The organism is Cytobacillus sp. C11.1 (assembly GCF_058145115.1).
Map to the genome: position 1 here is coordinate 1842213 of NZ_CM176935.1, position 230686 is coordinate 2072898.

The window sequence follows — 230686 nt, forward strand, 5'->3', positions numbered from 1 at the left end:
CAGGGATCCTTATGTCTACCCATGTTCTTGATACGGCAGAAAAGGTTTGCAGCCGCTTTTTGATTGTGCATGAAGGCCAGCTCAAAGCATCAGGCACTTTAAGTGAGATTAGGCAGCAATGCAGTCTTCCGGGAGGCTCACTCTATGATTGTTTCCACCTAATTGCAGAGGGAGCCGGCAATGAGGAGCGGTGATATTTTTTTTAGAAGATTAATCAGCAGCTGGAAATATCAGTACAGCGTTTTCCGATCGATCGCAGATTGGACGATCTGGCTGTACATCATTCTTCCGGGAGCAGCCATTTTAGTGATGATGTACCGTTCCTGGTGGACTGAAACGCCTGATTGGATTGCAAACTTCCCTTTATTCCTGCTTTTCTTTTTGCTTTATGTATTTTCATGGCTGGGAAGTATCCGGCCTTTTGTTCAGGAAGCTGATAAAGTATTTCTTATTAAGAATAGGAATCTCTATTTGGGAATGAGGAAATGGGGACTTGGTTATTCGTTTCTTTTTCAGGCAATCAGCACAGCAGCATTGATCCTATTGCTATTACCCTTTCTAATAAACAGATATTTTTTGGAATGGAGCCAGATAACTGCCCTGCTCGTTTTTTTCCTTGTATTGAAGTGGACGATTATGACCGTTTCCTACCAGATGAAGAGGATTGAAAATAAATTTAAAAAATATGTTCTGGGCTTTTTGCTTTTTGTTTTGTTTAGCTGGTTCAGCCAGCTCGTTTATTTCCTTTGGGATCTTGGGGAAGTTTTGCCGGTTTATATCACGTCAGCGGTTCTCCTGGCAGGCACGCTTGCGCGAATATTCCAGCTGTTAAATAGGGTTTCGGCCATAGACTTTGAAGTTAAGCTGGAACAGAAGGAAAAAACAAAGTATATTCAATGGATTTTTATGATGGCTCCTGAAATTGAAAAGCCAGCTTTTTCAATGCGCAGCAAGCCGCTGTTTTTTCGAAAATCCAAACGGCTCTTTAAAAAGAGGACACCGGTTACAGGACTAATTGAATTATTTTTAAAGATATTTATCAGGAACCCGTCGTATATCATCAGTTATTTCAAGATCATATCGATAAGCGCTGCCGGTATCATTATCATTCCACCTTTATGGATAAAAGCAATTGTTTTAGGCATATTCCTTTTTTTAGCCTACTCCTGGCTGTCCATTACCTGGGATAAGGCCATTATGTCCCATCCTTTTACAAAAAAATATGGTGAAAAGGAATTCTATTATTCTGCAAGGAAAAAAGCTGTGTGGGGATTGTTTTTATTGGCGATTATGCTATTAGGGCTGGTGCTGGCATGCTGGTTAATCGTTTTATCCAAGTTTGAGATTCATGGAGGGATTGATTCTTGAATATATTTTGGAGGAAAATGCCGGGGAGATTCCTTTATAATAAGGTCAGATGAGGAGGGATGGACCATTCTTTTTAGAAGGTTTCTGAAAAGGCTTTATACGCTGAATAATTGGCTGATTTTTATTTCAAGCGGATTTTTAATAATTTTTAGTACTATTATTATGACTCTCATAGAACCGGAGACTTTTTCGAATTACTTCGATTCCTTTTGGTGGGTAATGACAACTGTAACGACTGTAGGATATGGTGATTTCTTTCCTGTATCCGTTGCAGGAAGAGTATACGCGGTATTTTTGTACTTGATTGGGATTGGCCTTATCGGGATTGTGATTGGAAAATTAGTTGAAGGCTTTGCTCAATTCCGTATTAAGCAAGAGGAGGGAAAAATGAGTTATAATGGGAAAAATCATATTGTAGTGGTTGGCTGGTCAAAAAAAGCGGAGCATGCACTTGAGGAAATCAGGCTGGCATATCCAAGCAAAGAAATCGTACTGATTGCTATGATGGAAAAGACACCGGTCAAGCATGATAATGTCCACTTTGTTCAAGGGGATGCTGCAGATGGAGCAGTACTGGAAAGGGCAAATATTAAAGAAGCGAAAAGTGTTATTATTTTTGCAGATGACTCCATTGAAGATAACCAGCTGACAGATGGGAAATCTTTGTTGATTGCCACTGGTATCGAACGTCTCGCAGGGGATCTTCATATAACAGTGGAAATAAAGGTTGAGAAGCATATGGATTTGTTTAAGCATGTATCGGTTGATGAGTTTATCATTTCGGATGAAATGATCTCCAGAATGGCTGCACAAGCAGTTCTTTCCAACGGAGCGACTACCATATATTCACAGCTGATGAGCCGTAAAGTGGGGGAAGATTTGTACCAACTTCCTGCATCGCCAAAGTGGTTAACCTACAGGGATGCCTTTTATTGCTTGCTTGAAGAGGGGGCAACCCTAATCAGTTCGGGGCAGGATATGAATATTAACCGCCGGCTTGACGAGAAGATACCGTCAGGTGCTATATTATATATTATTTGTGATCATGATACATACTCAAAATTGATAGCCGACAAATAATAAGGAGGAAAATTGTATGAACGTGCTGGATTGGAAAAAAGAAGTGGATAAGAGAAAAGACGCTTTAATTGAAGATGCGCAAAAATTGCTTAGAATTAAAAGTATCCTGGATGAAGAAAACGGTACAGAAAATGCTCCACTCGGAGAAGGAGTTAAGGATGCTTTGGATTTTATGCTGGAGCTGGGTGAAAAGGATGGATTCACAGCGAAGAATGTCGGCAATTTGGCAGGACATTTGGAATTCGGTGAAGGCGAAGAGATCGTTGGAGTGTTATGCCATGTTGATGTTGTTCCTGAAGGAGACGGCTGGACAAGCGATCCATTTGGTGCAGAAATCCGCGAAGGTAAGATATTCGCCAGAGGGACAATTGACGACAAAGGACCGACAATGGCTGCTTACTATGGCATGAAAATAGTAAAAGAAATGGAACTGCCTCTAAGCAAACGTGTCCGCATGATTATCGGTACAGATGAAGAAAGCGATTGGCGCTGTGTGGAACACTACTTTAAACATGAGGAAATGCCATCCATGGGATTTGCTCCAGATGCAGACTTCCCGATTATTTACGCGGAAAAGGGAATATCTGATTTTGACCTTGTGCAAATCGGCAAATATGAAGGAACGGAAAGAGAGATATTGGCGGAAGTAACCTCTTTCCAGTCAGGGAGAAGGTATAATATGGTTCCGGATTTTGCGAGAGCCAGCCTTGTAGTCCATCTCGAACAGACCGAGGTCGTACAAAGGTATATCGACTTTCTTAAAAAGGCGGAACTCAAGGGAAAGTATTACATAGATAACGGAGAACTGATTCTTGAACTTCAGGGGATATCCGCTCATGGAATGGAGCCTGACAATGGAAAAAATGCCGGTATTCTAATGGCATCCTTCCTGGCTTCCCTTCAGATCGATGATAAAGCATACCAATACTTCCAGTTTATATCCCATTATTTATGCGATGATTCAAGAGGGAGGAAGCTGGGGATTGCCTGCTCGGATGACATAACAGGCGACTTAACCGTCAATGTCGGCAAACTTTCTTATACGCAGGAGAATGGCGGCCGTCTCGGTTTTAATGTGCGTTATCCTGTTAGTAATGATATGGCAGAAACAAAAGACAAACTGCAGCCCTTGATCGAACAAGAGCACTTCAAATTAGAAAATTTTACGGATTCCAAGCCGCATCATGTGGAAGAGGATGATTTCCTGATTCAAACGCTGAAAAAAGTGTATGAACAGCAGACAGGTGATAAGGCAGAACTTCTGTCCATCGGGGGTGGCACCTATGCAAGGTCCTTAAAATCAGGTGTTGCCTTCGGTCCGCTATTCCCTGGCCGTGAAGACATCGCTCACCAAAAAGATGAATATATGTTTATTGAAGATATGCTAAAAGCTGCAGCTATTTATGCACAGGCCATTTATGAGCTTGCGAAATAGAGCTGAAACCTGATATGATGGCTGAAAGATTTTACACAATAGAAATTAAATGATACGAGAAACCAATGCGGGGAGTGGCAGTGTGAATGGAATATGTCATTTTGAATGGAGAATTAATTGAGCGTTCAGAGGCAAAAGTCGATATTGAAGACCGCGGCTATCAGTTTGGTGATGGGGTTTATGAGGTTATCCGAATATACAACGGAAAAATGTTCACAGCCGATGAACACCTTGAACGGCTGCTTGATAGCGGTAAGAAAATAGACTTGAACATACCTTATACTGTTGAAGAGCTAAAACAGCAGCTCAAAGAGATGATTATAAAAAATAAGCTGGAGCTGGGAATTGTTTATATGCAATTTACAAGAGGCGCATCGCCAAGAAACCATGCTTATCCTGGACCAGAAGTGCTGCCTGCGTTCACTGCCTATACGCGTGAAACGGCTAGACCGGTTGAAAGCATGAAAAATGGTGTAAAGGCTTTGTTGATTGAAGATATCCGCTGGCTCCGCTGTGATATAAAAAGCCTGAATCTGCTTGGAAACATAATGGCAAAGCAAAAAGCGGCACAGTCCGGCTGTTACGAAGCTATTCAGCACCGTGGAGACACAGTAACAGAAGGAAGCTCATCAAATATCGCCATTGTAAAAGATGGCAAGGTGTACACCCACCCTGCCACTAACCTAATTCTTAACGGCATTACCCGCCGCAAAATTAATGAGATCTGCCATGAAAATGGAATTGCCGTTGAAGAATCAGTTTTTACGGTTGAGGGCCTAAAACACGCCGATGAAGTATTTATGTCTAGTACGTCTGCCGAAATTACGCCTATCACAGAAATTGAAGGAAAGCCGGTTGGCAGCGGCACTCCAGGACCAGTCACAAGGAATTTGCAGGATCTTTTTGAAAAAGAAATTGAAAAGCAGTGCGGGGATTTAACGATAAAATTAAGATAATCTAAAGCAGCCGGAAAGCCCGGTTGTTTTTTAATTTCAGATTATGCTGGCTTTAACTCACACCTAAGCACTTAGTTTCCGGAAATTATACTGAAAAATGAGGCATAATCAGCCAAACAAAAGACCCCGAATTCACTCCCGGGGTCTTAAAAATTGGTTGTTTTCTAAGAGGTTGTTGTTTTTAAATAGATTTGTGAATAAGAACATTGATAAATAAGTTGGTTGATTGGAGCGTAAGGTGCGAGACTCCAGCGGGAGGAGTGGGAAAGGTGAGACCCCACAGGCGCTGAGCGCCGAGGAGGCTCACCGCCCGCCCCGCGGAAAGCGAGCATCCTGGAGCGGAAATCAACCTCTCCTCACTACTTGTTTAAAATGCAACAAAGTTAAGAAAACAGCCTAAAATTTTTATTCAAATTGAAAAAGATCGCTTGATAGATATCTTTCGCCTGTATCGCAAACGATAAATACCACAACATCTTCCGGCTTCAGCGTTTTTGCAACCTGGATGGCGGCATAGCATGCTGCTCCTGAAGAAGGGCCTACAAGAATACCTTCCTCCCTTGCCAATCTGCGCGTTGTATCATATGCTTCTTCATCCTTAATTTGATGAATTTCATCATAAACATCCGTATTGAGTATTTCCGGGACAAATCCAGGGCTTGTGCCAACGAGTTTATGTTTGCCGGGCTTTCCCCCTGATAATACCGGTGAACCCTTTGGCTCGACAACATGCACTTCCAAGCCTGGATAATTCTCTTTTAATACCTCGCCCGTACCTGTAATGGTACCGCCTGTTCCCGCAGTAGCCACGAATGCAGAAAGATTCTTGCCGATCTGTTTCATGCCGTCGATAATTTCCAGTGCCGTGGAATGTCTATGCGCATCCGGATTTGCATTGTTTTCAAATTGCATAGGTACAAAGCTGTCTGGAATTTCGGCAGCAAGTTCATTTGCTTTTTTTATGGAACCCGGCATTTTTTCATCTCCAGGTGTCAGGACCACTTCTGCACCATATGCTTTTAAAATATTAATGCGTTCCGCTGTCATCGTATCCGGCATAACAAGAATAGCTTTATAGCCGCGTGCTGCTGCGTTCATCGCCAGCCCAATGCCTGTATTACCGCTTGTTGGTTCAATAATGGTTGCGCCTGGTTTAAGCTTGCCTGCTTTCTCTGCTTCAACAATCATATTGAAAGCAGCACGGTCCTTTACGCTACGGCTAGGGTTGTAAAACTCGAGCTTGCCATAAATGCTTGCGCCGTTTTCAGGAGCCAGCCTGTTTAATTTTACAAGCGGAGTATCTCCGATTAAATCTGCAAGATTATTGACTATTTTCATCTCTGACTCTCCCTTTCATATAAAGGTGGTATTTTTTATAACAAGCAAGATAGGGAATGAATATCCGCTATTGTCTCTTGTTATTTTGTGTGGTTCTGTTTAATTCAATCCTCAATAAGGAAATCTATAATAATGTTATATCATATTCATCATACCTAAAACAGACTATTCCAATCAAATCAAGGGGATTTAGGTTAAGATCTTAACAAATATATACTGAATTAGCAGGCAGGCATAAAGAATCTGCCAATTTTATGTGATGTTTGATAAAATAGGTAAAAATATGGAGGTAGGATCAGGTGACAGATCAGCAGAATGCTCATTTTTTCTTTGCTGTCAAAATACCAGCAGAGACAAAGAAAAAGCTTAAAGAATATAGCGATGGCCTAAGAGGGACTCTGCGCTTTAGCCGCTGGGTACATCATGAGGATTATCATATTACTTTAGCATTTCTTGGTTCGGCACCTGAGGACAAGCTTGGGACTGCTAAAAAGCTGGTGGATGAATCGATTAGAGGCGAAAAGTCGTTTCCGCTATCCATAAACCGGCTAGGTGTTTTCGGGAAAGAAAGTACGCCAAGAATATTTTGGTGCGACACTCAGCGGGAAGAGCGGCTGTATTCTATAAGGGACAAAGTTTTCTTCGCATGCAAGAAAGCGGGATTTGAACTTGAGACAAAACCTTTTAAGCCTCACATTACGATGGCGAGAAAATGGTCCGGCGTCGATTCATTTCAGAGGAACATGCTGGAAGAATATAACCCATTTCGTGATAAACCGCTTACGTTTACCGCTTCAGAGGTCGTCTTATATCAGACACACTTGGATAAAACGCCTAAATACGAAAGTGTTGCCATCTTTCCGCTTTTGCCGGAATAAAATTAGGTACATACTTATTTAAAAATAGGTTATTGCACATTCTTTAACTCTATGTTGATTGGAGCGGAAGGCGCGAAATATCGAAAATGCATGCATTCGCATTTTATTGGTCCGATGTTTATTCGAGGATGCTTATTCAACGTCCTGGGAGGCGCCCTTGCCGCCCGCGATTCGCTGGCTTCTTGAACGAAAATCAACAGGTAAGTTTGAAATAAATAGAGAAGTTAAATACGAAAGCAGGGCTAGGAGAAATGGGACAGTTGATTAAATTGCAGGACTATGTTTCACGGTATGAACAGGATATTTTTGTCTATCCATCCCGTTTTGTCAGGCTGAAGAAACAGCAATGGGATAAGTGGCATAAAGCATGGGATTCAAATGAAGCCTTTAGCTTTGAACCAGAGTCTTCTCTATCAAGGAATGGCGGGGACTGGCCAGAGGAAGAAAAAGAACCTCTTATGGATAAGTTGAAGGGTTTATTAAAACGCGGAAAAAATGAAGCCGAAGATGAGTATAGTCCACAAGAACTTCTGAAAGAAAAAAAGACTGCTGACGGGCTTGATTTTGAGGCTTCATTTACAGTTCGTCCGGAAACGGCAGAGAATTTAAAACTTCAGTTTCTTGATCAGCTTTACCGTTTTCAAATGAAATGGGCTACATCCACTTTAACGGAAAAGTCTTTTCCTGATAAACGATACTATTATGAAGAAAAATTGAAGTATTTTTTGCAGAGATTTCCTGATACTTATCTGGTAATGTACCATCCTATTTTTCTGCTGAAACAGGCACCTGTGGAAACAGAAACCATTTTAATTAGCCCGACCGAAACTTGGTGCATCAGTTTTCTTGAAGCAGAGGATTTAGCAGTATTTTCAGGTTCAAAGGATAGGTTCTGGATCAAAAAGGGAACAGGAGAAGAGAAAAAGATTCTTAATCCTTTGCTTGCTTTGAACAGAACGGAAAAGATTGTCCGTAAGGTATTTGAGGTCCATGAAATAGATTTTCCGATTAAAAAGGCAGTCATTAGCCGAAACGGGTATATTGATTATCCTACTGCCCCTTTCGATGTCCAGCTTATTGAAAAAAGAAATCATGAGCAATGGTTTCAAATAATGAGAAACCAGCGTTCCCCACTGAAGCATATTCAGCTTAAGGGAGCTCAGGCCCTGCTTCAATATTGCCAGACAACATCATTCAGAAGGCTGGAGTGGGAGGATTCGGATGATCAATGAAACCTTCACTTCAGCGGAGGACAGATAGGATGAGGCCGACCATTTTCATTATTAACCCACAGGCAAAGAACGGTTATTGCCAGAAGGTCTGGAGGAAGGTTGAGCAGGTGCTGCAGCATGAAAACGTCCCCTATTTTGCCAGCTGCACAGAATATAGCGGGCATGCTAAGGAGCTGGCCAGGTACTATGCAGAACAAGCCTGCGGCCAGAGATTATCTATTATTGCGGTCGGCGGAGATGGAACTCTTCATGAAGTTATTAATGGAACTGCCATGTATCCGCATGTGACAGTAGGTTTTATTCCCGGGGGCTCGGGGAATGACTTTTCCCGCGGGTTTGGGGTTCCTAAAGATCCAGCAGCTGCACTAATTACGATTTTAAAGGGGAAAGAAGATGAGACAGTCAGAACCGACATAGGAATGGTCAGACACACAGGAGAAAACGAAACATATTTTATTAATAATATGGGTGCGGGCTTCGATGCCCAAATTTCCGAAAAAGTTAACCGTTCCAAAATGAAAGGAATTTTAAATCGATTATCACTTGGGAAATTTGTTTATGCTCTTTATCTGATCAAAGAGCTGTTTGTCTATAAATGCTGTACCCTTGAAATCGAGATAGACGGAAGAAAGCAATCTTTTCATTCTGCCTGGTTTGTAACCGTATCCAATCAGCCATTTTATGGAGGCGGTATGAAGATATCTCCCGATGCAAATCCGTTTGATGGAATTCTAAATCTTACGGTTGTCCATAATATATCAAAGTTTAAGCTATTGTTTGTTTTTGCTTCTGTTTTTAAAGGAAAGCATGTGGCATTTAAAGAGGTAGCGATTCTTCAAGGCAAAACGATTAGGATACGTTCTTCACATCCTATCCCTGCCCATGCTGATGGGGAGCCTCTCGGGTGCACACCATTAACAGTATCTGTATGCAGGGATGAACTACCAGTTATTTTAAAAAAGAGGAAGTAAAGGAGATGAGCTCGCAATGATATCAATTGAACGGAACTACTATGCCTATTTAGATGAAATGTACATCATTACGATCTTACTTCCTTTCCAATATCATCAGGGGCGTTCCTCAAGGTTCTCTCTGCTTGCAGGTAATGAGGAAATTCCAATGGAGATAGTGACCAGCATGCCGATCGAGGAGTCCATTAAATATACATGCCGGATTGAGCAGGATCTGGTTATAGGGCAACAATACTGGGTTGTGGACGAATATGGCGAAAAAACCGACCTGCAAATGGGGGCAGTTATTCGAACCGAGCCTTTTGACGAAGAATTTTACTATGAAGGACCATTGGGGTTTTCTTATAGCAAAGATAAGACGCTCTTCAAGCTCTGGGCCCCTACTGCAACTAAAGTCAGGCTCAAGTTAAAAGCAACCGTGGATGATAAAGCTGGAACAGCAGAGATGGCCAGAGGGGAAAAAGGAGTGTGGAGCTGCGAGATCCCGGGTGATCTCGATCGTTATCTATACTCGTTCCTTGTTTGTATAAATCTTGAATGGAGAGAAGCAATTGATCCCTATGCAGTTTCTGTTGCCGTTAATGGAGAATATGGGGCTGTGGTTAATCTGGAAAGCACTAAAAAAGTTAAGCCTGAGCTCCCTCCTCTCCAGCAGCCGACAGACGCAATCATTTATGAAACACATATCAGGGATTTTACCATTCATCCGGGAAGCGGAGCCGCAAGGAAAGGCTTGTACCTTGGAGCCGGTGAAGTAAACACTACCGGAAATGACGGCGATCCAACCTGCCTTTCCTATGTAAAACAGCTGGGCATAACGCATATCGAATTCCTGCCTTTCCATGATTATGAAGGTGTGGATGAAAGAGGCCCAAAGAAGGACTATAATTGGGGCTATAATCCTTTGCACTTTAATGCGCCTGAAGGAAGTTATTCCACTGATCCTGGTGATCCTTATTCACGGATCAGGGAGTTAAAGGCGATGATCAACGCTGTTCATTCCGAGGGGTTGAGAGTCATTATGGACGTGGTCTATAACCATGTTTATATCAGGGAAGATTCTTCTTTTGAAAAAATTGTGCCCGGTTACTTCTTTCGCCATGACGAATTCGGAATGCCTTCAAATGGTACAGGAGTCGGAAATGACTTTGCTTCAGAGCGGCTGATGGCCAGAAAGTTTATTCTTGATTCAGTGGAGTATTGGATGAAGGAATATCAGCTGGATGGGTTCAGGTTTGATTTAATGGGTATACTTGATATTGAAACTATGAACAGGGTTCGGAATACAGCAAATTCGATTGATCCCACTGCTATTATTATTGGTGAAGGGTGGGATTTGAATACTCCGATCCCGGAGGATCAAAAGGCAAGCATCCGCAATCAGGATAAACTTCCTGGGATTGGCCAATTTAATGACTGGTTCCGGGACTCCATTAAAGGCAGCACTTTTAATTTGTATGATAAAGGGTATGCATTGGGGAATGAGCACTATTATGAAGCGGCAAAGCAGGTTTTGGCCGGCAGTATTGGCCTTGAAAAAAAGGAAAAGGGTATTTTCCTGTCTCCTTCCCAATCAGTAAATTATGTGGAATCACACGACAATCACACTCTTTGGGATAAAATCCTAGTGTGCTCCGAAAGTGCAGATGAAACCACTCAGCAGAGAAAGCATCGTCTTACTACAGTTATGGTGCTGCTCTCGCAGGGGATTCCATTTCTGCACAGTGGCCAGGAATTTTTCCGCACCAAAGAAGGGAACGGAAACAGCTACCGTGCACCGGATTCCATTAATAAGCTTGACTGGGAGCGGAAGAGCTGTTTTTCTGATAATGTTCAATATATTAAAGGAATCATTGACATAAGAAAAAATATCCCGCTGTTCAGGCTTGCAAGTGCCGACTTAATCCGAAGTTCCATGCGGTTTATTGATATGAAGAAGCCATTGATTGGTTTTGTTTTAAGTAGTGGAGAGAAAAATCCTGAGTGGAGCCGGGCTGCTGTAGTTTTCAATCCTACCATGGCTGAAGAGAGGGTAGCACTGCCAGACGGGGATTGGGAACTACTTGCGGATGGGCAAACTGCAGGGTTAATATCTAAGGGGAAAATTGCCAAAAGTTTAACCGTAATGCCGATCAGCACTTATGTATTGGTTTGCAGGCAATAACATAGCAGGATAAATCTCAATTCTGCAAACATTATCCTTATATAGAAAAAACAGCAGGAATTGGACGAATGTTCTTCATTTTTTCGCTCAATATTCCGGAAACCTAAATAGATACACTTGACGAAAAAAGCTAGTAAGAATAAAATTTATAAAGATGGCTATTGTGAGAAACTTGCATCAATAGCTCTTTTTTTATTTTACGATATCAATCTGTGTCCCTTGGAACAAGGGGCCGCATATAAAATATATTCGCCTGTTTACCCTGCGTGGTATAGATGCGTTCTTTAATTTAGCGGATTTAACAGGCTATTATGTGTGTATGAATGGACTTTTTGAAATATAACTTACCAGATGCATATGAGTTTTTGCTTATCCGGTAGTAGAAAGCTTTGTCTGGATAGGTCATTCCAGATCGGCCGGGAGAAATAAGTTTTGATTGCCATTAACCAGGGCGTAGGTTTTTCAACTAAAGCTATTTTTGAAAAAATAGCTTACTAAATTGCAGGTGAACAATTTTGGAACATTTATTTGGACATGACTGGGAGATTGTTCCCGCCGGAGGTGCGACGGGCGAAGCCTTTTATGCCCAGCATGAAGAGCAAAGGCTATTTTTAAAAAGGAATTCTTCGCCCTTTCTGGCGGTTCTTTCTGCTGAAGGCATCGTCCCGAAGCTCGTCTGGACGAAAAGGATGGAAAATGGGGATGTCATTACTGCTCAGCAATGGTTAAATGGAAGAGAGCTTAAAGCAGGGGACATGAACCAGGAAAGCGTTGCAAAGCTTTTGAAGAAAATTCATTCTTCAAATGCTTTGCTGGGGATGCTTACACGGATGGGAAAGTCCCCGCTGCAGCCTGAAACACTTTTGCGTATGATTGAGGAAGAACTTGGTTCCGATTTAAAGCAGCTGAGAGCTGTCATTGAGTCAATTGATTTCTTGAAAAAAGAGGTTGTTAATATCCATTGTGAGGAAAAAACAGTATGCCATTGCGATGTGAATCATAACAACTGGCTGCTTTCGGAAAACAACCAGCTGTATTTGATTGATTGGGATGGAGCCATGATTGCAGATCCAGCCATAGATTTGGGGATGCTGTTGTACTGGTATATCCCAAAAGGGGAATGGCCTAATTGGGTAGAACGTTATGGCATCGAACTTACTGATGATCTGATGCTTCGAATGAAATGGTATGTCATTGCTCAAACATTGACTTCTATCCAATGGCATAAAAATAAGTTTAGGTACCAGGAAATGGATAAATGGATTTCATTTTTGGATGAACTGCTGTAAAATTAAGAAAACTGATCGATATCATGAACCCATTGAGATAATTCATTCTGATGGGATTCAATATGATTATCCAACTGGGAAGAATTTATCCCATGCTGACTGTACTCATATATTTCTTCTAATACTGTTTTGACATTTTGATTAATATTGCCATTGACCATTAAGGATTTAACCAGCCGTTCCAATTGTTCACATTCTGAAATAGAGCCACAGCAATCTGTCTGGTGATTGCTTAATATATCTTTTAATAAATTTAACTGATCCTGCTGTCCAAGCGGCATTGCAAACACCCTTTCTTCCTGAATCTGAAGATAGATAAGTGAAACTCCCACTGCTGGTTATTTTGAATCAATTGGGCTTTGCCGGCAGTTGGCACTTGCGCCTTTTTGATTCACCAACTGATTTTCTTGAGGACATACTGCGATCGGGAAAAACAAAAAGGAATTCACCTTTAGGTTGTGGATTCCTTTTTAATTTATTCATGAGTCATTTGTAATTTATTTGTTCCAGGGGCATTTGGTTAAACTATAATCAGCAATAAATCACTTTAGACAACAGACAAGGTAAAATAAAGTTGCACCACTGCAATTTGCATGATATTGTTTTGAACGATATTAATTTTTAGGAGTGTCAATATGCGACAGCGAAATAAACCGTGGGCTAAGGATAAATTAGCCGAGTACCCTCAATATGTGATCTCTGAACCTGAAAAATATAAAGGGAAATGGAATGAAGCATTTGATAAGAACCAGCCGCTTCATATTGAGATTGGAACAGGCAAAGGCCGCTTTATCACAGGAATGGCAAAAGCCAATCCGGATATCAATTACATCGGGATTGAACTGGCTGACAGTGTTATTGTGACGGCTCTTGACCGGATTATTGAAGAAGAACTGCCTAATGTTAAGCTGTTAAATGTAAATGCCAATGATCTGCAAGAATATTTTGATAAAGGCGAGGTCGGCCGTGTATACCTCAACTTCTCAGATCCCTGGCCGAAAAAACGCCATGCAAAGCGCAGGCTGACCTACAGAAGCTTTCTGGAAATATATGAAAACATTCTCATCGATAAAGGAGAAATTCACTTTAAGACTGATAACCAGGGCTTATTTGAATCTTCTCTAATGAGCTTTTCAGAATACGGCATGCTGCTGACTTATGTGAGCCTTGATCTGCATAACAGCGAATATGAAGGCAATATAATGACTGAATATGAGGAGAAGTTTTCTTCAAAAGGAAATCGCATCTACAGATGTGAAGTGCAGTATAGATAAGCTAGAGTCTATCCCTTTGGGTAGGCTTTTTTAATCCAGTGAATAATTTAAATATTTCTACAAATGAAAGCTTAAATGTTACTATAAAGTTAGATCACTGGTTTGGAGGAGAGAAATATGGAAACATTGGAACTGCAAAACATAAAGCTTACCTGGCTTCGCGGCGGGGTGACGCATCTTGATGGAGGAGCGATGTTTGGAGTTGTTCCTAAGCCGTTATGGGCGAAAAAATATCCTTGCAATGACCTAAATCAAATCGAATTGCGGTCAGATCCCATTTTGATTCAAGCTGATGGCAAAAGTATCTTAGTGGAGTCTGGATTGGGAAATGGCAAGCTGGATGAAAAACAGAAGCGTAACTTTGGGGCGCTTGAAGAGTCTAATGTTATACAGGATCTGGCTGAGCAGGATCTATCTCCTGAAGATATCGATTATATTCTAATGACGCATCTTCATTTTGATCATGCATGCGGTTTGACAAAACCTGCAGACAGTGGATTTGTTTCTGTTTTCCCTAATGCCAAAATCATTGCGTCAGCAATTGAGTGGGAAGAGATGAGAAACCCGAATATTCGTTCAAGAAATACATATTGGAAAGAAAATTGGGAGGCAATACAAAGCCAAGTAGAGGTTTTTGAAGGAGAATGGACGCTTGGTCCTATTAAAATGGTGCATACCGGCGGACATAGCGACGGGCATTCTATCCTCGTCATAGAAGACGGCAAAGACATTATTGTTCATATGGCTGATATCATGCCAACACATGCACACCAAAATGTATTATGGGTACTGGCTTACGATGATTATCCAATGGATTCAATCAGTGCCAAACAAAAATGGTTGGAATACGGACTGAAAAATAACGCCTGGTTCACCTTTTACCACGATGCATTTTACCGCGCAGTAAAATGGGATGAAACAGGAAGAAGCTTTTCAGATAAAGTGGAAAGAGAGATCAAATAAAAATCCCCATTCGGGGATTTTTTTAATGCAGCGGAAAAACGTCCAGAATTGCTCCAGTCCCTGCATCGGCAATAAATTCGTATTGCTCGGATTTTTCACCGGAAAATCTTGAAACGCCGCCTTTATATACTTGGTATTTCAAATGCCCCTTCTCATAGGGCTCAGCCTTCATTTGAATCCACGAGCCGCTTATCGGCCCCTCCTGTTTGAATGCTTCCTTTGCATTTGCCAAAGCTTTTTCCGGAGAAACGGAAGCATTTTGTGATAGCAGTTCCCTTGCAGCGTATCCGCCGGCCAAGCCAACCCCTACGCCTAAAATAAATGATTTCCAGTTCATAAGTGTACCTCCCAAAGCGGATGATAAAAAAGCGGATCTTAAAAGAGTTGTTTTCCAAAAAATTCGAATAACTTTAACACACTTCTATCTTACCAAAAAAAGGCTAACACTAAAATAAATAACGTATTTCAATAAAGCGAATTTCCATTCACTGCTAATAGCAGGTTGGACGAGTTGGACGTTACGGTCAATTATCCCTTGCTTATCCTTTTTGTTCATGAATCTTTTGAAAGAAGGGAATAAATTTTATGAACGAAGTTTGCTGTCTGAAATGGTGGCAAGCCGTATGAAAGTTCTGTAAAATAGAAATATACATAATTCAAAACCAATCTATGCGAGTGTTAAAGGAGCAGAAAAATGAACGAAAAAACATTACAGCTTTTTAAAACATTGACAGAATTGCCGGGAGCACCCGGAAACGAATATTTAGTACGAAAATTCATGCGCGAACAAATCAGTCAGTATACGGATGAAGTGGTCCAGGATAAGCTTGGAGGCATCTTTGGCGTAAGAAGAGGCGATGAAAACGGTCCGACTGTTATGGTAGCAGGCCATATGGATGAAATAGGCTTTATGGTTACCTCCATAACGGATAATGGCATGATCCGATTCCAGACGCTGGGCGGCTGGTGGAGCCAGGTGCTTCTTGCGCAAAGAGTCCAGATTATTACGGACAATGGCCCCGTTACAGGTGTAATTGGTTCCATCCCTCCGCACCTTTTGGATGAAGCAAAGCGCAACAAGCCAATGGAAATTAAAAATATGCTGATTGATATTGGTGCTGATGACCGGGAAGACGCAAAAAAAATCGGCATAAAACCAGGGCAGCAAATTCTTCCTATTTGTCCGTTTACGCCAATGGCAAATGAAAAGAAAATATTGGCCAAGGCATGGGATAACCGCTATGGCTGCGGTTTGGCAGTTGAGCTTTTGGAAGAAGTCCAAGCCGAAACGCTGCCAAATGTCCTATATTCCGGAGCGACTGTACAGGAAGAAGTGGGCTTAAGAGGTGCGCAGACAGCGGCGAATATGATCAATCCTGACATTTTCTTCGCTTTGGATGCGAGCCCAGCCAACGATATGACCGGCGACAAAAATGAATTCGGCCATTTAGGCAAGGGAGCCCTTCTCCGAATTCTGGATCGTTCGATGGTAACTCATCGTGGAATGAGAGAATTTGTTCTTGATACAGCTGAAACACATAACATTCCATATCAATATTTTGTATCGCAGGGCGGAACAGATGCAGGCAAAGTTCATATCTCAAATGAAGGTGTCCCAAGTGCGGTTATCGGCATTTGCTCCCGTTATATTCATACCCATGCTTCTATGGTGCATGTGGATGATTACGCTGCAGCAAAAGAGCTTCTTGTAAAACTTGTTAAATCATGTGACCGTTCTACAGTGGAAACGATTCGCCAAAATAGTTAATTCTTTTAGAGACAGCAAATGCTGTCTCTTTTTCCAATAAGTTAGAAAAAAATATGTTGAACTTTAAGAATTGACTAGTTCAACAGGGAACACTTCGGAAGCTTAAACATCCCACGCCTAAAAGCGTTAGCTTTTAGGAGCAGCGCCTAACCACTTGAGGTCACAAACTGATCCTCCCAATAAGGCTAAAAACGCCTTCCTGTGAAGCTCTTCTTGTGATTGTCGGGGTGGTCAAGGCGCTTGCGCTTTTCCAGAAAGGAGCAGCTTATGAAAATCATTATTGGTTCAAAGAATCCGGCTAAAATTATGGCGGTGCAAACAGCTTTTAGCAATTATGAAGCCGGAATCATTCCGTATGACGTGCCATCAGGCGTAAGTGACCAGCCTTTTTCTGATGAAGAAACCATTAAGGGTGCAATCAATCGAGCATTTGGAGCGCTTGAAATAGCCGGAGGTCAAATTGGCATTGGCCTTGAAGGAGGCGTGCAGAAAACAGAGTACGGTCTTTTCCTATGCAACTGGGGTGCACTGGCAGAGGAAGGCAAGCCTCCTATTATCGGGGGAGGAGCAAGGATTCCGCTTCCGGAAGAAATTTCGGCAAGACTGCTTTCTGGCGAAGAGCTAGGACCGGTTATGGATGATTACGCTAAAAAAATAAATGTCCGCAATAATGAAGGGGCAGTAGGGATCTTTACGAATGGGCAAGTAAATCGGTCAGAAATGTTCTCCCATGTTATGAAGTTGCTGATTGGACAATACGAATATAGAAAAAGGGGGTAGCACCATGTCTACCCCCCTTTTTTATTCGGTTTCAAAAATATAGGATAATACTTTTAATGCCTGGTTAACCGTCTCAACAGTAACATTGGCTTTGCTTGAAAGCTCTTTTAATGGATGGTGAAGCTCCTTTGGACGGATCAGGATCAGCGGTTTGCCTAAAGTAACAGCTGCGCTCGCATCCATAGCAGTATTCCACTGTTTATATTTTTCTCCGAATAAAGCAATCACAAGATCAGATTTCTGCATAAGAAGCTGTGTTCTTAAATTATTGATGCTTGAAGCTGCTTCATCCCGGAAGATGGCATCAGGCTGTTTCCCAAGGATCTCCTCGCCAATCATGTCTGAACGTTCGTGGTTCTCCATTGGCCCTGAAAAGTGAATGGGAAGCTGAAGAGATTTTGCTTTCTCTTTTAATTCCCCGCGCCAATTGGAGTGAATTTCGCCCGCTAAATATACGGTTATTTCCATAATTTTTCCTCCTTTATGCATGATTCTTATATTTTAACATTTCTTCTAAGAAGTAACGCACTGAAAGGGCTGTCATTTCCAACAAGAAGGGTTGTCAGACTATTAAGAAGAAATGTATGATAAGTAAGGATGATAGATTTCCTGGCAAGGGGGGACTTTAGTATGAGTAAAAGAATCAACGCAGCCTTGCTCTTTATTATTTCAGTATTACTGCTCAGTGCTTGTTCAGCATCAATAGAAGAAGAGCAAACAGCCGCAAAGAATGCTGCAGAGGAAGCATTCAACAAAACATCTGAAAAGACTAATCATAAGAACGAAGATATAGAATATTATTTGCCTTTCGGGGTGGAAGTAAAAGAGGAAAGCCCTAATAACATCATCTTAGAAAATGGATCAAAAACGTATATTCTATTTTACAATCCTCATGAAGGCCCGGAAAGCAAAGTTGTCTACGATGCAACGGTAAAGCAGATAGAGAAATATGATGTGAATGAAACCTATACCAAAGATGGACATAGGGGATTCCTATTAATCAACAGCGATAAAAAAGACGAAAATGAACTGATCGTCGGAATTGGCGGCGTAAAAATATCCACTCAATCGAAAACCAAACATTTATCATCTGACGCCGCTACCATGATGGAGATTGTCAACTCCGTCAAGGTAAAGAACTAAACGAAGGGCATTTGCCCTTCTTTTTTTATTTTGGATATCAGTATTAGATTGGTTTTAAATAAAGGCTGTTTTCGCAAACTTTGTTGCTTTTTAAACTAGTAGTGAGGATTGGTTGATTTCCGCTCCAGGATGCTCAGCGAATCGTGGGGGGGCGGTGAGCATCCTCGGTGCAGGCACCTGTCCCACTCCTCCCGCTGGACTTTGAATAAACATCCCTGAATCATCACCGCACGAAGGAAATGCGAATGGATTTTCGAGGAGCCCCGCTCTTGCGCTCCAATCAACCAACTTATTTATCAATGATTTTATTTACAAAGTCTATTTAAAACAACAACCTTTTAGAAAAGAGCCTAAATAAAAAAGGTAAAGTATCATAGAATGCCCTCCGGAAAAGAAGAATAACATTAAGATTAAAAATTCTATAACAAGTGTCTTGACATGTGTTATCTTTATAGTTGTAAAACGTATACATAGGGGGATAATGATGAGAACCTTTCTTGATAGAAAAGGGGTTACCCTTTCAGCCAAGGTATATTTTATTGATGCATTAAGCAGTATGGCGCTGGGGTTATTTGCTTCATTAATCATTGGGTTAATTATTAAAACAATCGGTGACCAAGTTGGATATGAATACCTGACAGAAATGGGCGTAATGGCTATGGGACTAATGGGACCTGCCATCGGAGTTGCAGTCGCATACGGATTGAATGCTCCGCCGCTCGTTATCTTTTCAGCGATTGTCAGCGGGGCAGCAGGAGCCGCGCTTGGGGGGCCGGCAGGAAGCTTTGTAGCAGCGGTTATTTCAACGGAAATAGGAAAGCTGGTCAGCAAAGAAACAAAAGTGGATATTATTGTGACACCGCTTGTCACGATTGCTGCGGGTTATTTTGTAGCAACATTGATAGGGCCTGGAATTGATTACGGAATGAAAAGCTTTGGCAGCCTGATTATGTGGGGTACGGAGCAAAGGCCTATTATTATGGGCATCATTGTTGCTGTGTTAATGGGGCTGGCTTTGACAGCTCCAATTTCTTCAGCGGCTATAGCACTCATGCTTGATTTGCATGGACTTGCTGCCGGAGCTGCAACGATCGGATGTGCAGCCCAAATGGTCGGCTTTGCAGTCAGCAGCTTCAGGGAAAACAAAGTTGGCGGATTTATAGCACTGGGAATTGGTACATCCATGCTGCAGGTAGCCAATATTATCAGAAACCCCCGGATTCTCATTCCGCCAACTCTGGCAGGGGCGATCCTGGCACCTTTTGGAACGACCCTATGGCTGATGGAAAATAACGCAGCCGGAGCAGGCATGGGAACAAGCGGGCTCGTTGGCCAGATTATGACTTTTACAACGATGGGGTTTGGTTCGGACATTTGGATGAAGGTAATCGTATTGCATTTTATTGGACCTGCTCTTATTAGCCTGATATTATCTGAATATATGAGGAAAAAGGGTTGGATTCAATACGGCGATATGAAGATCAACACAGGGGGAGAAAAGAAATGAAAAAACTGGAATCAGTAGAACAATTTAACGAAATGCGCGCGAATGGAAAACATATTTTTATGTTTTCAGCTGATTGGTGTCCTGATTGCCGGATTATTGACCCGGTATTACCTGAAATTGAAGCAAAATATAATGAGTATAACTTTATCTATGTAGACCGCGATCAGTTTATTGATCTTTGTATTGAGCTTGATGTAATTGGAATACCGAGCTTTATCGGTTTCAAGGATGGCCAGGAACTCGGCCGCTTTGTCAGCAAAGATAGAAAAACACAGGAAGAAATCGAGAATTTTATTGGAACGCTTGAAAAATAAGCATTTTTTTAAACCCTCCGGCGTCTCTTTTGAGAAGGAGGGTTTTTTAGTGTAAAATGTTTATCGGAATCAATCCCCATAAGGAGGGGCTTATCTATGAAAATGGACAGCAAGAAAATGAAGAACGAATTGGAAAAGCGGTTAGCAAAGGAAAATCGTACTTTCTCCTTTGACAGGGAAAAGGACCAGCTCCGCATTGAAAATAAAGACACTGGAAAGGGAATAACCATTTCACTTCCAGGCATCATTGCCAAGTGGCAGGAACAAAAAGAAAAGGCAATTGACGAAGTCGTTTACTATGTTGAGGAAGGGCTTGAAGCGATGGTGGAAGACGCCCAGTTATCGGGGCATGAAAAGAACATTTTTCCCGTGATTCGCTCCACCTCATTCCCAAGTGAATCTCAGGAAGGGGTTCCGTTTTTAACGGATGACCACACAGCTGAAACACGTATTTATTATGCGCTTGATTTGGGCAATACCTATCGCCTTATTGACAAACAGCTTATGGAAAAAGAAGGATGGGTTCCTGAGAGAATTAAAGAAACCGCGCTATTTAATGTTCGGTCTCTATCTACAGATATGAAAACTGATACAGTAGCAGGCAATACCTTTTATTTCTTAAATAAAAATGATGGTTATGATGCAAGCAGGATTCTAAATGAGGCTTTTATAAAAGAGATGGAGCGGAGAATGGAAGGATCCATGGCCGTAGCTGTTCCCCATCAGGACGTTTTGATTATTGCCGATATTAAAAATGAGACTGGCTATGATATATTAGCCCAAATGACGATGAGCTTCTTCGCAAGCGGCCGGGTGCCAATCACCTCTTTATCATTTTTATATGAGGACGGAGAATTTGAACCGATTTTCATCTTGGGTAAAAATAAAAAGAAGTAGTTATTTATGGGATCACGATCTGTGATCCCATTTTATTTTCTTCTAAAATAGATTTTGCTTTTTGGGGATCCGGAGGATGATAGGTTTAGTGATGAGAGCAGGCGGGTAGCTGTCTGTGGGTCGGAAATCCAATATATCAACGAAATTCAGGATATATCAATCAAAAAAGCAACTATATCAACGAATCGCTTTAATCACACCTGGGCAATAAGTCTTATCGTAATCCCTGTGAACCTTTCATCAGAAATTGAGTCGAAAGTATGCCTTAAACCTGCAGTTTGTTTGTAAATTTACCCATTCTGCCTTTAAATGGACTCATTCTCGCATTTATTATTCAAAAACGGTGAATACCTGATAAAATAAGAAAGATAGACTAATAAAGTTCTTAATAGAAAGAGTTGATATAAATGAGCTGGATAAAAAAACTTTTCCATATGTTCAAGCACGATGAAGATGAATATGAAAGTATAGAAGAATATGCAGAAGAACGCGGGCAAGAAAATGTACAGCCACCTAAAAGTTTCAAAGAAAGTACAAGAGAGAGTTCAAGAGAAAGCACAAGAGATGTTGATGCTAAGGTGCTTTATCAATATCCTAAAGGCCAGTTCCGTTTTCCGGTAATTCCTGACGGTGAAGGCGAAAGCGAGAAGAGAAGGCCGAGACCCCGCCCTCGTCCGGTTGAAAAACAAGAGGCCCCTGCGCGAAAGCCAGAAAAGCGGCAGCCGCGCAGTGTCGAACGTGAACAACAGAAAAAAACTGCACCTCCTGCAGCGAGGGAAGAAAAAATACTAACCAGGAATGAAAGAGAGGCTGCTAATAAGAAGAGGCCTTTCCAGCCAACTGAAATTCCATCACCTATTTATGGGTTTGAGAGACGTAATTCAGGTGCTGCAAAAAGTAAATCAGATCATGAACCAAATGAGTTTAAACCTAAGGAGCTTACATATGATGAAATTATGCGCAAAATACAGCAGAGACCTCCGCAAAAACCCAAGAGTACTGCAGAAAACGTAAAAAAAGAAGAAAAGGGTGACACCATTTCCGATAAAATTGAGGCCTTTTACACACAGGCAGAGGCATCAGAAACGGAAGAACATCCAGTAAACAATTATTCGATCGGAGCAGCCTCTGACTTAATGTTTGAAATTCCGGATGAAGAGGGAGTAGAAAAGCCTCATTCTGAAACAAACCAACCCTCAGAGGCAGAGCTGCAGGAAATCTCCCTGACCTGGGCGAATCTAAGTTCATAAACGATGAAAGAGCCAGATTTGAAACAACTCCGAAAAATATAAACTATGCTCAGGCAAACATCAGCAATTTGCTGGAATACGCTCTTTTAGAAGAGGAAGCCTCTAATGTACAGGGTGACAAGCAAGAAATTACAGAAGCGGTTTCTAAGCCAAGAGGGGAAAACCACCATACATCTTTAGAAACAGAAGATGAAGTAAGTGTTCCTAAAACTGAGGTGCAAAACGACACTGATTTTACCGACTTAACTTTTGAAGAGGAAGTGCCGGAGCAATCAAGTGAAACCGGCCACATACAGGAGGGCGTCAAACTGGATTTCAGCAGTCCTATGGATGAACATTCGTGGGAAGCCAGGCAAGCAGAGGCAGCAGAAGTAAATCCGAAAGGTTCAGAGCTGACTTCCAAAGTAGAAGAACTGGCTCATATGCCAGAAACCAGCGAACACATACAGCAGGAACCTGAAACAATAGTCCATGAAAAGCCCAAGAAGGAAGAAGAAGTTTGGCATGCAGAAACTTTTGGAGAAGAACAGCCCGATTCCGAAGAACAGCCCGATTCCGAAGAACAGCAGGAATCTGAAATCGTAGAGGAAGCCAAGCCTGATCAGCTGGAAGAATATAAACATCCAGCAGACACTGTAATCGAAACAAATCATGCATCAAGCGAGCTTGAACAGGGAGCCGAAAATACTGTGCAGCCCGTTCAATCAGCTGCATCCGAACAGAATGAAAGTGCAGAGCTTGAGCGGGATCCTGCTACATCTAATTCTTCTGCAAAAGCAGAACCCGCCGCAGAGGCACAGGCACAGGCACAGGCACAGGCACAGGCACAGGCCGGGACATCAGACGAAGGTCAACAAGAGAAAAAGCCTTCAAACAGAGGTACTATTCCGTTTAACGTCATTATGCTTAACAATGACAGGAAAAAACTAAATCAGCAAAGCGTATCACACAACAAGCCTGCAGAAGAGCAGCAAAAAAAAAGTAATATCACAAGATTCCCTGTAGAGAGTTTCCAGCAATCCGCTGCAGCTGTAGAGCAAGCTGAGGATCAAAGCCATGTTCATACAGAGACAGCGCGCCTAGCTGAAGTACCGTCATCACAAGCATTTGAGGACAAGCAGCCTGAAGCAGCTACTCTCCAAGAGGAAGATGAAATCTCTTATTACGAGTTTCCGTCCAGATCGCTGCTGACACCGCCTGTAATCAAAGAAGAGACTTCCGATTGGCTGTATGAGCAGGAGCAAATGTTAAACTCGACATTGAAAAACTTCAATGTCAGGGCAAGGGTAGTCAATGTAACGCAAGGGCCTTCTGTTACGAGATTTGAAGTTCAGCCGGAACCGGGTGTTAAGGTGAACAAAATTACGAATCTCTCAGATGACATTAAACTTAGCCTTGCTGCAAGGGATATCCGCATTGAGGCTCCAATTCCAGGCAAGCATACAATTGGCATCGAGGTTCCGAACCAAAGCAGCCGGCCTGTTTTTATCAGGGAGATCATCAATACGCCGGAATTTCAAAATAGCGAATCTCCATTAACGGCTGTATTAGGGCTTGATATCTCAGGAAAGCCGATCGTAACCGACTTAAGAAAGATGCCGCACGGATTGATTGCCGGGGCAACAGGTTCTGGTAAAAGTGTCTGCATTAACACAATCCTTGTGAGCTTGCTATACAAAGCCAGCCCTGATGAACTAAAACTGCTGCTGGTTGATCCAAAAATGGTGGAACTTGCTCCATATAACCGGATCCCTCATCTAGTAAGCCCTGTGATTACAGATGTAAAAGCGGCTACGGCTGCGTTGAAATGGGCTGTCGAAGAGATGGAACGCAGATATGAATTGTTCGTACATGCAGGAGTCAGGGATATAAATCGTTATAATGAATTGGCAGAGGAGCATAAACGCTACTCAGAAAAATTGCCATTTATGGTCATCGTGATTGATGAGCTGGCAGACTTAATGATGATGTCTCCGGCAGATGTAGAAGAGGCGATTTGCCGGATAGCCCAAAAAGCGCGGGCATGCGGAATTCATCTGATTATCGCTACCCAGCGTCCATCCGTAGATGTTATTACAGGGTTAATTAAAGCAAATGTTCCAACAAGAATTGCCTTTTCCGTATCATCCCAGATTGATTCCAGAACCATTATTGATATAAGCGGGGCTGAGAAACTGCTGGGCCGCGGAGATATGCTTTTCCTTGAAAATGGAACGTCCAAGCCAGTGCGCCTGCAGGGCACATTCGTTTCTGATAAAGAAATTGATGATGTGGTAGCGCATGTGCGCAGGGAACGAGATCCTGACTATTTATTTGAACAGGAAGAGCTATTAAAAAAAGCCCAGGTAGTTGAAGAAGAGGATGAGCTGTTTATTGAAGCATGCGAGTTTGTCGTTGATCAGGGAGGGGCTTCTACTTCCAGCCTGCAGAGACGGTTCAAGATCGGTTATAACAGAGCAGCCCGCCTGATTGATATGATGGAGAAGCAAGGCTTTATTTCAGAGAATAGAGGCAGCAAGCCAAGGGACGTCCTCATTACCGAAGCCGACCTCGAATCTATACAAGACACTAGTACATTAAATTAATCCATGGTATTCTTTACTTGCATGTTTTAAATAATAGATATAACTACTTTTATAAAAAAAGAAAGCTTTCTAAAGCTGCCTGCTGTCCAGCTTTAGAGCCTGCCCCTTGAAAACGCCAGGGCCAGCAGGTACAATCGCTTTCTTTATTGTCTGTGAGGAGCTTTAGGGATGAAGGAAATTGAGATGAAGGTAAAAGGGGAAATCAAACGTTTGACTAACCAGACCTTTAAATTTGATGAACGTGTTAGGGATGGCTGGTTTTCAGCAGTTTATTTTCTCAAGACTAGGGAAATTGTTAAGAAATATCATGAGGATAAAATTGTAACAATGCAGTTTTTTCAGAAGAATCACGCCGTTTTGTGCGGGACAGATGAAGTGATTGCTCTGCTTAAAACGTTTGCGGACCGTCCGGACGAATTGGAAATTCATTCTTTAAAAGATGGCGATAAGATTTCTCCCTTTGAAACAGTGCTGACGATTACAGGAAAATACCAGGATTTTGGTTACCTGGAAGGTATCATTGATGGGATTTTGGCCAGAAGAACTTCGGTCGCAACGAATGTATATAATGTGGTTAAAGCTGCAGGTACATCAGGGGTTCAAAAACAGGTCATTTTCATGGGAGATCGTGATGACCATTATATTACTCAGGCTGGCGACGGATATGCAGCCTTCATTGGGGGGGCAACAGCACAAGCTACGCATGCCATGAACGAATGGTGGGGCAAGAAGGGAATGGGGACTATGCCCCATGCACTGATCCAAATGTTTGAGGGTGACATCGTAGCTGCCACAAAGGCTTATCAGGGGACCTTCCCGCAAGACGAACTGGTTGCTTTGGTTGATTACAACAATGATGCAATTACTGATTCATTGAAGGTGGCACGAGCCTTTGGAGATGAGCTTAAAGGTGTACGAGTAGATACCTCGAGAACCTTGATTGACCAGTATTTCCTAAGGAACCAGCACCTGCTGGGAACGTTTGACCCTCGCGGAGTAAATGCTGAGCTGATATTTGCTTTAAGAAAAGCATTGGATGATGAAGGATTCGACCATGTGAAAATTGTGGTTAGCGGAGGTTTTACCGAATCGCGTATCCGCGAATTTGAAGAGCAGGGTGTACCTGTTGACACCTATGGAGTCGGAAGCAGCTTGCTCAAAATCACAACCGGGTTTACCGGTGACAATGTCATGATTGATGGAAAACACGCAGCCAAGGCTGGCCGGCGTTATCGTCCGAACCCTCGCCTTGAAAAGGTTGAATAAAATAGGGGCTGGCACAATCAGCAAACCGTAATATTTACAAACAAAGTAAGGAGCATCCTGTATGGATATGGAAGGCTCGATTTTGGACCTTAATTCTTTCCGTGAGACCAAGCAGCTACAAGGAGAGAAAAATGCGGTTCAACTATATACACTAGCCGGAGATTATACAGAACGGACCGCAAATATCAGAGAGAAGGTCCGGGCAAAGCATCTATTCCGAAAGACGCTCGGCCTTTCTCCTGAAGCTGCTTTTACGCCTTTGCAAAATGAAGTATTTCAGACTTGGTTTCTGTTTGACTATAAAACGATCCAAGGTTCAACGATGTTCAGCCTCTTCCTGAAAAATAATTCCCGGCAGCTTTCGGAGCCCGATTTAATTCAAGGGGCTCTCTTTTTAACATCTGCCATGGAACCAATTAGGGTCAAAAAGATTGACCGTAATGTAATAACGGCTGTTGGGGCAGAACATGAAAGTCCGTTTCAAATGAGGCATATGCATGTGGATTGCCTGATAGGTCAGCTGGAGAATGGTTTTTTATCAGAAAAATTCCGATACAGATTTTTGACATTGCGATGGGGCCTATCTTGCCTATTAAGGATAAAGTTACAATAGATAGAATGCTGGAAGCCTATTCGGAGGCAAAACTAAAGTTCCCTGAATTAACGTGGAGAGCCTTTTTAAAGACAAATGTTTTATATTTTTTATTTAGGGAATAAATTAGCTGGCAATACGTTACATAGTTTTTATATATAAATAATGTTATAATGATGCAATACATTAAAGTGTGTGTTCATAAAGAGGACTAAATGTTCCCGCTTTTTGAGCATTTAGAAACACGGTCATTGGAGCATGTCCTCTAAGGGGATATGCGCAAATCTAGATATATGTCATATACTGTTTTACAGATATACGATGGTTGGAGGTTCTTTATATGACTATTTACCATTTCGTCGGTATTAAGGGGTCTGGAATGAGTGCATTGGCGCAAGTTCTGCATGATATGAATTATCAGGTTCAAGGCTCCGATTTTGAGAAACACTTTTTTACTCAGGTGGCCCTTGAAAAATCAGGAATAAGATCCTTCCCTTTCAAAAGGAAAATATACAGCCGGGTATGACGGTGATTGCAGGAAATGCATATCCGGATACTCATGAAGAGATTGAGGAAGCAATGAAGCTTGGCTTGCCTGTTGTGCGTTACCACCGTTTTTTAGGTGATTTTATGAAGAAATTCACGAGCATTGCGGTGACTGGGGCTCATGGGAAAACGTCTACTACAGGCTTGCTTGCGCATGTGATGAGAGGCGCAAAACCAACTTCATTCCTTATTGGAGATGGAACGGGCAAAGGGGACGAAGAAGCGGAATATTTTGTATTTGAAGCTTGCGAATACAGAAGGCATTTTCTTTCTTATTTCCCTGATTATGCGATTATGACAAATATTGATTTTGACCACCCTGATTACTTTGCCAACATTGATGATGTTTTCTCTGCATTTCAGGAGATGTCATGGCAAGTGAATAAGGGGATTTTTGCATGCGGAGATGACGAGCAGCTGCAAAAAATACAGGCTAAGGTGCCTGTCGTATTTTATGGCTTTGGAGAAGATAATGATTTCCAGGCACGCAATGTGGTGAAAACAACAGAGGGGACTACGTTTGATGTATTTGTCCGTAACACCTTCTATGAAACATTCTCCATTGCAGCATATGGAGATCACAATGTTTTGAATTCTCTGGCTGTTATCGCTTTATGCCATTACGAAGAAATAGATGCAAAAATTGTTCAGGAGCAGCTTCTTTCCTTTGAGGGTGTAAAAAGAAGATTCTCCCAAAAAAGTGTGGGATCACAGGTCATTATTGATGACTATGCCCACCATCCAACAGAAATCAAAGCTACTGTAGAAGCAGCAAGGCAAAAGTATCCGGAAAAGGAAGTAGTGGCTGTATTCCAGCCTCATACTTTTACGAGGACTCAAGCGTTTCTTGATGATTTTGCAGCTAGCCTTAATTTAGCCGACAAAGTCTATCTTTGCGAAATTTTCGGATCTGCCCGTGAGAACCACGGAAAGCTTACAATAGATGATTTAAAAGCTAAAATTCCAGATGCAGAGATTTTGAGCGAAGAAGAAACAGCAGTTTTAAAAAATCATGAAAATGGCGTGATTATGTTCATGGGAGCCGGAGATATTCAAAAGTTCCAGCAGGCATATGAAAACCAACTATAAAAAAAGGATGCGCCATTTGGCTGCATCCTTTTTTATTTAGGCTGTTTTCGCAAAACTTTGCTGCTATTTACAAAATGAAAGAGCGGTCGATTTCCGCTTCAATCAACTTATTTACGAACTGCTTGCTTTCACAAACACCTATTAAAAAACAACAAACTTTAAAGAAGGCCTTTATTTATTTCAAATTCTCAGGATTGAGCGCTTCCAGTTCAGGAATCACAAAACGGCCGTCTTTGCGGATTAACACATCATCAAAATAGATTTCCCCGCCGCCGTAGTCAGGGCGCTGGATATTTACCATATCCCAATGGATGTTGGATTTATTGCCGTTATATGCTTCGTCATAGCATTGGCCTGGTGTGAAGTGGAAGCTGCCGTCAATTTTTTCATCGAATAGGATATCCTGCATTGGATGAAGAATATACGGATTTACACCGATTGCAAATTCACCGACATATCGTGCACCTTCATCTGTATCAAAAATTTTATTAATTCGTTCTCTGTCATTGGCTTCCGCCTCAACAATTTTCCCGTCTTTGAATGTCAGCTTTACATTTTCGAAAGTAAAACCGTGGTATGGAGACGGAGTGTTATATGTAATAACACCATTAACTGAATCGCGTACCGGAGCCGTATAAACCTCTCCGTCTGGAATATTCATCTGGCCTGAACACTTGATAGTCGGAATGTCTTTAATAGAAAATGACAAATCTGTTCCAGGCCCAGTAATTTTAACCTTATCGGTTTTATTCATCAATTCCACAAGATTGTCCATTGCTTTGTCCATTTTACCGTAATCCAAATTACAAACATCAAAGTAGAAGTCTTCAAATGCTTCCGTGCTCATTTTAGCTAATTGGGCCATGGATGAGTTAGGATAGCGCAGAACAACCCATTTCGTCTTTGGTACACGAATTTCTCTATGAACTTTTTTTCCGATTGTAGAACCATGAATTTTCATTTTATCATCAGGCACATCTGCATGTTCATTGATGTTATCTCCTGAGCGCAGCCCTATGTAAGCATCCATCTTGGCCATCACATTGGCTTCAAACTCAGCCATCATATTAAATTGTTCCTCCTGCGCTCCTAAAAGCAGAGAACGATCAACCTGGTGGTCTTTTAATAAAACAAAAGGATATCCACCTGCCGCATATGCTTCTTTAACAAGGGCGGTTACCAGTTCTCTTTGCAGCCCGAAATTTTCAATAAGGACTTTCTCGCCTTTTTGCAGCTGGACAGAATAATTGATTAGATTCTTAGCCAGCTTTTCTATACGAGGATCTTTCATAGCCTAAATCCCTCCAAAAATTATTTTTTCCGACAAATCTTATTGTAACCGAAATTAAGATTTTGTTGAATCTTTTCCAACTATGCTAAGATTTACTTTGATAAGGGAAAATAGGAATAATAGAAGGATATTGGTTACTGGAAATGGAATCTATTAATGTACGCCTGGTTTAGAGGCAGTGCATCTGGGTAAAAGTTAGTATACAGAAAACCGGAGGTGTATGAAGTGGAAATTATTTTATATTTGAGTGTGGCAGTAATTGCTATCGCATTCCTAGTTTTAGTCATTTACTTGGCTAAAACGTTGAAATCCTTACAGGGAACATTGGATAATGTATCTCACACGCTAGCAGGTCTTGAAAAGCAATTGGATGGAGTAACAAAGGAAACAACGGTCCTGCTACATAAGACCAATACGTTGGCAACAGACATTCAGCAAAAGTCTGAAAACCTGAACAGTGTAGTAACCGCGGTTAAGGAAGTTGGAGACTCTGTCCGCAGATTTAACGGATCTATTCAGAAAATTACATCTTCTGTAAACACACAGCTTGAACAAAATAAAGATAAAATCTCACAGGTGGTACAGTGGAGCAATGTTCTACTTGAAATTAAGGATAAGTGGAAAATGAGAAAAGATGACCCTTATCAGTATAATGTCGAGGAGAAACAAATGCTTCCGCCCGAACGCCAAAGAGAGAGAGCAAGGTACTAGAAATCGAGGAGGAAAAAAGAATGAATAGCCAGGACCGTAACCAGTTTGAGGTAAACCAGACAAAATCAGAGGAAAATATCAATACGAAAGACTTTATGATTGGCGCTTTAATAGGAGGCATGGTTGGCGCTGCAACTGCCCTGTTCCTTGCTCCTAAATCAGGTAAAGAGCTTCAGAGCGACCTAAACGAGAAAGCGTCAGTCTTAAAAGAAAAATCAGGCCAATTTCGTGAAACAGCAATGACAAAGGGAACTGAGCTCGCGACTGTCGCAAAAGAAAAAACAAATGCTCTCACCCAAACAGTTACAAAGCAGTCAAATGAAATCGTCAATAAAGTGAAAAGTATGAAGGAAAGCCAAAATGCCAATGGGCAGGCTTCTGAAAATGGTGCTGCTGAAGGAGCCAGCGATTTGGCTTCAGAGAGCATCAATGCTGAAGGGGATCAGCCAGAAGGCAATGCACCAGTAAATGATGCAGAAATTCAAATGAAGCTCGAAGAAACAAAACAGGCCTTTGACGAAACTGAACAAAAGTACAATCAATAAATTTGTTTTAAAAACGGTGAAGTGATACTATTACTTCACCGTTATTTATTTTTTGATACAGCTCCGGCGCCTGCGCTTTTCTAATTGAGGAGGTAGTAAGATGAAAAAATTTGATAGCAATGAAGCATTTGATCAAGCCGTTAAGTCAGGAGAGCAGCTGCTGCTTTTAAAACACAGCTCAACATGCCCGGTCAGCGGAGCGGCTTATGAAGAATACGAAAGCTTTGCAAACGAGCACAAAGATTTGAACATTTATTATTTAGTTGTCCAGGAGGATCGCCCATTATCCAATCATATAGCGGAGACTTTTCATATAAAACATGAATCCCCCCAAGCCATTTTGTTTAATAACGGGGATGTGGCATGGCATGCTTCACATTGGAAAATCACATATGATTCCCTTGAGAAAGCTTTGGAAGAAAATAAATAAACATCCGAATTTAAACGGCACCCCCAATTGTTAGACTCATCCAACAGTTAGAGGTGCCGTTTTTTATATAGGCTTTAGATTCGAGTCCTTCTTATTAATAGCAGGCCAGACAATTTTGAGATCATCACCCGGTTCAATCGGATCATGAAAAGTCGTTTTTTCCCCATTTCTTAATAGAATAAATTTGCCGGTTGAATCTGCAGGCATTTCAATCTCAACATGGTTAAATAAATCTTGGAAAATAAATGGGTTTACTTTTTTGTGTACGACAGTAAGTACATCCCCATCATAAATTCTGTCGTTCTCTGATAAGGCTGTTCCTTGTCTTTGAAACTCAGTCATGGTTCTGGAAATCTTTATCCTCTTGCCATTGAAAATAACAGGGATATTTTGCGATAGCATTAGCTGTTTTAATTCAGCTATTTCTTTTACGGTTGGTGTACCTCTTTTTTCAATCAAAAGATTGTCTCCATGTTCTACCGTATGTTGAGGTTTTACCTCCAAGCCGTTTCGAAAAATTCTCCCGGAAAGGCGCGGCAGAAAGGTTTCTTTTCCATTCATATTGAACCGAAAGGGCTTTAGCTCTTTTAGCGGTTCTCTTAAGCTTAAGGCATTTAAGATTTCTTCAACTGTTTCAGGAATCCTGCATTCTATTTTATCTCTATCCCTTAAAACCTGATCAGCTGCAGCAGGTATACCATTACACGTGATTTCAGCCTGGATGGTATGGTTTTGGCTATTAATGGTCACAGACTTAACAGGAATATCATCAATTAAATCCCCAATCCGTACTTCAGCGGGAAGACCGTCTCTGCCTCTTTTAACTGTAATTTGATCTCCAGCTGCAACTTGTTCATCCAGTGAACTTGAAACTCCATTCCGTAAAATAGCTGGAGCTTCTCCATGGCCGCCCGGGATTGTTATGTTTTGTGCGTTTACACTAACAATCATGGCAAGGCCTGGTTTTCCATATAATTTATTCATTTTAACGCCTGCGGCCAAAAGACAATCTCCTACTGTGAGTCTTTTAACCTCAAATAGGCGGACTGACTGCTCGTTGACGTAGACAGTACAATAATGGACAGGAGACTTTTGTGCAGCAATGGCAATCCCGATTGGGGTGACAAGTTCCGGTCCTTTGTCAATTATGTGAGAGACAGTCAGCCCATTTATAGCGTCTATTCCCCGGATAGCAACCCTGTTCTCAGGAAGGCTTAGTTTCCGGGCTATTCTGGCAGGAAGATCTGGAGTTAAGCTTCCGCCTCCTACAAGCATAACGGCTTTTGGGGGCCTATTATTCAAACTCAAGATTTCGCTGCAAATGGAATCTGCCAGGCGGTCCAATGACGGGGAAATCAGTTCGACAACATCTTTTTTGCTGACCTCTGTTTCAAATCCAAGAATATCTGTCACTGTAATGGTATCATGGACATGAAGATCTCTTTTGGCTTTTTCGGCTAACGGAAAATCCAATAGTAGCTGGTCGCTGATAGCCTCTGTTATTTCATCGCCTGCTATAGGCACCATGCCATAAGCAATAACAGTTCCCATGTCTGTAATGGCAATATCCGAGGTACCGGCTCCAATGTCTACAAGAGCCACATTCAATCTCCTCATGGACGGCGGAATAAGTACATTAATCGCTGCAATCGGCTCAAGGGTTAAAGCCTCCATTTCAAGCCCCGCTCTCTGGAGAGCTGAAATAAGGGACTCGACTACAACCTTTGGCAAAAAAGTAGCAATGATTTCTACTGAAGCCTCTTCTCCCTGCTGGTCAATCAAATTGCCGATTTCTTCCCCATCCAGGCGGTAGTAAAGAACAGAATAACCTACACAATAATAATAATAGCTTTTTTCAATTTCATGTTTTTCGGCAACTATTGCCTGGGCCCGCTGAACAGCGCTTAATTCAAGATGAAGGATATCCTGTTTTTGCATCATCGGCTTTCCGTTAATATTAATGGAGGATTGGGCCCTCTCCGTTCTTAAAGCTCTCCCTGCTGCAGCGACACATACTTTTTTTAGAGTGCCATGTTTTGCTTCAAGTTCATCCCTGATTTCTGATATAATCCTTGAAACAGCTAAGACATCATGGATTTGCCCGTCTAACATTGCACGTTCAGCATGCTCCTTTACTACAATATCTTTAGCATGATACTGGCCTTCGTGTTCTTCAAGTATAATGCCAACCACAGAACGCGTACCGATATCGAGAGCAAAAAGCTTTTTTTGATCGTACAAAGCGAAACACCTTCTTTGTTTTATGCCATAAAATGGCTTAATGGCGCTTTATTACTTAAAAGCGTTTAATTAATAAAGAAATTTTTCGTGACATGTCTGAATAATTCATATATAATAACCCTAATTATAAAAAATGTATCACATATCAAGATGCCGTAAAAGAGAAAGAATGGAAATGTTTAACTTGGCGAATGATAAAATATATTCGCTCTATGCATGTTTCTTATCAAAAAGTGCGGCTCTAATTCAGATTTGAAAGGAAGGGACAGGAAATGAGCAATAATGAGCTAGATAAACTGCGGGATCGAGTAGATGAGCTGAATCTTCAGCTGTTATCATTGATCAATGAAAGAGCAGAACTTGTTCAAGAAATCGGAAGAGTAAAGGAAACACAAGGGGTTTATCGTTATGATCCTGTCCGTGAACGCAATATGCTGGACTTGATTAAAGAAAATAATGACGGTCCATTTGAAAACTCAACGATTGAGCATATGTTCAAGGAAATTTTTAAAGCAGGCCTTGAGCTTCAAAAAGATGATCATCGAAAAGCGCTTCTTGTTTCACGAAAAAAGAAGCCTGAAAATACAATTGTTGATTTAAAGGGAGAAAAGGTGGGAGACGGCAATCCTCATCTAGTATTTGGCCCTTGTGCAGTGGAGTCTTATGAACAAGTAGCGACAGTTGCCGAAGCTGTTAAAGCGAAAGGCCTAAAACTTCTGCGCGGCGGTGCTTATAAGCCTAGAACATCTCCATATGATTTCCAGGGACTTGGTCTCGAAGGATTAAAAATATTAAAGAGAGTGGCAGATGAATACGATTTGGCTGTAATCTCTGAGATTGTAAGCCCAAATGATATTGAAACTGCTGTCAATTATATTGATGTAATCCAAATTGGCGCAAGAAATATGCAAAACTTTGAACTTTTAAAGGCAGCTGGTGCTGTAAATAAGCCAGTCCTTTTAAAACGCGGTATTGCAGCAACCATCGAAGAATTCATTAATGCAGCAGAGTATATTATGTCCCAAGGAAATGGACAAATTATTCTTTGCGAGCGAGGTATTCGCACATACGAGCGCGCAACCCGAAATACCCTGGATATCTCTGCAGTTCCAATTCTGAAACAGGAAACACACTTACCGGTACTTGTTGATGTTACGCATTCAACAGGCCGAAGAGATTTGCTTCTCCCTGCTGCTAAAGCGGCATTGGCAATTGGAGCGGACGGCGTGATGGCGGAAGTTCATCCTGATCCAGCCGTTGCCCTGTCAGATTCAGCACAGCAAATGGATCTTAACCAATTTGATCACTTTATGTCTGAACTGCAATCCTCAGCTTTGCTAAAAGTATAAATGTATTGCATCGAGCCTTCTGTTAATCACAGAAGGCTTTTTCATGTGCTTAAAAGAAATTCAAGCTTTTTTTCAAAAAATCAAGCCTTGACATTGCGGCAAATCCTGTACTGTCGTATGATTAAATACATAATTGAACATGTGTATCCAATCACAAAATAGGATAAAAAATGAGTAGGTTATGAAGGGTTGCTGTAAAATATAAAGTAATAGAAGTGACCGCTATACAAGAAGGAGTGACAGTTATAATGAATGTAACAATATACGATGTGGCAAGAGAAGCGAATGTTTCAATGGCAACGGTTTCTCGTGTCGTAAATGGAAATCCGAATGTAAAGCCCGCAACTAGAAAGAAAGTAATGGAAGTAATCGACAGGCTTGGGTATCGTCCAAACGCTGTAGCCCGCGGATTGGCAAGCAAAAAAACAACAACTGTCGGCGTTATTATACCCGATATATCGAGTACCTTTTTTGCAGAACTGGCTAGGGGTATTGAAGATATCGCAACGATGTACAAGTACAATATCATTTTGAGCAACTCTGATCAAAATGTCGAGAAAGAGCTGCATTTGCTTAATACCATGCTTGGAAAGCAGGTAGATGGCATTGTGTTTATGGGAGGCAATATTACGTCAGAGCATGTTGAGGAATTTGAAAAGTCTCCGGTTCCGATTGTTCTTGCGGGTTCTATTGAAGAGTCAGGCAAGATTCCATCCGTTAATATTGATTATGAAGAGGCTGCTTTTGATGTAACGAAATCTTTCATTGAAAAAGGCCACAAAGAAGTTGCGATTGTTGTTGGCCCTCTCCGCGAGCCAATCAATAAAGAAAAGAAACTGGCAGGCTATCAGCGTGCGCTGGAAGAAGCTGAAGTTACCTATCGCGAGGAACTGGTCGTTGAGGGAGATTATACGTATGACTCAGGAATAGAAGCCTTTGAAAAGCTCTTGGAAGCTGATCCAAGGCCAACAGCGATCTTTGCTGGATCAGATGAAATGGCCTTGGGAATTGTCCACGGAGCCGAAGATAAAGGCTATAAAATTCCTGAGGATTTTGAGGTCATCAGCTCGGATAACACCCGGTTGGCATTGATGGTGCGTCCTCAGCTGACTTCTGTTGTACAGCCGTTATATGACATTGGCGCCGTTGCGATGCGCCTTCTTACTAAATTGATGAATAAAGAATCAGTGGATGAACAAATTGTAGTACTTCCTCACCGAATTGAAGAACGAGACTCAACAAAATAACAAAACTGCCGATATAAAGAATAGAAAAGATTAACGCCTTACATTTTAAAGTGGAAGGCGTTCTTTCTGCCATTTATCTATTTATTACGATCATTTGGGTACAAGCCCAGGCAATATGCAACCGATCAGGAGAGAGAATATGAGGAAGTTTGATGTATTGACGCCAGCGGGGCTGTTAATTGGCCTGGCAATGCTTATCTTTGGGATCGTTTCGAATGGAGGAACTAGTGGTTTCTTTTCGTTTATTGATCCTTCTTCCATGCTGATTGTTTTAGGCGGTCTAATAGCCGGGCTGCTTGTAAGTTTTCCTTTAAAAGATATCAAGCATATGGCTACTGTTATTAAACAGGTCTTCTCCAGCGAAGAACAAAGTATAGGCAGGCTTATTGGGATATTTGTGCGCCTTTCCGATCGCGCCCGCCGGGAAGGGCTTTTATCGCTTGAAGCTGAAGTGGAAAAGGTGGATGACGCTTTTATCCGAAAGGGAATTTTTCTTGCCGTTGATGGAATCGAACCCGATGTCATAACGGATATTATGGATGCTGAGATCACAGCGATGGAAGAAAGGCATCGAAAAGGCAGAAGCATTCTTGAGAAAGCAGGGGAATATGCTCCAGCTTGGGGGATGATTGGAACGCTGATTGGTCTTGTTCTCATGCTGAAAAATCTCAATGATCCTTCTACGCTGGGACCTAATATGGCTATTGCCCTATTAACAACTTTATATGGCTCGCTGCTGGCCAATCTGGTTTTTCTTCCAATGGCAGCAAAACTGGCTTTAAAGACAGAAAGGGAAGTATTTTTTAAGCAAATCATTATTGAAGGGGTAATTGGGGTCCAATCCGGACAGAATCCAAAAATCCTTGAAGAAAAGCTAAGTGCGTTTTTATCTTCCGAAGAACGCAGAGCATTGGAAGCAATCATTAATGAAGGTGAGGCACTGGAATATGAAGCTTAGGCGAAGGCCTCCTGAGCCTGCTAAGGGTGCCCCTAGGTGGATGGTTACATTTTCAGATCTGGTTACACTGATTTTGGTATTTTTTATATTGCTTTTTTCCATGTCGCAGATTGACATGATTAAATTCAAAGCGATTTCTGAGTCATTCCGTGATAGGCAGGTGCTCGATTCCTACCCTTCTATTATACCCAATGAGCACTCAACAAGCATGGAACTGGACGATCAAAATGCAGGGGAAAAAGGAGACTCACTCGATCAGCTATTAATGGAAATCCAGACATTCTTAGATCAAAATGGCCTGGAGGATGTTATTGTTGCAAACAGAACCGAACGCGGTGTAGTACTTGTCCTGCAGGAACAGGTGTTATTTGAATCCGGAGAAGCCAGCCTAATTGATCGCTCCTATCCATTTCTGGATAAAGTCGGCACCGTCTTAGCCAGCATGCCAAACCTGGTAAAAGTGGAAGGCCATACAGATAACCGGCCGATTACGACATACAGATATCCTTCAAATTGGGAACTGTCTGCGGCCCGGGCCAGCACAGTGATAAGATACTTAACTGAAAACCATAATCTTGAGAGCAGCAGGTTTATTGCTGTTGGCTACGGGGAGACCCGACCGGTAGTTCCGAACTCCGGACCGGAAAATTGGGAGAAAAACCGCCGGGTAGAAATCATTATTTCTGATCCGAAATATGATGAAGAAAGATTTATTAATAATTGACTCCTGGTCTGGCATTTGCCAGGCTTTTTTATTTGGAAATACGAGGGATTGCCTTTGGCCGGTATTTAGCGGAATATGGCCGGTAAATGCTTTACTTTAGCCGATAAAATAGAAAAAGGCTGGCATCCGGTTCTGATACAAGCCGGTTGTCAGCCTTTTTATTTACATAGACTCTGTCATCTTCCTGTTTCGGATGGGATAAAGAACTTTGTCCAATGTTTGGGCGTTCTTTTCAGTTATCTCACTTTTACGGGGGATTGGCGGATAAAGATCATCAGGATCATCCCACTGAAGGGGAAGGGGCACAGGAGCGTGCTTTTTCCAAGTGTTTATCCATTCCGAAGGCAGGTTGCCATAGGAATTTGAGTTTTCAGTCATTTCAAGCCAAATCAAGGCCCAGGCCCTGGGTACTACACGCCAAATATCATAGCCCCCACCGCCGACAGCAATCCATTTTCCATCACAGTACTCATGGGCAATTTCATGTGCCAGTTTAGGGATCTCCCTGTATATTCTCATGGTTGACGACAAATGGGTAAGTGGGTCCAGATAATGTGAATCTGCACCATTCTGGGTGAGAATCACGTCTGGCTTAAAGAATTCGGCTACCTCACGAAAGGCTGTCCGGTAGGCATGGAGCCAGGAATCATCTTCTGTAAAAGCATCTACTGGTATATTGAAAGAAAAACCGTATCCTTTTCCTTGTCCCCGTTCATTTACATTTCCTGTACCCGGAAATAAATACCGTCCTGTTTCATGGATGGATAATGTGCATACATCAGGATCATCATAAAACGACCATTGCACACCGTCTCCATGGTGTGCATCTGTATCGACATACAGTACCTTAGCTTTGTATTTTTCCTGAATATATTTAATGGCAACAGAGGTATCATTATATATGCAAAAACCTGATGCTTTTCCGCGAAACCCATGATGCAGCCCTCCGCCGAGGTGGAGAGCATGCTTTGCCCGGCCGCTCATGACGGAGTCTACGGCAGCCAGAGTCCCTCCTACCAGCAGCGAGCTTGCTTCATGCATATTTGGAAAAATAGGTGTATCCTCAGTCCCCAATCCGTAATTCTCCCCAATATCTTCAGGAAGCTGTCCCTGGCCGGCCAGTTTAACAGCGTTCACATAGCTTGGATCATGGATCAGGTGGAGTTCTTCATCGGTAGCTGGGCGAGGAGGGACAATTTGATGATCCTCAATTGCTTTCATATTTTTTAGCAAATCGAGTGTCAGTTTGAGCCTAACCTGGTTAAAAGGATGGTTTTTGCTGAATTTGTAGTTCAGCAGTTCTTTTGAATATACGAAGACTGAATCATGAGTCATAGAGAAATCCCCGGCAGGTTAGGCCATAATACTTCAAAGCCGGCTTTTTTCAAATCTTCAATAACAAAAGTCGGATTCATGGTTTGAACTCTTAACACCAGAATTTTAAATTTCTCATCCTTTTTATCCGGATAAACAAGGACACTCTGTATATTTGCTTTCCTTTTGCAAATCACTTCTGTAACTTCGAAAAGCATGCCAGCCCTATTAGGCACTTTTACTTCTATCTGGGACCCCGGCTGATGAGCGCCTGTCAATTGGACCAGGGTGTGAAGAAGGTCTGTTTCAGTCACAATCCCAACAAGCTTGCTATCTTTTAATATTGGAAGACAGCCTATACGGTGCTCATAGAAAATAGCAGCAATTTCTTCTGCAAAATCAAGGGGATGCCCCGTAATGATTTCTGTTTTCATAATTGTTTCCAAAGGCTTTTGAAGATCTTCCTTAAATAACTCTGTATGAAAAATAGATGGTGTGGCATCCCGAATATCCCTGTCTGTGACTAGGCCCACCAGGTTATTAGTATTATCAGTTACGGGCAAGTGGCGTACTTTATTTGCATTCATTATTTTTATGGCGTCCGCTATACTGTCATTCTTTGTCAGTGTAGTGACATCCGTCTTCATAATTTCTTCAACAATCACTTTAAGAGCCTCCTTTATAAAACTATATGGAGTTTCCCCACTCCCCGGCCAGCCAATAATAAATAGGCCTGAGCTGGAGCTGGGACAAAGCGTATTTTTTAACATTGAAGCAATTCTTCATGCTACCACTGATACTTCATCAATACATAAAACGGTTCATAAAGCGCAGACGGTCGAATTGTTGGACTGATTCCTGGTCTACTCTTTTGCCGATCCTTGCCATCAGGCAATTTGCTGGATGTGAACTGATTTCCGGATCGTCTGTTGCGTACCATTCCAGACCGCCAGCATTCATCATCTTTTCCATGATTTTTCGATATTCCCAAACATTCAGTCCTGTTCCTTTTAGATCCCAATGCCAGTAGTATTCTGTTGTAATTATGATGTAGTCTTCCATCGCATCATCCATCATTGAGACCTTTAATAGGTTCTTTCCTGTTCCAGAACCACGGAATGCCGGTATCACTTCAATGGCACCAAGTTCTATTAAATTATCCATCTTCCCCTCAGACCACCGCTCAAGGGGATCCGGATACAAATAAGTTACATAGCCGACAATAGTGTGACGGTCTCTGGCGATTAAAATTCTTCCCTCCGGCAATCCGGCAATTTCAACTAAAGCCTTATGCTGCTGGGCCGGGGGCCTGAAAGCTACCAGATCTTTATGAAACTCGTAATCTGCGAGTTTTTCAGATGTGATTGGCCCCTCAATTATTAAATTTCCATTGGCTGTTTTTATTTCTTTAGCATTGTACGTTTTTTTATGTTCCATTTATTCACCGCCTAAAAGACATGATCAATGTATTATCTATTATACATAAAAACTATTAATATAAAGCGCTTTCACACAATTTTCTGGGTAATTTGAAAAAACTTTGTGACAATTTAACGGAATGATGCATAGGAATTATTTTTCAGGACCAATATTTTAAAAATTGAGAAAAAATAATATTTATACTATAATAATATCAAATCACAAAAAAGGGGGATATCAATATATGAAAGTGGAAGCGCTACCAGTGACGCAAGGGGAGTTTAATTTAAAAAGCTATGATGAGTTATATGAGAATTTTAACTGGGCGGACGTGGAAAAAGAGTTTTCCTGGAAAGATACAGGCCGAATGAATATGGCCTATGAGGCAATCGACCGCCATGCGGAATCCTTCAGAAAAAATAAGGTTGCCCTGTACTATCGTGATGGGCAAAGGAATGAAAAATATACTTTCAAAGAAATGAAAGAACTTTCCAATAAAGCAGGAAATGCTTTAAAGACATACGGCGATGTGGAAAAAGGAGACAGGGTGTTTATCTTTATGCCTCGTTCCCCTGAACTCTATTTTGCTGTTTTGGGAGCCATCAAGCTTGGTGCGATTGTCGGGCCATTATTTGAGGCTTTTATGGAAGGAGCTGTCCGTGACAGACTTGAAGACAGTGAAGCAAAAGTTCTAATCACTACTCCTGAGCTTCTGGAACGTGTTCCGGTTGATCAGCTTCCTGCTCTAAAGCATGTTTTTCTGGTAGGCGATAATGTAGAGGAAACAGGTCCTTATGTTGACTTCAACAAAAGAATGGCTGAAGCAAGCAGAAAGCTTTCTGTGGAATGGGTTGACGGAAATGACGGATTAATTTTACATTACACTTCCGGTTCTACCGGTAAGCCAAAAGGTGTGCTTCATGTACATAATGCAATGATTCAGCACTACCAGACGGCTAAATGGGTATTAGATCTTAAGGAAGAGGATGTGTATTGGTGCACGGCTGATCCTGGCTGGGTTACAGGTACTTCCTACGGAATTTTCGGTCCATGGCTTACAGGAACTTCTAACCTGATTGTTGGGGGAAGATTCAATCCTGAGACATGGTACAAAATGATTGAAGAGTATGGCGTAACAGTTTGGTACAGTGCCCCAACAGCTTTCCGCATGCTGATGGGTGCAGGGGATGAAGTTGTTAAGAAGTTTGATATGGGCAGCCTGCGCCATATTTTGAGTGTTGGCGAGCCCTTAAATCCAGAGGTAGTCAGATGGGGCATGAAGGTGTTCAATCTGCGCATCCATGATACATGGTGGATGACAGAAACAGGTGCACAGCTGATCTGCAACTATCCTTGCATGGAAATTAAGCCAGGCTCCATGGGCAAGCCAATTCCAGGTGTCAAAGCAGCCATTGTTGATGACCAGGGAAATGAACTGCCGCCAAACCGCATGGGCAACCTTGCTATTAAAAAGGGCTGGCCTTCCATGATGCATACGATCTGGAATAACGAGCAAAAATATGAATCTTACTTTATGCCTGGTGACTGGTATGTATCCGGTGACTCAGCTTATATGGACGAAGATGGCTATTTCTGGTTCCAGGGACGTGTGGATGACGTGATCATGACATCCGGTGAACGTGTAGGTCCGTTTGAAGTAGAAAGCAAGCTAATTGAGCACCCGGCTGTTGCAGAAGCTGGCGTAATCGGAAAACCGGATCCGGTCCGCGGAGAAATTATTAAAGCGTTTGTAGCATTGCGGGACGGGTATGAGCCAACTGAAGAGTTAGTGGAGGATATCCGCCAGTTCGTTAAGAAAGGCCTTGCAGCCCATGCTGCACCACGCGAAATTGAGTTCCGCGACAAGCTTCCAAAAACTCGAAGCGGTAAAATTATGCGCCGCGTCCTAAAAGCCTGGGAACTAGACCTCCCAACTGGCGACTTGTCTACAATGGAAGACTAATAGAGAAAAAGAACCGCTTGGCAGCGGTTCTTTTTTTGTTCTTGCAGCAGGGTCGATTACTTAGGTAATTGTGAACTTCGAGAATAAAACGGGAAGACTTGCGAACAAAGTGGTGAAATTTACGAACAAACGATCAAAACTAGCGAACAAATTTTAAATTTAGCGAATTAACGACATAAACTAGCGAATAGATAGGAATCCAGCTAGTAGGGTATATCGAACACTAGTCAATACCCGGTTCAAACAATAAAAAAAGCTGAGCTTCGAGCCTGTACCGGCTTGAAAATCAGCTTCACTTTTAAAATATTTAATTAGTTTGTACTATCTTCTCCATCTCCGCCTCCATCACCTGGTTCTTCTGGCTTTTCAGGATCCGGTTTTTCTTCGGCTGGAGGGTCTGCAGGTTTTTCTTCTTTGGGTTTCTCTTCTTTCGGTTTTTCCTCTTTAGGCTTTTCTTCCTCCGGCTTTTTGCCGATCTCCACAACATTTGAAGGCTGGGATTCCTTGCCCGCAATATCAACGGCTGTTACGTGTATAGCACCATTTCCAGCCTTGAAACTTAGAGAAGAGCCAGATTTAATAGTAGCGATTTTTTTGCCGCCGCTATAGACACGGTAGCCAATTACATCCTTTTCTGGATGCGCACCCCATGTAACCGTTTCTCCTGAAGCTTTTATGCTTAGGGCTGCAGGGGCTCTGCCGTTATCCTCGAGCTTATTGCCAGTAGTCAGAACACTCTTCCAGCGCTCTTTATTAGGAATAAGGTCACTAGGATTTGCTTTAATGCCAAATAATTTTTCGATATACTCCGGATTAAGTACCAATCCTGGTTCTGTAAATTCTTCAGGAGTTGAATCTAGAGCCATATATTTTTTGTCGCCAATTCTCACAAGTTTGCCATTGCCTAGGCTATCATCCACTTTTGTTGGAACAAACTTCGCGTTAAATAAGTCTGTTTCAACGAGGCCAGCTTTTAAGCACGCCTCAGAAGGCAGAAGGCCTGATATAGCACAGAAGGATCTTCTTACAATTCCTCCAGGCATTTTAAAGCTTGCGCTTGGATCGACAAGATCCGGGGCAACGTCATAAGCAGCATTCATTAGGTCTGCCCATAGATAATTATTCCGCAAACTGTAGCTTAATGGACCAGGAGCTTTCAGAGATTTAGGGGTATCATACCCGGACCATATGCCAAATGTGACATTTGGGTTTGTTGCTACAAACCACGCATCGTAGAAGTCTACACCTGTTCCTGTCTTTCCTGCCCAGTCTGAACTGAATTTTAATCTATTTTTCACGGAAGTAGCTGTTCCGCTGTTAATAACATCCCGCATCATATCAATTGTTAAGTAAGCCGTCTGCGGACTGAATACATCCACAGGCTTAACTTCGTGGTGATAAATATCCTTGCCGTTTTTATCAGTGATTTTTTCAATCATATATGCATCGATAAATTTACCATCATTTGCAAAGGTGCTGAAAGCATTAGTGTTCTCTTCAATTGTTACCCCATATTCCAATGAGCCAATCGCTGTGGACAAATTCGTATAGTCCGGTCCAATAAGCGAAGTAAAGCCCATCTTTTCCAGGTAATTAGCTGGTCTTTGTCCGACAATATCCTTATATAGTTTAACAGCCGGCACATTGTAGGAATACTTTAAAGCTTCTCTGGCTGAAACCAGACCGCTATACGTTCTGGTATAGTTATTTGGCCAAGGTCTATTCAATCCAGGAGCAAGGTATAATGGCACATCCGGTAAAATTGTTCCGGGAGCTGACTTTCCCAGCTCCATTGCAGGTGCATACACGAGCAGCGGCTTCATGGTTGACCCATTTTGTCTAACAGCGTTTGTAGCATGGTTCAATTGTTCGCGTTTGTGATCGCGGCCTCCGACAAAGCTGATAATTTTTCCCGTCTTATTTTCAATTAAAATAGCACCGACTTGTACAGGTTCCATGATTTGCTTGTTCTCACCTGTTTCAGGGTCCTTAACTGTCTCTGGTTTGTCAGGTCCGTAATAAGGGTAGTTATCTTTTACCTGCTGCATTTTATCATAAATTTCTTTGTTAATTGTCGTGTGAATCTGATATCCATTCTGGCGGATTGTCCGGTCTGCAAGGGTTTTATATTCCTCTCGCAGTGCGTCATCTTCTTTTAAGTCCTGCTCTTCATAACCATCGTTTTTCGCTAGAATCGTGGTCATGATGTTTACGGCACGCTCTTCAATTTCAAATGTTAAGTACGGATATTTTTCTAAAGGACTTGCTGAAGGATCTGCAAAATCCTTTGTCAGGTCGTAAGCCAGAGCTTCTTCATATTGTTTCTGGTCAATCTTGCCGTCGTCGTACATTCTTTTCAGAACGGTTTTCATCCTTGAGAATCCTGGTTCCAGATTCTCCTTAACGGTTCCTTCCCTTGTAAAAGGAGTATAGCCGAATGGGCTCTGCGGAAGTCCGGCAATAAAAGCAGCCTGCGGCAAGGTCAATTCTTTTGCGCTTACCCCAAAAATTCCCTTGGAAGCAGCTTCAACACCGGCAATATTCCGGCCGGAAGCATTTCTTCCAAAGGTGGAAACATTCAGGTATGCTTCCAGAATTTCCTTTTTATCAAAGAATTTCTCAAGGCGCAATGCTAATAGTATCTCTTTTGCTTTTCGTTCAAATGAAACTTCATTCGTTAAAATTTGGTTCTTAATCAGCTGCTGTGTTAATGTACTTCCGCCTGATTGAACAGATGAATTAGTTACTTCCTGGAACAGTGCACGCATAATCGCTTTTGGCACCACTCCGTCATGCTCGTAAAAATATTCATCTTCGGTAGCCACAACTGCGTTTATCAAGTGTTCTGAAACATCCTCAAGCTGAACTTCCTCCCGTTCAAGGTCAGTCCTTAGCTTGCCTAAATACACATTATTCGCAAAATAAACTTCCGATGTTTCTTCATAATCGTAAATATCCTTTTTCATGCTTGCATAGGATCGTATTGGCTCGTCCTTTACAAGTGAGGCAAAATAACCCGCACCGAGACCTCCGGCAAATGCACCGCCAATGACAGCCAAAATAATAAACAGCAAGGCTAAATTCCAGACAACCTGGTAAGTTATGCTGGCCCCTTTAGCTGCTTTTTTATTGCCGGAGAGGCCTGGAGTTTGCCTCAATTTATCAATAAGTATTTGAAACTTTTCTTTCATCGTATCAATCCCCCTAAAATCACATCTATTATAGCATAAAGTGAAACTTCCAACAGCGTGTTTTCTGCTGTTGGTTAGTTGAACCAATCGGGCTTTTACGGGCAGTTAGTTCGGAAAAACTGACTAATTACCTACTAAAACCTACTATTCTGAAGTTACTGCCCGTTAATCTGCGATAAAGTGAAACTTCCAACAGCGTGTTTCCTGCTGTTGGTTAGTTGAACCAACCGGGCTTTTACGGGCAGTTAGTTCGGAAAAATTGACTAATTACCTACTAAAACCTACTATTCTGAAGTTACTGCCCGTTAATCTGCGATAAAGTGAAACTTCCAACAGCGTGTTTTCTGCTGTTGGTTAGTTGAACCAATCGGGCTTTTACGGGCAGTAGTTCGGAAAAACTAACTGATTACCTATTAGAAGACTACTTTTCCGAAGTTACTGCCCGTTAACCTGCGATAAAGTGAAACTTCCAACAGCGTGTTTTCAGCTGTTGGTTAGTTGAACCAATCGGGCTTTTACGGGCAGTTAGTTCGGAATAACCTAATCTTTAACTAAATATATAGTCCTTTCTCCGAAGTTACTGCCCGTAAATTTCCTTTTTTTGAAAAGGTATTTGACATTTGGCTGATTTTTATGATAAAAATGGTTTATCTTAGTCATAGACGTAAGAAACATAATTTCTGTTTCAAAAAATACTATATGGGCATTGATGGGAACCCAGTAATGCTTCTATCCCTGTTTCAGAAAGCCGGCGGCCGCTGCGAGCCGGTACAAATAGAAGGATGAATTACCTCCCTGAGCTTTCACTGTGAACCTGCACAGCAGTTATAGCGGTGAACGGTTAATCCGTTATCATGGCAAGAGTGGAGGGCTTTTGTCCTCAATTTGGGTGGTACCGCGCAATTTAAATCATGCGTCCCTGCTATGTGCAGGGGCGCTTTTTGTATGTGGAAATTGCAACCATCTTTGCCTGGGGAACTACATTTTAACTATTTCGTTACAGTTTAATCTAGGAGGAATTTAACAATGAATTTAATTGAAGATTTGCAATGGAGAGGGATTGTCTACCAGCAAACAGATGAAGAGGGGATCCAGAATATCCTTGATAAAGAAAAGGTCTCTTTATACTGTGGTGTGGACCCTACCGCAGACAGTATGCATATTGGGCATCTTCTGCCATTTTTAACTTTAAGGCGTTTTCAAAAAGAAGGACACCGTCCAATCGTTCTTGTTGGAGGTGCGACTGGTCTAATTGGAGATCCGAGCGGCAAAAGTGAGGAACGCAAGCTGCAGACTCTTGAGACTGTTCAGCATAATGTGGATTGTATCCAGAGCCAGTTAAAGAGAATCTTTGAATTTGATAGTGAAAATGGAGCCATCATGGTGAATAACTATGACTGGGCAGGATCAATGGATATCGTTACATTCCTCCGCGACTACGGAAAGCATGTCGGTGTCAACTACATGCTTGCAAAAGATACGATTTCCTCGAGATTGGAAACAGGGATTTCTTTCACTGAATTTACTTACACGATCTTGCAGGCAATGGATTTCCTTCATTTATATGAAAGTCATAACTGCAAGATGCAAATTGGCGGAAGCGACCAATGGGGCAATATTACAACAGGGCTTGAACTAATCCGTAAAATGGCGCCAGAAGGCTCAAAAGCTTATGGACTGACAATTCCTCTTGTAACAAAAGCAGATGGAACCAAGTTTGGGAAAACGGAAAGCGGAGCAATCTGGCTTGATCCCGAAAAGACATCTCCATACGAGTTCTACCAATTCTGGATTAATACTGCTGATGCTGATGTTATTAAATACTTAAAGTTTTTCACATTCATATCTCGAGAAGAAATTGAAGAGCTTGAAAAAGCTGTTCAGGAAGAACCGCATCTCCGCAAAGCACAGAAAGCCCTTGCAGAAGAAATGACTCGCCTGATCCATGGCGATGAAGCTTTGGAGCAGGCAATTAAAATTACTGCTGCACTTTTCAGCGGGGATATTAAGAATCTTTCTGCTTCTGAGATTAAACAAGGCTTTAAGGATGTTCCTTCCTATGAGCATTCAGATGGCGGAGAAGTTGGTATCGTTGATTTACTGGTGGCGGCCAAGATTTCACCATCTAAACGCCAAGCCCGTGAAGATGTTACAAATGGCGCCGTTTCTGTCAATGGTGAGCGTGTAACAGAACTTGATTACGTTCTTTCGGAAAAAGACAGGATTGAAGGCCAATTTACAGTCATTCGCCGTGGAAAGAAAAAATATTTCTTAATAAAGTACTAAAACGAAAGCCCTCCGGTTGAAGGAGGGCTATTCTTATGTTAACATTTGACGTCATTTCGGTGGTTAACAACGAAAACCCGTTACAATATCTAAAGGCAGTTAATATCGTCGCTTAACGACGATAATTGCGCCCATGAGCAGATCGACGATAGTAGCTGGAAAAGAAAAATATGGTAGCTAATGGAGTTGATAATTCCTCTCGCGGTTCGCTGAGTGCCTGGAGCGGAAACAACAGTCAGGCTTAACAGAGCCTAAAATAAAAAAACTGCCGACATATATCGGCAGTTTTTAAATGAATATTAACGAGAGTAGAATTCAACGATTAGAGATTCGTTGATTTCAGCTGGAAGTTCAGAACGCTCAGGCATACGAGTGAAAGTTCCTTCTAGCTTGTCTGCATCGAAAGATACGAAGTCAGGAACGAAGTTATTAACTTCAATTGCTTCTTTAACGATGTCAAGGTTGCGAGATTTTTCGCGAAGTGTGATTGTTTGACCAGGTGCAACGCGGTATGATGGAATATCAACACGAGCTCCATCAACCATGATGTGGCCATGGTTAACAAGTTGGCGAGCCTGACGGCGAGTACGTGCAAGACCTAAACGGTATACAACGTTGTCAAGACGTGATTCTAAAAGAATCATGAAGTTTTCACCGTGTTTACCAGGCATTTTGCCTGCTTTATCAAATAAGTTACGGAATTGACGCTCATTTACTCCGTACATATGACGAAGCTTTTGCTTTTCTTGCAATTGCAATCCGTATTCAGATAATTTTCTGCGTTGGTTTGGACCATGTTGTCCAGGAGCGTAAGGACGCTTTTCTAATTCTTTACCAGTACCGCTTAGAGAGATTCCAAGGCGGCGGGATAATTTCCAGCTTGGACCAGTATAACGAGCCATTTAAGACTCCTCCTTTTGTGTTTTTATTTTGGTAAAATAAAAACAGAAACAGATGTGCACAACAATCAAGACCATTTTGTTTTCATGTACCTTCGCCCTAGCAGCAGAGGGTTACACAGTACCCCATCCCCAGAAATGCTTGTCGCCGATGGCGCCTGAAGCTAGACAAAACTAACTTCAAAGCTCTGGTTGAGGAACAAAATGAGTACATCAAGGTGCTCACATAGGCTGCAATATTTTACACAAGGAGTATTATATAATTTTTATTGGATATAAGTCAAGGTGTTATCGCTTATTTATCTCTAAGTTTATTGAATGGTATATGCAATTATATATGAGAAATAAGGACTATGCTATTTTTTGCGTGAAATTATTAAACAACTAAAGAGTCATTTGGAAAGATATGATATAATAAAGAAAAAATTGGAATAGATCCGAAGTGGTCTTAATGAATGAAGGAAGAAATGAAAAGCGGATACGCTTTTTTTAATTTTGGTTTATTTTTATAGCTGCTGCATGATTTTATAGCAGCAGATCACAGAATGTATGGACTCCCCAATTAACTCATTGGCTAAACTCAGTTAATCGCCCAAAAGCAGCAAACTTTATGAAAACAGCCTTTTAATTTTAAATAGAAGATTCTGCGGATGGTCAGTTGCTTTGGCTGATTCTTTCTGAAGAAGATATTAAAATTACGCAAATTGAAACGATATAGCCATAAAGTTTTCGAAATAGAATTGTCTGGTTAGCTATAATGGTTTTATTGATTTAATAATTCCTGATCTGAAACAGTTGATAGGTGATGATGGAGATGGATACGCTCGAACGCCAAATCATTTTTAAATTGAAAAGCCGTTTCTTTGATATTATCGATACAGAGACCGGTTTTTTTCATTATGAAAAACTGCTGGCTGAAATGCTTTCGGCCATAAAAACTCTGACGGGTGCGGAAGAAATTATTTTATATGGCTGGAATGAATGGAAACAGGAGTTTTTTGTAGAAGTTTCGACTAACCCCGGCTATCAGGCACATGCTGTACCGCCTGTTATTTCCTGTGCGGCCCTCAAGGCGCGGGTAAGGAAAAGCAGGGAAATCGGCAGTATGGGCACTGGTACCCAGAGGGAGGAACTAATCCTTCCGTTAATGAAGGATGACCATTTACTTGGCTGTATGATCCTTAATGGGGGACGGGATCTTTTCAAATCCCTGCAAGAAAGTATCTTGCAGGAGCTTAGTAGAGAGTGCGGGCAATTTTTAGATAAAGCCAATGGGCTTGCCAAGATTGTATCGGAAGAAAAACGGTATAAACAGCTGTACAGGGTAACTGAAAAATTTCATTCTTCTATGGATATGGATATGGTGCTGGGAGAGATCATTTATACCTTGCAGGAAGTGTATCCCACCTTTACCTATTATCTATTATTATCCCAGGACAATAGTAATCACGGAGATTTGCCGATTAGGGATCTGGAATATGACAGCGAAAATATAGCAGCCATGCAGGCCTATGTCACAGGGGCTGTTCAATTTGAAGATTCCGTCCAGGAAAAGCGCTCGGTCCTTTATGCCCCGTTAAAAGGAAAACAGGGGGTTTATGGAGTCCTTCAAGTGATCGCGCCAAATACCCTGATGTTTCCTAAAACTGAGGTTAAGTTTATCACACTGCTTGCCAATACGGCAGGAAGTGCACTTGAAAATGCACAGCTTTATCAGCAATCCAAGCGCCTAATAGCAGACCTTCAATTAATCAATGAAACCTCTCATCGCCTGAATTCAAATTTGCGTCTGACGGAAACGATGACGTTTATGTCAGAGCAAATTATGCGTTCATTTGACGCCGATGAAGCTGGTTTTATTCTGGTATCTGAGGAAGGCGTCAATACAAGTGTAATTAATGGGAGTACTGATTTCTTTCACACTAGAGATGCCGATCCTTATATTCGGTATATTAAGGGAAAAATCATTCAGGAGCGCGAATCTCTTTTTATTGGGGATTTCAGCCTGCAAAGCCAGGAATCGATTTCCCATTTTAAATCCATTATGGCGGTGCCAATGGCCCAATCAGGAACATTAAAGGGATTTGCGCTAGTCATGCACCGCTCTCCTTACCATTTTTCATTTGAAACTTTTAAACTGCTGCAATCATTGATTCATCATTCCACTTTAGCCTTCACCAATTCAATGTTAAGGGAAGAGCTGGAAAAGATGGTTGTGACAGATCATTTAACAAAGCTTTACTCCAGGAGCTTTTTGGACGACCGTATACATCAATCAATGAATCAAGACCATGAAGGAACATTTATGCTGATTGATATTGATGACTTTAAAACGATAAATGATACGTATGGGCACCAGGTTGGCGATGATGTTATTATCCAGGTCGCAAATGTAATTAATGGGAATATACGCTGCACTGATATAGGTGCGAGATGGGGTGGCGAGGAGCTGGCTGTTTACCTTCCAGGTGTGTCACTTTCAGCAGGGACAATTATTGCTGAAAGGCTCGTTAAAAAGGTATATGAAAGCTCGAATCCTCAAGTGACCATTTCATGTGGAGTCTCATATTGGTGCAGGGGACGGAAAGACGCCTATTCAACTTTATTTAGAAGAGCAGATCGAGCATTATATACTGCAAAGCATTCAGGTAAAAATAAAGCAGTCATTGAGTCGGCTGAAAATTCATTTATTTAGGGATTGCCATAATACCGCAGGCAGTCCCTTTTTCTATATTAAGGTGGTACTTTTTTTAAAACAAAATACTTTCAAAAGGTAGGCAATTATCATATGCTGAAAGAGAGGTTTTTTTATAGAAATTAATGAAAGCGTTTACATCGAAAGGGAGAGTTATGATGGAAAGGAAACATCATGTAAAGTTTGAGACACAGGTTATCCATGAAGGTTATGATTCAGAAAGGTTTAATGGAAGCCTTGCACCGCCAATTTTTCAAACATCAACTTTTACATTTGAAACTGCACAACAAGGCGAAAAGCGCTTTGCTGGTGAAGAGGAAGGATATATTTATTCACGTCTTGGCAATCCGACGGTTAAAATGCTTGAAGAAAGAATGGCAGCCCTTGAGAAGGGAGAATCTGCACTTGCTTTTGGATCTGGCATGGCTGCGGTATCCGCAGTGCTAGTTGCATTAACTAAAACAGGTGATCACATATTATGCTCTAAGGGCGTTTATGGATGCACATTTGGTTTGCTGGAGATGATGGATGAAAAATATAAAATTAGCCATGATTTTTCCGCCATGGAATCAAAAGAACAGCTTCTGCAGGAAATCAAACCTGAGACAGCCTGCATTTATGTAGAAACTCCGATTAACCCAACAATGAAACTGGTAAACTTGGAAATGGTTGCAGAGGTAGGGAGAGAAAAAGGGATACCTGTTGTAGTCGATAATACTTTCTGTTCCCCATATCTTCAGAATCCGATTGAACTGGGCTGCGATATCGTCATTCACAGTGCAACAAAGTATATAGGGGGCCATGGGGATGTCGTGGCAGGGATTGTCATAGGTCCAAAGAAATTCTTGGATAAAGTTTCAATGACCACTCAAAAAGATATTGGGGGAATTATATCTCCATTTGATGCCTGGCTGCTCCTCCGAGGGTTAAAAACGCTTGCTGTAAGGCTTGACCGCCATTGCGAGAACGCTGAGAAGCTTGCAGGATATCTATTGGAACATTCAAAAGTCGAAAAGATTTATTTTCCGGGTGACAGGAATAATCCCGAGTACGCGATCATGCAAAAACAAATGAGGAAACCGGGCGGGATGATTTCATTTACTTTAAAAGGAGATAAAGAAACAGCCCAGGCATTTATGAATGAGCTAAAGCTAATCAAAATTGCTGTGAGTCTTGGAGATGCCGAGACATTGATCCAGCACCCGGCTACCATGACCCATGCGGTTGTGCCACAAGAATCCCGGGAGCGCATGGGGATTGAAGATACACTGTTAAGACTTTCGGTTGGTCTTGAATCATGGGAAGATATCCGTGATGATCTGGCCCAGGCGCTTGAAAGGATTTAACGTATACAAAAAGGAGATGTCCTGTGAATGGGATCATCTCCTTTATTTTTATAGGTAGGATGCCAGTACTTTTGTAAATTTTTCTAAGTATTCCTGATCGAGTTCATCAAAGCGGTTTTTTTCAGGTGAATCAATATCCAAAACACCTAGCAGATTGCCGTCTTTGATAAGAGGAATAACGATTTCCGACTCAGAAGCCGCATCGCAGGCAATATGTCCAGGGAATTGATGGACATCTTCCACCCGTACAGTTTCCATTTGTTTGGCTGCCGTTCCGCAGACCCCTTTTCCAAGTGGAATCCTTACACAGGCAGGAAGTCCCTGAAAAGGCCCAAGCACAAGTTCTCCTTCTTCCATCAGGTAAAATCCGACCCAGTTTGTACGGTCAAGGAATTGATTGAGCAGCGCAGATGCATTGCTGAGATTGGCAATTTGGTTCTTTTCTCCTTCAAGCAATGCAGAAAGCTGTTTGATGACCAATTTATAATTTTCTTCACGGGTTCCCCGGTATGATTCGACATTAAACATCACTATTCACCTTACTCTCTTAAAAATATGTGAATTTCCTGGCAGAAACGCAGGAAATAAGGAAGACATTGTCGAGAACTTAAAAAAGGATAAGACGATTTTAGCAAGAATGTTTAATTATAACAACTAATCCGCGTATTAAGGTGAATTTGACTAAAGAAAGCGAGGCGAGAACGGTGAGGAAAAATTCCAAAGAGGCGATTGTTGCGGCTGCTATATACTTATTTAATACGAAGGGTTTTTCCGGGACATCCATTCGGGATATTGCCGGGAAAGCAAAAACCAATCCAGCAAACATATCATACTACTTTGATAACAAACATGGATTGCTTGAATACTGCTTCACTGCTTTTTTTGAAGGCTATATTCAGGAGGTTGAGAGGGGCTTTTCTTTGATGGATCAAGGAGCAGCCATCAGCTTGAAGAAAATAGCGGAGAATATCATGGCTTACCAATTTGACAATAGCCATTTGACCAGGCTTATTCTCCGCGAAATATCCATTGATTCACAGGTGGTCCGGGAAATTATGTCCACTTATTTGGCTAAGGAAAAATTCTATTTCAGCAAAGTGCTGGAACGCGGCATGAAAACGAAAGAGTTTCGGGCCCATGCTGCCAATTATATGATTATCCAATTAAAAGGACTATTGTCCATGCCGTTTTTGAACACCCATTATATGGCGGAAGTCCTGCATGTGTTCCCGCATGAAAGATACTTCGCGGAGAAATACACAAAGGAGATCTTCAATTGGATTGATGGTGTTCTATGCAATCATCATGCTGGTAAACCATATGCTGCAGTGTTGTAATACTTCTTTTACAGTTAAAACCAATCAGAGGTATTTCATGACACTGCGGCCCTGGCCCATTTCCTTTACCTGATGGGCATCTGAACCATAAATCAGCGGTATCCCTTTTTTGACAGCTTCTTCCGCAACCCAATCAGGAGGATATGGTTCCCTGCAAAGGGGCTTGGAGTATCCTGCTCCATTATAATCAAGCTCATAACCCTGCATTTTTACTGCATCAAGCAGTTGCAGGATTTCTCCCTTGAATTCCCTGTTAATGGGGTATTTTTTTTGGAATTTTTTAACCAATGTAATATGGCCAATTCTTTTAGGTTTAAATAGACCCAAATCAGATTGGACTGATAAAAGCAGGGTACGGAAGTAATTGGTGTATAATGCTTCTATTGAACCGTATTGCTCGATCATTTTTCCAAAAACATCCGGGCTATAGTCGAGGCATTCATATTGGTTGCTGTGCTTTAAAAAGTGGACAGATAAGATGGAATCATCCAAGTATTTTCCTGCGTTATTCAGAAAGCTTTTTGTTTCCTGTTCAAAACCTTCTATGAAATCCACTTCGAGCCCAGCGTTGATTTTTATTTTTCCTCTATAAGCCGCTTTGAGCCTTGAAATATCTTCAAAATATTGTTCGAGTTCTCCCTGCCTCATGGCACTGTCAGAGGCTGGTGCAGGGTCAATAAAACTTTCAGGCAAAGGGGCATGTTCAGTAAAGGAAATTTCCTTGAAGCCAAGCTCCAATGCTTTTTCGACATAATCTTCCAAAGGGTCTTTTGTACCGTGCGGACAGAATGATGTGTGAATGTGGCCGTCTTTTATCATAAGGAATATCACCTTTCTTTTAGAAGTAGGAAGGAAATAAGCAATAAAAAGCGAATTGGTTGTAATTGAGAATCTCATATTGTTCAATAAAAGAGAAGGCGAGTGGCTTGTTCGTTTCTCTTACTTTTGAAAAATACCAATCAAATGATAAAATTGCCAACCGATAAACGCAATAAATTCATAAAAATATGAAATAAATAGTCAAAAAATGTCGTTTACATGGTATCATAAAAACATTGAAAATAACATGCAATAAAATCCTATACATATACATATCGGCTCGGGAACAGAACAGGGGGCTTTAACATGGAATACATAATTGGAGGTATAGTCATTCTTATATGCCTATATCTGACGGGATATTACTTGAAGAAAAAGTATTATAAAGAAATTGACAGGCTTGAAACATGGAAGATGGATATTACAGATCGCCCTGTTCTAGATGAAATGTCAAGGGTTAAAAAGCTGAATATGACAGGCCAGACCGAGGAGTTATTTGAACGCTGGAGAAACGAGTGGGACGAAATTGTTACAACACAGCTTCCTGATGTTGAGGAATATTTATTTGACGCTGAAGAGAACATCGATAAATACCGTTTCAAAAAAGCCCAGGAAGTTCAGCAGAAAATTGAACAGCGTTTGTATGAAATTGAAGAGAGTATTAAAAAATTGCTTGGCGAATTGAATGAGCTTGTTGGGAGCGAAGAGAAAAACAGGGCGGAAATTGAAGAATTGAAGGATATGTACCGAGAATGCAAGAAGTCATTGCTTGCCCATCGCCATACATTCGGAAAAGCAGAAACTCTTCTGGAAACACAGCTTGATGAGGCTTTAGGGAAGTTTGAAGAATTTGATGAAAAGACAGAGAAGGGCAACTATCTTGAAGCACGTGAAACACTCCTAATGATTAAAGCGCTGCTGGAGGATGCCCAAAGCAAAATGGAGGCAATACCCAACTTAATGGTGGAATGCCAATCCAAAATTCCATCACAGCTGGAAGAATTGAAGGATGGATACAAGGAGATGCTTGAACAAGGCTATATCCTGGACCATTTGCAAATGGAAAAAGAAATTGAGCGGCTTGTACAGGAAGTGGCTGCATACGCCGGCTGTGTTGACAAAGCAGAGACGGCTGAAGTCCAAAAAGGCGTTGATGAAATTAAAGATAAAATTGATCTTCTATATGACCTTCTTGAAAAAGAAGTCCATGCAAGACATTACCTAAGCCAGCAAGATGAATCAACAAGAAACATGCTATATAATAATAAGGACATTAATAGCCACCTGAAGGCGGAAATGTCGGTTGTCAGGCAGAGCTACCATGTTACAGATAAGGACTTGGAAGTTCAAGTGCAATTAGAAAAAAAACTAACCCAGCTCTTTAAAAAATTCGAAGTGCTGGATCATAAAATTAACAGCAAAAGTGCTCCTCACACTGTTTTGAGGGAAGAGCTTGCTGAAGTAAAGGAACAGCTTGAAGAAATCTCGGATGAACAAGCTGCATTCGCAGAAAAACTCCAGGCATTAAGAAAAGATGAACTGTCTGCCAGGGAAAAGGTGAAAGAGTTAACCAAAAAAGTATCTGAAACTATGAGGATTATTTCTAAAAACAATGTTCCTGGCGTTTCGCAGGAATATAAGTATTTGATCCAGGATGCAAAAGAAAGCATAGACAATGTGCTGGCGAAGCTGGATGAGAAACCATTAAATATCCCTGCTGTCCAGCAGTATCTTGAAGTGGCTGTCCTTACGGTAGACAAGGCTGCTGACTCTACCAATGACATGATAGAGACCATTCTTCTTGCAGAGAAAGTGATTCAATATGGAAACAGATACAGAAGCAGATATCCGTCCATTGATAAAGGCCTTAAAGAAGCGGAATCTTCGTTTAGGAGCTATGATTATAAAACAGCACTCGAACAGGCTGCGTCTTCTATAGAAGAGGTAGATCCGGGAGCTATAAAGAAGATCGAAGACATTATAAAAGAATAGATAAAAGACCAGATCCACTTGGATCTGGTCTTTTATTGTAGATGTGCTGCGCTTACTCATGAACAGGAATAGTTTTCTTGGATTCTCCGAAAGCCAATGCCAGAAAGTAGCCAATGATCGCTCCTGCGATGGCAGGCACGAGCCAGCCGATTCCCTGGGCAAAGAATGGAAGGAATTGAAGAGATTCCGTTATGAATGCTACATCCATTCCAGCGATTTTTAGTCCATCAATAAAACTGATTACTCCTGTTGGAATTAAAGCACCTATATATACCAAAGAGTATCCATTAAATGCATTATGCATAAAGGATAGCAAAATCAGCACGATTGCCAGCGGGTAGATAATGATTAATATTGGCAATGATATTTGAATTAATTGTGTTAAACCGATATTTGCTACGATCATGCTAAACAAAGAGAGAATGGCCACAATGGATTTATAAGAAACCTTCGGGAGAAGCTTAGAGAAATACTGAGCACAGGCAGAGACAAGACCGACAGAAGTTGTCAGGCAGGCAACCGTAATGGCTAGCGCCAGTATCGCTGCTCCGGCAGATCCAAACAAGTATTGTGCTGAAGCAGAAAGGATAGCGCCCCCATTATCCATTTTTCCTAAAGTATCCATGCTGGAAGCCCCTATATACGCAAGGGAAAGATATACCGCTGCTAAACCTGCTGCTGCGATCAGTCCTGCGGTAATGCATATCTTCATAAGAGACTGTCTATTAGTAATACCCATTCCTTTGATAGAACCAATGACAACAATCCCAAATACAAGAGCTGCTATCGTATCCATTGTCAGATAACCTTCAATAAAGCCTTTGAAAAATGGTCCATCCGCATATGCACCTTGTGGAGCTTTAAGATCGCCGAGCGGTGTAATCAAACTCTTTATTACAAGGACTGCCAGAATAATGAGCAGTGCCGGTGTAAAGAGTTTGCCAATCCTGTCCACTAATTTGGAAGGGTTTAATGAAAGCCAGGCAGTGATCCCGAAAAAGATGACAGTATACAAAAATAGTGGAAGTCCATTTTTGGAAGCGGTTTCAGACAAGAACGGAATAATACCGATTTCATAAGCTACAGTCCCTGTACGCGGAATTCCAAAAAGTGGTCCTATGGCCAAATACATGACAATTGTAAATACTATTCCATATAAGGGATGCACACGGCTAGCAATTGTCTGTAAGTCCCCATTTTTTGCTATTGCAATAATTCCTAAAAGCGGCAATCCAACACCTGTAATCAAAAATCCAAAAATGGCAGTCCATACATTTGTACCGGCTTCCTGGCCCAGAAAAGGAGGAAAAATCATATTCCCTGCTCCAAAGAAAAGAGCAAATAACAGTAGCCCAACCGCCAGAATTTGTTTTGATGTTAGTGTTTTATTCTCCATATATATCCTCCTGAAAGATGGTTCTATTTCTTAATGTTTAGAACATTTTCATATTAGCATACGTTATGAGAAATTTGTCGAATAAAAATGAAGTCTTAATATTGTGTATTTTATGATAACATCCGAATAGGAAAACAGTACCGGAAGTTCAACATTTAACAGCCTTCCACAGGCAAATAAATTCATTCATTTACTAAAAAAGGGCAAAAATGAATAATTTAATAAGGCTGTTTTCGCCACTTTGTTGCTTTTTAAACAAGTAGTGAGGTGAGGTTGATTTCCACTCCAGGATGCTCGCTTTCCGCGGGGCGGGCGGTGAGCCTCCTCGGTGCGCAGCACCTGTGGGGTCTCACCTGTCCCACTCCTCCCGCTGGAGTCTCGCACCTTGCGCTTCAATCAACCAACCTTATTTATCAATGTATTTATTTACAAAATCTATTTTATAAACAACAATCTTTTAGTAAAGAGCCTTTAATAAAGTCCACATTTGCCTATCATGATCACTCATTTATCTGGATGAAATCAATTACGTTTTCATTCGGAGCAGGTTATGATATGATTTAAAGTTGGCAAAAGGGTTTTCGCAATGGAAGGAGAAGACCATGATTTATTTTGATAACAGTGCAACAACAAAACCATATAAAGAAGTGCTTGATTCATTTATAAAGGTTTCCTCGGAATATTTTGGCAACCCATCTTCACTGCATGGCATTGGGGGTCAGGCAGAAAGGCTTTTAAATCAGGCAAGAGAACAAGTTGCCAAGTTGATGAATGTCCAGCATAATGAGATTTATTTTACCTCTGGAGGGACAGAGAGCAATAATTTGGCTTTAAAGGGTACGGCTTTAATGCATAGGAACAGGGGCCGCCATATTATTACAACAGAAGTAGAACATGCTTCAGTAAGGGAAACCATGGCGCAGCTTGGTGAACTGGGCTACCGCATTACTTTTATACCGCCAGGCAGCAGCGGAGTAATAAGTGTAGAGGAAATAGAAAAAGAGATCACATCAGAAACGATATTAGTTTCGGTCATGCATGTAAATAATGAAATAGGTTCTATTCAGCCTATTAAAGAAATCGGCAATTTGCTGAGAAAGCATCCAAAAATTGTGTTCCATGTGGATGATGTGCAGGGGATTGGCAAGGTTCCTCTTGACCTTCATGAATCTAATGTCGATCTGTGTACCCTTTCTGCCCACAAATTTCACGGGTTAAAAGGGAATGGAGTCTTATTCATCCGTGATGGCATCAGTCTTTCGCCGTTATTTTCCGGTGGGAATCAGGAATGGAAGCAAAGAAGCGGCACTGAAAATGTAGCTGGCATTGTGGCAATGGCAAAAGCATTACGACTTACAATGAATAATAAAGAAAAATTTCTTGATCGGCTTTTATCTATTAAAAATTATTTAATGGCAGAGCTTGGAAAAATGGACGATATCACTGTCCATACCCCTGAAATCCATTCAGCACCGCATATTATTAATTTTTCCATAAAAGGGTTTAAAGCTGAGGTATTTGTCCACGCTCTTGAAGAGAAGGGCATTTATGTTTCTACCACAAGTGCTTGCTCGTCAAAGAAAGCGGCTGCCAGCAGTACTCTAATTGCAATCGGAGTTCCGGAAAAAGATGCAAAAAGTGCCATAAGGGTCAGCCTAACTTATGAAAATTCACTTGAAGAAGCCGCAGCTTTTATAGAGGCAGTGAAAGAGACTGTTAATCGGCTAAGAGAGGTTATGAAATAATGATAAATTATGATCGAATACTTATTAGATATGGAGAAATTTCTACAAAAGGCAGGAACCGCAATAAGTTTGTAGATAAATTGAGGAAAAGCATATCCAATGTGCTTCATGATTTTACTGGTATCAAGATTGAGGCTACGAGAGACCGTATGTATGTCATTCTGAATGGTGCAGATGGTAAGGAGGTTTCAGAACGGCTTAAGGGTGTGTTTGGGATCCAATCTTTCAGCCCCGCTGTTAAAACCAATAAAGAGATGGAAGAAATGAAGGATGCAGCATTGGCCTTATTCAATAAGAATTATGAAGAAGGAAAAACATTTAAAATCACAACCAAAAGGGCTGATAAGAGTTTCCCTTTAAATACAGACGAACTCAATCATGAGTTTGGCGGACATTTGCTAAAGAATGTACCGGGCTTGAAGGTGAATGTAAAAAAGCCTGATATAAATCTCCAAATTGAAATTCGGGAAGAAGCAGCCTACTTATCGTGTGAAACGATCCAGGGAGCAGGAGGCCTTCCGGCTGGATCCGGCGGCAAAGCGATGTTAATGCTTTCCGGAGGGATCGATAGCCCTGTAGCTGGTTATTTATCGATGAAAAGAGGCCTGGAGGTAGAAGCTGTCCATTTTTACAGCCCGCCTTTTACAAGTGAACGTGCAAAGCAGAAAGTCATTGATCTCACAGAAAGATTGGCAAATATTACAGGGGCGGTTTCGCTGCATATTGTTCCGTTTACTGAAATCCAGCAGCTGATCCAGCAGCAGGTTCCCCAAAATTATACAATGACGGCAACAAGGCGCCTAATGCTGCGAATAACAGATGAAATCCGCAGGAAAAATGATGGGCTTGCCATCATTACAGGGGAAAGTCTTGGGCAGGTGGCCAGCCAGACGCTGGAGAGCATGTACGCAATAAATGACGTAACGAACACTCCTGTCCTTAGGCCGCTAATTACAATGGATAAATCCGAAATCATCGAGATTGCTCAAAAGATTGATACACATGATATTTCCATCAGGCCGTTTGAAGATTGCTGTACGGTTTTTGTTCCGGCTTCTCCAAAGACAAAGCCGAAACGGGATAAAGTCCGTCACTTTGAAAGCTTTGTTGATTTCGAACCTCTTATTGCAAAAGCAGTAGAGAATACAGAAAAGATGATTATTAAACCTCAATCCGGCAAGGAAGAGTCGTTTGAAGATTTATTTTAACCTTTGGGTATGTTCTCGCTGATTGCTGTGGCAATCTGTTGATTTATATAATCGGAACATGCTTCTATGCTAATGATTCAACTTAAAAAATTGAAAGAAATTACCAGTAAATATTTGAATATGGCCATGTGATTCTACACATTCTATACTCACAAGGAGGTGAAATCACATGGCAAACAACAACAGCTCAAACCAACTTCTAGTTCCTGGAGTTCAACAAGCTCTAGATCAAATGAAGTACGAAATTGCTACTGAATTCGGTGTAAACCTTGGTGCAGAAACTACTTCTCGTGCTAACGGTTCAGTAGGGGGAGAAATCACTAAGCGCTTAGTTCAAATGGCTGAACAGCAATTAGGCGGTTTCCAAAAATAATTAAATAATATGGCTACAAGGAGCAGGAATTCTTTCCTGCTCCTTATTTATGTTTAAAGCTAAATGCTGACCCTTGCAGTTGATAATGGAACAGAAAAAGCGAGAACTTCAAAATCCTTCGTACGATGTTTATTCATAATTGCTAGTTAAATGTCCTGCGGGAAATTAAATGTGAGTCATGCACAGAGGGACATTTGCCCCCGCTGTTTCGCTGAGCTTATTGACGTAATTAACAGGCAGGCTTAACATACCGTATTTTAGGACAGGACATAGAACATTTGCAAAAAATAAATAATTTAAAATTTTAGAATAATTTAGTATAATAATTTCTATAGATTAGCATCTTAGGTAGAGGCATCTGCAATAGAAATTGTTAGGGGGAGATTTGATGAAACGGGAAGAGTTAATTGCACCGGAGAAATATAATCTCGTATCTGAAATGGAGCGTTATGCCGGGGATAAGGACAAGCTTGCAATCAGATGGGTAAATGAGCAGGGAGAGAAAAAAGAGGTTACATACAAGGAGCTTCTCCGTAATGCAAACAAAATTGGAAACGTTTTCTTGAAAAATGGTTTGCAAAAAGGAGATGTTATTCTCATTATAGTTCCAAGGCTGATTGAAGCATATCAAGTCTACATTGCTTCACTTAAAGCCGGAATTGTCGTGATACCAAGTTCGGAAATGCTCCGTACAAAAGATCTTCAATACCGAATTAATCATGGGGATGTTAAAGGTATTGTAAGTTATTATCCATATGTCGATCAATTTGAAAATATTAAGGAAGCCGCCAGTATACCGAAATTTGTGATTGGCGGACAAGCGGAGGATTGGATCCACCTGGATGAGGAAATGGACAAGGCTTCCGACGAACTGCCATTGGCAGATACCACAAAGGATGATATGGCGTTCCTATCTTATACATCGGGAACCACAGGAAATCCTAAAGGCGTTGTACATACACATGGCTGGGCATTTGCCCATCTTAAAACAGCTGCACCGAACTGGCTTTGCATTGAAGAAGGAGATACAGTATGGGCCACTGCAGGTCCAGGATGGCAAAAATGGATTTGGAGCCCGTTCCTTTCCGTTCTTGGCTCAGGTGCTACCGGCCTTGTATATAATGGGAAGTTCGAGCCGAAAAAATATTTGCAGCTTTTAGAGGATTATAAGGTAAACGTCCTTTGCTGTACGCCTACAGAATACAGGCTGATGGCAAAGGTGGACAATATCCATGAATATAAGCTTCTGGAGCTGCATAGTGCTGTTTCAGCTGGTGAGCCGCTAAACCGCGAAGTGATTGATACATTTAAAAAGCATTTTAATGTAAACGTACGTGATGGCTATGGCCAAACAGAAAATACGCTGCTTGTTGGCATTACAAAAGAGATGGAGCTTAAAGCTGGCTCGATGGGCAAACCGACTCCAGGGAACAGGGTTGAAATTATCAATGAGGACGGAGAAGTTTGTGCTGTAGGTGAAGTAGGTGATATTGCTGTCCATGTAGATACTCCTGCGTTATTTAAAAACTATTATAAAGATCCGGAAAGAACTGCTATGCAATTCCGCAGGGATTACTATATTACGGGTGATAAAGCAAAGAAAGATGAAGACGGCTATTTCTGGTTTGAAGGAAGAGTCGATGATATTATTATCAGCTCCGGCTATACCATTGGACCTTTTGAGGTTGAAGATGCATTGGTAAAGCACCCGTATGTAGCTGAATGTGCAGTTGTCGGAAGTCCTGATGAGGTACGCGGTAATATTGTCAAAGCCTTTGTGGTATTAAGGGAAGGCGTAGACCGAAGCGACCCCAACCTGGTTTCTGCGCTTCAGGAGCATGTGAAGGAACTGACAGCGCCATATAAATATCCGCGCAAAATTGAATTTTTATCCGAACTTCCGAAAACAACATCAGGAAAAATCATGCGGGTTGAATTAAGAAAAAAAGAAGCGGAAACAGCTTCAGCACAAAACTAAATCGCAATACAAGATACAGGCGGGAATTCCGCCTGTATTTTTGTTATACTATGTGAAAATGAAATTTTAGGATGGTAAAGGGGAAAAGATTTATGGGAACGCTATGGCATGGGGGTACTATTTATACCCTTCAGCAGGAAAATCATCAGGCAGAAGCCGTTTTTACCAAAGGAAACAAAATTATTGGAATTGGTAATATCCAATTTTTAAAAGAAAAGTATAAAGGTGAGATACAGGAAGAAATAGATTTGGGTGGCAGCACAATGCTTCCTGGTTTTGTGGATAGCCATATGCATTTGATCGGGCATGGCGAAAGGCTGATCAGGCTCGATTTATCAAAACACACTTCCAAGCAGGAGGTTTTATTGGCAGTTAAGCAATTTGCAGAAACAGTTGAGGAAGGGGAATGGGTAATAGGTGAAGGCTGGAACGAGAATCTTTGGGATCAGCCGGAACCAATTTATGCCCAAGAACTGGATCAATATGTACCTAATCACCCTGTTATGCTTAAACGAGTATGCAGACATGCACTGGCAGTCAACTCGCTGGGTCTGAAAAAAGCCAATATTTCAGAAGAAACAGAGTGCCCTCCGGGGGGAGTTATTGATAAAGATGAACAGGGAAGGCTTAATGGACTATTAAAAGACCAGGCACAGGAGCTTCTATTTAATGTGCTTCCAACTGTTTCGGAAAGCTATTTAAAGAAGGCGCTTCACGCAGCTATTAATGATGCTTATAAATTGGGACTGACAGGCGGACATACAGAGGATCTGAATTATTATGGAGGCTTCGGCCAAACCTATCAGGCGTTCAAGCAGGTAATCGAGGAAGATGAAATGCCGTTTCGCGCCCATCTTCTTGTTCATCACGAGGTCGTGGAAGAAATGGTTGAGAAAGGCGGAAGCTTTTTGGGCGGGAGCGAACATATAGAGTTCGGTGCAATGAAAATATTTGCTGATGGAGCCCTTGGAGGAAGAACAGCCCTGTTAAGCCATCCATATGCTGACGACCCCTCAACATCGGGAGTCGCTATTTATTCGCAGGAGCAGCTTGATGGCCTTGTGGAAAAAGCGCGTAAGCATGGAATGCCTGTTGCCATTCACACGATTGGAGACTATGCTTTTGAAATGGCATTAAATGCGATTGAAAAGCATCCTTTAGAAATTATGGGTAGAGACAGGCTAATCCATGCGCAGATTCTGCGGAAGGAACTGATTGACAGGGCTAAAATACTGCCTCTGATCCTGGATATCCAGCCAAGATTTACAGCATCCGATTTTCCTTGGGTGATTGATCGCATTGGCGAAGAAAACATGGAATACTGTTATGCCTGGAAAACTCTTTTAGAGGAAGGGGTACCTTGTGCAGGAGGCTCGGACGCGCCTATCGAACCGGCTAATCCGCTTCTCGGCATCCATGCAGCTGTCACAAGAACAAATATCGATGATCCCAATAAAACAGTTTATTATCCAAGCGAAGCACTAACTGTGTACGAGGCAGTCAGCTTATTTACGAAAGGGAGTGCCTTTGCCGCATCCCACGAGAACGACCGGGGAATAATTAAAGAAGGTTACCTTGCAGATTTTACCATATTAAAAGAAGACATCTTTAAAATACCGAAGCAGCAAATTGCCGGTATAACCGTCGATAAAACGGTAATTGACGGCAAAATCGTTTATAATCATAAATATTAAGTACCAGGTACCTATACCACTTCGCTCAACTGGTATAGGTACCTGGTACCGTTTGTGTAGAAAAAAAGATTGCCAACATTTTTACGTTCGACTTATAATATAAATATTTCGATACTAGAAAGAATTGGGGCAATGACAATGAAAAATAATGAAGTCCAAATGGGTGCTCTTTATGCCGGGTTCGCTTACTTTTTGTGGGGAATCCTGCCGATTTACTGGAAGTATTTAAACCATGTGAATGCAGATGAGATTTTAGCGAACCGGGTTATTTGGTCGTTGTTCTTTATGCTGTTTATTCTCCTGGCCACTAAGAAGCTGCACTCTTTCATTACGACACTAAAAGGGTTTCGGACCAACAAAAAGCAGCTTTTTGCTCTTGTCATTGCTTCGCTGTTAATCAGCACGAACTGGTTTTTGTACATTTGGGCAGTTAACACGGACCAAATGATCGAGGCAAGCCTTGGCTATTATATAAACCCGCTTGTAAGTGTACTGCTGGGAATGATGGTTTTTAAAGAGAAGCTTTCCCCCGCACAATATGTATCATTTGGCCTGGCGTTTGCAGGAGTGTTGATCTTAACCATAAGCTACGGACGTGTCCCGTGGATTGCTTTTGTTCTGGCGCTATCATTTGGCCTTTATGGATTAACGAAAAAGCTTATTAAAGTAGACTCAACCATTGGCCTTACGCTCGAAACCCTAGTGGTGACTCCCGTAGCATTACTTTATATGATTTCTCTTTTTGTAAATGAAAAACAGGCTTTCTTAAATGTTTCATCAAGCACCGACTTCCTTCTTATTGGGGCTGGAGCGGCAACCGCAGTACCGCTTCTGTATTTTGCAAAAGGCGCCCAAAAGATTCCGATGTCCATGCTCGGATTTTTGCAATATATTGCTCCGACAATCACATTGATCCTCGGTGTGTTTATGTACCACGAGCATTTTACAAAGCTTCATCTGCTTTCGTTTATGTTCATTTGGCTGGCACTGACCATTTATTCGATCTCAAGGACAAAGCTTTTTGCTCATTTAGAAACAAAATGGAAACGCGGCAGAGATGTTGGCATATAGAAAAAGAGTTTCGCATGATGTGCGAAACTCTTTTTTTGCTCTTATGAAGGAAGTTAGTAGAGACTTCAAAGTTCTTATAAAAATGTCCTCTTCACTTTCTCCCAGAATGAATTGTCTTTTAGTTTTACGGTTTTAATGATTTTTTCGCTTAGCTTTATGTCAATCTTTTCTACATGCTGGATGCTTAGAGCTTCATTGTCCATGCCCATCGTAGGATGGTCGTTGCCGTCCTGTACAACCCTTAAAGTCAATTTGCGGTTTCCGCTCAGGATAAAAGAGGATCCGAGTGTACGGTAGCTGTTGTTATTTAGAGATGCCAGTTCGCTTACCTGCATGCAAGGAAGCATCGGATCAACTACAGAGCCGTTAACAGACTTGTTATAGGCAGTGCTTCCGGTCGGTGTGGCGACAATCATTCCGTCCCCTCTAAAGGTTTCAAAATGAAGGTCATCAATAAATACATCAATTACAAAGGTTTTAATAATGGCAGACCGGATACTGAATTCATTTAAGCACTGAAAAGATGTCTGGTCATCAACTGTTACATCGATGGTTGGATAGCGTCTAACTTCCACTTGCTCATTTGTCATCGCTTCTACCATTTTTGCTGTATCGTCCAGATGGAAATCACAATAGAGGCTTAAGCTTCCTGTAGTTGAGATTCCAGCATATAAACAATCATCCCTATAGCCGGTTTTTCGTACTGCCTGCAAGAACGTTCCGTCTCCACCAATACTTACAATGATATTCGCTTGTTTGTAATCAGTTACGATCTTAAAATCATGTTCCCTGGCGAGATTGTAAAGAGGGCTGACTTTTTCCATCATTTCGTCGTCTCGTTTGTGATAAAAATATATGTTCCGGCGGGTAGGCATATTCATTCCTCCAAACAATAGGTTATATAAGAAGTTCATTTGATACTTATATGGATTTTCTTTCCCATATAATTCATATTTTGCTATGATTATGGTTGTTGAATTCAGTTTACCTGTTTTTGAAACATTTTAAAAGTTAATACGTATGAAGAATATGTGACGGATTGGTTTGCCGTAATCATAAAAGTCAGTTTGGATTTCCTGCTTGTTATGATATGGAGAGCGATGATGAAAAAGGAGGATATTAAATGAATGGAAAACGTTGGGCAGCTCTGGGGATTGCTGTAGTATTATTTGGTTTTTCCGTGTTGATCAATTTTATGACGGCATTTGCTTTTACAGACATTGAGAGTTCGGTTACTGATTTATTTGCCGGCAGCAATGAGGCTTTTATGGAAGAAGTGATTGAGGATGGAAATGCAATGAAAAAAGTCGCAGTCCTCGATGTAAATGGAGTTATTCAGGATACTGGGGATGCTGCGTCCTTTTTTGCGAGTCCCGGGTATAATCACAAAGGCTTTATGGATAATCTCGATTACGTAAAAGAAGATGATGCAGTAAAGGGCATTGTCATTCGCGTTAACACCCCAGGCGGAGGTGTAGTAGAAAGCGCTGAAATTCATGATAAAATCGTAGAAATCCAGAAGGAAACAAAGAAGCCAGTTTACATATCAATGGGTTCCATGGCTGCCTCCGGAGGCTATTATATTTCAGCTCCAGCTGATGAAATTTTTGCCAGCCCTGAAACATTGACAGGTTCACTTGGCGTTATTATGCAAGGCTATAATTATGCCGGCTTGGCTGAAAAATATGGGGTTGAGTTTGTTACTGTCAAAAGCGGACCTTATAAAGATATCATGAGTCCGACCAGGGATATGACGGAAGAAGAAAGAAAAATTCTTCAATCCATGATCGACAATTCCTATGAGGGCTTTGTTAAAGTCATTTCTGATGGAAGAGGGCTTTCTAGCCAAAAGGTAAAGGAAATTGCGGATGGGCGGATCTATGACGGGCGCCAGGCAAAAGAATTGAACCTGATTGATGGCTTTGGCTATGACGATGATGTGATTGAACAGATAAAGAAAGACCATAATTTGAAAGATGCGCAGGTTGTCGAGTATACCGAAAATCTTGGATTCGGATCCATGTTCAGCATGGGCGCGCGCAAAATCATGGGCGAGGATCTCGAAATGGCAGGGCTAATGAAAATGCTGTCTCAGCCAAATTCACCGCGCTTAATGTATCTTTATGCTGAATAGGGAGGTACGAATAAATGACTTCAAATGACCCGAATGAACAAGAGTTTATTTATTCAGATCCGTTGGATAAAAAGAAAGATGCGGATGTAACAACAGCTCAATATGAAAAGGCAGTTGAGGATACCCAGACTGCTGAACAAAGAAGTTTCCCCTCAGAAGACAAAACTGCAGAGCCTATCAGGTTTGCCGGATTTTGGATGAGATTTTGGGCTTATCTTTTAGATTTAGCTGTTGTTGGCAGTATTGATAGAATTTTAATCAATCCGATCTTCCGAGCAATGGATATCCCTTTACATGAAAGCAGTTTATTTGCGCCGATTACTATTGCTACAGCCATTACTTTTTACGCCTATTTCGTGCTTATGACGAAATTCTTTGGCCAGACGCTTGGTAAAATGGTCTTTGGGTTGAAAGTAGTTGACCTTGAAGGCAAAAAGCTGACATGGGGCACGATTATTTTCCGTGAATGGATTGGACGTTTTATATCAGTTACCATTTTCATTGGCTATGTTATCGTGGCCTTCCTTCCGAAAAAACAAGGGCTTCATGATCTCTTTGCTGATACCTCTGTTGTTCATGAAAGGCAGATATAGCATTCCATAATAAGGTAACTTAAAGAGGCCTGTCACCCATTGGTGGCAGGTTTATTTTTATCCAATTGGGCATAATACAAGGCTGAAAGGGGTGAAAAAAGTGAAGTGGCTGCTGATCGCCGTAATTGCCCTCCTACTTCTTTTTATTTTGATTATAGTAACGAAGCTGAAAGTATTACTCCACTTTTATCACGGAAATGATAATGACCATTTAAAGATTCAATTCAAAGCCTGGTTCGGGCTGATCAGATACAAGATTGAGGTCCCGCTTATAAAAGTCGATGATAACTCCCCAACAGTTGTCGTTAAAGAAGAGACAGCCGCCGGGCCGCAGGAAGATACAACGAAAAAAGATACGAAACAATTCTCCGCAAAAGATCTTATTAATAGCTTGCATGATACGAAAGAAATGATAAACCATATTGTATCACTTCATAGGATCATCCGAAATTTCCTTCGCCATGTGACCATCAGGAAACTTGAATGGCATACCTTTGCAGGAATTGGAGATGCAGCCCATACTGGGATGCTTACAGGAGCTCTTTGGGCGATTAAAGGCAGCATTATCGGGTTGGTCAGTCACTATATGAAGCTTAAAGCACCGCCTGATATCACGATTACTCCCCATTTTCAATTTGCCGTTTCACAAACAGCTTTTTCATGTATGATTCATTTTCGTGTCGGGCATGCTATGTTAGCAGGAATTAAACTGATTAAATATTGGAAAGGCGGACGGCCTGATTTTAAAACAAAGCCGCTATCTGCCTTATCTGATGATGGTACAAAATCTGTCTAAAAGAGGAGGAGCAGTTTATGTCTGACCATCCAATTCAAGGGCTTATGACTACTGCCATGGAAAACTTGAAGGAAATGATTGATGTTAACACCATAATTGGAGACCCTGTTGAAACCCCAGACGGCAGTGTTATTTTAACTGTTTCGAAGGTAGGTTTTGGTTTTGCGGCAGGAGGAAGCGAGTTTATGCTTGACGGGCCTTCAGGTGAGCAGAAGGGTCATCCTTTTGGCGGAGGTAGCGGAGGCGGTGTCTCCATCACCCCGATTGCGTTTCTGATTGTTAATTCCCATGGTGTGAAAATGGTTCACCTTGATGAAAGCACTCATTTATATGAGAAAATTCTTGATCTTGCACCTCAGGCTGTCGATAAGATTCAGCAGATGTTCAATAAGAACAATGAAAACAGCAATGGGAATCAGCAAAGTCAAAATCAGAACAGCCAAGACTATAATGGCCCTAAAAAAGACCTTGATATTTAATTGAAGGAAGTTAACTTTCCTAAGGGGAGTTAACTTTTTTCTTGGATCTTACCCTTAATAATTGCAAAAAAGATTCTGAAAAGATATGATTTACACTGTACATAAGTGATTAAGGAGGATGATTTATATGGCATCTATTACATTTAAAGGCAATCCAGTAACATTGCTTGGAAATGAAGTGAAAGCAGGAGATAAAGCTCCTGAATTTAAGGTGTTGGCAAACGACCTTTCAGAGGTGACACTTGCTGATTCAAAAGGGCAAGTTCGTTTAATTAGTGTGGTTCCTTCAATCGATACAGGCGTTTGCGATGCGCAAACACGCCGTTTTAACGAAGAGGCTGCTAAGCTGGATAACGTGAAGATTCTTACAGTAAGCGTGGATCTTCCATTTGCTCAAAAGCGCTGGTGTGCAGCAGCAGGCATTGACAACGTACAAACTGTCTCAGATCACCGTGAACTTTCTTTCGGAGAAGCTTACGGAGTTGCAATCAAAGAACTTCGCCTATTGGCTCGTGCCGTTTTTGTTGTTGACTCAAATGACACTGTTACTTATGTGGAATACGTAAGTGAAGCAACGGATCATCCAAATTATGAAGCAGCAGTAGAAGCTGCCAAGCAAGCGAAGTAATAAAATGATGAAGCCCCGGATATTATTTCCGGGGCTTTGATTTTTGGGGGCTAAAAGAATCGTTTCATGGATAAAATCAGAATATCGCTTTATATTTCATTTTTCGCGGATAAATCAAAATATCGCGGTTATATTCAATTTTTCGCGGATAAAATTAAATATTAGCGGATAAACCAGTATCTGATCTTAGCATCAAACTTGTGAATGGCACAAAAGCCCGTTAAAATAGGAAAATAGAATAAGAACGGGAGGAATATGCTGTGAAAATAGCTCCGGTTGAGGATTTATTTACAATTTTTAATGAAACGGCAACAATCATGCAGGAAGAACTGCAGTGTACATATTTGGAAGCTCTTGCTGAGACAGGAGAAAATCTTTTCCATGAAAGCATTCTTCAGGATGAATTGAGCGAGTTGACGGTAAAAAGGCTAAAGAAGAGCTATGAATCTGTTAACTTGAGCGATTTTACAAAAGAAGAGATCAGAAAGTCCTTTCAGCTTTCGATTTTAAAGGGAATGAAAGAAAACGTTCAGCCGAATCACCAAATGACTCCGGATGCTGTGGGCATGCTGATTGGCTATTTGGTTGATAAATTTGTCCGGGAAAAGTCTTTCCGCCTTTTGGATCCGGCAGTGGGGACTGGGAATTTATTGACAACTATGATGAACCACCAGAAGGATAAAACAGTTGAAGCAACCGGTATAGAAATTGATGACCTCTTAATTAAGCTCGCCTATATTAATGCCAATCTGCAGGAGCATCCAATCCAGTTTTTTAACCAGGACAGTCTTGAACCGCTGTTCATTGAAGCTGCGGATGCAGCGGTCAGCGATTTGCCTATTGGCTATTACCCAAATGATGTCAGATCGGCAGAGTATAAACTAAAGGCAGATGAAGGACATTCATACTCCCATCACCTGTTTATCGAGCAAAGCATAAATCATGTGAAGCCGGGCGGCTATTTATTTTTCATCATTCCAAATGGCATGTTTGAAAGCGAACAAGCCCCGAAGCTGCACGAATACTTAAAGGAAAATGCTTATATCCAAGGTCTATTGCAGCTCCCGCTTACCATGTTCAAAAATGAAAAGGCAGCTAAAAGCATTTTCATTCTTCAGAAGAAAGGGGAAGGGGTTATTCCTCCTAAACAGGCTCTTCTGGTTAATCTGCCAAGTTTATCAAAAACAACGGAAGTGGAAAGAATCCTTAAGAAAATCGATGCCTGGTATAAAGAAAGCAAACAATAAACAAAAGGGAGAAGCCGTGCTGCTGCAGCAGGCTTCTTTTTTAATGGTTTAGCTCGGAACAATTATTCTCAATGGACTTCAAAATATAATGAAGTATCAGAAAATCAGAAAATATTTAATTTAACATGAAAACGATACCATTGCAAGGTATTTCTTGAAATGTGCTCCTGAGAGTGTTTAAATGGGGAATTGAGAGATATTAATGATGTCTGAAGTACACAATAAGGTTGTACCAGTTTGACATCTCACAGATGTTTTTTATATAAAAGTATGAGTCCAAAGAGGAGGACGAAAAGAGCCGAGAAACTCAAGGAAGTGAAGCTTTGAGCAGCGGAGCGTATGGTTTTGATACGTGAGCCAGCGGAAAAGCAAACTGACGCAGATTTTCGACCGCTATTTTTCCCGGACTATTTGAACATCATCTAAAGGAGCGGTTGCTTTATGGCAAAAATCATAGCAATTAACGCCGGCAGTTCCTCGTTGAAATTTCAGCTTTTTGAAATGCCGAGCGAAGAAGTTATTACAAAAGGTTTAATTGAGCGTATTGGATTGGATAATGCCGTTTTCAACATTTCTGTTAATGGCGAAAAAGTTAAGGAAGTAACAGATATTCCTGATCATGAAGTAGCTGTTAAAATTCTGCTTGATAAATTAACGAATCTTGGAATCATTCAATCACTGGATGAAATAGATGGAATCGGCCATCGTGTCGTTCATGGCGGAGAAGCATTTAATGACTCTGCTGTTATTACAGATGAAGTACTTGCGAAAATTGATGAGCTTTCCGAGCTTGCACCTCTTCACAACCCGGCAAACATTACTGGAATTAAGGCTTTCCAGCAGGTGCTTCCAAATGTGCCAGCTGTTGCTGTGTTTGATACAGCATTCCACCAGACAATGCCTGAAAGTTCATTTTTATACAGTCTGCCATATGAGTATTATGAAAAATATGGAATCCGTAAATATGGCTTCCATGGCACATCACATAAATATGTATCAGAACGTGCGGCAGAAATGCTTGGCCGGCCGCTTGAACAGCTTCGCCTGATCTCCTGTCACCTGGGTAATGGCGCAAGTATTACGGCGATTGAGGGTGGAAAATCTATTGATACCTCTATGGGATTCACTCCGCTTGCAGGTGTTACAATGGGAACCCGCTCAGGTAATATTGACCCGGCCCTTATTCCGTTCATTATGGAAAAAACGGGCAAGAATGCAGATGAGGTTTTGGATATACTTAATAAAAAGAGCGGTATGCTTGGCGTTTCAGGCTTTTCAAGCGACCTTCGCGATATCGAAATCCAAGCTGTGGAAGGGAATGAAAGAGCGGAATTGGCTCTTGAAGTATTCGCCAACAGAATCCACAAATATATCGGATCTTATGCATCCCGCATGTATGGCGTAGATGCGATCATCTTCACAGCCGGAATCGGCGAAAATAGTGATGTTATCCGTGAGCGTGTTCTTCAGGGACTTGAGTTCATGGGCGTATACTGGGACCCCGCACTAAACAAAGTACGCGGTGAGGAAGCATTCATCAACTATCCTCACTCACCAGTAAAAGTTATGATTATCCCAACAAATGAGGAAGTCATGATTGCCCGTGATGTTGTGAGATTGGCTAAATAAAAAACGAAGGCAAGAGCAATGCGCTCTTGTCTTTTTATATTTTATAGGAGAGAGGACCGTAGGAGAATTTACCATCTTACTTATGCTATACTGAGACCAATACGACGTTTTGGGAGGTATACGGATGCCATTGAGCGAACGGGAAAATAGTGTGTTGGCCGGAATTCGTGATTGGGAAAGTAAATTGTATAGCTATGAGCCCAACGATTTGGAGATGGTATATGACAAATCGTTGGAAAAATCATTTGCGTTGCTGCCTGAAGAGGCACAGCAGCAATTTTTTTCTGCTCTGGATAGCTGGCTGTTCCATCTCCATGCCCTTATTCAGGGGTCACAGCTGCAGATGGATGCCAAAGAACGCATATTGACTGCGGGCCGGATCTTTCATTCCGATATTGAGACAATTGAAGATCTTAAAGCCTTAACTATCGATCAGCTTCAATACATAGCGCAGCAGCAGATTGCCCGACATCGGCTGTATTCCTTTGCACAGGGAGGAATTGCAGGTACAGGCAGCTCATTGATGATTGGTACAGATATTCCGGCAATGGCTGTCATTAATCTTCGGGCTGTACAGCTGATAGCAATGACCTACGGTTTTGAAGTCAATACTCCATACGAAATGATGAGTTCTCTTAAAGTTTTCCATGCCGCCACCCTTCCTCCGCGCATGCAGGGCAGTGCCTGGGAAGAACTAATGTATGAGCTTCAAAACCAGGAAGAGTTCTATTTTTATGAAGGGAAGGAAGATCTGACGAATATAACGTGGATTGAGCAGCCAATAAAGCAGCTTTTCAAAGCAATGGCTATTTACTTTTTCCGGAAAAAATCGGTTCAGGGGATTCCTTTCATCAGCATGGCAATTGGAGCAGGGGCCAATTATCAGCTGACACGAAATGTAACAGATTTCGCCCATAAGTATTATCAAATGAGGTATTTTCACGAAAAGAAAAAGCGCAGCTAAGAAAAATTAGATCTGCGAGGAGGCAAGCTGCCTCATTTTATGACTATATAAAGGTGATGTTAAATGAGTACATTCGAGCATAAAAAAGAAGCGCCAAAAGAGGTAAGATGCAAAATTGTAACAGTCAGTGATACAAGGGACAAAGATACAGATAAGAGCGGCAAGCTGATGATTCAGTTGTTGGAAGAGGCAGGACATCACATTGCTGATTATGTGATTGTGAAAGATGAATCAGGGCCGATACGCGAGGCAGTTTTAAAAGGATGCGAAGACCCCAATATAGATGCTGTGCTTACTAATGGAGGGACTGGAATCGCTTTGCGTGATGTTACAATCGAAACAGTGAGAGACTTGTTTGATAAAGAAATAGACGGGTTCGGCGAACTTTTCCGTATGTTAAGCTACGCGGAGGATATCGGATCTGCTGCCATTCTTTCAAGAGCGGCTGCCGGCTCAGTTAATAATAGAGCAGTGTTCTCAACCCCTGGGTCATCGGGTGCAGTTCGTCTTGCGATGAATAAGCTGATACTACCCGAACTTGGACATGTTGTCAGGGAATTGAAGAAAGACTTATAAATAAGAAAAATCCTTTCTGGCTGGAAAGGATTTTTTTATGAATGCATTTTCCCTGTAATATCCTGATTGGTTCTATACCAGAGCCATAAATCATTTATGACGGATGCAAGCTCGGAAATTTCGCTGTTAAGCGCACACGATCTTTCGAAATTGCCTTCATCCGACAATTCAGCCTGTTTCCTGTTTATATCTGCTTCAAGCTCAGCAATCCGATCCGGAATCCTGCCCCTTATTTTTTCCCAATGAAACAAAATCACCTGCTGTGTTTTCTGTGAATATTCATCCCACTCACGGTTAAAATCCGGAATAGGGATGCCAAGCCGGTTATCATGTGAAAAATGCTCCTCCATTATAAAGCCTCCAAACAATGATCTTGCTTTCATTTTACTATAAAGCTAACTTTGCTGCATGAATTATTTAGTAACCATTTTCTTTATTGCAGACAATACAATAGGACTAATTTATAACTGATAAACTAAATGATTGTGGTACAGAGGAACTGAATTGGCTGTGATTCTCTTGTTTTGGTTTACAGGATTGGTATTTTTAAAATAGTATATAAATTGGTAAAAATATTCAAATAATTATCCGAGGGGGAGAAGATGACGAAATTATTAAACCATTTAGTTGTATTTAGCATGGCGGCTGTTTTGCTGATGCCTTGGCATTCTAATGCATTTGCCGAATCTTTAGTCAATAAAAGTGAAATCTCGGTAGCGGCCGTCTATAAAGATAAAAAACCAACAGATTATCCAACTCTAATAAAAGCCAATAAACCGGAGGATGTGGGCTTTTCATCAGAAAAACTTAAACTAGTTGATAAGCTGATCAATGAAGAAATAGAAAATGGTTTTCCGGGAGCCGCACTTGTTGTTATTAAGGATGGGAAAATCGTTAAAAACTCAGCTTACGGCTCCGCGAAAATATACGAAGAATCTGAACGGCTTAAGCATCCGCAAAAAATGAAGACAAACACAATGTTTGATTTAGCATCTAATACGAAAATGTACTCTGTTAACTTCGCACTTCAGCATCTAGTCAGTGAAGGGAAAATTGATTTAAACGAAAAGATCCAGCATTATTACCCTGAATTCAAGGATAAAGCTGGGGATGCTGTAAATGGCAAAGATGAACTCCGCATAATTGATTTGCTTCATCATACAGCTGGTTTTCCTTCCAGTGTGCATTATCATAACCCTGATAGAGCAGGAGAATTATATTCCCAGGAACGAGGCAAAACTCTAGGAATGATATTACGAACTCCCCTTCAATACGAACCAGGCACAAAACAGATTTATAGTGATATTGATTATATGCTTCTTGGATTTATTATTGAAAAGGTAACAGGGGAAAAGCTTGACCAATATACTGAAAGGCATATCTATGAACCATTAGGGTTAAAAAATACGCTCTTCAATCCTCTTCGAAAAGGATTTAAAGAGAAGAACTTTGCTGCAACTGAATTAAATGGAAATACAAGAGATGGGGCAGTTAACTTCCCTAATATAAGAACTTATACTCTTCAGGGGGAAGTTCATGATGAAAAATCCTTTTATTCAATGGATGGCGTATCCGGGCATGCAGGATTATTTTCCACAACCGGAGATCTTGCTGTGCTTATGCAGGTTATGCTGAACGAGGGTGGATATGGCAATGTAAAACTTTTTGATAAAGAGACAATAGACCAGTTTGTAAAACCTTATGAAATGAATCCTACATATGGATTAGGCTGGCGTTTGAATGGAAACTCAAGCATGGAATGGATGTTCAGCAAATATGCAAACGAAGAAGTGTTTGGCCATACAGGCTGGACAGGAACAGTCACTGTTATTGACAGGAAAAATAACTTAGCCATTGCTTTGTTAACGAATAAAAAACATTCACCTGTTATTAATCCGCTTACAGATCCACATAAGTTTTATGGGGACACATACAGTATCAGTCAATATGGAAGTGTAGTGACAGCAGTTTACGAAGCTATTATTCATTAAACAAAAAGCCAAAGTCTATTTAGGCTTTTGCTTTTTTTAGGCTCTTCTATATTTGCCTGTTGATTTCCGCTGCAGGTACTCAGCGAACAGCGGGCGGTCCTGGAGCCGCCTCGTCGCTTTTGCTCCTGCGGGTCTCCCTTTGATCCGCACTCCCGCAGGACTTTGAATAAGCTTCCCCGAAATTACACCGCACGAAGGAAATGCGAATGCATTTTCGAGAATCTCATGCCTTCACTCGAATCAACAGACTGCTAAAAAACAACATTAAGCTATAGCCGAGCCAATTAAAAAAACTCATTAATTTTTATACATTTTTAAGAATAACTATTGATTTTTAAAACAAAGGTTGTTAAAGTAAGAGAATAATAAATGAATAAAAACATAATTTTGTTGTATATTTATACGTATATTCACGAGGAGGAAATATAAATGTCAAATAATAAAGTAGTTCTAGCTTACTCAGGCGGTTTAGATACATCAGTTGCTATTAAGTGGCTTCAGGAACAAGGTTATTCAGTCGTTGCCTGCTGCCTGGATGTCGGTGAAGGCAAAGACCTTAACTTTATTCAAAAAAAAGCATTGTCTGTTGGAGCAGTTCAGTCATATGTAATTGATGCGAAAGAAGAGTTTGCTAATGAATATGCACTTGTTGCTCTTCAGGCACATGCACTTTATGAAAATAAATATCCATTGATTTCTGCGCTTTCACGTCCGTTAATTGCCAAAAAGCTAGTTGAAGTGGCAGAAAAAGAAGGTGCTGTTGCAGTTGCACATGGATGTACAGGAAAAGGGAACGACCAGGTTCGTTTTGAAGTAGCCATTCAGGCTTTAAATCCTGACCTTCAGGTATTGGCTCCGGTTCGTGAGTGGAGCTGGTCACGTGAAGAAGAAATTGAATATGCAAAACAAAATGATATTCCAATTCCAATTAACCTTGATTCACCATACAGTATTGACCAAAATTTATGGGGAAGAAGCAATGAATGCGGAGTGCTTGAAATCCGTGGGCCGCTCCTCCGGAAGATGCATACGATTTAACGGTTTCTTTGGAAAAAGCTCCTGATACACCTGATACGGTTGAAATCGGTTTTGAAAAAGGAGTTCCAGTCAGTTTAAATGGCAAAGCAATGCAGCTTTCAGAATTAATTGCTGAACTGAATGAACTCGGTGGCAAGCACGGCGTTGGACGTATTGACCATGTGGAAAACCGACTTGTCGGCATTAAATCCCGTGAGGTTTACGAATGCCCGGGTGCGATGACATTGCTTAAAGCCCATAAAGAGCTGGAAGACTTAACATTAGTAAAAGAAGTTGCGCACTTTAAACCAGTTATAGAGAAAAAAATTGCTGAGCTTATTTATGAAGGTCTGTGGTTCTCGCAGCTGAATAATGCATTGTCTGCATTCCTTAAGGAAACGCAGAGCTTTGTTACAGGTACAGTAAGAGTAAAGCTGTTTAAAGGGCATGCGATTGTAGAAGGCAGAAAATCTCCGTATTCACTATATGATGAAAAACTGGCTACTTATACATCTGAGGATGAGTTTGACCATAATGCGGCAGTTGGCTTTATCAAGCTATGGGGCTTGCCGACTAAAGTTCAAAGCATCGTACAAAACAAGAAGGTGACAGTGTGAAAAAATTATGGGGCGGCAGATTCACGAAATCTGCTGAAGAATGGGTAGATGAATTCGGAGCCTCGATTTCATTTGACCAGGAATTAGTCATGGAAGATATAGAGGGGAGCATGGCCCATGTTGCCATGCTTTCCAAAACAGGGATCATTACAGAAGACGAGGCCGACCAAATAAAAAACGGCCTTCAGCAGCTGAAGGAAAAAGCGGCAAATGAGGAGCTGTCATACTCAGTAAAACTGGAAGACATCCATTTAAATCTTGAGAGCAGCCTGACTGAATTGACAGGGCCTGTCGGCGGAAAGCTCCATACAGCAAGAAGCCGAAATGACCAGGTAGCAACAGATATGCATCTTTACCTGCGCAAACAGGTTAAGCAGATTGTTGAATTGATTAATGAAATGCAGGAAGAGCTGATTGAGCAGGCTGAAAAGAATGTAGAAACAATTATGCCAGGCTATACACATCTGCAAAGAGCCCAGCCGATTTCCTTTGCACATCATTTAATGGCGTATTTCTGGATGCTGGAGCGTGATAAAGAACGCTTTGCGGAAAGCCTGAAGCGAATCAATCTATCTCCGCTTGGTGCTGGCGCGCTTGCCGGAACGACTTTTCCAATTGACCGTGAGTATTCTGCGGATCTCTCGGCTTTGAAGGCATCTACGAAAACAGCCTTGATGCTGTAAGTGATCGAGATTTTATCCTTGAATTTTTATCCTCAAGCTCGATTCTGATGATGCACCTCTCTCGCCTAAGCGAAGAATTCATCCTTTGGTCAAGCCAGGAATTTCAGTTCATTGAATTAGATGACAGCTTTGCGACAGGCAGCAGCATTATGCCGCAGAAGAAAAATCCTGACATGGCTGAGCTTATTCGCGGTAAAACCGGACGCGTATACGGAAACCTAATGGGATTGCTCACGGTACTAAAGGGTCTGCCGCTTGCCTATAACAAGGATATGCAGGAAGACAAGGAAGGCATGTTTGACACGGTTAAAACAGTTACCGGATCACTAAAAATCTTCGCTGGAATGATTCGTACGATGAAAGTGAAAAATGAGCAGATGGAAAAAGCGACCAAAACTGATTTTTCTAATGCCACTGAACTAGCTGATTACCTGTCAGATAAAGGAATTCCATTCAGGGAAGCTCATGAGGTTGTCGGGAAGCTTGTACTTACATGTGTGGAAAAGGGCTGTTTCCTTGGTGACTTGCCGCTCGATGAATTTAAGAAGGCCAATACATTGTTCGAAGAAGATATTTATGAAGTCCTGGATCCTTATACAGCTGTCAAAAGAAGAAATAGCGCTGGGGGAACAGGCTTTAAGCAAGTGAATACAGCCATTGAAAAAGCTAAGAAGCTTCTTGCGGAAAAAGAGCAGACTGTGAAATAGATAATACTATATAAAAAGAGGCTGACTCAAAATGTCGTTAAGTGACGACCTTTTTGAGTCAGCTTTTTATTTTGAGGACGGTTTTCTTCTTTCTTTACCTTAAAAAGGTTCTTTTCGTATAGATTGTTGTTTTTGCTTTGAACTCTGCCCGGTGATTAAAACTGGTTCGAAAGGAACAAACTTTGCGAACACAGCGTTCTTTAAAAAGGCTATTCATCTTCTTTATCTGTTCTAACAACGAGGACATCGCAACGGGCATAACGGGTAATATGTTCAGACACACTGCCGATCAGGAATCGTTCAACTGCATTCATACCGGTTGCACCGCAAATAATTAAGTCCACGTCATGCTTTCTGGCAATATCTTTTGGAATTTTCACTTTCGGAGAACCATAATCGATTTCGAATCTAACATTCTCAATACCAGCGTCCATTGCAGTTCGTTTATATTTTTCCATTAATTCAGTTGCAAAACGGTCTGCTCTTTCAGCGATCGTACGATCATAAGCTTCTACAGTAGCAAAAGTGCGGGTATCAATAATGTGTGCCAGCACCATAGAGGCATTATTCCGTTTAGCAATTTCAATGGCTTTTTTAAACGCCCATTCTGCTTCAGTGGACCCATCTACGGCGACTAATATATTCTTATACGTCATGCCCATTTTAATCTCCTCCTTTACCTTTATTATACAGCTCCCAAATGTGAATATCTGTAACAAAAAATCGAACAATAGTAAAGCCGATCAAAAATTTTTTAAAAGGAGCAGATGGCAATGGAAAAGCGGGAACCGAAAGCACAGTCACCATTTTTTTACGATGAACAGGGTACCAATGAGGTAAGTGCACAAATTATGAATGCCTATAACAGCGGTGTTATTGACCAGTCAAATGCTCAGTTTGACATGGGAGAAAAGGAACGGAATGAAGGAAGATTACAATAAAAAAAATCACAAAAGCTGTCATTACGATGACAGCTTTTGTTGTCTTTTTAGTTGGCGGTTACCTTTTAATCTTACATATCTATGAAAAATAATATATCCGAAACCAGTTAAGAAAAACGAGATAAATCCGGGTGAGATGAGATCGGGAAGGGCAAGGTATATCAGTGCGCCGAAACTGATCGCTATAAGCCCTTCACGGTTTTGATCAGTTTGGCTGATAAATAGCTTTGTTAAATGCTCTTCTGAAAGAGTTCCTTTTTTGACGAATATAAAGTCTGCTATGATCACAGCGGAAATCGGAATAATAAAAATACCGAGTATGGATATATATGCTTGTGCTTTATTCACAACTGCAGGAAAACAGCTTAGAACAATGGCCGCAGCTCCAAATATTAATGTGCTTTTTACTCTGCCCAGGTTTTGAAAGATATTCAATAGGCTAAATCCACCAGTATAAGCGTTGTTCATATTTATGGAAATCATGGATGTCATAGCACAAATGAAAATGAGAAACAATACCCAGCCGGAGGCTGCAAGGCTGCTGGCTGAAACAAAAGGATTCCATTCACCGAATAGAGATGCGGATAAAGCACCCAGTATAGCAGTAATGGTGAAGCCGAATGTGTTGCCGGCAAACAATCCCCAAAAGGCTCCTTTTGCTGATGCAGCATAACGGGTCATATCGGAAGATGCGCTCACCCCGGAGACATATTGAATAAAGGCAAGAGACGAATAAAGAAAGAATGATCCAAAACTCCATTGAGAATGCGTTAGGGATCCAAAAGATTGGGTACTGGAAAGTTCTTTTATAAAAAGTACAAAAAGGACAACCTGCCCAATGATTAAAAATGGCATAAAATACTTTATAGCCTTTTTGACAGTATTAAAGCCAATCAAGGCAAGCAAGCTCATCAATCCTGCTAGGAATACCGATACAAATACTAACGGCAGCTTTATTTCAAACACCTTCTCCAGCAAACTGATCAGGACTGCCGATCCCCCGATTGCCTGGACGGAGAACCAATACAGCGACGTCAGCGACCGGATAGGAGAAGAAATATACCTTGCCGCAGCAGTGCCAAGTATGGTTCTAATGGCAAACTGGGCAGGTATTCCATGCCTGGAACCAGGCAGTGATAACAAAGACACAAATAGAAAAGCAGCGGCAGCCCCTATAACGGTAGATGCAACAGCCGCCAAAAAGGAGAGTCCGCCCGCCAAAACAGCAAGTGCGGGAACAAGGAAGTTTCCGGAATTAACGGAAAAAGCGGACTGCAAATAAAAATAATCAATCCACTTGGTTGTTTTTAATTCGGCAGGAACCGCCTCCAGACCGAATTTTTCTATGGATGGAAATGAGGTTGAACGCTTTTTATCGGAAAATGGCATAGAAAAATTCCTTTCTTAAATTACATTAATTTCATTCTACCTGAGGACAATCCCGAAATGGCAATAATTTTGCTCCACTCGTATATTTTCCGTCAGAAAAGCCGAATAAGTGGATAAAGAACTCTATTTTATAGGAGGTATGCAGCATGCGTATCGGAGTACCGAAGGAAGTAAAAAACAATGAAAACAGGGTAGCCATGACGCCGGCCGGTGTGGTAAACCTAATTCAATTTGGACACGAGGTTTACATTGAAACTGGTGCGGGAACAGGTTCTGGTTTTCTGGATGAAGACTACGTAAATGCAGGGGCAAAAATTGTTCAAACTGCAGAAGAAGCGTGGTCGGTGGAGATGGTTATGAAGGTAAAAGAGCCGCTTCCAAGTGAATATGCCTATTTCCGTGAAGGGTTAATTCTGTTTACATATTTACATTTGGCTGCAGAACCTGAACTGACAAGGGCTTTGATCGAGAAGAAAGTGGCGGGCATTGCCTATGAAACAGTACAGCTTCCAAATCGGACACTGCCCCTGTTGACTCCTATGAGTGAAGTGGCCGGCAGGATGGCTGCACAGGTAGGTGCGCAATTTTTAGAAAAGGTATACGGAGGAAAAGGAATTCTATTATCGGGGGTACCGGGTGTCCAGCGCGGGAAAGTCACGATTATCGGTGGCGGTGTAGCGGGAACCAATGCGGCTAAAATGGCTATTGGCCTTGGGGCAAAGGTTACGATTATCGATCTAAACCCTGAACGCCTTCGCCAGCTTGATGATATTTTCGGAAAGGAAGTGACAACACTCATTTCAAATCCTTACAACATTGCTGAAGCGGTTATGGAGTCTGACCTGGTTATCGGGGCCGTACTGATTCCGGGGGCAAAAGCGCCAAAGCTTGTAACAGAGGAAATGATCAAGACGATGAGTCCCGGCTCTGTTGTTGTGGATATTGCCATTGACCAGGGCGGGATTTTTGAAACAACTGACAAAATTACAACACATGATAATCCAACATACGAAAAGCATGATGTAGTCCATTACGCTGTTGCAAACATGCCTGGTGCAGTTCCGCGCACTTCGACACTTGCATTGACCAATGTAACGGTCCCATATGCAGTTCAAATTGCCAATAAAGGCTACAAGCAGGCCTGCTTGGAGAATGAGGCCCTAATGAAAGGCATTAATACATTGAATGGTTATGTGACATACAAAGCAGTAGCCGAGGCACATAATCTTGACTATTCAGATACCAGGACCCAGCTGGTGCAGCAGTAATAAATAAAAAATCCGGAGTCCTAAAACTCCGGATTTTTTATGGGTTTCTCTGGACGATTTACACAATAATCACAATCCGGATCGCTGCATGCACTTTCTTTCCATACATTGCAGGAAGGGCAGAAAGCTGCATCATATTGATCCGAATAAACCAGCGGACCATTACATTTACGGCAGCCTGCTGGATCGGTTATATTTCCTTCGTATTCTTTGCCATCCACAAAAATAATCCCTTTTTCAAGATCAAATTTGATTTTCATAGCCTACTTGATGATTTGAAGTTCTTTCGGGAACTTGGTCAGAATTTCGACTCCATCTGCTGTTACGGCAAGATCGTCTTCAATCCGGACGCCGGCAACGCCTGGAACATAGATGCCCGGTTCAATTGTGAAAACCATGCCTTCCTCAAGCAGAAGTGAATTGGTTTCGGTTAAGGAAGGGTATTCATGCACGCTTACACCAAGTCCATGGCCCAATCGATGTGGAAAATAATCTCCATAGCCGGCTTCTGCAATCAGATTCCTTGCCGTTAAGTCTATTTCAGAGCAAGGCACTCCCGGCTTACTTGCTTCTACAGCTGCAAGCTGTGCCTTTAAAACCGTATCATAAATCTCCTTTTGTTTATCGTTAATATCACCGAATGCAACGGTTCTTGTGATATCTGAACAATATCCATTCCAGACAACACCCAGGTCAAACAGCACTAAATCCCCTTTTTGGATTTTTGTCATTCCAGGTGTTCCATGCGGGGAAGCCCCATTTGCTCCTGTTAGCACCATTGTGGAAAAGGACATTTCGTTTACGCCCTTTTTCTTTAATGCGTATTCAACAGCTGCTAAAACCTCAAGCTCTGTTTTTCCTTCCTGGATTTCAGCACAGCCTGTTTCGATGGCAAAGTCAGCCAATGCACAGGCTTCGCGAATGATTTCCAGTTCCTTTTCGTCTTTGACCATTCGAAGCTTCCGGAGTTTTTCTTCTGCTGAAACAAATGCTGCTCCGCTGAACAGATTTGAAATTGCTTCATATCGTTCCACATTCATATGTTCTTTTTCGATAGCTGCTTTTTCCACTTTGCCTATTCTGCTATGTATGGATTTCTGAATATATTCCCATGGGTTTTGGATATCGCTGTAACCAATAATTTCGTGGCTCCAGCCGGCGTTTTTGGCATCCTCCTTTTCCATGGCCGGGCATACAAGGAAAGGCTCCTCATCCTGAAAAACGGCCAGGCCTAGCAAGCGTTCGTGCGGATCGCTTAAAAAGCCGCTCAAATAAAAGACATTATCGGGTGATGTCACAAAGCTCACTTGTATTTCATTATCCTTCATCCACTGTGATAGTTTCTGTAATCTGCTGTTCATAATGAACCTCCTTATGTACGGTTACCTTGAGAGTAGCAACTAAATAAGAAAAAGTAAACTTTTTAAAGGCTGTTAATTAGGGTATATATTTAAATTGAGGCAGGATTAACCTGTTTTTCGTTGAAGTAAAATTACATAACATGATTTTTGAGAGGAGCATTAATATGAAAGTTTCGTATCACGGGCATTCAGTTGTAAAAATTGAATCACAGGGAACAACAATTTTAATCGACCCATTTATAACAGGAAATGGGCTGACAGATTTAAAAGCAGATGATGAGAAACCAGATGTAATCATTGTTACGCATGGGCATGGGGATCATTTAGGTGACACGATTGAATTGGCAAAACGCAATGACTCTCTTGTTATTGCAAACTTTGAGCTTGCCACTTACTTAGGCTGGCAGGGAGTTAGCGCACATGGCATGTCTATCGGCGGAGGATATGATTTCGATTTTGGAAGAGTAAAGCTCACGCCAGCTTTCCATGGAACAGGGCTTGAGACTGAAAATAATGAGATTATTTACCTGGGAATGCCTGCAGGTATACTTATTACTTTAGAAGGAAAAACGATTTACCATGCAGGGGACACTGGCCTATTCTCCGACATGAAATTAATTGGAGACCGCCATCCGATTGACCTGGCATTCCTCCCGATCGGCGATAATTTTACAATGGGCCCTGACGATGCGGCTTATGCTGCGCAGCTTTTGGGTGCCAAAAAGGTTGTGCCTATACACTTCAATACTTTCCCGCCAATAAAACAGGATCCGCATAAATTCACAAGTATGCTGGAGAATGGGGTAGGCCAGGTGCTCGAAGCAGGAGAAATAATCGAATTATGATAGTAAAAGCACAGCTTCTGTTATGGAGGCTGTGTTTTTCTATGATACTTAGCATGGAAATGGAGATATATCAACGAAACTCCCGTTATATCAACGAAAAAAATTTACCGTAATCCATTCTCGGAAGCCAGCATACGTTTAAAATCACTCATTTTCCCGGCCTGTCCGCATACATTTTAAAGAGGAAGTTATGAGGGAGGAAGCTTAAGATGAACAAAAACCGATATTTATTATGTTTGCTGCTGTGCGGATTGATGCTTTATTATGCTGCTCCAAGGCTTGGCGTTTTTAATGGCGGAGCAGAAGGGATATTTGCCATTAGCTGGCTGGCATTTGCCCTATTTGTTATTGCTGGAAATTTGACTGCTTTGCTGTATGCTCCGAAAAAAACGGAAACTGTCCAAAAACGCACACGGCAAATGATGGCCAAAAAAAGGTCCGTTCATTGAGCAGATAGGCCAATATTGCTGAAGTCAATTGTATCAAGGCCTTTTTACCCTTATAATGAAAGTTAGGAATAATTTGTAGAGGGTGAAAGTCTTGGCTACTAAGCATGAGCAAATTTTACAATACATTGATGAACTGCCCGTAGGGGAAAAGATATCAGTCAGACAGATCGCCAAGGCACTTGCAGTCAGTGAAGGGACTGCATACAGAGCGATTAAGGACGCTGAAAATAAAGGGTATGTGAGCACGATTGAACGTGTGGGCACGATACGGATAGAACGCAAAAAGAAAGAGAATATCGAGAAGCTGACTTTTGCTGAAGTTGTGAATATTGTTGATGGCCAGGTACTGGGAGGAAGAGCAGGTCTTCACAAAACGCTGAACAAGTTCGTTATTGGGGCAATGAAGCTTGAAGCGATGATGCGGTATACAGATGCCGGAAACCTGTTGATTGTCGGAAACCGGACACAGGCCCATGAACTGGCATTGAAGGCAGGGGCTGCGGTTTTAATAACGGGAGGCTTTGATACTGAAGATCATGTTAAGAAGCTGGCTGATGAGCTCCAGCTGCCGGTCATCTCGAGCAGCTATGACACATTTACCGTCGCGACAATGATTAACCGAGCAATATATGACCAGTTGATCAAAAAAGAAATTGTCCTTGTGGAGGATATCCTGACCCCTCTTCATGAGGCTATTGTCTTGAAAACGACGGATACGATTGCTGATTGGCTGAAATACAACCGCGAAACCAATCACAGCCGTTTTCCGGTGGTCGACCATAACCTGAAGGTTCAGGGAGTGGTGACATCCAAGGATATTATGGGCCATGATCCGGAGACGGCAATCGAAAAAATAATGACCAAAAACCCAATGACTGTTGGCGGAAAAACAAGCGTAGCTTCTTCTTCCCATATGATGGTGTGGGAAGGCATTGAACTGCTGCCAGTTGTAGATGAATCGAACAAGCTGGAAGGCATTGTAAGCAGACAGGATGTTCTAAAAGCGCTGCAAATGATTCAGCGCCAGCCGCAAGTGGGTGAGACCCTTGATGATATTGTTACAAACCAGCTTGTACTGACAAGAGGAAAAACAAAGGGCGAGGATGTTTATGGATGCGAAGTTACTCCGCAGATGACCAACCATCTTGGAACGATATCTTATGGAGTATTTACGACAATCGTCTCTGAAGCAGCAAACAGAGTTTTAAGAAGCTATAAAAAAGGGGATCTGGTCGTAGAAAATATGACGATCTATTTCATTAAGCCTGTACAGATTGACAGCATGCTTGAGATCTATCCGAAAGTACTGGAAGTAGGACGCAAATTTGGGAAAGTGGATGTGGAAGTATTTAATGAAGGTGTCCTCGTTGGCAAGGCCATGATGATGTGCCAGCTGATTGATCGGCACTAATTTAAAATTGGAGCCCATTTGTGGTTTGGGTATAAGAAAAGCCGCTCCAATAGGAAACGGCTTTTTTAATTCTTAATTTTAACAATAGGTCTGCCAGCGATCTTCTTAATTCTTCCTTGCTTCCTCAGCTTCTTTTGCTGCATAAGGCTGGTAAAACTTATAGGCTTTTATGCCGCCCCAAATACTAAATCCTCCAACAAGGATAAAAATAATACCGACAATAAGCGCTGTGGTTGTATCATATAAAAACAGCTGATTTAATCCAAAGAAAGCAACAAATGCACCAAGCGCCATTTTAGACTTCGCAGATATCCATTGTCTTTCAGACGGCTGCTTGCTTCTGAAGAATTTGATTTTGTAAAAAATATAGAAAGAAAAAGAGAGAATGATCAGAATTACAAAGATAGGCATATCGTAACCTCCAAGTTTCGACAATCTCTTATCATTCTACCTGCATAATTGAAAAAATGCCATAAGTGTGCTGAGTTTTCTTTTTCTTTTTCACCATGATGTGGTAAAAATAAAGTATTCCGAATAAAAGGAGCGCGCCATGAAACAAAAGATACTTGATGAAATTAAAAAACATGAAACGGTCATTATACATAGGCATGTCCGTCCCGATCCGGATGCGTATGGGTCACAGGGAGGGCTTGCAGAAATCCTGAAGGCTTCGTTTCCTGAAAAAAATGTTTTCACTGTAGGCAAGGAAGAAGAAACTCTGCACTTTATGAGAAGGCTCGATGAAATACCTGATGATACATATAATGGAGCACTTGTAATTGTCTGCGATACAGCTAATGCTGAGCGTATATGTGATGGCAGATACGACCAGGGCAATATGCTAATTAAAATTGACCATCATCCGAATATGGATCCTTATGGAGACAAAATGTGGGTTGATACAGATGCAAGCTCCACGAGTGAAATGATTTATGAATTTTATCTCTTTGGGAAAGACCAGGGCCTAAAGATGTCGGATGAAGCTGCAAGACTATTATTTGCCGGGATAGTAGGGGACACTGGCCGTTTTCTTTATCCAAGCACAACAGAAAAGACATTTGCATATGCAGGAGAGCTGATTCACTATAATTTTTCGCGGCCCGAACTGTTTAATAAAATGTATGAGCTAAAAGCAAATATCGTTAAATTAAAGGGCTATGTACTGCAAAACTTTGAAATGAAAAAATATGGGGCGGCTATAATGGTTCTAAAAAAGGAACTGTTGGAGGAGTTTCAGGCAGTGCCATCGGAAGCATCTCTTCTTGTAAGTGCCCTTGGTGATATTCAGGGAATAAAAGCGTGGGTTTTCTTTATTGAGGAAAGTGATCAAATCCGTGTCCGCTTCCGATCGAAAGGTCCAATTATCAATGAGATTGCGAGAAAGTATAAAGGAGGGGGCCATCCTCTTGCTGCCGGAGCATCTATTTATTCATGGGATGAACTGGATTCGGTAGTAAGGGATTTGGAGGAAGCCTGCAAAGAGAACTAATATCTGGATTGCCCGGCCTTTAGCCGGGTCTCAATCCAGCATAATAATCAATTCTATCGAAACAGTTGTATAAATCACCATCTCTTTTACTTCAACTCGGTATCTTTTTTCATTCACTCTATGTGTCCTATTTTCTATTATTTTTTTAATCAGTTCACTGCTTTTATAAACTGTATCAATATCCTTGGCAATCATCATGTTAATGTCCTCTTTAATATCATCTTCCAGCTGAAAGACACTGAAAGAATCCAGCTTGTATTTCTCGCCGTTTACAATTTTAATAGTAATCTCCTGAACAGTAAGGTTTTTTTGGTTTTCCTTATTAAGCTTTTTAAATTCCTCCTGCCAAATTTCTTTATCTTTAACCAATTCATCAATGGTATCCTTTTGCATCTTGATTTCCTTGCTGTACTTTTCCTGCCACTCACCAAAAATATACAAAAATATAAACCAGCTTATAATGCCTCCTATGGCCATGCCCGCAAAAAAGCGCTGCCAGGATGGAAGGCGATAGTATGGCGGGATTCTCATGAAATATGCTCCTGAGTCAGCCAGTTAATAAGCATGGCACCGGTTTGGGCCCCGCCAAGAGCAGAAAGAATCAGCATGAATTGCTTAAAAATATCTTTCGTCTGACCATCCAATACACCCTTTTCAAAACTGTAAACTGTATCGAAGGTGCCGCCGATTGCAGCAATGATAGCCCAAATGCGAATCATATTGGAAATTTGGAATATTTCATTCAAAGGAGGCTTGCCTGTCAGAAAAGCAGCCAATCCGCCGATGATCGAACCGCCTACTAAAACACCAAGAGCAATGAAGTAACTCTCAATTAATGTAGAAAAAAAAGGCTGGGTATTCATATCATCCATCCTAACTGCAGGAGAAGTCCTGCCTGATTTATCTTGATACTTCATCATATGGACAAACTTTTAAAAATATGTTTGGCTGCCGGGTTATAAAAAGAGAACATATTTTCTTTTTGGAAACTGGCGTTCTATAATAAAAGCAGCAGAGAAAATAAGGGTGTGAGAAACGTGTCATTTATTCACCTTCATGTATATAGCGCTTATAGCCTGCTGTCCAGCACAGCAAGAATAGAGCAACTTGTTTCAAGTGCCAGGGAAAAGGGATTTCCCGCCCTGGCTTTAACTGACAAAAATGTCATGTACGGTGCGGTCGCATTCTATAAAGAATGCTTGAAGCAGTCCATCAAGCCAATCTTGGGCTTAACCGTGGATGTACTGAGCGAGGAGGATGAAGGCGAGGCTTATCCAATTGTCCTTCTGGCCAAAAATCAGAAAGGGTTTCAGAATCTATTAAAAATCACAAGCACAGTCCAGACAAAATCACACGAAGGAATCCCGGTTAAGTGGCTCAAGCATTATGCTGGCGGTCTATTCGCCTTAACTCCTGGCCTTGAAGGGGAGGTTGAGAGGAATCTGGCGGATGGAGAATTCAATAAAGCTAAAAGGGCTGCAGAGCTTTTAAGTATGCTTTTTGAAAGAAACTCGTTTTTTCTTTCCCTGCAAGAGCATGGATTGCCTGAAGAGAAAAAAATTCAGGATGGCCTGGCCCGCCTCTCTGAAGAAACGGGAATCGAGCTGACGGCCGCTAATAGTGTTTACTATCTTAAGAAGGAAGATGCTTTTTCCCATGAATGCCTGCTGGCCATAAAATATGGGGAGAAGCTGCAGGATGAAGGCAGAGAGCGCCTGGTAAGTGATGAATATTACTTAAAAACTCCGCAGGAAATGGTAGAGTTATTGTCCGGATACCCAAGTGCTTTGGAAAATACCATTAAGATTGCCGACCAATGCAACGTTATGCTTGAGTTGCACAAACAAAACCTTCCAAAGTATCCTACTGAAAAAGGCTTAAGTGCCAATGGGCTGCTAGAGGAAATTTGCTGGCAAGGCTTTGCTGAAAGATATCCAGATGCAGAAGCTGAACATAGCGAACGCTTAAAATACGAACTTAAAATAATAAAAAAAATGAAATTCAGCGATTATTTCCTAATTGTCTGGGATTTTATGAGATTTGCCAGAGACAATCGCATTTTAACAGGTCCAGGGCGGGGATCGCAGCTGGTTCAATGGTTGCTTATGTTTTATACATAACAGATGTGGATCCAATCGAGCATAAGCTGCTGTTTGAACGATTCCTTAATCCGGAAAGAATCTCCATGCCTGATATTGATATCGATTTTCCGGATCACAGAAGGGACGAGGTTATTCAGTATGTATCCAAAAAATATGGAGAGCTTCATGTTGCCCAAATCCTTACGTTCGGAACACTTGCGGCGAAAGCAGCATTGCGGGATGTCGGCAGGGCATTCGGGTTAAATCCAAAAGAGTTAGACATTCTTTCGAGAAAAATCCCGTCCAAACTGGGCATCAATCTGAAAGAGGCTTACAAAGAGTCTGAACCGCTGAGAGCGTTTACTCAAGAAACTGAGTTAAACCGCAGGCTATTCGAAACGGCCCTGAAACTGGAAGGTCTGCCGAGGCATACCTCTACACATGCCGCTGGCGTAGTCATCAGCGAGCATCCTCTGGTAGAAGCGATTCCCATCCAAAAAGGCCATGAAAATGTCTATTTGACTCAATATTCTATGGAACATCTGGAGGATGTCGGTTTACTGAAAATGGACTTCCTTGGGCTCAGGAACCTGTCATTGATTGAAAATATTTTAAGCTCAATCCATAGAAAAACAGGTCAGCGAATTGATATCAAAAAAATTCCGCTGGATGACCCAGCGGTTTATAGCCTCCTTGGACAAGGTGACACAACTGGTATTTTCCAGCTTGAATCAGAAGGAATGAGAAGTGTCCTGACGAGGCTGCAGCCAACCCGTTTTGAAGATATTGTAGCCGTCAATGCGCTTTATCGTCCTGGGCCAATGGAAAATATCCCGCTTTTTATCGACCGGAAGCATGGGCGGCAAGAAGTATCCTACCCCCACCCGGATCTAAAGGCTATTCTTGAAAATACTTATGGAGTCATAGTCTATCAGGAACAAATTATGCAAATTGCCGCAAAAATGGCAGGCTTCTCACTGGGAGAGGCAGATTTGCTGAGGCGGGCAGTCAGCAAAAAACAAAAGGAAGTACTTGATCGGGAGCGCAGCCATTTTGTTGGCGGAGCATTACAGAAAGGGTACAGTGAACAAACCGCCAATGATATTTATGACTTGATTGTACGTTTTGCAAACTACGGCTTTAATCGAAGCCATGCTGTCGCCTACAGTTTTATAGCATACCAGCTTGCCTATTTGAAAACCCACTTTCCGCTGCACTTTATGGCTTCCTTGCTGACATCAGTTATCGGGAATGAAGGTAAGATTGCTCAATATATCAGAGAGCTGAAGCAAATGGGCTTATCCATCCTTTCTCCTTCTATAAATCAAAGCGGCTATTCCTTTTTAGTTGAAAAAGACTCGATTAGGTATAGTCTTGCAGCTATTAAAGGAGTAGGAGCAGCGGCATTAAAGGATATTTTTCAGGCCAGAAAAAATAAGCGGTTTGAGGATTTATTCGATTTTTGCATAAGAGTATCAACAAAAGCTGTTAATCGTAAAGTTTTGGAAGCCCTGGTTCATTCAGGCAGCTTTGACGAAATTGGAGAAGACAGAGCTGTCCTGCTTGCCAGCCTCGATGTGGCTGCGGAACATGCACAGCTGGTTAAACCGGAAGATGAGCAGTTTGATTTCTTTGAAGACGATGAATTTTTTCCAAAGCCAAAATATGCTCAAATGGATCCTATACGGCCAGAGGATAAGCTGAAATTAGAAAAGGAAGTACTTGGCCTGTATTTATCGGACCACCCCGTTTCAGTATATGAACCTCATTTTACTCTCCTTGGGGCCGTTCCGCTTTTGGAGCTTGAACCTGAAGACAAAAAAGCGAGAACAGTTGTATATGTGTCGGATGTGAAGAAAATTCGTACGAAAAAAGGGGAGCCGATGGCCTTTCTTTCATTAAGCGACCAGTCGGGCGATATGGAGGCAGTCGTATTTCCAAAGGTTTTTAACCGTTATGCCGCTCTATGTTCTCAAGGAAACATTATTTTTGCGGAAGGGAAGATGGAAGAGCGTGGAGGAAAAAAGCAGCTGATCTTGCAGCAGCTAGAGGATGCAAAGGAAGCAATTGATAGAATGGGAAACAAGAATCCTGTTTTGTATCTCAGGATTACAAAGGAGAAGGAAACAGCAGAAAATCTACGTTTCCTTAAGGAATTATTTAAGGAAAATGAAGGAACGATACAGGTTGTTCTATATTACGAAAGCACCCAAAAAAGCATACGCCTTGGGGAAGAGGACTTGGTTCAGCCATCGGATGAATTCATGAATCAGCTAACTAATTCACTTGGAGAGACTAACGTGATTTTAAAGTAATTTCCCTTTACAACAATAACAATTATGGTATATTTGTAAGAAGAAAAAAAACTGGTCTGACCACTATGGTGAATTAGAATAAACGAACCTAAGAAAATAGATGACTGTCAATTTGCAGCATTCATCCATATATGTGCGGATTAGATATCGTGCCGGAGATCGGGCCATATAAAGTTTGTTCATTATGCTTTGTTATATATAATAATTCCAGTCCGGCTGCCGGATAATTGAGGAGTGAATATTTTGACCTTACGTGAAGAAGCACTGCATATGCATAGAGTGAATAAGGGGAAACTGGAATCAAAATCAAAGGTCCAGGTGCGCAATGCGAGAGATTTAAGCCTTGCCTACTCACCGGGTGTGGCTGAGCCCTGCAAGGAGATCTACGATAAGCCTGAGACTGTATATGAGTATACAATGAAAGGCAATATGGTTGCGGTGGTTTCTGATGGCACGGCTGTGCTGGGGCTGGGGAATATTGGGCCGGAAGCTGCTCTGCCAGTTATGGAAGGAAAGGCTGTTTTATTCAAGAGTTTCGCAGGAGTAGATGCTTTTCCAATCTGTCTAAACACTACAGACGTTGATAAAATTGTTGAAACGGTCAAGCTTCTTGAGCCGACTTTTGGAGGCGTGAATCTTGAAGATATTGCTGCTCCACATTGCTTTTATGTAGAGGAGCGCTTAAAGAAGGAAACAAATATCCCTGTTTTCCATGATGACCAGCATGGTACTGCGATTGTAACAGTTGCAGGCCTAGTGAATGCATTAAAGCTTTCCGGCAAAAAAATGAATGAAATCAAGGTTGTTGCAAACGGAGCGGGGGCTGCAGGCATTGCCATAATTAAGCTCCTTTACAGTTACGGTGTCCGCGATATAATTATGTGCGATACAAAGGGCGCTATTTTTGAAGGCCGCCCTCAAGGCATGAATGAAATAAAGAATGAAGTAGCGAAATACACAAATCGAGATAATGTAAAAGGCAATCTTGCTGATGTCATAAAAGAGGCAGACGTTTTCATTGGCGTATCGGTAGCAGGAGCATTAACTGCGGAAATGATCAGCACAATGAACCAGGACCCTATTATTTTTGCCATGGCAAACCCTACTCCTGAGATCATGCCTGATGAAGCAAAGGCAGCAGGAGCAATGGTTGTCGGTACCGGGAGATCGGATTTTCCAAACCAGGTGAATAATGTATTGGCATTTCCAGGGATTTTCCGTGGTGCTTTGGATGTCAGGGCTACTCATATCAATGAGAAAATGAAGGTAGCTGCTGTAGAAGCAATTGCAGGCTTAATTAAAGAGGACGAGCTTAATGCTGATTATGTCATTCCAGGGCCATTTGATCCGCGTGTGGCTCCAGAAGTTGCGGCTGCGGTAGCTAAAGCAGCAATGGAAACGGGAGTTGCGCGTATTAAGGTTGATCCTAATGAAGTAAAGGAAAAAACAAGAAGCCTTGCGGTCATCGGAAAAGGTGAGTGATACCATACGTGAATTCACCACAAAATAATACGAAGGTCTATATCGAAATAGTAAAACAGCTCAGGTCCATGATCGAGCATGATGGACTTAAGCCTGGAGATAGATTGCCTTCCGAACGAGAGCTTTCAGAGCGCCTGTGTGTCGGGCGCTCTTCCGTTCGGGAAGCTTTAAGGGCCCTTGAACTTCTAGGTTTGATTGAAACAAGGAGAGGTGAAGGGACTTTTATCCGGGATTTTAGAGGCAACCAGCTTGTACAGCTGCTAAGCACATTTATTCTTCAGGACCAAAAAGCAATACGGGATGTAAAAGAGACAAAGTTTCTGATTGAGCTCGATTGCTTATGGCTAATCATCCAGAAGGCTGAAAAAGATCAGCTTCTAAAGTTCAGAAATTGGGCTCTGGAGTCAGAGTATACAGATGATGAGTTTTTCCTGGAGGTTGTCACCCTTGCGGATAATCACCTTTTTTTACGGATATGGATGATTTTGAAAGATTATTATAATTCCTTAGATTTAAAGAAAATGATCGTGGCTAAAAAAGAATACGCTGAGCTAATTGATACATTGATTTCTAAGAATGAGTCTGAAGTTATTCGTGTATATAAAAACTTAAGAAAATTGTCGAAAGGTTAACGACAATTTTTTGCAGATTTCACAGTTGCTATATTCTATATTATAAGAATCAGACAAGCAGTATATAGGAGGCCTAGGATATAGGCATTCATTTTTAAATTAGTGGTCTGACCACTATTTGGAATTATGGAAGTTTTTACAGCAATAAACAGGGAGGTTTCATCTTGCTTAAAGATATTTTTACAAAGACGAAGAAAAAGAAATATGCAACCATTCCATCGGAAACGGCAAAGCAGGATGTGCCGGAAGGAATCATGACCAAGTGTCCAAATTGCAAAAAAATCATGTATACTAAGGAGCTTGTTAAAAACCTAAAGGTATGTTTCCACTGTCATTATCATCACTCCATGAACTCAAAAGAGAGATTGGCAAGCTTTTTAGACCCGAATAGCTTCGAAGAAATTAATGCGAATATGATTTCGGAGAATCCTTTAAATTTTCCGGATTATATTGAAAAGCTCGAGAAAGATCGTGAAAAGACAAAAATAAATGAAGCGGTTGTCACGGGGACAGGCACTGTGGATGGCCAAACAATAGCAGTGGCTGTCATGGATTCTACATTCAGGATGGGAAGCATGGGTTCTGTAGTCGGAGAAAAAATCACCCGTGCCATCGAAAAAGCTGATGAATTAGCTGTTCCTTTTATTATTTTTACTGCTTCTGGCGGTGCGAGGATGCAGGAAGGGGTCCTTAGCCTAATGCAAATGGCTAAAACGAGTGTAGCCCTAAAAAGGTTCAGTGATAATGGAGGACTGATTATTTCCATTATGACTCATCCGACAACAGGCGGTGTTTCAGCTAGCTTTGCCTCCCTCGGAGATTATAATTTGGCTGAACCAGGAGCTTTGATTGGCTTTGCCGGCCGCCGTATCATTGAGCAAACAATTCGGGAAGAGTTGCCTGAGGATTTCCAGACAGCCGAGTTCTTATTGAAACATGGGCAATTGGATGCAGTTATATCAAGAACAGAATTAAAAGAAAAGATATCAACTATCCTATCCATACATCAACCAGGAGGTGACTTCCAATGGCAGGAGAATTAGAATTTGAACGTCCGGTAACGGAGCTGAAAAAAAAGATTGCAGAACTAAAAGACTTTACAAAGACGGCCGATGTTGATTTGTCCTCTGAGATAGAAAAACTGGAAGCGCGCCTGGAAAAGTTAGAAGCGGATATATATGAAAATATGAAACCTTGGGATCGCGTGCAAATTGCACGACACCCTGCCAGGCCAACTACGCTGGACTATATTTCTTATCTTTTTGATGACTTTTTCGAATGCCATGGTGACCGTGCCTTTGGGGATGATGAAGCGATTGTCGGCGGTATAGCGAAATTTAGAGGCCTTCCGGTGACCGTCATCGGGCATCAGCGCGGAAAAGATACGAAAGAGAATATTCGCAGAAACTTTGGAATGCCTCATCCGGAGGGATACCGCAAAGCGCTTAGGCTTATGAAGCAGGCGGATAAGTTCCGCAGGCCGATTATTTGTTTTATTGATACGAAAGGCGCTTACCCGGGCAAAGCAGCCGAGGAACGAGGCCAAAGTGAAGCCATTGCCAAAAATCTATTTGAAATGGCCAGTTTAAAGGTCCCAGTCATTTGCATCGTCATTGGTGAAGGGGGAAGCGGAGGTGCGCTTGCACTGGGTGTGGGAAACCATATTCATATGCTTGAAAACTCCACTTATTCCGTAATCTCCCCTGAAGGAGCTGCTGCGATTCTTTGGAAAGATGCTTCCCAGGCAAAAAAAGCAGCAGAATCGATGAGAATCACCGCGCCGGATTTAAAAGAGCTTGGCGTTGTGGATGAGATTATTGACGAGGTAAAAGGCGGCGCCCATAAAGATGTTAAAACCCAGGCAGCAGAAATTGAATCTGTCCTTAATAGCTCTTTAAGGGATTTAATGAGTTTGTCTGAAGAACAGCTGGTCGACCACCGATACAACAAGTTCAAATCTATCGGCGAATATTCGTTTTTAAAGGAATTTATTGGGGTAAAATAAAAACGTGCTTTCGGGCACGTTTTTATTTTTTGATATACTCGATCCCAGTTGGTGTGACGTAAATCACTGCTTCTCCAATATAAAACGCTTTCAGTTCACCGATAATTCTGTCTTTGTTTTAAATCGTCTGATTAAGTTGAGATGCGTCCTTCTTCATGGTATTTTAGAAATATTCACAAGCGTTTTGTTCATAATAAGATAAGCAGCCTTGCGGCTTTACATAATGAGCCTGTCATTACATACAAATTTCGGTTCGGTCATGATTTAAAAGATATTTAGGCCGGTGAAAGCAGCGCAATAAACAACACGCTTTTTCATCTTTATATAAAAACTAATCTGGGGTGGTTATTGTGAAAAAAATAGGAGTATTAACAAGCGGCGGCGATTCTCCGGGCATGAACGCTGCTGTTCGTGCGGTTGTCCGTAAAGCAATTTATCATAATATTGAAGTTTATGGCGTTTATGGCGGATACTCAGGTTTGATGACCGGGAATATTAAAAAGCTTGACCTGGGTTCTGTTGGTGACATTATCCATCGCGGGGGAACCGTATTGCATTCTGCAAGAAGCGAAGAGTTTAAAACGAAAGAAGGCCAGCAGAAGGGCATTGAACAAATGAAAAAGCACGGCATCGATGGTCTGGTGGTCATTGGAGGGGATGGTTCATACCGCGGAGCAAGAGCTTTAACTGAACAAGGCTTCCCATGTGTTGGCGTCCCTGGTACCATTGATAATGACATACCGGGAACTCAATACACAATTGGTTTTGACACCGCATTAAATACGGTTATTGATGCGATTGACAAAATCCGTGATACAGCTACTTCGCATGAAAGAACGTTTATCATTGAAGTAATGGGAAGAGATGCAGGAGATATTGCTCTTTGGGCAGGTTTAGCCGGTGGAGCCGAAACCATCCTTATTCCTGAAGAAGGCTATAATATGGATGAAATTGCTGAACGCCTCAAAAAAGGGCATGAACGAGGCAAAAAGCATAGTATCATTGTAGTTGCAGAAGGTGTATGCAGTGGAGTGGATTTTGCCAAGCAGATTAAGGAAACAACAGACTTTGATACACGAGTATCTGTACTAGGGCATATGCAGCGCGGCGGATCTCCAACAGCCTTTGACCGAGTACTCGCAAGCCGTCTTGGAGCGCGTGCAGTAGAGCTGCTGCTTGAAGGGCAAGGCGGACGCGCAGTTGGAATTGAAAATAATAAGCTTGTTGACCATAATATAATTGAAATTCTTGATAGAGAGCACACACTTGATTTAGATCTTTATAAATTGTCAAAAGAACTTTCTATTTAGTTTTTTGTTAAGTTAGTTATAAAGCCAAATAAGCAGAGCTGCTACTACAAGCTGCCTGCTTTACTAAGCTTCATTCATTTCAGGAGGTAAAATTATATGCGTAAAACGAAAATCGTTTGTACAATAGGCCCGGCCAGTGAAAGTGTAGAAAAGTTGACACAGCTTATACAGGCAGGCATGAATGTGGCCCGGTTGAATTTTTCCCATGGTGATTTTCAGGAACATGGCCAGCGGATTCAAAATATTCGTGAAGCATCAAAAAGCACTGGTAAAACGGTAGCGATCCTTTTGGATACAAAGGGTCCGGAGATCCGTACGAACAATATGCGCGAGGGTGCGATTGAGTTAAAAGCAGGTGACGATATTATCATATCCATGAATGAGGTTGAGGGAACACCTGAGAAGTTCTCTGTTACATATGCCGGCCTTATTGAAGATGTTCACACTGGAAGTAAAATTTTGCTTGATGACGGACTAATCGGTCTGGAAGTTACCAAGATAGATAAAGCAAATAGTGAAATCCACACAAAAATATTAAACAGCGGAACATTGAAGAATAAGAAAGGTGTGAATGTTCCTGGAGTATCTGTGAACCTGCCTGGAATTACAGAAAAAGATGCGCAGGATATTCTATTTGGAATAGAACAGGGAGTAGACTTTATTGCTGCATCATTTGTCCGCAGAGCATCAGATGTATTGGAAATCAGACAGCTTCTTGAAGAGCATAATGCTGCCCATATTAACATCATTCCTAAGATTGAAAACCAGGAAGGCGTTGATAATATCGATGAAATCCTTGAGATTTCAGATGGACTGATGGTGGCGCGAGGCGATCTTGGTGTTGAAATACCCGCAGAAGAAGTACCTCTTGTACAAAAGAAATTAATTAAAAAGTGTAATGCACAGGGAAAACCCGTAATCACTGCCACACAAATGCTTGATTCCATGCAGCGGAATCCACGACCTACACGTGCGGAAGCCAGTGACGTAGCAAATGCCATTTTTGATGGAACGGATGCCATCATGCTATCAGGCGAAACAGCTGCGGGCTCATACCCTGTTGAAGCGGTGCAAACGATGCACAACATTGCATCCAGAGCTGAGTCAGCGCTGGACCACAAAGAAATTTTATCCAACCGCAGCAAGGATAATGAGCATAATATTACAGATGCGATCGGACAATCGGTTGCGCATACAGCATTGAACTTGGATGTAAATGCAATCATTACACCAACAGAGAGTGGCCATACTGCAAGAATGATATCGAAATACCGTCCAAAAGCTCCAATTGTAGCTGTAACATCCAATGACCATGTGTCACGCCGCCTTGCTCTAACATGGGGGGTATATCCTCAAATCGGCCAAAGAGCGACTACAACAGATGATATGCTTGATATTGCTGTTGAAGAAAGCTTAAACAGCGGAATTGTTGCTTCTGGAAATATGGTGGTCATCACTGCAGGAGTTCCTGTTGGTGAAGCAGGTACGACTAACCTGATGAAAATTCATGTTGTCGGCGATGTCCTGGCAAAAGCACAAGGCATTGGGCGCAAATCTGCTTTCGGTAAAGTTGTAATTGCCAGAAATGCAGAAGAGGCACTTGCGAAGGTTACGGAAGGGTCAATCCTAGTAACCATTGGTTCAGACCGTGAAATGGTTCCGGCAATTGAAAAGTGCAGCGCTCTTATTACTGAAGAAGGCGGCCTCACAAGCCATGCAGCAGTTGTTGGGCTTAATATTGGTATTCCAGTTATTGTAGGTGTAGAAAGAGCGACAACCCTGTTAAAAGACGGACAGGAAGTAACAGTTGACTCTCAGCGCGGTGTTATCTATAACGGGCATGCAAGCGTACTATAAAGTATTACTTTAAAAAGGAAGGGCAGCCCCTTCCTTTTTTTGAATGTTTCTTCTGAATAGCGAATACAATGAAAAAGAGGATGGACAAATTGTTATAGGTACCGTTCATTTATTTGATATAATTAACTTAAGTCTTAAACTAAAAAGAGGTGGCTATATGCGCTACATTCTCTTGTTGCTGATTATCGTACCAGCGGCTGAAATAGGAATTTTGTTATTATCAGGAAATACAATCGGTCTATGGCCTACCTTGGCGTTCATCATTTTCACAGGTATTCTCGGAGCTTATCTGGCTAAGAAGCAAGGCCTGGAAACAATCAGAAAATTGCAGGACCAGCTTCGATATGGACAAATGCCCGGAGAAACTATCCTTGATGGAGTATGCATTCTTGTAGGGGGCACTTTGCTTCTTACCCCCGGCTTCATAACAGATGCAGCTGGTTTTACTCTTCTGGCTCCTCCGACAAGAAGGCTGTATAAGAAAGTTTTGCTTATCGGAATTCGAAAATGGATGAACAAGGGCACGATTACAATCATTAGATAAAAATATCTGTATATATAAATAGAAAGCCGCTCCTTTATCAGGAGCGGCTTTTCTATGCATCTTGTTCATTCCCTTTTATGAACATCCATATATCCCTGAAGACGCCTGCTTTATGCAGGGTAGTGATTAATACAAGTGTAACCGGTCCTACAATTAATCCTAGGAAGCCGATTAATTTAAAGCCGACAAACAAGGCAATAAGGGTGGCTAATGGGTCAAGGCCAATGCTCGATGAGAGAATTTTTGGCTCCATAATCTGGCGTTGCACTAAGACGATTACATAGAGGATCCCTAAGCCAATTGCTTTGCTCATTTCTCCTCCGATGGCCTCATAGATGATCCAGGGGACAAAAATCAACCCTGTACCAAGATAAGGAATGATGTCCACCAGGCCTGTAACAAGCGCTATTGTGATCGCATAATCAACTCGGAGAATCAGGAGTCCCGCCAATATAATAACAGTTGTGATGGATACTAAAGTTGCCTGCGCTTTTATAAAACCAAAAAGGGCTTTTTGCAGGTCTGTGAAAACGGTTCTTCCGCTTGTTTTGGCCCTGCTGGGAATCATTCGGCTGAATAATCCTGAAAGCCTGTGCCAATCCTTGCTTATAAAAAAAGTGGCAAGCAGCGAGAAAATTAAAACAGTAGCCGCATTTGGGAACCAGGATAGGATATTTGGGATCTTTTCAAAAAATGCCTGGATAAAGTCTCCCAGAGTGGAGCCAATTTGCTTTCCTACATTTTCAATGTTCGTTAAAATGGTATCTTGCTGGCCGGTACCGAGATTATTAAATAGACTCGCAAGCTGATTGTAGAGCGGAATAATTTGACCGGCAAAAAACTGTTCAATGAAGCCGATTAATGTTTCAAGATGGGTAGGCACGACTTTTGCCAAATAATCCGCTCCTGAAACAATTTCAGCTACAAGCAGTGTGATTAATCCTGCAAAAATGGCAAAGATAAGAATTAATGCAATAAGTACAGCCAAGGCCCTCGGCATTTTCCATTTTGCTTCTAGCAAATTAACAAACGGGTTAATAAGAAAAGCAATGGCCAATCCAATCAAAAAAGGATAGGTAACTTTAGATAAATAGAAAAAAGCATATAAGCTTAAAATCACAAATCCAATGACAAAGAAAAATCTTACTGTCCGATATATGTATGCGGGATTCAAAAAACTGCCTCCTTTTCAATTAGGATTAGCCTTTAATAATTCCATTTTTATGCAAATTATTAATTAATATCATCATACACCATTTTTCTTTTTGCTTAAAATGAAAAAATACTTACCTCTTCTTAAGAAGAAAGATACTATTAAGCCTATTATAATAAGTATTCTATTTTTTATGAAATAGGCAAAAAAAACATAGAAATTATTAAAAGTGAAGAAATTATGTTACGATAATATAGAGAGCTGGCAGGTGAATAAGTAGATGTTTTCACAATCACTCATATTTTTACTTCTTTTACTGGCTATAGGCGTTGTGGCCAAAAATCAATCATTGATGGTTGCGGTTTTTGTATTGATTGTCCTAAAAGCTGCAGGCCTTGATTCAAAGTCATTCTCTTTTTTGCAATCCAAAGGAATCAATTGGGGTGTGACCATCATCACAATTGCTGTCCTGGCGCCAATTGCTAGTGGAGAGATCGGATTCCGTGATTTGACCGGAGCCTTTAAATCACCTTTTGCATGGATTGCCCTGATTTCAGGTATGGCTGTGGCACTCCTGGCGAAAGGCGGTATTAGCTTGCTCGCAGAGGATCCCCATATTACAACCGCTCTTGTGCTTGGTACCATTCTTGCTGTATCGCTGTTTAAAGGGGTTGCCGTCGGTCCTCTGATTGGTGCAGGGATTGCTTACATGGCGATGAGAATCTTTGAATTTTTTAAATAACTTTTTTCGAAAAATAATATTTTTTAACAATTTGAGTGCTTTCCGTTCACAAAAGTCAGATAATTGTTTATAATAGGACTTGTAAGCGCAACCTAATTCGCGGTACCTTTTATATTCAGTTAAGCTCTATTAAAATATTATTAATATACTTTATATTTTTCGAGTACAAAAAAAATGTAAGCATTTTCTTTTTTTTGCAGCGTAACCGAGCAACCGCTCGATGGAAAGTATGCCAAAAGAAAGTTTACTTCTTCGTATATCGGGGAGTGGCCTCTCACTAAATGGAAGTTTCACCTTTCATGATTTTGGTCTGTGGATCGGCTAACCCAAGCCGACTTGCAAAGGCTGTTAAGTAGCCTGTATAAAAGCATGTTCAAATGGACGGTAAAATCCGGACAGGTTGAACCTGCTCAAGGAAGCTTTTCTGAAAAGTTGAAAAACAGGTTCGGCTTACTTACGACATGTACAGACAAAAATGGGTATGGGGAAATTTTATTATGTAAAGGAGAGATTCGGTATGACAGTAACACGCGGTCTTGAAGGGGTAGTTGCTACTACTTCGTCTATAAGTTCCATCATAGACGACACTTTAACTTATGCAGGCTACAATATTGATGATCTGGCTGAAAATGCAAGTTTTGAAGAGGTAATTTACCTTTTATGGCACAGGAAACTTCCAACACAATCACAATTGGAGGAATTGAAAAAGCAGCTTGCTGAAAACTATTCCCTTCCTGAGGAAGTATTGAACCATTTTAAAACATATCCGATTGACAAAGTGCATCCAATGGCTGCCCTTCGTTCGGCTGTGTCTCTTTTAGGACTTTATGATAATGAAGCAGACCAGATGGATGAAGAAGCTAACTATAAAAAAGCTATTCGCCTCCAAGCTAAAATGCCTGCTATTGTAACGGCATTTGCACGAGTGAGAAAAGGACTTGAGCCGGTTGCTCCAAGAACAGATCTCGGATTTGCGGCAAACTTCCTGTACATGCTTTCTGGCAATGAGCCTGAAGATATTGCTGTAGAAGCATTTAATAAGGCGTTAGTCCTTCATGCAGACCATGAACTAAACGCTTCAACATTTACTGCACGTGTTTGTGTGGCAACATTGTCAGATATCTATTCTGGTGTAACTGCTGCAATCGGCGCTTTAAAAGGCCCACTGCACGGCGGTGCTAATGAAGCAGTAATGAAAATGCTTACTGAAATCGGCACATTAGAAAATGTGGAACCATATATTCGTGAAAAGCTTAACAACAAAGAAAAAATCATGGGCTTTGGACACCGCGTTTATCGCCAGGGCGACCCGCGTGCCAAACATTTAAGAGAAATGTCAAAGAAGCTTACCGAGCTAACTGGCGAACCTCACTGGTATAAGATGTCAACTCAGATCGAAGGAATCGTTACAGGAGAGAAGAACCTTCCTCCTAATGTTGACTTCTACTCTGCGTCTGTTTACCACAGCCTGGGCATTGACCATGATCTGTTCACGCCGATTTTCGCAGTTAGCCGTGTTTCCGGATGGCTTGCACACATTCTTGAACAGTACGAAAACAATCGTTTAATCCGCCCTCGTGCTGATTACACAGGCCCAGGAATGCAAAAATATGTGCCTGTTGACCAAAGAGGCTGATAATCTGCTGTCTGCAGCGGAAAACAACAGCTAAATTTAAAAGAGGCAATAAAAAAAATACTCAGCATTTTACTTTTTATCAAAAAATTGCTGTAATAGAGAGAGCAGGGAAAAGGTTAGAGGCATATGCCTTCTAACCTTTGATTCTGATATACTGCTGCAGCATCGCCGCAAGAAGATACATAAAAAGGCTGATGCTCGCACTTTTCAAAATGGAGGGTATAAACAATGCAAGGTGAAAAAATTACAGTTACTAATGGTGTACTAAATGTACCAAACAACCCAATCGTTCCATTTATCGAGGGCGACGGAACAGGCCCGGATATTTGGGCTGCTGCTTCCAGAGTTTTAGATGCCGCTGTTGAAAAGGCATATAAAGGGGAGCGCAAACTTGTTTGGAAAGAAGTTTTAGCAGGAGAAAAAGCTTTTAACCAGACTGGCGAGTGGCTTCCATCCGAAACTTTAGATGTAATTAATGAGTATTTAATCGCGATCAAAGGACCTTTAACAACTCCTATCGGAGGCGGAATTCGTTCTCTTAACGTAGCGCTTCGCCAAGAGCTTGACTTATTTGTTTGCTTGCGTCCGGTTCGCTGGTTTGAAGGTGTACCTTCTCCGGTTAAACGCCCGCAGGATACTGACATGGTTATTTTCCGCGAAAACACTGAGGATATCTATGCAGGAATCGAGTATGCAAAGGGTTCTGATGAAGTTAAGAAATTAATCTCTTTCCTTCAGAACGAAATGGGTGTTAATAAAATCCGTTTCCCTGAGACTTCCGGAATTGGCATCAAGCCTGTTTCAGAGGAAGGAACAAGCCGTCTTGTGCGTGCAGCTATTGAGTATGCAATTAAAGAGGGACGCAAATCCTTAACATTAGTACATAAAGGCAATATCATGAAGTTTACTGAAGGAGCCTTTAAAAACTGGGGATATGAGCTTGCTGAAAGAGAATACGGCGATAAAGTATTTACATGGGCTCAATATGACCGCATTAAAGATGAGCAAGGCGTTGAAGCAGCTAACAGCGCTCAAGCAGATGCTGAAGCAGCAGGCAAAATCATCGTTAAAGATGCAATTGCTGATATCTTCCTTCAGCAAATCCTTACTCGCCCTAAAGAATTCGATGTGGTTGCTACAATGAATCTAAATGGAGACTATATCTCTGATGCACTCGCAGCACAGGTTGGAGGTATCGGAATTGCTCCTGGCGCTAACATCAACTATGAAACTGGGCATGCGATCTTTGAAGCAACCCATGGTACAGCTCCTAAATATGCTGGCCAAGATAAGGTTAACCCTTCTTCAGTAATTCTTTCCGGTGTATTAATGCTTGAACACTTAGGCTGGAATGAAGCTGCCAACATGATCGTTAAGTCTATGGAAAAATCCATTGCTTCTAAAGTCGTAACATATGACTTTGCACGCCTAATGGATGGAGCAACTGAAGTGAAGTGCTCTGAATTCGGTGACGAATTAATCAAGAACATGGAATAATATCAAAAGTTCAATAAACCTAAAAGCCCGCATATCTGGACATAGTTTGTCCAGCGGGCAATGTTTTTTCTCCTAAGAAGGCTGTTCTTTCAGAACGGCCTCTTATATAATTCAGGCTAAATCCTGATACTTTAAATACCTAAAGGGGGAACTATTCATGTCATTGAAACGCAAAAAGATTTCTGTTATTGGCGGGGGATTTACTGGTGCAACAACAGCTTTCCTGCTTGCCCAGAAAGAACTTGGAGATGTTGTTTTAGTTGATATTCCACAAATGGAAAACCCTACAAAAGGGAAAGCGCTTGATATGCTTGAAGCAAGCCCTGTACAAGGCTTTGATGCTAACATTACAGGTACTTCAAGCTATGAAGACACAAAGGACTCTGACATCGTTGTGATCACCGCAGGCATTGCCCGCAAGCCAGGCATGAGCCGTGATGACCTTGTTCAAACAAACCAGAAAATCATGAAAAGTGTAGCCCAGGAGATTGCTAAATATTCACCAAATAGCTTTATCGTCGTGCTAACTAACCCAGTTGATGCTATGACTTATACAGTATTTAAAGAATCAGGATTCCCTAAAAACCGTGTCATTGGCCAATCAGGAGTACTTGATACAGCCCGTTTCCGTACATTTGTTGCACAGGAACTAAACCTGTCAGTAAAGGATATTACCGGATTTGTACTTGGAGGACATGGAGATGATATGGTTCCCCTGGTACGCTATTCATATGCAGGGGGCATTCCTTTAGAAACTTTAATTCCAAAGGATCGTCTTGATGCTATTGTTGAACGTACACGCAAAGGCGGCGGAGAAATCGTTAACCTATTAGGAAATGGCAGTGCATATTATGCGCCGGCTGCATCCCTGGTTGAGATGTGTGAAGCTATCCTTAAAGATCAGCGCCGTGTTCTTCCTTCTATCGCTTACCTTGAAGGTGAGTATGGTTACCAAGGAATCTACCTTGGTGTGCCAACTATCCTTGGAGCAAATGGGATTGAAAAGGTTATTGAGCTTGAATTAACAAATGAAGAAAAAGCCGCATTAGATAAGTCAGCTGAAGCAGTTCGCAATGTAATGGCAGTATTGGCATAAGGCAAAAAAATTCGGGGAGATTTCCCCGAATTTTTTTACTAGAGACTCTTTTTGGGAATGGTATAAAATGTTATGATAAAATAAATAGACTGAATAATAAAAATTATTTAACAGTCTATTTTTTATTCAGCAACCTTGTAAACGTTTACATTACTCGGAGGTGCAGAGAGATGCTGCTTGGAAAAAAAAGAAAATTGGGAAGAAGAATTGAAGAAATATCTGTAGGAGAAAAATTGACGCTTACAGAAAAGATAGAAGATAAAGATTTACTATTATATTTGGGCCTGACGAACGATGCCAACCCGCTATATATTCAGCATGACTATGCTTCGCAGACGCCTTATAAAAAGCCGATCGTCCCAAGTGTAATGCTAAATGGTATCATAAATTCAGCTGTTTCAAAATATTTGCCCGGTCCGGGAAGCCATGTTTTAAAACAGGATATTGAGTATATAAAGCCGGTCTATCATTATGGGACAGTTCAATTCTTATTCGAGGTAACGGAAGTCAACACGAGCAGCCATACTGTTCAAATCAAAGTCCAGGGAACAAATGAAGAGGATGAAACAGTTATAAATGGCCTGCTCCTTGTGTGCCCTCCGTACAAGCTTCAGCCTATGGATGGAAATGCTCTTGAAAATTTTTAATAGAAAAGCTGTGATTTGGCACTGTGCTGATTAGAGCGAAGGCCGGTTATTCTCTAAAATGCACTCTTAATTCCTTCGTGCCCGGTGGAAAAGCGCACTTTAAGGAAACTCAAAAAGGCGTAGGAAGCCGCGGAGATCGGGAGCCCGCGAAAAGCGATTGCCGCAGCGGAAAATAACACCCCAAGTATATCAGAGCCAATGGAAAAAGATGTGCAGAACCTGCACATCTTTTTTATGTTTCATTCAGCTTTTAGCTTTCAGTTGCTTATTACCCTTTTATGTATATTATAATAGAGATATGGCAAATAGGGGTTTACTAGGCAGGAGGGGTACCTGCTTTCTTATAATAAGGCTGTGTTAAAGCTCAATGTTGATTTTTTGCACCCTGTTGATTGGAGCGTAAGGCACGAGCTCCTCGAAAATGCATTCGCATTTCCTTCGTGCGGTGTTTATGCAAGGAAGCTTATTCAAAGTCCTGCGGGAGAAGCGTGTTAACGGGAGACCCCGCAGGCGCGAATGCGTCGAGGAGCGTCAGACCGCCCGCTGTTCGCTGAGTGCCTGGAGCGGAAATCAACAGGCAAATTTAACAGAGCCTATAATATAGCTGGCAGATTCGGAACTCGAACTGATTCAGTTAAAGCTTTTAAAGGGGTAATACATTCAATCGGAGGATTTTATGGACAAAAAGATTCTTGTTGTAGATGACGAACAATCAATCGTAACTTTACTGCAGTATAATTTGCAGCAGGCGGGGTATGAGGTTATCACTGCAATGGATGGCCAGGAGGGAAAGGATCTGGCAGTTTTAGAGAAGCCGGATCTTATTGTATTGGATCTTATGCTGCCGAAGCTTGATGGCATTGAAGTTTGTAAGCAGCTTAGACAGCAAAAAGTTTCCACGCCCATTTTGATGTTAACAGCCAAAGATGATGAATTTGATAAAGTGCTTGGCCTTGAACTGGGTGCGGATGATTATATGACAAAGCCGTTCAGTCCGCGTGAAGTTGTTGCGAGAGTTAAAGCAATTTTGCGGAGAACTCAATTCGTGCCTGAGCCACCTGAGGAAAATCCAGAAGATACTGATTCATTCCAAATTGGGGGATTGAAAATATTTCCTGATCACTATGAAGCATATTTTGCAGAAGAGCTCCTTGAACTAACTCCGAAAGAGTTTGAATTGCTTCTCTATCTTGCTAAAAATAAAGGGCGTGTTCTCACAAGAGACCAGCTATTAAGCGCAGTCTGGAATTACGACTTTGCCGGAGACACAAGAATTGTTGATGTACATATAAGCCATTTAAGAGAGAAAATCGAAAAAAATACTAAGAAACCAGTTTATATTAAGACGATCCGAGGTTTAGGCTACAAGCTGGAGGAGCCTAAAGGAGAATGACCAGGTTCCGGACACGGCTGCTTTTTGCATTGCTCACTTTAATATTTGCCGTCTTAATTGGAGTGGGACTTCTTTTGGGCCAGCTTTTTAAAAGCTATTATTTGAAGGCTTTTGATGAACGGTTAAAAAAAGAAACTGAAATGATTTCCAGCTATATAGTCGATAATGGTGGGATTCAGTCCCTAACCATTGATAAAGTCAATGAATTTAGTGACATTCTTGATGTACGTGTAACGGCTTCTGATAAACAGGGAAGGATCTTGTTTGATAGCAGCAATAAAAGTGCAACTACACAAAGCAGGCATCAGGAGATTATTTTTGAGATTTTAAAGAAAGAAGAGAATGATCAAACAGGCTGGGAAGTTGCCGGTGGATATAATTTGCATTATTATTGGCAGCCATTATTGGCAAATGGGGAACAGGCAGGATACATATTTCTAAGCACAAAAATGACAGAAACCCAAAAGGCCTATCAGCAAATTTGGTGGATTTTGACCATCAGTCTCGGGCTATCTCTTTTTGTCATCATTATGCTGGGGACTCGGATAACAGCACGCTATACCAAGCCGATCGAGTCAGCGACTAAGGTCGCAATTGAACTTGCAAAAGGGAATTATCGGGCAAGGACCTATGAAGATCAAGCAGACGAAACGGGTATGCTCAGCACTTCTATTAATGTATTGGCCAGAAACCTTCAGGAAATGGTTAAATCACAAGAAATGCAGCAGGACCGGCTTGGGGCTTTAATTGAAAATATGGGCAGCAGCTTAATTCTGATTGACAGCCGGGGTTATATAAATTTAATTAATCGTCCATACAAAGAGGTTTTTAATGTAAACTCCTCTGAATATTTATATAAACTCTATTATGAAGTGATTGAACATAAAGGCATTACGGATATGATTGAAGAGATATTCATGACCGAGCAAAAAGTGAAAAGACAGCTGGTCATACCAGTAAATATAGAAAGACGCTATTTTGAAGTTTACGGTGTGCCAATTATCGGAACGAATGATGAATGGAAGGGAATATTGCTGGTTTTTCATGATATTACAGAGCTAAAAAGGCTTGAGCAGATCAGGAAGGATTTTGTAGCGAATGTTTCCCATGAGCTGAAAACACCTATTACTTCAATCAAAGGCTTTTCAGAAACATTATTGGATGGGGCTATGGAGGATAAACACGCTCTCAATGATTTCCTGAATATTATATTGAAGGAAAGCGACCGGCTGCAGTCCCTCATTCAAGATTTACTGGACTTATCCAAAATTGAGCAGCAGGGATTCAGCTTGTCGTTTCAGCCAATGGACTTAACTGTTGCACTTGATGAAGTATTAGCCATAACGAAGGGAAAAGCTGCAGAAAAGGATATTGTTTTTGAGTATAAGAGGGAAGAGAAGCCAATCTACATTGAGGGAGATGTGCATCGGTTAAAGCAGGTATTCATTAACATAATATCTAATGCGATCTCCTATACTCCAAATCAAGGGAGCATTTATATTTGTTTACAAGAGACCGAAACCGCTGTGCTAATTGAAATAGCGGATACAGGAATAGGAATTGAAGCAAAAGAAATCCCGCGCATCTTCGAACGTTTTTATCGGGTCGATAAAGCTAGGAGCAGGAATTCCGGTGGAACAGGACTTGGCCTTGCGATAGTAAAACATCTAGTTGAAGCACATAAGGGCTCCATTACGGTGAAAAGTGAAGTTGGTAAAGGAACATCCTTTACCATTGAACTGCCTAAAAAATTCAATAGATAAATGAGAATAATTGGATGAAGTGGAAATGTTAACTTTACATTATTTTTACAACCGATTTATGTTCCCTTTACATTGTGTTGTTAAAATTTTAATTGTTAAACCCCTTCATCCAAGGAGCCATAGAGAAAGGCGAAAGCTGACCCCGCTTTCGCCTTTCTTGTTTTTTTGCTTTATTTGTATTTCTTTATCAGAAACGAATGGTTATCACTTGTCCATTTCTTCGAATAAGCACATCCCCTCTCCATTTTTGGCATATTTCTGAAACCTTTTCGTAATTAAAGCGTATGAAGAGTTATAGAAATAAGAAGAGGGAAAGGGGAGAGGAAATGGTCAGCCTAAAAAGAATTTATATCATTGCGGGCCTCGTTCTGGCAATTGTAATTTTAAGTATCGTGGCTTTTACCACATGGTACACGGTCGATGAATCAGATCAGGCCGTTATTTTAACGTTTGGTAAAGTCGAAGAGGGTATTACGGAACCAGGACTTCATTTTAAATTGCCATGGCCTATCCAAAGTGTAGAGAAGCTTTCGAAAGAGACTTTTTCCCTGCAATTTGGCTATGAAGAAAAGGATGGGGAAATAAAGGATTTTCCAGAAGAAACGAAAATGATTACAGGGGACGAAAATATTGTTCTTGCAGATCTGGTTGTTCAATGGAAAATAACAGATCCTGAGAAATATCTTTACAATGCTGAAGACCCGAAAGAAATACTTTATGATTCTACTTCAGCATCGTTGAGAAGTATTATAGGAAGCTCTAAAATTGATGATGCTTTAACTTCCGGAAAAGCGGAAATAGAGGCTGAAGTAAGGGAGCTGCTGACCTCCTTAGTAAATAAGTATGATATTGGAATTTCCGTGCTGGCCGTTAAGCTTCAGGATGTTGAACTGCCGAATGAAGATGTGAGAAAGGCGTTTACCGATGTAACAGACGCCAGAGAGACAGCCAACACTAAACTTAATGAAGCAGAAAAGTATAAGAACCAGAGAATGAACGAAGCAGAGGGGGAGAAGGATGCCCTCATTTCCAAAGCAGAAGGGGAAAAGGCAGCCCGTCTGGAAAGAGCGCGGGGAGATGTAGCAGTTTTTAATAAATTATATGGAGAATACAAAAATAATCCGGATATTACAAAAGAGCGTCTTGTACTCGAAACACTCGAACAAGTACTTCCTGGTGCGGAAATATATATTATGAATGATGACGGAAATACGTTGAAATACTTCCCGATTCGGCCTCTTGAAAAAGAACAGGCCAAGCCGAAAGAGGATGGAGGTTCGGATAATGAGTGATCAGAATGTGGTTAATATAAATGAGCGCGGCGGGAGCTTTAAATGGAGAGATTATACAAAGATTGGAATTCTCCTGGTCATCATCATTGCCGCATTGGCCATTCTTTTTAGCAACCTTTTTATCGTGAAGGAAGGCGAGTATAAGGTTATCCGCCAATTTGGAGAGGTTGTCAGAATTGAAAGTGAACCGGGCCTATCTTATAAAATACCGTTTATTCAAAGTGTTACAACGCTTCCAAAATACCAGATGACTTATGATGTATCTGAAGCTGAAATTAACACAAGGGATAAAAAAGTAATGATTATCGATAATTATGCTGTATGGAGAATTGAAAATCCCAAGAAATTGATTGCGAATGCGAGAACATTAGAGGGTGCGGAAGCCAGAATGGAAGAGTTCATATACTCTGTTACCCGCTCCGAATTGGGCCGGCTTAATTACGATGAAATTATAAATGACGAAAAATCTTCAAGAGGATCGTTAAATGACCAAATTACTGCTAAGGTTAACGAATTGCTTGCGAAAGATAATTATGGAATCACAGTTACTGATGTCAGGATTAAGCGGACAGATTTACCGGCTGAAAATGAACAATCCGTTTATACGAGGATGATTTCGGAACGTCAATCAACGGCTCAGGAATATCTCTCAAAGGGTGATGCACAAAAGAATATCATTATTGCAAAAACTGACAGAGATGTAAGGGAAATCCTTGCAAAGGCCCAGGCAGATGCTGAAGAGATTCGTGCTGAAGGGGAGGCGGGAGCTGCGAAGGTATATAATGAAGCTTTCTCAAAAGATCCTAGCTTCTACTCGTTATTCCGTACCCTTGAGTCTTATAAAAAGACGATCAATGGAGAGACCGTTATTGTTCTTCCGTCTGATTCACCATATGCCCGTTTGCTAATGGGCTATACAGAATAAATAGATAAAAATAGGGTTTCTTAATGCAGGGCCGTTATTTTTCTTTCTCTATCTGCTCATGATAGAATAAAGGAAAATAACGGTTTTTATTATGTTATAAAGCTGATACCTTAGGCTTTACCAGGGTATTTTATCTTATAGCATTTCGTTTTTTAAGAGGAGGAGACCTTATTGGATAAAAAGAAGCTGGTTCTGATAGATGGCAACAGCATCGCTTATCGTGCATTTTTCGCATTGCCGCTTTTAAACAATGATAAAGGAATACATACGAATGCAGTTTACGGATTTACAATGATGCTGCAGAGAATTCTGGAAGATGAAAAGCCTACTCATTTGCTGGTTGCATTTGACGCTGGCAAAACAACCTTCCGCCATAAAACATTCAGTGAATATAAAGGAGGAAGGCAAAAAACGCCACCGGAGCTTTCAGAGCAATTTCCTTATATCCGAGAGCTCCTTGATGCTTACGGAATTTCAAGGTATGAGCTGGAAAACTATGAAGCAGATGATATTATCGGCACATTGTCGCTTCAGGCTGAAAAAGACGGTTATGAAGTAAAAGTAATTTCCGGAGACAAGGATTTGACACAGCTTAGTTCAGATGCTGTTACTGTCAGCATAACAAGAAAAGGCATAACGGATATCGAGGAATATACACCAGCCCATATTGAAGAAAAGTATGGAATTACTGCTGAACGGATTATTGATATGAAAGGTCTTATGGGGGATAGTTCTGATAATATTCCTGGAGTGCCGGGAGTTGGTGAAAAAACGGCGCTTAAGTTGCTGAAGGAATTTGGAACACTTGAAGAGTTATTAGATTCAATCGACAAGGTCAGCGGAAAAAAGCTGAAGGAAAAGCTGGAAGAGTTCAAAGAGCAAGCCTTGATGAGCAAAGAGCTTGCAACGATCACAAGAGAGGCACCAATAGAAGTGAAAATTGATGATGCAGAGTACGGAGGGTATGAAAAGGAGAAGGTTATTGGCATTTTTAAAGAGCTCGGCTTTAACTCTCTGCTTGAAAAGCTTGGCGGTGATACAGAAGCAGTGGAAGAGAATCTAGAAGAAATCGAATTTACGATTGAAGAAGAAATTAACGAAGAGATTTTTTTAGAAGAAAATGCTTTTTACGTTGAAGTTCTTGAAGATAATTATCATTATGCGGATATCATTGGTTTTTCTATTGCCAATGAAAAGGGCAATTTTTTTATTGCTAAAGATAAGGCTCTGGAGTCGGAAGTTTTTAAAAAGTGGGCTGAGGATGACACAAAAAAGAAAACGGTGTATGACGCAAAACGGTCTGAAGTTTCCCTTCGCCATCACGGCATCCATCTAAAAGGCGCAGATTTTGACCTATATATTGCCTCATATTTGATTAATCCTTCCCAAACAATTGAAGACATTGCTTCAGTTGCTAAAAACCATGGGTATACGGCGGTTCAATCTGATGACGCTTTTTATGGAAAGGGAGCCAAAAGAAGAATACCGGAAGAAAAGGAACTTGCGGGGCATTTGGCCAGGAAGGCTGCAGCATTGCTGGCGTTAAAGGAAAAGCTGGATAGCGAACTGAAGGAAAACCAGCAGGCAGAGCTGTTTTATGATCTGGAAATGCCATTGTCCTTAATTTTGGCTGATATGGAATCATCTGGGATTAAGGTTGATCTTGAGCGGCTGAAAGCAATGGGGCAAGATCTGCTTTCTAAATTGGATGAAATTGAAAAGCGAATACACGAGCTTGCAGGAGAGGCCTTTAACATTAATTCTCCTAAGCAGCTGGGCGTTATTCTTTTTGAAAAATTGGGTCTGCCCGTTATGAAGAAAACAAAAACAGGATACTCAACTTCCGCTGATGTCCTTGAAAAGCTGGAAAGTGAACATGAAATTATCCGGGATATCCTGCATTACCGCCAGCTTGGCAAGCTGCAATCCACATATATTGAGGGCCTGCTGAAGGTTGTGAATAAGGAAACAGGCAAGATTCATACAAGATTTAATCAGGCTCTTACACAAACAGGAAGATTAAGCTCTACAGATCCGAACCTGCAAAACATCCCGATTCGTCTGGAGGAGGGCAGAAAAATCAGGCAGGCTTTCGTTCCTTCAGAAAAAGGCTGGGTCATATTTGCAGCAGACTATTCGCAAATTGAGCTGCGAGTACTTGCCCATATCGCAAACGATGAAAAGCTTATTGAAGCCTTTAATGAAGATATGGACATTCATACGAAGACGGCAATGGAAGTATTCCATGTCAGTGATGATGAAGTAACCTCCAATATGCGCCGCCATGCAAAGGCCGTTAACTTTGGGATTGTATATGGGATAAGCGAGTATGGCCTTTCGCAAAGCCTGGGCATCACACGGAAGGAAGCCGGGAAATTTATTGACCGCTATCTTGAAAGTTATCCAGGGGTAAGGCAATATATGGACGATATCATACACGAAGCAAAGCAAAAGGGATATGTATCTACCCTCCTTCACAGGAGAAGGTACTTGCCTGAAATCACCAGCCGTAACTTTAACCTGCGCAGCTTTGCAGAGCGGACGGCAATGAACACACCAATCCAGGGAAGCGCTGCAGATATTATAAAAAAAGCAATGATTGACATGGCAGACCGTCTGCTGGATGAAGGTATTAAAGCGCGCTTATTGCTGCAGGTCCACGATGAATTGATCTTTGAAGCACCGGAAGAAGAAATAGAAACCCTTAAAAAGATCGTGCCTGAAGTAATGGAAAATGCTGTTGAGCTGATGGTTCCATTGAAGGTTGATTACTCTTATGGCCCGACATGGTTTGATGCAAAATAATTTTTAGGTCTGCCATAGAGGTTTCCATCTAAAATTTTTTGTTTTAAAAGAACATACTTATAATGCGCACTGCGCTTTACGAAATGGAGGGATTTATATGCCTGAACTTCCTGAGGTTGAAACGGTCAGAAGGACACTCCAGGAATTGGTGGTTAATAGAACAATTGCCCATGTATCTGTTTTCTGGCCAAAAATGGTTAAGCATCCGGACGAAGTCTCCCAATTTCAGGATGCTTTAGCCGGTCAAACCTTTCGGGAAATAGGCAGGAGAGGCAAGTTTTTGATTCTCTATACAGATCATTACGCGCTTGTCTCCCATTTAAGAATGGAAGGAAGATACGGTCTTTTTTCGCGAGACGAGCCCGTTGAAAAACATACACATGTTATATTTCATTTTACAGATGGAACAGAGCTTCGCTATAAAGACGTCCGCAAGTTTGGGACGATGCACTTATATGCAAAAGGCGATGAATTGAGCACCCTTCCGCTTTCCCATCTGGGACCGGAGCCATTTGCCGAAGATTTCACAGCGGATGAGCTCGCTGCAAGGCTGGCAAAGACGACTAGAAATATCAAAACTGCGCTTCTTGATCAGAAAACAATCGTCGGCCTTGGAAACATTTATGTTGATGAAGCTTTATTCCGTTCCCGTATACATCCCGAAAGACTGGCAAAAAGCTTATCGAGAGATGAATTGGAAACGCTCCACAAGGAAATTTCCGACACTCTTAAGGAAGCGGTAGAAAAGGGCGGGAGCACGATTCGTTCCTATATAAACTCCCAAGGGCAAATCGGCATGTTCCAGCTGGAGCTTTATGTATACGGCCGAAAAGGAGAAGAGTGTAAAGTCTGTGGAAATACTTTAGAAAGGATCGTGACAGGAGGCCGGGGTACAGTTTTTTGTCCATCCTGCCAGAAAAAAGACTAATGAAATTCTAGCCTGATATTAACTAATGCGCAGAATGGGCGGACAGTCTGCTTGGCTGTACTGCACCGGTGCCTGTCCCCTCAAGGCCACAAGCCAACCCTCCCATAAAGGTAAAGACCACCTTTCTTTAAGGCTCGTCTTTGCTTGTCAGGGAGAGCACTATGGAAAGCGTCTTGAAACTCAGCAGGAACAAGCGGGCTTGCTTGTTCCTGAGGCACTTACGCATTTCTAATAACATTGGATGGGCTTCTTCCATATACTATCGTAGCGATTGACAGGAAGGAGCTCTATTCAATGGTGCATGCATTCTCACTTTTAATACTTGCTTTTGCTGTCAGTCTTGACAGTTTTAGTGTCGGTTTAACATATGGTTTGAGAAAAATGAATATACCATTTAAATCGATCAGCATAATCGCTTGCTGTTCAGCAATTACGCTAATGGCTGCAATGACAATTGGCCATCTCATAGAGGCCTTTTTATCGCCGGCTTTTGCTGAAAGTATGGGAGGAATCATTCTTATCATTCTGGGTGCCTGGGTTCTTTATCAATTTTTCAGGCCTGAAAAGGTTAAGGATGTTCTTCCTCATGAAAAGACAATTGTAAATTTTGAAATTAAATCACTGGGCCTTGTTATTAATATCCTGAAAAAGCCGATGTCTGCCGATTTTGATAAATCTGGTGCAATTACTGGTGTTGAAGCGCTCATGCTGGGGCTTGCTTTATCCCTGGATGCCTTTGGAGCTGGAATCGGTGCGGCCATGCTGGGATATTCGCCATATTACTTGGCTTTGACAGTTGCCTTAATGAGCTCTTTGTTTGTGTTTATGGGAATGCAGGTTGGATCTCTTTTTTCCAAGTGCGGATGGGTCCATAAGTTCTCATTTATACCCGGCATTATTTTAATCGTAATTGGCATCTGGAAAATTTAAAAAGACCTTGAAAGGAACAAGCTATGTCATTAACCATAGGACTGACAGGTGGTATTGCAAGCGGTAAAAGCACCGTTTCGGCCATCTTAATCGAAAAAGGTATCACTGTAATTGACGCAGATGTGGAAGCCAGATTAGCTGTTGAAAAAGGAGAGGAAGCATACAAGGAAATTATCCGTCACTTCGGGGATCTTATTCTGCTTGAGGATGGTTCAATAGATCGTGGAAAGCTTGGCTCCATCATTTTTCATGATGAGAGGGAGCGGATGAAATTAAATAGCATTGTCCATCCCGCAGTCCGCAAAAGAATGTTGGCAAAGAAAGAAAAAGCAATCAGGAGAAGTGAAAAATTGGTGATCCTTGATATTCCGCTGTTATTTGAGAGTAAGTTAACATATATGGCTGATAAGACTTTATTGGTATATGTGAATGAAGACACGCAGCTCCAGAGGCTCATGGCCAGAAATAAGCTTTCAAGGGATGAAGCCATCGCGAGGATCCGCTCACAAATGCCTTTAAAAGATAAAAAGGTCCTGGCGGATGCTGTGATCGACAATAACGGGAGTATTGAAGAAACAGAGAAACAATTATGGAATATTTTAAAAAGGTGGAACGTTAGTTAAGGGCCTGAAAAGGCTCTTTTTTGTTATTCAGTAAGCTTAATAGTATGACAAAATAAAATATAAGGCTAATTTTTTAGGATAAAATATTATTATAAAAAGCATTGATTATGCCTTTTACTTGATTAAAACATTTCTGAATTGTTAAACATTAAAAAATCCGCATTTTATTCATCACAAATGACCATTAATATGTTATACTAATTACATCTTAGGGTAATAAAAGTATAACATTAATGCGGAAGGGGCCGTAACATGAAGGCGAGAATAGCGATTAACGGTTTTGGAAGAATTGGACGTATGGTTTTTAGAAAAGCCATCCTGGAAGATAATCTTGAAGTTGTTGCCATAAATGCAAGTTATCCTGCTGAAACTTTGGCGCACTTAATTAAATATGATACAAACCATGGGCAATTCGAAGGAAATGTTGTCCCTGAAAACAATGCCATTGTTGTAAACGGCAAAAGAGTTCAGCTTGTCAGCAACCGTAATCCTGAGGAGCTTCCTTGGAGAGAAATGAATATCGATATCGTAATTGAAGCAACTGGGAAATTCAATTCACGCGATAAAGCAAGTCTTCACCTTGAAGCTGGAGCTAAAAAGGTTATTCTTACTGCGCCTGGAAAGAATGAAGATGTTACGATTGTTATGGGCGTAAATGAAAGCGCATTAAATATAAATGAGCATGATGTCATTTCAAATGCTTCATGTACCACGAACTGTCTTGCACCTGTTGCAAAGGTTCTAGATGAGCAATTTGGCATTGAAAATGGACTTATGACAACAGTTCATGCATATACAAATGACCAAAAGAATATTGATAACCCGCACAAGGATCTCGCCGCGCACGTGCTTGCGGCCAATCCATCATTCCAACGTCAACAGGAGCTGCCAAAGCTTTGTCACTTGTATTGCCTCATTTAAAAGGCAAATTGCATGGTATGGCATTGCGTGTTCCAACTCCAAACGTATCTTTAGTGGATTTGGTGGTAGACCTTAAGCGCGATGTTACAATTGAAGAAGTTAATTCAGCTTTTGAGACTGCTTCACAAGGATCGCTGAATGGAATTCTTGATATTACAGATGAGCCATTAGTTTCAATTGATTTTAATACAAATGAACATTCAGCCATTATCGATGGATTATCCACAATGGTAATCGGCACAAATAAGGTGAAAGTATTGGCATGGTATGATAATGAATGGGGCTATTCATGCCGGGTTGTCGACTTAACTAAATATGTAGCCCAAGAGCTTTTCCAAGCATCTGCTGTAAAAGTTGGTTAAACTATAGCAATCTCTTTTTATAAAATAATACCCATACCCTTTATGCCTGCCTACCCCGGCAGGCTATTTTTGTTCTGGAAAAACTTCTGTCAAAAACGATTATTTACATTAAAGCCGATGGACGAACCTATATAATAAATTTGCGAAAAAAATGTAGAACAATGTGTTGCAAAAAGAAAACAAACGAAGTATACTAATCCTCGTGAACTTCTCCGAGTTTTGGTACGGTAGCTACTTAAAGGGTTAGGACCTCTCTGGACTAACTTTCCCCCGTGGTAGTTATAGACCAGTATAAATCTGGAAATTCATTAATTAATAGCTTCATAAAAGTTTAAAGGGGGAAATTTGAATATGGAAACTATGGGTCGTCACGTTATCTCAGAACTTTGGGGATGCGATTTTGAAAAGTTAAATGATATGGATTTTATTGAGCAGACATTCGTAAATGCAGCATTAAAATCAGGTGCTGAAATTCGCGAGGTTGCATTCCACAAGTTTGCGCCGCAGGGTGTAAGCGGAGTAGTCATAATCTCTGAATCTCACTTAACTATTCACAGCTTCCCGGAGCATGGCTATGCCAGCATTGATGTATATACGTGTGGAGATCTTGACCCTAACATCGCTGCAGACTTTATTGCAGAATCGTTAGGAGCTCAAACGCGTGAGAATATCGAGATTCCTCGCGGTATGGGTCCAGTTCAAGTTAAACAAGCTCAAGTACTTTAATAACTGAATGATAATCGGCAAATCCAGAGGTGTATACATTACACCTCTTTTTATTTTGTGAAAAACGATATTGATTACCCTGGCTTAACCATTAGGGTTTCCTTGCAAAAAATAGTACAATAGGAATACATACAAAATTTACGGAGGAAAGAGGATGTCTATTTTTCGGCAGCTTGCCAATCGCTATAAAAAACAGTGTGAAACACATGAAAATCACTCCGACCCTGAGCTGGCAACGAGATATTATAGAACGAACACTGCCCAAATAATGCAAACAATTGAGGAACTGTTCAAAGCGGATCGCAAAGTGCATATTGTCAGCACTTCAAAAGAACATGGCGAGATTGCAGCAGAGATAAAGAAAGACAAAACCTTTTTTGCCATTGTAACCGTTGTTACTGTTAAGCCATTTGAAACTGCAGTAGATATTAATCTATCGACAGAGCAATCCTCTTTGTCAGGCGTTCACCCTATTCTTAAAAGAGAAGTGCTTTCAATTTACGAAAAGATAAATAAAAAACATGATTTTCTTGGAGCTGCAAGAAACGCAGACAAATAGTTGCACTTGTACTGTCTCCCCCTTTTTTATAAGATAAGAGTAACAAAAAAAATCGGAATAGAACCCAAGGCACTTAAGCCCTCTTAATATATAAATGGATTCGGAGCTGATTGTATGAGATGCCCTTCATGCCAAAATAATAATACCCGCGTTCTCGATTCACGCCCTGTCGATGATAGCAGGTCTATCCGCCGCAGAAGGGAATGTGAAAAATGCGGATACCGGTTCACTACTTTTGAAAAAGTTGAAGAAATTCCTCTTATTGTTGTTAAAAAAGAAGGAACCAGGGAAGAGTTCAGCCGTGAAAAAATACTGCGCGGCCTTATTAAAGCATGCGAAAAACGGCCAGTTGCACTTAAGGACCTTGAGGAAATTACCTTTGAAGTGGAGAAAGAGCTTAGAAGCAACGGTGTTTCTGAAATAAAGAGCGATGAAATTGGTGAAATGGTCATGGACAGGCTTGCGAAAGTGGATGATGTGGCATACGTGCGTTTCGCCTCTGTCTACAGGCAATTCAAGGATATTAACGTTTTTATTGATGAACTAAAAGAATTAATTAAAAAAGAACAATCATAATCGAATCAGGTATAGTTTGACTGCACCCTGATTCTGGCTGAATAGGAATGACGGGCTGAAGGATATTCTTTGGCTCTTTTTTTGCGACATATGTGCTGACAAGGGATTTTTTAGTGGGACTTTATATTAGCGACAAAATCATCTGGTGTTGGGGAAAAGGTAGATAGTTGAGCGGATTAACGACGAAATTCCAACTGGTATTGGGAAAAAGGTAGTTAATCGAGCTGAATAACGACGAAAGTCCACCAGGTAAAGGGAATATGGTAGTTAATCAAGTGGAATAACGACGAAAGTCCACCAGGTAAAGGGAATATGGTAGTTAATCAAGTGGAATAACGACGAAAGTCCACCAGGTAAAGGGAATATGGTAGTTAATCGAGCGGAATAAAGACGAAAGCCCACCAGGTAAAGGGAATATGGTAGTTAATCAAGTGGAATAACGACAAAAAACCACCTGGCCAGCGTAATATGGCAGCTAATAAACATATGCACGCCGCTCTCTTACCGGAACCGGCAAGCTGCAGTTAACTAATTCAGGTACAAGACGAACAAGATAATAATAGAACGGAAAAAGGTGATCGTTATGGCCCAGCATTGGCAAGAAATGCTTCCAATTGACAGATACACAGTAGCCGCCAGCGGGCTTTTGCATGAATATGACCGAAAAGTGCTGACACTGTTGTACCAGCCTCTTATTGGTTCAACTTGTTTTAGCTTATATATGACCCTCTGGGCTGAACTGGAGGAAAACCGGCTTTGGTCTTCTTCCAACTCACACCACAGCTTGATGAATTTTATGGGCATGGGGCTTAAGGAAATTTATGAAGCTCGCCTCAAGCTGGAGGGAATTGGGCTTCTAAAGGTATATGTAAACAAGGAAGATGATACCCGTTCATTTATATATGAGCTGCTCCCTCCTTTAACACCAGAACAATTTTTCCTTGATGGCATGTTAAATATTTATCTCTACAAAAAATTGGGAAAAAACCAATTTATGAGGCTGAAACGCTTCTTTTCGGATCAAAAGGTGCATCCAAAACAAGGGTATCAAGAAGTAACCAAAGCTTTTCAGGATGTATATAAATCAGGGCATCCAGGCACTTTTGAGGTTGACAGGGATATGGAGCAGCTTATGAACGAGCCGAAGGGGCTGGGGTATATAGGCAGACAAGAACAAGAGGGAATCCAGATCTCCAATGAAGCTTTTAACTTTGATTTGCTTCAGGCAGGGCTGAATGAGTCGCTTGTTCCGAAAAAAGCCCTTACAGCTAAAGTAAAGGAATCCATCAGCAATCTTGCTTTTTTGTATGGAATTGACCCGATTCAAATGAAAAATATAGTGATCAGTGCTGTAAATGTCGACAATGAGATTAATGTTGAAGAATTAAGGAAATCTGCACGCGATTGGTATCAATTTCAAAACCAGGATCAGCTTCCATCCCTTATTGACCGGATACAGCCTGCTGTGCATCAAACTCATAAAAATGAGCCAAAGACGCAGGAAGAGGAATTGATCCGTTATTTGGAAGTCACATCACCTAGGGAGCTTTTAAAAGATATATCCGGAGGAGCAGAGCCATCAAAAAGTGACTTGCAAATAATTGAGGATGTCATGTTCCAGCAAAAGCTTTTGCCAGGGGTAATTAATGTACTCATTCAATATGTTATGCTAAAAACAGATATGAAATTGACCAAAGGCTACGTTGAAAAAATAGCGGGTCACTGGGCCAGAAAAAAGATCAAGACCCCACAGGAGGCCATGCTTTTAGCTAAAAAAGAGCACCGCCAATATCTTGACTGGGCAGAAGGAAAGAAAACACCTAATAAAAAAGCAAATAGAAAGCAGCCTATCAGGACAGAAATGCTTCCTGACTGGTTTGATGATAAAAGTGAAACAAGCAGTAAAAAACCAGATGACCAGCCGAATAAGAGCGGCAAGGATCAGGATGAACTTGAAATGAAAAAAAGAGAGCTTAAAGAAAAACTGAAAAAACTTCGATCACAGGAGGTGACTGATTGATGGAAAAGATCAATGAAACACTTAGGCGCCTTGCGGGCAATGAAGGCTTCCAAAAAAGGTATGAAATGATGCGTAATCAAACGCTGAATCACCCGGAGGTAAAGGCTTTTTTGAGGGACCATAAGGATGAAGTGACATCTGAAATGGTTGAAAAAAGCCTGATCAAGTTATTTGAATATACACAGCAAAGCAAGGAGTGCAATAAATGCCCCAGTCTTGAAGGCTGCATCAATTTTATGCAGGGCTATCACCCTGAACTTGTTATTCAAATGGGTATTATTGATTTGAAGTACGATAAATGCCCCCGCAAGGTTATGTATGATGAGAAGCGGAAAAATGAAAAGCTTATCCAGAGTCTGTATGTCCCAACTGATATTCTGCATGCCACGTTTGACTCGGTCTATGATGATGACGATCGTATCATGGCAGTAGATAAAGCTGCTTCATTCGTAATGGACTATCAGCCAGGATCTAAGAAAAAGGGGATTTATTTTTACGGTAAGTTCGGTGTCGGTAAATCCTATTTGCTTGGAGCAATTGCCAATGAGCTGGCAAGTAAAAAGGTTTCCTCTATGATTGTGTATGTCCCTGAGCTGTTCAGGGAATTAAAGAACTCAATTGGAGACCATACTTTAAATAGCAAGATTGAAACAATTAAAAAAGCGCCGGTTTTAATGTTTGATGATATTGGTGCCGAAACGATGTCAAGCTGGACAAGGGACGAAATTTTAGGTCCAATTCTCCAGTTCCGCATGCAGGAAAGCCTTCCTACCTTTTTCACCTCTAACTTCGATTTCCAAGGGCTGGAGCATCATCTATCCTACAGCCAGCGCGGTGAAGAAGAAAAGATGAAGGCCAGAAGGATTATGGAGCGGATCAAATACCTTGCAGATCCTGTCCTTGTGGAAGGCCCTAACAGAAGAGTTTAACAAAGAAAGCTGCCGTGAAATGTCCGGCAGCTTCTTCTGTATGCTATTTTTCCTTGTATTAAATTGTTAAAAGAACAAACCTGACTTCTAATTTGGCCAGGTTCTCCATATACATAGAACAGAGATTTGTATAAAGGGGGGATTTGGTTGATCGAAATCATTTTCCAAAGCAGTACAGATGCAATGAATTTTCATGAGCATCTTCATGAACGGCTGCTGTATTCTAACCAAACCGATAAAAAAACTCTTCAATTTGAAGGTCAACATATAGTTAAAATCCTTATTGAAAATAATCTAAAAGATTTGGAGTCTGTAAAAGAAGTATTTTACCAGTTTATCGTCAACAGGAAGCAGGATGATTGGTTTAGAAGAATCCTGATGGAAAACTATTATTATGAAGATGAGTGTGAACAGCAGCAAATTCTTGAAATTATCCGCTCCATTTTGGAAGGAAACCGTGAGGATCTAGCTGCATTTGTAAGCGATGTGGATGTTAAGGAAAGTTTGAAAAGTGCAATCGATCAGCTGTTTCAGAATAATATATCGTTTTCTTTTGATTCCTTTGTAAAGTTTCGGATGCGTCCGCTTATGGATCAAATGGCCAAATATGTGGAAGTATCCATCGATGAGTATAAAATGGAGCAGGAATACCAAATGTTTATTCAAACATTAAGAGATTTTTTATCAGGCAGGCAGGCAAAGCTGGATACAATCCATGTACTTATGGATGAGGGCATTCATTTTTATGATGAGCAATTTTATGAAATAAAGCGGGGAGAGCTTCTAAGAATGATTGACCGGAAACTTTTATCCAATCATCCGGTATATGTGGACTCCGTAACGATTGCGCCACTTCTCTCCATTGCACCATCGTGCATTTATCTATATTCTGATGACTATGAACAGCCATTGGTCAGAACGATCCGCAATATATTCGAAGAAAGACTTGTACTGGATTCTATTTCAGGCTTTTACGAAAATAAAAGAATCTATCCTTTCGCAGCTGATGAAAAAATGTAAGATATACCCTTGATTTTCCTGAAATAACAAACTATAATAACGTACATATTATGTTATTCAAGCAAAAGTTGCGATGAGGATAAGGGTATTCTTATACGGTTCAAAGAGAGGGAAGGCAAGGCTGAAACCTTCCTAACACGATTCGAATGCTTACCGCCTCTGAACTCCAGCCAGGAAATGGGCTGGCGGTAAAAGACCGTTATCTTACTACAGAGTCATTTTTCGTATTGGAAAGTGAGAAGTAGGGTGGAACCACGTGTTAATAATAACTCGTCCCTTTTTTAGGGGCGGGTTTTTTTGTTTTTGGCTGAGTTTCAGGTTATTAACATGGCCATCTATAACAGGTTGAAACGCAGGAACTCTGAATTCAGATATCTTGCGCTAACATAAAAAGGAGGAAATATCATGTCTGAAGTTGTTAAAGTTTCGTTTCCAGATGGTGCTGTAAAGGAGTTTCCAAAGGGAACGACAACAGAAGATATCGCAGCTTCGATCAGCCCTGGCCTGAAGAAAAAAGCGATTGCCGGTAAGCTGGATGGAGAAATGTATGATCTTCGGCGTCCAATTGAAAAGGATGGGGCTATTGAAATTGTTACAGCTGACAGCAGCGACGCGCTGGAGGTTCTGCGTCATAGTACTGCCCACTTGATGGCGCAGGCGATAAAGCGTTTATATAAAAATGTAAAGCTAGGTGTCGGACCAGTTATTGAAGGCGGGTTTTATTATGACATAGACCTGGAAGAATCCCTGTCGCCGGAGGACCTTCCTGTAATTGAAAAAGAAATGAAAAAAATCATTAATGAAAATATTGATATCATCCGCAAAGAAGTCAGCCGTAATGAAGCTGTCGAGATGTATAAGGAAATTGGTGATGAATATAAGCTTGAACTGATTGAAGCCATTCCAGAAGATGAAACAGTAACAATCTATGAGCAGGGTGAGTTTTTTGACCTATGCCGAGGCGTTCACGTTCCGTCAACAGGAAAGCTGAAAGAGTTTAAATTATTAAGCATTGCCGGTGCATACTGGAGAGGCAACAGTGATAATAAAATGCTTCAGCGTATTTATGGAACAGCCTTTTTCAAAAAAGAAGACCTGGCTGAACATTTACGTTTGCTCGAGGAAGCAAAAGAGCGTGATCACCGTAAAATCGGCAAAGAGCTTAACCTGTTCATGAACTCTCAAAAGGTTGGCCAAGGTTTGCCTTTATGGCTGCCGAAAGGGGCAACAATCCGCCGCAACATCGAACGCTATATTGTTGATAAGGAAGAAAGATTAGGTTATAACCATGTGTACACTCCAATCATGGGAAGTGTAGATCTTTATAAAACTTCCGGACACTGGGACCATTATCAGGAGGACATGTTCCCTGTGATGGAAATGGATAATGAACAGCTGGTTCTACGTCCGATGAATTGCCCGCATCACATGATGATTTACAAAAACGGCATTCACAGCTACCGAGAGCTGCCTATCCGCATTGCAGAACTTGGAACAATGCACCGCTATGAAATGTCAGGAGCCCTATCAGGACTTCAGCGCGTGCGAGGTATGACTCTCAATGATGCGCACATCTTTGTACGTCCTGACCAGATTAAGGAAGAATTCAAGCGTGTTGTTCATTTGACCCTAGAGGTATATAAGGACTTCGATATTAGTGATTATTCATTCCGTCTATCCTACAGGGATCCTCAAGATACTGAGAAATATTTCGATGACGATGAAATGTGGGAAAAGGCACAGGCAATGCTGAAAGAAGCCATGGATGAAATTGGCCTGGATTACTTTGAGGCAGAAGGCGAAGCAGCTTTTTACGGCCCGAAATTGGATGTTCAGGTTAAAACTGCCCTTGGCAAAGATGAGACATTATCGACTGTCCAGCTTGACTTCTTATTGCCTGAACGTTTCGACTTAACATATGTAGGAGAAGATGGAAAGCCTCATCGCCCTGTAGTTATCCACCGCGGTGTTGTATCCACAATGGAACGATTTGTGGCATTCCTGATTGAAGAATACAAAGGAGCATTTCCAACATGGCTAGCGCCTGTTCAAGTTCAGGTCATTCCGGTGTCTCCTGATGTGCATTTTGATTATGCAAAACAAGTACAGGAGCAGCTTCAGGCAGAAGGCTTCCGCGTTGAGCTTGACGACCGCAATGAAAAAATCGGCTATAAGATCCGTGAAGCGCAAATGCAAAAAACTCCTTACATGCTTGTAGTCGGAGACAATGAAGTAACTGAAAAAGCTGTCAATGTCCGCAAGTATGGAGAGCAAAAATCAGAAACAGTTCCATTTGAAGATTTCATCTCAGCTTTAAAAGCTGAAGTTAAACGCTAATATAGGTATGAAAGGGCTGCGCAGTCTGCAGCCCTTTTCTATTTTAAACTCTGTTAACGATTCGTTGATAGATGGTGATTTTCGTTGATATAATGGAAAATTCGTTGATATATGGGCGGTTTTCGTTGATATATATAAATTCGTTTATATATTTTAAATCTTGAAAAAAACTGGGACTTATTTCTTTTTAAAAGAAATTAGCAAAACCATATTGCAAAAAGAGATATATTTTGTTATGCTTTTCTTCGTTGTGATAAAAGTTATTCGTTTGACACGAAATCATACTTTGTGATATAGTATCTAAGGTAATTGAATACAGTTTGAGGAAAAGAAGAAGCACCCGCTTCTCACCTGATTGACGCAAAGTGCAGTTGGCAGGTTTTACGTGAACATTTTCTGTTTATATACGTAAGTGTGGGTGTTTTCATCCGCACTTTTTTATTTGGTTAAAAACAGTTCTGTTTCCCTCTGTGGAAGAGAAATGTTGCATAACTTGCGATTCAGCTTTGGTCCGGTGCAGTTGGCAGCTTATGAAGCTGTCAATCTCCAGCAGGCGCTTGCGCTTTTCTTGACCCAAACGTTGTGTTCGCATTAAACCTTGGAGGTGTCTAGCTATTAGCAAAGATATGTTGTTAAACGAGGGCATTCGCGCCCGCGAAGTCCGTCTTATTGACCAAAACGGCGAGCAGTTAGGAATTAAATCAAAATTCGACGCACTTGAAATTGCTTCTCGTGCAAATCTTGATCTTGTTCTGGTTGCACCGAATGCGAAACCTCCTGTAGCCCGTATCATGGACTACGGAAAGTTCAAGTTCGAGCAGCAGAAGAAAGAGAAAGAAGCTCGCAAAAACCAGAAGATTATCAGTATTAAAGAGGTTCGCCTTAGTCCGACTATTGAAGAACATGACTTTAATACTAAGCTTCGCAATGCTATTAAATTCCTTGAAAAAGGCGATAAAGTAAAAGCATCGATCCGATTCAAAGGACGTGCCATTACGCATAAGGAAATTGGCCAGCGTGTTCTAGTCCGCTTTGCGGAAGCTTGCAATGAAGTTGCAGCAGTGGAATCACATCCGAAAATGGATGGCCGAAGCATGTTTATGGTCTTAGCACCGAAAAACGACAAGTAAGAGGAGGAATTCCCCATGCCAAAAATGAAAACTCACCGCGGCGCTGCTAAGCGTTTCAAAAGAACAGGTTCTGGTAAACTGAAGCGTTCTCATGCTTACAGAAGCCATATGTTCGCTAACAAATCTCAAAAACAAAAGCGTAAGCTTCGCAAAGGAACTCTTGTTTCTTCAGGCGATTACAAGCGCATCCGTAACTTACTAGTAAATCTTAAGTAATATCTCGAAATTAGGAGGGAAATAATATGCCACGTGTAAAAGGCGGTACAGTTACTCGCAAACGTCGTAAAAAAGTTCTTAAATTAGCTAAAGGTTATTTCGGTTCAAAACATACATTATACAAAGTTGCTAACCAGCAGGTTATGAAATCCCTAATGTATGCATACCGCGACCGTCGCCAGAAAAAGCGCGACTTCCGCAAACTTTGGGTTACTCGCATCAACGCAGCAGCTCGCATGAACGGTCTTTCTTACAGCCGTTTAATGCACGGTTTAAAGCTTGCTGGCATCGAAGTTAACCGCAAAATGCTTGCTGAATTAGCAATCGCTGACGAAAAAGCATTTGCTGAATTAGCATCAGTTGCAAAGCAGCAGCTTAGCAAATAATATATAATTCACCAGCCATTCTCTAAACGGGAGTGGCTTTTTTATTTCTTAGCACTGTTAAATGGGGGTGTTGATTTCCGCTCCAGGCACTCAGCGAACGCGGGGCGGGCGGTGAGCCTCCTCGGTGCAAGCGCCTGTGGGGTCTCACCTATCCCACTCCTCCCGCAGGACTTTGAATAAGCATCCTTGAATACTCACCGCACGAAGGAAATGCGATAGCATTTTTGAGGATCGAGCTCCTTCCACTCCAATCACCTCAGTGAAAAACTAATAGTAAGCTTTAACAGAGCTATATTTTTAAGAGCATAGCAATCCTTCATAAGAACATTGCTATTTACATATAGACAAAATGCCCCACTTCTCTTAAGCTCATTACAGGCGTAATACATACAAAGGAGATCATGCATGATTAAATTAATTGTTCTCATTTATCTGATTATGAATATTGCCGGTTTTTTCTTAATGAAGCTGGATAAAGAAAAGGCGAAAAAAAATCAGTACAGGATCAGTGAAAAGAATCTGTGGCTTTTGGCTTTCTTTAGCGGTGCTGCAGGGATGACATTTGGAATGAACAAATTTAGGCATAAAACAAAGCATCTGCAATTTAAATTTGGATTGCCTGCTCTAGCTTTGCTGGAAGCTGGATTAATTCTGTACCTTACCATTCAATTGTCATAAGCAGGCATGGCCCTCCATAAGCTTTAGTGAACACCCAGAATGACAGCAGGGAGAAGGTGGATGCATGAATGATCATTTGTCGCTGTTGTTTGTGATCGTGGAGACTGCTGGAATTCTTGCTCCCATTGCTTTTATTTTTTTTCATATTATACGGCAGGTTTTATTTATTCCCGTCCCGCTTGTTTGCGTGTCAGGGGGGGTTCTGTTTGGAAGCTTTTTTGGCTCTGTATTCTCGATTATCGGATTAATGATGAGCAGCATTCTCTTTTATTTTATGATCAGCAAAATGCCAAGAACGCACGAAAAGCTTTCATTATTAAAAAAAAGATGGTTCGGCGAGTACCGGAATCTGACTGTCGGGCAGGTAACTGTCTTAAGGCTTATTCCGTTTATTCACTATCATTTGCTTAACTTTTGCCTGATGGAGAGAAACAAGAATTTTAATGAGTATGTGAAAAATTCCTGGGTCAGCAATTTGCCCCTTGCAATCTTTTATACCGTGTTTGGGGAGTTTATCAGCCGGTTTACTCCATCCATGATTCTGTTAATCTTGTTTTCTCTTGCTATTTTAGTTTTTGTGTTAAGGGAAAAAGTAACCGTTATAAAATGGAAGGAATTCTTTAAAGCAGCATGAAAAAAACGTTCGGGTGGCCCGAACGTTTTTTTACATATGATCTTTGAAAAGCTCGCCTGGGGAATTGGTTTTATGCATAAACTCTTTAACGGGGCTTTTCCAGTCAATCTTAGCATTCGGATAGGCCTCAGTGATTTTTCGTTCAATAAAAATAAAATCTTCCCGAACCATCCCTTTAAGGGCAGCAATACTGCGCGGCCAGATAAAAATGGAAACAACTTCAAAAGCATTGTCCGTAGTGCCAAGATATTTTTCGCCTTCAAATAAAACACCTTTATACGTAATCAGGAAGTTTTTCCGGACATTTTCCTGGTCATCCCAAAAATAATAACGTTTTTGTTCGTGGGCAAGTTCAAGTTTTCGCTTCGAATTCAGAAGATATTTTACCGCAGTGTAGAGGAGAAAAAGGATAAGTGCGAACAGCAGCATGCGCAGGAGCCACATATTAACAGCCCTCCAATAATATTTTCTTTACTTTACGGTTGAAGTTAAAAAAGGTTTCAACTTTAGAGCGATTTGTTATAATCTTTTTGACTTTACAAATCATAAAGTATTATTTAAGCAGCTTATCTTTAATAAGGAAATAGGATGGTGGAGAATGAAATATCGGCAATTATTTCAAATGCAAAAGGCATTGGACAGTCATATAGAAACAAATCATCAATTGCAGGATGAAGATTTATTCGAACGTAAAGTACTTGCATTGCTTGTTGAGCTGGGGGAGCTGGCAAACGAAACTAGGTGCTTTAAGTTTTGGAGCCACAAGCCTTCTTCCCCTCAGGAAACAGTATTGGAAGAGTTTGTGGACGGTATACATTTCATTTTATCTCTTGGCATTGAGTGCGGATTTGACCAGGAAGAAGATTATGGCATCACTTTAGATAAAGAAGAGTCTGTGGCTGGTCAATTTTTATCGGTTTATGATGGAATCGGCAAATTTCGGACAAGCCCTTCACTTAACCGTTACAAACAGCTTTTTTCAGCCTATTTAAATCTTGGAGAAATGCTGGGATTCACTCCTTCAGACATTGAAAAGGCGTATATAGACAAAAATGAAGTGAATTATAAAAGGCAGGCGGAAGGATACTAAAAGCCAGGATATGCTCAATGTTGATTTTGGCATTGAGTTGAGTGAAAACCTACGGGTAAGTTTAAGGAGAGTTATAAAACTAATGTCCGTCTTGAGCCGGATTAGGTTTCCGTCTGATAATTCTTTATATTGAATTGCAGGTTCGGTATAATAGGGATGAATACATATTAAGGGAGTCGAAATGATGGCTAAATTAGATGAAACTTTAACAATGCTTAAGGAATTAACAGATGCCAAAGGGATTCCGGGCAATGAGCGCGAACCGCGCGAGGTAATGAAAAAGTACATAACAGCATTTGCTGATGAAGTGACAACTGACGGACTGGGAAGCTTAATTGCTAAAAAGACCGGTAAAGAAGACGGCCCTAAAATTATGGTAGCCGGCCACCTCGATGAAGTTGGCTTTATGGTAACAAGCATTGATGATAAAGGGTTTATCCGCTTCCAGACGGTTGGTGGCTGGTGGTCCCAGGTTATGCTTGCACAGCGTGTAACGATCGTAACTTCCAAGGGAGATGTAACGGGTGTAATTGGATCAAAGCCTCCTCATATTCTATCTCCGGAAGCACGCAAAAAGCCTGTTGAAATTAAAGACATGTTTATTGATATCGGCGCTTCCAGCCGTGAAGAAGTAAAAGAGTGGGGAGTTAAACCAGGTGATATGGTGGTTCCATATTTCGAATTCACGGTAATGAACAATGAGAAAATGCTTTTGGCAAAAGCGTGGGATAACCGTATTGGCTGTGCGATTGCTATCGATGTATTAAAACAATTGAAAGAGGCTGACCATCCAAACCTTGTTTACGGTGTAGGAACTGTGCAAGAAGAGGTTGGACTCCGCGGTGCCCGCACTTCTGCACAAAAAATTGAGCCGGATATCGCATTCGGTGTTGATGTTGGTATTGCAGGTGACACTCCGGGCATTTCCGAAAAAGAAGCAATGAGCAAAATGGGCAAAGGACCGCAAATCATTCTTTATGATGCATCCATGGTTTCACACAAAGGCTTGCGGGATCTTGTTACAGATACGGCAGATGAACTAAATATACCTTATCAATTTGATTCAATAGCTGGCGGCGGAACAGATTCAGGAGCCATCCATGTTACGCATAACGGCGTTCCTTCCCTTTCTATCACGATTGCAACACGCTATATCCATTCACACGCAGCAATGCTGCATCGCGATGACTACGAAAATGCTGTAAAGCTTATCGCTGAAGTGATTAAGCGCCTTGATCGTGAAACTGTTGATAAAATTACTTTTGAATAATTGTGCAAAAAGGAAAACTCCGGTCCATCCCGGAGTTTTTTATTGGAAAAACTGATAATTGGAAATAAGAGTGAAAATCTTCAAATATTAAAGGGTTGCAAATATAGTAACTTAAACTAAATCAGCCGTTTTAGTAGGTGAAAATTCTTTTTCTAGCACAAATAGACACTTTATAAATATATCGGAAGTCAAAAAGCTAGAGAATCACCGGAAGCAAACAATAATAAAGCGGGGTGGAAAATATCATCTGGGAATATATATTAGTTTTCATATTGGCCGCCATTCCATGGATTGAAATAGCGGCAGTTATTCCAATTGCCATCGTGAAAGGGCTGAACCCTTTCCTTGTTGCCGTTTTATCATTTGGGGGGAATTTTCTGACTGTCTTCCTGCTGATTGTTCTGTTTGAGCGTTTTCAGCTTCGGCGGAGAAAAAAGAAGGGGCCAGAGGAAAAGAGAGCGGCCGGGCAAAAAGAGGCAAGAAGATTTGGAACCGATATGGATTGCCCGGCTTGGCTCTTGCAGGCCCTATTCTTATTGGCACCCATATAGCTGCAGCAATCGCGATGGGACTTGGTGCAAAAAAACAATGGACCACTCTTTGGATGATCGTTTCGCTCGTATTATGGAGCGGAATTTTTGCCATCGCAACTCAATATGGCTTTGAGTTTTTCTTAGGCTAATGGAAAAACTGCACCTATTTGTCAGTTGTGTCTAACAAATGGGGTGCAGTTCATCAGGGAGCAGTTTTTCTATTTTGCGCGTCTTTGTTATTTTAGCCCGCTTTCTAAAACTTGCAGCATTTCCTGCTTATCTTCTTCAGAAGAGTTTTGCCAAATGACTTCAAATAAAACGCCTAATCCAGGAAGCATTTTTTCTTCCCCATTCTGAATTGCATCTACAATTGTATCTTTTAGTTCGTCTTGAGAGTTGCCGGATACATTGTGTAAAATGGCATTACGCAGGTTTAAATTCACCTTCATGCACTCCTTCCAGATATAATTCGTTATTATGTTCTCTAATTTTGCTTTTATTATGTATTCCAAATAGGCTATAATGAAAAAATTGTATAAAAGAAATTCCAGGCCAACAGGATTTTCTATAAAAGGAGAGACAGTGTTGAAGCATATTCAATCTGCAAAGAACCCGAAAATTAAGGATTGGAAGAAGCTCTTAACAAAAAAAGAGCGGGATAAGACAGGAACTTTTTTGGTTGAAGGCTTCCATTTGGTGGAAGAAGCGCTTGCAGGTAATCAGGTTTTGGAAATTATTATAAACGAATCCAAGGACATGCCTCCTGGATGGGATTATGGTGATATCCCTTTAACTATGGTAACGGAGGAGATCATTGGGCTGCTGACTGATACCGAAACGCCGCAAGGGATCCTTGCTGTTTGCGAACAGGCGAAGTCCTCTGATGATGTTGAAGGCAATAGGTATTTGCTGATTGACGCTGTTCAGGATCCCGGTAATTTGGGTACCATGATCCGGACAGCAGATGCAGCAGGAATGGATGCCGTTATTGTGGGCGATGGAAGTGTGGATGTTTATAACCCAAAGGTTCTTCGCTCTGCACAGGGCAGTCATTTCCATTTGCCAGTTATAAGGGGAGACCTGTTTGAATGGGTGAACAGGCTTAAAGAAAATAATGTAACTGTTTTTGGGACAGCATTAGAAAACGCCAGGGAATATACTGAGGCCGATCATGCCGAGTCCTTTGCCCTGCTGGTTGGGAATGAAGGAAGCGGTGTAAATAAAGACCTGTTAGCCCTAACAACTGCCAATCTCTATATCCCGATTTTGGGAAAAAGTGAGTCGTTGAATGTAGCGGTCGCTGCCGGAATTCTGCTTTATCACCTAAGAAAATAAAAAATGGGCAGCATTTTTATGAAAACCGTTTGAAACGGCATGAAGAATATACTATAATTAACAGCAAAATTATAAGAAATAAACGATGACGGAGTTCAGTACTTTGTTAATGCCTTTTCAGGGAGAAAATGCCTTAGACTGAAAGCATTTTTATTGGGATTGCAAGGGAATTTTCATCTCCTGAGTTGGCATCGGGACCATTGAAATGAAATAGAGAGCCAGAATAGATAACTGTCTAGCTACGGCACCTAGGGGCTCGAGGAGTCGCCTCCGCATTTCGGTGTAAAGATGTACCGGCATCAGCCGTTATCCCAATGAAGTGAACACGTGCTTTATGTACATATATGTGTTAAAAAGGGTGGTACCGCGAAACCTCGTCCCTTTATGGGATAGAGGTTTTTTGTTTTGGCAAAAAAAGTAAAAGAAATTAATTAAAGGAGGATTTTTCAGATGCAAGAGCGTTTAAAAGAACTACAAACTGAAGCGTTAGAAAAAATCAGCACTGCTGCTGATTTAAAAGAACTAAATGATATCCGTGTATCTTATCTTGGTAAAAAAGGCCCGATTACAGAAGTTCTAAAAGGAATGGGGAAATTGTCAGCTGAAGAGCGCCCGAAAATGGGGGCCCTTGCGAATGAAGTGAGGGATAGCATTGCTGCTGGAATTGAGGAGAAGCAGAAACACCTTGAAGAAGCAGCGGTCCAGGAAAAACTGGCTGCTGAAAAAATTGATGTTACTCTTCCAGGACGTCCTGTAAAAACAGGAAACCACCATCCATTAACACGCATTATCGAAGAAATTGAAGATTTGTTCATTGGAATGGGCTATACAGTGGCTGAAGGACCTGAAGTTGAAAAAGACTATTATAACTTTGAAGCATTGAACCTTCCTAAAGGCCACCCTGCCCGTGATATGCAGGATTCCTTCTATATTACAGAAGAGATTCTTCTTCGTACCCATACTTCGCCAGTACAGGCCAGAACAATGGAGCAGCATGAAGGTAAAGGGCCTGTAAAGATTATTTGTCCGGGGAAAGTGTATCGCCGTGATAATGATGATGCAACACACTCTCATCAGTTCATGCAAATTGAAGGGCTTGTTGTGGATGAGAATATCCGTATGACTGATCTTAAAGGAACACTTGAAGTATTTGCAAAGAAAATGTTCGGAGAAGACAGAGAGATTCGTCTTCGCCCAAGTTTCTTCCCATTTACAGAGCCATCTGTTGAAATGGACATCTCTTGTAAAATTTGCGGCGGAAAAGGATGCAGCGTATGTAAAGGAACAGGCTGGATTGAAATCCTCGGTGCCGGAATGGTTCACCCGAATGTTCTTGAAATGGCAGGATTCGACTCCAAGAAATACACAGGCTTTGCATTTGGAATGGGGCCGGAGAGAATTGCCATGCTGAAATATGGTGTAGATGATATTCGCCATTTCTATACAAATGATGTTCGATTCTTAAAACAATTTTCAATTCATGAATAAAACGAGGTTGAGGAGGATATTACATGTTCGTTTCATATAAATGGCTTCAGGAATATGTTGATTTATCTGGCGTTACACCTGATGAGCTTGCAGAAAAGATTACAAAAAGTGGTATTGAGGTCGAAGGCGTTGAGATTCTGAATGAAGGAATCAAGGGTGTAGTTGTAGGTCATGTCCTTGAGAGAGAACAGCATCCAAACGCGGATAAGCTTAACAAGTGTCTTGTAGATACAGGTGCTGGCGAGCCTGTACAAATCATTTGTGGAGCTCCCAATGTCGATAAAGGACAGAAGGTAGCTGTTGCAACAGTTGGAGCTGTACTTCCAGGCAATTTTAAAATAAAGCGTGCCAAACTTCGCGGAGAAGAATCAAATGGGATGATTTGCTCCCTGCAGGAATTAGGCATTGAAAGCAAACTTGTCGCAAAGGAATATTCTGAAGGGATCTATGTTTTCCCTGGAAACGTTGAGGTTGGGCAGGATGCCATTGAGCAATTAAACCGTGACGATCAGGTTCTTGAGCTTGGATTAACGCCGAACCGTTCTGACTGCTTAAGTATGCTGGGGGTTGCCTATGAAGTAGCAGCCATTTTAGGCAGAAAAGTACAACTTCCAGAACCTCAAGTGGAAACTATATCTGAAAAAGCGTCGGATTATATTGATGTGCAGGTAGAAGCAGCAGAAGATAATCCATTATATGTAGCTAAAGTCGTTAAAAATGTTAAAGTGGGTCCATCTCCAATTTGGATGCAGGCACGGTTAATGGCAGCCGGGATTCGCCCGCACAACAATGTGGTCGATGTTACTAACTACATCCTGCTTGAATACGGACAGCCGCTTCATGCTTTTGACTATGACGGTTTGGGATCAAAAGAAATTCTTGTCCGCAGAGCAAAAGAGGGTGAAGTCATTGTTACACTTGATGATGCCAAGCGTGAGTTAACATCTGACCATCTTTTAATTACTAATGGCAGTGAGCCGATTGCCCTTGCCGGCGTTATGGGCGGAGCTAATTCTGAAGTACAATCCGATACTAAGAATGTACTTATTGAATCAGCTTATTTCAAAGGTGCAGCTGTCAGAAAGGCTTCCAAGGACCATGGCCTTAGAAGTGAAGCGAGTTCCCGTTTTGAAAAAGGTGTAGACCCGAACAGAGTCAGGGAAGCGGCGGAAAGAGCGGCCCAATTGCTTGCTGAATATGCTGGCGGAGAAGTGCTGGGAGGTTCTGTAGAGGCAGATTCACTCCAGATTGAGCCTGCACTGGTTTCCGTAAATCTTGAAAAGATTAACCGCGTGCTTGGTACAGCGCTGTCCATGAAGGAAGTAGAGGGAATCTTTGCCCGCCTTCAATTTGAAACTGCTGTTGATAACGATGAAATCACTGTGACAGTGCCAACACGAAGAGGTGACATCACGATTGAAGAAGACTTAATTGAGGAAGTTGGCCGTTTATATGGCTACGACAATTTAGCCTCTACTCTACCGGTCGGAGCTTCTACACCAGGCCATCTTACGGAATATCAGAATAAACGGCGATTGGTCCGCCGTTATCTTGAAGGTGCCGGACTTTACCAGGCAGTGACCTATTCATTGACGAATGAAGCAAAGGCAACTCAGTACGCTTTGGAAGAGCGCAAACCTGTCCAATTGGCAATGCCAATGAGTGAAGACCGCAGCCTTCTTCGCTTAAGCATCGTGCCACAGCTTCTTGAGGTATTAAAATATAACTCTGCACGTCAGAACGACAGCCTCGCTGTGTATGAAACAGGAGCAGTCTTCCTTTCCAATGGAAATGAGGAACTGCCTGAGGAGCGTGAGCATCTGGCTGGTGCGGTTACTGGATTATGGGAAAGCCACCCATGGCAGGGGGAAAAGAAGCCTGTTGATTTTTACGTCCTAAAAGGAATTCTTGAAGGCTTATTTGATAAGCTGGGACTTTCCGAAAAAATAGATTTCAGACAGTCTGAAAAGGATGGCATGCACCCGGGCAGAACAGCAGAAGTACTGCTATCTGGAAATTCAGTTGGATTTGCCGGCCAAGTCCATCCAACTGTTGAAAAAGAACTTGATCTAAAAGAAACCTATGTATTTGAATTGTCATTGAAAGCTATTTTGGAAGCAGAAGTTGCTCCATTGCAGTATGAAGCAATCCCGCGTTTCCCATCTATCACTCGTGATATTGCCCTTGTGGTGGAAAAGGGAGCTGCAGCTGGCGAGCTTAAAGCCATTATTAAAGAAGCTGGCGGCAAGCTTTTAAAAGACGTTCATGTATTTGACCTGTACGAAGGCGAGCGTATGGAGCATGGCAAGAAGTCGATTGCCTTCTCCCTAAAGTACTTTGATCCTGAACGCACATTAACAGATGAAGATGTAGCAAAAGCGCATGACAAAGTTTTGAATGCTGTGAAGGAAAAAGCCGGAGCGGTATTAAGAGGATAGTAAAGAGGAAGGCAGCCTGGGGGCTGCCTTTTCCTTATGGGGATTTTTGGTTGGGCCGATAAATGCCCGATTTTGGCCGATAAATACAAAAATGAAAGCGGAAATACTTTGAGATCCGGCTGTTTTTCAGCCTATTTAATATAACAGGCTTATCTATAAAACAGCCATTCATTAATTATATTTCCGGCTATACAGCTTCATTGCTTTTTCAGTATTGGCAAAGTGCAGCTTCACAAACGCGGGCAATGCTTCACTGCCTTTTTCCTTGATCAGTCGTGCAGCCGCTTCATCTACCTTTGGGCCGGCTCCTTTAGTAAGCGTAAATCCAGCCTGTTTGCTTAAATTTTCGAAATGGCGTACAAAAGCATAGCGGGCCAGTATGGATGCAGACGCTACTGCCAGGTGTATTCCTTCCGCTTTCGTGCTAAAAAATACACGCTCCCTCTGGATGATTTGCTGATTTTTTAAATAGTTAAAGTAAACTTCTTCTTTGGCAAATTGGTCAATCAGTATAGCTTCAGGCTTTTCAGGAGCTATTTTACCAAGAACATGCCCAATCGCCTGATTGTGCAGCAAAGCCTTAATTTTCCCCTGTGACATGCCTGATTGCTGCAGCTTGTTGTATTTTTCATTATGCAGTGTTAAAAGGCTATGTGGCACGATATCCTTAATTTGCTTAGCAATTTCAATGATTTTTTCGTCCCCAAGATTTTTGGAATCCTTTACGCCAAGCTCCTTCAGTAAAGGGACTTGTTCTTTCTTTACATAAGCTGCGACAACGGTGATTGGGCCAAAGTAATCGCCGGTGCCAACCTCATCCGAACCTATCACTGAAAGGGTGCTGATATTTTCCGGAAGGTTAGCTGCGGCCGGGCTTTTCTTTTTGCTTGGCTGGGCGCTGCGTCCGGTATCACCCCATTTATTGGCTTCTTCCTCACTTCCGCTCCCCTGGAATAAGACTTTGCCCGATTTGTAGGCGGTGATTGAACAGCCGGGAACCTTTGCTGCAAAGATACTTCCTGGAGGCTGCTTATCGTTCAAATGTCGTGAATAGTAGGTCTTCATTTCTGAAATTTCATTTGCTTTTTTTAAAAGTACAACTTGGCTCATTTTATATCTCCTCTATTACTTATAATTTCGGTTTAGTTTTTTTTGCCTGATTACAGATTCATTTCCCAGCCTTCCTTATGGAAAAAGTTTTACATGAACTATGCTCTTTTGACATGCTTTGACTTCCCACCAATATACGTTCATGTTATGATAATGAGTAGGATTCTTTAAAGAAGGAGGGCATGGACGTTGTCACAAAAAAATCGAACAAGCGTAGATATATATGGACAGCAATATGTAATAGTAGGCTCCGAGAGCTCCAGCCATGTTCGCCTTATTGCTTCGCTGGTTGACGATAAAATGCGTGAAATCAGTTCGAAGAATCCTTCACTCGACATTAGTAAGTTAGCCGTACTAACCGCAGTCAATGCTGTTAATGATTATATAAAGCTAAAAGACCGTCTGGAACGGCTGGAAAACGAATTAAATAGAGTAAAGGACGGAAAATAGTCATGCTGGATATCGCAATTATCATTATATTAATTTTTGGCTTTTTCATTGGGCTAAAAAGAGGATTTATCCTGCAATTAATTCATTTAACAGGATTTATTATCGCTTTTATAGTAGCCCGTATGTATTACCAGGAGCTTGCGCCCAAGTTGACTTTATGGGTGCCATATCCAAGCTTTAGCAGCGACTCGGCGATTCAAACGCTTTTTGAGAATGCAAATCTTGAAGATGCTTACTATCGCGCCATTGCCTTTGTCGTGATTTTTTTTGCGGTGAAAATTCTGCTGCAAATTATTGGAAGTATGCTTGACTTTGTTGCGCATCTGCCGATATTAAAGCAGCTCAATGTTTGGGCAGGTGGAATACTCGGATTTATTGAAGTCTATCTTATCATGTTTATTCTATTATACATAGCCGCACTTGTTCCAATTGAAGTGCTGCAGGGACCTATTAATAATTCCTTTCTGGCGGAACAAATGGTTAAGAATACGCCCGTTCTCTCCAAGCAGTTAAAAGAAATGTGGGTTGAATATATGGCAGCGTAACTTCTCTATTTCTAGAGAAGTTTTCTTTTTGAAAGGCTGTTTCTCATAGACTTTAGCTTATGAATGATGCCCGTTGATTTCAGCACGGGGCACTTAGCGAACCCGCGGGGAGGAATGAGAACCTCCTCGGCTTCGCCTGTGGGGTCTCTTACTCCCTCTCATCCCGCAGGACATTGGAAAAGTAACCTTGAGTAAACACCGCACGAAGAAAATGCGAATGCATTTTCGAGGAGTCGAGTACCCTCCGCTCCAATCAACTCAGTTGGTTAAACTTAGTTTACAGTTAAAAAGCAACATACTTTACGAAAAAAGCCTTTTGAAAATGGCCCTGATTTGAAGTTGCACCGCTAAATAAGAGATAATACTGATACTAATACTGTTACGGGCAGGTGGTTTGAATGAGTATAAATAAAAAAGATGTGATCAGGATTTTGGAAACAATCGCTGTTTATATGGAATTAAAGGGAGAAAATCCTTTTAAAACAGCAGCTTTCCGCAAGGCAGCACTTGCACTCGAATCCAATGATGAAAGTTTATCTGAAATTGAAGACTTTACAAAGTTGTCCGGGATCGGAAAAGGGACTGCGGCCGTAATAGAGGAGTACATTAAAGAAGGGCAGTCCTCCGTACTGGCTGAACTTAAAGAAGAGGTACCTTCTGGCTTAATCCCTCTGCTCCAGCTTCCAGGCCTGGGAGGAAAGAAGATTGCCAAGCTATACAAAGAATTGGGCGTAGAAAATGCCGCAGACCTAGAAGAAGCTTGCCGCAATAAAAAGGTACAGAACCTTGCAGGCTTTGGTAAAAAGACCGAAGAAAAGATATTGATAGCCCTTGAGAACGCAGGTTCAAGGCCGGAACGCCTTCCGCTTGCATTTATGCTTCCGATAGCAGAAGGTATTGAGGCGGCTTTGGCTGATATGAAAGACATCAAAAAATACTCCAGAGCAGGAAGTTTAAGGAGAATGAGAGAAACGATTAAGGATCTTGACTTTATCATATCTACCGAAAATCCTCCATCAGTAAAAGAGCAATTATTAAATCTTCCAGGAATAAAAGAGGTTATCGCAGCGGGAGATACTAAGGTTTCTGTCGTGTTTGAGCAATCCTATGATATATCAGCTGATTTCCGTTTGGTGGAGCCCCATGAGTTTGCGACAACTCTGCATCATTTTACCGGCTCAAAGGATCATAATGTCAGAATGCGGCAGCTGGCTAAAGAGCGCGGGGAAAAAATCAGCGAATACGGGGTTGAAAATATAGAAACAGGTGAAATTCTCACTTTTTCAACAGAAGAAGAATTTTATGCCCATTTTGGACTTCCTTATTTCCCGCCTGAAATTAGGGAAGATGGAAAAGAAGTGGATGAATATAACAAAGATATGATGTTAATATCCCTAGAAGATATCAAGGGCGACCTTCACATGCACTCGACCTGGAGTGATGGCGCCTATTCAATTGAGGAGATGATTGAAGCCTGCCGTTCCCGCGGCTATAAGTATATGGCCATTACAGACCATTCACAGTATTTAAGGGTAGCTAACGGTCTAACAGCAGAAAGGCTTCGCCAGCAAAAAGAAGAAATTAAGCGTCTTAATGAGAAATTCGATGATTTTACGATATTATCAGGAGTGGAAATGGATATACTGCCTGACGGCTCCCTTGATTATGATGACGAGCTTCTGGAAGAGCTGGACATTGTTATTGCTTCCATCCATTCTTCTTTTTCACAGCCAAAGGAAAAAATTATGGCTCGCTTAAAAACAGCATTGCAGAATGCCCATGTGGATATTATTGCACACCCTACAGGTAGATTGATCGGCCGGAGGGAAGGCTATGAAGTGGATATGGAAATGCTCATTGAACTTGCTAAACAAACGAATACTGCATTAGAGCTGAATGCAAATCCAAATAGGCTTGATCTTGCCGCAGAGCATATCAGGGAAGCTCAGGAAGCAGGCGTCAAGATTGTGATTAATACCGATGCGCATAAAATAGATACACTAAACCATATGGAAATTGGTGTTTCCGCGGCTAAAAAGGGATGGATTAAGAAGGATTCTGTCCTTAACGCCATGGACACAGAAGATTTGCTCAAATTCCTGAAGGAACGCAATTAGGAATTTGGCTTGAAAGGGGAAAGTCCTCATGCAAGAACGAGTTTTAAAGATACTTGAATTCAATAAAGTAAAAGAACAGCTGCTTGAGCACGTTTCATCTTCCTTGGGAAGGAAGAAGGCAGAAAATATTCTTCCTTCAACAGATTTTGAAGAAGTAATCCGCAGGCAGGAAGAAACGGATGAAGCAGTTACAGTGCTCCGTATTAAAGGCAATGTGCCATTAGGTGGCATTTTTGATATTCGTCCGCATGTGAAAAGGGCAGTTATTGGGGGAATGCTGAGCCCGCAGGAGCTCACTCAAGTTGCTAGTACGATCCATGCAAGCAGGCAAATGAAAAGATTTATAGAGGACTTTGCAGAAGAAAGCAGCCTGCCTATTTTGCAGGGATATACAGATAAAATTATTGTTTTGGCGGATCTGGAGACGTCCATCCGAAATGCTGTCGATGAAAATGGTGAAGTGCTTGATAGTGCTAGCGAGGCGCTCCGGTCACTCCGCAATCAGCTGCGCACAAAGGAATCACGTGTAAGAGAGCGCCTGGAGAGTATGATTCGTTCTTCCAGCGCACAAAAGATGCTTTCCGATGCGATCATCACCATCCGCAATGACCGATTTGTTATCCCTGTAAAGCAGGAATACCGCGGCCATTATGGCGGCATTATCCATGACCAAAGTTCATCCGGGCAAACTTTATTTATTGAACCTCAATCGATTGTCCAGCTAAATAATGAACTTCAAGGCATCAGGGTAAAAGAGCAGCAGGAAATCGAACGAATTTTGATTGCGCTGTCCGGACTTGCAGCTGAATACAGTGGTGAATTGGAGACAATTGTGGAAGTGCTTGGGGAAATTGACTTTATGTTTGCTAAAGCAAGGTACAGCAAGCGGATTAAGGCATCAAAGCCTAAAGTCAATAATGAAGGAAGGATATCTTTATTTAAAGCGCGCCACCCGCTTATACCTCCCGACGAAGTGGTCGCTAATGATATCACATTGGGAGAGGAATACTCCACCATTGTTATTACTGGTCCAAACACGGGAGGTAAGACTGTTACGCTAAAAACGGTTGGTCTTTGTACATTAATGGCCCAGGCAGGCATGCAGATCCCTGCCCTGGATGGCTCGGAGACTGCAGTTTTTGGGGCTGTATATGCGGATATCGGGGATGAACAGTCCATTGAACAAAGCTTAAGTACCTTTTCTTCGCATATGGTAAATATTGTGGATATCCTGAATCATGTCGATTTTAACAGTCTTGTTCTATTTGATGAGCTGGGAGCTGGAACTGATCCTCAGGAGGGGGCTGCCCTTGCTATTTCCATCCTTGATGAAGTTTACAAGCGCGGAGCCAGGGTTATTGCCACTACCCATTATCCTGAACTCAAAGCCTACGGCTATAATAGAGAAGGAGTTATTAACGCAAGTGTAGAATTTGATATTGAAACGCTTAGCCCAACTTATAAGCTGCTTATTGGTGTGCCGGGACGAAGCAATGCTTTCGAAATATCAAAACGCCTGGGGCTCAATGACAAAGTGATTGATACGGCCAGGTCCTATATTGGTGCAGATACTAATCAGGTTGAAAAGATGATAGCTTCCCTTGAAGAAAGCCGAAAGCAGGCGGAATCTGACAGGGAAGAAGCAAATGATTTATTAAAGGATGCAGAAAAACTCCATAAAGATCTGCAAAAGCAAATGATTGAATTTTATGAGCAAAAAGATTCAATGCATGAGAAAGCAGCGGAGAAAGCTGCAGATATCATTGAAAAAGCTAAAGCTGAGGCAGAGCAGATTATTCGTGATTTAAGAAAGATGCGCATGGAAAAAAATGCGGAGGTTAAGGAACACGAGCTGATTGAAGCGAAAAAACGATTGGCTGAAGCTGCTCCGCAGATTAGGAAAACACAAAACAAAGCCAAGCCTAAAAATGATAAACACACCTTCGCACCTGGCGATGAGGTCAAGGTTTTAAGCTTTGGACAGAAAGGCCATCTGCTGGAAAAGGTGTCGGATAAGGAATGGCAAGTCCAGATTGGGATCTTGAAAATGAAGGTTTCCGAGAAGGATTTGGAATATATTAAGAGCCCTAAACCAGTTGAAACAAAGCCAATGGCTACAGTAAAGGGTAAAGACTTTCATGTGAGTCTTGAGCTGGATTTGCGCGGTGAACGATACGAAAATGCCCTGTTAAGAGTAGAGAAATATATTGATGACGCTCTTTTGGCAGGCTATCCGCGTGTGTCCATTATCCATGGAAAAGGTACTGGAGCCTTGAGGCAGGGTGTTCAGGAATATTTGAGAAACCACAGATCTGTTAAAAAAATCCGATTTGGCGAAGCTGGAGAAGGCGGAACAGGTGTTACAGTTGTTGAGTTTAAATAAGAAATTAGATATTTGTTTCCAGGCCTCTCTTCTAGCTCAGCGCGGGGCTAGTGGCTGTTCTAATAACCGTTTGAATCCGGGCATCAAGTTCGGCTTTGAACTGAAGATTGCGAAAAGACCTTAAATTCCAACGGGGAGAATGCAAATGAACCAATTTTGGGAAAATGAATATATTCAGACAGCCGCGTATTATAGTGTTGTCATTTTATGTATGATTGTCTTTTTAGCCATTTTTGAACTGGTCACCAAATACCGCAATTGGGAAGAAATCAAAAATGGCAATATTGCAGTTGCAATGGCAACTGGAGGAAAAATATTTGGGATTGCCAATATCTTCAGGCATTCCATTTTGCATAATGATACATTATTAACGATGATTGTTTGGGGAATATTTGGATTCGTTCTATTATTGATCGGCTATTTTATCTTTGAATTTTTAACACCTAAGTTTAAAATTGATGAAGAAATCGAGAATAATAACAAAGCGGTCGGCTTTATTTCGATGGTGTTATCGATTGGTTTATCGTATGTCATTGGGGCAGGTTTATCTTAAGGAGAGATTTATTGCAGTGGAAAAACTAGCTAAAGTTTTACTGGTTCTTAGCGGAGTATTTCTTCTCATAGGAGCCATTTATATATTTTTCATCGTGTAATGTTTTAGTGATATAGGTAAATACAAAAAAACGCCATTGTTTTATGGCGTTTTTTATTTTTAATTCTTACAGGAATTTCCCAGTATAAAGGACAACCTTCTATAAAATTTTCTGCCTATGTGAAAGGTCTTATTCTAATTGTCATAGAGACGGCATTATATTATAATAAGAATGAACAGTTAGAATGTTCTAAAAATTTTCAGTTATGTTCAAATTGGAGAAGAACTCTCCCTTTGAGCATTCAATAAGGAGGGACACAATGGCAGAATCAAAACCATGGCTAGAACAGTACCCGGCAGATATCCCCTCAACCTTGTCATATCCCAGTCAGCCGGTGCAGGAATATTTAAAACAAGCAGCAGATGAATTCCCGGAAAAAATAGCCATCCAATTTATGGGGAAGGAAATTACCTATAAATATGTGTATGATTCTTCAATTAAGCTGGCTGCGTATCTGCAAAATATCGGGATTGAAAAGGGAGATAGGGTAGCAATCATGCTCCCAAACACCCCACAGTCTGTTATCAGCTATTACGGAATTTTGATGGCTGGAGGAGTTGTTGTACAGACAAATCCATTGTATATGGAACGAGAGCTTGAATATCAAATGAAGGATTCAGAGGCAAAGGCGATCATTACAATGGACATTTTATTTCCAAGAGTGACTAAAGTGATGCCTCAAACAAATTTAGAACACATAATTGTAACCGCTATCAAAGATTTTCTTCCATTCCCTAAAAATCTGGTTTATCCATTTATGCAAAAAAAACAGTATGGCATTGTCGTCAATGTGAAGCATGAAGGACATAACCATTTGCTTACAGAGATTTTAAAAAGGCCTGCTGAACCTCTCGTGATTCATAAATTTGATTTTGAGGAAGACTTGGCTTTATTGCAATACACTGGGGGCACTACTGGTTTTCCAAAGGGTGTTATGCTATCGCATCGGAACCTGGTTTCCAATGCCGCAATGTGCAAAGCATGGCTTTATAAATGCAGGCGCGGCGAGGAAGTGGTACTGGGCATTTTGCCATTTTTCCATGTGTATGGAATGACAACAGTAATGATTTTGTCTGTAATGGAAGCGCACAAAATGGTCCTCCTGCCTAAGTTTGACCCTGAAACGACATTGAAAACAATTCAAAAGCAGCGCCCAACATTATTTCCTGGGGCACCGACCATTTATATTGGCTTATTAAATCATCCGGATCTGAAAAAATATGATTTGTCCTCCATTGATTCTTGCATCAGCGGATCAGCAGCTCTTCCTGTTGAAGTCCAGCAGAAATTTGAGGAAATAACAGGCGGAAAACTTGTTGAAGGCTACGGCTTAACAGAGTCTTCACCCGTTACTCATGCGAACTTTCTATGGGATCGTCCGCGTGTTAAAGGAAGCATAGGCGTGCCCTGGCCGGATACTGATTCAGCCATTTTTTCACTAGAGACAGGTGAACCGCTCCCAGTAGGGGAAGTTGGTGAGATTGCAGTAAAAGGCCCTCAGGTAATGAAAGGTTATTGGAACCGGCCCGAAGATACTGCACAGACTTTAAGGGATGGCTGGCTGCTGACAGGGGACCTTGGCTACATGGACGAGAAGGGATATTTCTATGTTGTGGACAGGAAAAAGGATATGATCATTGCTGGCGGGTTTAATATTTATCCGCGTGAAATAGAAGAAGTACTTTACGAGCATCCTGCAGTACAGGAAGTAGTGGCTGCCGGAATTCCGGATCCTTACCGGGGCGAAACCGTAAAAGCTTATATTGTGCTGAAAGAGGGCTCAGAAGCAACTGAAGATGAGTTGAATCAATTTGCAAGAAAGCATCTTGCAGCCTATAAGGTTCCTAGGCTATACGAATTCCGCCAAGAGCTTCCAAAGACAGCTGTCGGAAAGATATTGAGAAGAGCACTTGTAGATGAAGAAAAAAAGAGATTAAAAGAAGAAGAGGAAAAGCGGGCTTAATTGCAGAGACCGATTCCCATCGGCTCTTTATTTTTGATATATTATGCTTGTCCGTTGTTCTAGGGAATGTCATAATGAACTAAATATTTCGGCGGTAATTTCTTGACAGAAATGATGTGTGCTACTATTATAGAAACATGAATGATGATTCATTCATTTTATGCCTCAAAACGAATTTTAAAGGAATATATAAAATCATAGTTAAACTATTGGCTTGCTGGTTCTTATTTTACTGGTTAAAACAGCAGCACGGATGGTGATTTCACGTAAAGGCAGGCGACCCATCCGGCTGCACCAAATAAAGGAAAAAGTGCACTGCCGTTTAGCTGGTTTTTTATTCTTGAAAGGAGGGAAAAGCTTGAAGAAAACGAAACCTAAATACCGGCAAATTATTGATGCGGCGGTAGTTGTGATTGCCGAAAATGGCTATCACCAGGCACAGGTATCTAAAATTGCAAAGCAGGCAGGTGTCGCTGACGGCACCATATACTTATATTTTAAAAACAAAGAAGATATCTTAATATCCCTCTTTCAGGATAAAATGGGTTACTTCGTAGAGAAAATCGAAGAAAAAATTGCAGGAAAAGAGAAAGCTGCAGAGAAACTATTAATGATGGTAGAAACGCACTTTAAAATGCTCTCTCAAGACCGCCACCTGGCAATAGTCACCCAGCTCGAGCTGAGGCAATCCAATAAAGATCTCCGCCATAAAATCAATGAAGTCCTTAAGGGTTACCTTGCCTTAGTGGAAAAAATACTGGCAGACGGCAAGGATAGCGGGGAGTTTTCAAGTGATCTGGACATAAGGCTTGCCAGGCAAATGATATTTGGCACGATGGATGAAACGGTAACGACTTGGGTGATGAATGAACAAAAATATGACCTTACTGCTTTGGCAGAACCCGTTCATAAGCTGCTGATCAACGGTTGCGGGAATGTTTGATCCTCATAAAGTGCTATTAAAATATAATGAGGAGGAATATGATTGGAATATTTGAAATGGTCCCATCAGGATATGGTGGCGACGATCACAATTGAACGTCTGCCGGCAAATGCTCTTTCATCCGGACTGTTAAAAGAGCTGTCAGCTGTTCTGGATGAAGTTGAACCGAATGAAGATATCAGAGTAATTCTCATCCACGGAGAAGGCAGATTTTTCTCTGCTGGCGCTGATATTAAAGAATTTACGACAATAGAAAGCGGAGATGCTTTTTCCAGCCTCTCAACCTATGGACAGGACTTATTCGAAAGAATGGAAAAATTCCCTAAGCCGATTATTGCAGCCATTCATGGTGCTGCTCTCGGCGGTGGACTAGAACTGGCAATGGGCTGCCACTTCCGGCTTGTTGCTGAAAATGCAAAGCTTGGTCTTCCTGAGCTTCAGCTCGGATTGATTCCTGGCTTTGCCGGATCGCAGCGTCTTCCTCGCTTTGTTGGTCCAGCACGTGCGGCAGAAATGCTATTCACAAGTGACCCAATCACAGGCCTGGAAGCAGTCCAATATGGCCTGGCAAATCATGCTTACCCTGAAGAGGAGCTATTGGAGAACGCCTATAAAATGGCCAAAAAGATTGCCAAGAAGAGCCCTGGTTCTATTAAGGCAGCGATTGAGTTATTGAATTATGGGAAGACTGGACAGTTCTATGAAGGCGTTAAAAGAGAAGCAGAATTGTTTGGAGAGGTTTTTGTTTCAAAAGATGGTAAGGAAGGCATATCTGCTTTTATTGAAAAGCGAGAGCCGAACTTCACCGGGCAATAGTTTTTCAAAGTTTTGCCCTGAAAGATTACATTCATTCTTATAATCTATTATAATGGACTTGTATGCGGATGATTTAATCTTCAGAAGATTCATTGGTTAAATTCTGGTCTGCCAGCGAGCGGCCGCTCAATCACATGATTTGGGCGGTCCCAGCAGATTGGCCTTTCTGTATGCCTTGAATATTTTCAATCTTTCGAAGTGCAGAAATGTTTTTATTAATAGCTATGTTAACGCCATTGTTGGCTTCTCTTTTTTACTGGGAGTGAAATTCAGCAGGCAAGTTTAACAGAGCTAAATTACTAGGAGGGAAATCATGAACATCTACGTATTAATGAAGAGAACATTTGATACTGAAGAAAAAATTACGATCTCAGGCGGCAAAATCAACGAAGATGGCGCTGAATTTATCATTAACCCTTATGATGAATATGCGATTGAAGAAGCGATCCAGATTCGCGATGCACAAGGCGGGGAAGTTACAGTAGTTTCCGTGGGAACAGAGGAAGCTGAAAAGCAGCTTCGCACAGCCCTTGCCATGGGTGCAGATAAGGCTGTTTTAATCAATACGGAAGATGACCTCGAAGACGGAGACCAATTTACAACTGCTAAAATTTTATCAGAATATCTAAAAGATAAAGAAGCGGACTTAATTATTGCCGGGAATGTAGCCATTGATGGCGGTTCAGGCCAAGTAGGTCCACGAGTAGCTGAGCTTCTGGGCATTTCCTATGTTACAACAATCACCAAACTTGAAATCGATGGTAGCTCTGCTACTATAGTGCGCGATGTTGAAGGTGATTCTGAAGTGATTGAAACATCCCTTCCGCTATTGGTAACTGCTCAGCAAGGCTTAAACGAGCCGCGTTATCCATCATTGCCGGGAATTATGAAGGCAAAGAAAAAGCCTCTAGATGAGCTTGAGCTTGACGACCTGGACCTTGAGGAAGACGATGTTGAAGCAAAAACAAAGACAATTGAAATATACTTGCCGCCTAAGAAAGAAGCAGGAAAAGTTCTTGAAGGCGAATTGGAAGATCAAGTTAAAGAACTGGTTAACCTTCTTCATACCGAAGCCAAAGTTGTCTGATCGGAATTAACTGATAATAAAAACGCAGGGGGTAAAGCATATGGCTAGAAAAGTATTAGTGTTAGGTGAAGTCCGTGACGGTTCATTGCGTAATGTATCCTTCGAAGCGGTAGCAGCAGGAAAAACTGCAGCAGAAGGCGGAGAAGTTGTAGGTGTTTTAATCGGCGAATCTGTAAGCGCTTTAGCTCAGGAATTAATCCAGTATGGAGCTGATCGTGTAGTAACTGTTGAAGATGAAAAATTAAAACAGTATACTCCGGACGGATATTCTCAGGCTTTAATGGCTGTTATTGAGTCTGAAAGCCCTGAAGGACTTATTTTTGGACATACAGCACTTGGAAAGGACCTTGCTCCTAAAATTGCTGCCAAATTGGAATCAGGATTAATATCCGATGTAACAAGCCTTGAAGAAGCGGGCGGAAACCTTGTGTTCACACGTCCAATCTATTCAGGAAAAGCATTCGAAAAGAAAATCGTAACAGATGGCTTGCTGTTTGCGACTATTCGTCCAAACAATATTTCTCCATTGGAGAAGGATGAATCAAGATCTGGCGATGTTTCTTCAGTATCTGCAGATATCAAGGATCTTCGTACAATCATTAAAGAAGTTGTCCGCAAAGCAAGCGAAGGCGTCGACTTATCGGAAGCAAAAGTAATTATTGCTGGCGGCCGAGGTGTTAAAAGCGAGGAAGGCTTTGAACCATTAAAAGAGCTTGCGTCTGTTCTAAATGGAGCTGTTGGTGCATCACGAGGAGCTTGTGATGCGGATTACTGTGACTATTCACTGCAAATTGGCCAAACAGGTAAGGTAGTTACTCCAGACCTTTATATTGCTTGCGGCATCTCAGGAGCTATCCAGCATTTAGCGGGCATGTCAAACTCAAAAGTAATCGTAGCCATCAATAAAGATCCTGAAGCAAATATCTTTAAAGTGGCAGATTACGGCATTGTTGGCGACCTGTTTGAAGTTGTCCCAATGTTAACAGAAGAGTTTAAGAAACTTAAAGTAAACGCGTAAGAATCAGCTGATTGGCTATTCTTGAATAGAGTTGAAAGGGCGGCTATTGGCCGCCCTTTATACATAATCACAGATACAGGCAAAGAGGAATAATTCGCATAAAATAGGGTAAATTACGATCGAGCAAATTGTTAGCAACATATTATAAACGATGATATACTGTCGTTAGTATTTGAGTTAAATTTTAGGAGGCATACAAATGGCTATTACACATGCAACTGATCAAAACTTCACTACTGAAACAGGTTCTGGTTTAGTATTGGCTGATTTCTGGGCTCCTTGGTGCGGGCCTTGTAAAATGATCGCTCCAGTATTGGAAGAGCTTGATTCTGAAATGGGCGATAAAGTTAAAATTGTAAAAATTGATGTTGACGAAAACCAGGAAACTGCCGGAAAGTTTGGCGTAATGAGCATCCCGACTTTAATCGTTCTAAAAGACGGTGAAGTAGTAGACAAAGTGGTTGGTTTCCAGCCGAAAGAAGCTCTTGCTGAACTTCTTTCTAAACATGCTTAATGTATGAGAATCCCGATGTCCTTAACGGACATTCGGGATTTTTTTATTTAATTCAAAAAATAGACAAATATCTTACCAAACGCTTATTGACAGTGAGAATCATTCTCTATATAATAAGCATTGTTAATGAAAATCATTATCATTTAATTAATTTATTCATCATACTATCATTCATATCATACACAGGAGGATTACATAACATGAAAAAGAGAGAATTAAGAAAAATTTTTGCAAGTTTCCTAGTAGCAAGTGTGGCACTTACTGCATGTAATAACGGCGGTGATGAAGCGGAGAAGCCTGAGGAAACTAAGCAGGAAGAACAGGCCGCAGAAGATCAAGAGGAATCTAAAGAAGAAACAGCTGAAGAAAGCGCTGCTGTTCAGCAGACAAATGTTTTTACTGAAATGAAAGCTGAGCTTGAAAAAGCGAAAGAAGACCAGGAAGTTGATTGGGACTTAGTTATTGAAAAATATCAATCAGGCCTTCAAAACGGGGTAAACGAGGTTGACGGTGAATTTGATGCAATCATAATGGCAGCTCTTGAAGCAGGTAAATCAGGGGATATGGATCCAAATATCGCACGCCAGCTTGTAGATAAAACAACACAATCCTATTTCTACCAAAAACAGAAATCACTTCATAAAGAAGCAGCTGAAAAGCTTGCTGAAGAAAACCAGGAAGAAGCGGAAAAGTCATTTGAACAAATTAAGCATCTTGCAGAAGAGATTTTTGTCCCAACAGCAGTTAAGAGGGATGAATATTATCAATTAAGCGGAGAGGCAAGCATTGCAGAAAATATTAATGCAGGTCTTGAAGCGCAGGAAGAAGCTCTAACATCCGGAAATGCAGATGATTTCAATGTATTCATCCAATTAACAGACAAATCAGTGTACAAGAGCTATTATCTTGCGTCAGCTTCTTATGCAGAAAAAATTGAAGCGGCTGTAAAAGAAGGTAAAGATGAAGCAGAATTAAAAAATATGCAGGCAGAAGCATGGGGCTTTTATCAAGCGATTAAAGGTTCATTATCAGGCGGAGACGAGGAAGCTGCAAACAAGTTGAATGAGCTATTTTCATTGGATGCTACAGAACCAGCTTCCATCAAAGCTGACGAAGTAAATAGCCTGTTCAATAAAGCAATTGTCGGAAAAATAAAGAGCTATCATGAAAAAGTGCCAGCATCTCTTGGTGAAGATAAATTAGTTGATGCAAAAACCCAGGCTCTTGAAGGAAACATGTTCTTGAAGGCACTTCAAATCCAATTGAATGAAAAACTTGGTGAAGATAAGGCACAGGAAGCATTTACACATGCGGAAGAATGGTTTAATGCTGTATCGGAAGGCAGCCAGGAAGAAGCTAAAACACATAGCGATGCGATCATCCAGACTGTTGATCAATTGCTTCAATAATGAAAAGGCCGCAGATTTGCGGCCTTTCTTATTGGGAACATAATAGGATGTCTGATTTCCGGCAATTGCCTGAATAGACTAGCAGGAAATTCATCTGCGGCTATGATAGAATAGCTTTTGTCTATCTAGTGTAAGGAGATGTCAGTATGAAAGTCTTAATTACAGGGGGCGCAGGCTTTATTGGAAGCCACCTAGCCCGGTTTTTAATAGCAAAAAATAATGAGGTTTCTATAATAGACTCACTTCACCCCTACTATTCCAAGGAGAAAAAAAGAGAACATATTAAATGCATAAAGGATGCAGGTTCTTTTTATTTTTATGAGATGGATTTGCTTGATAGGGAGAAAACAATTGATGCGATAAAAGAGATTGCACCTGATACAATCATACATCTTGCAGCATTGCCAGGTGTATCATACTCTATCGCACAGCCGCTTGAATATGTTGATTACGACATAAAAGCAACGATCAATGTTTTGGAAGCTGCGGGGCAAGCGAGTGTGCCTAAGGTAATATTTGCTTCCTCGTCTTCAGTCTACGGCAATTCCGAAGGACCTTGCAAAGAAAATATGGCGGCAGGGAAAGTGATTTCGCCGTATGCCGCGTCTAAATATGCAGCAGAATCCTTCTGTCATGTGTATGAACATCTCTACGGATTTAAAATGATTATCCTAAGATTCTTTACGGTATATGGACCATGGGGACGTCCAGATATGGCCATAGCAGGATTTATTAAAAAACTTCTTAATTCTGAGGAGATTACGGTTTTTGGTGAGGGTTCTGCAAGGGACTATACCTATATAGATGATATTGTTAACGGAATCAATCTATCAATCGAAAAGCTCGATAGCAGCGAAATTATCAATTTGGGTTCTGGTAACCCAATCACGATGGAAGCATTGCTTCATGAATTAAAAGCGTACTTCCCTAATTTGAAGGTGAAAAGAAAAGGAAGCAGAAAAGGAGATGTGGATAAAACCTGGGCAGATATCGGTAAAGCAAGCCAGCTGCTTGGCTACAAACCAGCAGTGTCTTTCAGAGAAGGAATAAGCGAAACAGTAAAATGGGCAAAGCAAAATGAGAGCATTCTTTAAATCCAAAATTAAATATATGATCTCCGTATTTATTGTCATCTCTTTCTTAATTTTAAGTTACTTCTATTTTGACGGGGATAAAATTTTGGTCAGTCTAAGAGCTGTCTTCTCCCATCCATTCGCTTTATTAATCATTATGGGAGTTTACTTGCTTTCTTTTATTCTGAAGGCGTTCGCATGGAAATGGTACCTTAAAGGAATTCCGCGCTTTTCAACCTGTCTTATCGGCGTGATTTATAGCCTGTTTATCAATCATGTCCTGCCTGTAAAAGCAGGGGATCTGTCAGAATGGGCGTTATGAGAAACAGAGAAAAGGAGATTTCAGCATTGGAATCAGCGCATTCCGTTATTGTGCTCCGTGCCCTTGATTTTGCCAGCCTAATTATCATGGCCAGTGCTGGAATCTTTGTCTTTCAAATAAATGCTCATTTCTCTTTTGCCCTGGTGCTAACTGCCCTTGCAGGAGGGATAGTCTTGCTGGTTCTTCTCAAAAAAATTCTCCCGAAGAAGCTTGCAGAACAATATCAAGTATTGAAAGAGGCATTGCTTGGCAAGAACGGTATTCTGATTTTCCTCTTTACATTCGCCAGCTGGATTCTGGAGGCAGGGGTTGTGTTCGTAACGATTATCCTCATTGCCAACCCTATTAGTCCTTTGGAAGCTATTTGGGTAAACAGTATGACCGTGGCAGGGCAGATTTTTCAAATAACACCTGGAGGGTTAGCCAATTATGAAGCAGTTATGGCGTTTGCACTTAATGCCATTGGCGTGGACCTGGAAACTGGGTACACCATTGCCCTTCTAACACACGGAATAAAATTTTTATTCTCTTATTTGGCTGGAGCTAGTGTTTTCATTATTTATCCTATTAAACTTAATACAATCATCCAATGGGTGAAAAAGAAAGGAGAGGTGAATTAGAATGAAGAGCGCATCTAAATTTGAGAAATTTGCAGCCAGGTGCTGGAACTTATTGAATGAAGGGAAACCTTTTACACCTATTTTTGTGTTGGGGACTATGGTGCTGTTTCACTTATTGGAATTTGCCAGCGGGGAAAACATCATCTACTGGCTAATTGGTTTATTGATCGCGGCACCTTTGCTCGTTATTTATTTTATTTATGATTTCCCTTTATTTCTACGCAATTATTTATGGATTCCTTTTGTCGTTTTCTTGATTGTTTGGAATGCGGCCTCGATCACGCTATTGTTTTTTGCGGCAGGATTATATTTTTTCTTCACAGTGTTTTTCTGGGGAACATTATATTATCACCTAAGAATAGGAACTACATGGCTTAATTTTACACGCTTTTGGAAACTGGTCCTTAAAAATAGTGACTCGACGAGCGGGAATGCCCAGGAGCAGCTGCCGAAATTCCTGCTGGTTGTTTCAATATGGGAGATGTCATACCAGAATTTAAAAGCTGCGATCGAAATTCCTTATACAGGCTTGGCACTATTCTATTTATTCATTTTTATCTTTGCCTTTATACTGCATAAAAATCTTTTTGATTGGCACCCGAAAATGTATGGACAATATACAAAGGAGCTTTATGTACAGCCTAGCTGTGCTGTGTCAGATAAAGTAGTTATTATTGTGATTGATGGAATGAGAAAAGAAAGGTTCTATGAAGCCGAGACACCTTTCCTTGATTATTTGAAGGAAACTGGAACTGAATATATGAATATGGAGACAGTCTACCCTGCGCGGACGGTGGTTTGTTTCTCCAGCATGTTTACCGGTACATATCCGTTTGAGCACGGCATTAAATCCAATATGGTATGGAAGCTGGGCATAAACACAGAAAGTATTTTTGATTCTTTGCGTAAAGTGGGGAAAAAAGGAAGGCTTCTGGGTATTGCCCATCTTGTAGACTCAATGGGAAGCGATGTAGAGACTGTTACAGCTGTTATGCATAATGACAAAGCGGACCCCAATATCATGGCAAGGGCAAAGAAAATTATGAAAGAGCAGGACCCGGATTTATTCATTGTTCAAATGATTGCTACAGACCAGACAGGGCACAGCAGAGGGGTATTATACGATGAATACCTGCAGAAAATAAAAGAAGCGGACACCTTGGTCAAAGATTTTGTTGAAGAGCTTGAGCGTGATGGGAAAATGGAAAACACAACCTTAATGATATGCGCGGACCATGGACAGGCCGATGGGATTGGAGGGCATGGCCATTTAGATGAAGGAGAGCGTTTTGTCCCGTTTATCGTACACGGCCCAAATATTCATAAAGGTAAAAAAGTAGAAGAAAAACACAGCCTTGTATCAATGGCTCCGACTATTGCTTATTTATTGGGAGCACCATTCCCTGAGCAAAGTAGGGGGAAAATTTTGGAAGAGGCAATCCGGAAGGGAAGCGACAGGACATGAAAAAACAGACAGTGATCGTCTTTCTGCCGGCATTCAATGAAGAGGGATCAATCGGGGATGTTATACGCGGGATCCCCCGTGATTTTCATCCGCTGGCAGAAGTAAAAGTACTTGTAATCGATGATGGTTCAAAGGATCGAACGGTTGAGATCTCAAGAAAAGCAGGTGCAGATTATATAGTCAGCTTTAAATCCAATAAAGGGCTAGGAGCAGCAGTAAGGGCAGGTTTGCAGGAATGTTATTCAAGGGGAGCAGACATTGGTGTCATGATCGATGCTGACGGCGAATATCCGGCCAGTCAGATTCCGGATTTATTGGCACCCATTTTTAGAGGCGAAGCTGATTACACAATGGGTTCACGTTTTATGGGAACGATTAAAGGAATGAAGCTACATCGACGCCTCGGTAATTATTGTTTTACATTGGTTCAATCGGTAATCCTAAGAAAGTGGATTGTTGACGGGCAATCTGGCATGAGGGCTTTTTCTAGGCAGGCTTTACAGCACGCGGAAATTATCCATGATTACAATTATGCGCAGGTATTATCTCTCAATCTGATCCGGAAAGGCTTCAGAGTGAAGGAAGTTCCCATTCAGTATCGGGTCCGTTCTACCGGAGAATCATTCATCACATTCAAAGGGTATTTAAGCTCTGTTATCCCAGCCATTTGGAAAGAAATCAGAAGGCCTGTACGAAAAGTGGATATTGATTTTACGGCCCATATTCTTGAGTCAAACAGTCAAATGAAAATAGCAAAAAGTAATGGCAAAAGTGTGACAATTGCAAATTGACATTGACAATTAGACTGATAATTATTATCATTATCAATGTAGGAGGAAGTTAGATGAAAAAACTCTTTTCTTTTTGTTTGATATTGATATTCGTTCTCAATAATAGTTTTTCGCTAACAGCCCACGCATATTCATACGGAAATCCAGGAAAAGAACAATTCGCTGAAGCATATAAAGAACTGGAAGCTTATGTTGAAAATGACGATTGGGACAATGCACGCAAAATTTATGATACCTACCAGAAGGATTTTGACCTTTATTTTACAAAGGTAAAACCCGACATGGAAAAGGCATTGGAAACGAAAGACAAAGACTTGCTCCTAAGAAGCTATCAGGCTGCTATGGAACTGAATGTGGAACGCCGCCTTCACTTTGCCCAGGAACAATTTGATGATTATGGGCAGGCAAAGTTATTGCTAGCAAAGGCAAGAGGCACTTTTACAGTTTTGGAGCCTGAAGTAATTAAGAAAGCAGATCAAGAAACAGTTGATAATATATATAAAGCGTTTGATGATGCACTAACCGCACTTGGAAATCCGGGGTTATTTGGTATTGGAAGCAAAAACAGTGATAAAGAACTATTTGACGAAAAAGTGGATTACATAATAGAGGTTCTTCATCCTTTGTTCCCGATTGTTTCTGAAGAAGAAAAAGATAAAAGCCACTTAACCGAAGAAAATCTGGGGATTTTTTCAGGGGATGATGAAGGAAATTCAACATTATGGCTCATCTTTTCAGCCGTTTTGATTGTTGCCTTTATTCTCATCATTGTTACTCAAAAGCTTCGCAAGAAAAAATAAAGCATCATTTGAGGGGGATTCTCAAAATGGACTTTCAGGCTTTTCTCATCACGCTCCGGGAAGCACTTGAAGCAACGTTAATTGTAGGTTTGATTCTTTCTTATTTGACAAGGCTGAATGCTGATAAATACAAGAAATGGGTATATGTCGGTGTCCTGCTTGCATTGGTAACGAGCTTTCTCGTAGCATTGCTGTTCCAGGTTATTTTCACCGGCTTTGCCAGCTTTGGATCAGAGGTTTACCTAAAGGTCGGAATCATGTTTGCATCAGTCTTCCTTCTGACCCATATGGTTGTCTGGATGGCTAAACAATCCAAAGATATTAACGGCGACATGCAAAAGAAAATAAATGCTGCTTTAACTGCAGGAAGCATAGGCGCTATGATTCTACACTCCTATCTGATTGTAGTTCGTGAAGGTGTGGAGACTGTATTCTTCTTTGCTGCGATCAGCGGTGGGGATGTGACAAAAGTATTTCAAAGCTTTGGAGCATTAAGCGGTTTGCTTCTTGCTTTAATGATTGGCTATTTGTTCTTCTCAGGTACAATGAAAATATCATTAAAAGCTTTCTTCCGTGTAACGGGCGTACTCATCATGTTTATTGCTGCAGGCCTTCTTGTACAAGGTATCGGAGTCTTGCAGGATTTAGGAAAGATGGGTTCCCTGTATACGGATGCGGAAGGTAAGCCACAGGAACTGTATAATATTGTTCAAGTCATGCCTGAGCACTACCAGGATGAACTGCATTACAAACGGGATACTGGAAACGAAACATTGATCAGCGGTCAGGTTGGCCTATTTATGGCAGCGATGTTCGGCTACAGCCATAATCCATCTCTTGAGCAGGTTGCAGGCTATTGGCTATACTTTGGATTTGTAGCTCTCTGGATGTGGCTCATTCATAAAGGAATTTGGGAAAGAGTCCTGGCAAGAATTAAGAATAGCTTCAGTATTTCTGGCAAAACAGCTTAAGTTGAAAAAGTAAGATTTTAAGGTCAAAATATATTGTAGAATCCCTCAAAAAGGCTCGCAGCAAGCGGGTCTTTTTTCAGCTTATTTTTTCATTTAGCAGATGATAAGGATGTTTGAAATGAATAGATTTTATCTTGTATGGGTTATGATTTTCTATCTTGGCACTCTATATGGCTATCGGTTCTGCAATGCTGTTTCTTTTGCTGCGGGCTGGGATCAGGTGGATTTTTCTCTTGCTATTAGTGAATATGATCTTGTAAAAATGCAGCCCCATTTTCCTGGATATCCCTTTTTTATCCTTGGTGGAATACTGTTTTTTACTTTTATAAAAAATCCGCCAGAGGCACTTTCCATTTTGAATATGACTATGATGCTGTTAACCACGATTCCGTTGTTTTTTCTTGCAAGACAGTACTTAAGTGTGAATAAAGCTGCCCTTACGGTCATGATTCTGCAATCTGTCAGCTATATTGCTGTTATGACAGGCCAGCCTATGTCGGAAGGAGCAGCCTTGGCGATCATTCCATGGTATTTATGGAGTCTGAGCGCAGCTATGAAAAAAGATAAAGTGGCAATAGGATTTATACCGGCTATTTTACTTGGACTTCTGCTTGGGGTAAGGCTATCCTATGCAGTGTTTGCTGCAGGCCTTATCTTTCAGTGGCTTGCCCTTTTTAAAAAACAAGGAAGAAAAGCAGTACCTAAGATATTAGTGTATTGCTTTATCGCTCTTATGGCCCAGCTTGTGTGGGTTTCAGCACTGGCGTTTAATACTGGCGGATTTGCTTATCTTTTTCAGCTCGCTTTCGGCTTTACAGAAGGACATTTTTCAGATTGGGGAGGAACCGCCGCTGTACAAGCTGATCCCTTTTGGGAAACGCTATTCATTTTAATAGGCAGGAATTTGCTTTGGGTGGGTTTAGGCTCCGGAAACGTGATAGTCTTTATAATCAGTATGGTTCTTGCAGTTATCGCTGTTTTTAAGTTTAAAAATGCACCGGATTTAAAAAGGAATCCTCAATTAATACTTATGGCTTTATTGGGAGCTTTCTATTTTTTTTGGGCATTATTTGCTCAAAATATTGATAAACCAAGACATATACTTCCGCTTTTGATGCTGATTGTTTTTTTTATTGCTGTCATTTCTCTTAGAAATTCTGGGAAATTAGTCAACGTTTTGATTGGATTGTTTTTACTTGCCCAAACATTCACAGGGCTCTATTATGTAAGGAAGCAGGCTGAAGAGATACCAGCAATGTATCAGCTTGCAAGTTACCTGGAACAGAAGGAAGAAAAGTTTATTGTCTATACGTGGGAGGAAACAAGAGTATTTCAATACCTTGAGATGCCATTTTCACATAAACGAATTTATACATATCCTTTATTTTTACGGGATATTAAAGATAGAGAAGGTGCCAGCATATATGTGACCGGCAAAGCAGTTGAAGGGTTCAAACAGCAGGGAGCAAAAGTGGAAGAGGAATTTGTAAAAGTCAGCGAGTTTCATTCAGAACCGATATTTGATCCAGTATATCATCATATCGTTTTATATAAGTGGAATAAGGACCCGGGAGGTGAATTGGATGAATGATAATATTAGAAATAAATTGATGCTGCTTCCAGCACAGCCAGGCTGTTACTTAATGAAGGACAGGCAGGGTACTATCATTTATGTAGGAAAGGCGAAAATCCTGAAAAATCGCGTCAGATCCTATTTTACCGGTTCCCATGATGGAAAAACATTAAGGCTTGTCAATGAAATTGAGGATTTTGAATACATTGTCACTTCCTCAGATATGGAAGCATTGATTCTTGAGATGAACTTGATCAAGAAATATGACCCAAAATATAATGTGATGTTAAAGGATGATAAGAGCTATCCTTTTATAAAGCTGACAGCTGAACGGCATCCGCGCCTGATTACAACCCGAAAGGTTAAAAAGGATAAGGGAAAGTATTTCGGGCCTTATCCAAATGTGCAGGCTGCCAATGAAACGAAAAAGCTTCTTGACAGAATTTATCCGCTGCGCAAATGCTCAACCCTTCCTGATCGAGTATGCCTATACTACCATTTGGGCCAATGCCTTGCTCCTTGTGTTAAAGATGTAAGCGAAGAAGAATATAAACGCATGACAGATGAAATTGCAAGGTTCTTAAATGGGGGATATAAAGATATTAAGAAGGATTTAATGGAGAAAATGGCAGCAGCCGCAGAGGAGCTTGATTTTGAGAGAGCTAAAGAGCTCCGGGATAAAATTGTCCATATCGATGCAACCATGGAAAAGCAAAAAATGACGATGACAGACTTTACAGATCGCGATGTATTCGGCTATGCGGTTGATAAAGGCTGGATGTGCGTGCAGGTTTTCTTCATTAGACAGGGCAAACTCATTGAGAGGGATGTATCCATGTTCCCGATTCATAATGAACCGGAGGAAGAAATTTTAACATTTCTGGGCCAATTTTATTCAAAAGCCAACCATTTTAAACCGCGCGAAATATTGGCTCCCGACTCTGTTGATACTGAAATGGCAGAACAGCTTCTTGGTGTGAAAGTGTTAAAGCCACAGCGCGGCCAAAAGAAGGATCTCGTTAAGCTCGCCTATAAAAATGCGAAGATCGCTCTGCAGGAGAAGTTCTCTTTAATTGAACGGGATGAGGAACGTACGATAAAGGCAGTAGAAAATCTTGGGCAGCAGCTTGGCATCTACACTCCTCACAGGATTGAAGCATTTGATAATTCAAATATACAGGGAACAGACCCTGTTTCTGCCATGATTGTCTTTATTGATGGAAAGCCGGAGAAAAGGGAATACCGGAAATATAAAATTAAATCCGTCAAAGGCCCTGATGACTATGAATCCATGAGGGAAGTGGTTCGCCGCAGATATACCAGGGTATTGAAAGAAGAGCTCCCTCTTCCTGATTTGATTATGATTGATGGAGGCAAAGGCCATGTGGAAGCTGTAAGAGATGTGCTTGAAAATGAGCTGGGCCTTGATATCCCTATTTCCGGGCTGGTTAAGGATGAAAAGCACAGGACATCCCAGCTCCTTTATGGCAGTCCGCTTGAGATTATTCCGCTCTCCAGAAACAGCCAGGAATTTTATTTGCTCCAGAGAATTCAGGACGAGGTTCACCGCTTTGCAATCACTTTTCACCGTCAGCTTCGTGGAAAAAGTGCTTTTCAGTCAATCCTTGACGAGATTCCGGGCATTGGCGAGAAGCGGAAAAAGCAATTGTTGAAGGCTTTTGGCTCCGTTAAGAAAATGAAAGAGGCATCTCTTGAAGACTTCAGGGAAATAGGCATACCTGCAAATGTAGCAGAAGAACTAAAGCAGCGCCTTGAGGAAAAGAACGGAAAAGCGTGAACGTAAGCGATTAAATGGAGATAGACAGCCATTTTTTGATATGTTATAATAATTGAAACTTTATATCAATATCACTTTATAGCGATAAAGTATGTGTTCGAAAAGAAAGTTTTTCAAAATTTTTCGAACAACATCGTTAAGTGAAGGTAGAGGTGCGAACTTCATCAGTAAAAGCTTGGAGAAGAATGAGCTTCCGTGAAAAGCTTTGAAAGGGAATGTTTGCCGAAGTGAAGAAGATCTCATCATTTTCTTTGCTGGTTCTGTATTGAATAAATGCAGGATTGTCAGGGCTATGCCGTCCTGGAGAGCTATCTCACTGTGTTTGCTTCTTTTTAACATTTGGCTGCACAGCAATGGGATAGTATATCTCATTGCTTTTTTTATTGCCTAAAAAACGGAAGTAAACCGGTAAAGGGTAATTTACATAGGGACGGCAAACAATACAATACAACAAGATTGTTTAGAAAGAAGGGGAAGTTGTGGGAATCATTGTGCAAAAGTTTGGAGGCACCTCGGTTGGTACTGTTGACCGAATTCAAAATGTGGCCAATCGGGTGATTGAGGAAAAGAAAAGAGGAAATGATGTCGTCGTGGTGGTTTCAGCCATGGGGAAAACGACAGATCAGCTAGTTGGTATGGCAAAGGAGATTTCTCCTGCTCCAAATAAACGGGAAATGGACATGCTGCTTACAACCGGTGAACAAGTGACCATTTCTTTGCTTTCCATGGCTTTAGGTGCGAAAGGGCACCCTGCCGTTTCATTTACAGGCTGGCAGGCCGGGATTAAGACTGAACCCGTCCACGGGAATGCAAGGATATTGGACATTGATACAAGTAAAATCCAAAAGGAACTGCAGCAAGGCAATATAGTCATTGTTGCCGGATTCCAGGGCATGACAGAAGATGGTTCAATCACTACATTGGGCCGCGGAGGATCGGATACTACCGCTGTTGCATTAGCGGCTGCACTTAAAGCTGATAAATGTGATATTTACACCGATGTAACCGGGGTATTTACAACCGATCCGCGGTATATAAAAAATGCAAGAAAGCTTTATTCCGTTTCCTATGATGAAATGCTTGAGCTTGCGAATTTAGGGGCAGGCGTTCTCCATCCAAGAGCAGTAGAATTTGCAAAAAACTATGGACTTCCGCTTGAAGTACGTTCAAGCATTGAAAAGGAATCCGGTACAATTATTGAGGAGGAAGTAAAAATGGAACAAAACTTGGTCGTGCGCGGTGTGGCATTTGAAGATGATATTACAAGGGTGACAATTCTCGGCCTTCCTAATTCACTTACTGGCTTATCAACCATCTTCTCAGCACTTGCTAAAAATCACATTAATGTGGACATCATTATTCAAAGCATGACAGAGGCCAAAACAACCAACCTGTCCTTCTCGATCAAAAATGAAGATCTGACTGATACAGTAAAGGTATTGGAAAAAAATAGGGCTAGTTTAAATTACGAACGCATTGAATGGGAGTCAGGACTGGCGAAAGTTTCGATTGTAGGATCAGGTATGATTTCCAATCCAGGGGTGGCAGCAGAAATGTTTGAAGTGCTTTCAGATAATGAAATACAGGTAAAAATGGTCAGCACTTCGGAAATAAAGGTTTCTGCTGTTGTAGAAAACGGAAAGATGCTTGAAGCAGTTGATGCGTTGCATGAAGCCTTCCAGCTGTCAGGTTCTGCGATAAAAGCCTAATTTCTCGACCTGAGGTAATCAAATATGCTGTGTTAAAGGATCATGGTTGATTTCGGCACCTGTTGCTTGAAGGGGAATGTGCGAGTTTTCGAAAATGCTTTTGCATTCCCTTCGTGCGCTGAAATCGTGTAAGTTTATTCAAAGTCCTGGGGGAGGAACGATTCAAAGGGAGACCCCACAGGTGCAGGTGCCGAGAAGCTCCGGGACTGCCCGCGGTTGGCTGAGCACCTGAAGCAAAACCAACAAGCTAATTTAACAGAGCCAAAAACATATACAAAAAGCTTTCAAAAGGAAACTTTTTGAAAGCTTTTTGCCCAAACATAAATGAAATCACACGGAAGCATCTTTTTTATCCCATTTTACTGTGATTTGGATTTTTCCGGTTTTTTTGCGTGGATGTTCAAAGGCTTCGCAAATGACATCCTTCTGAAATTCTATTTGCTGGGCTATAAACCCAGCTTCAAGCTGAAAGGTGCAGCCATCATTCTTTTTGCATCGGTCGGCGATCAGGGGGCTGGATAATTCCATTTCAACTTCGTGCTTTGTTTCATTTTTAATTGAAAGGTTTCCCCAGCCGGCGTTATGGAAAAACTCGGCAATATGTTCGGCTGAACCAAGAGGATATTTGCGTGCAAGCCTTTTGCCGGCCCAATATAAAATTTCAGGTGCTTCATTGCCTAATAGGTCACGAAGCAGCACTTCCCGGATTAGTTCATATCCGAATACCGGGACTGACTGTATATGATCTTCGTTAGTGGATTTCGCAGATGCTAATTCGCTCAATAGTCTCCCCTCTTTCTATTATTCTATTATATACAATATGCAGAGGGTTTTAATATCCATTCAAGAAAAAATAGAACGATTTGCACAGAAAATATTACTATTTTAATATATGCGAGGCTTTGAAGTTCAGCCAGGCTGAAAGCGTATTGATGACTGATTTAAAGCTATTAATATTTTTTAAAAATTTTTTTAATATGGAACATTTTATGTATCCGTTTTCTTGACGCTCTATTATCTTGGGAGTAAAATGGACATGTCACATAATTGTAAGAAAATGAATAACATTTTCGAGATGATGTCCTGAGCGGGGGCTCAGCATCATTTTTTACAAATCAGGGGGGAAAGTTTATGGCAGGTAATCGAGAGTTTTTTAATCGCAGATTGCATTCATTACTTGGGGTTATACCAGTTGGGCTGTTTTTAGTTCAGCACCTTGTAGTGAACCATTTTGCAACAGGGGGAGAGGAATCTTTTAATAATGCTGCGCATTTTATGGAAAGTCTTCCATTCAGGATTTTCCTTGAAACGTTTGTTATTTATTTACCTTTGTTGTTCCATGCAATTTATGGTCTTTATATTGCTTTTACTGCGAAAAATAATACGAGCAGATTTGGATTCTTCCGCAACTGGATGTTTATGCTCCAGCGTGTAACGGGTGTTATTACATTGGTATTTGTTGCTTGGCACGTTTGGGAAACTCGTGTGCAGGCCGCTTTTGGAGCAGATGTTAACTTTCAGATGATGGAGAACATCCTATCAAATCCATTTATGTTCTGGTTCTATATTATTGGCGTTATTTCTGCGATTTTCCACTTCGCTAATGGCCTTTGGTCATTCCTAGTAAGCTGGGGAATTACAGTATCACCTCGTTCTCAGGTTATTTCAACTTATGTAACGATCGGTATTTTTATCGCACTTTCTATTGTTGGCGTACGTGCGCTTACAGCATTCATTTAATAGACATTAAAACACTATGAGACTATGTTCGGATATTAAAAATAAGAAATATAAGCTTTGAAGTTAGGCAGCTGTCTAGCTCCACAAGGCAAGCTTTGCTTAGCATAATCTGGGCTCGGCTAAAAGCGGCAGCTTTTAGGAAAAGGAGCTATCGGCTTCAGGGAATTATCGCCGATAAGCGGGCGCCTTGCGCTTTTCTTAGTATTAGGATTAAGGGAGTGAGTCACGATGGGTAAAGGAAAGGTAATAGTTGTCGGCGGCGGATTAGCCGGTTTAATGGCGACAATTAAAGTTGCAGAATCAGGGACTCCGGTTGAATTATTTTCGTTAGTGCCGGTTAAACGTTCTCACTCTGTTTGTGCCCAGGGCGGTATTAACGGAGCAGTAAATACAAAAGGAGAAGGAGATTCTCCTTATATTCATTTTGACGATACAATCTATGGCGGTGACTTTTTGGCAAACCAGCCGCCTGTTAAAGCAATGGCAGAAGCTGCACCAGGAATCATTCATTTATTTGACCGAATGGGTGTTATGTTTAACCGTACACCTGAAGGATTACTTGACTTCCGCCGCTTTGGTGGAACACAGCATCACCGTACAGCATTCGCTGGTGCTACAACTGGCCAGCAGCTGCTTTATGCGATGGACGAGCAGGTCCGCCGCCATGAAGTTGCCGGATTGGTAACAAAGTATGAAGGATGGGAATTCTTAGGGGTAGTGATCGATGATGATGGAGCTTGTAAAGGTGTTGTTGCCCAGAACCTGACTTCAATGGAAATCAAATCCTTTGCTGCAGATGCAGTTATTATGGCTTCGGGCGGACCGGGGATTATTTTCGGTAAATCAACTAACTCTGTCATTAACACTGGCTCAGCTGCTTCGATCGTTTATCAGCAAGGTGTTTATTATGCAAATGGAGAATTTATTCAAATCCATCCAACTGCCATTCCGGGAGATGATAAGCTCCGCCTTATGAGTGAATCAGCCCGCGGTGAAGGTGGACGAGTTTGGACATATAAAGATGGTAAACCTTGGTACTTCCTTGAGGAAAAATATCCTGCCTATGGAAACCTGGTGCCACGTGATATTGCTACACGTGAAATCTTTGACGTGTGCGTTAACCAAAAGCTTGGTATTAATGGGGAGAACATGGTTTACCTGGATCTTTCCCATAAAGACCCTAAGGAACTTGATATTAAGCTTGGCGGAATCATTGAAATTTATGAGAAATTCCAGGGTGAAGACCCTCGTAAGGTTCCAATGAAAATCTTCCCTGCAGTCCATTATTCCATGGGCGGTCTATGGGTTGACTATGACCAAATGACAAACATTCCTGGCTTGTTCGCTGCAGGTGAGTGTGATTATTCACAGCACGGTGCAAACCGTTTAGGTGCCAACTCTCTTCTTTCGGCCATTTATGGCGGTATGGTTGCCGGCCCAAATGCAGTAAAATACATCAGCGGTTTGGATAAGAGTGCTGAAGATTTCCTTCATCATTATTTGACCGTTATGTTAAACAGGAAGAAGAAAAGTGGAACAATATTATGTCTCTTGATGGCACAGAGAATGCCTATGTCCTTCATAAAGAGCTTGGAGAATGGATGACTGATAATGTAACAGTTGTTCGCCATAATGACAGGCTTCTAAAGACCGATGAAAAAATTGTTGAGCTTATGGAGCGATATAAGAACATCAACATTAACGATACGGCGAAGTGGAGCAACCAGGGAGCAAGCTTTACCCGCCAATTGCAGAATATGCTTCAATTGGCACGCGTTATTACAATCGGTGCATATAACCGTAATGAAAGCCGCGGTGCCCACTATAAGCCTGATTTCCCTGAGCGGAATGATGAGGAATTCCTTAAAACAACAATGGCGAAGTTTGTAGATGCAAATTCCGCTCCTGAATTCCATTATGAAGATGTTGACGTAAGTTTAATTAAACCGCGTAAGCGTGATTATTCCAAAAAGAAAGGGGAGAACTAAACAATGCAAGAAACTAAAGCTAAAACTGTCCGTTTTATAATCAGCCGCCAGGATACTCCTGATTCAGCCCCTTATCAGGAAGAGTTTGAGCTTGGCTACCGTCCAAATATGAACGTTATTTCTGCTCTTATGGAAATCCGCCGTAATCCGGTTAATGTAAAAGGTGAAATGACTACACCGATTTCCTGGGATATGAACTGCCTTGAAGAGGTTTGCGGAGCTTGTTCTATGGTGATTAATGGCAAGCCGCGCCAATCATGTACTGCACTTGTGGACCAGCTTGAACAGCCAATCCGACTTGAGCCAATGCGTACCTTCCCTGTAGTCCGTGACTTGCAGGTAGACAGAAGCCGTATGTTCGATTCTTTGAAAAAAGTTAAGGCATGGATTCCTATCGACGGAACTTATGATTTGGGACCAGGACCTCGTATGCCTGAAAGAAAACGTCAATGGGCTTATGAGCTGTCAAAATGCATGACTTGCGGAGTATGTCTTGAAGCTTGTCCAAATGTTAACAGCAAATCCGATTTCATTGGACCAGCACCTTTATCACAAGTTCGTTTATTCAATGCTCATCCAACTGGAGAAATGAATAAAGCGGAACGCCTGGAGCAAATCATGGGTGATGGCGGACTTGCCAATTGCGGTAACTCGCAGAACTGTGTACAGTCCTGCCCGAAAGGCATTCCTTTAACAACTTCCATTGCGGCACTTAACCGTGATACAACATTCCAGTCTTTCAAAAACTTCTTTGGAAGCGACCAGATTTAACATTACAGAAAACCCCTTTCCTTTTGGAGAGGGGTTTTTTAGGCTGTATTTTTATCATTTGTTTCTTTGGGCCGCTAACTAAATTTAATCACTGAGCTGATTGGAGTGGAAGGTGCGATCCTCGAAAATGCTATCGCACTTTCTTCATGCGGTGTTCATTCGAGGATGCTTATTCAATGTCCTGCGGGAGCAGCATACCAAGGGAGACCCCGCAGACGCAGAACGTCGAGGAGCGTCGGTAGCCCCGTTGTTTCGTTGAGTTGCAACGGAAATCAACGTGCTGAATTAATTTAGAGTCATTACCTTTTCAATCGGGGCTGAAGGGTTTTCAAATAATTCGAAAAACACTATAATAAAATAAAACAGAGTGAATGCTCATTCATAAAACCGGGAGGAAACACCATGGGAAAATTAAACTATATAGACGATTTTAAAACATGGGAAGAAGAATTCATCTTTTTTCATCCCGTTAAGGTGCGCTTTTCTGAAACAGATATGTTTGGACATTTGAACAATACTGTTCCATTCACATATTATGAAGAAGCGAGGATTGAATTCTTTAAAAGCAAAGGATTTATGCAGGATTGGGTAAAACCAGATAACGAAACAATCCCGGTTGTTGCGGACCTTCAATGCGATTTTTTAAGTCAGGTATTCTTTGATGAAGAGATCAAAATATATGTCAAGGCTGCTGCCATCGGAAATTCTTCTGTCGATCTACACTATATGGGCAAGAAACCAGATGGATCAATTTGTTTTGCTGGCAGAGGGACGATGGTGCAGATATCCAAGAAGACCGGCAAAGGTGTCCCGTGGACTGAAGAGATGAAAGAATTGCTGAAGAGCGGAGTGAAAGTACGAGCCTAGCGGCTCAAAGACATATTTTTTAAAATAACTTTCTCCTTTATGTAAATATAGTCACTTCAGCACTTTTGCTGACATATGATATGGTGACTAAATATATACCCATCCCGCGGTTCATAGCTGGCGAAAGGCAAGGAGGGTTACAATACTTGAAGGAGAATGAATATACTCACAAGCCGTTACTCACCAAACGAGAAAGAGAAGTATTCGAATTGTTAGTACAAGACAAAACAACAAGGGAAATCGCTGGTGAATTGTTTATAAGCGAAAAAACGGTTCGGAACCACATTTCCAATGCCATGCAAAAGCTTGGTGTAAAGGGGCGTTCACAAGCTGTTGTAGAGCTCCTTCGAATGGGAGAGCTAGAACTTTAATCTAGACCGGCTATCCTTCTGGGATGCCGGTTAACACTTTTATATGGGGTTTTTAAGGCAGGGATTTATTTCTGTCTTGAAATTTGTGCCGAAAAAGGTGAAAATAAATGCACAAGGGCAAAAAATTAACCTTTATTTAAAGAGTATATAGTATCTTAATTTCGATAATGTTTAGTTCTGGGCACCATCCATCTGTTTGAGTCCTTTAGCCAATAGGCGGGTGCCTAGCGCTTTTCTTTAAATCGTAAAAGCTGAAATGGGAGTGTTTATGAATGAAGCTTGAAGATCCTAAAACAAATGAAATACATGATGTTGTGGCTGACATAGAAAAAGACCTAAGATACATATCCGGTATTATCAAGCAAAAAGGACGGGAAATCTTAAGTGATTTTACAATCACACCGCCGCAATTCGTAGCCTTGCAATGGCTTTTTGAAGAAGGCGATATGACAATAGGCGAGCTCTCAAATAAAATGTACCTTGCCTGCAGCACGACAACAGACCTGGTTGACCGCATGGAAAAGAACAATCTGGTAAAAAGAGTCAAAGATCCAAACGATAGGAGAGTAGTCCGTATCCAACTGTTGGAAGAAGGCGAACGGATTATTGAAGAGGTTATTAAGAAGAGGCAGGAATACTTGAAAGAAGTTCTAAAGGACTTCACAAACGAAGAGGTATTGTTCCTTAAAGATAACTTAATGAAGTTACATCAAGATATGCGCATAGAATGAGGCGGTACGTTTGAAAGAACCTATAGGAATTATTGACTCCGGAGTTGGAGGCTTAACTGTCGCGAAAGAAATTATGCGGCAGCTGCCAAATGAAGATATTGTTTACCTCGGTGACACGGCCCGCTGTCCCTACGGCCCCCGCAGTGGAGATGAGGTTAAAGCTTTTACATGGCAAATGACTCAATTTTTATTAGGAAAAAATATTAAGATGCTTGTAATCGCATGCAATACAGCTACAGCAGTAGCGCTCGAGGAAATTCGCCGGGAACTGTCCATCCCTGTTATTGGTGTTATTTTTCCTGGTGCAAGATCGGCAATTAAAGTAACGCAAAACAATACAATCGGTGTTATCGGAACGGAAGGTACGGTCAAGAGCGGAGCCTATGAAAAAGCCTTGATTCAAATTAACAGCAAATCGATCGTTCACAGTCTCGCATGTCCAAAGTTTGTTCCGCTTGTTGAAAGCGGGGAATATGAAGGGCCTGTTGCTAAAAAAATAGTGGCTGAAACACTATACCCCTTAAAAGGCAGAGGAATGGATACGCTTATTCTTGGATGTACACATTATCCTCTTTTAGAGCCGATTATTAAAAATGTTATGGGAAGAGACGTAAAGGTAATTAGTTCTGGTGAAGAAACCGCAAGGGAAGCAAGTACCATTCTCCATCATCACGGATTACTGAAGGAAATCCTTGAAGAACCCGAATATAAATTTTTTACAACAGGATCCACTGCGATTTTTTCAAAAATTGCATCCAAATGGCTTAAAATACCTGTGAATAAAGCAGAAAAAATTACGCTTTAACAAAGTCCTTGCAAACACCTTCTGATCGATTTATTACAGAAGGTGTTTTTCGATTCTCTTTAAGGTTACAATCCAAAGAAAGCTTTGGTATCATGAAATGTGAAATACAAAAAATTAATTGAGTTGGTGATCGATTTGCTGGCACAAGCTGAAAACTATTTGAATGAGTATTTTGGATATACCTCATTCCGGCCAGGACAAAAGGAGATAATCCAAAATATTATTGGACAAACCAATACCCTAGGAATTCTTCCGACAGGAGGCGGAAAGTCAATCTGTTTCCAAATTCCCGCTCTTGTACTCCCCGGAACGGCCATCGTCATTTCTCCGTTAATCTCTTTAATGAAAGATCAGGTAGATGCCCTATTGACTGCTGGAATCCCTGCTGCTTATATCAACAGTTCATTGTCTGCTGATGAGTACCAAAACATAATGGCTGGAATACGTCATGGCGAATATAAGCTTGTTTATGTCGCGCCGGAACGGTTCGATTCACATGCGTTTTTAGAGCTGTTAAATGAAGTGCCTATAAGTGAAATTGTTTTTGATGAGGCCCATTGCATTTCGCAATGGGGCCATGATTTCAGGCCAAGCTACCGTTCTGTTGTCAGCCAGCTTGGCAGCCTGAATCAGAAACCTGTGGTCGCTGCATTGACAGCAACCGCGACACGTGATGTGGCGGATGATATTCGAAGACTATTAAATATTGGCGAGGAAGATACTTTTCTTACCGGTTTTGCACGGGAAAACCTGGCTTTTCAAGTAATGAAGGGTGTTAATAAAAGAGATTTTATTATTCAATGCCTTGAAAAACACAAAAATGAAGCGGGCATCATCTATACTTCCAGCCGCAGGGAAACAGACCAGCTTCATCAATTTTTAAAAGGAAAGAGCTATTCTGTTGCGAAATACCATGCCGGTTTAAAGGAAGAAGATCGAAAAAAAGCCCAAGATGCGTTTGTTTATGATGAAGCGGAAATCATGATTGCTACAAATGCGTTTGGGATGGGGATTGACAAATCCAATGTCAGATATGTTATCCACTATAATCTGCCCCGCAATATTGAAGCCTATTATCAGGAAGCAGGGAGAGCGGGAAGAGACGGAGAGGAGAGCATGTGCTATTTGCTGTTTGCTCCGCAGGATATTCAACTCCAAAAGTTCCTAATAGAAGAAAGCAATTTGGATCGTCACAAAATGGAGCAGGAATACAGCAAATTAAAGGAAATGGTGAATTATTGCCATACAGAAAAATGCCTTCAGTCTTATATCATTGAATACTTTGATGAGAATGCAGAATCGTTCAGCTGCGGAAAATGCAGCAGCTGTTTGGATGAACGTAAAAGCATAGATATTACACAGGAAGCTTTAATGATATTTTCGTGCATTAAACGGATGGGAGAGAGGTTCGGGATTACATTAACCGCTCAGGTTTTAAGAGGATCCCATAATAAAAGAATCCGCGAAATGAACTTTAATCAGCTATCCACATTCGGGTTATTAAAAAACCGTAAGGAAAAAGAGATTGCAGACATTATGAATTACCTGCTTGCTGAAGGCTTTTTAGCTTTAACGGACGGAAAGTTTCCAACTGTAAAGCTTTCAGCAAATGCGGTTCCGGTTTTAAAGGGACAGGAAAAAATCGCTATGAAAATAAAAGAGCCTGATCTTATGAAGGAAACAGAAGAAAATGATGAACTATTCTCAGTTTTACGCAATTTAAGAAAAAAGCTTGCAGACGAGGAAAAAGTCCCGCCATATGTTGTGTTTGCCGATACTACATTGAAAGAAATGAGCAGCTGCTTCCCTATTAACGAGGAAATGATGCTAAACATTAAAGGCGTTGGGCAAATGAAGTTTGATAAGTATGGTGAGTACTTTATCGACGAAATTAAAAGCTTTGTTGAGGAACATAATATTAAGTCTGTCCCTGTTAAGTCCGAAAAATCGGCAGAGATTGAGGAGCCTCTGGATGACCGCCCCAGTTACCTGATTTCATTTGAATTTTATAAGGATGGAGTACCAATTAGCGAAATAGCCAAAAAGCGAAACTTTTCACTGATAACGATCCAGGAACATATACTCCGGTCCATAAAAGAAGGCAATACAGTTATATGGTCTGAAATTTTTGATGGTACAGAAGAAAAGCTGATCATGGAAGCGGTGGAGAAAGTCGGAAGGGACAAGCTTAAGCCGATTAAGGAAGAACTTCCTGAAGAAATCGATTATTTTAAAATAAAAGCTGTGCTGGTTAAGAACGAGCTGCAGGAACAAAAATAGCAAAAGGGAGAGAAGCTCTAATTTGGGGCTTCTTTTTGTTTGGCTGCTATTTTTACAGTTTGGGTTTTCCCTATAATTAATTTTTGGCTAAACCGTGAAAGGAGGAACCTGAGCCTGCTCAGTTCGTAAAAATTGAAGATTCCGAGGTTGAAATTAAAGTAGAGATGGGCAGTTATCGATGCCCGAATCAAGCGGTTTGTCCAAATTTGTCAAAAATCTATTAACACTTTTCTCCCGAAAGGCGGTCTAAATTACAGATAGGCTCGTATACATGTAGTACAAACTGTCTCAGGGGGGATTAAATATGTCTATAAATAAAAAATCGACTATAGTTTCAGCTGTTCTCGTTTCATCAGTTTTATTATCAGGCTGCGGATTATTTGGAAGCCAGGGAAAGGAAAAAGTAGATCCGCCAAAAGAAGTGACATATTCTGATGAAGGAGAAAAGGTAGCTGAAGAAACAAACGGCACAGAAATGGAAACAGCAGAGAACGAAGATGGTGTGGTAGCAAATCTTCAAACAGAGCTTTATTTAATTGATAAAAATGGTTATGTTGTCCCACAGACGCTAGAGCTTCCGAAAACAAATTCAGTTGCTACACAGGCTTTGGAATACTTGGTAGAAAACGGCCCTGTAACCGACCTGCTTCCTAATGACTTCAGAGCAGTCCTTCCAGCTGATACAAAGGTTTCAGTCAATATTAAGGATAAAGTTGCTACTGTGGACTTCTCCAAGGAGTTTCAGGAATACGCTCCAGAAGATGAAATGAAGATTCTTCAATCTGTTACTTGGACGCTTACGCAATTTGATGCCATTGATAAAGTAAAGCTTACCTTGAATGGGCATGAATTAAAAGAAATGCCTGTAAATGGAACGCCGATTGCTGCATCATTAAGCAGAGCCAATGGAATTAACATGGACACGACAGAAGTAGTTGATATAACCAATACAAAACCGGTTACAGTGTACTACCTTGGCGGGGATGAAGAAAACTATTATTATGTTCCTGTCACAAAACGTGTAAGCAATAAAATGGAAAACAAAGTCGAAGCTGTTGTAAACGAATTGGTTAAAGGGCCAAACTATGCTTCCAATCTGGTAACAGACTTCCTGCCGGATGTTCAGCTGCTTGAAGATCCAAAAGTGGAGGATGGAAAAGTCACTCTTAACTTTAACGAAAACGTGTTTAGCAGTTTTGAAGAAAAAATGATCTCCCAGCATCTGTTGAATGCCCTTGTCCTCTCTTTAACTGAACAAAAAGGGATCGAGAGCGTTGCTGTCACAGTTGATGGAAAAGCAGAAATTGTGAATGAGAACGGGGAAAAGTTAACGGAGCCAGTAACACGTCCTGAAAATGTGAATACAGGAAGTTTTTAAAAAGGCGGATTTTGTTATACTATAAAGTAACAGGAAAAAGAGGTAGGCATTTATTGCCGCCTCTTCTTTGTTGCAGAAAAACGGACTGCGAATTTAAATTGCAGATCCCTTCAAAGATTACATACTTTTTATGCAGAAAAGGGAAGCTTTCCTGTTTAAAACGAATCAATGGATATCCAATGGATATTAAAGGGGGAATCAGCTTTGCGTGCAGATGGACGTGAACCAATGCAGCTCAGGCCTATACATATTGAAACAGAATACTTAAAGCATCCCGAGGGCTCTGTCCTAATTACAGTAGGAGATACAAAGGTGATTTGTACAGCTAGTATCGATGAGAGAGTGCCGCCATTTATGAGGGGCCAGGGAAAAGGCTGGATAACAGCTGAATATTCGATGCTGCCAAGAGCTACAGAACAGAGAAATATCAGAGAAGCGGCAAAAGGCAAAATTTCCGGAAGAACAATGGAAATCCAGCGCCTGATCGGCCGTGCCCTTCGTGCTGTTGTCGATTTGGAGGCACTTGGAGAAAGAACAGTCTGGCTGGATTGTGACGTCATACAGGCCGACGGAGGCACACGGACAGCATCTATTACAGGTGCATTCATTGCAATGGCACAGGCAATGGACAAGCTTTACACCAATAAAAAGCTTCCCCAATACCCGGTAAATGATTTTCTTGCTGCTACAAGTGTGGGTATTCTCGATAATAAGCAGGCTGTAGTAGACTTGAATTATATTGAGGACTCTTCAGCACAGGTGGACATGAATGTGGTCATGACAGGAAACGGAGAATTTGTAGAGCTTCAGGGTACAGGGGAAGAGGCGACATTTTCTTATTCACAGCTTCAGGAATTATTAAATGCTGCCCAGGGGGGCATCTCGGAGCTGTTTGAACACCAAAAGGCTGTACTTGGAGAGAAAATCACAACAAGCATTATTAACAAAAGAGAAAAGCTGGAGGGGAAGGCGTAGGATGCAAGAAGTTATAATCGCTACTAAAAATACAGGCAAAGCAAGGGAGTTTGAGCGGATGTTCAAGCCTCTTGGCTATGAGGTCAAAACTTTATTGGACTATCATGACTTTCAAGATGTAGAAGAAACCGGCACCACCTTTGAAGAGAATGCCATTTTAAAAGCAGAAACTGTTTCCAATGCGTTCAGAAGAATGGTCATTGCTGATGATTCAGGACTGATGATAGACGCGCTGGAAGGCAGGCCTGGCATTTTTTCTGCGCGTTATGCGGGTGAAGAGAAAAACGACCAGAAAAACATGGACAAAGTTTTGAAGGAGATGGAGAACACACCCGATAACAGCCGCCAGGCGAGATTTTACTGCGCGCTGGCAATTGCTGCACCTGGAAAAGAAACATTAACAGTTGCAGGGACCTGCGAAGGCTCTATCTTAAGAGATAAAAGAGGCACTCATGGGTTTGGCTATGATCCTATCTTCTTTGCGGAGGAGAAAGGAAAAGCAATGGCAGAGCTAAAGCCTGAAGATAAAAGCCAAATCAGTCATCGAGCAAAGGCGCTAAAAAAGCTTGAAGAGCTTCTCCCTGCTTTTCTTTCTGGAAATGAAAAAGCATGAAAATACTTATTCTGAGCGACAGCCATGGCCTAACTTCCGAACTGAAGCAAATCCGTGACAAGCATGCTGGGATGGATCTTTTGATTCATTGCGGAGATTCGGAACTGCAAGCTGATGACGAATCTATTAAAGGGTACTCTGCAGTAAGAGGAAATTGTGACTTTGAGACAGGATTCCCGGAAGATCGTTTTGAAGAAGTTGAAGGGCTGCGCCTGTTTGTTACACATGGCCATAGGTATTCTGTAAAGTCTACACTAATGAATCTCTCCTACCGCGCACGTGAAATGGAAGCGGATATTGTATGTTTTGGTCATTCGCATTATCTGGGAGCTGAAATGGTGGATAACACTTTATTTATTAATCCTGGAAGTATCAGGCTGCCAAGGGGAAGAAGAGAAAAAACATATATAATCCTGGAGACTAAGCAAAGAGATATTACCCTTGAGGTTTATGATTTAGCCACGGGGAAAATGCCCGGTCTTTCTCAAAAATTTTCACTGGCAAAAAAGGAATAACTTGATTATAATAACTGAGGGGAGCAAGGCTTCCCTCAAACACAAAAAAATTCAATAAAAGTATTGACTTCGGATTGTTTGTCTAATATAATAAAACTTGTCTTTGAGATAATCTTTCTCCAAAAGAGACAGTAATTATTATATTATATGTCCCAGTAGCTCAGCAGGATAGAGCAACGGCCTTCTAAGCCGTCGGTCGGGAGTTCGAATCTCTCCTGGGACGCCATTTACACACCTAGCAACACTACATATCTTACCGAATTTTACTCACCATTTTGGTGAGTTTTTTTGTGCCCTAAAAATCCTCTAGCTCTCCTCCTGCAAAATTATCTGGGATCCCTGCTGATTATAAAATTTTTTAAAAAATTTTTTTCTCATGGAATGTGAATATATCAACATTGTAAGCGGATACAGCTAAACCTATTAATCTAAATTATCAAATAATTCATAAAAAGGGTGTTGACGACTGTTCAAAATGGGCGTAAGATAGTCCTCAATATAAGAAATCAAAACCTGAATTAAACAGAATCGCAGAAGCAAAATTAAAATATTCTGTAAAGAAAATTGCAGATTTTTTTAAGCTAAAAATTCAGCGGTTTAAAGTGTTAAATTATTTGTATTTAGTGAGAGGTGTTTTTCGTGCCTGAACAGTGGATCTTTTTAAACGGAGAATTCGTCACAAAAGAAAACGCGAAAATTTCTGTTTATGACCATGGTTTTCTTTATGGCGATGGAGTTTTTGAAGGTATCAGGGTTTACAGCGGAAATATTTTTAGAATGAAAGAGCATATGGATCGCCTGTATCGATCAGCAAAGTCAATTATGCTTAACATTCCGTATACACAAGAAGAGTTCACTGACCTGGTGGTAAAAACGGTTGAACGAAACCAGCATGAAAGTGCTTATATTCGAATAGTGGTGTCAAGAGGAGTCGGCGATCTTGGTCTGGATCCAAACAACTGCAGGAGCGCCAACGTTGTTATCATTGTAGAGCCTTTGGCCATTTTCCCTAAACATCTTTACGAAACAGGATTGGAAATTGTAACAGTTGCAACCCGGCGAAACAGACCCGATGTTTTAAGCCCAAAAGTAAAATCCCTGAACTATTTGAATAATATTCTTGTCAAAATTGAAGCACGCCTTGCCAATGTGAATGAAGCATTAATGCTAAATGATCAAGGCTATGTAGCGGAAGGCTCGGCAGATAATGTATTTATTATAAAGGACGGGGTATTCTACACTCCTCCTGGTTATATCGGAGCATTGGAAGGAATCACAAGAAACGCTGTTATCGATATAGCAAGAGAGCTTGGATATGAAGTGAAGGAAGAACCCTTTACAAGGCATGATGTGTACACAGCTGATGAGGTTTTCTTAACCGGCACTGCCGCGGAAGTCATCGCAGTTGTAAAAGTGGATGGCCGGACAATAGGTGACGGCATTCCGGGAAGTTACACAAAAAATCTCCTGGAGAAATTCAGGGAGCGGGTTGTAGCAGAAGGGATTAAGGTAATCTCGCTGGCAGCTCCGCACGTAAGCTGAAAAATAACTTAAACAAATAGGAAAAGCGTGGAAGAGGATAAGTAGTTTTATGACAAGGCGTTCACAGAGAGCCGGAGCTGCTGAAAACCGGCAATGCCCTCATAAAATGAACTCACCTCGGAGCGCAGGCCTGAAAGATGATCATCGAGTAGGGGCTGCCGGGTGTGCTTCACCCGTTATCAAAACGGATAGCAATTTTGCTATCCATGAGTGCACGCATTAAAGCGTGAATCAGGGTGGTACCGTGGAACAGGTTATCAAAGCCTTTTCATCCCTTAAGCCTATAATCAATAGGTTTGTATGGGGTGGAAGGGCTTTTTATATTGGATTAAAAAACAAGAGGAGGTTATCAACAAATGTTGCAGGAAGCTGCCTTAACAGAAACCAAAACGGAGACCGAATCGGTTACCGGTGCAGATCTGTTATTAAGAGCCTTGGAGAAAGAAAATGTTGAAGTGATTTTTGGTTATCCGGGAGGAGCTGTTCTTCCAATTTACGACAAGCTGTATGATTCAAAAATTCTTCATGTTTTACCCCGCCATGAGCAGGGAGGAATTCATGCAGCCGAAGGATATGCCCGAATCTCAGGAAAGCCGGGTGTTGTGATTGCCACGTCAGGACCGGGAGCTACAAATATTGTAACCGGACTTGCGGATGCAATGATGGATTCACTTCCTCTTATTGTTTTTACAGGCCAGGTGGCAACAGGCGTTATTGGATCGGATGCCTTTCAGGAGGCGGACATCCTCGGGATAACAACCCCTATCACAAAATATAACTATCAGATCCGCAGCATCGAAGATATACCGAGAGTAGTAAAAGAAGCCTTTTATATAGCTTCAACTGGAAGACCTGGACCGGTACTCATTGATGTTCCTAAAGATATCGCAGCATCTGCAGCAGAGCCGCCAGATGACCAGGAAGTTAATTTACCGGGGTACCAGCCAACATTAAAGCCTAATTATTTGCAGATCCGCAAATTAACAGAAGCAGTTAGCAGAGCAAAAAAGCCTGTGATTTTGGCAGGAGCGGGAGTTCTGCATGCAAGGGCTTCCGGGGAGTTAAAAGAGTACGCAGAGCAGCAGCAGATTCCGGTTATCCATACATTGCTAGGGCTTGGAGGATTCCCGGCTAATCATCCGCTGTTCATCGGAATGGCAGGAATGCACGGCTGCTATGCAGCCAATATGGGATTGACAGAGTGTGATTTGCTGATAAATATTGGTGCGCGGTTTGATGACAGGCTGACAGGAAATCTAAATCATTTTGCACCTAATGCAACAGTTGCCCATATTGATATCGACCCTGCAGAAATCGGAAAAAACGTTCCAACCTCCATCCCGATTGTAGCAGATGCAAAAGAAGCCCTTGAGCAGCTGATCCAGCAGGATGGCAAACCTCCAGCACATAAAGAATGGATCGAAACCATCCAGCAATGGCAGGACGAATATCCTTACTTCTACGAGAAAGAAACAGCAGGTTTAAAGCCTCAAAAGGTTATGGAAATGCTCCATTCCAAAACTGGAGGAGATGCGATTGTGGTAACAGACGTAGGACAGCATCAAATGTGGGCAGCCCAGTATTACCGCTTTAATAAAGCAGACAGATGGGTAACCTCAGGCGGTCTGGGTACTATGGGATTTGGCTTTCCTGCAAGCATAGGTGCACAACTGGCCGATCCTGAAGCATGTGTGCTCGCTGTTTGCGGAGATGGCGGTTTTCAAATGTCCACTCAGGAGCTGGCAGTCATAAAAGAACTGAACTTGCCTGTGAAAATAGTCATTTTAAATAATATGGCCCTCGGCATGGTTCGCCAATGGCAGGAAATCTTTTATGAATCGCGCTTTTCACACAGTAAAATTCCTGTACAGCCATCGTTTGTTAAACTGGCGGAAGCATACGACATTAAAGGCTATGTAATCCAAACAGAAGAAGAGGCTGAAGCTATTTTAGATGAAGTGCTTCATAGCCGTGAACCGGTGCTTTTGGACTTCAGAGTCGATCAGGGTGAAAATGTATATCCAATGATTGCCCCTGGAAAAGGACTTCACGAAATGGTAGGTGTTAAACCATGAAAAGAGTAATTTGCCTGACTGTTATGAACAGACCAGGCGTCCTGAACAGAATTACAAATCTATTTTCAAAAAGAAACTTTAATATAGAGAGTATCTCTGTCGGCCTTTCCGAACACGAAGGGATGTCCAGAATAACCTGTGTCGTCCATGTGGAGGATGATAGGGCCAGCGAACAAATTACCAAACAATTAAACAAGCAGATTGATGTCATTAAAGTAACGGATATTACTGACCAGTCAATTGTTGCAAGAGAACTTGCTCTCATCAAAGTTCAGGCAGTTCCATACACCAGGAATGAAATATACTCTTTGATTGAGCCATTCAGGGCTTCGGTTATTGATGTAAGCAAGGACAGCATGACCATTCAAATAACCGGAGAATCTGATAAAGTCGAAGCTTTCATTGACTTGATTAAACCATACGGTATTAAAGAGCTTGCCCGAACCGGAACAACTGCATTTCCAAGGGGGACTCAGCGTTCTTCCCAGCAGCAAAAGTCTTATTCCATTGTTTAATTTTAATTTATAGAAATTAATAATCTAATAAACTTTAAAAAAGAGAGGGAGATTTAAAATGGCAAAAATGTATTATAACGGAGATGCAAATCCATCATATTTAAACGGAAAGAAAGTAGCGGTAATCGGGTATGGATCCCAGGGACATGCACACGCCCTAAATATGAGAGACAGCGGTGTTGATGTTGTAATCGGCCTTCGCAAAGGAAAATCATGGGAAAAAGCAGCAGAAGACGGGTTTCAGGTATATACAGTAGGGGAAGCAACTGCCCAGGCGGATGTGGTTATGATTCTATTGCCTGATGAACTTCAGCCAAAGGTATATAAGGAAGAAATCGAACCGAATCTAACCAGCCAGGCATTAATGTTTGCCCATGGTTTTAATATTCACTTTAGTCAAATCGTACCTCCTAAAGAATGTGATGTATTGCTTGTTGCGCCTAAAGGTCCAGGACATCTTGTCAGAAGAACATATGAACAGGATGCAGGTGTACCGGCACTGTTTGCAATCTACCAAGATGTTACAGGTGAAGCCCAGGAACTTGCACTTGCTTATGCTAAAGCTATTGGAGCCCTTCGTGCAGGCGCTTTGGAAACAACCTTTAAGGAAGAGACTGAAACTGATTTATTCGGAGAACAGGCAGTGCTTTGCGGAGGGTTGACTTCACTTGTGAAAGCTGGTTTTGAAACCCTTACTGAAGCAGGCTATCAGCCAGAATTAGCATACTTCGAATGCTTGCATGAGCTTAAACTCATTGTAGACCTTATGTATGAAGGCGGTTTGGAAGGAATGCGCTATTCAATCTCTGATACAGCTCAATGGGGAGACTTTGTCAGCGGACCTCGTGTAGTAGATGCAAGAGTAAAAGAAGAAATGAAGGCAGTTCTAAAGGATATTCAGGAAGGAAAGTTTGCTAAAGGCTGGATATTGGAAAACCAGGCAAATCGTCCAGTTTTCAACGCAGTGAACCAAAGAGAGAATGAGCATCCAATCGAACAGGTGGGAAGAGAGCTCCGTAAAATGATGCCATTTGTAAATAGCAGCAAAAAGAAAGAAGTTGCTGTCAGTGCGAACAATTAAGATTTTTGACACAACTTTAAGAGATGGTGAACAGTCAGCCGGCGTAAATCTTAATTTTTCGGAAAAGCTGGAAATTGCCAGACAGCTAGAGCGCCTGAATGTTGATATTATCGAAGCAGGTTTCCCAGCTGCTTCAAGGGGTGATTTCGCTTCCGTGCAAAAAATTGCCCAAACAATCAGGAACTGCTCGGTAACGGGTCTTGCTAGAGCTGTGATTTCAGATATTGATGCAGCCTGGGAGTCGCTAAAAGATGGAGCTGAGCCAAGAATACATACATTCCTGGCAACCTCTCCCATCCATAGGCAATATAAATTGAAAAAAACAAAAGAAGAAGTAACTGAAACAGCAGTAGAAACAGTGAAATATGCTGCGGCCAGGTTTCCGATTGTCCAATGGTCAGCGGAGGACGCATCCCGGACTGAATTGCCATTCCTTGCTGAAATTATTGAGAAAGTAATCCAGGCAGGGGCTAGGATTATCAATATACCAGATACAGTCGGCTACACAACTCCACAGGAATATGGCGAGATTTTTCAATACCTAAAAAATCATGTTCCTTCTATAGATACGGTTTCCCTTTCAGCTCATTGCCATGATGACCTGGGGATGGCCATAGCCAATTCTTTGTCAGCGATTGAAAATGGGGCAACACAGATAGAAGGAACCATTAATGGCATAGGCGAAAGAGCCGGAAATGCAGCGTTGGAGGAACTTGGGGTTGCCCTATATATCCGCAATGATCACTATCAGGCATCAACCCGCTTGAATCTGCAGGAAATTAGCCGAACCAGCAGCCTGGTCAGCAAACTTACAGGCATGGCAGTACCAGCCAACAAAGCAATTGTCGGACGCAATGCTTTTGCCCACGAATCTGGCATACACCAGGATGGCGTATTAAAAGAGAAAACAACTTATGAAATTATTTCTCCAGATTTGGTAGGTTTCCAATCCAATTCTATGGTGCTTGGAAAGCATTCAGGACGGCATGCATTTAAAAATCGCCTGATGGAACTGGGGCTTGACGTTTCGGATGAAGATATTAAACCGTTATTTACAGTATTCAAAGATTTGGCTGACCGCAAAAAAGAGATGACAGATGATGATCTTGCGGCAATCGTATTGGAAGAAAAGCTCTCCAAAGAACAGCGTTTCTACGAGCTGATCGGAATCCAAATCCAATATGGCACCAGCTCTGTCCCAACGGCGACTGTTACACTATCAGGTTCAAGTAATGAGGTTATACAAGAAGCGGGTACAGGAGCCGGAAGCATAGAAGCGTTATATAACACATTGGAAAAGTGCGTAAATGGCACGGTTAACCTTCTTGATTACCGTATTCAATCTGTTGGGGCAGGCAGAGATGCTTTAGCCCAGGTATATGTAAAGTTGAAGTATGATGGAGTGGAGACCAGCGGACGGGGATTAGCTCAGGACGTATTGGAAGCTTCATCAAAGGCTTATTTGAATGCTGTTAATAGAGTAATCTACATGAATGAGAAAACTGCAGTACCTGCAGTAGAGTCAAAATAAAAAATGCCAATGGAGGCGCCCGCTTTTGCGGCACCTTTCAAACTAAAAAACTAGGCGGAGGGATTAAAATGAAAAAACGTATCGCGGTACTTCCTGGAGACGGAATCGGCAAAGAAGTGGTGAATGGAGCAATTGAAGTCCTGCAAGCTGTTGGGGAACGTTTCGGGCACCAATTTTATTTTTCATACGGAAAAATTGGCGGAACGGCAATTGATGCAGCAGGCACTCCGCTGCCTGAAGAAACTTTGGAGCTTTGCAAAGAGAGCGATGCGGTATTGCTTGGAGCGGTTGGCGGCCCAAAATGGGACCGGCAGCCTCCCCACCTTCGTCCTGAAAGGGGCCTCTTGAGATCCGCAAAGAACTGAATTTATATGCGAATCTAAGGCCGACCCAGTATTATTCAAGCCTTTCAGATACTTCACCATTAAGGAAGGAAGTTATTGAGGGCGTTGATATGCTGATGGTCAGAGAATTAACTGGCGGTCTTTATTTCGGGAAGCCAAGCGAGCGCACACATCAGAACGGTGAAGATGCAGTAGTTGATACATTATTTTATCAAAAAGAAGAGATGTACCGTGTGATAAAACTGGCTTTCGAACTTGCCAGAAAACGGCGCGGAAAAGTCACATCTGTCGATAAAGCAAATGTTCTTGAATCAAGCCGAATGTGGAGAGAGGTAGCGGAGGATATTTCAAACCAATATCCGGACGTTGTTTTGGAGCATATGCTTGTTGATAATGCAGCCATGCAAATGATTAAAAATCCTAAACAGTTTGATGTTGTGGTAACAGAGAATATGTTTGGAGATATTTTGAGCGATGAAGCATCCGTATTGACAGGTTCTCTGGGGATGCTGCCATCTGCAAGCATTTCAGAAAATGGACCATATTTATACGAGCCAATCCATGGTTCAGCACCGGATATCGAAGGTAAGAATGCAGCAAACCCAATTGCCATGATTTTATCTGCTGCCATGATGCTTCGCTTATCTTTTGGAATGGAAGAGGAAGCAGAAGCGATCGAAAATGCCGTAAATCAAGTTCTGGATGCAGGCTATCGTACGAGAGATATCGCCTCATTCGGGAAAAAACAGGTTTCTACATCGGAAATGATCGAAGAAGTGAAGGCTACTCTTCTTGATAACGAAGCAATCTTAAATATCATGGGAGCTTATGCATAGATTTAATCACTAGGCCACATTATTGATTTTTTGGCACCCTGTTGATCGGAGGAGAATTCAACAGGTAAGTTTAACAAAGCCAATCACTAAAAACTGAAACACGGCCTTAATCGGCCGTGTTTCTTTTAAAAGGGCGTGGAGCAAATAATGGGAAAATCAATTATAGATAAGATTTGGGAAAAACATGTTGTCCACAGAGAAGAAGGAAAGCCGGATTTAATGTACATTGATCTTCATTTAGTGCATGAAGTTACATCCCCTCAGGCCTTTTCCGGCTTAAGAATGAAAAATAGAAAAGTGAGAAGACCTGATAAAACCTTTGCCACAGTAGACCATAACATTCCTACTGATAACCGAAAGGTCATTAATGATCCGATTGCATTAAACCAAATGACCACTCTAGAAAAAAACTGTATGGAATTTGGGGTTCCTCTTGCCGGGCTGGACAGCCCAGACCAGGGGATCGTGCATGTTATCGGGCCTGAGCTGGGACTTACACAGCCAGGGATGACTATTGTATGCGGTGACAGCCATACCTCTACTCATGGAGCATTTGGATCTATTGCTTTTGGAATTGGCACAAGTGAAGTGGAGCATGTGATGGCAACCCAGACCTTATGGCAAACAAAGCCTAAGACATTGAAGTTAGAAATTAATGGAGAATTGAATAAGGGTGTTACTGCAAAGGATGTCATTCTTTATGTGATAGCCAAAAATGGGATTGGCTTTGGTACCGGCCATGTTATTGAGTATTGCGGGGATACCATTGCCCAAATGACCATGGAAGAAAGAATGACAATTTGCAATATGTCAATTGAAGGAGGGGCAAGAGCCGGGCTGGTTAGTCCGGATGAAACGACGTTTGCCTATCTGGAAGGCCGAAAGTACGCTCCAAAAGGGGAAGCCTTCGGGCAAGCAGTTGAAAGCTGGAAAGAGCTTGCTTCAGACCCGGATGCTGCCTACGATAAAATCATCGAAATTCATGCAGCTGATATTGCACCAATGGTCAGCTGGGGTACGAATCCATCGATGACCTCAAAAGTAACAGAACAAATTCCCAAGCTTGAGGATTGCGATACCGAGCTCGAGCAAAAATCGCTGTCCAGAGCTTTAGCTTACATGGGCTTAAAGGAAGGGCAAAAAATTAAGGACATTCAAATCCAGCACGTTTTCATTGGATCGTGCACGAATTCCCGATTAGAGGACTTGAGGCAGGCAGCGGAAATCATCAGAGGTAAAAATGTTCATCCGCAAGTTAGAGCGCTTGTTGTACCTGGTTCGCAGCAGGTGAAAAAACAGGCAGAGGCTGAAGGCCTCGATGTTATTTTCAAGCAAGCTGGGTTCGAATGGAGAGAATCAGGCTGCAGTATGTGTCTCAGCATGAATAATGACACTGTGCCAAGCGGCGAGCATTGTGCATCAACCTCAAACCGTAATTTTGAGGGACGCCAAGGATCAGGTGCAAGAACACATCTTGTCAGCCCTATGATGGCAGCTGCAGCAGCATTGTATGGACACTTTGTGGACGTGGGGGCTTTGCTGGCAGCGGAAACAGTTCAATAAGAAGGAGGAAAGCAGAATGAGCGGATTTAAGACTTTACAAGGAAAAGCAGTAGCCATAGACAGAGCGAATGTAGATACAGATCAAATTATCCCTAAGCAATTTCTGAAAAGAATTGAAAAGACAGGGTTTGGTCAATATCTTTTCTATGACTGGAGGTTTAATAAAGAGGGAGAACCAAACCCTGAGTTTGAACTGAATAAAGAAGAAAACCAAGGTGCTCCCATTCTTATTGCGAATGAAAATTTTGGATGCGGGTCTTCACGTGAGCATGCACCGTGGGCACTGGGGGATTATGGCTTTAAAGTGATAATCGCACCTTCTTTTGCCGATATATTCCATCAAAACTGTTTAAAGAATGGACTATTGCCTATCAGTCTGCCTGCTGAAACGGTTGATTATCTGCTTGAGCGCGCCAAGAACCAGCCATATGAACTGAAAATTGACCTGCAAAATGAAAATATTGAAGATGCCCAGGGCTTTACAGCGCAATTCTCTATTAATGATTATTGGAAGAAGATGCTGATTAATGGCTGGGATGAGATCGAGATAACCCTTCAACTAGAGAACAGCATTGCAGATTTTGAAAAAAGTGAGCTCGTTTAACATAAAAATTAAGAAGAAGATTCATGGATGATGCCATGAATCTTTTTGTTTTTTTAATAATTCATGCTAAACTAACTTCAAAAATAATAAATTGAGGCGGTACTAGCATGGACAAACGGGAACGGAAAAAACAAAACAGTAAAATTATTCTATTTCCCGACGTTGAGAAAAGATTGTTGGAAAAAGGGCTTGAGAGCTTCCAGCAAAGAAGGTATCAGGAATCCATCCGTTTCTTTGAGGAAGCGATGGAGATCGAACCTGACAATACAGATATCCATATTGGGCTTGTTCTGGCTTATTTTGAAGCGGGTGCACTACATAAAGCAAAAGAACTTGCTAATAAAATGCTTCAAACAGGTAATGGAGATTACATACAGGTAATGGATTTATATTTAATGATTCTTGTTCAGCTTCATCAGTATAGTGAGATCGTTACAACTATTGAAGTTCTGCTGGAAGAAAGAGAGATCCCAAAGGAGAAGTTTGAGCATTTTAGCAGAATGCTTGAATTCAGCAGAAAAATGGCTAATTCAAATCCGGAAGAACGGGAGAAAGAAGCTCCTCCTATAGAAGAATTTAAAAATAAAAAGCTGAATCTATTTTCTTATCAGGATCAAAATGAGCAAATACAGCTGGCTGCACAGCTTGCAAAAAACAATATAAGGCCTTATATAGAAGATATTAAAGCATACCTCGAATCCAGCGAGGGGCACCCTTTTTTTAAAACAATGCTTTTAAATGTACTGTCAGAGCATGAGTATGATAAGGAAGTATTGCTGCGGAAATTTGAAAAAAGGATTCAGGTTAGGCCTTCTGAGCTTCCTTCGGTACATCAGCAGCCACAGCTATTAACAATTGTAAGCCGGTTGGGTGCCCATTTGGAGCAGGAAGACCCTATACTATATGAAAATACAAAAAGCCTCATTGAAAGGCATTTCTTTATACTTTATCCAATTGAGGTGGAACCGGCTAATTCAGCATCCTGGGCCGCAGCATACCATAGTCTTGCCAACGAGTACCATGGACAGGGTGATTTTAATGACAAGCTGGGACAAATATATGGGGCTCCTGAAGAGGAAGTAGAACAAGCTCTTGCCTTCATAAGAAAGATAGAAGAAATTTCTTATCCCAATATTTAGCCTTCAATGTTGAAAGACCAGGTACGTATGTTATAATATAATGGTTGTATTATGTGTATATATACATTTAATCCATGGATATGGCTTGCAAAACAAGAGATATTCATAACATTCTGCTGTGAATGAAATGATAATAGATTTTTGGAGGGAAATGATTGTATGTCTGCTAAATTTGAAAAGTTAGAAGGGAACCGCGGGGTTCTTACAATTGAAGTAGATGCAGAGAAAGTAAACGAAGGTTTAGACGCTGCATTTAAAAAAGTAGTTAAACAAGTTAACGTACCTGGATTCCGTAAAGGTAAAATGCCTCGCGGAATGTTTGAAAAGCGTTTCGGAGTTGAATCTTTATACCAGGATGCAGTAGATTTTCTACTTCCTGAAGCTTATGCAAATGCAATCGATGAAACAGGAATCGAGCCTGTAGACCGTCCTGAAATTGATGTTGAGCAAATTGAAAAAGGCAAGAGCTTAATTTTTAAAGCGACAGTAACAGTTAAGCCAGAAGTAAAGCTAGGCGAATATAAAGGCATTGAAGTTCAGCCGCTTGATACAAACGTTACAGATGAAGATGTTAACAACGAGTTAACTTCACTTCAGGAAAGACAAGCTGAGCTTGCTGTTAAAGAAGAAGGCAAAGCAGAAAACGGAGATACAGTTGTTATGGACTTTGAAGGATTCGTTGATGGCGAAGCTTTCGAAGGCGGAAAAGCTGAGAACTACTCACTTGAACTTGGTTCTGGCCAATTCATTCCAGGCTTTGAAGACCAATTGCTTGGAGCGGCTGCTGGTGAATCAAAAGATGTTGAAGTGACATTCCCAGAGGAATACCATGCTGCTGAGTTAGCTGGCAAGCCTGCAACTTTCAAAGTAACTGTACATGAAATCAAAACAAAACAGCTTCCTGAGCTGGATGATGAATTTGCTAAGGATGCAGACGAAGAAGTTGAAACATTAGACGCATTAAAAGAAAAAATCACAGCACGCTTAGAAGAAAGCAAGAAGCATGAAGCTGAGCATCATGTTCGTGACACTGTAGTTGAAGCTGCTGCTGCAAATGCAGAAGTTGAAATTCCTTCTCCAATGGTTGACACTGAAGTTGACCGCATGATGCAGGAATTTGAACAGCGCCTTCAAATGCAAGGCATGAACCTTGAATTATACTTCCAGTTCTCTGGCCAGGATGAAGCTGCATTACGCGAACAAATGAAAGAGGAAGCTGAAAAGCGTGTACGTGTAAACCTTACACTTGAAGCAATCGCAAAAGCAGAAAACATTGAAGTAGCGGATGAAGAAGTTACAGAAGAACTTAACAAAATGGCAGAAATGTACAACATGTCTGTTGACCAGATCACACAAGCGCTTGGAAGCCTTGAAGGCCTAAAAGCAGATCTTCAAATTAAAAAAGCAGTTGATTTCCTTGTAGAAAATAGTAAAACTGTTGCATAATAGAAGTAATAGAAACAAGGCGCGAGTTTATCGTGCCTTGTTTTATACAATCTAGACTATACATAACAGCGCCGCGTGCTCTTGGATATTTGCCAAGTGAAAAGTTTTACGACATATTGGACATGGACAGGAATACAAATACATATATATAGTTAATTTAATTATCGGCGAAAGTGGCCGACTTAATTTAGCGTTTTTTGGTTAAGCTTATGGAAGTACATATAAATTCAGCCTGTTTTTCTTTGCGGATTACCATCACATGCATGCATACATAATCTACATGGTTTCTAAGAGTTATCATTTCCTGTCCACTGTAAAAATGTGTTACAATGCAATACATAACTGCTGAAGGTTTTGATTTTTAAGAAAGTGTGAATTATTAAAGATAGGCTGCTGCCAGATTTTTTGAGGACCTAAATGGCTATGTTTTAACACCGTATTGATTGGAGCGAAAGGCTTGAGATTCTTGAAAATGCATACACATTTTCTTCGTGCGATGCTGATTCGAGGAGGCTCCAGGCAGCCTGCGGTTCGCTGCGTGCCTGCAGCGGAATCAATACGCTAATTTAACGGAGTCTTATAAATATTTCCAACTTTTCTATGGCTGATTTTTGATTTTTTGCATGTGATTTCGCAAGCTTAATATATCGTTTTGAAGTTTCTTTCAAGGGGTGAAGGATTTTGTTTAAATTTAATGATGAAAAAGGGCAATTAAAATGTTCTTTCTGCGGAAAGACACAGGACCAGGTTCGCAAACTAGTTGCCGGACCAGGGGTTTATATATGTGATGAGTGCATTGAGCTCTGCACAGAAATTGTTGAAGAAGAGCTTGGTACAGAAGAAGAAGTTGAATTCAAGGATGTGCCAAAGCCGGCTGAAATCCGTGACATTCTAGATGAATATGTTATAGGGCAGGACCAGGCAAAGAAATCTTTATCTGTTGCCGTTTATAACCACTATAAACGTATAAACTCCAACAGTAAGATTGATGAAGTAGAGCTGTCAAAAAGTAATATCGCCATGATCGGGCCGACAGGAAGCGGTAAGACATTGCTAGCCCAGACACTGGCACGCATTCTTAATGTTCCGTTTGCCATTGCAGATGCCACTTCATTGACTGAGGCTGGGTATGTCGGGGAGGATGTTGAAAATATTCTCTTAAAGCTGATCCAGGCAGCGGATTATGATGTTGAAAAGGCTGAAAAAGGGATTATTTATATCGATGAAATTGATAAAGTTGCACGAAAGTCAGAAAACCCTTCCATTACTCGTGATGTTTCAGGTGAAGGTGTACAGCAGGCCTTATTGAAAATCCTGGAAGGTACAGTTGCCAGCGTTCCGCCTCAAGGCGGCCGTAAGCATCCACATCAGGAATTCATTCAAATTGATACAACCAATATCCTATTTATTTGCGGCGGTGCATTTGATGGCATCGAGCAAATTATTAAACGCCGCCTTGGCCAGAAAGTAATCGGTTTTGGTTCTGATCAAAAACAGAAAGAAATCGAACCAAAGGATCTTCTGGCAAAGGTATTACCAGAAGACTTGCTGAAATTTGGTTTAATTCCCGAATTCATCGGAAGACTACCGGTTATTGCTAGCCTTTCACAGCTTGATGAAGCAGCATTGATTGAGATTTTAACAAAGCCGAAAAACGCTCTTGTTAAACAATATCAAAAAATGCTTGAGCTTGATGATGTGGAACTTGAATTTGAGGAAGGCGCTCTTGAAGAAATTGCTAAAAAAGCAATTGAAAGAAAGACAGGGGCACGCGGACTCCGTTCCATTATTGAAGGAATTATGCTTGATGTCATGTTTGATCTTCCTTCACGTGAAGATATTAAAAAATGTATTATCACAAAAGAAACAGTTATTGACAACGGTACTCCCAAGCTTGTTTTAGAGGATGGAACAGTTGTTGAAGAAGAACGCAAAACCTCTGCATGATTATGTGGCCAGCCCTTATGGGCATGGCCATTTTTATATGGATTTATGCCCTTAAGCGGAATTTTGCTTCATTCCCTTTGCCGCATTCTTTACATACTTTTAAGTGAATTCCTTGTTTATTCCAACTCAGTGAGGGAGATACTAGCATTATCAGCGAGAACTAATAATGCAGGAGGGAACACAATGAGTTGGACGGGGATTGCTTTATTTATCCAATTGTTTTTTGGAATTGTCATCGGGCTTTATTTTTGGAATTTGCTAAGAAGCCAGCGGACACAAAAGGTTTCAATTGACCGGGAATCAAGAAAAGAAATGGATGTCTTAAAAAAGATGCGCTCAATATCTTTAACTGAGCCATTGGCAGAAAAAGTGCGTCCAACCAGCTTCGCAGATATTGTCGGGCAGGAAGACGGAATTAAGTCTCTGAAAGCGGCATTGTGCGGACCCAATCCTCAGCATGTCATTATTTATGGGCCTCCAGGTGTGGGAAAAACGGCTGCAGCCAGATTGGTCTTAGAGGAAGCGAAGAAAAATGCAAAGTCTCCATTTCAGCAATCCTCCGTTTTTATTGAATTGGATGCAACGACAGCCAGGTTTGATGAACGCGGTATTGCTGATCCACTCATAGGCTCTGTCCATGATCCTATCTACCAGGGAGCCGGTGCGATGGGACAAGCGGGAATACCGCAGCCTAAACAGGGGGCCGTTACCAATGCTCATGGGGGAGTTCTGTTCATTGATGAAATTGGAGAACTCCATCCAATTCAAATGAACAAGCTTTTGAAGGTGCTTGAGGATCGAAAAGTATTTCTTGAGAGTGCATATTACAATGAAGAAAATACACAAATTCCAAATCATATTCATGATATTTTTAAAAATGGGCTTCCTGCAGACTTTCGGCTGATTGGAGCAACAACCAGAACGCCAAATGAAATTCCGCCAGCCATACGTTCAAGATGCATGGAAGTATTTTTCAGGGAATTGGCCGAAGAAGAAATTGCTGCTGTCGGAAAAAAAGCAGCGGAAAAAGTTAACCTTAAAATTAGTGAAAATGCTCTCGGAACCCTTGCGAACTATGCAAGAAATGGACGTGAGGCTGTCAATATGATCCAAATTTCAGCTGGACTAGCTATTACCGAAGATAGAGATTACATAAAAGATGAAGATATTGAATGGGTTATACAATCGAGCCAGCTTACCCCGAGAATGGAACGGAAAATTAATTCCAATCCAGCGGTCGGCCTTGTAAACGGCCTGGCTGTTTATGGACCAAATACAGGTGCCTTGCTTGAAATTGAAGTTACTGTTATACCGGCTAAAGAGAAGGGCAGTATTAATATTACAGGGATTGTGGAAGAAGAAAGCATTGGCGGGCAAGGAAAATCAATCCGCAGAAAAAGTATGGCAAAAGGGTCAATTGAAAATGTAATAACCGTGCTCAGGTCAATGGGAGTACCGGCAGATGACTATGATATTCATGTTAACTTCCCGGGCGGAGTTCCGATTGACGGGCCGTCTGCAGGTATCGCAATGGCGACAGGAATATATTCTGCAATTTATAAGCGCCCGGTTGACCATACTCTGGCCATGACCGGTGAAATAAGTATTCATGGCCACGTAAAGCCAATTGGCGGAGTATATCCAAAAGTGAAAGCTGCCAAAAAGGCAGGAGCCCAAACCGTGATTATCCCGAAAGAAAATATGCAATCCATACTAAAAGAGATTTCAGGCATAAAAATTGTACCTGTAAGCCACTTAAATGAAGTATTTGAATTGGCCTTACTAAAGGATTTTCACAAAGAGCAAGCCATAACAGCTTCAATCGAATTATCGAAAAAAGAGAGCATCTAGTGGTCTAGCTCAGGCAAACAGGGTAATTCTAAGAAATTCCCCCGCTAATAGCGGTAAAAAACTTCGGTTTGCAGTTTAGGCTACAAACCGAAGTTTTATTTGCGTAAAGAAGGATAAAGTGTAATTATCAGTTAGTTTTCCAAGACAGACATCCGCTTTTCTCTTTGATAGACACTGTTTAATAAATACGATAGAATTGTACAAAGCAATTATTAGCAATTTTAGGGTTAAAATGATATGCATTTGGAGGTGCAAAGGAATGGCGAAAAAGAAAGAAATCATCGTCCCCCTCCTGCCGCTTCGGGGTTTGCTTGTTTATCCGACCATGGTTCTACACTTGGATGTAGGTCGTGAAAGATCGGTTCAAGCCCTTGAAAAAGCAATGGTAGATGACCATTTAATTTTCTTAACAACGCAAAAAGATATATCTATAGATGAGCCGTCTGAGGACGATTTATATCACATGGGTACACTTACCCGGGTAAAGCAGATGCTCAAGCTCCCAAACGGAACCATCCGTGTGCTCGTTGAAGGGCTCAAAAGGGCTGAAATCATCGGATTTCAGGAAGAAGCTGAACATTATTCCGTAAGTGTCAAGGTCTTTGAAGATCCGGAAACAAAGGATGTGGAAGACCAGGCTTTAATGAGAACCATGCTGGAATATTTTGAGCAGTACATAAAGGTATCGAAGAAAATTTCTGCGGAAACGTATTCCTCGGTTGCAGATATAGAAGAGCCGGGCCGTATGGCAGATATCATCTCTTCACATTTACCTTTGAAACTCAAGGAAAAGCAAGAAATACTTGAAACGATTGATGTAAAAGAACGCATGAACCAGGTTATTGAAATCATCCATAATGAAAAGGAAGTTCTGAACCTCGAAAAGAAGATTGGCCAGCGTGTTAAAAAGTCAATGGAGAGAACGCAAAAGGAATACTATTTGCGGGAACAGATGAAAGCAATCCAAAAGGAGCTTGGGGATAAGGAAGGCAAGACTGGAGAAATTTCCGACCTTACTGATAAAATCGAGAAAGCAGGCATGCCGGAGCATGTCCAGCTAACAGCTTTAAAAGAACTTGACCGCTATGAGAAGGTACCGTCGAGTTCTGCTGAAAGTGCCGTCATCCGCAACTATATTGAATGGCTTGTTACTTTGCCATGGTCAAATGCAACAGAGGATGATCTGGATATCCGCAAAGCCGAACGCATTCTGAATGAAGACCATTACGGACTTGAAAAGGTTAAGGAACGGGTTTTGGAATACCTTGCCGTCCAGAAGCTGACAAACTCCCTTAAAGGTCCAATCCTATGTCTTGCGGGACCTCCAGGGGTCGGCAAAACAAGTCTGGCACGTTCCATCGCAACATCCCTTAACAGAAATTTTGTAAGGGTATCTCTTGGGGGAGTGCGGGATGAGTCAGAAATCCGCGGTCATAGAAGAACATATGTAGGAGCGATGCCGGGCCGCATTATCCAGGGGATGAAGAAAGCAGGCACAATTAATCCTGTGTTTTTGCTTGATGAAATAGACAAGATGTCTTCCGACTTTCGCGGCGATCCTTCATCAGCCATGCTGGAGGTATTGGATCCTGAGCAAAACCATAACTTTAGCGATCATTATATTGAAGAGACATATGATCTTTCCAAGGTAATGTTTATAGCAACAGCAAATAATCTGAGCACAATACCAGGCCCATTGCTGGATAGAATGGAAATTATCACAATCGCCGGCTATACCGAGCAGGAGAAAATACACATTGCAAAAGATCATCTTCTTCCAAAGCAAGTGAAGGAGCATGGGCTTTCCAAGTCGCAGCTTCAGATCCGCGAAGATGGGCTGCAAATGGTAGTCCGTTATTATACCCGCGAAGCCGGAGTGCGGGGATTGGAGCGCCAGCTTGCTACTATTTGCAGGAAAACAGCCAAAATCATCGTCTCGGGGGACAAGAAGAAAGTCATTGTTTCTGCAAAGAACGTAGAAGAGTTTCTCGGAAAACCAAAGTTCAGATATGGCCAGGCAGAGCAAGAGGATCAGGTGGGTGTTGCGACAGGACTGGCCTATACAACTGTCGGAGGCGACACGCTGCAAATTGAAGTATCCCTTTCGCCAGGCAAAGGAAAACTTGTTTTAACAGGTAAGCTGGGAGATGTAATGAAGGAATCCGCACAAGCGGCATTCAGCTATGTACGTTCAAAAGCAAAAGAATTAGGCATAGATGAGAATTTCCATGAAAAACATGACATTCATATTCATGTTCCGGAAGGGGCTGTTCCAAAGGACGGTCCTTCTGCAGGCATAACGATCACAACAGCATTGGTTTCTGCTTTATCAGGCAAACCAATTCGCAAAGAAGTAGGGATGACAGGCGAAATCACATTAAGGGGACGGGTTCTTCCTATTGGCGGCTTAAAAGAGAAGTCTTTAAGTGCGCATCGTGCCGGCCTGACCAAAATTATCCTTCCAAAAGATAATGAAAAGGATATTGAGGATATCCCGGAAAGTATCCGGGAGGAACTTGATTTTGTTTTGGTGTCCCATGTAGATGAAGTACTGAAGCATGCTCTGAACGGCGGTGCACAAGTATGAAAGTAACCAGCTCAGAAATCGTCATCAGTGCTGTGAAGCCGGATCAATATCCCGATAGTGAGTTGCCGGAATTTGCCCTTGCTGGCCGCTCAAATGTCGGCAAGTCCTCTTTTATTAATAAAATGCTCAATCGAAGAGGGCTGGCCAGAATTTCCTCCAAGCCAGGAAAAACGCAAACTCTAAACTTTTACATCATTAATGAGATGCTGCACTTTGTAGATGTACCAGGCTATGGCTATGCAAAGGTATCTAAAAAAGAACGTGAAGCATGGGGTAAAATGATTGAAACATATTTAACGAACAGAGAGCAGTTAAAGGCAGTTGTTCTTATTGTTGATTTGCGGCATCCACCAACAAGTGATGATGTCATGATGTATGACTTTTTAAAGCATTATGATATTCCATGTGTTGTGATTGCCACTAAAGCTGATAAGATACCAAAGTCCAAGTGGCAAAAGCATATGAAGATAACAAAAGAAACGCTGGATATTGATCCAAATGATCAAATTATCATGTTTTCTTCCGAAACTGGCTATGGAAAAGACCAGGCATGGAAAACATTGTTAAGCTATATTTAAGAGAATCCCGCTGTATTATACAGCGGGATTTTTTTCGCACTTCTGGAGCAGGCGGATATAACTAAGCGTTTATTATAGCCTTGAAGAAGGAGGCAAGCTGTGTGGAAAGATAAGCAATAGTGTTGGTGTCAAATCAAAAGGAATTTGCAGGATAGACGAGTATCTAAGTTCATATTGGAGCACAAGGCTTGTCAGTTGATGAGAATCGGCCAAATCATTTAATATCGTGAATTATCATAAAATATGAATTTTGAGAAAATATTATAATAATGATAAAGTTAAAGGGTATTTATAATAGAGAGAAACTGAAGGGGGAATTTAGACTAGTGAGACATTGGTTAAAAGGAATTATAGCAGCTGCTTTTGTATTGGTCCTGGCTGCATGTGGATCAGAGGAAGCGTCTAAAGATGGAATGGACCTTGTAGAAGATGGAAAGTTTACGTATGCAGCATCAGGAGAGTTCAAACCTTTTAGTTTTACAAATGATGATGGGAGCATGAGCGGCTTTGATATTGAAGTAGCCGAAGCTGTTGCGAAAGAGCTTGGACTCGAACCGGTTCAGAATAAATTTAAATTTGGCGGTATTGTGGAAGGCGTAAAATCAGGCCGTTTTGATGCAGCTGTAGCCAGCCATACGATTACTGAAGAACGAAAGCAGGCTGTAAACTTTTCGACGCCTTACTACTATTCAGGACCGCAAATTTATGTGCGTCCAGATAGTTCAGTTGAAACAATTGAGGATTTGGAAGGCTTGGAAATCGCCGTATCAAAAGGATCTACATACACTGCAAATGCAGAAGAAGTTACAGATAATATTCAATTTTATGATAGTGATGTTGTAGCCCTGGAAGCATTAAGCAAAGGTAAGCATGATGCTGTTATTACTGACTTTATTACAGGAAAAGAAGCGATAGGCGCGGGTATGGAAATTGAAGGAAAAGAGCTTCTTGGACGCAGTGAGCAGGCAATCGCAGTTGCAAAGGACAATGAAGAGCTCTTGGAAAAGGTAAATGAAGCTCTGGAAACACTTCGCGAGAATGGAACACTCACAGAAATCAGCAAAAAATATATCGGTGAAGATATAACGGTTGATCCTGAGAAGGAATAACATTGCGGGCGGATGTGTGTAAGAATGCATTCGCCTGTTTTATTGTTTTAGGATCTTTTCTCATAGAATGTTGTTAAAGCTTATGAATTCTGGCCGTTGATTTCAGCACGGGGCACTCAGCGAACCGCGGGCTCGGGAGCCTCCCTGACGCTCTGCGTCTGCAGGGTCTCCCTTTTTGGAAAGCTACTCCCATAGGACGTTGAATAAGCTTCCTCGAATGCACACCGCACGAAGAAATGCGATAGCATTTCCGAGGTTCTCGCGTCTTCCGCTCCAATTAACTCAGTGGTTAAAATTAGTTAGCTGCACGTAAGCAACAAACTTTAAGAAAACAGTTTTTTTTTAAACATCAAACTCAACTAGCATCGGATAGGAGGGATCCTTTTGGATTTGCTTACGAAGTTTATTGATACATATCCCGTTTTTTTGAAAGGGATGCTGTTAACCTTTCAATTAACTGTGGTAGCAGTTTTTATTGCGATTTTTATAGGTTTATTTTTTGCTTTTTTAAAGATATCAAGAATTAAAGTTTTGGAATGGATTGCTGATATATATATTTTCCTAGTAAGAGGAACACCGCTGGTTGTACAAATTTTCATTTTCTATTTTGGTTTGACTGCTTTGGATATTTCACAGTTTTGGTCCGTTGTGCTTGGCCTTGCCTTCCACAATGGCGCATACATAGCCGAAATATTTAGAGGCTCCATCCAATCCATAGACAAGGGGCAGATGGAAGCAGGGCGTTCGCTTGGCATGACAGCCAGCCTGGCGATGAGGCGAATTATCCTTCCCCAGGCTTTTCGCCGTGCAATGCCGCCGCTTGGCAATCAGTTTATAATTGCTCTGAAGGATTCTTCACTTGCTTCCTTTATCGGCATGTACGAGCTCTTTAATGTGGCGACAACATATGGTTCAAATGAATATGACTACATGAGCTACTTGCTGATTGTAGCTGTTTACTATTTAGTACTTGTACTTATTTTCTCAGTCCTTGTAAATATGGTTGAGAAAAGAATGGCAAGCAGTGATTAAGGAGGAAGGATAGGCATGAGTGAATCGTACATGATAAAAGTGGAAAAGCTTAATAAATCATTCGGTGATTTACATGTATTAAAAGATATTGACATAACAGTTAAAGAAAGCGATGTGGTTTGCCTGATCGGTGCAAGCGGGTCAGGGAAAAGCACACTTCTCCGATGCTTGAACTTTCTTGAGCTGAAAGATAGTGGAAACATCATTTTTGAGGGTGAAAAGGTTGAAAAAGAAACCCATGATCTAAATAAAGTCAGAGAAAAAGTAGGAATGGTTTTCCAGCATTTTCATCTTTTTCCCCATATGACGGTTCTCGAAAATGTCATGGAAGCACCTATGCATGTTAAAAAGCTGTCTAAAGATCAAGTAAAGAAAGAAGCGCAGGAGCTGTTAAAAAAAGTGGGGCTTTCTGACAAGGAAAATGTTTATCCATCGAAGTTATCCGGGGGACAGAAGCAGCGTGTTGCCATTGCCAGGGCCCTGGCAATGAAGCCGGATATCATGCTTTTTGATGAACCGACATCTGCCTTGGATCCTGAGCTTGTCGGGGAAGTTCTTTCCACAATGAAAGAATTGGCTGAAGAAGGAATGACGATGGTGGTCGTTACCCATGAAATGGGCTTTGCGAAGGAAGTTGCAGACTGGGCTGTCTATATGCACGACGGAAGAATTGTGGAAGTTGGGCATCCGGAGGATTTGTTTAATAACCCAAAAGAGGAGCGGACTAAAAACTTTTTGGATTCCGTCCTATAAGATTGTTTGAAGGCAAAAAAGACAGGGGAAGAGTAAAGTATCCCCTGTCTTTTCTATTTTTTCTTTACAATTAAAAAATAAAATCCAATCAGCATTAAGAGGATTGGCCAAAAGCGCCAGGCGTTCGATACGCCGTTTTCCAAAAGCCCCATCCATTCAATGACTCTGTCATAAAAAAGCAGCATGGCGGCAAGAATTAAAAATAAGATTCCCTGAAACAATCCAGATCCTGTTTTTTGATGGCGAAGAAGGAAACCCAGTGCGATGATCAGTATAAAAGTTCCTATGTGATCGGGCCATATTTCAAGACGGTTCACAACATGGAAGTGCAGGCCAAATCCGGCCAAAATCACACCTGGGAGAATTGACTCATAGTCTCTGGCGCGATATGCCTGAAATAAAAAGGCAGCTCCGACGATCATAAGAAGCGTAGGCCATGTATAAAATGGCTGTAGAAGACTGAAGTTTGTTTGCTGAAGGAAAAAGTAGGCGCCGAAGCCGATTAATATTATTCCCGGGAAAATACGCTGATTTTTCATTAAAACACCACTTCCAATAAGGTTCACTTGAATCTGGCAAGTTTTTTTGTTACTGTACTTAAGGGAGTATTTGTCTATTTCAGAAATTTATATTTTCTAAAACATATTAACATATGTGTTCAATTTCTGTTCACATTTTAGCATTAAATTAAATAAATAGAAGTGATATAATTATCTTAGTGAACTATGCAATCTATCTGGGGGTGTCAATTTCTAATGCATATCTTGGTCGTCGGTCTAAATTATAAAACTGCCCCTGTTGAAATTCGTGAGCGTCTAACCTTTAACTCTTCACAATTGGGCGATGCGATGAAGACATTGAATGATAAAAAGAGCATTTTAGAGAATGTTATTCTGTCTACATGCAATCGGACCGAAATTTATGCGGTGGTGGACCAGCTTCATACTGGCCGTTATTATATAAAGGAATTTCTGGCAGAGCACTTTAATATGGATCAGAACGAATTTTCTCCTTTCCTGTTTATCTATGAAGAGGATGGGGCAATAGAGCATCTATTTAAAGTAGCATGCGGGCTTAATTCCATGATTCTTGGAGAGACACAAATTTTGGGACAGGTGCGGTCAAGTTTTTTGGAGGCGCAATCAGAAAATACAATTGGTACAGTATTTAACCACCTGTTTAAGCAGGCAGTAACTCTTGCAAAGCGTGCACATTCGGAAACGGAAATAGGGGCCAATGCTGTCTCAGTCAGCTACGCAGCGGTAGAATTGGCTAAAAAAATATTCGGTACGCTTGAAAATAAGCATGTCCTTATTTTAGGTGCTGGCAAAATGGGAGAGCTTGCGATCCAGAATCTTCATGCTAATGGAGCGAGCAAAGTAACTGTTATTAACCGCACTTATGAAAAAGCCCAGGATCTTGCTAGCCGTTATGCCGGTGAAGCAAAGACACTGGATGAGCTGCAAAATGCTCTTATAGATGCTGATATTTTAATCAGTTCAACGGGAGCCAAAGAGTTTGTTATTACTAAAGGCATGATGACTAACGTGGAAAAAATGCGCAAAGGGAAGCCATTATTTATGGTGGATATTGCCGTGCCACGGGATTTGGATCCAAAGCTGGCTGAATTGGACAGCATTTTCCTATATGACATTGATGATCTTGAGGGAATAGTCGAAGCAAACCTTCAGGAGCGCAAAAAGGCAGCAGAAAAAATTCAGCTGATGATCGAGGGAGAAATTGTTGATTTCAAGCAGTGGCTGAATTTGCTTGGAGTTGTTCCGGTTATTTCTGCATTGCGTGAGAAAGCACTGGCTATACAGAGTGAAACCATGACAAGCATTGAAAGAAAGCTGCCTCACTTGAGTGATCGTGATAAAAAGGTGTTGAACAAGCATACAAAGAGCATCATCAATCAGCTATTAAAAGATCCTATTTTACAAGCTAAAGAAATGGCTGGACAGAATGATTCCGAACAGGCATTAGATTTATTTGTAAAAATCTTTAATATAGAAGAACTTGTTTCAGAGCAGCAGAACGTGTCCGCAGCCAAGCCAAAACACGCTATCGCTCAATCACCACAGGCTTCCTTTCAATCATAAGAGAGGTTCTGTCCATGTTTGACATCTATATGACACGGCTGCATGAATTTACGGTGGTTCTGTATGCCTTATGTGTCCTTTTATATTTTATCGATTTTCTTCATCATAACCGGAAGGCGAACCGAGTTGCCTTCTGGTTACTTGCATTTGTGTGGGTATTGCAAACTGTATTCCTTGTCTTATATATGATAAATACAGGCAGGTTCCCTGTATTGACCATTTTTGAAGGCCTTTATTTCTATGCATGGGTTCTTATTACTCTCTCACTAGGGATAAATCGGCTTCTCAGGGTCGACTTTATCGTCTTTTTTACAAATGTTCTTGGCTTTATAATTATGGCCATTCATACATTCGCACCCGTCCAGATTGATTCGGCCGTAAAGGCGCAGCAGCTTATATCAGAACTTCTGCTTATCCATATAACCGTTGCGATTCTTTCTTATGGGGCTTTCTCTCTCTCCTTTGTTTTTTCATTACTTTATTTGATTCAATATGACTTGCTTAAAAGGAAAAAATGGGGAACCAGATTGCTGCGGATAACGGATTTATCTAAGCTTGAATATATGTCATATGTATTAAACGTAATTGGTGTACCTATGCTGATGATAAGCTTAATATTAGGTATTCAATGGGCTTATCTTAAAGTGCCTGATATGATTTGGTTCGATTCGAAAGTAATCGGGTCTTTTATTGTCCTTGCTTTATACAGTATCTATCTCTATATGAAAGTTGGGAAAGGCTTATACGGCAAATCTTTGGCACTTTGGAATATAGCATCTTTTCTTATTGTATTAATTAATTTCTTTCTGTTTGGAAAACTTTCATCTTTCCATTTTTGGTATTCATAAGCCCAGCGGCCACAGCTTATGGTCAGCTGGTCAATTGTAGGAGGCTGTCATGAGAAAAATTATTGTTGGTTCCAGAAGAAGCAAGCTAGCACTAACCCAAACAAAATGGGTAATCAATCAATTGAAAAGCATCGATCCTTCCTTTGAGTTTGAAGTGAAAGAAATCGTGACTAAGGGAGATAAAATTCTTGATGTAACACTTTCCAAGGTAGGCGGCAAAGGGTTATTTGTTAAAGAAATCGAGCAGGCAATGCTTGATAAAGAAATTGATATGGCTGTACATAGTATGAAGGATATGCCGGCTGTCCTGCCTGAAGGACTTATTATAGGCAGCATTCCTGAAAGAGAAGACCATCGTGATGCGCTAATCTCAAAAGGGCATGTAAAGCTCAGTGACTTAAAAGCCGGTTCCATCATTGGAACAAGCAGCTTGCGCAGGGGGGCACAGATTTTAGCTCAGCGCCCTGATTTAGAGATTAAATGGATTAGAGGAAATATAGATACAAGGTTATCAAAGCTGGAAACAGAAGAATATGATGCGATTATTCTCGCAGCGGCGGGACTTTCCAGAATGGGCTGGGCTTCCGATGTTGTGACTGAATTTTTGGAGCCTGAACTCTGCGTGCCGGCTGTCGGCCAGGGCGCTCTATCCATTGAGTGCCGGGAAAGTGATGAAGAGCTTCTTTCGTTGCTGGACAAGTTCACATGTCGTGAGACAAGCCAAACTGTAAGGACAGAGCGAGCGTTTCTGCATAAAATGGAGGGAGGCTGCCAGGTGCCGATTGCAGGATATGCCACTCTAAATGAAACAGGTGAAGTTGAATTAACCGGTCTTGTCGGTTCCCCTGACGGGAAGGTCATCTATAAGGAAAAGTTAACAGGCACAAACCCGGAAGATGTTGGAATTGCAATGGCTGAGAAGTTAACTGCACAGGGAGCTAAAGAGCTGATTGACCGTGTAAAAGAGGAGCTTGAAGGGCAATGACCCGTTCCTCCCCTTTAAAAGGCATGACTGTTCTGGTGCCAAGAGGGAAAAAACAGGCTCAGGCATTTTCAAAGCTTGTTAAAAACTATGGGGGGATACCAGTTGAGATCCCCCTAATTGCTTTTATGCCTTTACGAAACTCTGAAGCTTTATCTGAAGCACGAAAGCGAATTCACACTTATGATTGGGTAATTTTCACAAGTAATACAGCCGTTGAAGCTTTCTTTGAGGATTATAAAATGCCTGTTAACAAGCCTTTACCGAAAATTGCAGTAATCGGAGAAAAGACTCAAAAATGTCTTTCTGTTAAAGGGCTTAATGCTGATTTTATCCCCCGGGAATATGTTGCGGAGGGATTTGTTGAGGATTTTTTGCCGTTTGTTGAAAACGGAACGAAGGTTTTAATTCCCAAGGGAAATCTGGCACGGGACTATATTGCCACTGCCCTTTCTGAAAAAGGCGCCATGCTCAATGAAATCATTGTCTATAAGACTTTTTTTCCAAAAGAAAGCATTGCCCTGTTACAGAAGCAGCTTTCAGGGAAAGGGATAGATATACTGACTTTTACAAGCCCTTCAACTGTGGATCATTTCATGGGTGCCCTAAGGGAACTTGGGTATCAAGATTCTGTAAAGAACAGCTTAATCAGCTGTATTGGCCCCGTTACAAAAGAACGAGCAGAAGCCTACGGTCTGAAGGTACATGCTGTTCCGGAAGAATATACAGTACATAGCATGCTTGAAAGTATTATTGCCTATTTGGAAACAATGACTAGGAGGGAATTTTAATGGATCTACAATTTACCAGGCATAGACGCCTTCGCCAAAGCCCAAACATGAGAGCGCTTGTGCGCGAAACTTATTTGCGGACAGAGGATTTAATTTATCCAATTTTCGTAGCTGAGGGAAATGATATCAAAAGGGAAATTTCTTCAATGCCGGGGATCTACAATCTTTCACTGGACCATTTGGAAGAAGAAATGAATGAAGTGGTTTCTCTTGGAATCAAATCCGTTTTATTATTTGGGATCCCGAAAGAAAAGGATGCATGCGGGCAGCAGGCCTATCATGACCATGGCATTGTTCAGGAAGCAACAAGATTTATTAAATCCAATTTTCCTGAAGTGATCGTCATTGCTGATACTTGTCTATGCGAATATACTGATCATGGCCATTGCGGTCTGATTGAAAATGGTGAAGTGCTAAATGATGCATCGCTTGAATTGCTTGTACAGACGGCTATCAGCCAGGCGAAAGCAGGAGCAGATATCATTGCACCTTCAAATATGATGGATGGCTTTACAGCTGCCATTCGTGCTGGGCTTGATGAAGCAGGCTTTGAAAATATTCCGGTTATGTCTTACGCTGTAAAATATTCATCTGCCTTTTATGGCCCATTCCGGGACGCTGCAGACAGCACTCCGCAATTCGGCGACCGCAAAGCTTACCAGATGGACCCTGCAAACCGCATGGAAGCAATGCGTGAAGCGGAGTCTGATTTAATGGAGGGAGCAGACTTTCTGATTGTAAAACCAGGTATGCCGTACCTAGATATCGTCCGTGATGTAAAAAATAATATCAACCTGCCGATTGTCATTTACAATGTGAGCGGTGAATATTCCATGGTTAAAGCTGCAGCACAAAATGGCTGGATCGATGAAGAGAAAATTGTAATGGAAATGCTAACTGGCATGAAGCGTGCTGGAAGCGATTTAATCATTACTTACCATGCAAAAGATGCAGCCAGATGGATTAAGGAACAGCAATAGTTTTACCTATAACAAGAAAAGAGGGATGACATGCGTTCTTACGATAAATCTATTGAAGCTTTCAAAGAAGCAAGCAAATTAATGCCCGGGGGAGTTAACTCCCCGGTTCGCGCCTTTAAATCTGTCAATATGGACCCGATTTTCATGGAACGGGGCAAAGGATCAAAGATCTATGATATTGATGGAAATGAGTATATTGATTATGTTTTATCCTGGGGCCCTTTAATCCTGGGCCATACGAATGACCGTGTCGTTGAGTCAATTAAAAAGGTGGCCGAAATGGGGACGAGCTTCGGTGCACCGACTGAAATTGAAAATGAACTGGCCAAGCTGGTTATTGAACGTGTGCCGTCAATAGAAGTGGTGCGCATGGTTTCTTCAGGGACAGAAGCAACGATGAGTGCCTTGCGATTAGCCCGGGGCTATACCGGCCGAAATAAAATCATGAAATTTGAAGGCTGCTATCATGGACATGGGGACTCCCTGCTCATAAAAGCGGGTTCAGGTGTAGCCACTCTTGGACTTCCTGATAGTCCTGGAGTTCCTGAGGGTGTAGCCAAAAATACAATCACTGTTCCGTATAATGACCTTGAAAGCGTAAGATATGCATTCGAACAATATGGCGAAGATATCGCAGGACTTATTGTAGAGCCTGTTGCAGGAAATATGGGAGTTGTTCCTCCTCAGCCAGGTTTCCTTGAAGGGTTGAGAGAGATTACAGAGCAAAATGGTTCTTTACTAATCTTTGATGAAGTTATGACCGGGTTCCGTGTTGGCTACAATTGTGCTCAGGGTTACTTCGATGTAACACCGGATATTACATGTCTCGGTAAGGTTATTGGTGGAGGCCTTCCTGTAGGTGCCTACGGCGGTAAAGCTGAAATCATGAAGCAAATTGCACCGAGTGGCCCAATCTATCAGGCTGGTACATTATCGGGCAACCCACTCGCCATGACAGCAGGCTTTGAGACATTAAGTCAGCTTACTCCTGAATCGTATAAAGAGTTCGAACGGAAAGCAGACAGGCTGGAAGAGGGCTTAAAAGCTGCCGCAGAAAAATTTGATATCCCGCATACAATTAATCGTGCCGGATCCATGATTGGGTTCTTCTTTACCAATGAAGATGTTACTAACTATGAAAAAGCAAAAACGTCCAATCTGGAATACTTTGCAGAATACTACAGGGAAATGGCAAATCAGGGTGTATTCCTGCCTCCGTCTCAATTCGAAGGGCTTTTCCTCTCAACCGCTCATACAGATGAAGATATTGAAAAGACAATAGAGGCTGCTGAAAAAGCATTTTCCAAACTTAAATAAGCACTCAAAACACTCATCAAATTGATGGGTGTTTTTTATTGGCTGTTTTCACGAATTTTTTTGCTTTTTCAACAAGTAGTGAGGAGCGGCAATCCAACAGTTTTATAAGCGCCTTCTAATATGGTTAAAAAGATCAAAAAATCAATAAAAGATCTATCTGTCATTATTTTTCTAATCATAAAGTATATAAAACTCTCATAGGATTGTTAATGACATAGTGATTAAACGGGAAGATTTGAAGGGAGGAGTCGCTTTGTCTCAGGGGAATCCATCGTGCTTACGATTTTCTTTAGAGGAATCGGTCTGGTTTCAAAAAGGACAGGAAGTATCAGAACTGATTTCAATTTCGTTAGATCCCAATATAACTATTCAGGAAAGCGATCAATATGTAACGATTCAGGGAGCGCTTGAACTTGCTGGTGAGTATAAACGGAGTGATGCAGAAACAGCTGGTGATGAAGAGGTTTTTGCAGGAGCTAAATTCGTTCAGGCAGTTGAGGAAAGAGAAGAGGGGACTTGCGAATTTCAACACTATTTTCCAGTCGATATTACAATCCCAAATAATAGAATCCAAAGCATATATGATATTGACGTAGCGGTAGAATCCTTTGACTATGTTCTGCCGGAAAGAAGCTGCATGAAATTAACAGCCAATTTAACAATCACCGGATTATACGGCGATCAGCAGCATCTCCCTGTTCAGGAATGGCAAGAGGAGGTTGAAGTCGAAGAGCTGGAGCCAGTTCACAGATCGACAGCTGCTATTGAAGAGACTGAGGAGGAAGCGGTAAACCAGGAGGAATGGCCAGCTTATCAGGAAAAAGAAGCAGAGGAGGAAAAAGCTGAGCCGGGTTACGATTTTGCAGCGGAAGAGCATAGGGAAGAGGAACATCAAGAGGAACACCAAGAGGAACACCAAGAGGAACACCAAGAGGACCAGAGTGAGCCTAAAGAAGTATTTGTACCATTTGAGGCAGAGGCAAGGAAACAGCCTGAAACTGATGCAGTGAAGGAGGAAGCGCCTGCAGCCAATGAAGAAAAACAAGTGAAGAAAGATGAAAAGCCTGCAGAGTCAACACCGGAAATTTCATTTGCTTCCCAGCGGAGTGAGGAAGCGCCACCTTCAGCTCAGGAAATCTATCAAATGACTGAAGCATTAGAATCAGATAGCCCTTCCTATGAAAAGAAGCCTGTAGAAATGGCTGTACAGGAAAGTCCAGAGGAAGAAGAAGAATCATCATCTTCTGAACAGGAAGCTAAAAAGAAAAAATTCTCGAAAAAGAAAAGCATGTCTTTAACTGAATTCTTTGCCCGCAAAGAAGAGGAAGAAGAACATGTAAAGCTAAAGGTCTGCATTGTGCAGAATGGAGATACAATCGATGCGATTGCTGAAAGGTATGAAATTCCTGCCCAGCAATTATTAAGGGTGAATCACCTGGAAATAAATCAGGATATTTATGAGGGGCAAGTGCTGTACATTCCTGTTGCGGTAGCCCATTAAATGGTTAAACAGCTGAGCAGGTAGTGATAACCCGCTCAGCTCTTTTCATTTCAAAGGAATTTTACAACATCCCAATAGAAAGAACCGAGAAATGGCGACAAAAGCTGGGAGTGAATCAGGCACTCAGGAAAAATCCTGAGAGTAAAGATACTCCAAAATTGAAATCAAGCCATTCGGAAAGTGAGTGGATACTGTGGAAGAAGAAAATCGACTGCGAAAAGTCTCTCCCATTTTAAAGCATTATTCTTTAGAGCCGCATTTTGTGGAGGAGTTTGGAAGAGTCCATAAGATTTATAGCAATAAAGGGGTTTTTGCATTGAAAAAAATTAAGCCTCAACACGGTGCGGATTTCATACGGCATGTTCAGACTCTTTACCAAAAAGGCTATAATCGAATTGTACCTATATACCCTACAGTTGATGGCAGGTATGCAGTCCTTCATAGGAATGAGCTTTTTTATTTGATGCCCTGGCTGTCAAATGAAGAAAAGGAGGACCGGTTTGAACGCCATCAGCAAATGCTGAGAGAACTGGCTCGCCTTCATACCTTATCAGCCCGTGAAGTTCCCATCAAAAAGGAAGATCGAACGGAACATTTTGAAAAAACACTACAGGAGTGGGAAAAAGAAAATGAATTTTTGGATGGATTTATAGAGTCCTGTGAGAGAAAAGAGTATATGTCGCCCTTTGAGCTGATGTTTTCTCTTTATTATCATGATGTCAGCCAGGCTCTCAAATTTTCCACAAATAAATTAAAGGATTGGTACGAAAAAACAAAAGACAGTGATAAAGCCCGGACTGTCATCATACATGGAAAAGTCTCCACTGAACATTTTTTATATGACGATAGAGGATATGGCTACTTTATGAATTTTGAAAATGCAAGGCAAGGTTCCCCTCTCCATGATTTGCTGCCATTTTTATCGCGGACCTTGAAAAGTTTTCCGAAGAGATCGGATGAAAGTGTGGATTGGATATACACGTACTTAAAGTATTTCCCATTTAAGGAAGATGAGATGCTGCTGTTCCAAAGCTATTTCGCCCATCCCGGTTCCATTATAAGGGCTGCTGAACAATATCATAAAGGAGAACAGAAAAGGGGGAGAGAAAGGCCGTCCAGCATCTGCAGAGGCAGTTTTGGCTATTGAAAAACACCGAATATGTAGCAATGAGAATAGATGAAATTGAACGCCAAAAACAAGAAGCAAAAGCAGCTGCTGAAGCACAGCAGCAGGAAGGAGCCCAAAGCTGACAGGACTTGGGCTCCTAAATTATTTCCAGGTGGAAGGCAATGGCTGTAAGGATGAAAATCGAAAGCAAAAGCACATCGAAGGTAGTGGGCAAAAGTATTGTTCTTATGCCCTGAAAAACACAAAAAGGAATAATGAACTGTGCACACACATTTCTAAAAGTTCTTAACCAGGGAGGCAGTGTATAAGGGTTATATTTTCTTCTCAACTTCGCATGCCCCTTTCGCGAATGTCCTTATTTATTTCTATTCTATGATTCATCCAGCGGTAAAGTGCCTAATTTTCAAATGGGAGTAACTTCAACTTCAGTAGATGAAGGACCAGGTCATATTTGGCATCAATTACGTGGCTTTCAGCCTAAATCACCTGTTGCCTACTTTTACTTTATGCCTCACCTCTAAATTGAAAAAACGTATAATATATAAAAAATTCGGTTATCCTTATTGACTATAACAGCCTTTTTTCGGTAGTATATCTAATATATAAAAACTGTATATAGCTGCTAAGACAGGGAAGAGTACGATGGCCCTTTGCCTTTAGAGAGGAAGACCAATAGCTGAGAGGTTTTCCAGGCAAAACCTTTGGAAGGTCGCCCTCGAGCATCTTTTGCAAAAGGTTCAATCCGAGTAGTGAAAGACGGGAAATCCGTTATCTGTTTAAGAGTCAATCTCTATAAGAATGTCTTTTTTGCTCCATTGCGAGCCGTTAATTTTCTTTAGTGATTGAAAAAAAGGTGGTACCGCGAAGCAACTCCATTCGTCCTTTTATGGCGAATGGAGTTTTTTTATTTTCGCTGTTTTCGCAGAGTTTGTTGCTCTTAACTGTTAACTAAGTTTACTGCTGAGTTGATTGGAGCGGAGGGCGCTTGATCCTCGAAAATGCTATCGCATTTTTTTCGTGCGGTGATGATTCAGGGAAGATTTTCAATGTCCTGCGGGAGGAGAGGGGGTGAGAGACCCCACAGGCGAAGCCGAGGAGGTTCTCATTCCTCCCCGCGGAAAGCAAGCGCCCGCAGTGGAAATCAAAGCCCATTATTTTCAGGCTAAACAGCAATTTATGAGAAAACAGCCGATATCTTTTATGAGTGCTTTTAGAAAGGAAGAATGACACATGGATAATAATGAATTATCAATGCCGACTAAGTATGATCCACAGTCCATAGAAAAAGGACGATATGACTGGTGGCTGGAGGGCAAATTTTTTGAGGCGAAGGACGATGCTGAGAAGCAGCCTTATACAATTGTTATACCGCCTCCAAACGTAACAGGAAAGCTTCATCTTGGCCATGCATGGGATACGACTCTTCAAGATATCCTTACGCGTATGAAGCGGATGCAGGGATATGATGTTTTATGGCTTCCAGGTATGGACCATGCGGGTATTGCCACTCAAGCTAAGGTAGAAGAAAAACTTCGCAGCGAAGGCAAAAGCCGTTATGACCTTGGCCGGGAAAAGTTTGTAGAAGAAACCTGGAAGTGGAAAGAGGAATATGCAAGCCATATCCGCCAGCAATGGTCAAAGCTTGGATTGGGCCTGGACTATAGCCGTGAACGTTTTACGCTAGATGAAGGCCTGTCTAAAGCGGTAAGAGAAGTGTTCGTTTCACTATATAATAAAGGATTAATTTACCGGGGCGAATATATCATTAACTGGGACCCCTCCACTAAAACGGCCCTTTCAGATATTGAGGTTATTTACAAAGATGTCCAGGGTGCTTTTTATCATATGAGATACCCGCTAACAGATGGTTCAGGACATATTGAAATTGCAACAACACGCCCTGAGACAATGCTTGGCGATACTGCTGTTGCTGTGCATCCAGAAGATGAACGCTATAAGCACTTAATTGGGAAGACAGTGAAGCTGCCAATCACTGGACGTGAAATTCCGATTGTTGCCGATGATTATGTAGAAATGGATTTCGGTTCAGGTGCTGTAAAAATTACGCCTGCGCACGATCCGAATGATTTTGAAATCGGAAACCGACATAATCTTGAAAGAATTCTGGTTATGAATGAAGACGGCACAATGAATAATAAAGCAGGAAAATACCAAGGTATGGACCGTTTTGAATGCCGCAAACAAATCGTGAAGGATCTTCAGGAAGACGGAGTTCTATTCAAAATTGAAGAACATATGCATTCTGTTGGCCATTCAGAGCGCAGCGGTGCAGTTGTAGAGCCGTATCTTTCAACTCAATGGTTTGTGAAAATGCAGCCGCTTGCTGATGAAGCAATAGCCCTTCAAAATAAAGAGGAAAAAGTAAATTTTGTTCCTGAAAGATTTGAAAAAACATATTTGCGCTGGATGGAAAACATCCGTGACTGGTGTATTTCCCGCCAGCTTTGGTGGGGTCACCGCATACCTGCCTGGTACCATAAAGAAACAGGTGAGGTATATGTAGGACACGAAGCACCTGTAGATATTGAAAACTGGGAACAGGATAAAGATGTCTTGGATACTTGGTTCAGTTCAGCACTTTGGCCATTTTCGACAATGGGCTGGCCGGAAACTGACTCAGCTGACTTCAAGAGATACTATCCAAGCGCTGCACTTGTAACAGGCTATGACATTATTTTCTTTTGGGTATCGCGGATGATTTTCCAGGGACTAGAGTTTACCGGACAGCGTCCGTTCCAGGATGTCTTAATCCATGGCCTTGTTCGTGATTCACAGGGGCGGAAAATGAGTAAGTCTCTTGGAAATGGTGTCGACCCAATGGATGTAATTGATCAATATGGAGCTGACTCGCTTCGTTATTTCCTATCAACAGGAAGCTCACCGGGACAGGATTTACGCTTCAGCATGGAAAAGGTAGAAGCAACATGGAACTTCGCCAATAAAATCTGGAACGCTTCCCGTTTCGCTTTAATGAATATGGATGGCTTAATGTACGAAGAAATCGATCTAAGCGGAGAAAAATCGGTTGCTGACAAATGGATTTTAACTCGTTTAAATGAAACAATTGAAACTGTCACACGTCTGTCTGACCGCTATGAATTTGGCGAAGTTGGCCGCGTTCTTTACAACTTTATCTGGGATGACTTCTGTGATTGGTATATTGAAATGGCAAAGCTTCCGCTATATGGCGAAGATGAAGCTGCCAAGAAAACAACACGCTCCATTCTGGCATATGTGTTGGATAACACAATGCGCCTGCTTCATCCATTTATGCCATTTATAACGGAGGAAATTTGGCAGAACCTTCCGCATTCGGGTGAATCTATAACAGCAGCCCAGTGGCCGGCTGTTAAGGAAGAATACACTGACCATCAGGCGGCGAATGAAATGAAGCTGCTTGTAGAGATCATCCGCTCTGTCCGGAACAGCCGTGCAGAAGTGAACACACCGATGAGTAAGAAGATTAAAATGATGGTAAAAGCAAAGGATCAGGAAGTTCTATATACTCTTGAAAATAACCGTGCCTATATTGAACGCTTCTGTAATCCGGAAGAACTCGTACTGGCACTGGAGATTGAAACACCTGATAAGGCTATGACAGCTGTTGTGACCGGAGCAGAAATTATCCTTCCGCTTGAAGGCTTAATTAACATTGATGAAGAAGTTGCACGCCTGCAAAAAGAATGGGATAAATTAAACAAAGAAGTAGAACGTGTTCAAAAGAAACTTGGAAATGAAGGCTTTATTAAAAAAGCGCCTGAAAAAGTAATTGAAGAAGAAAAGGCAAAAGAAAAAGATTACAGTGAGAAGAGAGCAGCTGTTGAAGCACGAATTAAAGAACTTAAGGAAGTTCAATAAGTCCGGGAAAAATAGCAGTCGAATCTCTGCGTCAGCTTGCTTTTCCGCTGCTCACGTATCAAGGACATACGCTCCGCTGCTCATAGCGGCGCTTCCTTGATCTTCTCGGCTCTTTTTGTCCTCCTTATTGAACACATATTTAAAGGAGAATAACCAATATATCCGGAAGGCGGGTCCATTTATAGGATTCGTCTTCCTTCCTGTATTACGGAGGTGCAGATGCATGTTTTCGACTTATGAAGAAACGCTTAACTGGGTTCATTCCAGATTAAGGCTAGGAATCAAGCCAGGGCTTCAACGAATGGAATGGATGATGGAAAAGCTCGGGCATCCAGAGAGAAGAATTAAATCTGTCCATATAGGCGGGACCAACGGCAAAGGGTCAACGGTTACATTTTTGAGGTCGATTCTTCAGGATGCTGGCTATTCTGTCGGAACTTTCACATCACCCTATTTCGAGCAATTCAATGAGCGAATTTCCCTAAATGGCGTCCCAATCAGGGATGAGGAAATCGTCAGGCTTGCTAATGATATATATCCCCTGGCTGAAGAGCTTGAAAAGACAGAACTTGGGGGTCCCACCGAATTTGAAATCATTACAGCCATGTCATTTCAATATTTTGGACATGTCCAGCCTGCTGATATTGTTTTGTTTGAAGTAGGGCTGGGGGGCAGATACGATTCCACTAATATCATTTATCCTGTTTTATCTATCATATCGAGTATAGGCCTTGACCATACAGCTATCCTGGGGGATACATATGAGAAAATAGCTTTTGAGAAAGCTGGAATCATTAAACCTGGTATAAATGTGATCACTGGCGTAAAACAGCAAGAAGCCTTGGCTGTCATACAAGAAAAAGCTTTGGAGATGAATGCGCCGGTTTACCAGCTGGGGAACGAATTTACCATTGCTGGACATACATCATTGCCAAGAGGAGAATTCTTTAACTTAAAGACTGTATTTCAGGAGTTTCCAGGGCTTGAAACCGCAATGGCAGGCAAGCACCAGACAGAAAATGCTTCACTTGCTGTGATGGCAGCAGTGCTCTTAAATAAAAATTACTCCTTTCTGTTAGAAGATGAACATATAAGAGCAGGCCTAAAAACAGCATACTGGCCTGGGCGATTTGAAATCATTTCAGAAAATCCATTGATTATTATTGATGGAGCCCATAACGAGGAAGGAATTTCTGCTTTGTCGTCTGAGTTGGAGAAGCGTTTCCAAAATAAAAGAAGGAATATTGTTTTTGCTGCCTTATCTGATAAAAAGCTCGACAAAATGATTGATAGTCTTGATTCTATTGCAGATAAGATCACTTTCACGGAATTTAATTTTCCAAGAGCAGCCGCGGCCGAAGAATTATATAAAATTAGCTCAAACAACAAGAAGTATTTTAATAAAGACTGGAAGCAGCTTTTGGATAAAGAACTAAAAGAAACAGACAAAGACAGTGTCTTTGTAATTACTGGATCACTTTATTTTCTATCGGAAGTGAAGCCATATCTTTTGAAATTATTAGAAAATAAAAATCGACAATGTGACAAAGGTTAGAAAACTTGGTAAAATATACGTATTATCCGACTTTTTTCCTAGTCTGGACATAGATCATTTTAAACAAGTGAACGATACATATGGCCATCAAAGCGGAAATGAAATTCTTTGTGAGCTAGCAAATAGGCTGACCAATATAATGGGGAATGAGGGGAAAGTTGCCCGTTACGGAGGAGAGGAATTTGTTATTTTATTGCCTGATTCCAACAAGGAAGCTGCAATGAAATGGGCGGAGCTTGTTAGGCAAACGATAGCCAACCGCCCATTTAACCTTTGTCACCATATGGATAATATCAGCAGAAGACGAACCGTTCATATCACAGCTTCGATTGGTGTAGCTTCTGCTCCAATGGACGCAGACGATTCACTTGATTCGCCATGCCGACAGAGCCCTGTATATCGGAGCAAAGCGGGCAGGAAGGAATAGAGTCGCAGAATACGTAAAATAAAGGCTGTGTTAACGTTCAATGTTGATTTTTAGCACCCTGTTGATTGGAGCGGAAGGCTCGAGCTCCTCGAAAATGCTATCGCATTTCTTCGTGCGATGTTTACTCAGAGAAGCTGATTCAAAGTCCTGCGGGAGAAGCGTGTCAGCGGGAGACCCCGCAGGCGCGAATGCGTCGAGGAGCGTCGGACCCCCGCTGTTCGCTGAGTGCCTGGAGCAGAAATCAACAGGGTGGTTTAACAGAGGCAAAATAAAAAAGCAGCCTGAGGGTATCACGCAGGCTGCTTTTACATGAGTTGCAGATAAAAGATAGCATTTTCTATGTCAAAAGACACAAAAATGTTGGATATTAAGCATGTAGCAAATGAGCGAATTATTTATAATACTCTTGGAATGTGAAGGAGGCTTGTAAAATAAGATAAGAGAATCATAGTATATTTAATGTATCTTTACTACATAGTCAGGTTTGCCTTCATTAGCTTAAGAAATAATAAATTTGGTTTTTTAGCAAGGCTGTTTTCGCAAAGTTTGTTGCTTACAAACTAGTTTTAATTTACTGAGTTGATTGGAGTGGAAGGCACTTGATCCTCGAAAATGCATTCACATTTTCTTACGACGAGGTGCTTATTCGAGGAAGCTTATTCAATGTCCAGCGGGAAGAGAGGGAGCGGGAGACCCCGCAGGCGTGAAACGCCGAGGAGCTCTGTTCCTCCCCGCGGGTTCGCTGCGTGACTGGAGCGGAAATCAACGGGCAAGCTTTATAGTCCAAAAACAACAATCTATACAAAAAGCCTTTAGCAAAAATGGTAAGGGTGTGCTCTAACTGAATATATATTAGCATAAACTTATTAATCCTTTAGATGTATCTAAAAAGCAAAACGTCAAGATTTTGGGAGTGGCAGGAATTGAGTTTTATATTCGTTTTTATTTTTATATTGGGTTTAATACTTGGCTCTTTTTTTAATGTAGTAGGGCTAAGGGTTCCATTGAAAAAGTCAATCGTTTTTCCGGGATCTTCATGTTCGTTTTGCAGCCGGCAGTTAAAGCCAGCAGAACTTATTCCAGTGGCATCCTATCTGTTTCAAGGAGGAAGATGCAGGGGATGTAAAGCTTTGATCTCTCCTATATATCCTTTAATTGAATTGGGTACAGGGTTATTGTTTGTTTCGGCTCCCCTTTTATTGGGGTGGTCCAGTGAATTGCTTGTGGCATGGACTCTCACTTCTCTGATTATTATTATTGTAGTTTCTGATATTATGTATATGATTATTCCGAATAAAATTCTGGTAGTTTTTTCAGTGGTTTTTTTAATAGAAAGAATATTTATCCCCTTAGACCCCTGGTTCGATTCAATTTATGGGGCAGCAGGCGGATTTGCTCTTCTATTGTTTATAGCAGTTATTAGTAAAGGCGGCATGGGTGGCGGTGATATTAAACTCTATGCAGTTATTGGTTTTGTAATAGGCATAAAATTAATGCTGCTATCTTTTTTTATTGCAACCCTTTATGGTGCTTTATTCGGTCTGCTGGCTTTGATATCAGGTAAAGTAAAAAAAGGCAGCGCCATTCCTTTTGGACCATTCATCGGGGCAGGTACTTTGACTTCCTATTATTTTGGAGTCCAAATTATAAATCAATACTTACAATGGCTATCTTCAGGCTTTTAAAACTAACCGCTTAAATGCCTTTTTCCAATTTGCATAGGATCTTAAAAAATTTGACGAAATCATTCGGTAACAAGACGACAAAAGTCTTGTTATTTTTTTTTAGCAGTATGTTAGGATGAAACCAATTCAGCAATCGACATGGAAGGAGGACAAGGTGTGGACAAGCCTAATAACGGAAAAACGATTACAATAAAAATAAATGGCAAGGACCGTCCGTTTCAGGAGAAAAATGAAGGAAAGCAGGAAAAAAACTGGAAGCCGAAAGAGCTGGAAAGAAACGAAAAACACCAGGAAACGGAGTTCTTTACTTCAATACAAACCGCTGCTGCAAAAGAAGCAGATGATAGTTTTGATTGGATCCTGCCAGAGGAGACGGAGGATTCGGAAATTAAAGAATTTAAAGTAGCAACCCCTCCAAAATCCCCAGCAAAAAAAGGATTCAGTACATTGGCCAAAAACTTCAAGAGGAAAAATAAGCAAGGTTTTCTCACATCCATTTTTCTTGCCGTCTTTTTTGCTGTCCTGCTTGGGACAAGCTTTGGATTCATTATGCTCAAATTGGTATTCACCGACCAGGCAGCCGAGACTGTTGCTCCTGCCGTAACTCAAACCCCTGCATCTTCTGGACAGCCGGCCGGAACGGAAACAGCAGCACTAGACCCATTGGCCACGTTTGTGGTCCAGGGAGGAGTCTTCTCAAATAGCGAAGCAGCCAAACAAATACAGGCGGCAAATGCTCAAAAAGGTGCAAATAGCAAACTAATAGAAATGGACGGACAAACATTTCTTTATTTAGGAGTAGCTGACAGTATTGAGCATGCGAAAGAAATAGGTGCAGATTTAAAAAGTAAAGGTATCGATGTTTTTGCAAAAGAAATCATATTTGATGCGAAGTCTATAGAGGGATTAAATGCAGTGGAGAAAAAAATACTTGAAATGGCACCCTCCATGTATCAAACCCTTACAGCAGGTGCAGCTAGTGCAGCTGTTGAAAAATCTATGCCCGCAGGTTTGGTTGAGGATATGAAAAAGCAGAGTGCTGATTTAAATGAATTACAAGCTGATCAAATCAAAAACCAAGGACTTATTTCTATAAGAGAAGAACTCGTAAATGCATCTAAACAAATGAATGCCTTCCAGCAAACTGGAGATGCAGCTTCAGCCGAAAAAGTTCAGCAGCATCTGCTTGCGTTTCTGGCTGCGTATCAGTCATTGTAAGCAAATAGTGCCATAATTTTCTACTATTCGAATATTTTCTGGGAAATATCGCATATTAAAGGAGTCTGTTCGGGAAATTTCGGCAGGCTCTTTCATTTTGTCGATACTTATAAACTTTTATCAAATAATTTTGTAAAGCAGTTTTTTAAATTGTTTGTGCAGCCGATTTTTGATACGATAAGTCTGTATCTCCCAAATTGATACATAAAGGTAAGGTGATTCGATGCAAAACCTCATTTTAGCCTCTTCTTCCCCACGGCGAAAAGAACTTCTTAAAAATCTTCATTTAACATTTGAAGTTTCCAGCAGTGATGTTGATGAAAGCTTTGATCCCAGGTTAACACCTGATGAAATTGTGAAGGAACTCGCCTTCAGGAAAGCATTTGCTGTCTTTGAAAAGCACCCTGATGCTTTTGTGATTGGATCAGATACAGTGGTAGTCAAGGATGGAAACGTTTTAGGAAAGCCAAGCAATAGCGAAGAAGCCTTCAGTATGCTGAAGAGCCTGTCGGGAACAACTCATTCCGTCTACACAGGTGTCTCAATTTTGGCACCAGGCAAACAAATAAAATTCTATGAAAAAACCGAGGTGGTGTTCTGGGAGTTAACAGATGAAGAAATTAACTCTTATATCGGCACCGGTGAACCATTTGACAAGGCGGGAGCATATGGAATACAGGGCTTTGGCAGCGTGCTTGTAAAAAGCATTAATGGAGATTATTTTTCGGTTGTCGGCCTTCCTGTGTCAAGAACGGTTCGGGAATTAAGGAAGGCGGGCTACCCGCATCCTTAATAGATTTTCCTCATCTTTTGCTCCCTGGCCCATAGGTTAGGGAGGAAATAATATGCAAACTGAATCCTTTTTAATAAAAGATTTCCCTCAAGATGAACGTCCTCGCGAGCGATTTATCCAAAATGGACCACAAAGCCTTTCAAATCACGAATTGATTGCCATTTTGCTAAGAACGGGCACGAAAGATGAATCCGTTCTGCAATTATCAAACAGGCTTCTCACTCAATTTGAAGGCCTTCGGCTGTTGAAGGATGCATCGTTGGATGAAATCACCGCAATTAAGGGTATTGGAACCGCGAAGGCAATCCAATTGCTTGCTTCTGTCGAAGTTGGCCGGAGAATTTCTAATCTTGCCTACGATGACAGATATATCATCCGCTCTCCTGAAGATGGTGCAAATTATGTGATGAACGACATGCGGTTCCTGTCACAGGAACATTTTGTATGCCTTTATTTAAATACGAAAAATCAGGTGCTCCATAAGCAAACCATTTTTATTGGGAGCCTGAATGCATCGATTGTGCATCCGAGAGAGGTATTTAAAGAGGCATTTCGCAGGTCTGCAGCTTCAATTATCTGTATCCATAATCATCCGAGCGGAGACCCTTCTCCAAGCAGAGAAGATATAGAAGTAACAAAGCGGCTGGCAGAGGCCGGCAAAATAATCGGCATCGATGTACTTGACCATCTTATTATCGGCGAGAATAAATTTGTCAGTTTGAAAGAAAAAGGTTATTTGTAATGTAACATTCGAAATAACCTTGTAAAAAAGCTATGTTTTTAATTGACGATACGATATAATATTGGTTATGATTTTTGAGATGCCTTGCGTTTAAAAGGCTCATTTTACCTGATAGATTAAAGAGATTTCAATTATTACACCTTATCTTAAAATTAGCATTATGTATCAGAAAGGGAGATACCATTTATGTTTGGAATCGGTACTAGAGACCTTGGAATAGATTTAGGGACAGCTAATACACTTGTTTATGTTAAAGGGAAAGGAATCGTAGTCAGAGAGCCATCTGTAGTTGCGCTCCAGACGGACACCAAAAATATTGTGGCGGTCGGAAATGATGCGAAAAATATGATCGGCCGAACCCCCGGGAATATTGTAGCACTCCGGCCAATGAAGGATGGGGTAATTGCCGATTATGAAACAACGGCCGTTATGATGAAATATTACATTAAACAAGCCAATAAAAATAAGAGCTTCTTCTCTGGAAAGCCTTATGTAATGGTTTGTGTGCCATCTGGGATTACAGCTGTAGAGGAACGTGCAGTTGTGGATGCAACCCGCCAGGCTGGAGCACGTGATGCCTATACGATAGAAGAGCCGTTTGCTGCTGCAATAGGCGCTAATCTTCCTGTCTGGGAACCTACAGGAAGCATGGTTGTAGATATTGGCGGCGGAACAACCGAGGTAGCCATCATCTCTTTGGGCGGCATTGTAACAAGCCAATCTATCCGGATTGCCGGTGATGAAATGGACGATGCCATTATAAATTATATCCGCAAAAATTATAATTTGATGATCGGTGACCGCACTGCTGAAATGATCAAGGTCGAAGTTGGTTCCGCAGGAGATCCAGAGGGTGTGGAAAACATGGAAATCCGCGGACGCGATCTTTTGACTGGCTTGCCAAAAACGATTGAAATTACTGCAGAAGAGATTTCAAAAGCTCTGAATGATACTGTCTATGCCATTGTGGATGCAGTGAAAAACACGCTTGAAAAAACACCGCCTGAACTGGCGGCTGATATTATGGACCGCGGCATTGTTCTAACTGGTGGGGGTGCATTGCTTCGCAACCTGGACAAGGTGATCAGTGAAGAAACGAAAATGCCTGTCCTTATTGCAGAAAACCCGCTTGATTGCGTAGCAATTGGCACTGGAAAAGCTCTGGACCATATTGATTTATTCAAAAATAAAGCCAAAGAGTCACGATAAAAAACAAAGATAGATACGAAAAAACATGAAGCCCATTCACGAGTTTGAAGTGTTTGGGCTCAACTTTCGTATTGTCTAATCTTGTATGAAAAATGATAAATTTGTAGATATATGTTATCTTTGGAAGCAATGATGGTATAGGGAGGCGCCATGCGCTTTTCTTATAACCTGTGGAAAAAATACTAATCGAGGTGTAACTGATGCCACAGTTCTTTTTGAATAAACGCCTGATTATTTTGCTTGTCAGCATCATTATTCTCGTGGCATTGATTGGGTTTTCTTTAAAAGATAGAGAAAATTTAACTTGGCCTGAGCAATTTTTAAAAGATACTACCGGTTTTGTGCAAAATGCCGTATCCCGTCCCGTAAACTATGTGGCTGGATTTTTTGAAAATGTCCAAGACTTGCAAAATACATACAAAGAAAATAAAGAGTTGAAAACACGGCTTGATGAGCTTGCCCGTCTGGAGTCAGAAGTTCAGCGACTTAAAAAAGATAATACTGAGCTTCGCGAGATCCTTGATAAAAAAGATTCATTAAGTGAATTTGAACCGAAGCAGGCAACTGTGATAGGAAGGAACCCGGATAGATGGCATGAACTGCTTATTATTAATAAAGGGAAAAATGCAGGGATTGAACCGAACATGGCTGTCATTACATCTAAAGGGCTTATCGGTAAGGTGAAAAGCAGCAATACCTTCACTTCAACCGTTCAGCTGCTAAGCTCTATGGATCCGACCAATCGCATATCGGCAAAGATCCAGGCTGGAGAAAATAACTTTTTCGGTCTGATTGAAGGCTATGATAAAGAGAAGGGGCTTCTACTCCTTAAACGTATACCCTATGATGCTAAAGTTGAAAAGGGGCAGAATGTTATTACTTCAGGCCTCGGAGGCGTATTTCCTGAAAGTCTTCCAATCGGGAAAGTGGTGGATGTAGTTCCTGATGAGTTTGGACTGACGCAAACTGCTTATATAGAACCTGGAGCTGACTTTTACGATATTGGCCATGTAATGGTCGTAAAGAGAGGGGCTCTCCAGCCTGAATTAATGGAAATGATAGATGAGAAGGAGGAGGAACTGTGAGAAGATTTCTTCTTCCTCTCATACTCCTGGGCTTATTTATTGGTGAAAGCATATACGTTCAATTAACCCCGCCTGAGCTGTTTGGCAGCGGCAAAATTGCCGTTCCGCGTTTTCTGATTGCCAGTTTGCTGTTTTTGACAATTTACGGTTCAAAAAAGCACGGTGTCATATACGGCCTTTTATTCGGCTTGCTTTTCGATATCGTTTATATAGAGATAATAGGTATTTATCTATTTCTGTTTCCTATCATTGCTTATATTATGACTAAACTGATGAAAATTCTTCAGACAAATATAGCCATGGCTTCCATAATAGTTCTCTTGGGGGTTGCCTTGCTTGAGGCTGGCTCCTACCAAATGAATTTTTTGATTCATCGTACAGACATGGACTTTGCAGCCTTCTTATCGTCCCGCCTTGTGCCTACACTTATTTTGAATCTGATTTTTATTATCCTGGCTGCCTATCCATTCAAAAGATTATTTGAAAAATATGCAGATAGCTTAAATGAGTAGTGTTCGGGAATAGGAAACATGTGTACTATATAATATCAATATCATCCTGCGAAAAGAAACCGGCTGAACCCGGTTTCTTTTAAATGAATAATTTTAGGGAATGCTCTTTTCTAAAAATTTGTTGTTTTTTAATGGATTTTGTAATTTAAAAGCCTTGAAAAAAGGTTGGCTGATTGGAGTGTAAGGTGCGAGACTCTGGCGGTGAGGAGTGGGACAGCCGAGACCCCACAAGAGCTGCACGCTGAGCATCCTGGATCGGAAATTAACCTCCCCTTACGACTTGTTAAAAAAGCAACTAGGTTTGCGAAAACAGCATTAGGGAAAAAGGAATTTAGAAGGTTTCTGTCGAATCCTACTTACTATGGGCTATTTAGGATAGGGATAATTGACTTATTTATTTATTTGGCTCTTTTCTAAAAGATTGTTTAAAAAGCAGCAAAGTTTGCGAAAACAGCCATTTGTTTATAAAATTCAGCCTTAACTGACCTGAGTTCCTATTATCCGGGCTGCATGAAAATAGAGTGCAATAAACCACTTATGTGTTCTTATCATTGAGGTGAACATCTTGAAATGAAAAAAAACCAAAACGTTACAATCAAAGGGACAAAAGACGGGCTGACATTGCACCTCGATGATTCTTGCTCATACGGAGAACTGAAGAAAGAGCTTGACCTGAAGCTTTCAGAAAGTTCCAGGGCTGGGGAAGACCGGCTTATTTCGGTTAGAGTTCAAGTGGGCAATCGATATCTCACCAATGGACAGCAGGAAGAATTAAAGGAGTTAATCCGGCAAAAGAAAAATCTGATCGTTGAGTCCATAAGTTCCAATGTTATAACAAAAGATGAAGCTGAAAAACAAAAAGAAGAAAATGAAATCGTATCAGTTGCAAGAATGATTCGATCTGGGCAGGTATTAGAAGTCCCGGGAGATCTTTTGCTTATCGGGGATGTAAACCCGGGGGGCACTGTAATGGCGGGCGGAAATATATTTATTATGGGCGCTTTAAAAGGAATTGCCCATGCAGGCTGCCATGGAAATAAGGAAGCAGTTGTGGTTGCTTCTCTTATGAAGCCTTCCCAATTAAGGATCAGCGACTGTATTAACAGAGCTCCTGACAAGGATCAGGACGAGGAAAAGAGAGAAATGGAATGTGCTTACATAGACGAAAATGAACAAATTACAGTTGACAGATTACAGGTTTTAATGCATCTAAGACCAAATATTACTAGATTGCAAGGGGGAAGCTAGGATGGGAGAAGCGATTGTCATTACGTCCGGTAAAGGCGGTGTAGGAAAAACGACTACTTCCGCAAATGTAGGTACGGCTCTTGCCCTTCAGGGAAAAAGGGTTTGCCTGGTGGATACAGACATTGGCCTTCGTAACCTTGATGTCGTGATGGGTCTGGAGAACCGCATCATTTATGATCTTGTAGATGTGGTTGAAGGCCGATGCAAGATTCATCAGGCACTTGTAAAAGATAAGCGGTTTGACGACTTGCTGTATTTGCTGCCAGCTGCACAAACAAGCGATAAATCAGCCGTGAAGCCTGAGCAGATGAAGAAGCTTGTTGATGAGCTGAAGCAGGATTATGATTACATTGTAATCGATTGCCCAGCTGGAATTGAGCAGGGGTATAAAAATGCGGTTGCTGGTGCGGACAAGGCAATTGTTGTTACGACACCGGAAGTTTCGGCTGTCCGTGATGCAGACCGAATTATTGGATTGCTTGAAAAAGAAGAAAATGTAGAAGCGCCAAAGCTGATTATAAACAGAATACGAAGCCATATGATGAAAAATGGCGATATGCTGGATGTGGATGAAATTACAGCCCATCTATCGATTGATTTAATCGGTATCGTGGCAGATGATGATGAAGTGATCAAGGCTTCGAATCATGGCGAACCCATTGCTTTAAACCCTAACAGCAAAGCATCAGTAGCTTATCGAAATATTGCCCGTCGCATTCTTGGCGAATCGGTGCCGCTTCAGCCTCTTGAAGAGGAGAACAAGGGCGTCTTTTCGAAAATTAAAAAGTTTTTTGGCGTTAAATAATGACTATTAGCAGCAAACAACCGGGGAGAATTCCCCGGTTTATTTTTTTTATATCTATTCCTTCCGTGAGTCATACTCTTTTTGGACAACTCATAAACTTGTACAAATAGAGTTATTAAGGAAATGGTGGGGATCTCATGAATTCAAGAGCGGATGAAATTCGCAAAAGAATTGCACGGAGGAAAAAAGAAAATGAAAGGCTGTCCAAGAAGGCAGATTCACATCTTCTTTGGACAGAGGATGAGGAACGCTACGGGTTTAATAAGCTTCCTTCTTATGACAGCAAAATGGGAGAAGGAGACCACCCTTTATTTCGAAAAGAGTTATTTCTGTTTAAACTGCTTGCCTCAGCCTGTATTTTTTTACTTGCAGCAATTCTTTTTAAAAACGAGACGGCAACACTTAATCCTGCTAGGGATTTTGTGATGACTTCCATGGAAAAGGATTTTCAATTCGCAGCTGTTTCAGGCTGGTATGAAGACCAGTTTGGTAAGCCGCTTGCATTCCTTCCGTTTTCAGACGGAAAAAAGGAGACCCAGAGCCCTTCTGCAGACAGTGATTATGCACTCCCTGCTTCTGCTAAAATTCTTGAAGACTTTAATGATAACGGCCAAAGGATTACAATTGAAACCGGAAAGGAAGCTTCCGTTGAGGCCATGAGCGAAGGTCTAGTAAGGTTTGCCGGGAAAAAAGACGGTTTCGGAAACACAGTTATTATTCAGCATGGTGATAAAAGCGAGTCCTGGTATGGCAATTTAGCAGATATTAATGTAAATCCATATCAATATATTGAAAAAGGTACAGGATTAGGTACTGCGGGTAATACTGAAGATGGTGAAAAAGGCTCCTTTTATTTTGCTATTAAAAAAGGTGATGACTTTATAGATCCGATTCAGGTGATACCATTTGAATAAAATTTCAGAATTGATAAAGTATATTCATATCCATCCTTTGTTATGGGCGATTATTGGGTTGTCAGTGGCTACTGCCCATTTTATTGAACTATGTCTGTTGCTGCTGATTATTTTCGTGCATGAGATGGGTCATGCCGCTGCTGCAGCCCTCTTTTCCTGGAGAATCAAAAGGATTGCCCTCTTGCCCTTTGGGGGTGTGGCGGAAATGGATGAGCATGGAAATCGGCCGCTTAAGGAAGAAATTATAGTGATTATTTCCGGGCCGCTTCAGCATATTTGGATGATGGGAGCGGCATTGCTTTTTTATCACCTTACTTGGATGCCAGAAGAAATCTTTCAGCTGTTTATACAATTTAATTTAATGATTTTAATATTTAATCTGCTTCCTGTCTGGCCTTTAGATGGCGGAAAGCTGATTTTTTTATGGATGTCACGTAACCGGGCATTTCCGGATGCCCACAGAAAAACATTGCAGATATCAGCAGCTGGCATATTTGGATTCATTATTTTTACTTTACTGACTTCTCCTGTTAACCTGAATATGTGGGTGGTCCTCGCTTTTTTGCTGTTTTCGCTATACCATGAATGGAAGCAAAGCCGGTTTGTTTTTATTCGCTTTCTCCTTGAGAGATATTATGGGAAAAAAAGCGATTTTCGGACATTAAAGCCACTGGTTGTAAAAGAAGAAGAGTTGGTTATTCATGTTCTTGAAAGATTCCAGCGTGGATGCAAGCACCCAATCATAATTGAAAAAGACGGGAAAGAAAAAGGTTCTTTAGATGAAAATGAGCTGCTGCATGCCTATTTTGCAGAAAAGGTACTAACAGCAAAAGTAGGTGACTTGCTGTATGTTTATTAATGAGCAGGCTTTTATAGATAGCACAGCTCGTATTACTGCGTAAAAGTGAGGAAAAGTAATTTGAATACGTTAGTTGTAAATTATGTGACTAGAGAGCGGAGATTTGCCCGCTTAAAAAATAACAGGATCGAGAAGCTTTTTGTTGATCAGCCTAAACAGCGGTCATCTGTAGGCAATATTTATCTTGGAACGGTTGCAAAGGTCATGCCTGGGTTGAACGCAGTCTTTGTGGAGGTTGGTGAAGAGCAAAGCGGATTTCTTCATCGTGATAAATTAGCTTCTTACCTTCAATCTAACGAAGAAAAGCTTGTTAAGGATAAACAGAGTATTTCTTCCTATGTGCATCAGGGAGAAAAACTGCTTGTACAGATTGAGAAGGATGCCACAGGGACGAAAGGCCCAAGATTATCGGGGCTGGTTGAGTTTCCTGGTGATTCTATTATTTATATGCCTAATGGCCGGTATGTAGCCGTTTCAAAAAAGATTGAGGATAGTGCTGTCAGAGAAAAATGGCGGCAGTTTGGCTATCGTCTAAAAGAAGAGAATGAAGGGCTGATTTTCAGGACCTCCTGTCAAGGAAAGAAGGAGGCTGAACTGATTGAAGAGCTTGATAAGCTTAGAATGGAGTATAGGGAGATTTTAAGGACAGCTGAAGCCCTAAAAAAGCCAGGAATAGTTTTTGAAGGTGATTCCTTTATTGCGGAAATCCTGGAAGAAATCAAGAAGATCAAAGACGGAGAAGTCATTGTAGACGAATTAAACCTAAAAAATAGGCTTCAGCAATCCAGCAGGCTGCCTATCCACCTTTACACTGGCAAGGAAAATATTTTTGCAGCCCATAAAATCGAAGGTGAAATTGACAAGGCCTTAAAGCGTATTGTTTGGCTTGAAAATGGAGCTTACCTGATTTTTGACGAAGCAGAAGCCTTAACGGTTATAGATGTGAATACCGGGAAATTTTCCGGTAAGCAGGATCGCCGGGATACGGTTTTGAAGACCAATGCATGGGCGGCTGAAGAAGCTGCAAGGCAAATTCGGCTTCGGGATATTGGCGGCATGATTTTAATTGATTTTATCGATATGAAAGAAGAGTCTGACCGAAAACAAATTCTTGCAAAAATGGAAAACGCGCTGAAGGAAGATGAAAGGCGGACTAATTTAGTTGGATTCACTCCGCTTGGAATCCTTCAGCTGACCAGAAAAAAAACGAAGCCGGCCATTTCTGAGTCACTTACGGAAAGGTGTACAGTATGTGAAGGCACCGGAAGGGTTTTGAGTGGTGAAACGATTGCATTCAGACTTGAAAGGGAATTATGGGAGCACCGGGGCCAGGACCATGAAGCAGTTTTGGTTGAAACCACATCGGAAGTAGCAGCGGTCTTTTCCGGTAAGAATGGAATCCATAAAAAAAGAATAGAAGACAGTGTTGGCTTGGAAGTGATCTTTTCCTTCAAGGAGACTTGTAAGCCATTTTATGAAATAAGGCAGTTTGGCTATGCGGAAGAATTAAAGAAAAAGCAGGCGAGGGAAAACTAATCCCGGCCTGCTTTTGTTTTGGGAAGCAAGAGCATTATTTGCCACTTTCCCAGGAAGGACAAAAGCTATATAATAGATAAGGCATGCCATTAAAATTTTATTGGATGCCTTTTCGGGAGAATCATATAATTCTTATTGACATGATTATTCATTATATGATAGGATTTTCATGTTATGTTTGTAGCGCACCCGTGCTACAACCGCTCAGAACAGGTAGTTAAGTCCGCGCAGTTGTGTCTAGCTGCGAGTGCCGATAAACAGGCACTCTCCGCTTTTCTTGTCGGCGCCTGGGATGGCGAGTCTTAGTCTAAGAGGAGGTGCAGTTCATGTACGCGATTATTGAAACTGGCGGAAAGCAATTACGTGTAGAAGAAGGTCAAGCTATCTACATCGAAAAGCTTAACGCAGAAGCAGGCGAAACAGTTACTTTTGAAAAGGTTCTTTTCG

The 230686-nt window shown here is 41.4% G+C and carries 198 protein-coding genes, 1 tRNA gene, 8 pseudogenes, 1 riboswitch and 6 other annotated features (2 of these 214 only partly in view); of the genes and pseudogenes, 177 read left to right on the top strand and 30 right to left on the bottom strand.

The window, feature by feature from the left end:
* The 5 genes from AC3ZVC_RS09170 to dat all read left to right on the top strand — a co-directional run.
* Nucleotides 1-194 carry the 3' portion of an ABC transporter ATP-binding protein gene (locus AC3ZVC_RS09170; RefSeq protein ID WP_490068005.1) on the top strand. It extends 526 nt beyond the left edge of the window, so 194 of the gene's 720 nt are visible here — the last part of the coding sequence; its start codon lies off the left edge, out of view; the stop codon is at nucleotides 192-194.
* Nucleotides 181-1368 (top strand): ABC transporter permease, encoded by a 1188-nt coding sequence (locus AC3ZVC_RS09175; protein WP_490068006.1) that lies wholly within the window; start codon nucleotides 181-183, stop codon nucleotides 1366-1368. The genes AC3ZVC_RS09170 and AC3ZVC_RS09175 overlap by 14 nt, the downstream gene beginning before the upstream one ends.
* A 123-nt stretch (nucleotides 1369-1491) precedes the next feature.
* Nucleotides 1492-2448, top strand: a complete 957-nt coding sequence (locus tag AC3ZVC_RS09180; protein ID WP_490068872.1) for an ion channel — start codon at nucleotides 1492-1494, stop codon at nucleotides 2446-2448.
* 16 nt (nucleotides 2449-2464) lie between these two features.
* Entirely contained in the window at nucleotides 2465-3883 is a 1419-nt protein-coding gene (pepV, locus tag AC3ZVC_RS09185; RefSeq protein WP_490068007.1) for a dipeptidase PepV, read from the top strand.
* 86 nt (nucleotides 3884-3969) lie between these two features.
* Nucleotides 3970-4839: a D-amino-acid transaminase gene (dat, locus tag AC3ZVC_RS09190; RefSeq protein ID WP_490068008.1), complete on the top strand. Its 870-nt coding sequence runs from the start codon at nucleotides 3970-3972 to the stop codon at nucleotides 4837-4839.
* Between the two features lie 405 nt (nucleotides 4840-5244).
* On the opposite strand, the gene cysK is transcribed toward dat, so the two are convergent.
* On the bottom strand, nucleotides 5245-6177 hold the full coding sequence (gene cysK / locus AC3ZVC_RS09195; protein WP_490068010.1) for a cysteine synthase A: 933 nt from the start codon (nucleotides 6175-6177) through the stop codon (nucleotides 5245-5247).
* A 299-nt stretch (nucleotides 6178-6476) separates the two neighbouring features.
* Between cysK and thpR the strand changes: the two genes are divergently transcribed.
* The 5 genes from thpR to AC3ZVC_RS09220 all read left to right on the top strand — a co-directional run bounded on the left by thpR (nucleotide 6477) and on the right by AC3ZVC_RS09220 (nucleotide 12711).
* Entirely contained in the window at nucleotides 6477-7055 is a 579-nt protein-coding gene (gene thpR / locus AC3ZVC_RS09200; RefSeq protein ID WP_490068011.1) for an RNA 2',3'-cyclic phosphodiesterase, read from the top strand.
* Nucleotides 7056-7306: 251 nt separating this feature from the next.
* On the top strand, nucleotides 7307-8287 hold the full coding sequence (locus AC3ZVC_RS09205) for an NERD domain-containing protein (RefSeq protein WP_490068012.1): 981 nt from the start codon (nucleotides 7307-7309) through the stop codon (nucleotides 8285-8287).
* Nucleotides 8288-8316: 29 nt separating this feature from the next.
* Nucleotides 8317-9258 (top strand): diacylglycerol/lipid kinase family protein, encoded by a 942-nt coding sequence (locus tag AC3ZVC_RS09210; RefSeq protein ID WP_490068013.1) that lies wholly within the window; start codon nucleotides 8317-8319, stop codon nucleotides 9256-9258.
* Between the two features lie 16 nt (nucleotides 9259-9274).
* Nucleotides 9275-11422: a type I pullulanase gene (gene pulA, locus AC3ZVC_RS09215; protein ID WP_490068014.1), complete on the top strand. Its 2148-nt coding sequence runs from the start codon at nucleotides 9275-9277 to the stop codon at nucleotides 11420-11422.
* A 515-nt stretch (nucleotides 11423-11937) separates the two neighbouring features.
* Complete coding sequence (locus AC3ZVC_RS09220; RefSeq protein WP_490068015.1) at nucleotides 11938-12711, top strand: phosphotransferase; 774 nt, start codon at nucleotides 11938-11940, stop codon at nucleotides 12709-12711.
* A gap of 2 nt (nucleotides 12712-12713) precedes the next feature.
* Here the strand turns inward: AC3ZVC_RS09220 and AC3ZVC_RS09225 are convergent, their stop codons facing one another.
* Nucleotides 12714-12992 carry a YtzH-like family protein gene (locus AC3ZVC_RS09225; RefSeq protein WP_214728011.1) on the bottom strand — a complete coding sequence of 93 codons (279 nt, stop codon included), beginning with the start codon at nucleotides 12990-12992 and terminating at the stop codon, nucleotides 12714-12716.
* Between the two features lie 354 nt (nucleotides 12993-13346).
* Between AC3ZVC_RS09225 and trmB the strand changes: the two genes are divergently transcribed.
* Together trmB and AC3ZVC_RS09235 are read left to right on the top strand one after the other, a co-directional pair.
* Nucleotides 13347-13985 carry a tRNA (guanosine(46)-N7)-methyltransferase TrmB gene (trmB, locus tag AC3ZVC_RS09230; protein ID WP_490068017.1) on the top strand — a complete coding sequence of 213 codons (639 nt, stop codon included), beginning with the start codon at nucleotides 13347-13349 and terminating at the stop codon, nucleotides 13983-13985.
* Between the two features lie 117 nt (nucleotides 13986-14102).
* Nucleotides 14103-14948 carry a YtnP family quorum-quenching lactonase gene (locus AC3ZVC_RS09235; RefSeq protein ID WP_490068018.1) on the top strand — a complete coding sequence of 282 codons (846 nt, stop codon included), beginning with the start codon at nucleotides 14103-14105 and terminating at the stop codon, nucleotides 14946-14948.
* A gap of 22 nt (nucleotides 14949-14970) precedes the next feature.
* Here AC3ZVC_RS09235 and AC3ZVC_RS09240 read toward each other — a convergent pair whose 3' ends face one another.
* On the bottom strand, nucleotides 14971-15285 hold the full coding sequence (locus AC3ZVC_RS09240; protein WP_490068020.1) for a PepSY domain-containing protein: 315 nt from the start codon (nucleotides 15283-15285) through the stop codon (nucleotides 14971-14973).
* A gap of 357 nt (nucleotides 15286-15642) precedes the next feature.
* Between AC3ZVC_RS09240 and AC3ZVC_RS09245 the strand changes: the two genes are divergently transcribed.
* Both AC3ZVC_RS09245 and AC3ZVC_RS09250 read left to right on the top strand, forming a co-directional pair.
* The gene (locus AC3ZVC_RS09245; RefSeq protein WP_490068023.1) at nucleotides 15643-16716 is read left to right on the top strand and encodes a M42 family metallopeptidase; all 1074 of its coding nucleotides are present in this window, start codon (nucleotides 15643-15645) and stop codon (nucleotides 16714-16716) included.
* Between the two features lie 267 nt (nucleotides 16717-16983).
* Nucleotides 16984-17496: a DUF84 family protein gene (locus AC3ZVC_RS09250; protein WP_490068024.1), complete on the top strand. Its 513-nt coding sequence runs from the start codon at nucleotides 16984-16986 to the stop codon at nucleotides 17494-17496.
* Nucleotides 17497-17517: 21 nt separating this feature from the next.
* Here AC3ZVC_RS09250 and AC3ZVC_RS09255 read toward each other — a convergent pair whose 3' ends face one another.
* A complete protein-coding gene (locus AC3ZVC_RS09255; protein ID WP_490068025.1) occupies nucleotides 17518-17964 on the bottom strand; it encodes a YtoQ family protein in 447 nt (148 codons plus the stop codon).
* 162 nt (nucleotides 17965-18126) lie between these two features.
* On the opposite strand from AC3ZVC_RS09255, the gene AC3ZVC_RS09260 reads away from it, so the two are divergent.
* The 9 genes and pseudogenes from AC3ZVC_RS09260 (at nucleotide 18127) to murC (ending at nucleotide 28685) form a co-directional block, all read left to right on the top strand.
* Nucleotides 18127-18639 (top strand): hypothetical protein, encoded by a 513-nt coding sequence (locus tag AC3ZVC_RS09260; protein WP_490068026.1) that lies wholly within the window; start codon nucleotides 18127-18129, stop codon nucleotides 18637-18639.
* A 484-nt stretch (nucleotides 18640-19123) separates the two neighbouring features.
* Complete coding sequence (locus AC3ZVC_RS09265) at nucleotides 19124-20146, top strand: PTS sugar transporter subunit IIC (protein WP_490068873.1); 1023 nt, start codon at nucleotides 19124-19126, stop codon at nucleotides 20144-20146.
* Nucleotides 20143-20460: a thioredoxin family protein gene (locus AC3ZVC_RS09270; protein ID WP_490068028.1), complete on the top strand. Its 318-nt coding sequence runs from the start codon at nucleotides 20143-20145 to the stop codon at nucleotides 20458-20460. Before AC3ZVC_RS09265 ends, AC3ZVC_RS09270 begins: the two co-directional genes overlap by 4 nt.
* Nucleotides 20461-20556: 96 nt before the next feature.
* On the top strand, nucleotides 20557-21357 hold the full coding sequence (locus AC3ZVC_RS09275) for a DUF1444 domain-containing protein (RefSeq protein WP_490068031.1): 801 nt from the start codon (nucleotides 20557-20559) through the stop codon (nucleotides 21355-21357).
* 407 nt (nucleotides 21358-21764) lie between these two features.
* Nucleotides 21765-22607: a hypothetical protein gene (locus AC3ZVC_RS09280; RefSeq protein WP_490068032.1), complete on the top strand. Its 843-nt coding sequence runs from the start codon at nucleotides 21765-21767 to the stop codon at nucleotides 22605-22607.
* 68 nt (nucleotides 22608-22675) lie between these two features.
* The gene (locus AC3ZVC_RS09285) at nucleotides 22676-25192 is read left to right on the top strand and encodes a DNA translocase FtsK (RefSeq protein ID WP_490068035.1); all 2517 of its coding nucleotides are present in this window, start codon (nucleotides 22676-22678) and stop codon (nucleotides 25190-25192) included.
* Nucleotides 25193-25360: 168 nt separating this feature from the next.
* Nucleotides 25361-26458, top strand: coding sequence for a nicotinate phosphoribosyltransferase (locus AC3ZVC_RS09290; RefSeq protein ID WP_490068038.1), 1098 nt, complete (start codon nucleotides 25361-25363; stop codon nucleotides 26456-26458).
* 61 nt (nucleotides 26459-26519) lie between these two features.
* Nucleotides 26520-27071, top strand: a complete 552-nt coding sequence (locus tag AC3ZVC_RS09295; protein ID WP_490068040.1) for a hypothetical protein — start codon at nucleotides 26520-26522, stop codon at nucleotides 27069-27071.
* A 319-nt stretch (nucleotides 27072-27390) separates the two neighbouring features.
* Nucleotides 27391-28685: pseudogene (murC, locus tag AC3ZVC_RS09300) on the top strand (UDP-N-acetylmuramate--L-alanine ligase).
* Nucleotides 28686-28860: 175 nt separating this feature from the next.
* On the opposite strand, the gene AC3ZVC_RS09305 reads toward murC, so the two are convergent.
* On the bottom strand, nucleotides 28861-29976 hold the full coding sequence (locus AC3ZVC_RS09305) for an aminopeptidase (protein ID WP_490068042.1): 1116 nt from the start codon (nucleotides 29974-29976) through the stop codon (nucleotides 28861-28863).
* 225 nt (nucleotides 29977-30201) lie between these two features.
* Between AC3ZVC_RS09305 and AC3ZVC_RS09310 the strand changes: the two genes are divergently transcribed.
* From AC3ZVC_RS09310 to ytxJ, 3 genes are all read left to right on the top strand, one after another.
* On the top strand, nucleotides 30202-30687 hold the full coding sequence (locus tag AC3ZVC_RS09310) for a DUF948 domain-containing protein (RefSeq protein WP_214729228.1): 486 nt from the start codon (nucleotides 30202-30204) through the stop codon (nucleotides 30685-30687).
* A gap of 20 nt (nucleotides 30688-30707) precedes the next feature.
* The gene (locus AC3ZVC_RS09315; RefSeq protein WP_490068043.1) at nucleotides 30708-31232 is read left to right on the top strand and encodes a YtxH domain-containing protein; all 525 of its coding nucleotides are present in this window, start codon (nucleotides 30708-30710) and stop codon (nucleotides 31230-31232) included.
* A 100-nt stretch (nucleotides 31233-31332) separates the two neighbouring features.
* Nucleotides 31333-31662, top strand: coding sequence for a bacillithiol system redox-active protein YtxJ (gene ytxJ / locus AC3ZVC_RS09320; RefSeq protein WP_490068045.1), 330 nt, complete (start codon nucleotides 31333-31335; stop codon nucleotides 31660-31662).
* Between the two features lie 63 nt (nucleotides 31663-31725).
* On the opposite strand, the gene AC3ZVC_RS09325 is transcribed toward ytxJ, so the two are convergent.
* On the bottom strand, nucleotides 31726-33903 hold the full coding sequence (locus AC3ZVC_RS09325) for a cell division FtsA domain-containing protein (RefSeq protein ID WP_490068046.1): 2178 nt from the start codon (nucleotides 33901-33903) through the stop codon (nucleotides 31726-31728).
* Nucleotides 33904-34175: 272 nt separating this feature from the next.
* Between AC3ZVC_RS09325 and AC3ZVC_RS09330 the strand changes: the two genes are divergently transcribed.
* From AC3ZVC_RS09330 to motS, 4 genes are all read left to right on the top strand, one after another.
* Nucleotides 34176-35252, top strand: a complete 1077-nt coding sequence (locus AC3ZVC_RS09330; protein WP_490068047.1) for a bifunctional 3-deoxy-7-phosphoheptulonate synthase/chorismate mutase — start codon at nucleotides 34176-34178, stop codon at nucleotides 35250-35252.
* A gap of 248 nt (nucleotides 35253-35500) precedes the next feature.
* A complete protein-coding gene (ccpA, locus tag AC3ZVC_RS09335) occupies nucleotides 35501-36499 on the top strand; it encodes a catabolite control protein A (protein WP_490068048.1) in 999 nt (332 codons plus the stop codon).
* Between the two features lie 139 nt (nucleotides 36500-36638).
* A complete protein-coding gene (gene motP, locus AC3ZVC_RS09340) occupies nucleotides 36639-37457 on the top strand; it encodes a flagellar motor protein MotP (RefSeq protein ID WP_490068049.1) in 819 nt (272 codons plus the stop codon).
* Nucleotides 37447-38181: a flagellar motor protein MotS gene (gene motS, locus AC3ZVC_RS09345; RefSeq protein ID WP_490068051.1), complete on the top strand. Its 735-nt coding sequence runs from the start codon at nucleotides 37447-37449 to the stop codon at nucleotides 38179-38181. Before motP ends, motS begins: the two co-directional genes overlap by 11 nt.
* A gap of 162 nt (nucleotides 38182-38343) precedes the next feature.
* Here the strand turns inward: motS and AC3ZVC_RS09350 are convergent, their stop codons facing one another.
* The 3 genes from AC3ZVC_RS09350 to AC3ZVC_RS09360 form a co-directional block, all read right to left on the bottom strand.
* Nucleotides 38344-39516, bottom strand: a complete 1173-nt coding sequence (locus AC3ZVC_RS09350) for an acetoin utilization protein AcuC (protein ID WP_490068053.1) — start codon at nucleotides 39514-39516, stop codon at nucleotides 38344-38346.
* Nucleotides 39513-40160: an acetoin utilization AcuB family protein gene (locus AC3ZVC_RS09355; RefSeq protein WP_490068056.1), complete on the bottom strand. Its 648-nt coding sequence runs from the start codon at nucleotides 40158-40160 to the stop codon at nucleotides 39513-39515. Before AC3ZVC_RS09355 ends, AC3ZVC_RS09350 begins: the two co-directional genes overlap by 4 nt.
* 139 nt (nucleotides 40161-40299) lie before the next feature.
* Complete coding sequence (locus AC3ZVC_RS09360) at nucleotides 40300-40932, bottom strand: GNAT family N-acetyltransferase (protein WP_490068057.1); 633 nt, start codon at nucleotides 40930-40932, stop codon at nucleotides 40300-40302.
* Nucleotides 40933-41158: 226 nt separating this feature from the next.
* On the opposite strand from AC3ZVC_RS09360, the gene acsA reads away from it, so the two are divergent.
* Nucleotides 41159-42877 (top strand): acetate--CoA ligase, encoded by a 1719-nt coding sequence (gene acsA / locus AC3ZVC_RS09365; protein ID WP_490068058.1) that lies wholly within the window; start codon nucleotides 41159-41161, stop codon nucleotides 42875-42877.
* Nucleotides 42878-43188: 311 nt separating this feature from the next.
* On the opposite strand, the gene AC3ZVC_RS09370 is transcribed toward acsA, so the two are convergent.
* Complete coding sequence (locus AC3ZVC_RS09370; protein ID WP_490068060.1) at nucleotides 43189-46068, bottom strand: transglycosylase domain-containing protein; 2880 nt, start codon at nucleotides 46066-46068, stop codon at nucleotides 43189-43191.
* Between the two features lie 697 nt (nucleotides 46069-46765).
* Nucleotides 46766-46992, top strand: a binding site (T-box leader).
* 102 nt (nucleotides 46993-47094) lie between these two features.
* On the opposite strand from AC3ZVC_RS09370, the gene tyrS reads away from it, so the two are divergent.
* Entirely contained in the window at nucleotides 47095-48354 is a 1260-nt protein-coding gene (gene tyrS / locus AC3ZVC_RS09375) for a tyrosine--tRNA ligase (protein ID WP_490068062.1), read from the top strand.
* 299 nt (nucleotides 48355-48653) lie between these two features.
* Here tyrS and rpsD read toward each other — a convergent pair whose 3' ends face one another.
* Nucleotides 48654-49256, bottom strand: coding sequence for a 30S ribosomal protein S4 (rpsD, locus tag AC3ZVC_RS09380; protein WP_026583503.1), 603 nt, complete (start codon nucleotides 49254-49256; stop codon nucleotides 48654-48656).
* A gap of 811 nt (nucleotides 49257-50067) precedes the next feature.
* On the opposite strand from rpsD, the gene AC3ZVC_RS09385 reads away from it, so the two are divergent.
* A complete protein-coding gene (locus AC3ZVC_RS09385; protein ID WP_490068064.1) occupies nucleotides 50068-51948 on the top strand; it encodes a sensor domain-containing diguanylate cyclase in 1881 nt (626 codons plus the stop codon).
* A gap of 158 nt (nucleotides 51949-52106) precedes the next feature.
* The gene (gene megL / locus AC3ZVC_RS09390; protein ID WP_490068874.1) at nucleotides 52107-53294 is read left to right on the top strand and encodes a methionine gamma-lyase; all 1188 of its coding nucleotides are present in this window, start codon (nucleotides 52107-52109) and stop codon (nucleotides 53292-53294) included.
* 48 nt (nucleotides 53295-53342) lie between these two features.
* Here the strand turns inward: megL and AC3ZVC_RS09395 are convergent, their stop codons facing one another.
* Nucleotides 53343-53822 carry a GAF domain-containing protein gene (locus AC3ZVC_RS09395; RefSeq protein WP_490068065.1) on the bottom strand — a complete coding sequence of 160 codons (480 nt, stop codon included), beginning with the start codon at nucleotides 53820-53822 and terminating at the stop codon, nucleotides 53343-53345.
* A gap of 176 nt (nucleotides 53823-53998) precedes the next feature.
* On the opposite strand from AC3ZVC_RS09395, the gene refZ reads away from it, so the two are divergent.
* The gene (gene refZ, locus AC3ZVC_RS09400) at nucleotides 53999-54631 is read left to right on the top strand and encodes a forespore capture DNA-binding protein RefZ (protein ID WP_490068066.1); all 633 of its coding nucleotides are present in this window, start codon (nucleotides 53999-54001) and stop codon (nucleotides 54629-54631) included.
* Between the two features lie 24 nt (nucleotides 54632-54655).
* On the opposite strand, the gene hisJ is transcribed toward refZ, so the two are convergent.
* Nucleotides 54656-55450, bottom strand: a complete 795-nt coding sequence (gene hisJ / locus AC3ZVC_RS09405; protein ID WP_490068067.1) for a histidinol-phosphatase HisJ — start codon at nucleotides 55448-55450, stop codon at nucleotides 54656-54658.
* Nucleotides 55451-55756: 306 nt separating this feature from the next.
* Between hisJ and ezrA the strand changes: the two genes are divergently transcribed.
* Nucleotides 55757-57442, top strand: coding sequence for a septation ring formation regulator EzrA (ezrA, locus tag AC3ZVC_RS09410; RefSeq protein WP_490068068.1), 1686 nt, complete (start codon nucleotides 55757-55759; stop codon nucleotides 57440-57442).
* Nucleotides 57443-57494: 52 nt separating this feature from the next.
* Here ezrA and brnQ read toward each other — a convergent pair whose 3' ends face one another.
* Nucleotides 57495-58838, bottom strand: coding sequence for a branched-chain amino acid transport system II carrier protein (brnQ, locus tag AC3ZVC_RS09415; RefSeq protein ID WP_490068069.1), 1344 nt, complete (start codon nucleotides 58836-58838; stop codon nucleotides 57495-57497).
* Nucleotides 58839-59440: 602 nt separating this feature from the next.
* Between brnQ and AC3ZVC_RS09420 the strand changes: the two genes are divergently transcribed.
* The 6 genes from AC3ZVC_RS09420 (at nucleotide 59441) to rarD (ending at nucleotide 66907) form a co-directional block, all read left to right on the top strand.
* The gene (locus tag AC3ZVC_RS09420; protein ID WP_490068070.1) at nucleotides 59441-60583 is read left to right on the top strand and encodes a cysteine desulfurase family protein; all 1143 of its coding nucleotides are present in this window, start codon (nucleotides 59441-59443) and stop codon (nucleotides 60581-60583) included.
* Nucleotides 60584-60585: 2 nt separating this feature from the next.
* The gene (thiI, locus tag AC3ZVC_RS09425; protein ID WP_490068875.1) at nucleotides 60586-61791 is read left to right on the top strand and encodes a tRNA uracil 4-sulfurtransferase ThiI; all 1206 of its coding nucleotides are present in this window, start codon (nucleotides 60586-60588) and stop codon (nucleotides 61789-61791) included.
* 169 nt (nucleotides 61792-61960) lie between these two features.
* Entirely contained in the window at nucleotides 61961-62164 is a 204-nt protein-coding gene (locus AC3ZVC_RS09430; RefSeq protein WP_159863440.1) for an alpha/beta-type small acid-soluble spore protein, read from the top strand.
* Between the two features lie 388 nt (nucleotides 62165-62552).
* Nucleotides 62553-64142: an acyl-CoA synthetase MbcS gene (mbcS, locus tag AC3ZVC_RS09435; RefSeq protein WP_490068071.1), complete on the top strand. Its 1590-nt coding sequence runs from the start codon at nucleotides 62553-62555 to the stop codon at nucleotides 64140-64142.
* Nucleotides 64143-64234: 92 nt separating this feature from the next.
* Complete coding sequence (locus tag AC3ZVC_RS09440; RefSeq protein ID WP_490068072.1) at nucleotides 64235-65836, top strand: amidohydrolase; 1602 nt, start codon at nucleotides 64235-64237, stop codon at nucleotides 65834-65836.
* 138 nt (nucleotides 65837-65974) lie between these two features.
* Nucleotides 65975-66907 carry an EamA family transporter RarD gene (rarD, locus tag AC3ZVC_RS09445; protein ID WP_490068073.1) on the top strand — a complete coding sequence of 311 codons (933 nt, stop codon included), beginning with the start codon at nucleotides 65975-65977 and terminating at the stop codon, nucleotides 66905-66907.
* Nucleotides 66908-66981: 74 nt separating this feature from the next.
* On the opposite strand, the gene AC3ZVC_RS09450 is transcribed toward rarD, so the two are convergent.
* The gene (locus AC3ZVC_RS09450) at nucleotides 66982-67782 is read right to left on the bottom strand and encodes an NAD kinase (RefSeq protein ID WP_490068074.1); all 801 of its coding nucleotides are present in this window, start codon (nucleotides 67780-67782) and stop codon (nucleotides 66982-66984) included.
* Nucleotides 67783-68030: 248 nt separating this feature from the next.
* Here AC3ZVC_RS09450 and sppA point away from each other — a divergent pair, with 248 nt between their 5' ends.
* The 9 genes from sppA (at nucleotide 68031) to AC3ZVC_RS09495 (ending at nucleotide 75953) form a co-directional block, all read left to right on the top strand.
* Nucleotides 68031-69041 (top strand): signal peptide peptidase SppA, encoded by a 1011-nt coding sequence (sppA, locus tag AC3ZVC_RS09455; protein ID WP_490068076.1) that lies wholly within the window; start codon nucleotides 68031-68033, stop codon nucleotides 69039-69041.
* A gap of 14 nt (nucleotides 69042-69055) precedes the next feature.
* Entirely contained in the window at nucleotides 69056-69634 is a 579-nt protein-coding gene (locus tag AC3ZVC_RS09460) for an RDD family protein (protein ID WP_490068077.1), read from the top strand.
* A 100-nt stretch (nucleotides 69635-69734) separates the two neighbouring features.
* Nucleotides 69735-70430, top strand: a complete 696-nt coding sequence (locus tag AC3ZVC_RS09465; protein WP_490068078.1) for a DUF2953 domain-containing protein — start codon at nucleotides 69735-69737, stop codon at nucleotides 70428-70430.
* A 17-nt stretch (nucleotides 70431-70447) separates the two neighbouring features.
* Nucleotides 70448-70909 carry a GerW family sporulation protein gene (gene ytfJ, locus AC3ZVC_RS09470; protein WP_214728675.1) on the top strand — a complete coding sequence of 154 codons (462 nt, stop codon included), beginning with the start codon at nucleotides 70448-70450 and terminating at the stop codon, nucleotides 70907-70909.
* Nucleotides 70910-71036: 127 nt separating this feature from the next.
* On the top strand, nucleotides 71037-71537 hold the full coding sequence (tpx, locus tag AC3ZVC_RS09475) for a thiol peroxidase (RefSeq protein ID WP_490068081.1): 501 nt from the start codon (nucleotides 71037-71039) through the stop codon (nucleotides 71535-71537).
* A gap of 260 nt (nucleotides 71538-71797) precedes the next feature.
* Nucleotides 71798-72784 carry a class I SAM-dependent methyltransferase gene (locus AC3ZVC_RS09480; protein ID WP_490068084.1) on the top strand — a complete coding sequence of 329 codons (987 nt, stop codon included), beginning with the start codon at nucleotides 71798-71800 and terminating at the stop codon, nucleotides 72782-72784.
* A 441-nt stretch (nucleotides 72785-73225) separates the two neighbouring features.
* Nucleotides 73226-74413: an acetate kinase gene (locus tag AC3ZVC_RS09485; protein WP_490068086.1), complete on the top strand. Its 1188-nt coding sequence runs from the start codon at nucleotides 73226-73228 to the stop codon at nucleotides 74411-74413.
* Nucleotides 74414-74537: 124 nt separating this feature from the next.
* Nucleotides 74538-75377 carry an EcsC family protein gene (locus tag AC3ZVC_RS09490; RefSeq protein WP_490068088.1) on the top strand — a complete coding sequence of 280 codons (840 nt, stop codon included), beginning with the start codon at nucleotides 74538-74540 and terminating at the stop codon, nucleotides 75375-75377.
* Nucleotides 75378-75440: 63 nt separating this feature from the next.
* A complete protein-coding gene (locus AC3ZVC_RS09495) occupies nucleotides 75441-75953 on the top strand; it encodes a MogA/MoaB family molybdenum cofactor biosynthesis protein (protein WP_490068089.1) in 513 nt (170 codons plus the stop codon).
* A 35-nt stretch (nucleotides 75954-75988) separates the two neighbouring features.
* On the opposite strand, the gene AC3ZVC_RS09500 is transcribed toward AC3ZVC_RS09495, so the two are convergent.
* On the bottom strand, nucleotides 75989-76303 hold the full coding sequence (locus tag AC3ZVC_RS09500) for a hypothetical protein (RefSeq protein WP_490068090.1): 315 nt from the start codon (nucleotides 76301-76303) through the stop codon (nucleotides 75989-75991).
* 252 nt (nucleotides 76304-76555) lie between these two features.
* Here AC3ZVC_RS09500 and pbp4b point away from each other — a divergent pair, with 252 nt between their 5' ends.
* From pbp4b to argH, 3 genes and pseudogenes are all read left to right on the top strand, one after another.
* Nucleotides 76556-77944 (top strand): penicillin binding protein PBP4B, encoded by a 1389-nt coding sequence (gene pbp4b / locus AC3ZVC_RS09505; RefSeq protein WP_490068091.1) that lies wholly within the window; start codon nucleotides 76556-76558, stop codon nucleotides 77942-77944.
* 429 nt (nucleotides 77945-78373) lie between these two features.
* Nucleotides 78374-79578, top strand: a pseudogene (locus AC3ZVC_RS09510) (argininosuccinate synthase).
* A pseudogene (gene argH / locus AC3ZVC_RS09515) lies at nucleotides 79575-80968 on the top strand (argininosuccinate lyase). Before AC3ZVC_RS09510 ends, argH begins: the two co-directional pseudogenes overlap by 4 nt.
* 209 nt (nucleotides 80969-81177) lie before the next feature.
* Here the strand turns inward: argH and AC3ZVC_RS09520 are convergent.
* Nucleotides 81178-81630 carry a universal stress protein gene (locus AC3ZVC_RS09520; protein ID WP_490068093.1) on the bottom strand — a complete coding sequence of 151 codons (453 nt, stop codon included), beginning with the start codon at nucleotides 81628-81630 and terminating at the stop codon, nucleotides 81178-81180.
* Nucleotides 81631-81741: 111 nt separating this feature from the next.
* On the opposite strand from AC3ZVC_RS09520, the gene AC3ZVC_RS09525 reads away from it, so the two are divergent.
* Nucleotides 81742-81909 carry a hypothetical protein gene (locus AC3ZVC_RS09525; RefSeq protein WP_490068094.1) on the top strand — a complete coding sequence of 56 codons (168 nt, stop codon included), beginning with the start codon at nucleotides 81742-81744 and terminating at the stop codon, nucleotides 81907-81909.
* A gap of 21 nt (nucleotides 81910-81930) precedes the next feature.
* On the opposite strand, the gene AC3ZVC_RS09530 is transcribed toward AC3ZVC_RS09525, so the two are convergent.
* Nucleotides 81931-83298: a purine-cytosine permease family protein gene (locus AC3ZVC_RS09530; protein WP_490068095.1), complete on the bottom strand. Its 1368-nt coding sequence runs from the start codon at nucleotides 83296-83298 to the stop codon at nucleotides 81931-81933.
* Nucleotides 83299-83444: 146 nt separating this feature from the next.
* Between AC3ZVC_RS09530 and ald the strand changes: the two genes are divergently transcribed.
* Nucleotides 83445-84566, top strand: coding sequence for an alanine dehydrogenase (ald, locus tag AC3ZVC_RS09535; protein ID WP_490068096.1), 1122 nt, complete (start codon nucleotides 83445-83447; stop codon nucleotides 84564-84566).
* Nucleotides 84567-84586: 20 nt separating this feature from the next.
* Here the strand turns inward: ald and AC3ZVC_RS09540 are convergent, their stop codons facing one another.
* Together AC3ZVC_RS09540 and AC3ZVC_RS09545 are read right to left on the bottom strand one after the other, a co-directional pair.
* The gene (locus AC3ZVC_RS09540) at nucleotides 84587-84826 is read right to left on the bottom strand and encodes a hypothetical protein (protein WP_490068097.1); all 240 of its coding nucleotides are present in this window, start codon (nucleotides 84824-84826) and stop codon (nucleotides 84587-84589) included.
* 3 nt (nucleotides 84827-84829) lie between these two features.
* A complete protein-coding gene (locus tag AC3ZVC_RS09545; RefSeq protein ID WP_490068098.1) occupies nucleotides 84830-85927 on the bottom strand; it encodes a M24 family metallopeptidase in 1098 nt (365 codons plus the stop codon).
* A 164-nt stretch (nucleotides 85928-86091) separates the two neighbouring features.
* On the opposite strand from AC3ZVC_RS09545, the gene AC3ZVC_RS09550 reads away from it, so the two are divergent.
* The 3 genes from AC3ZVC_RS09550 to AC3ZVC_RS09560 all read left to right on the top strand — a co-directional run bounded on the left by AC3ZVC_RS09550 (nucleotide 86092) and on the right by AC3ZVC_RS09560 (nucleotide 88632).
* Nucleotides 86092-86772, top strand: coding sequence for a metal-dependent hydrolase (locus tag AC3ZVC_RS09550; RefSeq protein WP_490068099.1), 681 nt, complete (start codon nucleotides 86092-86094; stop codon nucleotides 86770-86772).
* A gap of 209 nt (nucleotides 86773-86981) precedes the next feature.
* The gene (locus tag AC3ZVC_RS09555; RefSeq protein ID WP_490068102.1) at nucleotides 86982-87221 is read left to right on the top strand and encodes a hypothetical protein; all 240 of its coding nucleotides are present in this window, start codon (nucleotides 86982-86984) and stop codon (nucleotides 87219-87221) included.
* 91 nt (nucleotides 87222-87312) lie between these two features.
* Entirely contained in the window at nucleotides 87313-88632 is a 1320-nt protein-coding gene (locus AC3ZVC_RS09560) for a DRTGG domain-containing protein (protein ID WP_490068104.1), read from the top strand.
* Between the two features lie 105 nt (nucleotides 88633-88737).
* Here the strand turns inward: AC3ZVC_RS09560 and AC3ZVC_RS09565 are convergent, their stop codons facing one another.
* Complete coding sequence (locus AC3ZVC_RS09565) at nucleotides 88738-89043, bottom strand: YtpI family protein (protein WP_490068105.1); 306 nt, start codon at nucleotides 89041-89043, stop codon at nucleotides 88738-88740.
* A gap of 139 nt (nucleotides 89044-89182) precedes the next feature.
* Between AC3ZVC_RS09565 and AC3ZVC_RS09570 the strand changes: the two genes are divergently transcribed.
* Nucleotides 89183-90121 carry a DHH family phosphoesterase gene (locus AC3ZVC_RS09570; RefSeq protein ID WP_490068106.1) on the top strand — a complete coding sequence of 313 codons (939 nt, stop codon included), beginning with the start codon at nucleotides 89183-89185 and terminating at the stop codon, nucleotides 90119-90121.
* Between the two features lie 30 nt (nucleotides 90122-90151).
* Here the strand turns inward: AC3ZVC_RS09570 and ytrI are convergent, their stop codons facing one another.
* Both ytrI and ytrH read right to left on the bottom strand, forming a co-directional pair.
* Entirely contained in the window at nucleotides 90152-90652 is a 501-nt protein-coding gene (ytrI, locus tag AC3ZVC_RS09575; RefSeq protein WP_490068108.1) for a sporulation membrane protein YtrI, read from the bottom strand.
* Nucleotides 90649-91041, bottom strand: coding sequence for a sporulation membrane protein YtrH (gene ytrH, locus AC3ZVC_RS09580; protein ID WP_490068109.1), 393 nt, complete (start codon nucleotides 91039-91041; stop codon nucleotides 90649-90651). Before ytrH ends, ytrI begins: the two co-directional genes overlap by 4 nt.
* 117 nt (nucleotides 91042-91158) lie before the next feature.
* Here ytrH and dnaE point away from each other — a divergent pair.
* The 8 genes and pseudogenes from dnaE to AC3ZVC_RS09620 all read left to right on the top strand — a co-directional run bounded on the left by dnaE (nucleotide 91159) and on the right by AC3ZVC_RS09620 (nucleotide 102347).
* Nucleotides 91159-94517 (top strand): annotated as a pseudogene (gene dnaE / locus AC3ZVC_RS09585) (DNA polymerase III subunit alpha).
* Nucleotides 94518-94760: 243 nt separating this feature from the next.
* Nucleotides 94761-95999 (top strand): NADP-dependent malic enzyme, encoded by a 1239-nt coding sequence (gene ystJ / locus AC3ZVC_RS09590; protein WP_490068111.1) that lies wholly within the window; start codon nucleotides 94761-94763, stop codon nucleotides 95997-95999.
* Between the two features lie 68 nt (nucleotides 96000-96067).
* The gene (locus AC3ZVC_RS09595; RefSeq protein ID WP_490068876.1) at nucleotides 96068-96631 is read left to right on the top strand and encodes a FadR/GntR family transcriptional regulator; all 564 of its coding nucleotides are present in this window, start codon (nucleotides 96068-96070) and stop codon (nucleotides 96629-96631) included.
* 164 nt (nucleotides 96632-96795) lie between these two features.
* Nucleotides 96796-97674 carry an acetyl-CoA carboxylase, carboxyltransferase subunit beta gene (gene accD / locus AC3ZVC_RS09600; protein WP_490068113.1) on the top strand — a complete coding sequence of 293 codons (879 nt, stop codon included), beginning with the start codon at nucleotides 96796-96798 and terminating at the stop codon, nucleotides 97672-97674.
* Nucleotides 97659-98636, top strand: coding sequence for an acetyl-CoA carboxylase carboxyl transferase subunit alpha (gene accA / locus AC3ZVC_RS09605; RefSeq protein ID WP_490068115.1), 978 nt, complete (start codon nucleotides 97659-97661; stop codon nucleotides 98634-98636). Before accD ends, accA begins: the two co-directional genes overlap by 16 nt.
* 350 nt (nucleotides 98637-98986) lie before the next feature.
* A complete protein-coding gene (pfkA, locus tag AC3ZVC_RS09610; protein WP_490068117.1) occupies nucleotides 98987-99946 on the top strand; it encodes a 6-phosphofructokinase in 960 nt (319 codons plus the stop codon).
* 96 nt (nucleotides 99947-100042) lie between these two features.
* Nucleotides 100043-101803, top strand: coding sequence for a pyruvate kinase (pyk, locus tag AC3ZVC_RS09615; protein ID WP_490068119.1), 1761 nt, complete (start codon nucleotides 100043-100045; stop codon nucleotides 101801-101803).
* A gap of 157 nt (nucleotides 101804-101960) precedes the next feature.
* Nucleotides 101961-102347 carry an FxsA family protein gene (locus AC3ZVC_RS09620; RefSeq protein ID WP_490068121.1) on the top strand — a complete coding sequence of 129 codons (387 nt, stop codon included), beginning with the start codon at nucleotides 101961-101963 and terminating at the stop codon, nucleotides 102345-102347.
* A 52-nt stretch (nucleotides 102348-102399) separates the two neighbouring features.
* Here the strand turns inward: AC3ZVC_RS09620 and ytvI are convergent, their stop codons facing one another.
* The gene (ytvI, locus tag AC3ZVC_RS09625) at nucleotides 102400-103521 is read right to left on the bottom strand and encodes a sporulation integral membrane protein YtvI (protein ID WP_490068123.1); all 1122 of its coding nucleotides are present in this window, start codon (nucleotides 103519-103521) and stop codon (nucleotides 102400-102402) included.
* A gap of 259 nt (nucleotides 103522-103780) precedes the next feature.
* On the opposite strand from ytvI, the gene AC3ZVC_RS09630 reads away from it, so the two are divergent.
* From AC3ZVC_RS09630 to AC3ZVC_RS09755, 26 genes and pseudogenes are all read left to right on the top strand, one after another.
* Nucleotides 103781-104242, top strand: a complete 462-nt coding sequence (locus AC3ZVC_RS09630; RefSeq protein WP_490068125.1) for a DUF441 domain-containing protein — start codon at nucleotides 103781-103783, stop codon at nucleotides 104240-104242.
* A 517-nt stretch (nucleotides 104243-104759) separates the two neighbouring features.
* Entirely contained in the window at nucleotides 104760-105878 is a 1119-nt protein-coding gene (citZ, locus tag AC3ZVC_RS09635; RefSeq protein ID WP_490068128.1) for a citrate synthase, read from the top strand.
* 228 nt (nucleotides 105879-106106) lie between these two features.
* A complete protein-coding gene (icd, locus tag AC3ZVC_RS09640) occupies nucleotides 106107-107375 on the top strand; it encodes an NADP-dependent isocitrate dehydrogenase (protein ID WP_490068129.1) in 1269 nt (422 codons plus the stop codon).
* Between the two features lie 157 nt (nucleotides 107376-107532).
* Nucleotides 107533-108471, top strand: a complete 939-nt coding sequence (mdh, locus tag AC3ZVC_RS09645; protein WP_490068131.1) for a malate dehydrogenase — start codon at nucleotides 107533-107535, stop codon at nucleotides 108469-108471.
* 170 nt (nucleotides 108472-108641) lie between these two features.
* Nucleotides 108642-109118: a MaoC/PaaZ C-terminal domain-containing protein gene (locus AC3ZVC_RS09650; protein ID WP_490068132.1), complete on the top strand. Its 477-nt coding sequence runs from the start codon at nucleotides 108642-108644 to the stop codon at nucleotides 109116-109118.
* Between the two features lie 676 nt (nucleotides 109119-109794).
* On the top strand, nucleotides 109795-110511 hold the full coding sequence (locus AC3ZVC_RS09655) for a response regulator transcription factor (RefSeq protein ID WP_490068134.1): 717 nt from the start codon (nucleotides 109795-109797) through the stop codon (nucleotides 110509-110511).
* Nucleotides 110508-112274: a two-component system histidine kinase PnpS gene (pnpS, locus tag AC3ZVC_RS09660; RefSeq protein WP_490068136.1), complete on the top strand. Its 1767-nt coding sequence runs from the start codon at nucleotides 110508-110510 to the stop codon at nucleotides 112272-112274. Before AC3ZVC_RS09655 ends, pnpS begins: the two co-directional genes overlap by 4 nt.
* A gap of 326 nt (nucleotides 112275-112600) precedes the next feature.
* Nucleotides 112601-113566 carry an FtsH protease activity modulator HflK gene (hflK, locus tag AC3ZVC_RS09665; protein WP_490068137.1) on the top strand — a complete coding sequence of 322 codons (966 nt, stop codon included), beginning with the start codon at nucleotides 112601-112603 and terminating at the stop codon, nucleotides 113564-113566.
* Nucleotides 113559-114491 (top strand): protease modulator HflC, encoded by a 933-nt coding sequence (gene hflC / locus AC3ZVC_RS09670; protein ID WP_490068138.1) that lies wholly within the window; start codon nucleotides 113559-113561, stop codon nucleotides 114489-114491. The genes hflK and hflC overlap by 8 nt, the downstream gene beginning before the upstream one ends.
* A 171-nt stretch (nucleotides 114492-114662) precedes the next feature.
* Entirely contained in the window at nucleotides 114663-117296 is a 2634-nt protein-coding gene (polA, locus tag AC3ZVC_RS09675) for a DNA polymerase I (protein WP_490068139.1), read from the top strand.
* Between the two features lie 97 nt (nucleotides 117297-117393).
* A complete protein-coding gene (gene mutM / locus AC3ZVC_RS09680) occupies nucleotides 117394-118224 on the top strand; it encodes a DNA-formamidopyrimidine glycosylase (protein ID WP_490068140.1) in 831 nt (276 codons plus the stop codon).
* Between the two features lie 294 nt (nucleotides 118225-118518).
* Nucleotides 118519-119154, top strand: a complete 636-nt coding sequence (ytaF, locus tag AC3ZVC_RS09685) for a sporulation membrane protein YtaF (RefSeq protein ID WP_110066254.1) — start codon at nucleotides 118519-118521, stop codon at nucleotides 119152-119154.
* A gap of 23 nt (nucleotides 119155-119177) precedes the next feature.
* Nucleotides 119178-119777: a dephospho-CoA kinase gene (coaE, locus tag AC3ZVC_RS09690; RefSeq protein ID WP_490068143.1), complete on the top strand. Its 600-nt coding sequence runs from the start codon at nucleotides 119178-119180 to the stop codon at nucleotides 119775-119777.
* Between the two features lie 252 nt (nucleotides 119778-120029).
* Nucleotides 120030-121060, top strand: a pseudogene (locus AC3ZVC_RS09695) (glyceraldehyde-3-phosphate dehydrogenase).
* Nucleotides 121061-121411: 351 nt separating this feature from the next.
* Nucleotides 121412-121786 carry an adenosylmethionine decarboxylase gene (gene speD / locus AC3ZVC_RS09700; protein ID WP_009333223.1) on the top strand — a complete coding sequence of 125 codons (375 nt, stop codon included), beginning with the start codon at nucleotides 121412-121414 and terminating at the stop codon, nucleotides 121784-121786.
* Between the two features lie 154 nt (nucleotides 121787-121940).
* Nucleotides 121941-122345 carry a hypothetical protein gene (locus tag AC3ZVC_RS09705; protein WP_490068145.1) on the top strand — a complete coding sequence of 135 codons (405 nt, stop codon included), beginning with the start codon at nucleotides 121941-121943 and terminating at the stop codon, nucleotides 122343-122345.
* 114 nt (nucleotides 122346-122459) lie between these two features.
* Nucleotides 122460-122921, top strand: a complete 462-nt coding sequence (gene nrdR, locus AC3ZVC_RS09710) for a transcriptional regulator NrdR (protein WP_110066250.1) — start codon at nucleotides 122460-122462, stop codon at nucleotides 122919-122921.
* A gap of 583 nt (nucleotides 122922-123504) precedes the next feature.
* Complete coding sequence (locus AC3ZVC_RS09715) at nucleotides 123505-124941, top strand: replication initiation and membrane attachment family protein (RefSeq protein ID WP_490068147.1); 1437 nt, start codon at nucleotides 123505-123507, stop codon at nucleotides 124939-124941.
* Complete coding sequence (dnaI, locus tag AC3ZVC_RS09720) at nucleotides 124941-125870, top strand: primosomal protein DnaI (protein ID WP_490068877.1); 930 nt, start codon at nucleotides 124941-124943, stop codon at nucleotides 125868-125870. Before AC3ZVC_RS09715 ends, dnaI begins: the two co-directional genes overlap by 1 nt.
* 147 nt (nucleotides 125871-126017) lie before the next feature.
* Nucleotides 126018-126890 carry a putative sporulation protein YtxC gene (gene ytxC, locus AC3ZVC_RS09725; protein ID WP_490068148.1) on the top strand — a complete coding sequence of 291 codons (873 nt, stop codon included), beginning with the start codon at nucleotides 126018-126020 and terminating at the stop codon, nucleotides 126888-126890.
* Between the two features lie 61 nt (nucleotides 126891-126951).
* Nucleotides 126952-127171 (top strand) — a binding site (T-box leader).
* A gap of 124 nt (nucleotides 127172-127295) precedes the next feature.
* Complete coding sequence (thrS, locus tag AC3ZVC_RS09730) at nucleotides 127296-129227, top strand: threonine--tRNA ligase (protein WP_490068150.1); 1932 nt, start codon at nucleotides 127296-127298, stop codon at nucleotides 129225-129227.
* 322 nt (nucleotides 129228-129549) lie between these two features.
* Nucleotides 129550-129673 (top strand) — a sequence feature (ribosomal protein L20 leader region).
* A gap of 180 nt (nucleotides 129674-129853) precedes the next feature.
* Complete coding sequence (infC, locus tag AC3ZVC_RS09735) at nucleotides 129854-130357, top strand: translation initiation factor IF-3 (RefSeq protein ID WP_214729314.1); 504 nt, start codon at nucleotides 129854-129856, stop codon at nucleotides 130355-130357.
* Nucleotides 130358-130372: 15 nt separating this feature from the next.
* Nucleotides 130373-130573 (top strand): 50S ribosomal protein L35, encoded by a 201-nt coding sequence (gene rpmI / locus AC3ZVC_RS09740; protein WP_009333215.1) that lies wholly within the window; start codon nucleotides 130373-130375, stop codon nucleotides 130571-130573.
* 26 nt (nucleotides 130574-130599) lie between these two features.
* Entirely contained in the window at nucleotides 130600-130959 is a 360-nt protein-coding gene (gene rplT, locus AC3ZVC_RS09745; protein ID WP_053434161.1) for a 50S ribosomal protein L20, read from the top strand.
* Nucleotides 130960-131364: 405 nt separating this feature from the next.
* A complete protein-coding gene (locus AC3ZVC_RS09750; RefSeq protein WP_490068151.1) occupies nucleotides 131365-131637 on the top strand; it encodes a DUF1294 domain-containing protein in 273 nt (90 codons plus the stop codon).
* Nucleotides 131638-131701: 64 nt separating this feature from the next.
* On the top strand, nucleotides 131702-132271 hold the full coding sequence (locus AC3ZVC_RS09755; RefSeq protein ID WP_490068152.1) for a TVP38/TMEM64 family protein: 570 nt from the start codon (nucleotides 131702-131704) through the stop codon (nucleotides 132269-132271).
* A 30-nt stretch (nucleotides 132272-132301) separates the two neighbouring features.
* Here AC3ZVC_RS09755 and AC3ZVC_RS09760 read toward each other — a convergent pair whose 3' ends face one another.
* Entirely contained in the window at nucleotides 132302-132715 is a 414-nt protein-coding gene (locus AC3ZVC_RS09760; RefSeq protein ID WP_490068153.1) for a sigma-w pathway protein ysdB, read from the bottom strand.
* Nucleotides 132716-132869: 154 nt separating this feature from the next.
* Here AC3ZVC_RS09760 and AC3ZVC_RS09765 point away from each other — a divergent pair, with 154 nt between their 5' ends.
* The 3 genes from AC3ZVC_RS09765 (at nucleotide 132870) to AC3ZVC_RS09775 (ending at nucleotide 135182) form a co-directional block, all read left to right on the top strand.
* Nucleotides 132870-133361, top strand: a complete 492-nt coding sequence (locus AC3ZVC_RS09765; protein WP_490068154.1) for a dUTP diphosphatase — start codon at nucleotides 132870-132872, stop codon at nucleotides 133359-133361.
* Nucleotides 133362-133545: 184 nt separating this feature from the next.
* Nucleotides 133546-134631: a M42 family metallopeptidase gene (locus AC3ZVC_RS09770; protein WP_490068880.1), complete on the top strand. Its 1086-nt coding sequence runs from the start codon at nucleotides 133546-133548 to the stop codon at nucleotides 134629-134631.
* A 233-nt stretch (nucleotides 134632-134864) separates the two neighbouring features.
* A complete protein-coding gene (locus AC3ZVC_RS09775) occupies nucleotides 134865-135182 on the top strand; it encodes a small multi-drug export protein (protein WP_490068155.1) in 318 nt (105 codons plus the stop codon).
* Between the two features lie 218 nt (nucleotides 135183-135400).
* Here AC3ZVC_RS09775 and sspI read toward each other — a convergent pair whose 3' ends face one another.
* Nucleotides 135401-135607: a small acid-soluble spore protein SspI gene (gene sspI / locus AC3ZVC_RS09780; protein ID WP_490068156.1), complete on the bottom strand. Its 207-nt coding sequence runs from the start codon at nucleotides 135605-135607 to the stop codon at nucleotides 135401-135403.
* Nucleotides 135608-135749: 142 nt separating this feature from the next.
* Here sspI and AC3ZVC_RS09785 point away from each other — a divergent pair, with 142 nt between their 5' ends.
* From AC3ZVC_RS09785 to pheT, 3 genes are all read left to right on the top strand, one after another.
* Complete coding sequence (locus tag AC3ZVC_RS09785) at nucleotides 135750-136499, top strand: TrmH family RNA methyltransferase (RefSeq protein ID WP_490068157.1); 750 nt, start codon at nucleotides 135750-135752, stop codon at nucleotides 136497-136499.
* Nucleotides 136500-136949: 450 nt separating this feature from the next.
* Entirely contained in the window at nucleotides 136950-137987 is a 1038-nt protein-coding gene (pheS, locus tag AC3ZVC_RS09790; protein ID WP_490068158.1) for a phenylalanine--tRNA ligase subunit alpha, read from the top strand.
* Nucleotides 137988-138010: 23 nt separating this feature from the next.
* The gene (gene pheT, locus AC3ZVC_RS09795) at nucleotides 138011-140425 is read left to right on the top strand and encodes a phenylalanine--tRNA ligase subunit beta (protein WP_490068159.1); all 2415 of its coding nucleotides are present in this window, start codon (nucleotides 138011-138013) and stop codon (nucleotides 140423-140425) included.
* 171 nt (nucleotides 140426-140596) lie between these two features.
* Here pheT and rnhC read toward each other — a convergent pair whose 3' ends face one another.
* Nucleotides 140597-141535 (bottom strand): ribonuclease HIII, encoded by a 939-nt coding sequence (gene rnhC / locus AC3ZVC_RS09800; RefSeq protein ID WP_490068161.1) that lies wholly within the window; start codon nucleotides 141533-141535, stop codon nucleotides 140597-140599.
* 189 nt (nucleotides 141536-141724) lie between these two features.
* Between rnhC and zapA the strand changes: the two genes are divergently transcribed.
* The 22 genes from zapA (at nucleotide 141725) to AC3ZVC_RS09910 (ending at nucleotide 166555) form a co-directional block, all read left to right on the top strand.
* Nucleotides 141725-141985: a cell division protein ZapA gene (gene zapA, locus AC3ZVC_RS09805; RefSeq protein WP_490068163.1), complete on the top strand. Its 261-nt coding sequence runs from the start codon at nucleotides 141725-141727 to the stop codon at nucleotides 141983-141985.
* A 2-nt stretch (nucleotides 141986-141987) separates the two neighbouring features.
* Nucleotides 141988-142530, top strand: coding sequence for a CvpA family protein (locus AC3ZVC_RS09810; protein WP_490068165.1), 543 nt, complete (start codon nucleotides 141988-141990; stop codon nucleotides 142528-142530).
* Nucleotides 142531-142928: 398 nt separating this feature from the next.
* Nucleotides 142929-144647, top strand: a complete 1719-nt coding sequence (polX, locus tag AC3ZVC_RS09815) for a DNA polymerase/3'-5' exonuclease PolX (protein ID WP_490068167.1) — start codon at nucleotides 142929-142931, stop codon at nucleotides 144645-144647.
* A 28-nt stretch (nucleotides 144648-144675) separates the two neighbouring features.
* Nucleotides 144676-147030 carry an endonuclease MutS2 gene (locus tag AC3ZVC_RS09820; protein ID WP_490068168.1) on the top strand — a complete coding sequence of 785 codons (2355 nt, stop codon included), beginning with the start codon at nucleotides 144676-144678 and terminating at the stop codon, nucleotides 147028-147030.
* Between the two features lie 145 nt (nucleotides 147031-147175).
* The gene (locus AC3ZVC_RS09825; RefSeq protein WP_490068169.1) at nucleotides 147176-147583 is read left to right on the top strand and encodes a DUF350 domain-containing protein; all 408 of its coding nucleotides are present in this window, start codon (nucleotides 147176-147178) and stop codon (nucleotides 147581-147583) included.
* A gap of 359 nt (nucleotides 147584-147942) precedes the next feature.
* Nucleotides 147943-149646: a long-chain-fatty-acid--CoA ligase gene (locus tag AC3ZVC_RS09830; RefSeq protein WP_490068170.1), complete on the top strand. Its 1704-nt coding sequence runs from the start codon at nucleotides 147943-147945 to the stop codon at nucleotides 149644-149646.
* A 358-nt stretch (nucleotides 149647-150004) separates the two neighbouring features.
* The gene (fadR, locus tag AC3ZVC_RS09835; RefSeq protein ID WP_214725083.1) at nucleotides 150005-150589 is read left to right on the top strand and encodes a fatty acid metabolism transcriptional regulator FadR; all 585 of its coding nucleotides are present in this window, start codon (nucleotides 150005-150007) and stop codon (nucleotides 150587-150589) included.
* Nucleotides 150590-150631: 42 nt separating this feature from the next.
* Nucleotides 150632-151405, top strand: coding sequence for an enoyl-CoA hydratase (locus tag AC3ZVC_RS09840; RefSeq protein ID WP_490068171.1), 774 nt, complete (start codon nucleotides 150632-150634; stop codon nucleotides 151403-151405).
* A gap of 313 nt (nucleotides 151406-151718) precedes the next feature.
* Nucleotides 151719-152492 (top strand): electron transfer flavoprotein subunit beta/FixA family protein, encoded by a 774-nt coding sequence (locus tag AC3ZVC_RS09845; protein ID WP_490068173.1) that lies wholly within the window; start codon nucleotides 151719-151721, stop codon nucleotides 152490-152492.
* 40 nt (nucleotides 152493-152532) lie between these two features.
* Nucleotides 152533-153510 (top strand): electron transfer flavoprotein subunit alpha/FixB family protein, encoded by a 978-nt coding sequence (locus tag AC3ZVC_RS09850; protein ID WP_214725077.1) that lies wholly within the window; start codon nucleotides 152533-152535, stop codon nucleotides 153508-153510.
* 199 nt (nucleotides 153511-153709) lie between these two features.
* Nucleotides 153710-154024: a thioredoxin gene (trxA, locus tag AC3ZVC_RS09855; protein WP_110067892.1), complete on the top strand. Its 315-nt coding sequence runs from the start codon at nucleotides 153710-153712 to the stop codon at nucleotides 154022-154024.
* A 200-nt stretch (nucleotides 154025-154224) separates the two neighbouring features.
* Entirely contained in the window at nucleotides 154225-155433 is a 1209-nt protein-coding gene (locus AC3ZVC_RS09860) for a hypothetical protein (protein ID WP_490068175.1), read from the top strand.
* A 146-nt stretch (nucleotides 155434-155579) separates the two neighbouring features.
* Nucleotides 155580-156527 (top strand): NAD-dependent epimerase/dehydratase family protein, encoded by a 948-nt coding sequence (locus AC3ZVC_RS09865; protein WP_490068176.1) that lies wholly within the window; start codon nucleotides 155580-155582, stop codon nucleotides 156525-156527.
* An 85-nt stretch (nucleotides 156528-156612) separates the two neighbouring features.
* On the top strand, nucleotides 156613-156828 hold the full coding sequence (locus tag AC3ZVC_RS09870; protein WP_490068178.1) for a hypothetical protein: 216 nt from the start codon (nucleotides 156613-156615) through the stop codon (nucleotides 156826-156828).
* Nucleotides 156816-157448 (top strand): lysylphosphatidylglycerol synthase domain-containing protein, encoded by a 633-nt coding sequence (locus AC3ZVC_RS09875; RefSeq protein WP_490068179.1) that lies wholly within the window; start codon nucleotides 156816-156818, stop codon nucleotides 157446-157448. The genes AC3ZVC_RS09870 and AC3ZVC_RS09875 overlap by 13 nt, the downstream gene beginning before the upstream one ends.
* A gap of 1 nt (nucleotide 157449) precedes the next feature.
* Complete coding sequence (locus AC3ZVC_RS09880) at nucleotides 157450-158913, top strand: alkaline phosphatase family protein (RefSeq protein WP_490068180.1); 1464 nt, start codon at nucleotides 157450-157452, stop codon at nucleotides 158911-158913.
* A complete protein-coding gene (locus AC3ZVC_RS09885) occupies nucleotides 158910-159704 on the top strand; it encodes a glycosyltransferase family 2 protein (RefSeq protein ID WP_490068181.1) in 795 nt (264 codons plus the stop codon). Before AC3ZVC_RS09880 ends, AC3ZVC_RS09885 begins: the two co-directional genes overlap by 4 nt.
* Before the next feature lie 53 nt (nucleotides 159705-159757).
* Nucleotides 159758-160504, top strand: a complete 747-nt coding sequence (locus AC3ZVC_RS09890; RefSeq protein WP_490068182.1) for a hypothetical protein — start codon at nucleotides 159758-159760, stop codon at nucleotides 160502-160504.
* A 26-nt stretch (nucleotides 160505-160530) separates the two neighbouring features.
* Nucleotides 160531-161475, top strand: coding sequence for an FTR1 family iron permease (locus AC3ZVC_RS09895; protein WP_490068183.1), 945 nt, complete (start codon nucleotides 160531-160533; stop codon nucleotides 161473-161475).
* Nucleotides 161476-161593: 118 nt separating this feature from the next.
* The gene (locus tag AC3ZVC_RS09900; RefSeq protein WP_490068185.1) at nucleotides 161594-163066 is read left to right on the top strand and encodes a glycosyltransferase family 39 protein; all 1473 of its coding nucleotides are present in this window, start codon (nucleotides 161594-161596) and stop codon (nucleotides 163064-163066) included.
* Nucleotides 163059-164846: an excinuclease ABC subunit UvrC gene (uvrC, locus tag AC3ZVC_RS09905; protein ID WP_490068186.1), complete on the top strand. Its 1788-nt coding sequence runs from the start codon at nucleotides 163059-163061 to the stop codon at nucleotides 164844-164846. The genes AC3ZVC_RS09900 and uvrC overlap by 8 nt, the downstream gene beginning before the upstream one ends.
* Before the next feature lie 139 nt (nucleotides 164847-164985).
* Nucleotides 164986-165165, top strand: a riboswitch (Lysine riboswitch).
* 160 nt (nucleotides 165166-165325) lie between these two features.
* Complete coding sequence (locus AC3ZVC_RS09910) at nucleotides 165326-166555, top strand: aspartate kinase (protein WP_490068187.1); 1230 nt, start codon at nucleotides 165326-165328, stop codon at nucleotides 166553-166555.
* A 330-nt stretch (nucleotides 166556-166885) separates the two neighbouring features.
* On the opposite strand, the gene AC3ZVC_RS09915 is transcribed toward AC3ZVC_RS09910, so the two are convergent.
* Complete coding sequence (locus AC3ZVC_RS09915) at nucleotides 166886-167338, bottom strand: YslB family protein (RefSeq protein ID WP_490068188.1); 453 nt, start codon at nucleotides 167336-167338, stop codon at nucleotides 166886-166888.
* A gap of 348 nt (nucleotides 167339-167686) precedes the next feature.
* Between AC3ZVC_RS09915 and AC3ZVC_RS09920 the strand changes: the two genes are divergently transcribed.
* The 30 genes and pseudogenes from AC3ZVC_RS09920 (at nucleotide 167687) to AC3ZVC_RS10065 (ending at nucleotide 202122) form a co-directional block, all read left to right on the top strand.
* Nucleotides 167687-168295 (top strand): succinate dehydrogenase cytochrome b558 subunit, encoded by a 609-nt coding sequence (locus AC3ZVC_RS09920; RefSeq protein ID WP_214725056.1) that lies wholly within the window; start codon nucleotides 167687-167689, stop codon nucleotides 168293-168295.
* Between the two features lie 228 nt (nucleotides 168296-168523).
* A pseudogene (gene sdhA / locus AC3ZVC_RS09925) lies at nucleotides 168524-170283 on the top strand (succinate dehydrogenase flavoprotein subunit).
* Nucleotides 170284-170286: 3 nt separating this feature from the next.
* Entirely contained in the window at nucleotides 170287-171054 is a 768-nt protein-coding gene (gene sdhB, locus AC3ZVC_RS09930; protein WP_214725052.1) for a succinate dehydrogenase iron-sulfur subunit, read from the top strand.
* Nucleotides 171055-171456: 402 nt separating this feature from the next.
* Nucleotides 171457-171921 carry an acyl-CoA thioesterase gene (locus AC3ZVC_RS09935; RefSeq protein WP_490068189.1) on the top strand — a complete coding sequence of 155 codons (465 nt, stop codon included), beginning with the start codon at nucleotides 171457-171459 and terminating at the stop codon, nucleotides 171919-171921.
* Between the two features lie 146 nt (nucleotides 171922-172067).
* On the top strand, nucleotides 172068-172292 hold the full coding sequence (locus AC3ZVC_RS09940; RefSeq protein WP_009333184.1) for a helix-turn-helix domain-containing protein: 225 nt from the start codon (nucleotides 172068-172070) through the stop codon (nucleotides 172290-172292).
* A 272-nt stretch (nucleotides 172293-172564) separates the two neighbouring features.
* Entirely contained in the window at nucleotides 172565-173023 is a 459-nt protein-coding gene (locus AC3ZVC_RS09945) for a MarR family winged helix-turn-helix transcriptional regulator (protein ID WP_214725048.1), read from the top strand.
* Nucleotides 173024-173033: 10 nt separating this feature from the next.
* Complete coding sequence (gene racE / locus AC3ZVC_RS09950; protein WP_490068190.1) at nucleotides 173034-173828, top strand: glutamate racemase; 795 nt, start codon at nucleotides 173034-173036, stop codon at nucleotides 173826-173828.
* Between the two features lie 135 nt (nucleotides 173829-173963).
* Nucleotides 173964-176108, top strand: coding sequence for a DNA helicase RecQ (gene recQ, locus AC3ZVC_RS09955; protein ID WP_490068884.1), 2145 nt, complete (start codon nucleotides 173964-173966; stop codon nucleotides 176106-176108).
* A gap of 304 nt (nucleotides 176109-176412) precedes the next feature.
* On the top strand, nucleotides 176413-177486 hold the full coding sequence (locus AC3ZVC_RS09960; RefSeq protein WP_490068191.1) for a GerMN domain-containing protein: 1074 nt from the start codon (nucleotides 176413-176415) through the stop codon (nucleotides 177484-177486).
* 204 nt (nucleotides 177487-177690) lie between these two features.
* Nucleotides 177691-178461 (top strand): ribonuclease PH, encoded by a 771-nt coding sequence (gene rph / locus AC3ZVC_RS09965; RefSeq protein ID WP_490068192.1) that lies wholly within the window; start codon nucleotides 177691-177693, stop codon nucleotides 178459-178461.
* Nucleotide 178462: 1 nt separating this feature from the next.
* Complete coding sequence (locus AC3ZVC_RS09970) at nucleotides 178463-179074, top strand: XTP/dITP diphosphatase (RefSeq protein ID WP_490068193.1); 612 nt, start codon at nucleotides 178463-178465, stop codon at nucleotides 179072-179074.
* Complete coding sequence (locus tag AC3ZVC_RS09975) at nucleotides 179071-179589, top strand: metallophosphoesterase (RefSeq protein WP_490068194.1); 519 nt, start codon at nucleotides 179071-179073, stop codon at nucleotides 179587-179589. Before AC3ZVC_RS09970 ends, AC3ZVC_RS09975 begins: the two co-directional genes overlap by 4 nt.
* A 149-nt stretch (nucleotides 179590-179738) precedes the next feature.
* Nucleotides 179739-179815: transfer RNA gene (locus AC3ZVC_RS09980), tRNA-Arg, on the top strand.
* 413 nt (nucleotides 179816-180228) lie between these two features.
* Nucleotides 180229-181131: a branched-chain-amino-acid transaminase gene (ilvE, locus tag AC3ZVC_RS09985; RefSeq protein ID WP_490068195.1), complete on the top strand. Its 903-nt coding sequence runs from the start codon at nucleotides 180229-180231 to the stop codon at nucleotides 181129-181131.
* A gap of 19 nt (nucleotides 181132-181150) precedes the next feature.
* Nucleotides 181151-181410: a binding site (T-box leader), on the top strand.
* A gap of 77 nt (nucleotides 181411-181487) precedes the next feature.
* Nucleotides 181488-183206, top strand: coding sequence for an acetolactate synthase large subunit (gene ilvB, locus AC3ZVC_RS09990; RefSeq protein ID WP_490068197.1), 1719 nt, complete (start codon nucleotides 181488-181490; stop codon nucleotides 183204-183206).
* Nucleotides 183203-183721 carry an acetolactate synthase small subunit gene (ilvN, locus tag AC3ZVC_RS09995; RefSeq protein WP_110067439.1) on the top strand — a complete coding sequence of 173 codons (519 nt, stop codon included), beginning with the start codon at nucleotides 183203-183205 and terminating at the stop codon, nucleotides 183719-183721. Before ilvB ends, ilvN begins: the two co-directional genes overlap by 4 nt.
* A gap of 58 nt (nucleotides 183722-183779) precedes the next feature.
* On the top strand, nucleotides 183780-184802 hold the full coding sequence (gene ilvC / locus AC3ZVC_RS10000; protein WP_490068199.1) for a ketol-acid reductoisomerase: 1023 nt from the start codon (nucleotides 183780-183782) through the stop codon (nucleotides 184800-184802).
* Nucleotides 184789-186333: a 2-isopropylmalate synthase gene (locus AC3ZVC_RS10005; protein ID WP_490068201.1), complete on the top strand. Its 1545-nt coding sequence runs from the start codon at nucleotides 184789-184791 to the stop codon at nucleotides 186331-186333. The genes ilvC and AC3ZVC_RS10005 overlap by 14 nt, the downstream gene beginning before the upstream one ends.
* Nucleotides 186334-186401: 68 nt before the next feature.
* A pseudogene (gene leuB, locus AC3ZVC_RS10010) lies at nucleotides 186402-187513 on the top strand (3-isopropylmalate dehydrogenase).
* A gap of 147 nt (nucleotides 187514-187660) precedes the next feature.
* A complete protein-coding gene (gene leuC / locus AC3ZVC_RS10015) occupies nucleotides 187661-189076 on the top strand; it encodes a 3-isopropylmalate dehydratase large subunit (protein WP_490068203.1) in 1416 nt (471 codons plus the stop codon).
* 16 nt (nucleotides 189077-189092) lie between these two features.
* Entirely contained in the window at nucleotides 189093-189680 is a 588-nt protein-coding gene (leuD, locus tag AC3ZVC_RS10020) for a 3-isopropylmalate dehydratase small subunit (RefSeq protein ID WP_490068205.1), read from the top strand.
* Between the two features lie 107 nt (nucleotides 189681-189787).
* The gene (locus AC3ZVC_RS10025; protein WP_490068206.1) at nucleotides 189788-190819 is read left to right on the top strand and encodes a tetratricopeptide repeat protein; all 1032 of its coding nucleotides are present in this window, start codon (nucleotides 189788-189790) and stop codon (nucleotides 190817-190819) included.
* Nucleotides 190820-190978: 159 nt separating this feature from the next.
* Nucleotides 190979-192265, top strand: coding sequence for a trigger factor (gene tig, locus AC3ZVC_RS10030; RefSeq protein WP_490068207.1), 1287 nt, complete (start codon nucleotides 190979-190981; stop codon nucleotides 192263-192265).
* 681 nt (nucleotides 192266-192946) lie between these two features.
* On the top strand, nucleotides 192947-194212 hold the full coding sequence (clpX, locus tag AC3ZVC_RS10035) for an ATP-dependent protease ATP-binding subunit ClpX (RefSeq protein ID WP_144543496.1): 1266 nt from the start codon (nucleotides 192947-192949) through the stop codon (nucleotides 194210-194212).
* Nucleotides 194213-194395: 183 nt separating this feature from the next.
* Nucleotides 194396-196063 carry an ATP-dependent protease LonB gene (lonB, locus tag AC3ZVC_RS10040; protein ID WP_490068208.1) on the top strand — a complete coding sequence of 556 codons (1668 nt, stop codon included), beginning with the start codon at nucleotides 194396-194398 and terminating at the stop codon, nucleotides 196061-196063.
* 259 nt (nucleotides 196064-196322) lie between these two features.
* Nucleotides 196323-198650, top strand: coding sequence for an endopeptidase La (lon, locus tag AC3ZVC_RS10045; protein WP_490068210.1), 2328 nt, complete (start codon nucleotides 196323-196325; stop codon nucleotides 198648-198650).
* On the top strand, nucleotides 198647-199228 hold the full coding sequence (gene yihA, locus AC3ZVC_RS10050) for a ribosome biogenesis GTP-binding protein YihA/YsxC (RefSeq protein ID WP_490068211.1): 582 nt from the start codon (nucleotides 198647-198649) through the stop codon (nucleotides 199226-199228). The genes lon and yihA overlap by 4 nt, the downstream gene beginning before the upstream one ends.
* A 326-nt stretch (nucleotides 199229-199554) precedes the next feature.
* Nucleotides 199555-200337 (top strand): transporter substrate-binding domain-containing protein, encoded by a 783-nt coding sequence (locus tag AC3ZVC_RS10055; RefSeq protein ID WP_490068212.1) that lies wholly within the window; start codon nucleotides 199555-199557, stop codon nucleotides 200335-200337.
* A 384-nt stretch (nucleotides 200338-200721) separates the two neighbouring features.
* On the top strand, nucleotides 200722-201369 hold the full coding sequence (locus tag AC3ZVC_RS10060; RefSeq protein ID WP_490068214.1) for an amino acid ABC transporter permease: 648 nt from the start codon (nucleotides 200722-200724) through the stop codon (nucleotides 201367-201369).
* 15 nt (nucleotides 201370-201384) lie between these two features.
* The gene (locus AC3ZVC_RS10065; RefSeq protein ID WP_285289067.1) at nucleotides 201385-202122 is read left to right on the top strand and encodes an amino acid ABC transporter ATP-binding protein; all 738 of its coding nucleotides are present in this window, start codon (nucleotides 201385-201387) and stop codon (nucleotides 202120-202122) included.
* 53 nt (nucleotides 202123-202175) lie between these two features.
* On the opposite strand, the gene AC3ZVC_RS10070 is transcribed toward AC3ZVC_RS10065, so the two are convergent.
* Nucleotides 202176-202661, bottom strand: a complete 486-nt coding sequence (locus AC3ZVC_RS10070; RefSeq protein ID WP_490068215.1) for a LiaI-LiaF-like domain-containing protein — start codon at nucleotides 202659-202661, stop codon at nucleotides 202176-202178.
* 216 nt (nucleotides 202662-202877) lie between these two features.
* Here AC3ZVC_RS10070 and hemA point away from each other — a divergent pair, with 216 nt between their 5' ends.
* The 8 genes and pseudogenes from hemA to ysxE all read left to right on the top strand — a co-directional run bounded on the left by hemA (nucleotide 202878) and on the right by ysxE (nucleotide 211894).
* Nucleotides 202878-204224, top strand: coding sequence for a glutamyl-tRNA reductase (gene hemA, locus AC3ZVC_RS10075; RefSeq protein WP_490068217.1), 1347 nt, complete (start codon nucleotides 202878-202880; stop codon nucleotides 204222-204224).
* A 14-nt stretch (nucleotides 204225-204238) separates the two neighbouring features.
* The gene (locus AC3ZVC_RS10080) at nucleotides 204239-205072 is read left to right on the top strand and encodes a cytochrome c biogenesis protein (protein ID WP_490068218.1); all 834 of its coding nucleotides are present in this window, start codon (nucleotides 204239-204241) and stop codon (nucleotides 205070-205072) included.
* A 49-nt stretch (nucleotides 205073-205121) separates the two neighbouring features.
* Nucleotides 205122-206057 carry a hydroxymethylbilane synthase gene (gene hemC, locus AC3ZVC_RS10085; protein WP_490068219.1) on the top strand — a complete coding sequence of 312 codons (936 nt, stop codon included), beginning with the start codon at nucleotides 205122-205124 and terminating at the stop codon, nucleotides 206055-206057.
* On the top strand, nucleotides 206054-206845 hold the full coding sequence (locus AC3ZVC_RS10090; protein ID WP_490068220.1) for a uroporphyrinogen-III synthase: 792 nt from the start codon (nucleotides 206054-206056) through the stop codon (nucleotides 206843-206845). Before hemC ends, AC3ZVC_RS10090 begins: the two co-directional genes overlap by 4 nt.
* Nucleotides 206845-207825, top strand: a complete 981-nt coding sequence (gene hemB / locus AC3ZVC_RS10095) for a porphobilinogen synthase (RefSeq protein WP_490068221.1) — start codon at nucleotides 206845-206847, stop codon at nucleotides 207823-207825. The genes AC3ZVC_RS10090 and hemB overlap by 1 nt, the downstream gene beginning before the upstream one ends.
* A 30-nt stretch (nucleotides 207826-207855) precedes the next feature.
* The gene (gene hemL, locus AC3ZVC_RS10100; RefSeq protein WP_490068222.1) at nucleotides 207856-209142 is read left to right on the top strand and encodes a glutamate-1-semialdehyde 2,1-aminomutase; all 1287 of its coding nucleotides are present in this window, start codon (nucleotides 207856-207858) and stop codon (nucleotides 209140-209142) included.
* Nucleotides 209143-209395: 253 nt separating this feature from the next.
* Nucleotides 209396-210643: a stage VI sporulation protein D gene (gene spoVID, locus AC3ZVC_RS10105; RefSeq protein ID WP_490068224.1), complete on the top strand. Its 1248-nt coding sequence runs from the start codon at nucleotides 209396-209398 to the stop codon at nucleotides 210641-210643.
* A gap of 193 nt (nucleotides 210644-210836) precedes the next feature.
* Nucleotides 210837-211894, top strand: a pseudogene (gene ysxE, locus AC3ZVC_RS10110) (spore coat protein YsxE).
* Nucleotides 211895-211908: 14 nt separating this feature from the next.
* On the opposite strand, the gene AC3ZVC_RS10115 reads toward ysxE, so the two are convergent.
* A complete protein-coding gene (locus AC3ZVC_RS10115; protein WP_110067415.1) occupies nucleotides 211909-212100 on the bottom strand; it encodes a hypothetical protein in 192 nt (63 codons plus the stop codon).
* A 287-nt stretch (nucleotides 212101-212387) separates the two neighbouring features.
* Nucleotides 212388-212659: a binding site (T-box leader), on the top strand.
* Between the two features lie 181 nt (nucleotides 212660-212840).
* Here AC3ZVC_RS10115 and AC3ZVC_RS10120 point away from each other — a divergent pair.
* From AC3ZVC_RS10120 to rplU, 17 genes are all read left to right on the top strand, one after another.
* Nucleotides 212841-212999, top strand: coding sequence for a hypothetical protein (locus AC3ZVC_RS10120; RefSeq protein ID WP_490068229.1), 159 nt, complete (start codon nucleotides 212841-212843; stop codon nucleotides 212997-212999).
* Between the two features lie 3 nt (nucleotides 213000-213002).
* Nucleotides 213003-215651 (top strand): valine--tRNA ligase, encoded by a 2649-nt coding sequence (locus AC3ZVC_RS10125; RefSeq protein WP_490068231.1) that lies wholly within the window; start codon nucleotides 213003-213005, stop codon nucleotides 215649-215651.
* A 223-nt stretch (nucleotides 215652-215874) separates the two neighbouring features.
* Entirely contained in the window at nucleotides 215875-217206 is a 1332-nt protein-coding gene (locus AC3ZVC_RS10130) for a bifunctional folylpolyglutamate synthase/dihydrofolate synthase (RefSeq protein ID WP_490068232.1), read from the top strand.
* On the top strand, nucleotides 217193-217633 hold the full coding sequence (locus tag AC3ZVC_RS10135; RefSeq protein ID WP_490068233.1) for a GGDEF domain-containing protein: 441 nt from the start codon (nucleotides 217193-217195) through the stop codon (nucleotides 217631-217633). The genes AC3ZVC_RS10130 and AC3ZVC_RS10135 overlap by 14 nt, the downstream gene beginning before the upstream one ends.
* Before the next feature lie 878 nt (nucleotides 217634-218511).
* A complete protein-coding gene (locus tag AC3ZVC_RS10140; RefSeq protein WP_490068235.1) occupies nucleotides 218512-219318 on the top strand; it encodes a prepilin peptidase in 807 nt (268 codons plus the stop codon).
* A gap of 156 nt (nucleotides 219319-219474) precedes the next feature.
* Nucleotides 219475-220536: an SPOR domain-containing protein gene (locus AC3ZVC_RS10145; protein WP_490068236.1), complete on the top strand. Its 1062-nt coding sequence runs from the start codon at nucleotides 219475-219477 to the stop codon at nucleotides 220534-220536.
* A gap of 223 nt (nucleotides 220537-220759) precedes the next feature.
* Nucleotides 220760-221329 carry a Maf family protein gene (locus AC3ZVC_RS10150; protein WP_490068237.1) on the top strand — a complete coding sequence of 190 codons (570 nt, stop codon included), beginning with the start codon at nucleotides 220760-220762 and terminating at the stop codon, nucleotides 221327-221329.
* Between the two features lie 52 nt (nucleotides 221330-221381).
* Nucleotides 221382-222071: a RadC family protein gene (gene radC / locus AC3ZVC_RS10155; RefSeq protein ID WP_490068238.1), complete on the top strand. Its 690-nt coding sequence runs from the start codon at nucleotides 221382-221384 to the stop codon at nucleotides 222069-222071.
* Between the two features lie 186 nt (nucleotides 222072-222257).
* Complete coding sequence (locus AC3ZVC_RS10160) at nucleotides 222258-223280, top strand: rod shape-determining protein (RefSeq protein ID WP_214724977.1); 1023 nt, start codon at nucleotides 222258-222260, stop codon at nucleotides 223278-223280.
* A 200-nt stretch (nucleotides 223281-223480) separates the two neighbouring features.
* Entirely contained in the window at nucleotides 223481-224365 is an 885-nt protein-coding gene (gene mreC, locus AC3ZVC_RS10165; protein WP_214724975.1) for a rod shape-determining protein MreC, read from the top strand.
* On the top strand, nucleotides 224362-224877 hold the full coding sequence (gene mreD, locus AC3ZVC_RS10170) for a rod shape-determining protein MreD (RefSeq protein ID WP_490068239.1): 516 nt from the start codon (nucleotides 224362-224364) through the stop codon (nucleotides 224875-224877). Before mreC ends, mreD begins: the two co-directional genes overlap by 4 nt.
* A 570-nt stretch (nucleotides 224878-225447) precedes the next feature.
* Nucleotides 225448-226125, top strand: coding sequence for a septum site-determining protein MinC (gene minC, locus AC3ZVC_RS10175; protein ID WP_490068240.1), 678 nt, complete (start codon nucleotides 225448-225450; stop codon nucleotides 226123-226125).
* A gap of 1 nt (nucleotide 226126) precedes the next feature.
* Complete coding sequence (gene minD, locus AC3ZVC_RS10180) at nucleotides 226127-226930, top strand: septum site-determining protein MinD (protein WP_214724969.1); 804 nt, start codon at nucleotides 226127-226129, stop codon at nucleotides 226928-226930.
* 137 nt (nucleotides 226931-227067) lie between these two features.
* Entirely contained in the window at nucleotides 227068-227844 is a 777-nt protein-coding gene (locus AC3ZVC_RS10185; RefSeq protein ID WP_490068242.1) for a peptidoglycan DD-metalloendopeptidase family protein, read from the top strand.
* Nucleotides 227837-228703, top strand: coding sequence for a M50 family metallopeptidase (locus AC3ZVC_RS10190; protein WP_490068244.1), 867 nt, complete (start codon nucleotides 227837-227839; stop codon nucleotides 228701-228703). Before AC3ZVC_RS10185 ends, AC3ZVC_RS10190 begins: the two co-directional genes overlap by 8 nt.
* A gap of 60 nt (nucleotides 228704-228763) precedes the next feature.
* Complete coding sequence (locus AC3ZVC_RS10195) at nucleotides 228764-230239, top strand: Rne/Rng family ribonuclease (RefSeq protein WP_490068245.1); 1476 nt, start codon at nucleotides 228764-228766, stop codon at nucleotides 230237-230239.
* 188 nt (nucleotides 230240-230427) lie between these two features.
* Nucleotides 230428-230552, top strand: a sequence feature (ribosomal protein L21 leader region).
* A gap of 13 nt (nucleotides 230553-230565) precedes the next feature.
* Nucleotides 230566-230686, top strand: the start of a protein-coding gene (gene rplU / locus AC3ZVC_RS10200; protein WP_076257366.1) for a 50S ribosomal protein L21. The gene runs 188 nt beyond the window's last position; 121 of the gene's 309 nt are visible here — the first part of the coding sequence; it begins with the start codon at nucleotides 230566-230568; the stop codon falls past the right edge of the window.

Excerpts from the sequence above, each read along its gene's own strand:
- AC3ZVC_RS09175 (WP_490068006.1), top strand. The coding sequence starts at position 181 with ATGAGGAGCGGTGATATTTTTTTTAGAAGATTAATCAGCAGCTGGAAA.
- pepV (WP_490068007.1), top strand. The coding sequence starts at position 2,465 with ATGAACGTGCTGGATTGGAAAAAAGAAGTGGATAAGAGAAAAGACGCT.
- dat (WP_490068008.1), top strand. The coding sequence starts at position 3,970 with ATGGAATATGTCATTTTGAATGGAGAATTAATTGAGCGTTCAGAGGCA.
- cysK (WP_490068010.1), bottom strand. The coding sequence starts at position 6,177 with ATGAAAATAGTCAATAATCTTGCAGATTTAATCGGAGATACTCCGCTT.
- AC3ZVC_RS09205 (WP_490068012.1), top strand. The coding sequence starts at position 7,307 with ATGGGACAGTTGATTAAATTGCAGGACTATGTTTCACGGTATGAACAG.
- AC3ZVC_RS09210 (WP_490068013.1), top strand. The coding sequence starts at position 8,317 with ATGAGGCCGACCATTTTCATTATTAACCCACAGGCAAAGAACGGTTAT.
- pulA (WP_490068014.1), top strand. The coding sequence starts at position 9,275 with ATGATATCAATTGAACGGAACTACTATGCCTATTTAGATGAAATGTAC.
- AC3ZVC_RS09225 (WP_214728011.1), bottom strand. The coding sequence starts at position 12,992 with ATGCCGCTTGGACAGCAGGATCAGTTAAATTTATTAAAAGATATATTA.
- trmB (WP_490068017.1), top strand. The coding sequence starts at position 13,347 with ATGCGACAGCGAAATAAACCGTGGGCTAAGGATAAATTAGCCGAGTAC.
- AC3ZVC_RS09235 (WP_490068018.1), top strand. The coding sequence starts at position 14,103 with ATGGAAACATTGGAACTGCAAAACATAAAGCTTACCTGGCTTCGCGGC.
- AC3ZVC_RS09240 (WP_490068020.1), bottom strand. The coding sequence starts at position 15,285 with ATGAACTGGAAATCATTTATTTTAGGCGTAGGGGTTGGCTTGGCCGGC.
- AC3ZVC_RS09245 (WP_490068023.1), top strand. The coding sequence starts at position 15,643 with ATGAACGAAAAAACATTACAGCTTTTTAAAACATTGACAGAATTGCCG.
- AC3ZVC_RS09250 (WP_490068024.1), top strand. The coding sequence starts at position 16,984 with ATGAAAATCATTATTGGTTCAAAGAATCCGGCTAAAATTATGGCGGTG.
- AC3ZVC_RS09255 (WP_490068025.1), bottom strand. The coding sequence starts at position 17,964 with ATGGAAATAACCGTATATTTAGCGGGCGAAATTCACTCCAATTGGCGC.
- AC3ZVC_RS09260 (WP_490068026.1), top strand. The coding sequence starts at position 18,127 with ATGAGTAAAAGAATCAACGCAGCCTTGCTCTTTATTATTTCAGTATTA.
- AC3ZVC_RS09265 (WP_490068873.1), top strand. The coding sequence starts at position 19,124 with ATGAGAACCTTTCTTGATAGAAAAGGGGTTACCCTTTCAGCCAAGGTA.
- AC3ZVC_RS09270 (WP_490068028.1), top strand. The coding sequence starts at position 20,143 with ATGAAAAAACTGGAATCAGTAGAACAATTTAACGAAATGCGCGCGAAT.
- AC3ZVC_RS09275 (WP_490068031.1), top strand. The coding sequence starts at position 20,557 with ATGAAAATGGACAGCAAGAAAATGAAGAACGAATTGGAAAAGCGGTTA.
- AC3ZVC_RS09280 (WP_490068032.1), top strand. The coding sequence starts at position 21,765 with ATGAGCTGGATAAAAAAACTTTTCCATATGTTCAAGCACGATGAAGAT.
- AC3ZVC_RS09290 (WP_490068038.1), top strand. The coding sequence starts at position 25,361 with ATGAAGGAAATTGAGATGAAGGTAAAAGGGGAAATCAAACGTTTGACT.
- AC3ZVC_RS09295 (WP_490068040.1), top strand. The coding sequence starts at position 26,520 with ATGGATATGGAAGGCTCGATTTTGGACCTTAATTCTTTCCGTGAGACC.
- AC3ZVC_RS09305 (WP_490068042.1), bottom strand. The coding sequence starts at position 29,976 with ATGAAAGATCCTCGTATAGAAAAGCTGGCTAAGAATCTAATCAATTAT.
- AC3ZVC_RS09315 (WP_490068043.1), top strand. The coding sequence starts at position 30,708 with ATGAATAGCCAGGACCGTAACCAGTTTGAGGTAAACCAGACAAAATCA.
- ytxJ (WP_490068045.1), top strand. The coding sequence starts at position 31,333 with ATGAAAAAATTTGATAGCAATGAAGCATTTGATCAAGCCGTTAAGTCA.
- AC3ZVC_RS09330 (WP_490068047.1), top strand. The coding sequence starts at position 34,176 with ATGAGCAATAATGAGCTAGATAAACTGCGGGATCGAGTAGATGAGCTG.
- ccpA (WP_490068048.1), top strand. The coding sequence starts at position 35,501 with ATGAATGTAACAATATACGATGTGGCAAGAGAAGCGAATGTTTCAATG.
- motP (WP_490068049.1), top strand. The coding sequence starts at position 36,639 with ATGAGGAAGTTTGATGTATTGACGCCAGCGGGGCTGTTAATTGGCCTG.
- motS (WP_490068051.1), top strand. The coding sequence starts at position 37,447 with ATGAAGCTTAGGCGAAGGCCTCCTGAGCCTGCTAAGGGTGCCCCTAGG.
- AC3ZVC_RS09350 (WP_490068053.1), bottom strand. The coding sequence starts at position 39,516 with ATGACTCATGATTCAGTCTTCGTATATTCAAAAGAACTGCTGAACTAC.
- AC3ZVC_RS09360 (WP_490068057.1), bottom strand. The coding sequence starts at position 40,932 with ATGGAACATAAAAAAACGTACAATGCTAAAGAAATAAAAACAGCCAAT.
- acsA (WP_490068058.1), top strand. The coding sequence starts at position 41,159 with ATGAAAGTGGAAGCGCTACCAGTGACGCAAGGGGAGTTTAATTTAAAA.
- AC3ZVC_RS09370 (WP_490068060.1), bottom strand. The coding sequence starts at position 46,068 with ATGAAAGAAAAGTTTCAAATACTTATTGATAAATTGAGGCAAACTCCA.
- tyrS (WP_490068062.1), top strand. The coding sequence starts at position 47,095 with ATGAATTTAATTGAAGATTTGCAATGGAGAGGGATTGTCTACCAGCAA.
- rpsD (WP_026583503.1), bottom strand. The coding sequence starts at position 49,256 with ATGGCTCGTTATACTGGTCCAAGCTGGAAATTATCCCGCCGCCTTGGA.
- AC3ZVC_RS09385 (WP_490068064.1), top strand. The coding sequence starts at position 50,068 with ATGGATACGCTCGAACGCCAAATCATTTTTAAATTGAAAAGCCGTTTC.
- megL (WP_490068874.1), top strand. The coding sequence starts at position 52,107 with ATGGAAAGGAAACATCATGTAAAGTTTGAGACACAGGTTATCCATGAA.
- AC3ZVC_RS09395 (WP_490068065.1), bottom strand. The coding sequence starts at position 53,822 with ATGTTTAATGTCGAATCATACCGGGGAACCCGTGAAGAAAATTATAAA.
- hisJ (WP_490068067.1), bottom strand. The coding sequence starts at position 55,450 with ATGATAAAAGACGGCCACATTCACACATCATTCTGTCCGCACGGTACA.
- ezrA (WP_490068068.1), top strand. The coding sequence starts at position 55,757 with ATGGAATACATAATTGGAGGTATAGTCATTCTTATATGCCTATATCTG.
- brnQ (WP_490068069.1), bottom strand. The coding sequence starts at position 58,838 with ATGGAGAATAAAACACTAACATCAAAACAAATTCTGGCGGTTGGGCTA.
- AC3ZVC_RS09420 (WP_490068070.1), top strand. The coding sequence starts at position 59,441 with ATGATTTATTTTGATAACAGTGCAACAACAAAACCATATAAAGAAGTG.
- AC3ZVC_RS09430 (WP_159863440.1), top strand. The coding sequence starts at position 61,961 with ATGGCAAACAACAACAGCTCAAACCAACTTCTAGTTCCTGGAGTTCAA.
- mbcS (WP_490068071.1), top strand. The coding sequence starts at position 62,553 with ATGAAACGGGAAGAGTTAATTGCACCGGAGAAATATAATCTCGTATCT.
- AC3ZVC_RS09440 (WP_490068072.1), top strand. The coding sequence starts at position 64,235 with ATGGGAACGCTATGGCATGGGGGTACTATTTATACCCTTCAGCAGGAA.
- rarD (WP_490068073.1), top strand. The coding sequence starts at position 65,975 with ATGAAAAATAATGAAGTCCAAATGGGTGCTCTTTATGCCGGGTTCGCT.
- AC3ZVC_RS09450 (WP_490068074.1), bottom strand. The coding sequence starts at position 67,782 with ATGCCTACCCGCCGGAACATATATTTTTATCACAAACGAGACGACGAA.
- sppA (WP_490068076.1), top strand. The coding sequence starts at position 68,031 with ATGAATGGAAAACGTTGGGCAGCTCTGGGGATTGCTGTAGTATTATTT.
- AC3ZVC_RS09460 (WP_490068077.1), top strand. The coding sequence starts at position 69,056 with ATGACTTCAAATGACCCGAATGAACAAGAGTTTATTTATTCAGATCCG.
- ytfJ (WP_214728675.1), top strand. The coding sequence starts at position 70,448 with ATGTCTGACCATCCAATTCAAGGGCTTATGACTACTGCCATGGAAAAC.
- tpx (WP_490068081.1), top strand. The coding sequence starts at position 71,037 with ATGGCATCTATTACATTTAAAGGCAATCCAGTAACATTGCTTGGAAAT.
- AC3ZVC_RS09485 (WP_490068086.1), top strand. The coding sequence starts at position 73,226 with ATGGCAAAAATCATAGCAATTAACGCCGGCAGTTCCTCGTTGAAATTT.
- AC3ZVC_RS09490 (WP_490068088.1), top strand. The coding sequence starts at position 74,538 with ATGCCATTGAGCGAACGGGAAAATAGTGTGTTGGCCGGAATTCGTGAT.
- AC3ZVC_RS09495 (WP_490068089.1), top strand. The coding sequence starts at position 75,441 with ATGAGTACATTCGAGCATAAAAAAGAAGCGCCAAAAGAGGTAAGATGC.
- AC3ZVC_RS09500 (WP_490068090.1), bottom strand. The coding sequence starts at position 76,303 with ATGGAGGAGCATTTTTCACATGATAACCGGCTTGGCATCCCTATTCCG.
- pbp4b (WP_490068091.1), top strand. The coding sequence starts at position 76,556 with ATGACGAAATTATTAAACCATTTAGTTGTATTTAGCATGGCGGCTGTT.
- AC3ZVC_RS09520 (WP_490068093.1), bottom strand. The coding sequence starts at position 81,630 with ATGGGCATGACGTATAAGAATATATTAGTCGCCGTAGATGGGTCCACT.
- AC3ZVC_RS09525 (WP_490068094.1), top strand. The coding sequence starts at position 81,742 with ATGGAAAAGCGGGAACCGAAAGCACAGTCACCATTTTTTTACGATGAA.
- AC3ZVC_RS09530 (WP_490068095.1), bottom strand. The coding sequence starts at position 83,298 with ATGCCATTTTCCGATAAAAAGCGTTCAACCTCATTTCCATCCATAGAA.
- ald (WP_490068096.1), top strand. The coding sequence starts at position 83,445 with ATGCGTATCGGAGTACCGAAGGAAGTAAAAAACAATGAAAACAGGGTA.
- AC3ZVC_RS09540 (WP_490068097.1), bottom strand. The coding sequence starts at position 84,826 with ATGAAAATCAAATTTGATCTTGAAAAAGGGATTATTTTTGTGGATGGC.
- AC3ZVC_RS09545 (WP_490068098.1), bottom strand. The coding sequence starts at position 85,927 with ATGAACAGCAGATTACAGAAACTATCACAGTGGATGAAGGATAATGAA.
- AC3ZVC_RS09550 (WP_490068099.1), top strand. The coding sequence starts at position 86,092 with ATGAAAGTTTCGTATCACGGGCATTCAGTTGTAAAAATTGAATCACAG.
- AC3ZVC_RS09555 (WP_490068102.1), top strand. The coding sequence starts at position 86,982 with ATGAACAAAAACCGATATTTATTATGTTTGCTGCTGTGCGGATTGATG.
- AC3ZVC_RS09565 (WP_490068105.1), bottom strand. The coding sequence starts at position 89,043 with ATGCCTATCTTTGTAATTCTGATCATTCTCTCTTTTTCTTTCTATATT.
- AC3ZVC_RS09570 (WP_490068106.1), top strand. The coding sequence starts at position 89,183 with ATGAAACAAAAGATACTTGATGAAATTAAAAAACATGAAACGGTCATT.
- ytrI (WP_490068108.1), bottom strand. The coding sequence starts at position 90,652 with ATGAGAATCCCGCCATACTATCGCCTTCCATCCTGGCAGCGCTTTTTT.
- ytrH (WP_490068109.1), bottom strand. The coding sequence starts at position 91,041 with ATGATGAAGTATCAAGATAAATCAGGCAGGACTTCTCCTGCAGTTAGG.
- AC3ZVC_RS09595 (WP_490068876.1), top strand. The coding sequence starts at position 96,068 with ATGATCGAGCATGATGGACTTAAGCCTGGAGATAGATTGCCTTCCGAA.
- accA (WP_490068115.1), top strand. The coding sequence starts at position 97,659 with ATGGCAGGAGAATTAGAATTTGAACGTCCGGTAACGGAGCTGAAAAAA.
- pyk (WP_490068119.1), top strand. The coding sequence starts at position 100,043 with ATGCGTAAAACGAAAATCGTTTGTACAATAGGCCCGGCCAGTGAAAGT.
- AC3ZVC_RS09620 (WP_490068121.1), top strand. The coding sequence starts at position 101,961 with ATGCGCTACATTCTCTTGTTGCTGATTATCGTACCAGCGGCTGAAATA.
- AC3ZVC_RS09630 (WP_490068125.1), top strand. The coding sequence starts at position 103,781 with ATGTTTTCACAATCACTCATATTTTTACTTCTTTTACTGGCTATAGGC.
- citZ (WP_490068128.1), top strand. The coding sequence starts at position 104,760 with ATGACAGTAACACGCGGTCTTGAAGGGGTAGTTGCTACTACTTCGTCT.
- icd (WP_490068129.1), top strand. The coding sequence starts at position 106,107 with ATGCAAGGTGAAAAAATTACAGTTACTAATGGTGTACTAAATGTACCA.
- mdh (WP_490068131.1), top strand. The coding sequence starts at position 107,533 with ATGTCATTGAAACGCAAAAAGATTTCTGTTATTGGCGGGGGATTTACT.
- AC3ZVC_RS09650 (WP_490068132.1), top strand. The coding sequence starts at position 108,642 with ATGCTGCTTGGAAAAAAAAGAAAATTGGGAAGAAGAATTGAAGAAATA.
- AC3ZVC_RS09655 (WP_490068134.1), top strand. The coding sequence starts at position 109,795 with ATGGACAAAAAGATTCTTGTTGTAGATGACGAACAATCAATCGTAACT.
- pnpS (WP_490068136.1), top strand. The coding sequence starts at position 110,508 with ATGACCAGGTTCCGGACACGGCTGCTTTTTGCATTGCTCACTTTAATA.
- hflK (WP_490068137.1), top strand. The coding sequence starts at position 112,601 with ATGGTCAGCCTAAAAAGAATTTATATCATTGCGGGCCTCGTTCTGGCA.
- hflC (WP_490068138.1), top strand. The coding sequence starts at position 113,559 with ATGAGTGATCAGAATGTGGTTAATATAAATGAGCGCGGCGGGAGCTTT.
- mutM (WP_490068140.1), top strand. The coding sequence starts at position 117,394 with ATGCCTGAACTTCCTGAGGTTGAAACGGTCAGAAGGACACTCCAGGAA.
- ytaF (WP_110066254.1), top strand. The coding sequence starts at position 118,519 with ATGGTGCATGCATTCTCACTTTTAATACTTGCTTTTGCTGTCAGTCTT.
- coaE (WP_490068143.1), top strand. The coding sequence starts at position 119,178 with ATGTCATTAACCATAGGACTGACAGGTGGTATTGCAAGCGGTAAAAGC.
- speD (WP_009333223.1), top strand. The coding sequence starts at position 121,412 with ATGGAAACTATGGGTCGTCACGTTATCTCAGAACTTTGGGGATGCGAT.
- AC3ZVC_RS09705 (WP_490068145.1), top strand. The coding sequence starts at position 121,941 with ATGTCTATTTTTCGGCAGCTTGCCAATCGCTATAAAAAACAGTGTGAA.
- nrdR (WP_110066250.1), top strand. The coding sequence starts at position 122,460 with ATGAGATGCCCTTCATGCCAAAATAATAATACCCGCGTTCTCGATTCA.
- AC3ZVC_RS09715 (WP_490068147.1), top strand. The coding sequence starts at position 123,505 with ATGGCCCAGCATTGGCAAGAAATGCTTCCAATTGACAGATACACAGTA.
- dnaI (WP_490068877.1), top strand. The coding sequence starts at position 124,941 with ATGGAAAAGATCAATGAAACACTTAGGCGCCTTGCGGGCAATGAAGGC.
- thrS (WP_490068150.1), top strand. The coding sequence starts at position 127,296 with ATGTCTGAAGTTGTTAAAGTTTCGTTTCCAGATGGTGCTGTAAAGGAG.
- infC (WP_214729314.1), top strand. The coding sequence starts at position 129,854 with ATGTTGTTAAACGAGGGCATTCGCGCCCGCGAAGTCCGTCTTATTGAC.
- rpmI (WP_009333215.1), top strand. The coding sequence starts at position 130,373 with ATGCCAAAAATGAAAACTCACCGCGGCGCTGCTAAGCGTTTCAAAAGA.
- rplT (WP_053434161.1), top strand. The coding sequence starts at position 130,600 with ATGCCACGTGTAAAAGGCGGTACAGTTACTCGCAAACGTCGTAAAAAA.
- AC3ZVC_RS09750 (WP_490068151.1), top strand. The coding sequence starts at position 131,365 with ATGATTAAATTAATTGTTCTCATTTATCTGATTATGAATATTGCCGGT.
- AC3ZVC_RS09755 (WP_490068152.1), top strand. The coding sequence starts at position 131,702 with ATGAATGATCATTTGTCGCTGTTGTTTGTGATCGTGGAGACTGCTGGA.
- AC3ZVC_RS09760 (WP_490068153.1), bottom strand. The coding sequence starts at position 132,715 with ATGTGGCTCCTGCGCATGCTGCTGTTCGCACTTATCCTTTTTCTCCTC.
- AC3ZVC_RS09765 (WP_490068154.1), top strand. The coding sequence starts at position 132,870 with ATGAAATATCGGCAATTATTTCAAATGCAAAAGGCATTGGACAGTCAT.
- AC3ZVC_RS09770 (WP_490068880.1), top strand. The coding sequence starts at position 133,546 with ATGGCTAAATTAGATGAAACTTTAACAATGCTTAAGGAATTAACAGAT.
- pheS (WP_490068158.1), top strand. The coding sequence starts at position 136,950 with ATGCAAGAGCGTTTAAAAGAACTACAAACTGAAGCGTTAGAAAAAATC.
- pheT (WP_490068159.1), top strand. The coding sequence starts at position 138,011 with ATGTTCGTTTCATATAAATGGCTTCAGGAATATGTTGATTTATCTGGC.
- rnhC (WP_490068161.1), bottom strand. The coding sequence starts at position 141,535 with ATGAGCCAAGTTGTACTTTTAAAAAAAGCAAATGAAATTTCAGAAATG.
- AC3ZVC_RS09810 (WP_490068165.1), top strand. The coding sequence starts at position 141,988 with ATGCTGGATATCGCAATTATCATTATATTAATTTTTGGCTTTTTCATT.
- polX (WP_490068167.1), top strand. The coding sequence starts at position 142,929 with ATGAGTATAAATAAAAAAGATGTGATCAGGATTTTGGAAACAATCGCT.
- AC3ZVC_RS09820 (WP_490068168.1), top strand. The coding sequence starts at position 144,676 with ATGCAAGAACGAGTTTTAAAGATACTTGAATTCAATAAAGTAAAAGAA.
- AC3ZVC_RS09825 (WP_490068169.1), top strand. The coding sequence starts at position 147,176 with ATGAACCAATTTTGGGAAAATGAATATATTCAGACAGCCGCGTATTAT.
- AC3ZVC_RS09830 (WP_490068170.1), top strand. The coding sequence starts at position 147,943 with ATGGCAGAATCAAAACCATGGCTAGAACAGTACCCGGCAGATATCCCC.
- AC3ZVC_RS09845 (WP_490068173.1), top strand. The coding sequence starts at position 151,719 with ATGAACATCTACGTATTAATGAAGAGAACATTTGATACTGAAGAAAAA.
- AC3ZVC_RS09850 (WP_214725077.1), top strand. The coding sequence starts at position 152,533 with ATGGCTAGAAAAGTATTAGTGTTAGGTGAAGTCCGTGACGGTTCATTG.
- trxA (WP_110067892.1), top strand. The coding sequence starts at position 153,710 with ATGGCTATTACACATGCAACTGATCAAAACTTCACTACTGAAACAGGT.
- AC3ZVC_RS09860 (WP_490068175.1), top strand. The coding sequence starts at position 154,225 with ATGAAAAAGAGAGAATTAAGAAAAATTTTTGCAAGTTTCCTAGTAGCA.
- AC3ZVC_RS09865 (WP_490068176.1), top strand. The coding sequence starts at position 155,580 with ATGAAAGTCTTAATTACAGGGGGCGCAGGCTTTATTGGAAGCCACCTA.
- AC3ZVC_RS09875 (WP_490068179.1), top strand. The coding sequence starts at position 156,816 with ATGGGCGTTATGAGAAACAGAGAAAAGGAGATTTCAGCATTGGAATCA.
- AC3ZVC_RS09880 (WP_490068180.1), top strand. The coding sequence starts at position 157,450 with ATGAAGAGCGCATCTAAATTTGAGAAATTTGCAGCCAGGTGCTGGAAC.
- AC3ZVC_RS09885 (WP_490068181.1), top strand. The coding sequence starts at position 158,910 with ATGAAAAAACAGACAGTGATCGTCTTTCTGCCGGCATTCAATGAAGAG.
- AC3ZVC_RS09890 (WP_490068182.1), top strand. The coding sequence starts at position 159,758 with ATGAAAAAACTCTTTTCTTTTTGTTTGATATTGATATTCGTTCTCAAT.
- AC3ZVC_RS09895 (WP_490068183.1), top strand. The coding sequence starts at position 160,531 with ATGGACTTTCAGGCTTTTCTCATCACGCTCCGGGAAGCACTTGAAGCA.
- AC3ZVC_RS09900 (WP_490068185.1), top strand. The coding sequence starts at position 161,594 with ATGAATAGATTTTATCTTGTATGGGTTATGATTTTCTATCTTGGCACT.
- uvrC (WP_490068186.1), top strand. The coding sequence starts at position 163,059 with ATGAATGATAATATTAGAAATAAATTGATGCTGCTTCCAGCACAGCCA.
- AC3ZVC_RS09920 (WP_214725056.1), top strand. The coding sequence starts at position 167,687 with ATGGCAGGTAATCGAGAGTTTTTTAATCGCAGATTGCATTCATTACTT.
- sdhB (WP_214725052.1), top strand. The coding sequence starts at position 170,287 with ATGCAAGAAACTAAAGCTAAAACTGTCCGTTTTATAATCAGCCGCCAG.
- AC3ZVC_RS09935 (WP_490068189.1), top strand. The coding sequence starts at position 171,457 with ATGGGAAAATTAAACTATATAGACGATTTTAAAACATGGGAAGAAGAA.
- AC3ZVC_RS09945 (WP_214725048.1), top strand. The coding sequence starts at position 172,565 with ATGAAGCTTGAAGATCCTAAAACAAATGAAATACATGATGTTGTGGCT.
- AC3ZVC_RS09960 (WP_490068191.1), top strand. The coding sequence starts at position 176,413 with ATGTCTATAAATAAAAAATCGACTATAGTTTCAGCTGTTCTCGTTTCA.
- AC3ZVC_RS09970 (WP_490068193.1), top strand. The coding sequence starts at position 178,463 with ATGCAAGAAGTTATAATCGCTACTAAAAATACAGGCAAAGCAAGGGAG.
- AC3ZVC_RS09975 (WP_490068194.1), top strand. The coding sequence starts at position 179,071 with ATGAAAATACTTATTCTGAGCGACAGCCATGGCCTAACTTCCGAACTG.
- ilvB (WP_490068197.1), top strand. The coding sequence starts at position 181,488 with ATGTTGCAGGAAGCTGCCTTAACAGAAACCAAAACGGAGACCGAATCG.
- ilvN (WP_110067439.1), top strand. The coding sequence starts at position 183,203 with ATGAAAAGAGTAATTTGCCTGACTGTTATGAACAGACCAGGCGTCCTG.
- ilvC (WP_490068199.1), top strand. The coding sequence starts at position 183,780 with ATGGCAAAAATGTATTATAACGGAGATGCAAATCCATCATATTTAAAC.
- leuC (WP_490068203.1), top strand. The coding sequence starts at position 187,661 with ATGGGAAAATCAATTATAGATAAGATTTGGGAAAAACATGTTGTCCAC.
- leuD (WP_490068205.1), top strand. The coding sequence starts at position 189,093 with ATGAGCGGATTTAAGACTTTACAAGGAAAAGCAGTAGCCATAGACAGA.
- AC3ZVC_RS10025 (WP_490068206.1), top strand. The coding sequence starts at position 189,788 with ATGGACAAACGGGAACGGAAAAAACAAAACAGTAAAATTATTCTATTT.
- tig (WP_490068207.1), top strand. The coding sequence starts at position 190,979 with ATGTCTGCTAAATTTGAAAAGTTAGAAGGGAACCGCGGGGTTCTTACA.
- lonB (WP_490068208.1), top strand. The coding sequence starts at position 194,396 with ATGAGTTGGACGGGGATTGCTTTATTTATCCAATTGTTTTTTGGAATT.
- lon (WP_490068210.1), top strand. The coding sequence starts at position 196,323 with ATGGCGAAAAAGAAAGAAATCATCGTCCCCCTCCTGCCGCTTCGGGGT.
- yihA (WP_490068211.1), top strand. The coding sequence starts at position 198,647 with ATGAAAGTAACCAGCTCAGAAATCGTCATCAGTGCTGTGAAGCCGGAT.
- AC3ZVC_RS10065 (WP_285289067.1), top strand. The coding sequence starts at position 201,385 with ATGAGTGAATCGTACATGATAAAAGTGGAAAAGCTTAATAAATCATTC.
- AC3ZVC_RS10070 (WP_490068215.1), bottom strand. The coding sequence starts at position 202,661 with ATGAAAAATCAGCGTATTTTCCCGGGAATAATATTAATCGGCTTCGGC.
- hemA (WP_490068217.1), top strand. The coding sequence starts at position 202,878 with ATGCATATCTTGGTCGTCGGTCTAAATTATAAAACTGCCCCTGTTGAA.
- AC3ZVC_RS10080 (WP_490068218.1), top strand. The coding sequence starts at position 204,239 with ATGTTTGACATCTATATGACACGGCTGCATGAATTTACGGTGGTTCTG.
- hemC (WP_490068219.1), top strand. The coding sequence starts at position 205,122 with ATGAGAAAAATTATTGTTGGTTCCAGAAGAAGCAAGCTAGCACTAACC.
- AC3ZVC_RS10090 (WP_490068220.1), top strand. The coding sequence starts at position 206,054 with ATGACCCGTTCCTCCCCTTTAAAAGGCATGACTGTTCTGGTGCCAAGA.
- hemB (WP_490068221.1), top strand. The coding sequence starts at position 206,845 with ATGGATCTACAATTTACCAGGCATAGACGCCTTCGCCAAAGCCCAAAC.
- hemL (WP_490068222.1), top strand. The coding sequence starts at position 207,856 with ATGCGTTCTTACGATAAATCTATTGAAGCTTTCAAAGAAGCAAGCAAA.
- AC3ZVC_RS10125 (WP_490068231.1), top strand. The coding sequence starts at position 213,003 with ATGGATAATAATGAATTATCAATGCCGACTAAGTATGATCCACAGTCC.
- AC3ZVC_RS10130 (WP_490068232.1), top strand. The coding sequence starts at position 215,875 with ATGTTTTCGACTTATGAAGAAACGCTTAACTGGGTTCATTCCAGATTA.
- AC3ZVC_RS10140 (WP_490068235.1), top strand. The coding sequence starts at position 218,512 with ATGTATCTAAAAAGCAAAACGTCAAGATTTTGGGAGTGGCAGGAATTG.
- AC3ZVC_RS10150 (WP_490068237.1), top strand. The coding sequence starts at position 220,760 with ATGCAAAACCTCATTTTAGCCTCTTCTTCCCCACGGCGAAAAGAACTT.
- radC (WP_490068238.1), top strand. The coding sequence starts at position 221,382 with ATGCAAACTGAATCCTTTTTAATAAAAGATTTCCCTCAAGATGAACGT.
- AC3ZVC_RS10160 (WP_214724977.1), top strand. The coding sequence starts at position 222,258 with ATGTTTGGAATCGGTACTAGAGACCTTGGAATAGATTTAGGGACAGCT.
- mreC (WP_214724975.1), top strand. The coding sequence starts at position 223,481 with ATGCCACAGTTCTTTTTGAATAAACGCCTGATTATTTTGCTTGTCAGC.
- minC (WP_490068240.1), top strand. The coding sequence starts at position 225,448 with ATGAAAAAAAACCAAAACGTTACAATCAAAGGGACAAAAGACGGGCTG.
- minD (WP_214724969.1), top strand. The coding sequence starts at position 226,127 with ATGGGAGAAGCGATTGTCATTACGTCCGGTAAAGGCGGTGTAGGAAAA.
- AC3ZVC_RS10185 (WP_490068242.1), top strand. The coding sequence starts at position 227,068 with ATGAATTCAAGAGCGGATGAAATTCGCAAAAGAATTGCACGGAGGAAA.